Annotated in this window: 216 protein-coding genes, 2 tRNA genes and 1 pseudogene (1 of these 219 cut by a window edge); 101 read left to right on the forward strand and 118 right to left on the reverse strand. The window is 61.0% G+C overall.

Going from position 1 to position 225,691, the window contains the following annotated elements; translation table 11 throughout:
- Window positions 1-156 precede the first annotated feature (156 nt).
- The gene (locus QUG01_RS03395) at window positions 157-921 is read left to right on the forward strand and encodes a substrate-binding periplasmic protein (protein ID WP_500828890.1); all 765 of its coding nucleotides are present in this window, start codon (window positions 157-159) and stop codon (window positions 919-921) included.
- On the opposite strand, the gene ybaK is transcribed toward QUG01_RS03395, so the two are convergent.
- The 5 genes from ybaK to QUG01_RS03420 form a co-directional block, all read right to left on the reverse strand.
- On the reverse strand, window positions 905-1,387 hold the full coding sequence (ybaK, locus tag QUG01_RS03400) for a Cys-tRNA(Pro) deacylase (RefSeq protein ID WP_071109905.1): 483 nt from the start codon (window positions 1,385-1,387) through the stop codon (window positions 905-907). The two genes, QUG01_RS03395 and ybaK, sit on opposite strands and share 17 nt — an antisense overlap.
- A gap of 71 nt (window positions 1,388-1,458) precedes the next feature.
- A complete protein-coding gene (gene msrQ, locus QUG01_RS03405) occupies window positions 1,459-2,076 on the reverse strand; it encodes a protein-methionine-sulfoxide reductase heme-binding subunit MsrQ (RefSeq protein WP_500828891.1) in 618 nt (205 codons plus the stop codon).
- Window positions 2,076-2,993 (reverse strand): protein-methionine-sulfoxide reductase catalytic subunit MsrP, encoded by a 918-nt coding sequence (msrP, locus tag QUG01_RS03410; protein WP_500828892.1) that lies wholly within the window; start codon window positions 2,991-2,993, stop codon window positions 2,076-2,078. Before msrP ends, msrQ begins: the two co-directional genes overlap by 1 nt.
- A gap of 264 nt (window positions 2,994-3,257) precedes the next feature.
- On the reverse strand, window positions 3,258-4,175 hold the full coding sequence (mnmL, locus tag QUG01_RS03415; protein WP_500828893.1) for a tRNA modification radical SAM protein MnmL/YtqA: 918 nt from the start codon (window positions 4,173-4,175) through the stop codon (window positions 3,258-3,260).
- A 76-nt stretch (window positions 4,176-4,251) separates the two neighbouring features.
- A complete protein-coding gene (locus tag QUG01_RS03420; RefSeq protein WP_500828894.1) occupies window positions 4,252-4,434 on the reverse strand; it encodes a protein MIGRI in 183 nt (60 codons plus the stop codon).
- 164 nt (window positions 4,435-4,598) lie between these two features.
- Between QUG01_RS03420 and metX the strand changes: the two genes are divergently transcribed.
- From metX to QUG01_RS03440, 4 genes are read left to right on the forward strand one after another with little or no spacing between them, the layout of a single operon-like run.
- Window positions 4,599-5,741 (forward strand): homoserine O-succinyltransferase MetX, encoded by a 1,143-nt coding sequence (gene metX, locus QUG01_RS03425; protein ID WP_500828895.1) that lies wholly within the window; start codon window positions 4,599-4,601, stop codon window positions 5,739-5,741.
- The gene (gene metW / locus QUG01_RS03430) at window positions 5,738-6,334 is read left to right on the forward strand and encodes a methionine biosynthesis protein MetW (RefSeq protein WP_500828896.1); all 597 of its coding nucleotides are present in this window, start codon (window positions 5,738-5,740) and stop codon (window positions 6,332-6,334) included. The genes metX and metW overlap by 4 nt, the downstream gene beginning before the upstream one ends.
- A gap of 25 nt (window positions 6,335-6,359) precedes the next feature.
- Entirely contained in the window at window positions 6,360-6,548 is a 189-nt protein-coding gene (locus tag QUG01_RS03435; protein WP_500828897.1) for a YqaE/Pmp3 family membrane protein, read from the forward strand.
- Between the two features lie 53 nt (window positions 6,549-6,601).
- Window positions 6,602-7,879, forward strand: coding sequence for an AmpG family muropeptide MFS transporter (locus tag QUG01_RS03440; protein ID WP_103321206.1), 1,278 nt, complete (start codon window positions 6,602-6,604; stop codon window positions 7,877-7,879).
- Window positions 7,880-7,900: 21 nt separating this feature from the next.
- On the opposite strand, the gene QUG01_RS03445 is transcribed toward QUG01_RS03440, so the two are convergent.
- The 6 genes from QUG01_RS03445 to polA form a co-directional block, all read right to left on the reverse strand.
- Window positions 7,901-8,329 (reverse strand): type IV pilin protein, encoded by a 429-nt coding sequence (locus tag QUG01_RS03445; RefSeq protein WP_500828898.1) that lies wholly within the window; start codon window positions 8,327-8,329, stop codon window positions 7,901-7,903.
- On the reverse strand, window positions 8,326-8,970 hold the full coding sequence (locus tag QUG01_RS03450; protein ID WP_071109899.1) for a pilus assembly protein: 645 nt from the start codon (window positions 8,968-8,970) through the stop codon (window positions 8,326-8,328). The genes QUG01_RS03445 and QUG01_RS03450 overlap by 4 nt, the downstream gene beginning before the upstream one ends.
- Complete coding sequence (locus QUG01_RS03455) at window positions 8,967-9,839, reverse strand: hypothetical protein (protein ID WP_500828899.1); 873 nt, start codon at window positions 9,837-9,839, stop codon at window positions 8,967-8,969. The genes QUG01_RS03450 and QUG01_RS03455 overlap by 4 nt, the downstream gene beginning before the upstream one ends.
- Window positions 9,817-10,314: a hypothetical protein gene (locus QUG01_RS03460; protein ID WP_500828900.1), complete on the reverse strand. Its 498-nt coding sequence runs from the start codon at window positions 10,312-10,314 to the stop codon at window positions 9,817-9,819. Before QUG01_RS03460 ends, QUG01_RS03455 begins: the two co-directional genes overlap by 23 nt.
- Window positions 10,301-10,843, reverse strand: coding sequence for a GspH/FimT family pseudopilin (locus QUG01_RS03465; RefSeq protein ID WP_500828901.1), 543 nt, complete (start codon window positions 10,841-10,843; stop codon window positions 10,301-10,303). The genes QUG01_RS03460 and QUG01_RS03465 overlap by 14 nt, the downstream gene beginning before the upstream one ends.
- A 179-nt stretch (window positions 10,844-11,022) precedes the next feature.
- Window positions 11,023-13,794, reverse strand: coding sequence for a DNA polymerase I (gene polA / locus QUG01_RS03470; RefSeq protein WP_500828902.1), 2,772 nt, complete (start codon window positions 13,792-13,794; stop codon window positions 11,023-11,025).
- A 12-nt stretch (window positions 13,795-13,806) separates the two neighbouring features.
- On the opposite strand from polA, the gene QUG01_RS03475 reads away from it, so the two are divergent.
- The 7 genes from QUG01_RS03475 to QUG01_RS03505 all read left to right on the forward strand — a co-directional run bounded on the left by QUG01_RS03475 (window position 13,807) and on the right by QUG01_RS03505 (window position 22,596).
- Window positions 13,807-14,535 (forward strand): LOG family protein, encoded by a 729-nt coding sequence (locus QUG01_RS03475; protein ID WP_103321213.1) that lies wholly within the window; start codon window positions 13,807-13,809, stop codon window positions 14,533-14,535.
- Between the two features lie 28 nt (window positions 14,536-14,563).
- The gene (locus tag QUG01_RS03480; RefSeq protein ID WP_500828903.1) at window positions 14,564-14,893 is read left to right on the forward strand and encodes a DUF2782 domain-containing protein; all 330 of its coding nucleotides are present in this window, start codon (window positions 14,564-14,566) and stop codon (window positions 14,891-14,893) included.
- 10 nt (window positions 14,894-14,903) lie between these two features.
- Entirely contained in the window at window positions 14,904-15,845 is a 942-nt protein-coding gene (gene thrB / locus QUG01_RS03485; RefSeq protein WP_500828904.1) for a homoserine kinase, read from the forward strand.
- Window positions 15,846-15,992: 147 nt separating this feature from the next.
- Window positions 15,993-16,295 carry a hypothetical protein gene (locus QUG01_RS03490; protein WP_500828905.1) on the forward strand — a complete coding sequence of 101 codons (303 nt, stop codon included), beginning with the start codon at window positions 15,993-15,995 and terminating at the stop codon, window positions 16,293-16,295.
- Between the two features lie 327 nt (window positions 16,296-16,622).
- On the forward strand, window positions 16,623-19,475 hold the full coding sequence (locus QUG01_RS03495) for a YjbH domain-containing protein (protein WP_500828906.1): 2,853 nt from the start codon (window positions 16,623-16,625) through the stop codon (window positions 19,473-19,475).
- Between the two features lie 302 nt (window positions 19,476-19,777).
- Entirely contained in the window at window positions 19,778-21,391 is a 1,614-nt protein-coding gene (locus QUG01_RS03500; RefSeq protein WP_500828907.1) for an SLBB domain-containing protein, read from the forward strand.
- Between the two features lie 23 nt (window positions 21,392-21,414).
- The gene (locus QUG01_RS03505) at window positions 21,415-22,596 is read left to right on the forward strand and encodes a GumC family protein (protein WP_500828908.1); all 1,182 of its coding nucleotides are present in this window, start codon (window positions 21,415-21,417) and stop codon (window positions 22,594-22,596) included.
- Window positions 22,597-22,630: 34 nt separating this feature from the next.
- On the opposite strand, the gene QUG01_RS03510 is transcribed toward QUG01_RS03505, so the two are convergent.
- Entirely contained in the window at window positions 22,631-23,803 is a 1,173-nt protein-coding gene (locus QUG01_RS03510; RefSeq protein ID WP_500828909.1) for a multidrug effflux MFS transporter, read from the reverse strand.
- 333 nt (window positions 23,804-24,136) lie between these two features.
- On the opposite strand from QUG01_RS03510, the gene arsC reads away from it, so the two are divergent.
- From arsC to QUG01_RS03535, 5 genes are all read left to right on the forward strand, one after another.
- Complete coding sequence (gene arsC / locus QUG01_RS03515; RefSeq protein ID WP_500828910.1) at window positions 24,137-24,487, forward strand: arsenate reductase (glutaredoxin); 351 nt, start codon at window positions 24,137-24,139, stop codon at window positions 24,485-24,487.
- 207 nt (window positions 24,488-24,694) lie between these two features.
- The gene (locus QUG01_RS03520; RefSeq protein ID WP_043628033.1) at window positions 24,695-25,195 is read left to right on the forward strand and encodes a MarR family transcriptional regulator; all 501 of its coding nucleotides are present in this window, start codon (window positions 24,695-24,697) and stop codon (window positions 25,193-25,195) included.
- Between the two features lie 96 nt (window positions 25,196-25,291).
- Window positions 25,292-26,701, forward strand: coding sequence for an efflux transporter outer membrane subunit (locus tag QUG01_RS03525; protein WP_500828911.1), 1,410 nt, complete (start codon window positions 25,292-25,294; stop codon window positions 26,699-26,701).
- 13 nt (window positions 26,702-26,714) lie between these two features.
- The gene (locus QUG01_RS03530) at window positions 26,715-27,863 is read left to right on the forward strand and encodes an HlyD family secretion protein (RefSeq protein WP_500828912.1); all 1,149 of its coding nucleotides are present in this window, start codon (window positions 26,715-26,717) and stop codon (window positions 27,861-27,863) included.
- Between the two features lie 12 nt (window positions 27,864-27,875).
- Window positions 27,876-29,408, forward strand: coding sequence for a DHA2 family efflux MFS transporter permease subunit (locus QUG01_RS03535; RefSeq protein WP_500828913.1), 1,533 nt, complete (start codon window positions 27,876-27,878; stop codon window positions 29,406-29,408).
- A gap of 125 nt (window positions 29,409-29,533) precedes the next feature.
- Here QUG01_RS03535 and QUG01_RS03540 read toward each other — a convergent pair whose 3' ends face one another.
- A complete protein-coding gene (locus tag QUG01_RS03540; protein ID WP_500828914.1) occupies window positions 29,534-30,403 on the reverse strand; it encodes a LysR family transcriptional regulator in 870 nt (289 codons plus the stop codon).
- A 105-nt stretch (window positions 30,404-30,508) separates the two neighbouring features.
- Here QUG01_RS03540 and QUG01_RS03545 point away from each other — a divergent pair, with 105 nt between their 5' ends.
- Together QUG01_RS03545 and QUG01_RS03550 are read left to right on the forward strand one after the other, a co-directional pair.
- Window positions 30,509-31,534, forward strand: a complete 1,026-nt coding sequence (locus QUG01_RS03545) for a YeiH family protein (protein ID WP_500828915.1) — start codon at window positions 30,509-30,511, stop codon at window positions 31,532-31,534.
- Between the two features lie 96 nt (window positions 31,535-31,630).
- Window positions 31,631-32,080, forward strand: coding sequence for a cupin domain-containing protein (locus QUG01_RS03550; protein ID WP_500828916.1), 450 nt, complete (start codon window positions 31,631-31,633; stop codon window positions 32,078-32,080).
- A 67-nt stretch (window positions 32,081-32,147) separates the two neighbouring features.
- Here the strand turns inward: QUG01_RS03550 and QUG01_RS03555 are convergent, their stop codons facing one another.
- Window positions 32,148-32,336 carry a YbdD/YjiX family protein gene (locus QUG01_RS03555; protein ID WP_103321226.1) on the reverse strand — a complete coding sequence of 63 codons (189 nt, stop codon included), beginning with the start codon at window positions 32,334-32,336 and terminating at the stop codon, window positions 32,148-32,150.
- Complete coding sequence (locus tag QUG01_RS03560) at window positions 32,329-34,395, reverse strand: carbon starvation CstA family protein (protein WP_500828917.1); 2,067 nt, start codon at window positions 34,393-34,395, stop codon at window positions 32,329-32,331. Before QUG01_RS03560 ends, QUG01_RS03555 begins: the two co-directional genes overlap by 8 nt.
- 425 nt (window positions 34,396-34,820) lie before the next feature.
- On the opposite strand from QUG01_RS03560, the gene QUG01_RS03565 reads away from it, so the two are divergent.
- The 10 genes from QUG01_RS03565 to QUG01_RS03610 all read left to right on the forward strand — a co-directional run bounded on the left by QUG01_RS03565 (window position 34,821) and on the right by QUG01_RS03610 (window position 45,318).
- Complete coding sequence (locus tag QUG01_RS03565; protein WP_103321228.1) at window positions 34,821-35,531, forward strand: winged helix-turn-helix domain-containing protein; 711 nt, start codon at window positions 34,821-34,823, stop codon at window positions 35,529-35,531.
- 3 nt (window positions 35,532-35,534) lie between these two features.
- Window positions 35,535-36,887 (forward strand): ATP-binding protein, encoded by a 1,353-nt coding sequence (locus QUG01_RS03570; protein ID WP_500828918.1) that lies wholly within the window; start codon window positions 35,535-35,537, stop codon window positions 36,885-36,887.
- A 96-nt stretch (window positions 36,888-36,983) separates the two neighbouring features.
- Window positions 36,984-37,802 (forward strand): alpha/beta hydrolase, encoded by an 819-nt coding sequence (locus QUG01_RS03575; protein WP_500828919.1) that lies wholly within the window; start codon window positions 36,984-36,986, stop codon window positions 37,800-37,802.
- A 149-nt stretch (window positions 37,803-37,951) separates the two neighbouring features.
- Window positions 37,952-38,860: an oxygen-dependent coproporphyrinogen oxidase gene (gene hemF, locus QUG01_RS03580; RefSeq protein ID WP_500828920.1), complete on the forward strand. Its 909-nt coding sequence runs from the start codon at window positions 37,952-37,954 to the stop codon at window positions 38,858-38,860.
- A 106-nt stretch (window positions 38,861-38,966) separates the two neighbouring features.
- Entirely contained in the window at window positions 38,967-40,619 is a 1,653-nt protein-coding gene (locus QUG01_RS03585) for a phospholipid carrier-dependent glycosyltransferase (protein ID WP_500828921.1), read from the forward strand.
- An 87-nt stretch (window positions 40,620-40,706) separates the two neighbouring features.
- Window positions 40,707-41,078 (forward strand): SMR family transporter, encoded by a 372-nt coding sequence (locus tag QUG01_RS03590; protein WP_103321233.1) that lies wholly within the window; start codon window positions 40,707-40,709, stop codon window positions 41,076-41,078.
- Between the two features lie 159 nt (window positions 41,079-41,237).
- Window positions 41,238-42,362, forward strand: coding sequence for a DegT/DnrJ/EryC1/StrS family aminotransferase (locus QUG01_RS03595; RefSeq protein WP_500828922.1), 1,125 nt, complete (start codon window positions 41,238-41,240; stop codon window positions 42,360-42,362).
- Between the two features lie 5 nt (window positions 42,363-42,367).
- Complete coding sequence (locus QUG01_RS03600; protein ID WP_500828923.1) at window positions 42,368-43,318, forward strand: glycosyltransferase; 951 nt, start codon at window positions 42,368-42,370, stop codon at window positions 43,316-43,318.
- Entirely contained in the window at window positions 43,315-44,232 is a 918-nt protein-coding gene (locus QUG01_RS03605; protein ID WP_500828924.1) for a formyltransferase, read from the forward strand. The genes QUG01_RS03600 and QUG01_RS03605 overlap by 4 nt, the downstream gene beginning before the upstream one ends.
- 42 nt (window positions 44,233-44,274) lie before the next feature.
- The gene (locus tag QUG01_RS03610) at window positions 44,275-45,318 is read left to right on the forward strand and encodes a bifunctional UDP-4-keto-pentose/UDP-xylose synthase (protein ID WP_500828925.1); all 1,044 of its coding nucleotides are present in this window, start codon (window positions 44,275-44,277) and stop codon (window positions 45,316-45,318) included.
- Between the two features lie 151 nt (window positions 45,319-45,469).
- On the opposite strand, the gene QUG01_RS03615 is transcribed toward QUG01_RS03610, so the two are convergent.
- Window positions 45,470-46,012: an NYN domain-containing protein gene (locus QUG01_RS03615; RefSeq protein WP_500828926.1), complete on the reverse strand. Its 543-nt coding sequence runs from the start codon at window positions 46,010-46,012 to the stop codon at window positions 45,470-45,472.
- A 255-nt stretch (window positions 46,013-46,267) separates the two neighbouring features.
- Between QUG01_RS03615 and QUG01_RS03620 the strand changes: the two genes are divergently transcribed.
- The 5 genes from QUG01_RS03620 (at window position 46,268) to QUG01_RS03640 (ending at window position 49,331) form a co-directional block, all read left to right on the forward strand.
- Window positions 46,268-46,678: a GrpB family protein gene (locus QUG01_RS03620; protein ID WP_500828927.1), complete on the forward strand. Its 411-nt coding sequence runs from the start codon at window positions 46,268-46,270 to the stop codon at window positions 46,676-46,678.
- Window positions 46,679-46,744: 66 nt separating this feature from the next.
- Window positions 46,745-47,644 (forward strand): 4-deoxy-4-formamido-L-arabinose-phosphoundecaprenol deformylase, encoded by a 900-nt coding sequence (locus QUG01_RS03625; RefSeq protein WP_500828928.1) that lies wholly within the window; start codon window positions 46,745-46,747, stop codon window positions 47,642-47,644.
- Between the two features lie 85 nt (window positions 47,645-47,729).
- A complete protein-coding gene (locus QUG01_RS03630; RefSeq protein WP_500828929.1) occupies window positions 47,730-47,975 on the forward strand; it encodes a DUF6868 family protein in 246 nt (81 codons plus the stop codon).
- Between the two features lie 145 nt (window positions 47,976-48,120).
- The gene (locus QUG01_RS03635; RefSeq protein WP_500828930.1) at window positions 48,121-48,873 is read left to right on the forward strand and encodes a hypothetical protein; all 753 of its coding nucleotides are present in this window, start codon (window positions 48,121-48,123) and stop codon (window positions 48,871-48,873) included.
- On the forward strand, window positions 48,870-49,331 hold the full coding sequence (locus QUG01_RS03640; protein ID WP_106075768.1) for a hypothetical protein: 462 nt from the start codon (window positions 48,870-48,872) through the stop codon (window positions 49,329-49,331). The genes QUG01_RS03635 and QUG01_RS03640 overlap by 4 nt, the downstream gene beginning before the upstream one ends.
- Window positions 49,332-49,506: 175 nt before the next feature.
- Here the strand turns inward: QUG01_RS03640 and QUG01_RS03645 are convergent, their stop codons facing one another.
- Window positions 49,507-50,526: a nucleoid-associated protein gene (locus QUG01_RS03645; protein WP_500828931.1), complete on the reverse strand. Its 1,020-nt coding sequence runs from the start codon at window positions 50,524-50,526 to the stop codon at window positions 49,507-49,509.
- A gap of 93 nt (window positions 50,527-50,619) precedes the next feature.
- Window positions 50,620-50,704, reverse strand: a tRNA-Tyr gene (locus QUG01_RS03650).
- 331 nt (window positions 50,705-51,035) lie between these two features.
- Between QUG01_RS03650 and QUG01_RS03655 the strand changes: the two genes are divergently transcribed.
- Entirely contained in the window at window positions 51,036-51,983 is a 948-nt protein-coding gene (locus QUG01_RS03655) for a LysR family transcriptional regulator (RefSeq protein ID WP_500828932.1), read from the forward strand.
- Here QUG01_RS03655 and QUG01_RS03660 read toward each other — a convergent pair.
- Complete coding sequence (locus QUG01_RS03660) at window positions 51,944-52,861, reverse strand: LysR family transcriptional regulator (RefSeq protein WP_500828933.1); 918 nt, start codon at window positions 52,859-52,861, stop codon at window positions 51,944-51,946. The two genes, QUG01_RS03655 and QUG01_RS03660, sit on opposite strands and share 40 nt — an antisense overlap.
- A 134-nt stretch (window positions 52,862-52,995) precedes the next feature.
- Here QUG01_RS03660 and QUG01_RS03665 point away from each other — a divergent pair, with 134 nt between their 5' ends.
- The gene (locus QUG01_RS03665; RefSeq protein WP_500828934.1) at window positions 52,996-53,625 is read left to right on the forward strand and encodes an NAD(P)-dependent oxidoreductase; all 630 of its coding nucleotides are present in this window, start codon (window positions 52,996-52,998) and stop codon (window positions 53,623-53,625) included.
- Between the two features lie 348 nt (window positions 53,626-53,973).
- On the opposite strand, the gene QUG01_RS03670 is transcribed toward QUG01_RS03665, so the two are convergent.
- From QUG01_RS03670 to QUG01_RS03680, 3 genes are all read right to left on the reverse strand, one after another.
- A complete protein-coding gene (locus QUG01_RS03670) occupies window positions 53,974-55,908 on the reverse strand; it encodes a methyl-accepting chemotaxis protein (protein WP_500828935.1) in 1,935 nt (644 codons plus the stop codon).
- 211 nt (window positions 55,909-56,119) lie between these two features.
- Entirely contained in the window at window positions 56,120-56,626 is a 507-nt protein-coding gene (locus QUG01_RS03675) for a DinB family protein (protein ID WP_500828936.1), read from the reverse strand.
- A 53-nt stretch (window positions 56,627-56,679) separates the two neighbouring features.
- Window positions 56,680-57,300, reverse strand: a complete 621-nt coding sequence (locus QUG01_RS03680; RefSeq protein WP_500828937.1) for a TetR/AcrR family transcriptional regulator — start codon at window positions 57,298-57,300, stop codon at window positions 56,680-56,682.
- Window positions 57,301-57,420: 120 nt separating this feature from the next.
- Between QUG01_RS03680 and QUG01_RS03685 the strand changes: the two genes are divergently transcribed.
- From QUG01_RS03685 to QUG01_RS03730, 10 genes are all read left to right on the forward strand, one after another.
- Window positions 57,421-58,698 carry an NAD(P)/FAD-dependent oxidoreductase gene (locus tag QUG01_RS03685; RefSeq protein ID WP_500828938.1) on the forward strand — a complete coding sequence of 426 codons (1,278 nt, stop codon included), beginning with the start codon at window positions 57,421-57,423 and terminating at the stop codon, window positions 58,696-58,698.
- Window position 58,699: 1 nt separating this feature from the next.
- Window positions 58,700-59,476: a DUF1365 domain-containing protein gene (locus QUG01_RS03690; RefSeq protein WP_500828939.1), complete on the forward strand. Its 777-nt coding sequence runs from the start codon at window positions 58,700-58,702 to the stop codon at window positions 59,474-59,476.
- Window positions 59,473-60,675: a class I SAM-dependent methyltransferase gene (locus tag QUG01_RS03695; RefSeq protein WP_500828940.1), complete on the forward strand. Its 1,203-nt coding sequence runs from the start codon at window positions 59,473-59,475 to the stop codon at window positions 60,673-60,675. The genes QUG01_RS03690 and QUG01_RS03695 overlap by 4 nt, the downstream gene beginning before the upstream one ends.
- A 3-nt stretch (window positions 60,676-60,678) precedes the next feature.
- Window positions 60,679-61,212 carry a DUF3833 domain-containing protein gene (locus QUG01_RS03700; protein WP_500828941.1) on the forward strand — a complete coding sequence of 178 codons (534 nt, stop codon included), beginning with the start codon at window positions 60,679-60,681 and terminating at the stop codon, window positions 61,210-61,212.
- Window positions 61,209-61,985: an SDR family NAD(P)-dependent oxidoreductase gene (locus QUG01_RS03705; protein ID WP_500828942.1), complete on the forward strand. Its 777-nt coding sequence runs from the start codon at window positions 61,209-61,211 to the stop codon at window positions 61,983-61,985. The genes QUG01_RS03700 and QUG01_RS03705 overlap by 4 nt, the downstream gene beginning before the upstream one ends.
- Window positions 61,985-62,422: a nuclear transport factor 2 family protein gene (locus QUG01_RS03710; protein ID WP_500828943.1), complete on the forward strand. Its 438-nt coding sequence runs from the start codon at window positions 61,985-61,987 to the stop codon at window positions 62,420-62,422. The genes QUG01_RS03705 and QUG01_RS03710 overlap by 1 nt, the downstream gene beginning before the upstream one ends.
- On the forward strand, window positions 62,419-62,577 hold the full coding sequence (locus QUG01_RS03715) for a DUF2256 domain-containing protein (protein WP_500828944.1): 159 nt from the start codon (window positions 62,419-62,421) through the stop codon (window positions 62,575-62,577). Before QUG01_RS03710 ends, QUG01_RS03715 begins: the two co-directional genes overlap by 4 nt.
- The gene (locus QUG01_RS03720; RefSeq protein WP_500828945.1) at window positions 62,574-63,845 is read left to right on the forward strand and encodes a DASH family cryptochrome; all 1,272 of its coding nucleotides are present in this window, start codon (window positions 62,574-62,576) and stop codon (window positions 63,843-63,845) included. The genes QUG01_RS03715 and QUG01_RS03720 overlap by 4 nt, the downstream gene beginning before the upstream one ends.
- A 61-nt stretch (window positions 63,846-63,906) precedes the next feature.
- Window positions 63,907-64,443 (forward strand): lipocalin family protein, encoded by a 537-nt coding sequence (locus tag QUG01_RS03725; protein ID WP_500828946.1) that lies wholly within the window; start codon window positions 63,907-63,909, stop codon window positions 64,441-64,443.
- A complete protein-coding gene (locus tag QUG01_RS03730; protein WP_500828947.1) occupies window positions 64,430-64,660 on the forward strand; it encodes a TIGR02450 family Trp-rich protein in 231 nt (76 codons plus the stop codon). The genes QUG01_RS03725 and QUG01_RS03730 overlap by 14 nt, the downstream gene beginning before the upstream one ends.
- Window positions 64,661-64,691: 31 nt before the next feature.
- Here the strand turns inward: QUG01_RS03730 and QUG01_RS03735 are convergent, their stop codons facing one another.
- Window positions 64,692-65,300 (reverse strand): TetR/AcrR family transcriptional regulator, encoded by a 609-nt coding sequence (locus QUG01_RS03735; RefSeq protein ID WP_500828948.1) that lies wholly within the window; start codon window positions 65,298-65,300, stop codon window positions 64,692-64,694.
- Window positions 65,301-65,412: 112 nt separating this feature from the next.
- Here QUG01_RS03735 and QUG01_RS03740 point away from each other — a divergent pair, with 112 nt between their 5' ends.
- The 4 genes from QUG01_RS03740 (at window position 65,413) to QUG01_RS03755 (ending at window position 71,422) form a co-directional block, all read left to right on the forward strand.
- The gene (locus QUG01_RS03740; protein WP_500828949.1) at window positions 65,413-66,852 is read left to right on the forward strand and encodes an efflux transporter outer membrane subunit; all 1,440 of its coding nucleotides are present in this window, start codon (window positions 65,413-65,415) and stop codon (window positions 66,850-66,852) included.
- Window positions 66,853-66,885: 33 nt separating this feature from the next.
- Window positions 66,886-68,028 carry an HlyD family secretion protein gene (locus QUG01_RS03745; RefSeq protein ID WP_500828950.1) on the forward strand — a complete coding sequence of 381 codons (1,143 nt, stop codon included), beginning with the start codon at window positions 66,886-66,888 and terminating at the stop codon, window positions 68,026-68,028.
- A 7-nt stretch (window positions 68,029-68,035) separates the two neighbouring features.
- Complete coding sequence (locus QUG01_RS03750) at window positions 68,036-69,580, forward strand: DHA2 family efflux MFS transporter permease subunit (protein WP_500828951.1); 1,545 nt, start codon at window positions 68,036-68,038, stop codon at window positions 69,578-69,580.
- A gap of 207 nt (window positions 69,581-69,787) precedes the next feature.
- Window positions 69,788-71,422, forward strand: a complete 1,635-nt coding sequence (locus tag QUG01_RS03755; RefSeq protein ID WP_500828952.1) for a pectate lyase family protein — start codon at window positions 69,788-69,790, stop codon at window positions 71,420-71,422.
- A 418-nt stretch (window positions 71,423-71,840) separates the two neighbouring features.
- Here QUG01_RS03755 and QUG01_RS03760 read toward each other — a convergent pair whose 3' ends face one another.
- The 3 genes from QUG01_RS03760 to QUG01_RS03770 form a co-directional block, all read right to left on the reverse strand.
- On the reverse strand, window positions 71,841-72,182 hold the full coding sequence (locus tag QUG01_RS03760) for an FKBP-type peptidyl-prolyl cis-trans isomerase (RefSeq protein WP_500828953.1): 342 nt from the start codon (window positions 72,180-72,182) through the stop codon (window positions 71,841-71,843).
- Window positions 72,183-72,251: 69 nt separating this feature from the next.
- Window positions 72,252-73,055 carry a 2,5-didehydrogluconate reductase DkgB gene (gene dkgB, locus QUG01_RS03765; RefSeq protein ID WP_500828954.1) on the reverse strand — a complete coding sequence of 268 codons (804 nt, stop codon included), beginning with the start codon at window positions 73,053-73,055 and terminating at the stop codon, window positions 72,252-72,254.
- A gap of 51 nt (window positions 73,056-73,106) precedes the next feature.
- Entirely contained in the window at window positions 73,107-74,300 is a 1,194-nt protein-coding gene (locus QUG01_RS03770) for an MFS transporter (RefSeq protein WP_500828955.1), read from the reverse strand.
- Window positions 74,301-74,398: 98 nt separating this feature from the next.
- Between QUG01_RS03770 and QUG01_RS03775 the strand changes: the two genes are divergently transcribed.
- The 7 genes from QUG01_RS03775 to QUG01_RS03805 all read left to right on the forward strand — a co-directional run bounded on the left by QUG01_RS03775 (window position 74,399) and on the right by QUG01_RS03805 (window position 82,860).
- Entirely contained in the window at window positions 74,399-75,271 is an 873-nt protein-coding gene (locus QUG01_RS03775; protein WP_500828956.1) for a LysR substrate-binding domain-containing protein, read from the forward strand.
- Between the two features lie 188 nt (window positions 75,272-75,459).
- Entirely contained in the window at window positions 75,460-76,242 is a 783-nt protein-coding gene (locus QUG01_RS03780; RefSeq protein WP_500828957.1) for a 3-hydroxybutyrate dehydrogenase, read from the forward strand.
- Window positions 76,243-76,251: 9 nt separating this feature from the next.
- Window positions 76,252-77,445, forward strand: coding sequence for a DUF3734 domain-containing protein (locus QUG01_RS03785; RefSeq protein WP_500828958.1), 1,194 nt, complete (start codon window positions 76,252-76,254; stop codon window positions 77,443-77,445).
- Between the two features lie 185 nt (window positions 77,446-77,630).
- Window positions 77,631-78,506: a transporter substrate-binding domain-containing protein gene (locus tag QUG01_RS03790; RefSeq protein WP_500828959.1), complete on the forward strand. Its 876-nt coding sequence runs from the start codon at window positions 77,631-77,633 to the stop codon at window positions 78,504-78,506.
- A 138-nt stretch (window positions 78,507-78,644) separates the two neighbouring features.
- Window positions 78,645-80,492, forward strand: coding sequence for an OmpA family protein (locus tag QUG01_RS03795; protein WP_500828960.1), 1,848 nt, complete (start codon window positions 78,645-78,647; stop codon window positions 80,490-80,492).
- Between the two features lie 9 nt (window positions 80,493-80,501).
- On the forward strand, window positions 80,502-82,028 hold the full coding sequence (locus QUG01_RS03800; RefSeq protein WP_500828961.1) for a hypothetical protein: 1,527 nt from the start codon (window positions 80,502-80,504) through the stop codon (window positions 82,026-82,028).
- Window positions 81,973-82,860 (forward strand): hypothetical protein, encoded by an 888-nt coding sequence (locus QUG01_RS03805; RefSeq protein WP_500828962.1) that lies wholly within the window; start codon window positions 81,973-81,975, stop codon window positions 82,858-82,860. The genes QUG01_RS03800 and QUG01_RS03805 overlap by 56 nt, the downstream gene beginning before the upstream one ends.
- Before the next feature lie 135 nt (window positions 82,861-82,995).
- Here the strand turns inward: QUG01_RS03805 and QUG01_RS03810 are convergent, their stop codons facing one another.
- Window positions 82,996-84,663, reverse strand: coding sequence for an ABC-F family ATP-binding cassette domain-containing protein (locus tag QUG01_RS03810; protein ID WP_500828963.1), 1,668 nt, complete (start codon window positions 84,661-84,663; stop codon window positions 82,996-82,998).
- A gap of 405 nt (window positions 84,664-85,068) precedes the next feature.
- Between QUG01_RS03810 and QUG01_RS03815 the strand changes: the two genes are divergently transcribed.
- Window positions 85,069-85,983, forward strand: a complete 915-nt coding sequence (locus tag QUG01_RS03815; protein WP_500828964.1) for a LysR family transcriptional regulator — start codon at window positions 85,069-85,071, stop codon at window positions 85,981-85,983.
- Between the two features lie 6 nt (window positions 85,984-85,989).
- On the opposite strand, the gene QUG01_RS03820 is transcribed toward QUG01_RS03815, so the two are convergent.
- The 7 genes from QUG01_RS03820 to QUG01_RS03850 form a co-directional block, all read right to left on the reverse strand.
- Window positions 85,990-86,373: an OsmC family protein gene (locus QUG01_RS03820; RefSeq protein WP_500828965.1), complete on the reverse strand. Its 384-nt coding sequence runs from the start codon at window positions 86,371-86,373 to the stop codon at window positions 85,990-85,992.
- A gap of 287 nt (window positions 86,374-86,660) precedes the next feature.
- A complete protein-coding gene (locus QUG01_RS03825; protein ID WP_500828966.1) occupies window positions 86,661-87,368 on the reverse strand; it encodes a pirin family protein in 708 nt (235 codons plus the stop codon).
- Between the two features lie 211 nt (window positions 87,369-87,579).
- A complete protein-coding gene (locus QUG01_RS03830; protein ID WP_500828967.1) occupies window positions 87,580-89,307 on the reverse strand; it encodes an RNA-directed DNA polymerase in 1,728 nt (575 codons plus the stop codon).
- The gene (locus QUG01_RS03835; protein WP_500828968.1) at window positions 89,304-90,275 is read right to left on the reverse strand and encodes a hypothetical protein; all 972 of its coding nucleotides are present in this window, start codon (window positions 90,273-90,275) and stop codon (window positions 89,304-89,306) included. Before QUG01_RS03835 ends, QUG01_RS03830 begins: the two co-directional genes overlap by 4 nt.
- 940 nt (window positions 90,276-91,215) lie before the next feature.
- Window positions 91,216-91,884 (reverse strand): hypothetical protein, encoded by a 669-nt coding sequence (locus tag QUG01_RS03840; protein ID WP_500828969.1) that lies wholly within the window; start codon window positions 91,882-91,884, stop codon window positions 91,216-91,218.
- Window positions 91,877-94,072 carry a peptidoglycan DD-metalloendopeptidase family protein gene (locus QUG01_RS03845; RefSeq protein ID WP_500828970.1) on the reverse strand — a complete coding sequence of 732 codons (2,196 nt, stop codon included), beginning with the start codon at window positions 94,070-94,072 and terminating at the stop codon, window positions 91,877-91,879. Before QUG01_RS03845 ends, QUG01_RS03840 begins: the two co-directional genes overlap by 8 nt.
- Window positions 94,073-94,084: 12 nt before the next feature.
- Entirely contained in the window at window positions 94,085-96,694 is a 2,610-nt protein-coding gene (locus QUG01_RS03850; protein WP_500828971.1) for a type VI secretion system Vgr family protein, read from the reverse strand.
- Between the two features lie 293 nt (window positions 96,695-96,987).
- On the opposite strand from QUG01_RS03850, the gene QUG01_RS03855 reads away from it, so the two are divergent.
- Window positions 96,988-97,395, forward strand: coding sequence for a hypothetical protein (locus QUG01_RS03855; RefSeq protein ID WP_500828972.1), 408 nt, complete (start codon window positions 96,988-96,990; stop codon window positions 97,393-97,395).
- A 101-nt stretch (window positions 97,396-97,496) separates the two neighbouring features.
- A complete protein-coding gene (locus tag QUG01_RS03860; RefSeq protein WP_500828973.1) occupies window positions 97,497-98,177 on the forward strand; it encodes a DUF6933 domain-containing protein in 681 nt (226 codons plus the stop codon).
- A 403-nt stretch (window positions 98,178-98,580) separates the two neighbouring features.
- Here QUG01_RS03860 and QUG01_RS03865 read toward each other — a convergent pair whose 3' ends face one another.
- The 13 genes from QUG01_RS03865 to QUG01_RS03925 all read right to left on the reverse strand — a co-directional run bounded on the left by QUG01_RS03865 (window position 98,581) and on the right by QUG01_RS03925 (window position 117,183).
- The gene (locus QUG01_RS03865) at window positions 98,581-99,741 is read right to left on the reverse strand and encodes a hypothetical protein (RefSeq protein ID WP_500828974.1); all 1,161 of its coding nucleotides are present in this window, start codon (window positions 99,739-99,741) and stop codon (window positions 98,581-98,583) included.
- Window positions 99,742-99,843: 102 nt separating this feature from the next.
- A complete protein-coding gene (locus tag QUG01_RS03870) occupies window positions 99,844-103,071 on the reverse strand; it encodes a UvrD-helicase domain-containing protein (protein ID WP_500828975.1) in 3,228 nt (1,075 codons plus the stop codon).
- 69 nt (window positions 103,072-103,140) lie between these two features.
- Complete coding sequence (locus QUG01_RS03875; protein WP_500828976.1) at window positions 103,141-105,762, reverse strand: GAP1-N1 domain-containing protein; 2,622 nt, start codon at window positions 105,760-105,762, stop codon at window positions 103,141-103,143.
- Between the two features lie 10 nt (window positions 105,763-105,772).
- Window positions 105,773-106,807: a TRAFAC clade GTPase domain-containing protein gene (locus tag QUG01_RS03880; protein ID WP_500828977.1), complete on the reverse strand. Its 1,035-nt coding sequence runs from the start codon at window positions 106,805-106,807 to the stop codon at window positions 105,773-105,775.
- Window positions 106,804-107,556 carry a TRAFAC clade GTPase domain-containing protein gene (locus QUG01_RS03885; protein ID WP_500828978.1) on the reverse strand — a complete coding sequence of 251 codons (753 nt, stop codon included), beginning with the start codon at window positions 107,554-107,556 and terminating at the stop codon, window positions 106,804-106,806. Before QUG01_RS03885 ends, QUG01_RS03880 begins: the two co-directional genes overlap by 4 nt.
- Window positions 107,557-107,855: 299 nt before the next feature.
- Window positions 107,856-108,884 carry a GTPase-associated system all-helical protein GASH gene (locus QUG01_RS03890; protein WP_500828979.1) on the reverse strand — a complete coding sequence of 343 codons (1,029 nt, stop codon included), beginning with the start codon at window positions 108,882-108,884 and terminating at the stop codon, window positions 107,856-107,858.
- Window positions 108,881-110,260, reverse strand: coding sequence for a metallophosphoesterase (locus QUG01_RS03895; protein ID WP_500828980.1), 1,380 nt, complete (start codon window positions 110,258-110,260; stop codon window positions 108,881-108,883). The genes QUG01_RS03890 and QUG01_RS03895 overlap by 4 nt, the downstream gene beginning before the upstream one ends.
- Window positions 110,261-110,658: 398 nt before the next feature.
- Complete coding sequence (locus QUG01_RS03900) at window positions 110,659-111,159, reverse strand: hypothetical protein (RefSeq protein ID WP_500828981.1); 501 nt, start codon at window positions 111,157-111,159, stop codon at window positions 110,659-110,661.
- Between the two features lie 254 nt (window positions 111,160-111,413).
- The gene (locus QUG01_RS03905; protein ID WP_500828982.1) at window positions 111,414-112,145 is read right to left on the reverse strand and encodes a type IV toxin-antitoxin system AbiEi family antitoxin domain-containing protein; all 732 of its coding nucleotides are present in this window, start codon (window positions 112,143-112,145) and stop codon (window positions 111,414-111,416) included.
- 171 nt (window positions 112,146-112,316) lie between these two features.
- A complete protein-coding gene (locus QUG01_RS03910) occupies window positions 112,317-113,681 on the reverse strand; it encodes an AAA family ATPase (RefSeq protein ID WP_500828983.1) in 1,365 nt (454 codons plus the stop codon).
- A 36-nt stretch (window positions 113,682-113,717) separates the two neighbouring features.
- Window positions 113,718-115,724 carry a TnsB C-terminal domain-containing protein gene (locus QUG01_RS03915; protein WP_500828984.1) on the reverse strand — a complete coding sequence of 669 codons (2,007 nt, stop codon included), beginning with the start codon at window positions 115,722-115,724 and terminating at the stop codon, window positions 113,718-113,720.
- A complete protein-coding gene (locus QUG01_RS03920) occupies window positions 115,721-116,692 on the reverse strand; it encodes a PDDEXK family nuclease (protein WP_500828985.1) in 972 nt (323 codons plus the stop codon). The genes QUG01_RS03915 and QUG01_RS03920 overlap by 4 nt, the downstream gene beginning before the upstream one ends.
- A 230-nt stretch (window positions 116,693-116,922) precedes the next feature.
- Window positions 116,923-117,183, reverse strand: a complete 261-nt coding sequence (locus QUG01_RS03925) for a DNA-binding protein (protein WP_500828986.1) — start codon at window positions 117,181-117,183, stop codon at window positions 116,923-116,925.
- Between the two features lie 187 nt (window positions 117,184-117,370).
- Here QUG01_RS03925 and QUG01_RS03930 point away from each other — a divergent pair, with 187 nt between their 5' ends.
- The 3 genes from QUG01_RS03930 to QUG01_RS03940 are packed head-to-tail and all read left to right on the forward strand — an operon-like array spanning window position 117,371 to window position 120,792.
- A complete protein-coding gene (locus tag QUG01_RS03930) occupies window positions 117,371-119,125 on the forward strand; it encodes a TnsD family Tn7-like transposition protein (protein WP_500828987.1) in 1,755 nt (584 codons plus the stop codon).
- Between the two features lie 41 nt (window positions 119,126-119,166).
- Entirely contained in the window at window positions 119,167-119,526 is a 360-nt protein-coding gene (locus tag QUG01_RS03935) for a helix-turn-helix domain-containing protein (RefSeq protein ID WP_500828988.1), read from the forward strand.
- Between the two features lie 15 nt (window positions 119,527-119,541).
- Window positions 119,542-120,792, forward strand: coding sequence for a TniQ family protein (locus QUG01_RS03940; protein WP_500828989.1), 1,251 nt, complete (start codon window positions 119,542-119,544; stop codon window positions 120,790-120,792).
- A gap of 75 nt (window positions 120,793-120,867) precedes the next feature.
- Here the strand turns inward: QUG01_RS03940 and QUG01_RS03945 are convergent, their stop codons facing one another.
- Window positions 120,868-121,098 carry a helix-turn-helix domain-containing protein gene (locus tag QUG01_RS03945; protein ID WP_043620330.1) on the reverse strand — a complete coding sequence of 77 codons (231 nt, stop codon included), beginning with the start codon at window positions 121,096-121,098 and terminating at the stop codon, window positions 120,868-120,870.
- Between the two features lie 122 nt (window positions 121,099-121,220).
- On the opposite strand from QUG01_RS03945, the gene QUG01_RS03950 reads away from it, so the two are divergent.
- From QUG01_RS03950 to QUG01_RS03960, 3 genes are all read left to right on the forward strand, one after another.
- On the forward strand, window positions 121,221-122,048 hold the full coding sequence (locus tag QUG01_RS03950; RefSeq protein WP_500828990.1) for a hypothetical protein: 828 nt from the start codon (window positions 121,221-121,223) through the stop codon (window positions 122,046-122,048).
- Complete coding sequence (locus QUG01_RS03955; protein ID WP_500828991.1) at window positions 122,048-122,554, forward strand: hypothetical protein; 507 nt, start codon at window positions 122,048-122,050, stop codon at window positions 122,552-122,554. Before QUG01_RS03950 ends, QUG01_RS03955 begins: the two co-directional genes overlap by 1 nt.
- Window positions 122,555-122,776: 222 nt before the next feature.
- On the forward strand, window positions 122,777-126,817 hold the full coding sequence (locus QUG01_RS03960) for a helix-turn-helix domain-containing protein (RefSeq protein ID WP_500828992.1): 4,041 nt from the start codon (window positions 122,777-122,779) through the stop codon (window positions 126,815-126,817).
- Between the two features lie 354 nt (window positions 126,818-127,171).
- On the opposite strand, the gene QUG01_RS03965 is transcribed toward QUG01_RS03960, so the two are convergent.
- Window positions 127,172-127,630, reverse strand: a complete 459-nt coding sequence (locus tag QUG01_RS03965; protein WP_500828993.1) for a hypothetical protein — start codon at window positions 127,628-127,630, stop codon at window positions 127,172-127,174.
- A 98-nt stretch (window positions 127,631-127,728) separates the two neighbouring features.
- On the opposite strand from QUG01_RS03965, the gene QUG01_RS03970 reads away from it, so the two are divergent.
- Window positions 127,729-128,196 (forward strand): MarR family winged helix-turn-helix transcriptional regulator, encoded by a 468-nt coding sequence (locus QUG01_RS03970; RefSeq protein WP_500828994.1) that lies wholly within the window; start codon window positions 127,729-127,731, stop codon window positions 128,194-128,196.
- A gap of 287 nt (window positions 128,197-128,483) precedes the next feature.
- On the opposite strand, the gene glmS is transcribed toward QUG01_RS03970, so the two are convergent.
- Window positions 128,484-130,313 (reverse strand): glutamine--fructose-6-phosphate transaminase (isomerizing), encoded by a 1,830-nt coding sequence (glmS, locus tag QUG01_RS03975; RefSeq protein ID WP_500828995.1) that lies wholly within the window; start codon window positions 130,311-130,313, stop codon window positions 128,484-128,486.
- The gene (locus tag QUG01_RS03980; protein WP_500828996.1) at window positions 130,314-131,105 is read right to left on the reverse strand and encodes a DeoR/GlpR family DNA-binding transcription regulator; all 792 of its coding nucleotides are present in this window, start codon (window positions 131,103-131,105) and stop codon (window positions 130,314-130,316) included. It lies immediately after the preceding gene.
- Window positions 131,106-131,238: 133 nt separating this feature from the next.
- Here QUG01_RS03980 and QUG01_RS03985 point away from each other — a divergent pair, with 133 nt between their 5' ends.
- Window positions 131,239-131,622 (forward strand): nuclear transport factor 2 family protein, encoded by a 384-nt coding sequence (locus QUG01_RS03985; protein WP_500828997.1) that lies wholly within the window; start codon window positions 131,239-131,241, stop codon window positions 131,620-131,622.
- 119 nt (window positions 131,623-131,741) lie between these two features.
- Here the strand turns inward: QUG01_RS03985 and glmU are convergent, their stop codons facing one another.
- The 14 genes from glmU to mnmG form a co-directional block, all read right to left on the reverse strand.
- Window positions 131,742-133,106, reverse strand: coding sequence for a bifunctional UDP-N-acetylglucosamine diphosphorylase/glucosamine-1-phosphate N-acetyltransferase GlmU (gene glmU / locus QUG01_RS03990; protein ID WP_500828998.1), 1,365 nt, complete (start codon window positions 133,104-133,106; stop codon window positions 131,742-131,744).
- A gap of 265 nt (window positions 133,107-133,371) precedes the next feature.
- On the reverse strand, window positions 133,372-133,794 hold the full coding sequence (locus tag QUG01_RS03995; protein ID WP_043620348.1) for a F0F1 ATP synthase subunit epsilon: 423 nt from the start codon (window positions 133,792-133,794) through the stop codon (window positions 133,372-133,374).
- 11 nt (window positions 133,795-133,805) lie between these two features.
- On the reverse strand, window positions 133,806-135,203 hold the full coding sequence (gene atpD / locus QUG01_RS04000) for a F0F1 ATP synthase subunit beta (protein ID WP_103321286.1): 1,398 nt from the start codon (window positions 135,201-135,203) through the stop codon (window positions 133,806-133,808).
- 41 nt (window positions 135,204-135,244) lie between these two features.
- The gene (gene atpG / locus QUG01_RS04005) at window positions 135,245-136,111 is read right to left on the reverse strand and encodes a F0F1 ATP synthase subunit gamma (protein WP_500828999.1); all 867 of its coding nucleotides are present in this window, start codon (window positions 136,109-136,111) and stop codon (window positions 135,245-135,247) included.
- Between the two features lie 39 nt (window positions 136,112-136,150).
- Window positions 136,151-137,695, reverse strand: a complete 1,545-nt coding sequence (atpA, locus tag QUG01_RS04010) for a F0F1 ATP synthase subunit alpha (RefSeq protein WP_500829000.1) — start codon at window positions 137,693-137,695, stop codon at window positions 136,151-136,153.
- Window positions 137,696-137,703: 8 nt separating this feature from the next.
- Window positions 137,704-138,240 carry a F0F1 ATP synthase subunit delta gene (locus QUG01_RS04015; RefSeq protein WP_043620357.1) on the reverse strand — a complete coding sequence of 179 codons (537 nt, stop codon included), beginning with the start codon at window positions 138,238-138,240 and terminating at the stop codon, window positions 137,704-137,706.
- A 7-nt stretch (window positions 138,241-138,247) separates the two neighbouring features.
- Window positions 138,248-138,718 carry a F0F1 ATP synthase subunit B gene (locus QUG01_RS04020; RefSeq protein WP_043620360.1) on the reverse strand — a complete coding sequence of 157 codons (471 nt, stop codon included), beginning with the start codon at window positions 138,716-138,718 and terminating at the stop codon, window positions 138,248-138,250.
- 58 nt (window positions 138,719-138,776) lie between these two features.
- Entirely contained in the window at window positions 138,777-139,064 is a 288-nt protein-coding gene (gene atpE / locus QUG01_RS04025) for a F0F1 ATP synthase subunit C (RefSeq protein WP_021474885.1), read from the reverse strand.
- Between the two features lie 65 nt (window positions 139,065-139,129).
- Window positions 139,130-139,942, reverse strand: a complete 813-nt coding sequence (gene atpB, locus QUG01_RS04030; protein ID WP_043620363.1) for a F0F1 ATP synthase subunit A — start codon at window positions 139,940-139,942, stop codon at window positions 139,130-139,132.
- A gap of 10 nt (window positions 139,943-139,952) precedes the next feature.
- The gene (locus tag QUG01_RS04035) at window positions 139,953-140,315 is read right to left on the reverse strand and encodes an ATP synthase subunit I (protein ID WP_500829001.1); all 363 of its coding nucleotides are present in this window, start codon (window positions 140,313-140,315) and stop codon (window positions 139,953-139,955) included.
- Between the two features lie 91 nt (window positions 140,316-140,406).
- Window positions 140,407-141,264: a ParB/RepB/Spo0J family partition protein gene (locus tag QUG01_RS04040; protein WP_500829002.1), complete on the reverse strand. Its 858-nt coding sequence runs from the start codon at window positions 141,262-141,264 to the stop codon at window positions 140,407-140,409.
- Window positions 141,265-141,268: 4 nt separating this feature from the next.
- Window positions 141,269-142,060, reverse strand: coding sequence for a ParA family protein (locus QUG01_RS04045; RefSeq protein WP_500829003.1), 792 nt, complete (start codon window positions 142,058-142,060; stop codon window positions 141,269-141,271).
- Window positions 142,057-142,686, reverse strand: a complete 630-nt coding sequence (gene rsmG / locus QUG01_RS04050) for a 16S rRNA (guanine(527)-N(7))-methyltransferase RsmG (protein WP_043620377.1) — start codon at window positions 142,684-142,686, stop codon at window positions 142,057-142,059. Before rsmG ends, QUG01_RS04045 begins: the two co-directional genes overlap by 4 nt.
- On the reverse strand, window positions 142,683-144,581 hold the full coding sequence (gene mnmG, locus QUG01_RS04055; RefSeq protein WP_500829004.1) for a tRNA uridine-5-carboxymethylaminomethyl(34) synthesis enzyme MnmG: 1,899 nt from the start codon (window positions 144,579-144,581) through the stop codon (window positions 142,683-142,685). The genes rsmG and mnmG overlap by 4 nt, the downstream gene beginning before the upstream one ends.
- A 191-nt stretch (window positions 144,582-144,772) precedes the next feature.
- Here mnmG and QUG01_RS04060 point away from each other — a divergent pair, with 191 nt between their 5' ends.
- The 4 genes from QUG01_RS04060 to QUG01_RS04075 all read left to right on the forward strand — a co-directional run bounded on the left by QUG01_RS04060 (window position 144,773) and on the right by QUG01_RS04075 (window position 148,703).
- Window positions 144,773-145,531 carry a GNAT family N-acetyltransferase gene (locus QUG01_RS04060; RefSeq protein ID WP_500829005.1) on the forward strand — a complete coding sequence of 253 codons (759 nt, stop codon included), beginning with the start codon at window positions 144,773-144,775 and terminating at the stop codon, window positions 145,529-145,531.
- Between the two features lie 70 nt (window positions 145,532-145,601).
- On the forward strand, window positions 145,602-146,300 hold the full coding sequence (gene tsaA / locus QUG01_RS04065) for a tRNA (N6-threonylcarbamoyladenosine(37)-N6)-methyltransferase TrmO (protein ID WP_500829006.1): 699 nt from the start codon (window positions 145,602-145,604) through the stop codon (window positions 146,298-146,300).
- Window positions 146,301-146,352: 52 nt separating this feature from the next.
- Window positions 146,353-147,333, forward strand: a complete 981-nt coding sequence (locus tag QUG01_RS04070; protein WP_500829007.1) for a Tim44 domain-containing protein — start codon at window positions 146,353-146,355, stop codon at window positions 147,331-147,333.
- A 167-nt stretch (window positions 147,334-147,500) separates the two neighbouring features.
- Complete coding sequence (locus QUG01_RS04075; RefSeq protein WP_500829008.1) at window positions 147,501-148,703, forward strand: sensor domain-containing phosphodiesterase; 1,203 nt, start codon at window positions 147,501-147,503, stop codon at window positions 148,701-148,703.
- 53 nt (window positions 148,704-148,756) lie between these two features.
- On the opposite strand, the gene QUG01_RS04080 is transcribed toward QUG01_RS04075, so the two are convergent.
- The 4 genes from QUG01_RS04080 to QUG01_RS04095 are packed head-to-tail and all read right to left on the reverse strand — an operon-like array spanning window position 148,757 to window position 151,458.
- Window positions 148,757-149,344 carry a BON domain-containing protein gene (locus QUG01_RS04080; RefSeq protein ID WP_500829009.1) on the reverse strand — a complete coding sequence of 196 codons (588 nt, stop codon included), beginning with the start codon at window positions 149,342-149,344 and terminating at the stop codon, window positions 148,757-148,759.
- Entirely contained in the window at window positions 149,345-149,935 is a 591-nt protein-coding gene (locus tag QUG01_RS04085; RefSeq protein ID WP_043620403.1) for a phosphoheptose isomerase, read from the reverse strand.
- Window positions 149,936-149,956: 21 nt separating this feature from the next.
- Window positions 149,957-150,298 carry a YraN family protein gene (locus QUG01_RS04090; protein ID WP_500829010.1) on the reverse strand — a complete coding sequence of 114 codons (342 nt, stop codon included), beginning with the start codon at window positions 150,296-150,298 and terminating at the stop codon, window positions 149,957-149,959.
- The gene (locus QUG01_RS04095; protein ID WP_500829011.1) at window positions 150,295-151,458 is read right to left on the reverse strand and encodes a penicillin-binding protein activator; all 1,164 of its coding nucleotides are present in this window, start codon (window positions 151,456-151,458) and stop codon (window positions 150,295-150,297) included. The genes QUG01_RS04090 and QUG01_RS04095 overlap by 4 nt, the downstream gene beginning before the upstream one ends.
- On the opposite strand from QUG01_RS04095, the gene rsmI reads away from it, so the two are divergent.
- The 6 genes from rsmI to QUG01_RS04125 all read left to right on the forward strand — a co-directional run bounded on the left by rsmI (window position 151,453) and on the right by QUG01_RS04125 (window position 159,391).
- On the forward strand, window positions 151,453-152,349 hold the full coding sequence (gene rsmI / locus QUG01_RS04100; RefSeq protein ID WP_500829012.1) for a 16S rRNA (cytidine(1402)-2'-O)-methyltransferase: 897 nt from the start codon (window positions 151,453-151,455) through the stop codon (window positions 152,347-152,349). The genes QUG01_RS04095 and rsmI overlap by 6 nt on opposite strands.
- 58 nt (window positions 152,350-152,407) lie before the next feature.
- A tRNA-Leu gene (locus tag QUG01_RS04105) sits at window positions 152,408-152,492 on the forward strand.
- 607 nt (window positions 152,493-153,099) lie between these two features.
- A complete protein-coding gene (locus QUG01_RS04110) occupies window positions 153,100-155,268 on the forward strand; it encodes a YecA family protein (protein ID WP_500829013.1) in 2,169 nt (722 codons plus the stop codon).
- Between the two features lie 913 nt (window positions 155,269-156,181).
- Window positions 156,182-157,132, forward strand: coding sequence for an FRG domain-containing protein (locus QUG01_RS04115; protein ID WP_500829014.1), 951 nt, complete (start codon window positions 156,182-156,184; stop codon window positions 157,130-157,132).
- 1,051 nt (window positions 157,133-158,183) lie between these two features.
- Window positions 158,184-158,600, forward strand: coding sequence for a DUF1484 domain-containing protein (locus QUG01_RS04120; RefSeq protein WP_199153969.1), 417 nt, complete (start codon window positions 158,184-158,186; stop codon window positions 158,598-158,600).
- Between the two features lie 221 nt (window positions 158,601-158,821).
- The gene (locus QUG01_RS04125) at window positions 158,822-159,391 is read left to right on the forward strand and encodes a hypothetical protein (protein ID WP_500829015.1); all 570 of its coding nucleotides are present in this window, start codon (window positions 158,822-158,824) and stop codon (window positions 159,389-159,391) included.
- 501 nt (window positions 159,392-159,892) lie between these two features.
- Here the strand turns inward: QUG01_RS04125 and QUG01_RS04130 are convergent.
- Entirely contained in the window at window positions 159,893-160,984 is a 1,092-nt protein-coding gene (locus tag QUG01_RS04130; protein WP_500829016.1) for a radical SAM protein, read from the reverse strand.
- Between the two features lie 61 nt (window positions 160,985-161,045).
- Window positions 161,046-161,690: a hypothetical protein gene (locus QUG01_RS04135; RefSeq protein WP_500829017.1), complete on the reverse strand. Its 645-nt coding sequence runs from the start codon at window positions 161,688-161,690 to the stop codon at window positions 161,046-161,048.
- A 351-nt stretch (window positions 161,691-162,041) separates the two neighbouring features.
- Between QUG01_RS04135 and QUG01_RS04140 the strand changes: the two genes are divergently transcribed.
- Entirely contained in the window at window positions 162,042-162,401 is a 360-nt protein-coding gene (locus QUG01_RS04140) for an NADH-quinone oxidoreductase subunit A (protein WP_500829018.1), read from the forward strand.
- 90 nt (window positions 162,402-162,491) lie between these two features.
- Here the strand turns inward: QUG01_RS04140 and QUG01_RS04145 are convergent, their stop codons facing one another.
- Window positions 162,492-163,157: a magnesium transporter gene (locus QUG01_RS04145; protein WP_500829019.1), complete on the reverse strand. Its 666-nt coding sequence runs from the start codon at window positions 163,155-163,157 to the stop codon at window positions 162,492-162,494.
- A gap of 1,075 nt (window positions 163,158-164,232) precedes the next feature.
- Here QUG01_RS04145 and QUG01_RS04150 point away from each other — a divergent pair.
- The 5 genes from QUG01_RS04150 to QUG01_RS04170 all read left to right on the forward strand — a co-directional run bounded on the left by QUG01_RS04150 (window position 164,233) and on the right by QUG01_RS04170 (window position 170,271).
- Window positions 164,233-165,150 (forward strand): bestrophin family protein, encoded by a 918-nt coding sequence (locus QUG01_RS04150; protein WP_500829020.1) that lies wholly within the window; start codon window positions 164,233-164,235, stop codon window positions 165,148-165,150.
- Between the two features lie 67 nt (window positions 165,151-165,217).
- Window positions 165,218-166,960: an ABC transporter transmembrane domain-containing protein gene (locus QUG01_RS04155; protein ID WP_500829021.1), complete on the forward strand. Its 1,743-nt coding sequence runs from the start codon at window positions 165,218-165,220 to the stop codon at window positions 166,958-166,960.
- The gene (locus QUG01_RS04160) at window positions 166,950-168,710 is read left to right on the forward strand and encodes an ABC transporter ATP-binding protein (protein ID WP_500829022.1); all 1,761 of its coding nucleotides are present in this window, start codon (window positions 166,950-166,952) and stop codon (window positions 168,708-168,710) included. Before QUG01_RS04155 ends, QUG01_RS04160 begins: the two co-directional genes overlap by 11 nt.
- A 125-nt stretch (window positions 168,711-168,835) precedes the next feature.
- Window positions 168,836-169,483 (forward strand): hypothetical protein, encoded by a 648-nt coding sequence (locus tag QUG01_RS04165; protein ID WP_500829023.1) that lies wholly within the window; start codon window positions 168,836-168,838, stop codon window positions 169,481-169,483.
- Complete coding sequence (locus tag QUG01_RS04170; protein ID WP_500829024.1) at window positions 169,483-170,271, forward strand: TatD family hydrolase; 789 nt, start codon at window positions 169,483-169,485, stop codon at window positions 170,269-170,271. The genes QUG01_RS04165 and QUG01_RS04170 overlap by 1 nt, the downstream gene beginning before the upstream one ends.
- 110 nt (window positions 170,272-170,381) lie before the next feature.
- Here QUG01_RS04170 and QUG01_RS04175 read toward each other — a convergent pair whose 3' ends face one another.
- From QUG01_RS04175 to QUG01_RS04275, 21 genes are all read right to left on the reverse strand, one after another.
- Window positions 170,382-172,013 carry a methyl-accepting chemotaxis protein gene (locus QUG01_RS04175; protein ID WP_500829025.1) on the reverse strand — a complete coding sequence of 544 codons (1,632 nt, stop codon included), beginning with the start codon at window positions 172,011-172,013 and terminating at the stop codon, window positions 170,382-170,384.
- Between the two features lie 200 nt (window positions 172,014-172,213).
- Entirely contained in the window at window positions 172,214-172,558 is a 345-nt protein-coding gene (locus QUG01_RS04180; protein WP_500829026.1) for a DUF2069 domain-containing protein, read from the reverse strand.
- Window positions 172,555-173,295, reverse strand: a complete 741-nt coding sequence (gene tatC, locus QUG01_RS04185; RefSeq protein ID WP_500829027.1) for a twin-arginine translocase subunit TatC — start codon at window positions 173,293-173,295, stop codon at window positions 172,555-172,557. The genes QUG01_RS04180 and tatC overlap by 4 nt, the downstream gene beginning before the upstream one ends.
- A complete protein-coding gene (gene tatB, locus QUG01_RS04190; protein ID WP_500829028.1) occupies window positions 173,292-173,816 on the reverse strand; it encodes a Sec-independent protein translocase protein TatB in 525 nt (174 codons plus the stop codon). The genes tatC and tatB overlap by 4 nt, the downstream gene beginning before the upstream one ends.
- A 19-nt stretch (window positions 173,817-173,835) precedes the next feature.
- Window positions 173,836-174,042, reverse strand: coding sequence for a Sec-independent protein translocase subunit TatA (tatA, locus tag QUG01_RS04195; protein ID WP_043620451.1), 207 nt, complete (start codon window positions 174,040-174,042; stop codon window positions 173,836-173,838).
- Window positions 174,043-174,107: 65 nt separating this feature from the next.
- Window positions 174,108-174,431 (reverse strand): histidine triad nucleotide-binding protein, encoded by a 324-nt coding sequence (locus tag QUG01_RS04200; RefSeq protein WP_500829029.1) that lies wholly within the window; start codon window positions 174,429-174,431, stop codon window positions 174,108-174,110.
- A gap of 16 nt (window positions 174,432-174,447) precedes the next feature.
- Window positions 174,448-174,771, reverse strand: coding sequence for a phosphoribosyl-ATP diphosphatase (locus tag QUG01_RS04205; RefSeq protein WP_043620457.1), 324 nt, complete (start codon window positions 174,769-174,771; stop codon window positions 174,448-174,450).
- A 121-nt stretch (window positions 174,772-174,892) separates the two neighbouring features.
- Window positions 174,893-175,276, reverse strand: coding sequence for a phosphoribosyl-AMP cyclohydrolase (gene hisI, locus QUG01_RS04210; RefSeq protein ID WP_500829030.1), 384 nt, complete (start codon window positions 175,274-175,276; stop codon window positions 174,893-174,895).
- Window positions 175,273-176,037: an imidazole glycerol phosphate synthase subunit HisF gene (hisF, locus tag QUG01_RS04215; protein ID WP_500829031.1), complete on the reverse strand. Its 765-nt coding sequence runs from the start codon at window positions 176,035-176,037 to the stop codon at window positions 175,273-175,275. The genes hisI and hisF overlap by 4 nt, the downstream gene beginning before the upstream one ends.
- Window positions 176,038-176,122: 85 nt before the next feature.
- The gene (hisA, locus tag QUG01_RS04220; RefSeq protein WP_103321319.1) at window positions 176,123-176,863 is read right to left on the reverse strand and encodes a 1-(5-phosphoribosyl)-5-[(5-phosphoribosylamino)methylideneamino]imidazole-4-carboxamide isomerase; all 741 of its coding nucleotides are present in this window, start codon (window positions 176,861-176,863) and stop codon (window positions 176,123-176,125) included.
- Window positions 176,864-176,884: 21 nt separating this feature from the next.
- Complete coding sequence (gene hisH, locus QUG01_RS04225) at window positions 176,885-177,523, reverse strand: imidazole glycerol phosphate synthase subunit HisH (RefSeq protein WP_500829032.1); 639 nt, start codon at window positions 177,521-177,523, stop codon at window positions 176,885-176,887.
- A complete protein-coding gene (gene hisB / locus QUG01_RS04230; protein WP_043621386.1) occupies window positions 177,520-178,113 on the reverse strand; it encodes an imidazoleglycerol-phosphate dehydratase HisB in 594 nt (197 codons plus the stop codon). The genes hisH and hisB overlap by 4 nt, the downstream gene beginning before the upstream one ends.
- Before the next feature lie 4 nt (window positions 178,114-178,117).
- Window positions 178,118-179,194 carry a histidinol-phosphate transaminase gene (hisC, locus tag QUG01_RS04235; protein ID WP_500829033.1) on the reverse strand — a complete coding sequence of 359 codons (1,077 nt, stop codon included), beginning with the start codon at window positions 179,192-179,194 and terminating at the stop codon, window positions 178,118-178,120.
- Between the two features lie 193 nt (window positions 179,195-179,387).
- Entirely contained in the window at window positions 179,388-180,698 is a 1,311-nt protein-coding gene (gene hisD / locus QUG01_RS04240; protein WP_500829034.1) for a histidinol dehydrogenase, read from the reverse strand.
- Window positions 180,699-180,787: 89 nt separating this feature from the next.
- Window positions 180,788-181,429 carry an ATP phosphoribosyltransferase gene (gene hisG, locus QUG01_RS04245; RefSeq protein WP_043621395.1) on the reverse strand — a complete coding sequence of 214 codons (642 nt, stop codon included), beginning with the start codon at window positions 181,427-181,429 and terminating at the stop codon, window positions 180,788-180,790.
- A 39-nt stretch (window positions 181,430-181,468) separates the two neighbouring features.
- Window positions 181,469-182,233: a flagellar brake protein gene (locus tag QUG01_RS04250; RefSeq protein WP_500829035.1), complete on the reverse strand. Its 765-nt coding sequence runs from the start codon at window positions 182,231-182,233 to the stop codon at window positions 181,469-181,471.
- A gap of 49 nt (window positions 182,234-182,282) precedes the next feature.
- The gene (locus tag QUG01_RS04255) at window positions 182,283-182,864 is read right to left on the reverse strand and encodes an SCO family protein (RefSeq protein WP_500829036.1); all 582 of its coding nucleotides are present in this window, start codon (window positions 182,862-182,864) and stop codon (window positions 182,283-182,285) included.
- Window positions 182,864-183,763: a heme o synthase gene (gene cyoE / locus QUG01_RS04260; protein ID WP_500829037.1), complete on the reverse strand. Its 900-nt coding sequence runs from the start codon at window positions 183,761-183,763 to the stop codon at window positions 182,864-182,866. Before cyoE ends, QUG01_RS04255 begins: the two co-directional genes overlap by 1 nt.
- The gene (locus QUG01_RS04265; protein ID WP_500829038.1) at window positions 183,760-184,782 is read right to left on the reverse strand and encodes a COX15/CtaA family protein; all 1,023 of its coding nucleotides are present in this window, start codon (window positions 184,780-184,782) and stop codon (window positions 183,760-183,762) included. The genes cyoE and QUG01_RS04265 overlap by 4 nt, the downstream gene beginning before the upstream one ends.
- 70 nt (window positions 184,783-184,852) lie before the next feature.
- Window positions 184,853-185,359 carry a redox-active disulfide-containing membrane protein gene (locus tag QUG01_RS04270; protein ID WP_500829039.1) on the reverse strand — a complete coding sequence of 169 codons (507 nt, stop codon included), beginning with the start codon at window positions 185,357-185,359 and terminating at the stop codon, window positions 184,853-184,855.
- Entirely contained in the window at window positions 185,346-185,993 is a 648-nt protein-coding gene (locus tag QUG01_RS04275) for an SURF1 family protein (protein ID WP_500829040.1), read from the reverse strand. The genes QUG01_RS04270 and QUG01_RS04275 overlap by 14 nt, the downstream gene beginning before the upstream one ends.
- Window positions 185,994-186,063: 70 nt before the next feature.
- On the opposite strand from QUG01_RS04275, the gene QUG01_RS04280 reads away from it, so the two are divergent.
- Window positions 186,064-186,261 (forward strand): DUF2909 domain-containing protein, encoded by a 198-nt coding sequence (locus QUG01_RS04280; RefSeq protein ID WP_103321328.1) that lies wholly within the window; start codon window positions 186,064-186,066, stop codon window positions 186,259-186,261.
- Window positions 186,262-186,268: 7 nt separating this feature from the next.
- Here the strand turns inward: QUG01_RS04280 and QUG01_RS04285 are convergent, their stop codons facing one another.
- From QUG01_RS04285 to QUG01_RS04315, 7 genes are all read right to left on the reverse strand, one after another.
- Complete coding sequence (locus tag QUG01_RS04285; protein WP_500829041.1) at window positions 186,269-187,126, reverse strand: cytochrome c oxidase subunit 3; 858 nt, start codon at window positions 187,124-187,126, stop codon at window positions 186,269-186,271.
- Window positions 187,127-187,136: 10 nt separating this feature from the next.
- Entirely contained in the window at window positions 187,137-187,313 is a 177-nt protein-coding gene (locus QUG01_RS04290) for a DUF2970 domain-containing protein (protein WP_199153989.1), read from the reverse strand.
- Entirely contained in the window at window positions 187,310-187,858 is a 549-nt protein-coding gene (locus QUG01_RS04295; protein ID WP_500829042.1) for a cytochrome c oxidase assembly protein, read from the reverse strand. The genes QUG01_RS04290 and QUG01_RS04295 overlap by 4 nt, the downstream gene beginning before the upstream one ends.
- Before the next feature lie 10 nt (window positions 187,859-187,868).
- Window positions 187,869-189,506, reverse strand: a complete 1,638-nt coding sequence (gene ctaD / locus QUG01_RS04300; RefSeq protein ID WP_500829043.1) for a cytochrome c oxidase subunit I — start codon at window positions 189,504-189,506, stop codon at window positions 187,869-187,871.
- Window positions 189,507-189,524: 18 nt separating this feature from the next.
- Window positions 189,525-190,646, reverse strand: coding sequence for a cytochrome c oxidase subunit II (gene coxB / locus QUG01_RS04305; RefSeq protein ID WP_500829044.1), 1,122 nt, complete (start codon window positions 190,644-190,646; stop codon window positions 189,525-189,527).
- A gap of 289 nt (window positions 190,647-190,935) precedes the next feature.
- Window positions 190,936-191,577, reverse strand: coding sequence for a dethiobiotin synthase (gene bioD / locus QUG01_RS04310; protein WP_500829045.1), 642 nt, complete (start codon window positions 191,575-191,577; stop codon window positions 190,936-190,938).
- 501 nt (window positions 191,578-192,078) lie between these two features.
- Window positions 192,079-193,866, reverse strand: coding sequence for a 2-isopropylmalate synthase (locus QUG01_RS04315; RefSeq protein ID WP_500829046.1), 1,788 nt, complete (start codon window positions 193,864-193,866; stop codon window positions 192,079-192,081).
- Between the two features lie 239 nt (window positions 193,867-194,105).
- Between QUG01_RS04315 and asd the strand changes: the two genes are divergently transcribed.
- Entirely contained in the window at window positions 194,106-194,948 is an 843-nt protein-coding gene (gene asd / locus QUG01_RS04320; RefSeq protein ID WP_500829047.1) for an archaetidylserine decarboxylase, read from the forward strand.
- Between the two features lie 93 nt (window positions 194,949-195,041).
- Window positions 195,042-195,719: a transaldolase family protein gene (locus QUG01_RS04325; RefSeq protein WP_500829048.1), complete on the forward strand. Its 678-nt coding sequence runs from the start codon at window positions 195,042-195,044 to the stop codon at window positions 195,717-195,719.
- Between the two features lie 69 nt (window positions 195,720-195,788).
- On the opposite strand, the gene ilvC is transcribed toward QUG01_RS04325, so the two are convergent.
- From ilvC to ilvB, 3 genes are read right to left on the reverse strand one after another with little or no spacing between them, the layout of a single operon-like run.
- Entirely contained in the window at window positions 195,789-196,805 is a 1,017-nt protein-coding gene (gene ilvC / locus QUG01_RS04330) for a ketol-acid reductoisomerase (protein WP_500829049.1), read from the reverse strand.
- 47 nt (window positions 196,806-196,852) lie between these two features.
- On the reverse strand, window positions 196,853-197,344 hold the full coding sequence (gene ilvN / locus QUG01_RS04335; protein WP_043621423.1) for an acetolactate synthase small subunit: 492 nt from the start codon (window positions 197,342-197,344) through the stop codon (window positions 196,853-196,855).
- Window positions 197,345-197,354: 10 nt separating this feature from the next.
- On the reverse strand, window positions 197,355-199,121 hold the full coding sequence (gene ilvB, locus QUG01_RS04340; RefSeq protein ID WP_500829050.1) for a biosynthetic-type acetolactate synthase large subunit: 1,767 nt from the start codon (window positions 199,119-199,121) through the stop codon (window positions 197,355-197,357).
- A gap of 192 nt (window positions 199,122-199,313) precedes the next feature.
- Between ilvB and QUG01_RS04345 the strand changes: the two genes are divergently transcribed.
- From QUG01_RS04345 to QUG01_RS04360, 4 genes are read left to right on the forward strand one after another with little or no spacing between them, the layout of a single operon-like run.
- The gene (locus QUG01_RS04345) at window positions 199,314-199,880 is read left to right on the forward strand and encodes an RNA polymerase sigma factor (protein ID WP_345909023.1); all 567 of its coding nucleotides are present in this window, start codon (window positions 199,314-199,316) and stop codon (window positions 199,878-199,880) included.
- Entirely contained in the window at window positions 199,877-200,257 is a 381-nt protein-coding gene (locus QUG01_RS04350) for a DUF3619 family protein (protein WP_500829051.1), read from the forward strand. Before QUG01_RS04345 ends, QUG01_RS04350 begins: the two co-directional genes overlap by 4 nt.
- Window positions 200,250-200,648, forward strand: coding sequence for a DUF3106 domain-containing protein (locus tag QUG01_RS04355; RefSeq protein ID WP_500829052.1), 399 nt, complete (start codon window positions 200,250-200,252; stop codon window positions 200,646-200,648). Before QUG01_RS04350 ends, QUG01_RS04355 begins: the two co-directional genes overlap by 8 nt.
- Window positions 200,645-201,166 (forward strand): RDD family protein, encoded by a 522-nt coding sequence (locus tag QUG01_RS04360; RefSeq protein ID WP_500829053.1) that lies wholly within the window; start codon window positions 200,645-200,647, stop codon window positions 201,164-201,166. The genes QUG01_RS04355 and QUG01_RS04360 overlap by 4 nt, the downstream gene beginning before the upstream one ends.
- A gap of 120 nt (window positions 201,167-201,286) precedes the next feature.
- Here QUG01_RS04360 and QUG01_RS04365 read toward each other — a convergent pair whose 3' ends face one another.
- Window positions 201,287-202,180, reverse strand: a complete 894-nt coding sequence (locus tag QUG01_RS04365; protein ID WP_500829054.1) for a LysR family transcriptional regulator — start codon at window positions 202,178-202,180, stop codon at window positions 201,287-201,289.
- A gap of 99 nt (window positions 202,181-202,279) precedes the next feature.
- Between QUG01_RS04365 and QUG01_RS04370 the strand changes: the two genes are divergently transcribed.
- Both QUG01_RS04370 and QUG01_RS04375 read left to right on the forward strand, forming a co-directional pair.
- Window positions 202,280-202,549 (forward strand): DUF2798 domain-containing protein, encoded by a 270-nt coding sequence (locus QUG01_RS04370; RefSeq protein ID WP_500829055.1) that lies wholly within the window; start codon window positions 202,280-202,282, stop codon window positions 202,547-202,549.
- Window positions 202,550-202,975, forward strand: coding sequence for a carboxymuconolactone decarboxylase family protein (locus QUG01_RS04375; RefSeq protein WP_500829056.1), 426 nt, complete (start codon window positions 202,550-202,552; stop codon window positions 202,973-202,975).
- A gap of 107 nt (window positions 202,976-203,082) precedes the next feature.
- On the opposite strand, the gene guaD is transcribed toward QUG01_RS04375, so the two are convergent.
- Window positions 203,083-204,393 (reverse strand): guanine deaminase, encoded by a 1,311-nt coding sequence (guaD, locus tag QUG01_RS04380; RefSeq protein WP_500829057.1) that lies wholly within the window; start codon window positions 204,391-204,393, stop codon window positions 203,083-203,085.
- Window positions 204,394-204,607: 214 nt separating this feature from the next.
- Between guaD and QUG01_RS04385 the strand changes: the two genes are divergently transcribed.
- Entirely contained in the window at window positions 204,608-205,105 is a 498-nt protein-coding gene (locus QUG01_RS04385) for a MarR family winged helix-turn-helix transcriptional regulator (RefSeq protein ID WP_103321348.1), read from the forward strand.
- A gap of 75 nt (window positions 205,106-205,180) precedes the next feature.
- Here the strand turns inward: QUG01_RS04385 and QUG01_RS04390 are convergent, their stop codons facing one another.
- Together QUG01_RS04390 and QUG01_RS04395 are read right to left on the reverse strand one after the other, a co-directional pair.
- A complete protein-coding gene (locus tag QUG01_RS04390; RefSeq protein ID WP_500829058.1) occupies window positions 205,181-205,804 on the reverse strand; it encodes a lytic transglycosylase domain-containing protein in 624 nt (207 codons plus the stop codon).
- Window positions 205,804-207,510 carry a proline--tRNA ligase gene (locus QUG01_RS04395; RefSeq protein ID WP_500829059.1) on the reverse strand — a complete coding sequence of 569 codons (1,707 nt, stop codon included), beginning with the start codon at window positions 207,508-207,510 and terminating at the stop codon, window positions 205,804-205,806. The genes QUG01_RS04390 and QUG01_RS04395 overlap by 1 nt, the downstream gene beginning before the upstream one ends.
- A 328-nt stretch (window positions 207,511-207,838) precedes the next feature.
- Between QUG01_RS04395 and kup the strand changes: the two genes are divergently transcribed.
- A complete protein-coding gene (gene kup, locus QUG01_RS04400; protein ID WP_103321351.1) occupies window positions 207,839-209,704 on the forward strand; it encodes a low affinity potassium transporter Kup in 1,866 nt (621 codons plus the stop codon).
- Window positions 209,705-209,763: 59 nt separating this feature from the next.
- On the opposite strand, the gene QUG01_RS04405 is transcribed toward kup, so the two are convergent.
- On the reverse strand, window positions 209,764-210,330 hold the full coding sequence (locus tag QUG01_RS04405) for a phosphohydrolase (RefSeq protein ID WP_500829060.1): 567 nt from the start codon (window positions 210,328-210,330) through the stop codon (window positions 209,764-209,766).
- Window positions 210,331-210,735: 405 nt separating this feature from the next.
- On the opposite strand from QUG01_RS04405, the gene QUG01_RS04410 reads away from it, so the two are divergent.
- From QUG01_RS04410 to QUG01_RS04425, 4 genes are read left to right on the forward strand one after another with little or no spacing between them, the layout of a single operon-like run.
- Window positions 210,736-211,263: a helix-turn-helix domain-containing protein gene (locus QUG01_RS04410; RefSeq protein WP_500829061.1), complete on the forward strand. Its 528-nt coding sequence runs from the start codon at window positions 210,736-210,738 to the stop codon at window positions 211,261-211,263.
- Window positions 211,260-212,003 (forward strand): VUT family protein, encoded by a 744-nt coding sequence (locus QUG01_RS04415; protein ID WP_500829062.1) that lies wholly within the window; start codon window positions 211,260-211,262, stop codon window positions 212,001-212,003. Before QUG01_RS04410 ends, QUG01_RS04415 begins: the two co-directional genes overlap by 4 nt.
- A gap of 2 nt (window positions 212,004-212,005) precedes the next feature.
- Window positions 212,006-213,328, forward strand: a complete 1,323-nt coding sequence (locus QUG01_RS04420; protein WP_500829063.1) for a chorismate-binding protein — start codon at window positions 212,006-212,008, stop codon at window positions 213,326-213,328.
- The gene (locus tag QUG01_RS04425; protein ID WP_500829064.1) at window positions 213,325-213,780 is read left to right on the forward strand and encodes a hypothetical protein; all 456 of its coding nucleotides are present in this window, start codon (window positions 213,325-213,327) and stop codon (window positions 213,778-213,780) included. Before QUG01_RS04420 ends, QUG01_RS04425 begins: the two co-directional genes overlap by 4 nt.
- Window positions 213,781-213,795: 15 nt before the next feature.
- Here QUG01_RS04425 and ampD read toward each other — a convergent pair whose 3' ends face one another.
- Complete coding sequence (gene ampD / locus QUG01_RS04430; protein WP_500829091.1) at window positions 213,796-214,344, reverse strand: 1,6-anhydro-N-acetylmuramyl-L-alanine amidase AmpD; 549 nt, start codon at window positions 214,342-214,344, stop codon at window positions 213,796-213,798.
- A gap of 45 nt (window positions 214,345-214,389) precedes the next feature.
- Window positions 214,390-214,818 (reverse strand): annotated as a pseudogene (locus QUG01_RS04435) (GNAT family N-acetyltransferase); the annotation flags it as partial.
- A gap of 203 nt (window positions 214,819-215,021) precedes the next feature.
- Here QUG01_RS04435 and QUG01_RS04440 point away from each other — a divergent pair.
- Entirely contained in the window at window positions 215,022-215,552 is a 531-nt protein-coding gene (locus QUG01_RS04440; RefSeq protein WP_500829065.1) for a hemerythrin domain-containing protein, read from the forward strand.
- A gap of 75 nt (window positions 215,553-215,627) precedes the next feature.
- On the opposite strand, the gene tal is transcribed toward QUG01_RS04440, so the two are convergent.
- The 3 genes from tal to phoB all read right to left on the reverse strand — a co-directional run bounded on the left by tal (window position 215,628) and on the right by phoB (window position 218,801).
- On the reverse strand, window positions 215,628-216,689 hold the full coding sequence (gene tal / locus QUG01_RS04445; RefSeq protein WP_500829066.1) for a transaldolase: 1,062 nt from the start codon (window positions 216,687-216,689) through the stop codon (window positions 215,628-215,630).
- Between the two features lie 108 nt (window positions 216,690-216,797).
- Window positions 216,798-218,105: a phosphate regulon sensor histidine kinase PhoR gene (gene phoR / locus QUG01_RS04450; RefSeq protein WP_500829067.1), complete on the reverse strand. Its 1,308-nt coding sequence runs from the start codon at window positions 218,103-218,105 to the stop codon at window positions 216,798-216,800.
- A 6-nt stretch (window positions 218,106-218,111) separates the two neighbouring features.
- Entirely contained in the window at window positions 218,112-218,801 is a 690-nt protein-coding gene (gene phoB, locus QUG01_RS04455) for a phosphate regulon transcriptional regulator PhoB (protein WP_103321360.1), read from the reverse strand.
- A 420-nt stretch (window positions 218,802-219,221) separates the two neighbouring features.
- Here phoB and QUG01_RS04460 point away from each other — a divergent pair, with 420 nt between their 5' ends.
- The gene (locus QUG01_RS04460) at window positions 219,222-219,665 is read left to right on the forward strand and encodes an Lrp/AsnC family transcriptional regulator (RefSeq protein ID WP_500829068.1); all 444 of its coding nucleotides are present in this window, start codon (window positions 219,222-219,224) and stop codon (window positions 219,663-219,665) included.
- Window positions 219,666-219,732: 67 nt separating this feature from the next.
- Here the strand turns inward: QUG01_RS04460 and gap are convergent, their stop codons facing one another.
- The 5 genes from gap to QUG01_RS04485 form a co-directional block, all read right to left on the reverse strand.
- Entirely contained in the window at window positions 219,733-220,731 is a 999-nt protein-coding gene (gene gap, locus QUG01_RS04465) for a type I glyceraldehyde-3-phosphate dehydrogenase (protein WP_011134115.1), read from the reverse strand.
- A 209-nt stretch (window positions 220,732-220,940) separates the two neighbouring features.
- A complete protein-coding gene (nagE, locus tag QUG01_RS04470; RefSeq protein WP_500829069.1) occupies window positions 220,941-222,623 on the reverse strand; it encodes an N-acetylglucosamine-specific PTS transporter subunit IIBC in 1,683 nt (560 codons plus the stop codon).
- 276 nt (window positions 222,624-222,899) lie between these two features.
- Complete coding sequence (locus QUG01_RS04475; protein ID WP_500829092.1) at window positions 222,900-223,910, reverse strand: SIS domain-containing protein; 1,011 nt, start codon at window positions 223,908-223,910, stop codon at window positions 222,900-222,902.
- Window positions 223,903-225,024, reverse strand: a complete 1,122-nt coding sequence (gene nagA / locus QUG01_RS04480; RefSeq protein WP_500829070.1) for an N-acetylglucosamine-6-phosphate deacetylase — start codon at window positions 225,022-225,024, stop codon at window positions 223,903-223,905. Before nagA ends, QUG01_RS04475 begins: the two co-directional genes overlap by 8 nt.
- Window positions 225,021-225,691, reverse strand: the 3' portion of a protein-coding gene (locus QUG01_RS04485) for a GntR family transcriptional regulator (protein ID WP_043629116.1). It continues 64 nt past the right edge of the window; the window shows 671 of its 735 coding nt (coding positions 65-735); its start codon lies off the right edge, out of view; its stop codon occupies window positions 225,021-225,023. Before QUG01_RS04485 ends, nagA begins: the two co-directional genes overlap by 4 nt.

The following is a 225,691-nucleotide window of genomic DNA, read 5'->3' on the forward strand; positions in this document are numbered from 1 at the left end:
CGGCGGACTGTGCGCCTTGCTTCCGGCACAAATCGGCTCAAACGCGATCCACTCACCAAACGTCAACAGCCCCTAGGCTTGGCCCATCCGGCGAAAACTTGGTTGGCGGAAGGCGCTGTGCGATAACACAGTAAGCCCCACATCCAAGGAATGGCCATGCGGCGTTTGCTATTGCTCGTTTTCGCGTTGTCGCTCCGCTGCAGCCTGGCAGCAGCGGAGCCCACCGTCGAGCTGGCCACCGGCGAATGGCCGCCCTTCGTCTCGCAAAGCCTGCAGCAAGACGGGGTTTTCTCGCAAATGGTGCGCCAAGCCTTTCAGCGCGCCGGCTATCAGGTCCATCTCAATTACATGAGCTGGCCGCAGGCCGAGGCGATGATACGGATGGGCAAAGCCGCCGCCGCCTTCCCCTACCGCCCGACGCAGGAGCGCGAGACCGAGTTCGACTTCTCCGCCCCGCTGATGCGCTCCACCAGCTATCTGTTCTACCACAAGCCGCATATGCCGCATCCGCCGCTGCAATTCAAATCGCTGGACGAGTTGCGCGGCTACCGTATCGCCATTCAACTCGGCTATTGGTATATCCCGTTATTCCAGCAACACAAGCTGAACACGCTGCAGACCAACGACGAGATAAACGCGCTGCGGCAACTGCAATTGGGACATCTGGACTTGGCGCCGATGACGCTGGAACGCGGCTTGTTCCAGATACACAGCAGCATGCCGGAGCATGAAAAGGAGTTCGGCTACATCCCCACCCCGCTGGATAAGGAAACGCCGCTTGCTCTGATGTTCTCGCGCGCTTACCCTCAGGCGGCGCGCATCCGCGACGATGTTGCCCGCGCGCTGGAGCAGATGGAAAAGGATGGCTCGCTGAAAGCCATCTACCAGCGCAACTTCCCCGAGGCTATGCCGCCGCGTTGACCAGCGTCGGCTGCAGCACGCGGATGACGTCCTGCGGGCTGACGCCGACCAGGAAACCGCGCTTGCCGCCATTGATGTAGATGACCGGCAGCTCGGCGATGCTGGCTTCCATATAGACCGGCATGGCGTGGCGGGTGCCGAACGGGCTGGTGCCGCCCACCTGATAGCCGCTGTGCTTGTCGGCCGTTTTCGGATCGCAGGGGTGGATCTTCTTGACGCCGATCTGCTTGGCCAGCATCCCGGTGCCGACTTCGCAATCGCCGTGCATCAGCACGATCAACGGATGCTTGTTTTCATCCTCCATGATCAGCGTCTTGACCACCGCGTGCTCGTCCACGCCCAGTTCGCGCGCCGACACCGTGGTGCCGCCCTTTTCCTCGTACTTGTACAGGTGTTCGCTGTAATCGACCTTGTGCTCGCGCAGCACGCGGATGGCCTGGGTGACCGGGGCTTTTTCCTTCGACATGATGATTCGCTTGCGGCTAAGACAAAACACCCGACTTTAAAACGCCGGCCCGCCTGTGCCAAGCAGGCCGATCAAGCTTTGCGCGCGCGCCACCACAGCCTCAGCCCCAACAGCAGGGCCAACACCGCGGCGTAGATCAAGGGCTGGGTGATGTCTTTCTTCACCAGCCACCAGTAATGCGTCACCGCCAGGATGGCCACCGGATACACCAGCCGATGCAGCTTGCCCCAGTTACGCTTGAGCCGGCGCATCCAGCCCTGGGTGGAGGTCAACGCCAGCGGCGACATCAGCACGATGGCGGCAAAGCCGACGGTGATGAACGGACGTTTGACGATGTCCTTCAGGATGTGGTGGCAATCGAAAAACTGGTCCAGCCAGATATAGGTGGTGAAATGCAGGCTGGCGTAGAAAAACGCGAACAAGCCCAGCATGCGCCGGCATTTCAGCGGCCAAGCCTGGCCAGTGAAACGGCGCAGCGGCGTCATGGACAGCGTGGCCAGCAGCCACACCAGCGTCCAGGTGCCGGTGGAGCGGGTGATGAATTCGACCAGATTCACCGCCTCGCCGGACAAGACGATCCAGGCGGCGCGCGACAGCGGCAGCAGGCAGACGATGAACAACAATGCCTTGCCGATGGCGAGCCGGCGGTCGACCGCGGAAGCAGGGGATTTCATGCGCAGCGTCGTCATCAGTAGTTCCTTCTCAAATCCATGCCGCGGTACAGCCCGGCCACCTGGTCGGCATAGCCGTTGAACATCAACGTCTTGCGCTTGAAGAATTCGCCGATGCGCCGCTCCGACGCCTGGCTCCAGCGCGGATGGTCCACTTCCGGGTTCACGTTTGAATAGAAGCCGTACTCATGGGCATTGGCCAGATTCCAACTGGTGGCCGGCATCGTTTCCTGCAGCCGGATGCGCACGATGGACTTGATGCTCTTGAAGCCGTACTTCCACGGCACCACCAGGCGGATCGGCGCGCCGTTCTGATTCGGCAGCACATTGCCGTACAGGCCCACCGCCAGTATGGTCAGCGGATGCATCGCCTCGTCGATGCGCAGGCCTTCGCGATACGGCCACTCCAGCACCGATGTGCGCTGCCCCGGCATTTCGCTGGGCCGCTGCAAGGTCTCGAACGACACATACTTGGCGCGCGAAGTCGGATTCATCTGCTTGAGCAGGCTGGCCAGCGGAAACCCCACCCACGGAATCACCATGCTCCAACCCTCGACGCAGCGCAGCCGGTAGACCCGCTCCTCCAAGGGAAACTTCAGCAAATCCTCGATGGCGAAACGGCGCGGCTTGGCCACCTCGCCGTCCACCAGCACGCTCCAAGGCCGCATCTTCAGGCTGCCGGCGTTCTGCGCCGGATCGGACTTGTCCGTGCCGAACTCGTAGAAATTATTGTAGCTGGTGATGTCCTTCAAACTGTTGGGCTTGTCGTTGGCGGCAAGCTGCGACAACGGACTTTTCTTGGCGTTCAGGCCCGCCAGCGTTTCCGCCGACAGCAACAGGCCGGCGGCACCCAGCATGAAAGCGCGGCGGTTGAAATAGACCGATTCGCTGGTGATGTCCGACGGCAAATGGTCGGCGGGTTTTCTGATCAGCATGGCGGCTCTCCTGTCGTTTCCATTTGGTCGGACCATCCTCCGGATTCTGACAGTAGCGCATGAAAACAGTTTTGTCCGATCAAGGCATCCAGCCGCGCCCTAGGGGCTGTTGACGTTTGGTGGGCGGTCGCGCCGGGATGCGTTTCGCGACGAATCGAGGCGTTTCGCGCGCCGCATTTCATTCTCTGCCAGCGCGGAACAACGAAGAGTCGGCGCGAAAGGCGCCCGGCCCTGCGGGTTTGGCGTAGCGCAAACGCGATCCACTCACCAAACGTCAACAGCCCCTAGCGCGCTGCCCTGCCCGCCCTCCCGCGCCAACCGCTCGCCTATGGCCTGCAAGGCGGCCCAGCGCGGGCCGCACCAGTCCGGCGCGATCAGCGTCGGCGCCTGGGCGGTGGCGGAAATCCGGTGATACACCACCTCCGGCGGCGTGTGGCGGATCAGGCATTCTGCCAGGTCGGCGTAGTCATCCAGCGCCATGGGCGACACTTCGCCGCGCCGGTACTGCGCCGCCATCCGGCTGCCGCGGACGATCATCAGCGGGTGCAGCTTCAGGCCCTCGACGCCGATATCCAGCACGGTGTCCAGCGTCGAGCGCGCATCATCCTTCCCCTCGCCCGGCAGGCCGACGATCAGATGAGCGCACACCTTGAGTCCGCGCGCGTGGGCGCGGCGGACAGCATCGCGGTAATCGGCCAGCGTGTGGCCGCGCCGGATCAAGACCTGGGTGCGGTCGTGCGCGGTCTGCAGGCCCAGCTCCAGCCACACTTCATTGCCCGCGTCCCGGTAAGCCGCCAGCAAATCCAGCGCGGCGTCCGGCACACAATCGGGCCGGGTGCCGACGCACAGCCCCGCCACATCGGCGGCAGAAGTCGCTTCGTCGTACAACGCGCGCAGCGTTTCCACTTCGGCATAGGTGCTGGTGTAGGCCTGGAAATAGGCCAGGTATAGCCTGGCGCGGTCGGTCTTGGCCTTTTCGCGCGCCAACTGCTGGCTGATGGAAAGCGCGGCGGCGTCACGGCCAAAGCTGCGGACATTGCAAAACGCGCAGCCGCCGCGTCCCAGCGTGCCGTCGCGGTTGGGACAGGTGAAATCGCCGGCCAACGACAGCTTATGCACGGTCTGGCCGAAGCGCTGTTTCAGGTAATAGCCAAAGGTATGAAGGTGGCGGGTCAGATCCATCGCGTTGCCGGCAAAAGCGCGCAGTCTAGCGCGATGCGGCCTCAGACAAGCTGAGCGGGATCAAGGACTTGCCGATTCAGATAGTATGCCAACCCAGCCAATACAGCACGCAGAACAGCCCGGCGCTGATCAGCAAGGCGATGGCCAACGCGGAGAACAGCTCATGCAGCGTGCGGCGCTGGCGCGGCCCCAGCAGCCAGCGGGCGACGGTCCACAGGATCAGGCACAGCGCGAAGAATTTGAACAGGCGTCCGAACATGGCGGCACCGGTGACGGAGAACGGCCGATTATCCCGGCGCGACCACTTCCCGCGCAAGCCGATGTTGTGGATATAATCGGACGGTAGCCGCAGGAGACCGCGCCAAGACATGCTCCGGCAGAGAGCGGCGGGCGCGGATAAAAATAGAAGAGGCCCCCAAATCCATGACCGACTCCGATTGTTCGGTAGGCATCGTCGCGGCCGAAGACGCCGTATTCGATGTCCCCTTGCCGCTCGCCAGCGGCGCCGTGCTGCCCAGCTACCAGTTGCGCTTCGAAACCTACGGCCGGCTCAACGCCGACAAGAGCAACGCCATCCTGGTCTGCCACGCCCTGTCCGGCCATCATCATGTCGCCGGACGTTACCAGCCTGACGATAAGGCTGCCGGTTGGTGGGACAATATGGTCGGCCCCGGCAAACCCATCGACACCAGCCGCTTCTTCGTCGTCGGCGTCAACAATCTGGGCGGCTGCCACGGCAGCACCGGCCCGTCCAGCCTGAACTCGGCCACCGGCCAGCCCTGGGGCTCGGCCTTTCCGGTGGTGACGGTGCAGGACTGGGTGACCTCGCAAGCCCGCCTGGCCGACCGCCTGGGCATCACGCGCTGGGCGGCGGTGATAGGCGGCTCGCTCGGCGGCATGCAGGCCTTGCAGTGGAGCATCGCGTATCCCGATCGCGTGGCGCACGCGCTGGTCATCGCCTCCGCGCCCAAGCTGTCGGCGCAGAACATCGCCTTCAACGACGTGGCGCGCCAGGCCATCCTGTCCGACCCGGACTTCTGCGGCGGCGACTTCTACCAGCAGGGCACCATCCCCCGCCGCGGCCTGCGCCTGGCCCGCATGCTGGGCCACATCACGTATTTGTCCGATGACGGCATGGGCGAGAAATTCGGCCGCATGCTGCGTTCCGGCGAATACCGCTTCGGCTACGATGTGGAATTCGAGATCGAGAGCTATCTGCGCTATCAGGGCGACAAGTTCTCCGACTACTTCGACGGCAATACCTATCTATTGATGACCAAGGCGCTCGACTACTTCGACCCGGCCCGGGAACACGGCGGCGACCTGGCCGCCGCGCTGGAGCCGGCGCAGGCTCAATTCCTGCTGGCCAGCTTCACCAGCGACTGGCGCTTCTCGCCGGAACGCTCGCGCGAGACGGTGCAGGCGCTGATCGCCGCCGGCAAGCGCGTCAGCTATGCCGAGATCGAGTCGGCGCACGGCCATGACGCCTTCCTGATGCTGGATCAGCCGTATGTGGAGCTGATGCGCGCCTATCTTCAGCGCGTGGCGCAGGAGGTGAACGCATGAGCGCTATCCAGACCCTCCGTCCCGACCTGCAACTGATAGCCGACTGGATCGCCCCGCACAGCCGAGTGCTGGACCTGGGCTGCGGCGACGGCCAGCTTCTGGCCGCCCTGCAGCAGGACAAGCAGATACAGGGCTATGGCGTGGACTTCGACGTGGCCAATGTGGTGCGCTGCGTCGCCTCCGGCGTCAACGCCATCCAGGGCGACCTGGAAACCGGCCTGGCCGACTTCGGCGACGCGCGCTTCGACCACGTGGTGCTGTCGCAGACCATACAGGCGATGCGCCACACCGAGGCCATTCTCAACGAGATGCTGCGCGTCGGTCGCGAGGCCATCGTCACCTTCCCCAACTTCGGCTATTGGCAGAACCGGCTGCAGATCCTGCAGGGCCATATGCCGGTGTCCGACACCATCCCGTATCAGTGGTACGACACCCCTAACATCCACTGGTGCATGCTGGGCGACTTCGAGGAACTCTGCGCCAAAAACCGCATCCGAGTGATGCAGAGGGTGGTCATGGACAAGGGCAAGCGGGTATCCTTGCTGCCAAACCTGCGCGGCAGCCTGGCCTTCTACCGGGTGGCGCGCGGCTGATTCCGTCCCGCACAAGGAGAGAAACATGCGCCTGTTGCTGGCCATTTTCCTGCCATGGCTGCAGTTCTTCACCATAGGCCGGCCCTTCGCCGGCCTGTTCTGCCTGCTGCTGCAACTGACCATCATCGGCTGGCTGCCGGCCGCGTTGTGGTCGGTGTACGCGCTGAGCCAGTACAAGACCGACCAGAAGATAGCACGGGCGCTGCGGCGCTGATTTCCGTCCGCGCCCGGCGCGGGCGGCCCGCCAACCATAACGACAACCAGCCCATGACCCTAGCCACCATCAACTGGCGGCGCGACGTGTTCTCGCGCACCATGCTCGTCTGCGTATTCACCGGCTTCGCTTCCGGCCTGCCTTTGTACGCGCTGATCAATCTGCTGCCGGCCTGGCTGCGCAGCGAGGGTGTGGACCTGAAGTCCATCGGCCTGTTCGCCTTGATCGGCCTGCCCTACACCTGGAAATTCCTGTGGTCGCCGCTGATGGACCGCTACGCGCTGCCGCTCTTGGGCCGCCGTCGCGGCTGGATGCTGGCCAGCCAGCTGGCGCTGCTGGCCAGCTTGGCGGTGTTCGGCCTGTTCGATCCCAAACAGGACATCTGGAGCATCGCCGGCTTGGCGCTGACGGTGGCCTTCTTCTCCGCCAGCCAGGATATCGTGCTGGACGCCTTCCGCCGCGAAATCCTCAGCGACGCCGAACTCGGCCTCGGCAACACCGTGCATATCAATGCCTACCGCCTGGCCGGCCTGGTGCCGGGCTCGCTGTCGCTGATCCTGGCCGACCGTATGCCCTGGGGCAGCGTGTTCGTCATCACCGCTCTGTTCATGCTGCCCGGCGCGCTGATGACGCTGATGGTCAAGGAGCCCAAGCTGGCCTCCGGCAGCCCGAAAACCCTGCGCCAGGCGGTGGTGGAGCCGTTCCATGAATTCGTCACCCGCCAGGGCTGGCAGGGCGCGCTGTGGATACTGGGCTTCATCTTCCTGTACAAGCTCGGCGACAGCATGGCCACCTCGCTGGCCACGCCGTTTTATCTGGACATGGGTTACGCCAAATCGCAGATCGGCCTGGTGGCCAAGCACGCTGGACTCTGGCCGGCGGTGATCGGCGGCTTGCTGGGCGGCGTATGGATGATCAAGCTGGGCATCAACCGCGCCTTGTGGGCCTTCGGGGTGGTGCAGGTGGTGTCCATCCTGGGCTTTGCCTGGCTGGCCAGCTACGGCCGCTTCGACAGCGTGGGCGCGGAGCAATTGGCGATGCTGGCGGTGGTGATCGGCTTCGAGGCCTTGGGCGTAGGTCTCGGCACCGCGGCTTTTGTCGCCTTCATCGCCCGCAGCACCCATCCCGCCTACACCGCCACCCAGTTCGCCCTGTTCACCAGTCTGGCGGCGGTGCCGCGCACGCTGGCCAACGCCGCCACCGGCTACATTGTGGAGTCCATAGGCTGGACCTCGTTCTTCTTCCTGTGCACCGCGCTGGCGATTCCCGGCATGATGCTGCTGGTCAAGGTGGCGCCATGGGGGGACGATCCGGCGCCGCAACAGGCCTGATCGCGCTAAACCAGGCGCGGTTCAAAGCTGGCACTGCTCGCTGCCGCCGTCTAGCCGACACTGCTTGATCGATCCGTCCTGGTCGACCTTCAGCAGCCACTCATCCAGGCCGGAACCGGGCTTGGGCCGCGCCTCGATGATGAAGCTGGCCTGCTCGACATTGTCGGTCGAGGGCGTTGCGCTGCTGAAGCCTATGGCGAAGGCGGTCGTTCCGCTCGCCGGCAAGGTGGGCCAGGCCAGCGGACCATCCTGATAATAGACGCCGTATTCGTGATACCAGCGCTGCATGAAGTGGCTGTTTTCCAGCAGCGCCGCCTTCGCCTCCGCCAGCCGCGCCCGCTGCATGTATTGCTGATAAGCCGGCGCCGCCAAAGACAGCAGCAAGGCGGCAATCGCCAGACAGATCATCATTTCCAGCAGAGTGAAGCCACGCAGTCCTCTTCTATTCATCGCGCTTTCTCCTCCCAGCCCAGCCGGCGCCCTTCGCCGCCATTGTCCACTCGATACCAGCTTTGCAGCGTCACCGCGCTGAAGCGGCTATGTCCCCAGGCGCGCACCGTGATCCGGTACAAACGCGCCGGACCGGCCTGCCCCGAACCGAAACGCGGGTCGATCAATTCCACCACATAACGCGGATTCGCCCACGACAAGCTGCCGGCCCTCACGCCCTGCGGGCATTGCCATTGCTTGACCGACGGTTCCAGTTCGTACTCCCGGCTGTTGCCGCAGGGATGCAGCAATGGCACGCCGTTCAGATTTTGTTTCTCCGGCGGCGTCGTCGGCTCGCACAAGCCCTTGCCATGCGTCCCATGGCAGGTAGGCGAAAATACAGCCTCGTGGCCATACAACTTGGCGGGATCGTTTGCCCGGCTGGCCATATCGTTTTTCAGGTCCCATTGCCACACCCATTGCTCCGCGCCGCGCAAAGCCTGCCGCGCCAACCCTTCGGCGCGGCGGCGCTCCTGTGCATTGGCCGCCAGCAAGCGCGCGCTGAGGATAAGCTGCGACGACGACAACACCAGCATGGCCAACAGTGACAACAACCCCATTACCATCAACAAGGCGCCGCCGCGTTGCGCAGAATGATTCATGTCTTACCCCCGCATGACGAAGCCGACATCAACGGCAAGTCCTGGCTCAAACGCTCCACCCGCGCCCGGCGGCTATCCGGCCGCCACGCCAACTCCAGCCGCGCCGCCGCCAAGCGCTGCGCGGCGCTGGCGTCCAGCGCCTCCGCCCCGCGCCATTGCCATGCCGCCCCCTCGCCACAACTGGAGCGCAACTGCACGCGGATCGACAATTGCTCGACGTTATCGAGCAGCAAGCGTTCTGCGCCAAGCGGCAGGCCGCCCAGGCGGTCTCGCGCCAGCAAGCGGTGGTCGCGCAGCTCATAGTGCCGCTCCAGCGGCAACCACAGCTGCAGCGAAGGCGCATGCAGGCCATCCGTCTGCTCCGCAGTCTGCAATGGCAGAGCCGGCGTCAGCTGCAGAAGAGGCGCATTGGCGCCGCCCAGCCACTGCGCCGACGCGCCCGTCAACGCCAATGTTGCCGCGCAGCTGCTCAACAGACTCTGCGGCCACGACTGGCTATTGCTGCTCGCCAGCGGTTCCAGTTCGATTCCGGCCAATTGCTGTTTGTCGTCGCGCAGCAGTTTACGATGCGGCAGCCAGCGGCCGGGCAGCCATAGTCGCCAATGGCCGGCGGCAAAATCCTGCGCCGTCCACGCCTGCGCGCCGCAACCAAAATGGCGGTGCTTCGCCACGTCTCTCGCCAGTTGCCCCATCGCCCAGAGCGCCTGCTGCCGCGCCTCCAGATGCCGCGCGGCGTCTTTCACGGATTGGTTGGTCGCCGTGAGCGAGGTCAGCGCCAAAGCCGTCACCAGCGCGCCCAGCGCGGTGGCCAGCAATATGCCGAGCAGCACCCCGCCGCGCTGTACGTCAAGGCTGCAACGGCCAGACATCGGCATGCTCCTGCCAGCCCTGCCCCTGGCGGCTGCGCCAGGCCACGCGTATCGCCAAAGGCCCGCTGCCGCCGCAGCCGGGCGCATGCAGCGTGGGCTTGTTTTTGACATCGCCGCGGCACACCGCGGCGCGCGCCCGCTCGGCCAGGTTGCCGCTCGCGCGCAAGGCTTGCTTGAAGCGCGATAAATCGGCCGCCGCCTGTTGCGCCGGATCGCAGCCTAGCGCGCAGTCCGGCGCCGACAGGTGATCGTCGTAACCGCTTTCCAGATAATGAATCCAATGCGCCTCGGGCCGCGCCTGGATGGCGTTGGCCAAATTGCTGACCGCCATGTCGATGCGGGCGCGCAGCTCCGCCTCCCGCGCATGGTGCAATGATCGCGCCTGCATGCTGGCCAGCGCCAGCAGCGCCGCCAGCCAGATCGACAGCGCCACCATGGTTTCCAAGAGGCTGAATCCCGATTCACGCGCAATCATCGGCGATGCCCCCCAACGCAGCGCGGCCGTCCGCCGCCACCGACACGGCCAGGCAACGGCTGCCGGAACGCAGTTGAAAGACCAAGCCGCCCTCCGGCTCCACCCGTCCCTCCGGCAGCAGCGTCAATTGCCGCACCGGCGCCTGCACGCGCACCCGCTCACGGTCGAACATCGCCAGCCGCAAGCGCTCGCCGCCGTCGTAACTGGCGTTGTCCATGCCTTTGTCGGCATAAACCAATCCCCCCTCGCGCCAGACCTGCTGCGAACCTGGCTGCACCGGCTGGCAGCCCTGCAATTCGAGGTTGGTTTTTAGATTGGCGGCGCACAGGAAAACCGGCTGGTTGCGGCGCAAGGCCTCGGCCCTGGCCTGATGGACGCTGTTCAGCAACAGCAGGCCGTGGCCAAGCAGGCGCTGTCTGTCCCGCGCCGCGCCCAGCAGCGGAACGGCCAGCAGGGAAACAATCACCGCGATGCCGACTGCTGCCATCAGTTCCGCCAGCGTCATGCCTTGTTGGGCTGGTCGGCCCATATTGCCTCCGTCGCCATTCAAGAGTTTCCAGTCTGGAAAATCTCGCCGCGGCAACCAAGCTCCGCCTGTCCAAAAGCCGGAGCCTGCGATGCCTGGCCCAGACCTTAGTTCAGGTGCCAAGCGGCGGATGCGAAAACGGCGCCCCAAGGCGCCGTTGAATGGGACGGTTCACAAACGAATCAGTGCGCGGCTTCCCAGCTGTCGCCGGCGCCCACTTCGGCCAGCAGCGGCACTTTCAGCTCAGCCACGCCAGCCATGATGGCCGGCAGCTTCTGCTTGACCAAGTCGAGCTCGGCCTGCGGCACTTCCAGCACCAGTTCGTCGTGCACCTGCATGATCAGCTTGCTGGAGAGGCCGTCGCGCTCCAGCCAATTTTGTACCGCGATCATCGCCAGCTTGATCAGATCGGCGGCCGTGCCCTGCATCGGCGCGTTGATCGCCGCGCGTTCGGCGCCGGCGCGACGGGCGGGGTTGGACAGTTTGATGTCCGGCAGATACAGCCGGCGGCCGAACACGGTTTCGACGTAACCCTGCTCGCGCGCTTTCTCGCGCGTGGTCTGCATATACTCGGCCACGCCCGGGTAGCGCATGAAGTAGCGGTCGATGTACTGCTGGGCGGCGCTGCGCTCGATGTCGAGCTGGGCGGCCAGTCCAAACGCGCTCATGCCGTAGATCAGGCCGAAGTTGATCGCCTTGGCCGCGCGGCGCTGGTCGGATGTGACAGCGGACAAGTCGACGCCGAACACTTCCGCAGCCGTGGCGCGGTGGATGTCCTCGCCGCTGGCGAAAGCCTTCAGCATGCCCTCGTCGTCGGACAGATGCGCCATGATGCGCAACTCGATCTGCGAATAGTCGGCCGAGACGATCTGCCAACCAGGCGGAGCGATGAAGGCTTCGCGCACGCGGCGCCCCTCGGCGGTGCGCACCGGGATGTTCTGCAGATTGGGATCGTTGCTGGACAGCCGGCCGGTAATCGCCACTGCCTGTGCATAAGTCGTGTGCACGCGGCCGGTCTGTGGATAAATCAGCGTCGGCAATTTATCGGTGTAAGTGGACTTCAGCTTGGCCAGGCCTCGATACTCCAGAATGCGCTTGGGCAAGGGGTGGTCCAGCGCCAGTTGCTCCAGCACCGACTCATCGGTAGAGAAACCGCCGCTCGGCGTTTTCTTGACGCCCTTGGTGGAGATGGCCAGCTTGCCGAACAGAATTTCCTGCAGCTGCTTGGGCGAGTTCAAGTTGAAAGGCTGGCCGGCCAGCTCATACGCCTGCTGTTCCAGCTGCAGCATCTGGCTGCCCAGCTGGTGGCTCTGGGCATTCAACTTGTCGCGGTCGATCAGCACGCCGTGGCGTTCCATCTTGAACAGCACCTCGGCCACCGGCAGCTCGATATCGCGGTAGACTTTTTCCAGATCGCCGCGAAGCTCGCCGGCGAAGAACTGGTTCAAGCGCAGCGTGATATCGGCGTCCTCAGCCGCGTAATTGGCGGCGATGGCGACATCCACTTCGGCAAAGCCGATCTGCTTGGCACCCTTGCCGCAGATGTCCTCGTAGCTGACGGTGTTCTCGCCCAGATGCCGGTGCGCCAGGTCATCCATATTGTGGCGCTGGTGGCTCTCCAGCACGTAGGAGGCCAGCATCGAGTCGTCGACGATGCCGCGCAGCGCGATGCCATGATTGGCCAGCACATGGCAGTCGTACTTCAGGTTCTGACCGCATTTCTTTTTGCCGGCATCTTCCAGCCAGGGCTTGAGCTTGGCCAGGGCGGCATCCACCGGCAATTGCTCCGGCGCGCCAGCGTAATGGTGGGCCAGCGGCAGATAGGCGGCTTTGCCCGCCTCCACTGAGAAGCTGACGCCGACGATGCGCGCCTGCATCGGATCGAGGCTGGTGGTTTCGGTGTCGAACGAGGTCACCTTGGCCGCCGTCAGCTTGGCCAGCCAGGCATCCAGTTGCGCCTCGGTCAGGATGGTTTCGTAATGGCGCTCGACATTGCCCGGTTGCGGCTGCGCCGCGACAGGCTCGTCCGCGCCAAACAGATCGCTTTGCGCGGCGGGAGCCTCCTCACTGCGCTGGACCACGGCCGGCATCTCCGCGCCCTCGGTCACCTCGCGGTAGAAAGTGCGGAAGCCCAGGTCCTGGAACAGCTCGGCCAGCCGCGGCTTGTCCTTCTGGCCATGCTGCAGGCCCGGCAGTCCGTGCGGCAGATCCTTGCTTAAATCGACCGCGCAATCGATGGTGATCAGGCGCTTGCCCATGGGCAGCCAGTCCAGCGCGGCGCGCAGGTTTTCGCCCACCTTGCCGCCGACGCTGTCGGCCTGGGCGATGATGGCGTCCAGGCTGCCGTACTCCTCCAACCACTTCACCGCGGTCTTCGGGCCGCACTTGTCCACGCCGGGCACGTTGTCGACCTTATCGCCAATCAGGGTCAGGTAATCAATGATCAGACTCGGCGGCACGCCGAACTTCTCCTTCACGCCGGCCTCGTCCAGCAGCTCGTTGGTCATGGTGTTGACCAAGGTGATATCCGGCGTCACCAGCTGCGCCATGTCCTTGTCGCCGGTGGAGACGATCACCTTCATGCCCGCCGCCGCCGCGGCGCGCGCCAGGGTGCCGATCACGTCGTCCGCTTCCACGCCCGGCACCACCAGCATCGGCCAGCCGGAGGCTTGCACCACGTCGTGTACCGCCGTAATCTGGGAGGCAAGCTCCTCCGGCATGGACGGGCGATTGGCCTTGTATTCGGGGTACAGGTCGTCGCGGAAAGTCTTGCCCTTCGCGTCGAAGACGCAGGCGCTATAATCGAATTCAACCTCCTTCTCCAGCCGCCTGAGCATGTTCACCATGCCATAGACAGCCCCCACCGGGCGGCCATCCGGAGAGCGTAAATCGGGCATCGCGTGAAAGGCGCGGTACAAATAAGAAGAGCCGTCGATCAATAACAATGTTTTCATAAGAGGCAGAATATGAGCTTGTCCGATAAGTTACCGCAGACCAGCGACCGTCACGCCATGATGCAGCGCTTCCGTTCGCGCGAAGCCTGGCACGTGATGAAGATCCTGTCGGAGTTTGTCGAGTCGGCCGAGGAACTGCAAGGCATCACTCCGGCAGTGAGCATATTTGGCAGCGCGCGCACGCCGCGCGATCACAAATACTACAAATTGACCGAGGAAGTGGCGCGGCGTCTGTCCGACTCCGGCTTCTCGGTGATATCCGGCGGCGGCCCAGGCATCATGGAGGCCGCCAACAAAGGCGCATTCTACGGCAGAAGCCCGTCCGTTGCGCTCAACATCGTGCTGCCGCACGAGCAGAAACCCAACGAGTACCAGGATCTGTCGGTCAAGTTCAACCACTTCTTCAGCCGCAAGGTGATGTTCGTCAAGCACGCCATCGCCTACGTGGTGATGCCCGGCGGCTTTGGCACCCTGGACGAAATGTTCGAGGCGCTGACATTGATCCAGACCGGCAAGAGCCGCAAGATCCCCATCATCCTGTGCTGCCACGAGTTCTGGGCTGGCCTGCTGGACTGGGTGAAGGACCGCCTGGTCAGCGAGGGCATGATCAATCCGGACGACCTGAACCTGATCCAGCTGATAGATGACCCGCAACAAATCGTCGACACCATTTTCAAACATTACGAAACCCGCGGCTTCGAAGCGTTGCCGGAAGAACGCGAACAGTTGCTCAACCTATAATCGCCACACTCAAATACAAGGAAACTCCATGCGCCGCCTCATCGCCCTGCTCCTACTCCTGCCGCTGGCCCCGGCCTTCGCCGCCGACGCATCCGCGCCGGCCAAGGCCGTGGTGCCGCCGCCGCCGGTGATCAGCCCGCAAAACGCCGCCGAACCGGAGCCGGAAGTGCGCCTGATCCAAAAAGGCGATGAAAAAATCGAGGAATATCGGCTGAACGGCCAGCTGTACATGGTCAAGGTCACGCCGGCGCACGGCGTGCCCTATTATCTGGTCGACGACAATGGCTCCGGCACCATGAAACAGGTGGACCCGGCCAACCGCATCGTCATCCCGCGCTGGGTGCTGGTGCGTTTCTGACGGAGGTTGCATGTCGGTTTACACCACGGTCAGCCGCGATAACCTGCAGCAGTGGCTGCAGGGCTATGCGCTGGGCCAGCTGATTGACTTCCAGGGCATTGCGGCAGGCATCACCAACACCAATTACTTCGTGACCACCACGCATGGCCGCTATGTGTTGACGCTGTTCGAAACGCTGCGCCTGGACGAGTTGCCGTACTACCTGTCCTTGATGAGCCACCTGGCGCGCCACGGCGTCGCCTGCCCGGCCCCCATCGCCGACCATTCCGACCGCTTCGCCTCCTTGCTCGCCGGCAAGCCGGCCTGCCTGGTCAGCTGCTTGACAGGCGCCGACGTCAGCCATCCGACGGCGGCGCAATGCCGCGCCGTCGGCGAGATGCTGGCGCAGATGCACAAGGCCGGCGCCACTTTCCCGCGGAAAATGCACAACCCACGCGGCCCGCACTGGTGGAGCCTCACCGCGCAGCAGCTCTATGCGCAACTGCCGACAGACATTGCCGAAACCTTGGCAGAGGAAATCCACTTCCAGGACGGCCACCGTTTCGATCATCTGCCCAGCGGCGTCATCCATGCCGATCTGTTCCGCGACAATGTCTTGCTGGATGGAGACAACATCAGCGGCTTCATCGACTTCTATTACGCCTGCAATGACATTCTGCTATACGACATCGCCATCGCCGTCAACGATTGGGCGCGAAGGGATGATGGAGAACTCGATGATGAACTGGCGCGAGCGTTCCTTGCCGGCTACCAGTCGGAAAGGCCGCTGAGCCAAGCGGAGCGAGACTGCTGGCCCGTCATGCTGCGCGCGGCGGCGCTGCGTTTTTGGGTATCGCGGCTGCAGGACCTATACCAGCCAATTAGCGGCGAACTGACCTACACCAAGGACCCGGCAGCCTTCTACCAATTGCTGCTGGCGCATCGTCGTCGGTCCGAATTCTGGCTGGAGTAAGTGGATCATGGACGATATACTTAGCATAATTTTCACGCTATCGTCATCCTAACCCTCTTGATTATCCGGCTAGCTGGCTTATCATATGAGAGAAGTGCAAGCTGTATGCCGTTTTTTGAGTTTAAATTTCGCATAAAGGAACACAATATGCTGCTGAAGAAAATCGTTGTTCTCGCCCTTTCCGCCGCACTGGCTTCGCCGGCATTCGCCGCTGGAGAAGCAGCCGCGACTTCTGCTGCAGGCTCCTCCGCGGCCGGCACCACATCCGCCGCTGCAGCCGGTGCTGCCGGCACCACGGCAGGCATAGCCGGTGCTGCCGCCACCACGGCAGGCATAGCCGGTCTGAGCGTAGGCACCATCGCCGCCATCGGCGCGGCCGTTTCGGCTGCTGTTGCCGTATCCAGCAACAGCAACTCCTCCTCGAGCCACTCTGCTGCAACTCACCACTAAGAGCGGCAGTCACGTGATAACGTGACTCCACTCTATCAAGCCAAGCAGGCGGACAGGCTCCGTCTGTTTGGCTTTATTACGATCAAATCACGACGGAGCTGGACTATCAGCCCTCCAAACGATTAGCGCGTATCGCACGTCCTCACGCTCTTAAGTCAACGACAGGGGAATAGAACTGGAAATAGCCCCTGTTAATCTAGGCTGAGTCACTCAGATAATATTGGTGTGACCCAGTGAGATAAAATCTGCCAGTTCAGTATCATCACAAGGCCATGTCCCTGAAACATAGCTAGCGCATCAAAATTCAAAATAAGCCGGGTAGTGTGAATGCATAAGAAATCCAGAAACCATCTGGTAACAGGGGTGCTGCAAAAAGGGGTTCCGCTGCTGTTCGCCTGCGGAGCATTGGCTCAGCCATCGTTAAATGGCCAGATTGGCTATATCAATATGCCGTCAGCGCGCGTCGGCGAAGACGGCACGCTCAGCTTTGGCTATGGCTATGACAAGCCATATGGGATTCTCTGGACCTCGACGACCATATTGCCCTGGCTTGAGGTTTCGGGACACTACACATCCATTTCCGGAGTGCCAGGCTTCAGTGATCAACAGTATGGTGGTGGCTACGGTCGATTTAAAGATAAAGCCATCGACACTAAATTCCGTCTATGGGAAGAGTCACGCTGGTTCCCAGAGATTACGCTTGGGCTGTCTGACATTCAGGGCACTCGCCTCTGGAAAGGCACAAATCTGATCGCCACTAAGCAGCTGCTGCCTGGCCTGGAAACCACCTTAGGTTATGGCACTGGTCGTATTAAAGGCATGTTCGGTGGCTTGCGCTACACCCCCAGCTTTCTGCCTAACTGGTCTATCGTGGCTGAATATGATGCCAATGACTACCCTAAAGACCCATTCTCAGATCAGACTTTTGCAGTTCAACGCAAAAAAGGCCCTGCAGTTGGCCTGGAATACCAATGGGGCTGGTTAGGGCTACAAATCGCGCGCCAGAAAACCCACAACAGCATCAATGCGCATATCGATATTCCACTGAATGTCACGGAGTTTGTGCCTAAGATCCAGGAACCCGCCTTTTTCGCCGGCGGACCCGACCTGCCCACCCGGCCGACGCTTGCGCAGTGGCAAGGCGATCGCGACCATGCCCGTCAGCTAGCCTCCGCACTGGGCAATCAGGACTTCAAGAACATCCGCCTCGCCATGCAACGCGACACATTGGTGATGGAACTGAGCAACAGCCGCATTTCCAATGTCGGCCGCGCCGTCGGCCGCGCCGTGCGGACTGCGCTGTATTACGCCCCGCTGGAAACCCGCGAAATCAAGGTGGTGTATACCGAACTGGAGCAGCCGCTTGCCACCTACAGCTTTTACGATATGGCCACGCTCAACGATTACCTGTTGGGCAAGGTCAACCGCGAGCGTTTCCTGCAAACTGTCAATATCAAACCCGGCCGCGACGAAGAGCTGCAGCCTCTGGATAGCCAGACTTTGGCGCAATCGCTGCGCGAGGGCATCAATGTCAATCTGCTGACCAATCGCGATGGCGACTGGGTCCAAGTCACCAGCGACGATACTGAAGACAATCGCTTCCATCTGGCACCCAAGATGGGCGTCTATTTCAACGACCCCAGCGGCGCCTTCCACTATGACATCATGGCGGAAGCGACCTACAAGCGTCGATTGAGCAAAGGTCTATATCTGGACAGCGCGCTGAGTGCCGATTTGTACAACACCATTACGGCCGTCAAGCAACCTTCCAACAGCGAGTTGCCGCATGTTCGCTCCGACATCGCCGACTACAAGCGCGTCAAGACGCCCAAGCTGAATCGCCTGCTGCTGAATCAATACATGACATTGGCGCCGAATGTCTATGCCCGCGCCTCCGCCGGGATCTATGAAGAAATGTTCCGCGGCGCCGGCGGCCAAGTGTTGTATTACCCCGGTTTCAACAAAAATTGGGCAGTCGATCTGGCAGTGGATGCCTTGCAACAGCGAGATGTCAACGGCTGGTTCGGCAAGCGCGACTATCAAACCGTCACGGCGATTACATCGCTGCATTACCAGCTGCCGATGGGGGTGACCGCTACCGTTCGCGCCGGACGTTTCCTCGCCAAGGACGATGGCGTACGCTTCGAACTGTCGCGCCGCTTCCGCTCAGGCGTCGAGGCCGGCTTCTGGTATACCAAAACCAATGGCAATGACATCACCTCACCCGGCACCCCATCGAAACCATACAATGACAAAGGGATATTTCTCGCCATCCCGCTCAACAGCCTGCTGACTTTCGACAGCCGCACCGTCGGCAGCTTCTCGCTATCGCCGTGGACCCGCGACGTCGGTCAAATGGTGATAACGCCGGGCGACCTCTATGATATCCTCAGCAATCCGAAACGCGATATCCACGCCTATGACGGCTTGGGCAACTTCGCGGAGCGCGCCGACGAACAGAATCTGCCGCAAGTCACCCCGCCGCTACCCAGCTATACGCCATGGCCCATGATCCGACTGCGCCTGGAGGACTCCGGCAATCAGTGGCTGGACATGGACAGCAAGGCCGCTGGACTGGGGCTAGCGACCGTTGTCGTCGCCGCTGCGGCGGCGCTGGACAAGTCGGTGGATCGCTCCGTCAAGGAACATCAACAAAATAAACTGGTCAAGAACTGGGGCAAGCTGGGCAAGGATCTGCCCATCGCCACCGCCGCGCTGTCTGGCCTCGCCTTCGCGCTCGGAGATGACCGCCTCAGCAATACCGGACTGATCGCGCTGGAGTCGGGCGCCGTGGCGGTCGCAGGCAGCGAGATGCTAAAATTCGCCATCAACCGCGCTCGCCCTGGTGAGAACAAGGCGCCATGGCGCAGCCAGCCGGCTGGACAATCTCGTTGGCAGAGCAGCTTCACCTCGAACCACTCGGCCGTCTTGTTCGCTACCGTCACCCCATTCGCCAAGGAATATGATCAACCTTGGTTATATGGCGTCGCCGCCCTGGGCGCGGCTGGCCGCATAGCAAGCCGCGATCACTGGTTGTCCGATGTCACCGCAGGCGGCATTCTGGGTTATGCTGTTGGCAATTGGCTCTGGCAGTCGCAACGCGACAATAGCCGCTATCAAAGCAATCTGGTTGTCACCCCCAAGCAGGTCGGGGTGCAGCTCAACGTCACTATTCAATAAGCATTAAAAGTAGGTAATCAAGCATGAGCATTTTGAAAATGCCTGGGAAATCATTACTGGCCATGTGCCTGCTGCTAGGCAGCGCCTGCCTCCATGCCGCTGGCAACTCTCCGGATGTAGCCGCGCCTAGCTATGACATCGACAATAGCATGGGCTTACCATCCATCAACAATCTGCCAGTAACAACCGGCAAAAACCTCGCGCCTGCCTCTCTCAATGCTCCAGCTACACCGCTCATGGATGAGCATGGCTATTTGCTAGACAAGGAAGGCAATCCCAAACTACCTCCCTTCACAGAGTTCGTGAGAAAATCGACGGGCCAGATATTGCCGCTGTTTGGCAGCCGCCTGTTTCAGAATCCAGCGACAAAATTCGATGCCGTACAAAGCGTACAGGTCAATCCCGATTATGTGATCGGCAGCGGCGACCAGTTGCAGATCAAAGGCTGGGGCATGGTAGACATCGACCTGACCCTGACCGTAGATCGCAACGGCGCCATCTATCTGCCGCGCGTCGGCAATATTTCCGTCGCCGGCGTGCGTTACCGCGACTTGCAGGGTGTGCTGAAGAAAAGCGTCAGCCGTGTCTTCAACAATTTCGATCTGACGGTCAGCCTGCAACAAAGCCGCTCAGTACAGATTTACGTGGTGGGTCACGCCCGTCAGCCCGGCAGCTACACCCTGAATGCGATGAGCACCCTGCTCAATGCGATGCTGAAGTCTGGCGGACCCAGCGACAGTGGCAGTTTGCGCAAGGTCAAGCTGATGCGCGGCGGCAAGGAGGTAGCGACCGTCGATCTGTACGCGATCCTGGTCGATGGCGACAAGTCGGAAGACCAGACGCTGCGTGATGGCGACGTGATCCAGATCCCGGCGGCGGGTCCGCGCGTGGCGGTATTTGGTGATGTCAAGACGCCGGCAATCTATGAATTCAAATCCGGCGAAACCAGCGCTGATCTCTTGCACTGGGCCGGCGGCCTGGAATCGGCCGCAGAGGGCAAGGAGCTGTTGATCGAAAAGAACGTCAGCAACCGCTTCGTCAAACAAGCCAAGGTACAGGAGGATTTGCAGCCGCTAAGTAAAATTCGCCTCAAGGCAGGCGACATCTTCCGGCTTAACGTACCGAGCGCCCAGCCGGTCAGCGTATTGAAAGACGAGCAATTCGTCACCGTCAGCGGCGAAGCCAATACCACTGGCACCTTCCAGCTGCGCAAAGGAGAAACCCTGCGCCAGCTATTGATGCGCCTGGGCGGCGTGACCGAATACGGCTATGTCTTCGGCACCGCGCTGACGCGCGAAAGCATCCGCGAGATGCAGCAGCAGAAGCTGGATGAGGTCGCCACCCGCTTCGAAAAAGACCTGGAACAGAACGCCACTACACGCCTCGCCAAACTGACAGACAAAGACTCCATCGCCGCGGTTACCTCGGAAGTGGAGGGGCAGCGCAAACTAGCGGCCAAGATGCGCGCCATCAAGGCGCAAGGCCGCGTGGTGCTGGAGTTGAAAGACAGCTCGGCCGAAGTCAAGGACCTGCCGGACCTGGAACTCAAGGACGGCGACAAGATTGACGTTCCGCAACGTCCTGGCACAGTGGATGTGCTGGGCGCCGTCTACCAGGCCAATGCCTTTATCTACCGTCCGCAGCGCAACGTCAACGACTATCTGTCGCTGGCCGGCGGCGCCTCGCCGACCGCCGACAAGTCTTCGATATATGTGTTGCGCGCGGATGGCACCGTTGCCAGCAACAATAATAGCGGCTGGTTCTCCAACGTGGGCGGCATGCGCATCAATCCTGGCGACGCCATCGTCGTTCCGGAGGAATTGAACACCGGCAGCTGGACCCAGGCGCTGAAGGAGTGGACGACCATCCTGTATCAATTCGGTCTCGGCGCAGCAGGTCTGAAGGTGCTGAAATGAGTAATGGCGAGATGAAACAAACGATGGCGCCCACGACCAACGCCAGCCAAGCGGATGACGAAATTGATCTGATGACGATCCTGCTCAGGTTGAACAGATATCGCAGTTGGATCGCCGGCACCACCTTGCTGTTTGGCGGCGCGGCTCTAGCCTATGCGCTGTTGGCTAAGCCCGTATTTACCGCGACCACCAGCATCATGCCGCCGCAGCAACAAAGCAGCGGCATCAGCGCCATGCTAGGCCAGCTGGGCGGGCTGGCCGGGGCTGCCGGCGGCATCGCAGGGCTGAGGAATCCCAATGACCTGTATATCGGCATGCTGCAAAGCCGTACCGTGGCGGACAAATTGATTGCCCGCTTCAAACTGCAACAGCGCTACGAGCAAGACACGGCGGATGCCACTCGCAAATCATTGCAACAGGTTTCCAACATCACCAGCGGCAAAGATGGCCTGATTAGCATCGCTGTCGATGACGTTGATCCGAAATTTGCCGCCACCCTGGCCAATGCCTATGTCGATGAATGGAAGGCGCTGAACCAGTCGCTGGCAGTGACTGATGCCGCCAAACGCCGCCTGTTCTTCGAACAACAATTGAAAGACACCAAGGCACAGTTGTCCGCCGCAGAAATGGCTTTGCGCAAGACTCAGGAAAGCACCGGCATGATTCTGCCGGAAGGCCAGCTGCCGGCAATTGTATCCACCGTGACCCAGCTGCGCGCCACCATCGCAGCCAAGGAAGTGCAGCTGGAGGCGATGAAAAGCTTCGCCACGCCGCAAAACCCGGCCTACATCAAGACGCAACAGGAGTTGACGGGTTTGCATGAGCAGTTGGCCAAACTCGATAGCGGCCAGGGCAGCGACAGCAACCTATTCGTGCCGACCGGCAAAATCGCGCAAAGCGGCCTGGAGTACATGCGCAAGCTGCGCGAGCTCAAATATCAGGAAACGATTTTCGAGCTGCTATCCAAGCAATATGAGATGGCGAAAATCGACGAGGCCAAGGATTCATCGCTGATTCAGGTGCTGGACCCGGCTGTGCCGCCGGAACTCAAGAGTAAACCGAAACGCTCCCTGATCGTAATGCTTGGCTTGTTTGGCGGCCTGCTCATCGGCATACTCAGCGCCCTGCTGCGCGATATGTTGCTAAGCGACAGCTCCCGGGAACGGCGTCGCGAACTGATGCTGGCGCTGAAGAGCAGCCAGTGATCGAACAGCCGGCCACCTTGCGCGGCCGGTTTTTTTACGCCTTCCCCTTCTGCCGCAAGCGATACCCCATACGGCACGCGAACCCCAGCAGCAGCAACACGCACATCACGCTGGCCAAGCGTAAGGGGCTGGCCCAGGCCAGCGGCGCCAGCACGCCGGCCACCAGGCTGGACATCATGGTCTGGCAGAAGCCCTGCAGCGACGACACCGTGCCGCGCAGCGACGGAAACTGGTCCATCAGATTCAGCGTGATGGACGGCGCCGCCAGCGACATGCCGGTGGTGTACAAGGCCAGCGGCAGCACCGCCCATGGCAAGGCCATCTGGCTGGCGGCCAGGTTATAGCCCAGGTTCAGCGCAGCCGCGACGAACATCACCAAATAGCCGCGGCTGACGATTTCGCGCTGGCTGAAATGCCCGGCCATCCGGCCTGACAGAAACGCGCCAAACATGATGCCGAACACCGCCGGGCCGAACAGCCACAGGAACTCGGTCGGCCCCAGATGCAGATGCTGCATCAGAAACACCGGCGCGGACGGGATATACAGAAAGAAACCGGCGAAATTAAACGACACCGCGGCTGTCAGCAGCTGGAAATCGCGCTTGCGCCCGACTTGCCAGTAATTGGCCAGCAGATAGCGCGCTTTCAAGGGCTGGCGGGCATGCTCGTGGTGCGTTTCCTCCAGCCAGAACCAGGACAGCGCAAACAAGGCAAAGCCGATCAGTCCCATGAAAACAAAAATCGAATGCCAGCCGAAGGCGCCATACAACCAGCCCCCCACCACCGGCGCGATCGCCGGCGACAAGGAGAACAGCATGGTCACCTGCGACATCAGCCGCTGCGCCGCCGCGCCATCCAGCTTGTCGCGGATGATGGCGCGCCCCACTACCAAGCCGGCGCCGCCGCACAGGCCCTGCAGGGCGCGAAACAGCAGCAGCGTGCCCAGGCTTTCAGACAGCGCGCAGCCTATCGACGCCAAGCCGAATAGCAGCGTGGTGGCCAGTACCACCGGACGGCGGCCCACCGCGTCGGAAATCGAGCCATGCCACAGCATCATCAAGGCATAGCAGAACAAATAAACCGTCAAAGCCTGCTGCATTTCTAGCGGCGACGCCGCCAGGCTGTCGCCGATGGCGCGCATCGCCGGCAGGAAGGTGTCGATGGAAAACGGGCCAAGCGTGGACAGCGCGGCCAGTAACGCCGCCAAGCCTAAATGCTTGCGTGGGGAAGAAGAGGGCATGAGGACACGAATAGGGTTAACTGGAACATGTTAGCGGCTAAGCGCCACGAACAAAACCCCTGATCCGTCCTTGCGCCGCCTGGCTGCACCATCCGCGTCGCCGCCTCTTGGCCCCAGCGCGCTACGAGCCTTGTCAATTGCGCCTAGCCCCAGGAGAACCCTCATGGTTTAAACAATCCATACTGGCCATTCCTGACTATCCATGCCACGATGCCGCCCTTCCCAAGCCACCACCGGCGGGTTATGCTGGACCGCATGCCGCAGATACCCTCCCCGCCCAAACAACAAGGGAGAAGCCACATGATACGCCTCTACCATAATCCAAAATGCTCGAAATCCCGCGCCGCGCTTGCCCTGCTGGAAGAGGCCGGCGCCGAGATCGAGATTGTCGAATACCTGAAACACCCTCCCAGCCCGGAAGAGCTGGACCAGCTGTTAAACTTGCTGGGGATGGAGCCGCGCGAGCTGATGCGCAAGAAGGAAGAGGAATACGCCGACCTCTACCTGGACGACATCACGCTGGAGCGCAAACACCTGATTACCGCAATGGTGGACAACCCTAGCCTGATCGAACGCCCCATCGCCGTCCGCGGCAACAAAGCCGTCATCGGCCGGCCCCCGGAGCAAGTATTGAATCTGCTGCGCGACTAAAGCCGGGCGGATCATCGCCAGCCCCGCTGACCACAACATCAAACCGTTTGGCTAACACTCACGGCCCTTTCCGTCAGGAAAGGGCTTTTTGCATTGGCGCGGCAAACAGGACAGGTCCGTGTACATTCCGCCACAGCTGCTCGGCGATCTCGTCAGTCACGGTATTGTCACTTGCAAAATAGTAACTCATGTTACTAAAATCGCCACATGAGCCCAAACAAGTCATTTTCCCAGCTCGAACAGGCCATCAACCGGGTGGAAGCGCGCTTCCCCGGCACGCCGCGCCAGGAAGTCATCCTGACGCGGCTGCTGTTCCACATCATGCCGCGCTTGAGCACCCATCTGTGCGACAACCTGAAACAGCACGGCTTGAACGAAACCGTCTGGATGGCGTTGCTGGCCTTGTACGCCTGCCCCAACCAAACGTTGAACCCGTCCGACATCAGCGAAACGCTGGACTCCTCGCGCACCAACGCCACCCGCATCGCTGACGAACTGGTGAAGAACGGCTGGGCGGCCCGCTCAGCCAGCGCCGAAGACAGGCGCAAGATCGTGCTGGAGCTGACTCCGTCCGGTGTCGCGCTGGTTGAGAGCCTGCTGCCGTTCTCCCGCGAGGTGCACAAGCAATTGTGGGCCGACTTCGACGACGACGAAAAACAGATTCTGGAACGGCTGATGCGCAAGTTGTTGCGCCAATTGGGCGGCTGAACCAGACGCGCCTTCATTTACCCGAATAATAACTGTCGTGATTATCGCGCGATAAATCATGACGCGACCGACACACATCGATTGGAGACCGACAAGGTGAACAAGAAATCATGGCCACAGGCCGCCGGGGCGCTGCTGCTCAGCGCCGTAATCGGCGGCTGCGCCAGCTTCGGCCCCGACGTCACGCCAGACCAGGCCTTGAGCGCCGATCAACTGCAGCTGGCCGCCCCCGGCACGCAAAGCGTCAGCGCCGACTGGTGGCGCCAGCTGAACGACCCCACCCTGAACCGCCTGGTGGAAACCACGCTGAAGGATGCCCCGTCGCTGAAACTGGCCGCGGCGCGGCTGCGCCAGGCGCGCGCCGCCGTCGGCATCGTCGAGAGCAAGGACGGCCCGCAACTGGACGCCACCGCCAATGCCATTGATCTGCATTACGATCCGCTGCAACCGCTGCTGAAGAAAGACCATCTGACTGCCTACACCGCCGCGCTGGTGGGTAGCTGGGAATTCGATTTCTGGGGCAAAAACCATGCGGCCGTCAGCGCGGCGCTGGGCCAGCAGCAGGCCATCGCCTTTGAAGGGCAGCAAACCCGCTTGCTGCTGACGCAGGCAGTGCTGGCCCAATACACTCAGCTACAGCGCAATCAAGCTCAGGCCAAACTGATCGGCCAGCGTCTGGCCATCGCCGAAAGCCGCCAGTCGCTGACCCAGGCCCGCGTCAACGCCGGCCTGCTGCCGGGCGACAATCAACGCGGCAACGAAGTGTCGATGGATCGCCTGCAACAACAGCAAACCGCGCTGAACGCCGACATCGAACGCAATCGCCACGCCTTGGCGGCGCTGAGCGGCCAGGGGCCGCAAACTGCGGCCGGCCTCGACGCCGCGCCGCTGGCGCTGCCGCCCGCCCCGGCCTTGGACAGCCTGAATGCCGACCTGCTGGGCCGCCGTCCCGATATCGCCGCCCAGCGCGCCCGGGTGGAGGCGATGAGCGCAGCGGTGAAGGAGGCCCGCGCCGCCTTCTACCCCAACGTCAAGCTGACCGCCTTCGCCGGACAAAGCTCGCTGCAGCTGGATCAGCTATGGAAGAGCGAGTCCGCGCTGTGGGGCCTGATGCCGGCCATCAGCCTGCCGATCTTCCACTCCGGCCAGCTGCAATCGAACCTGGCCAAGGAACAGGCCGGCTACGACATCGCCGTGCAGCAATACAACCAGACCGTAGTCGATGCGCTGCGCGACGCCGCCGACAGCGTTTCCGGCTGGCAGAGCAGCCAGCGCCAGCTGCAGCAGGCCGAGCGCGCGCTTTCCAGCAGTCGCAAGGCCAGTGACGCGATGGCTGCGCGCCTGCGCGCCGGCCTGGTCAACAAGCTGTCGCTGCTGGATGCGCAAGACTCGCAGTTGAGCCAGCAATCGGCTTACATCGATGCCGCGGCCACCAATCGTCTGGCCTGGGCCTCCCTGAACACCGCTTTGGGCGGCGGCTTCCAAACCGAGCCCGCCTCCCGCTAAGGACATACCGCAAATGGATCAGAAACTGGAAACCGCGAAGAGCCGCAAACGCAATCTGCTGGTTGCCTCCACGATATTCGCCGCCGTCGCCATCGCCTACGGCGCCTACTGGACCCTGGTGTTGAGCCACCAGGAAAATACCGACGACGCCTATGTCGGCGGCCATTTGGTTCAAGTCACGCCGGAAGTCGGCGGCACCGTCGCCAAAGTCATGGTGGACGACACCGTGGCGGTCAAGGCCGGCCAGGTGCTGGTCAGCTACGACAGCAGCGACGCCGAACTGGCCTTCGAGCGCGCCCGCAATGAATTCGCCCAGACCGTGCGCCAGACGCGCCAGCTGATGGCCAACAGCCTGCAGCTGGACGCGCAGGTAACGCTGCGCCAGGCCGAGCTCGCCCGCGCCGAAGCCGACCTGAAGCGCCGCAAACAGCTGGCCGGCAGCGAGGCGATGTCGGCCGAGGAACTGGGCCACGCGGCGGACGCCGCCGCCGCGGCGCGGGCTTCGCTGACCGCCGCCCAGGAACAAGCCAAGGCCGGCCTGGCGCTGGTCGGCCAGGATGCGTTGGCGCAGCAGCCGGCGGTGAAAGCCGCCGCCAGCCGCCTGAAGGAAGCCTGGCTGGCGCTGCAACGCACCCAGATCAAATCGCCGCTCTCCGGCACCATCGCCCGCCGCAATGTGCAGGTGGGCCAGCGCATCGCCGCCGGCACCCCGCTGATGGCCGTGGTGCCGCTGGAAAACCTGTGGGTGGACGCCAACTTCAAGGAAGGCCAGCTGGCCAAGATCCGCGTCGGCCAGCCGGTGGAGCTGAAATCCGACCTGTACGGCGGCAAGGTGGCCTACCACGGCAAGGTGCAGGGTCTGGCCGCCGGCACCGGCAGCGCCTTCTCGCTGCTGCCGCCGCAGAACGCCACCGGCAACTGGATCAAAGTGGTGCAACGGGTGCCGGTGCGCATCGCGCTGGACCCGCAGGATCTGAAGAATCACCCGCTGCGCGTTGGCCTGTCCATGGACGTGGTGGTGGACACCAGCAACCAGGATGGCAAATCGCTGGCCGAAGCCGCGCCGGCGCAAGCCCCGAGCGAACATAACGGCACGCTGCCGGACCTGAAGCAGGCCGACAAGCTGGTGGCCGAGCTACTGGCCGCCAATGCCGGCAAGTAAGGACGCCCGCCCATGAATCAACCGCCACTGACCGGCTCGAAACTGGTCTGGATCACGCTGGCGCTGTCGATGTCGGTGTTCATGCAGGTGCTGGACACCACCATCGCCAACGTGGCGCTGCCCACCATTTCGGGCAACCTCGGCGCCGCCACCAGCCAGGGTACCTGGGTGATCACCTCGTTCGGTGTGGCCAACGCCATTTCGGTGCCCTTGACCGGCTGGCTGGCCAAGCGCTTCGGCGAGGTGAAGCTGTTCACCGCCTCCACCCTGCTGTTTGTGCTGACTTCCTGGCTGTGCGGCATGTCCAGCAGCCTGGAAATGCTGATTTTCTTCCGCGTGCTGCAAGGCGCCGTGGCCGGCCCGATGATTCCGCTGTCGCAGAGCCTGCTGCTGTCCTGCTATCCGCCTGCCAAGAAAGGCATGGCGCTGGCGCTATGGGCGATGACGGTCATCGTCGCGCCGGTGTTCGGCCCGATTCTGGGCGGGATCATCAGCGACAACTGGCACTGGGGCTGGATCTTCTTCATCAACGTGCCGGTGGGGCTGGCTGCCGCCTTCGTCTCCTGGCGTATCCTGAAGAGCCGTGAAACCGACAGCTTTGACCTGCCTATCGACAAGATAGGCCTGGCCTTGCTGGTGATCGGCGTCGGCTCGCTGCAGATGGTGCTGGACCGCGGCAAGGAACTGGATTGGTTCAACTCCACCGAGGTGATCACCTTGGCGGTGGTGGCCGTGCTGGCCTTGGTCTATCTGGTGATCTGGGAGCTGGGCGAGGAGCACCCCATCGTCGACCTGACGCTGTTCAAGCAGCGCAATTTCACGGTCGGCACCATCGCCATCAGCCTGGGCTTCATGCTGTACTTCGGCGCCGTGGTGCTGCTGCCGCTGATGCTGCAGACCCAGCTCGGCTACACCGCCACCTGGGCCGGCCTGGCCGCCGCGCCCATCGGCCTGATTCCGGTGGTGCTGTCGCCCATCATCGGCAAGAACGCGCACCGCTGGGACATGCGCTGGCTGGTGACGCTGAGCTTCAGCGTCTACGCCATCTGCTTTTTCTGGCGCAGCAACTTCAACACCCAGATGGACTTTTCCTATGTGGTGTGGCCGCAGGTGGTGCAAGGCATAGGCGTGGCCTGCTTCTTCATGCCATTGACCACGATCACGCTGTCCGGCCTGCATCCGTCTCGCATCGCCAGCGCGTCCAGCCTGTCGAATTTCTTGCGGATTCTGGCGGGCAGCATCGGCACCTCGATCACCACCACGATGTGGGACCGCCGCGAGGCCCTGCACCACTCCAAGCTGACCGAACACGTGACGCAATACGATCCGGCCTCGGTCTCCTGGTTCGACGCGATGGGCAAACTGGGGCTGGGCACCACGCAGCAGCAGGCGCTGACTCAGCTGCAGATCACCCAGCAGGGCTACATCATGGCGGCCAACGAGATCTTCTGGGTGTCCGGCATCCTGTTCGTGCTGCTGATCGCCCTGGTGTGGTTCGCCAAACCGCCGTTTACCGCCTCCGGCGGGGATAGCGGGGCGCATTAGCGTTAAAATCATGGGATCAGCCACGAAACGACACGAAATAACGACATCCGACTCCAAGCCGTCCTCACAAACACGAGACGTGGATCGATCCAGTTGTGTTCGTGTTTTTTCGTGGCTATTCCGTATTACTGCAGAAATCCGTCAAACGCCTCCATCCCGCGGCTGACCGACTTGTCGCGGTGCCGCACCCGGAACAGCGTCCGCGTCAGCAAGGGCAGGTTTGCGTCCACTTCCACCACGCTGCCGGCCGCCAGCAAGTCCGCCACCACGTGACGCGACAGGCAGCTGACGCCAAGGCCGGCCGCCACCGCATGCTTGATCGCCTCCGAGTGGCCCAGCTCCATGCCTATGGCCAGCCGTTTCAAGTGGGGCAGCAGCACCCGCTCCACTTCCTCGCGCGTGCCGGAACCGGGCTCGCGCAGAATCCACGACGCGTCGGCCAGCTCATCCGCCGTCACCTTGCGACCCGCCAGCGGATGATCGACGGCGGCAAACACCAGCAATTCATCCTGCCGCCATGCATTGGCCAGCAGCTCCGGGTGATGGCAGGGGCCTTCTATCAAGCCGAAATCGACGCGGAACGCCGCCACCGCGTCGACGATGTCTCGGGTATTGGCGACATCGAGTTCCAGCCGCGCCTGCGGCCAGTCCTTGCGGAACGCCGCCAGCAGCGATGGCAGCAGATAGTTGGCGATGGTGGTGCTGGCGCCGATGCGCAGCGCCAGCTCGCCGCCGCTGAACAGCCCCTGCACGTCGCAGGCCGCATCCAGCAGCGCCCGGGCGCGCGGCAGCAGCAAACGGCCATGTTCGTTGATCAGCAGCCGGCGGCCGGCGCGGTCAAACAGCTTGACGCCCAGCCCCTGCTCCAACTTGTCCAGCGCCTGGCTGGCCGCCGACTGCGTCAACGCCACCTGCTCGGCGGCGCGTGTGACGGTATCCCATTCCGCTACCGCGACGAACACTTCCAGTTCTCGCAGGCTGATGCGCAGGCCCATGCCGCCTCCAAAACAGTTTTTCTAATTGTATATATTAATTTTATCCGTTTTTCTACTTACACAGCTGCGCGTATCGTTAGCCATATATCGAAGAGGCATGAACATATGACTAACTATCGCAATATGATTCCCGGCCTGGCGCTGTCGCTGGGTCTGGCGGGCGCCGCCATCTGGGCGGCCGATCTGCCGGCGATGAAAAGCCTGGGCTTCTCCGCCCTGACCATCGCCATCGTCGGCGGCATGATCATCGGCAATACCGTCTATCGCTTTATCGCCGAGCCCAGCCATCAAGGCATTGCCTTCTCCAAGCAAAAACTGCTGCGCGCCGGCATCATCCTGTTCGGCTTCAAGCTGACGTTCCAGGACATCGCCGCCGTCGGTTTCTCCGGCGTGCTGATCGACGCACTGGTGCTGACCTCCACCTTCTTGTTGGCGTTCTGGATTGGCCGCAAGAAGCTGGGGCTGGACGAACAGAGCGTGATCCTGATCGGCGCCGGCAGCTCGATCTGCGGCGCCGCCGCCATCCTGGCCACCGAGCCGGTGCTGAAGGCCCACGCGGAAAAAGTCGCCGTCGCCGTCGCCACCGTGGTGGTGTTCGGCACCGCCGCCATGTTCCTGTGGCCGGTGATGTTCGAGGCGGTGCGCCACCTGGGCATTACGGAATTCAGCTACGGCCTGTTCGCCGGCTCCACCATCCATGAAGTGGCGCAGGCTGTGGCCGCCGGCAAGTCGGTCAGCGACGCGGCGATGAATACCGCGGTGATCACCAAGATGATACGGGTGATGATGCTGGCGCCGTTCCTGATCGCCTTGTCTTCCTGGGTTGCCAAGAAGCATCGCGGCAATACGCATGAGAAAACCGGCATCAGCATCCCCTGGTTCGCCGTCGCCTTCCTCGCCGTCGCCGGCTTCAACTCCTTCAGCCTGCTGCCGCACACGCTGGTGCAACAGATCATCGCGCTGGACAACCTGCTGCTGGCGGCCGCCATGGGCGCGCTGGGCATCACCACCCACGTCTCCGCCATCCGTCAGGCCGGCGCCAAGCCGATGCTGCTGGCTAGCGCGCTGTTCGGCTGGTTGATCATAGGCGGCGGATTGATCAATATGGGCGTGCTAAGCCTGCTGCGCTAATCCCAACTTCACTCGCCAAGCCCCTGCCAGTCAGGGGCTTCTGGCTAGCCGACTCTTGTGCGGCGCCGTCGCTGTCGTAGACAAAGGAGAAAGTCGATGAGTCACTCCCCCTTTCTTGCGCTGCTCCTGGCGAGCACGCTTTGGCTGTGCGCTCCGCTGGCTCAAGCCGCCAGCACGGAACCGGCGGCAGGAACAGAATCCGTGCGCGCGGAGGTCTTGCTCAAAACTAGCGCGTCATGGGATGGCAAGGCCTACGCAGCCTATCCCGAAGGCAAGCCGGAGCTGACCTTGCTCAAAATCACCATTCCGCCTCACACCAGCTTGCCTTGGCACACCCACCCCATGCCCAACGCCGCGTATGTGCTTTCCGGCTCCTTGACCGTGCAGAAGAAAGCAGATGGTCTGCAAAAGCCATTGCGCGCAGGCGATACCCTGCCGGAAATGGTAGGCGAAACGCATCGCGGCTTCACCGGCGATGAAGCGGTGGAGTTACTGGTTTTCTATGCCGGCAGCCCCGGCATGGCGCTCAGCCATTCAGCCGATTGAACCCGCCAATAAATAAAGCCGCCCGGCACTGCCGGGCGGCTTTCGCATTACCCTGCGATCATTCAAATCAGCATGGGCATTTCTTCATGGACTTGCCGCCGTAGCGCTCTTCCTGGCAACGGAGGAGGAAAGCCTCGCGGCTCATCACTTCCGCCTCGGGATTGAAACGTCGCCGACTGACCACGTAGGCATCGTAATCCTTGACCCCCACCATCAAGCGCGCGGTTTGGGCCAAGGTTTTCCAGATCTCAGCCATTCGCCTCTCCTTGCCGGTATACCGCCGGCACTTCCTTGGTGGTGACCCATTTCACCGCCAAAGACTTGCGTATCACATGCAGGCCGAACAGCAGCATCGCCACCACCACCGCGATGAACATGGCAGTCAGCGTGGCATCCACATAATCATTGAAGATGATCTGCTGCATTTGCGCCATATTCTTGGCCGGGGCCAGCACCTCGCCCTTGGCCGCCGCGGCGGAGAACTTTTCGGCATGGGCCAGGAAGCTGATCTTGGGGCTGGCGTCAAACAGCTTCTGCCAGCCGGCGGTCAGCGTGGCCAGCAGCAGCCAGAGCGTCGGCAGCGCGGTCACCCACACGTAGCGGGTCTTCTGCATTTTCACCAGCACCACCGTGGCCAGGATCAGCGCGATGCCGGCCAGCATCTGGTTGGCGATGCCGAACAACGGCCACAAGGTGTTGATGCCGCCCAGCGGATCCACCACGCCCTGGTACAGGAAGTAACCCCAGGCAGAGACGGCCAGGCCGGTGGCGACGAAGTTGGCCGCCCACGACTCGGTATTCGCCATCGGCTTGACGAAGAAGCCCAGCAGATCCTGAATCATGAAGCGCAGCACGCGGGTGCCGGCATCCACCGTGGTCAGAATGAACAGCGCTTCAAACAGAATGGCAAAGTGGTACCAGAAGGCCATCATGGTCTTGCCGCCGATGACGCCGGACAGGATGTGCGCCATGCCCACCGCCAAGGTCGGCGCGCCGCCGGCGCGCGACAGCACGGTATGCTCGCCGACGTCGGTCGCCAGCTGCGTCAGCGCATCCGGCGTGATGACGAAGCCCCAGCCGGAAATCACCTGCGCGGCATCGACTGCGGTCTTGCCGATCACGGCCGCAGGGCTGTTCATGGCGAAATACACGCCCGGGTCCAGCACGCAGGCGGCAATCAGCGCCATGATGGCGACGAAGCTTTCCACCAGCATGGCGCCGTAGCCTATCATCCTCGCCTGGGTTTCATTCTCTATCAGCTTCGGCGTCGTGCCGGAAGCCACCAGCGAATGGAAGCCGGACACCGCGCCGCAGGCGATGGTGATGAACAGGAAAGGAAACAGATTGCCGGCGAACACCGGGCCGCTGCCGTCGATGAACTTGGTGACGGACGGCATGTGCAGCGGCGGCGCCACGATCAGGATGCCGATGGCCAGGCCGACGATGGTGCCGATCTTCAGGAAGGTGGACAGGTAGTCGCGCGGCGCCAGCAGCAGCCAGACCGGCAACACCGAAGCGATGAAGCCGTAGCCGATCAACACCCAGGCCAGCGTGGTGCCCTTCAGCGTGAACAGCGGCGCCAGCGTGGCGCTCTTGGCCACATCGCCGCCGTAGACGATGGCCAGCATCAACAGGATGAAGCCCAGCACCGACACCTCGCCGATCTTGCCCGGCCGGATGAAGCGGCTGTAGACGCCCATCAAGAGCGCGATCGGAATGGTGCAGGCGATGGTGAAGGTGCCCCACGGGCTGTCGGCCAGCGCCTTGACCACCACCAGCGCCAGCACCGCCAGCAGGATCACCATGATCATCAGCACGCCGATGGAGGCGATCACGCCGGGGATGTCGCCCAGCTCCTGGCGGATCATCTCGCCCAGCGACTTGCCGTCGCGGCGCATGGACAAGAACAGAATCAGGAAGTCCTGCACCGCGCCGGCCAGCATGACACCGACCAGAATCCACAAGGTGCCGGGCAAATAGCCCATCTGCGCCGCCAGGACCGGGCCCACCAGCGGACCGGCGCCGGCAATGGCGGCGAAGTGGTGGCCGAATACCACCCATTTGTTGGTGGGCACGTAATCGAGCCCATCGTTGAATTTTTCCGCCGGCGTCAGCCGGCGCGCGTCCAGCTCCAGCACCTTGTCGGCGATGAAGCGGCTGTAGAAGCGATAGGCGATGGCATAGACCGACAAGGCGGCCACCACCAGCCATACCGCGTTGATCGTCTCGCCGCGGTTCAGCGCCATCACGGCGAAGGCCGTCGCCCCCGCCAGCGCCACCAGCAGCCAGACGACGCACTGCTTGATCTGTTGCATAAGGAGTCCCTGTTCTCTATCTCCCCCAGCTTTCCTTGACTGGCAGCCCATCTGCCGGCCGGTGTCCGGGTATGGTTCTATACTATTGATTTTGTCGACATGCGGAATGAAACTCAAGCGAAATTAGAGCCAATATCCTATTGAATGTATTGATTCTGCCAGCGCTTATTTTCCGCGCCATGCCCAACGCGAAAACATCCTGCCCATACCCGCCATGGCCAGAGGAATTGGACCACTCTATATCCCACAAAAACGGCTGGCCCAGCAGCCAGGCCAATAGGCCAGCGCCCGGCGGCTGGCTTCAAAACCGCAAGCGGATCCGCGTCATTTGAAAAACGACGTTGCAGCGGCGCGAAAACCCCGCCTGCCAAGTATTCAAACGCGTGTTACTATTTTTGCCCAAGGGATCGAAAAACTCGGACGCAATGGCACAACACATTCTCATCGTGGAAGACGACGCCAGGCTGGCGGAATTGATCGCGGCCTATCTGACCAAGCATGGTTATCAGGTTAGCCTGCATGGCCGCGGCGATACCGCGCCGGCAGTCATCCTGGACACCCGTCCCGACCTGGTGGTGCTGGACGTGATGCTGCCGGGCCGGGAAGGCTTCGACGTCTGCCGCGATGTGCGCCCGCACTACAGCGGCCGCATTCTGATGATGACGGCGCGCGACGAAGACGTGGATGAAATCCTCGGCCTGGAGCTGGGCGCTGACGATTACCTGGCCAAGCCGGTCGAGCCGCGCCGGCTGTTGGCGCGCATCCGCGCCCTGCTGCGGCGCAGCGGCGCGCAAGCGGAAGGTGGCGGAGTCGTGGTGGAGAACGACAGCATCACCTTCGGCCAGTTCCGCATCAGCCAGGCCACGCGCGAGGCGCTGCTCGGCGACGAGCAGATCGAGCTGACCACGGCCGAATTCGACCTGTTGTGGCTGTTGGCCACTCACGCCGGCCAGGTGCTGTCGCGCGACGACATCATGAGCGAGCTGCGCGGCATCGGCTTCGACGGCCTGGACCGTTCGATCGACGCCCGCATCTCGCGGCTGCGCCGCAAGCTGGGCGACAATCCCGACACCCCGGCCCGCATCAAGACCGTGCGCGGCAAGGGTTATTTGTTCTCGCGCAGCGACTGGGAATAAACCATGTCGCCGAAAAAGCTGCGCGTCTGGTTCAAGCCTACGCTGGGCACCCTGTTCGCACGCTACTTCCTGATCACCATGCTGGTGGAGCTGTTGATCATCATCGGCTTCGGCTTTCTGGTGACCAAGCTGTATGAAACCAGCGACCAGTCCAGCCGAGTGCATTTCATGAACGGCACCGTGGCGCTGATTCAAGACCGGCTGCTGCAGCAACCGCCGCAACGCTGGGATGCCGAGCTGAGCAGCCTGTCCAGCCGCTTCAGCTACCCCTTGCGGCTGGTCGAGCAGCCGCCGGCCGACATCGCCAAAGACGCCGTTCCGCTGTTGCGCCAGGGCAAACCGTATCTCGACAGCGACAACCAGCTGCTATACGTGACGATGCCGGGCGACAAGCGCCTGCTGACGCTGGGCCCGCTGGATGTGCAATCCAGCGAGAGCACCTGGATCAGCGAGGACATTCAGGTGCTGCTGATCTGGATGCTGCTGTCCGGCAGCACCCTGGGCACCCTGCTCTATTTCATTCTGCGGCCGCTGTGGACCGATCTGCTGGAAGTGAGGCGCACCGCCGAGGCCTTTGCCGAGGGCGACTTCAGCGCCCGCGCGCGCTCCGCCACCAGCCGGCTGTTCGCGCCGCTGCCGCTGGCCTTCAACAGCATGGCCTCGCGGCTGGAGCGGCAGATGGAAACGCGGCAAGCGCTGTCGCACGCCATCGCCCATGAGATCCGCACCCCCATCGCCCGGCTGCGCTTCGGCCTGACCATGCTGGAAGAGGAAGAAGATCCCAAGGAATGGCAGCGCTACCGCGACGGCATGGAGCGCGATATGCAGGAGCTGGAGGAGCTGATCAATTCCAGCATGGAGTTCTCGAAACTCAGACGCAGCGAGGTTCCGCTGCACCTGGAGACGGTCGATCTGTTCGACTGGTTCGACGACCTGATCGACCTGGTCACGCCCCTGAAACCCGCCAACCTGGCCTTGACGCTGGACTGTCCGCATGAGCATGGCGCCTTCGACCGCAAGCTGATGTACATCGCCACCCGCAACCTGCTGCTGAATGCCTTCAAGTACGCCCAGAGCCAGGTCAGGATGAAGGTCTACCACCAAGGCGAGCAGTTGATCATAGAAGTGGACGATGACGGCTGCGGCATTCCGGAGGAAGACTGCGATAAAGTCTTCGAGCCTTTCCTGCGGCTGGATCGCAGCCGCGATCGCGCCACCGGCGGCCACGGCCTGGGCCTGTCCTTCGTCCGCTTGATCGCCGAACACCACCACGGCCAGGCCAGCGCCGGCGCCAGCGATCTGGGCGGCGCCCGCTTCCGCATGATCATTGCGCAACCATCGCTGCCGCCGCAATAAGTCACTCACCGTCACAAAGCGCCGACAGGAAGCCAACAGACCGCTTGCCGGCCATTCCGGATAATCCCACCATCAACTCATCAGGGATTATGCAGAATGGTTTCCACTCGACCGGCGGCGTTGCTGGTACACGGCCTAGGCGGCACCGCTTATGATTTGGGCGCGCTGGGCCGCACGCTGGAAGACGCCGACATCGTTACCCACTCCCCGGTGCTGCCCGGTCACGGCGGCTCGCCGGAAGACCTGCTCAGCGTCGGCTGGGAGGACTGGGTGGAAAGCATTCGCAAGGAATACCGCGCGCTGAAGGCCAAGCACAAGGTGGTGCACTTGGCCGGCGTCTGCCTGGGCGGCCTGGTGGCGCTGGAAGTCGCGCGCCGCGAAAACCATCAGGACAAGCTGGCGCTGTACGCGCCGCCGATGTTCCTGGACGGCTGGAGCCTGCCCAAGCTGACCTGGCTGCGCCACGCGGTTTATCACATCCCGCGCTTGGCCAAAAAGATGCGCGTGCCGGAAGTGTCGCCGTTCGGCATCAAGAATGTGCGCATCCGCAAGGCCATCCAGCAGCGCTTCGAGCGCGGCGATCGTTTCCACTACGCCTACATCCCGCTGGCCTGCATTCGCGAAGTGGACCGCCTGCGCCGCCAGCTGAAGCGCCATCTGCACGAAATCACCTGTCCGACGCTGATCGTGCACGCCGATGAGGACGACATCACCAGCCCGCGCTCCGCCCACTACCTGATGCAATACCTGGGCGGCCCGGTCGATTTCATGCCGCTGTCCAACAGCTACCACATGGTGATGGTGGATAACGAGCGCGCCGAGGTGCTGCAGCGCAGCCTGAAATTCTTCAACGCCGCGCCGCAAGCGAAGGCGGCCGAACCCTCTTACGGCTGGACCGCCTACGTGGCGGCCTGAACGCCTGAACTCAGTTCCATCCCTTTGTACGATTCGGCCCGCCGCTAGGCGGGCAATTTTTTGATCTTCGCGCCATGGCGGCAGCCGGGCAGCATAAGCGCCGGCTCTGCTACAATCGCCCTCTGTTACCCCGATCCACGGACCCCGACATGAGCCACCCGCACAGCGACGCCGTAAAAGCTTTTCTGCTCGACCTGCAAGACCGCATCTGCGCGGCGCTGGAGGGCGCGGACGGCGATGGGCGCTTTGTCGAGGATGCCTGGCAGCGCGAGGCCGGCGGCGGCGGACGCAGCCGCGTGCTCAGCAACGGCGTGGTGTTCGAGCAAGCCGGCGTCAACTTCTCGCATGTCCATGGCGACGCCCTGCCCGCCTCCGCCACCGCGCACCGCCCGGAGCTGGCCGGCCGCCGCTTCGAGGCGATGGGCGTGTCGCTGGTGATCCACCCGCATAACCCGCACGTCCCCACCAGCCACGCCAATGTGCGCTTCTTCATCGCGGAGAAAGAAGGCGAGGCGCCGGTGTGGTGGTTCGGCGGCGGATTCGACCTGACGCCGTTCTACCCGGTGCGGGAGGACGTGGTGCATTGGCACACGGTGGCGCGCGATCTGTGCGCGCCGTTCGGCCACGAGGTCTACCCGCGCTACAAGAAATGGTGCGACGAATACTTCTACTTGAAACACCGCAACGAGGCGCGCGGCATCGGCGGGCTGTTCTTCGACGACCTCAACGCCTGGGGCTTCGACCAGAGCTTCGCCTTCATGCAAGCAGTGGGCAACGGCTATCTGGATGCCTATCTGCCCATCGTGGACAAGCGCAAGCACACCGCCTGGGGCGAGCGCGAGCGCCAGTTTCAGCTGTACCGCCGCGGGCGCTACGTCGAATTCAACCTGGTATGGGACCGCGGCACGCTGTTTGGCCTGCAGTCCGGCGGCCGCACCGAATCGATATTGATGTCGATGCCGCCGCTGGTGCGCTGGGAATACGGCTACCAGCCGGAGCCGGGCAGCGCGGAAGCCCTGCTCTACACCGATTTCCTGCCTCCGCGCGACTGGGTGTGATCCAGCATGGGCGGGCCTTCGAGCCCCCCACAGCGGCGGCGGGATCGGGTATCCTAACCGGTTTCCCGGCCCCAGCGCCTTCTGACCAATGACTTCGGAATCATCGATGCACCACTCCAAGGCCACTGCCCTGCCTCCCGCGCTGGAAACCGCCCTGTGGCTGCTGTTCGCGCTGATCTGGTTTGGCAGCCTGGGCTATCGCGGCTTGATCCACGCCGACGAGGGCCGCTACGCCACCATCTCGCTGTTCATGTTGCACAGCGGCGACTGGATCACGCCCAGGCTCAACGGCTTGCTGTATTTCGAAAAACCCATCCTGCAATACTGGATGGGCGCTTTGAGCTTCGCCGCCTTCGGCGTCAACGAGTTCGCCGCCCGCTTCTGGCCGGGCCTGACCGGCTTTCTCAGCGTGGCGGCGGTGGCGCTGACCGCGCGCAAGCTATGGGGCGTCGATGCCGGCCGCTACGCCGCGCTGGCGGCAGGCGGCATGGCCTGGATCATCGCCAATAGCCACTTCCTGTCCCTGGACATGGGCGTCAGCTTCTTCCTGACCGCGGCCTTATGCGGCTTCCTGCTGGCCCAGCGCGACGGCGCCAGCCGTGCGGAAAACCGCTGGGCGATGTGGATCACCTGGGCGGCCATGGCGGGAGCGGTGCTGAGCAAGGGCCTGATCGGCCTGCTGATTCCCGGCGCCACGCTGGTGCTGTACAGCCTCCTCAACTGGCAGTGGGCGTTCTGGAAACGCATGCGCTGGCTCAGCGGCCTGGCGCTGTTCTTCGCGCTCACCGCGCCGTGGTTCCTGCTGGTTTCGGAGCGCAACCTGGATTTCGCCCACTTCTTCTTCATCCGCGAGCACCTCGAGCGTTTCCTCACCACCGAACACAAGCGCACCGGCGCGCCATGGTATTTCGTGCCCTATTTGATCCTGGGCCTGCTGCCGTGGACCACGCTGCTGCCGCGCCTCGTCAAGGAGGGCTGGAGCGACCGCGCCGCCGGCCTGCGCGTCGGCCGCCTGCTGCTGATCTGGAGCGTGTTCATCTTCGCCTTCTTCAGCAAGTCCAGCTCCAAGCTGCCGTCTTACATCCTGCCGCTGTTCCCGGCGCTGGCGCTGCTGCTGGCGCACAGCCTCAGCCGGATGCAGCCGGCCGAGCTGAAGAAACACATTGTCCTCCCCGCGCTGCTGTGGCTGGCGCTGCTGGCCGCCTGGCCGTTCGCCGGCCGCTTCGCCAACGCCGACTCGCCGCTGGACGTGATCCTGCCGTTTGCCCGCTTCATCGCCGCCGGCGCGGCGTTGTTCCTGATCAGCGCGGCCTTCGCCTGGCGCGCGCTGGGCCGCCAGCAGATGCTGGCCGCCGTAGCCGCGCTGTCCTTTGGCAGCCTGCTGGCGGTGACGCTGGCCGCCAGCGGCCACGACAGCTATGGCCGACTCAAGGGCAGCAAGCAAATCGTCGCGCAAATCCAGCCGTATCTGACGCCGGACAGCGAAATCTACTCCGTCCGCTACTACGATCAGACCTTCCCCTACTATGTGGGCCGGCCGGTGACGCTGGTGGAATTCGTCGACGAGTTCGAGTTTGGCGAAGGGCAGGAGCCGCAACGCTGGATGCCGCATATCGGGCAATTCGTCGAACGCTGGCGCGCCGCGCCCAAGGCCGTGGCCATGCTGGGCGACGATACCTATCAGGAGCTGCTGAAACAGGGCCTGCCGATGAAGGTGATCTATCAGGACCCGCGGCGCATGGTGGTGGCGAAACCTTAACGGGCTCAATAAGACTTTTGCCACGAAATCCAGCAAAGACTTTGTTCGTGTTGTTTCGTGGATTTCGTGGCTCATTAAGATTAAGACATGAAACTGATTGAATTTGGATTGATCCTGTTCGGCGTGCTGCTGAACGCCGCCGCGCAGCTATGCTTGAAGGCAGGCGTGCGCCAGATCGGCCACTTTGATTTTTCGCTGGCCAATGCCTGGCCGACCGCCTGGTCGCTGGCCACCAATCTGCCCATCATCGGCGGTTTGTCCTGCTATGTGGTCAGCGTGGTGGTGTGGATCATGGCGCTGTCGCGCGTCGAGGTCAGCGTGGCCTACCCGATGCTGTCCATCGGCTATGTGGTCAACGCGCTCTTGGCCTACTGGATGTTTGGCGAGGCCCTCACCGCGCAGAAGCTGATCGGCATCGCCGTGATCATCGTCGGCGTGGTGCTGGTGGCGCGCAGCTGATTTTTTTTGCCACGAAAACCACGAAAGCACACGAACACAATCTCAACGCTTCGTCTTGCCTGGCCGCGCCAGCTGTGGCCGCATACTATTACGCGTTAAGTTTTTCCGTGTTCTTTCGTGGTTTTCGTGGCCATAAGAAAAGGTTTTGAAAAGACGATTATGGATTTTCTGCCGTTTACCCGTCCCGCCATAGACGAGGACACCATCGCCGCCGTCGGCGAAGTTTTGCGCTCCGGCTGGATCACCACCGGCCCGCGCTGCCAGCAGCTGGAAGCCGAGCTGTCCGCCTTTTGCGGCGGCCGCCCGGTGCGGCTGGTTTCGTCCGCCACCGCCGCGCTGGAGATGGCGCTGCAGATCGCCGGCGTCGGCCCCGGCGACGAAGTCATCACCTGCCCGCTAAGCTGGATCGCCACCGCCAACGTGATCCTGAAAGTCGGCGCCACGCCGGTGTTCGTCGATGCCGATCCAGCCACGCGCAATATCGACCTGTCCAAGCTGGAAGCAGCCATCACGCCGCGCACTAAGGCCATCATTCCAGTAGACCTGGCCGGCCTGCCGGTGGACCGCGACCATCTCTACGACATCGCGCGCCGCCATGGTCTGCGCGTGGTGGAAGACGCCGCGCAAGCTATGGGCGCCAACTGGCAGGGCCGGCGCATCGGCAGCGAGGGAGACTTGATCTCGTTCAGCTTCCACGCCAACAAGAACATGACCAGCGGCGAAGGCGGCTGCCTGGTGCTGAACAATGCCGACGAGGCGCGGCTGTTCGAGAAGCTGCGGCTGCAGGGCGTGACCCGCTTCGCCGACGGCACCATGGACGTGGACGTGCTGGGCGGCAAGGCCAATATGACCGACATCGCCGCCGCGATCGGACTCGGCCAGTTGAAACAGCTGGACGGTTTCAATGCCCGCCGCCGCGAACTGGCCAAGCTGTATTTCGCCCACTTTGACCGCTCGCTCGGCTGCGAGCTGCCGCCGGCGGACTTCGAGCAGTCCAACTGGCACATGTTCCAGCCGCTGCTGCCCTTGCAGCGGATGAGCGTCGGCCGCGGCGAGTTCATCGCCCGCATGAAGGCCGAGCACATCGGCGTCGGCGTGCACTACCCGGCCATGCACCTGTTCACGCTGTTCCGCGACAAAGGTTACGCCGAAGGACAATTCCCGGTGGCGGAGGACATCGGCGCGCGCACCGTCACGCTGCCGCTGTTCCCGGCCATGCGCGACGAAGACGTGATCCGCGTCTGCCAAACCTTCAGCGCCGTGCTGCGCGCCGTTTTACACTGAGACTCATGAATACCGCCATCAACCTTTCCGTCGTCATCCCGGTCTACAACGAACAGGACGTGCTGCCGGCGCTGTTCGACCGCCTGTACCCCGCGCTCGATGCGCTGAACCTGCGCTACGAGATCGTGTTCGTCAACGACGGCAGCCGCGACAAAAGCGCCGCCATGCTGGCCGACCAGTTCGCCCTGCGGCCGGACGTCACCCGCGTGGTGCTGTTCAACGGCAACTTCGGTCAGCACCGCGCCATTCTGGCCGGCTTCGAGCACAGCCGCGGCGAACGCGTGGTGACGCTGGACGCCGATCTGCAGAATCCGCCGGAAGACATCGGCCTGCTGCTGGCGGAAATGGACAAGGGCCACGACTACGTCGGCTCCATCCGCCGCCAGCGCAACGACAGCCTGTGGCGCCACGTGGCCAGCCGCGCCATGAACCGGCTGCGCGAGAAGCTGACCCGCATCAAGATGACCGACCAGGGCTGCATGATGCGCGCCTACAGCCGCCGCATCATCGACACCATCAATCAATGCAATGAGCTGCACACCTTCATTCCGGCGCTGGCCTACCAGTTTGCGCAGAACCCGACCGAAGTGACCGTCGGCCACGAGGAGCGCTTCGCCGGCGAATCCAAGTACTCGCTGTACAGCCTGATCCGGCTGAACTTCGATCTGATGACCGGCTTCTCCATCGTGCCGCTGCAATGGTTCTCGCTGCTGGGCATGGCGGTATCCGCCGGCTCGGGTCTGCTGGTGGTCTACCTGCTGCTGCGCCGGCTGATCCTGGGGCCGGAAGTGGGCGGCGTGTTCACGCTGTTCGCCATCGCCTTCTTCCTGATCGGCATCGCGCTGTTCGGCATCGGCCTCTTGGGCGAATACATCGGCCGCATCTATCAAGAGGTCCGCTCGCGCCCGCGCTATGTGATCCAGGCGGTGCTGGAACAAAAGGGAGAGCAGGCATGAGCCGCGCCGTCGTCTTCGCCTACCACAACGTCGGCGTGCGCTGCCTGAAAGCGCTGATCGGCCGCGGCGTCGAGGTCGCGCTGGTCGTCACCCACCAGGACAACCCGAACGAGAACATCTGGTTTGGCAGCGTGGCCCAGGCCGCCCGCGACTACGGCATCCCGGTGATCACGCCGGATGACCCGAATACGCCGGAGGTAGTAGAACAGGTCCAAGCCTGCCAGGCGGATTTCCTGTTCTCCTTCTATTACCGCCACATGCTGAAAGCGCCGCTGTTGGAAGCCGCCCGTCGCGGCGCGTACAATATGCACGGTTCGCTGCTGCCCAAGTACCGCGGCCGGGTGCCGATCAACTGGGCCATCATCCATGGCGAGACCGAAACCGGCGCCACCTTGCACCAGATGAACGTCAAGCCGGACAACGGCCCCATCGTCGATCAGATGGCGGTGCCCATCCTGCCGGACGACAGCGCCGACGAAGTGTTCGCCAAGGTGACGCTGGCGGCGGAAATGGTGCTGTGGCGCAGCCTGCCCGGCCTGATCGCCGGCAGCGCGCCGCATATCCAGCAGGATTTAAGCCTGGGCGGCTATTTTGGCGGGCGCAAGCCAGAGGATGGCAAAATTGATGGCAAAGCTGCGGCCAGCACGCTGCACAACTTCGTGCGCGCGCTGACCCGGCCGTTTCCAGGCGCTTTCGCCGACACCGCCGCCGGCCGCCTGCTATTGTGGAAGACCTTGCCAGCCGGTCAAACCACGCCGGCCGCCGCCGCCGAGTTGTATCTGGAAGCCGGCCGTTTGTGGCTGCGCGCGGCCGACGGCGGCCGCCTGACGGTGCTGGAAGCGGAGCTGGAAGGCCTGCCGCTGACTGCCGACAACTTCGCCGGCCGCGTTGGAACCGACGCGCTGACGCTGTAAAAGAATTCGATTATTCCGCCTATGGGCGAGTGAGGACATCCAATGAAAAAAGTACTGATCCTGGGCGTGAACGGTTTCATCGGCCACCACCTGACCAAACGCATCATCGAAACCACCGACTGGGAAATCTACGGCATGGACATGCATGCCGACCGCGTGGCCGAGTGGAAGGACCATCCGCGCTTCCACTTCTTCGAAGGCGACATCACCATCAATAAGGAGTGGATCGAATACCACGTCAAGAAGTGCGATGTGGTGCTGCCGCTGGTGGCCATCGCCACGCCGTCCACGTATGTGAATAACCCGCTGCGCGTGTTCGAGCTGGACTTCGAGGCCAACCTGCCCATCGTCCGCCAGTGCGTGAAGTACAAGAAGCACCTGGTATTCCCGTCCACTTCGGAAGTCTACGGCATGAGCCAGGACGCCGAGTTCGACCCGGAAAACTCGCAGCTGATCTACGGCCCGATCAACAAGCCGCGCTGGATCTACGCCTGCTCCAAGCAGCTGATGGACCGCGTGATCCACGCCTACGCCATGGAAGAAGGCCTGAACTACACCCTGTTCCGCCCGTTCAACTGGATCGGTGGCGGCCTGGACAACATCAACACGCCGAAGGAAGGCTCCAGCCGCGTGATCACCCAGTTCCTGGGCCACATCGTGCGCGGCGAAACCATCAAATTGGTGGATGGCGGCAATCAGAAACGCGCCTTCACCTATGTCGACGACGGCATCAGCGCGCTGATGAAAATCATCGAGAACAAGGATGGCAAAGCCAGCGGCCAGATCTACAATATCGGCAACCCGGCCAACAACTACTCCATCCGCGAACTGGCGCAGATGATGCTGGATCTGGCCCGCGTCTACCCGGAATACCAGCTGAACGCCGACAAGGTCAAAGTGGAAGAAACCACCTCCGGCCAGTATTACGGCAAGGGCTATCAGGATGTGCAAAACCGCGTGCCCAAGATCAGCAACACCATGGCCGATCTGGACTGGAAGCCGAGCGTGACCATGGCCGACGCCTTGCGCGGCATCTACGACTACTACCGCGACCAAGTGGCCGCCAGCCGCGACCTGTCGGTGTAATCCCCCAAGCCGTGGGGCGGAAGCCCGGCTCTGCCGGGCGTTCCGCCGCATGCCATACCCATAGTACGGGTTGGCTGCAGGCCACATCCAAGAACCACGAGCCAGCGCGGTCCGAGTAGGGGTGAATGAATCGCTACGATGCTGCGTTACATCAAAATCGCAAATGTTCAAGGTGTTGGTCGAGAGAAATAAACCGTGTAGCGGCGTCTTTCAACTCCTTGGCCGCATGACTCCAGAAAACGACCTCGACCTGATACCCATCTGCACGTAGCTCATTAAGCGTCGGGACATAGTCCTTATCGCCGGCGACAAGAACGAACAGATCCTCCTCAGGCTTGCCGTGCTTATAGGCGTCCTTCGTCAGAAGTGTGGCGATACCCGTGTCGATCTTCTTTTCTTTGTTGGCTACATTGCGGTCTTCTAGGTGGAGTTCGAAACCAGCCCGCTCAGCGGATTTCCAGATTGAGTCATTGGGCGGTGGACGAGAGCCATACAGAGCGGCACGCTTGATCTTTGTGAGATCCCCTCCCGTCAAGAACTCGTGCAACTTACCAAAGCTGATGGTGTATCCATGGTCAAGAATGCCGTCACGCATCGCCTCGTTGATATTGGTAGCTAGCCGCTGCTGCACCGCGCTGACGCGCCGCCCCTCAATGTAGAAGTTAGAATTGTCGATGTAGATGTAATCAGCCATTTTCTCTCTCGTCGTTTCCGCAATGGCAGTCGACCGACCAAACTTCGATCTAGACGCAATTGATCTTGATTACTTCGGCACTCATTAGAGAGGGCCAGGCACTCAACTACAAAACCATATAAGCATCTTAGCTAATATTTTTAATAAATGAACGCAGTACGCATATCATGTGCAAGTCTATGATTTGCACATATAATGAACCGCCCCACGATGACCATAGCGCTATTGCCCCCGCCCTAGCTGGCCGATCAAGTTGTGATAGAACACATCGGCAGCACCTCGGTGCCGGGCCTCGCCGCTAAACCCATCATCGACATCATGTTGGGCTTGCCGGATTTAAACGACCTTGAACCGTATTTCCCGGCGCTGGCCGCAGCGGGTTTTCATCACCAGCCGCAGATGGCAGCGCTCATGCCGGACCGACATTACTTCACCCAGCCCGCCCATCCGCCGCGCCAAATCCATCTGCATGCCGTGGCTCTGGACTCGGATTTTTGGCGGGACAAGCTGCTGTTCCGCGACGCGCTGCGCGCCGATTCCACGTTACGAGAGCGCTACGCCGCGCAGAAGCAACAATTGGCCGAGCAATACGGCGACGACCGCGCTGGCTACACCGAAGCCAAAAGCGGCTTCATTCAAGCAGCGCTGGCGGCGGCAAAGCGGTAAACTGGCCGCCAACTGGAGCTTGGCGGAACGCCCGGCATGGCCGGGCTTCCGCCCTACGATGACACCATGAAAAAACTCGCACTGAAAATAGACGTCGACACCTGGCGCGGCACCCGCGAGGGCGTGCCGCGGCTGATGGACATGCTCAAGCGCCACCAGGCCGGCGCCACCTTTTTGTTCAGCCTGGGCCCGGACCACACCGGCCGCGCCATCAAGAGGGTGTTCCGTCCCGGCTTCCTGTCCAAGGTGTCGCGCACCTCGGTGGTGGAGCACTATGGCATCCGCACCCTGCTGTACGGCACCGTGCTGCCGGGTCCGGACATCGGCAAGCGCGAGGCGGGCTTGCTGCGCTCGGTCCGCGACGCGGGCTTCGAAGTAGGCATCCACTGCTGGGACCACATCAAGTGGCAGGACTACGTGGCCGGCAAAGACGCGGCCTGGACCCGCGCCGAAATGAAAAAGGCCGCCGACCGCTTCTGCGAGATCTTCGGCGAGAATGCCCGCACCCACGGCGCAGCCGGCTGGCAGATCAACGACGCCGCGCTGGCGTACCAGAAAGAGCTGGGCATGCTCTACGCGTCCGACGGCCGCGGCACGCATGCCTTCCAGCCGGTGGACGCCGCCGGCCAGCCGCTGGGCGTGCCGCAACTGCCCACCACGCTGCCGACGCTGGACGAACTGATCGGCCTGGACGGCCTGAGCAACGACAACGTGCATGAACACCTGCTGCAACTGACCGAAACCGCCCCGGCCAGCGGCCATGTCTACACGCTGCACGCCGAGCTGGAAGGCATGCGGCTGATGGACACCTTCGACCGCCTGCTCGCCGGCTGGACGCGCCAGGGCTACGAACTGGTCAGCTGCGTCGATCTGTTCCACAGCCTGGATGCCGCCGCGCTGCCCAAAGGCCGCGTCATCATGGGCGAAATCCCCGGCCGCAGCGGCACGCTGGCGCTGCAGGCGTAATCCAAGCGTGACGCGGGCAAGGCCTTCCGGCTTGCCCGCCCTACCAGTCTATTCTGAGAGCATCCCACGCCTCAGGAGCGCCGCCATGGACATCAGCCAAATCGAACGCCTGCTGCTGCTCAACCTGGCCTTTCATTACGCCATCCTGATCCTCTGGTTTGGCGTTTTTCATTGCTTCCACGGCTGGCTGTACCGGCTTCACAGCCGCTGGTTCCGCTTGTCCGAACCGGCCTTCGATCTGCTGAACTACGGCGGCATCGGCCTCTATAAGATACTGGTTCTGGTGTTCAACCTGGCGCCGCTGCTGGCGCTGTGGCTGGCATCACGCTAAAGCCCACCTCCCCCGCAAGCACTGACGAGTCAAGACCACGCGCTTGGGTCAATACGCCTTTCACACCCCACAAATATTTACATTGATTATGTATTTTTAATTAATTATGCTTTTAGCTTGCCAATCAGCCAAATGGAGGCAGCCCATGCTCAATGCAATCAGCTCATCGTCCTCCCCTGTCGCAACAAGCCCGCGCTCAGACGCGGCCAAGCCGGTCACCACGGGAAGCGCCGCTATCCCCGGCAGCGTGGAAACGCAGATTTCGCCGCTTGCACGATTGCTAGCAGACAGCACCCAATTGATGGAAACCCGAGTAAGCAGCATGCCTCCCTCGGAGCAAAGAAGCCTAGCAGACCAGGCGATGAACCAGATCAGCGGACCCTCTTACCACGCTCGCCAAAACGAATACGACAGGCAAACACCGCAAAGCGATGACCCCGCGCGACTGCAATTGGCAGCATCTGCAACCGCCTTCCTTCATGCACGCCAAGGCGGCAAAGAAAACGTACCCAATCCCTTCTCGGGTTTAAGCCGAGAACAATTAACCGCCATCGTCAATGACGACAGCGGACGTTTTACTGTCAATGAACGGCGCGCCGCAGACTATGCCGCCAGCGATCTGGAACAAGCCTGGCGACGCCAAGCAGTACAAGCCGCCCGTGCAGAATATGAAAGCTCTGGCACCCGGCGTGGATTCTTCGAGGAAGTATTGCGCCATTATCAGAACCTGCCGGTATTAGAACAGGCGCGTTATCCATCAGATTACGTCGAACAGTTGAAAAATCGAATCAGACTAGAACCTGAGATCGTGGATCACGATCGAGAGGACGCAATCTGGTTGCCCATTCGCCAGTTAGACAAAGGCTCTATTTCTAACCCGCAAGCAAAACCAATATGAAACGCAAGCACCTTCTGACTGCACTCGCGCTGTCGATCGTCTCAACTAGCATACTGGCAGGCCCTGCCGTTACCATCACATTCAAAAATCAAAGCCAAAGGGATGTCAGCTACCAGCCAATCGGCAAAAATGAGAACGAAACCTATGCCAATGCCGCACCCAAGCCCGGTAAATTGGTCAAGGCCAACTCCAGCGACACCTATCTTGTCAGCAGCCCACTCAGCCCCGACGTCAACTATGCCTTCGTCCGCTACACCGACGGCATCCGTCAATGCGAATTCCGTACCACCTTCGTCAACGCGCCCAAGCCGGGCGGCCTCTTAAATAACGGCGTCATTCCGAAAGTGCCGCAATGGAACAAGACGGCCACCGGCAGCGGCGGCGCCTTCTGCAACGCCGAAATCACCTATTACAATCCGGCCACGCTGGAATGGTCGGTCGAGTTCACCATGCGCTAAGCAAAATCCCTGATCCTACACAGCGCCTCCTTGCCATCCTCTCAGTACTGCCTGCGTCAGCGCGTTGGCTCAGGTTCTCTAACGAGGTTTGGTTAGCGGCTCTAAGCGGGATTCAGAAAACACAAACGGCGACGGCCTTGCGACCGTCGCCGTTTTGTTTTGAACCTAGCCGGATTTACAGATCGCGCTTGTTCAAGAACAGCGTCAGCGTCAGCCCACCTTCGCCATCGTTCTGCGACTGGATGTTCTTCAAGGTGATGCCGGACGGCAACAGCACGCTGATGCCGTGACCCACGCCGTAGCGCGACAGCGTCTTCTCCAGCTGCTTGGCCACGCCCTTGGCCGGCAGCCGCGCCTCGTCGTCCAGCTCAAAGCCGTAGGATTCCGCCGCGCTGCCCAGCGCCTCCTCCACCTGTTCGCGCGGCACAAAGCGCTCGGCGGCGGCGGTCAGCGCCTTGGCCTGCACCTCCTCCGGCTGGCTTTCCACCAGGGTCAGCAGCTCGTCCTTGAAGCGCGCCTGCTGCATCGGGTCTTCGATTTCGCTCGACAGCTGCTCCACCACGCTGGCCAGCATCTTGCTGCTGGACGCCTTGTCCGGCACGCGTAGCGCCTTGAGGAAATCGTCCAGCCAAAACTTGGCCTCGCGGCTCAAGCGGTCCACCGCATAAACGGTAGGACCGTGCTCCAGGATCAGCGCGCCCTTGTCTATCAGCCGCGGGTTGATGCCGGAAGCGTGGCTGATGTCGAACACGCCGCCGCCTTCGATGATGGTGAGGAAGTCGTCGCGGATCTCGGACTTGAACACCCCCAGCGCCCGCACCTCGCGTTCGCCGTCGGTGAGGCCGGCAAACTGGATCACCAGCAAGTCGCCGGCGCTGATATTGGGGTGCTGCGAGCGGCCGTACAAATGCTTGGCGATGCGCTGCGAGACTTCCAGAAAATCGATCTCGCCGCGGAAAAACTGGCGGCTGTAGTGATAGATCTCGTTGAGGTTCAGATCGGTCTCGTGGACGAACTGGTGCTTCTTGCGATCGGACACGATGCCCTTCAGATAGCCGTCCAGCAGCATGCCGGACACCGCCTCATCCACCAGCGTGGTGCGTTCGGACAGCTGCAGCGGCTCGCCGCGCGTCGGGTTGCCCACCCGATGCACTACCATGGATTCCACCCGCGATTCCGCAATGATCATGCTCATTTCCCACTCCGCTAGACAATGCCGGCGATTATGCCCGCCGCGCCGCTGAAAACGCAAAAAAGCCAGGCGCGAGGCCTGGCTTTTTGCTGAATCTGGTGGAGGGAGAAGGATTCGAACCTTCGAAGGCAGAGCCGTCAGATTTACAGTCTGATCCCTTTGACCGCTCGGGAATCCCTCCAGAGCGGCGCATCTTATAGGCTTGTAATACAGCTGTCAACCATTCACGGCATGAGCAATGATTCTTCATCACTTGGAGTGTCTGGCGATTCATCACTAAGCGTCATGCGCCTCATAGGAAAATCCGCCGCGCCTCCATCTCCCAATGACGCCGCCGGCTGAAGCGGCAGCGCTGGGCGATTTCGCGTTGAAACAGCCACGGGTACAAGCGGTAGAGGTAGCGCATCTGGCGCCTCGCCTTTCATGTCAGGTTGAGGATGCATGCCAGAATAGTCGCTACAATGTGCCAGATAAACGCGCAATCCCGGACCAATTGTCCTGATATGAAAACAATGCCCTCGCCCGACAATCTGCTGGCCTTCGACGCGCTGGCGCGCGCCGGCAGTTTCACCGCCGCGGCCGATTTGCTGGACTGCCACAAGAGCCTGGTCAGCTCACGCGTCAAGGATTTGGAGCGTGAATTGGGCGCGGTGCTGGCGCTGCGCAGCACGCGCAAGGTGGCGCTGACCGAGGCCGGAGAGCGGCTGCGGCCGCACGCGGCGCGGCTGCGGGAAACCATGGCGCAGGCGCGGATGGCGGTGGACCAGACCCAGAGCGACCTGGCCGGGCCACTGACCATCAGCACCACTTCATCGCTGGCACAATACGTGCTGGGACCGGCATTGAGCGAGATGGCGGCCCTGTATCCGGAATTGCAGCTGTCGCTGCAGGTCAACAACCGCCTGCAGGACCCGGTGGCCGATGTGCTGGACTTCTGCCTGCGCTCGGCGCGCTCGCACACCGTGCATGATGAAAGCCTGGTGGCGCGGCTGGCCGGCTACGCCAGCGAAAACCTGTACGCGTCGCCGGCCTATCTGGCGCGCCATCCAGCCATCCGCCAGCCATCGGACCTGGCCGCGCATCGCTTGCTGGTGATGGAATCGGAACAACGCGATGGCCTGTTGCTGAAAAAGGGCGAGCAGCTGCTGCGCCAGCCGGTGGGCGCGCAACTGTATCTGAACGACTACCCGCTGCGCGCCGACCTGGCGCTGACCGGCCATGGCATCACGCTATTGGCCGACTACGCGGTAGCGCGCCACCTGCAAAGCGGCGAGCTGGTTCGGGTCTTGCCGGACTGGCATTGCGACTACTGGCCCATCTATCTGGTCCATCCTTTCCGCACGCCGCTATCGCGCAAGTACCAGACCTTCATCGACTTCGTACTGCCGCGGGTGGCCGCGGCGCTGCCGGACAACCGGGCTCAGCCGGACAGCGACGGCCGCGCCAGCAATACGCGGTAGAACTCGACGAAGGCGCGCGCCGCCGCCGGCGCGTGGCGGCCCGGCGGAAACACCGCGTAGACGCCGCCCTTGGGCAGCGTCCACTGCGGCAGCAGATGGACCAGCCGCCCCTGGCGGATGTCGTCCTGCACGCTGAATGAATCCAGCACCGACACGCCGGCCCCGGCCAGCAGCAGCGTGCGCAGCGAGGCCGCGGAGTCCACCTTGATGCGCGCCCGCGTCCTGACTGTCGCCTCCTCGCCCGCCGGCCCGCTGAACGGCCAGCTCAGCGGTGTTTTCAATAGCGTCAACGCCACCCAGTCGTGATCGGCCAGTTCCTCCGGCCGCACCGGCGTGCCGCGCGCCTTCAGGTAAGCCGGCGAGGCCACCGCCAATTGGGCGAACTCCCCCAGTTTCAGCGCCCGCAGCGAGGAATCGCGCAAAGTGCCCAGCCGGATCGCCAAGTCCATCCCGGCGGCCACCAGATCCACCATATGGTCGCTGGCGTGCAGCTCCAGCTGCAGCTTGGGATGCTGGCGGATGAACTGGGTGGCCGCCGGCGCGACCGATTCCGCCATATGGCTGACCGGGGCCGTCAGCCGCAACACGCCGGACAACTCCACCGCGCCGTGGCCGGCCTGCAGCAGCGCATCGCGCAAGGCCGCCAAGGCCGGCTGGGCGTCAAGATACAAGGTCTGGCCAGCCTCGGTCAGCTTCACCCGCCGCGTGGTGCGGGTGAACAGCGTCGCGCCCAGCTGCGCCTCCAGCCGGCCCACCTGCAGGCTAACACTGGCCTTGGTCATGCCCAGCCGCTCCGCGGCGGCGGTGAAGCCGCCGGCCTCTGCCACCGCCACGAAGATTCGCAGCCCTTCCAGATTGCCCCCTACGCCTCTCGCCATATCAACTGTCAATTTTTCAATAACAATCAATTATGGTTTCAGCCGTTTATCGAATCAATTCAAAAGCGCATGATGCACTCCATCAGCGCTGCGACGCGGCGCCTCAACCAGATTTCCCATCAAGGAGTATCACCATGAAAATCGCACTGATCGGCGCCAGCGGCTATGTCGGTTCCGCCCTGTTGAAGGAAGCCCTGTCCCGCGGCCACCACGTCACCGCGTTGGTATCGCGCCCGGAACGCATCGCAGCGCAAGCCAAGCTCGCCGCCGTGAAAACCGATGTGCAGGACAGCGCCGCGCTGGCCGAGCAGCTGAAAGGCTTCGACGCCGTGATCAGCGCCTTCAGCGGCCACGCCCAGGCAGAGCAGTTCGACTACTACGTCAAGGGCGTGCGCGCCATCATCGCCGCAGCCAAGGCCCCGCGCCTGTTGGTGGTCGGCGGCGCCGGCAGCCTGGAAGTGGCCCCCGGCGTGCAGCTGGTGGATACCCCGGAATTTCCGGAGCAATGGAAGGCCTCGGCGCTGGGCGCGCGCGAAGCGCTGAACCTGCTGCGCGCCGAAACCGAACTGAACTGGACGCTGCTGAGCCCGTCGGCGATGCTGGAGCCGGGCGCGCGCACCGGCCAGTTCCGCCTGGGCCAAGACCAGCTCTTGGTCGATGCCGAAGGCAACAGCCGCATCTCGGTGGAAGATTACGCCGTGGCCATGATAGACGAGCTGGAAAAAGGCGAGCATCCGCGCAGCCGCTTCACCGTGGGTTACTGATTTATCCCGGTCATGAAAAAGCCGCTACGGTTTGCCGTAGCGGCTTTATGTTCGAATCCGCTTCGTGGATGATGATTTTCAATGCCGGGGCTGCCCGGCATGCAGGGAGGGGATATTTGTGTGGCCAAATATCCCCTCCACCCCTAAAGGCCACCCTGCAAGCCTGGCCTGCGGCTTCCCGCCGGGTCCCGTCATGCCCGAGGCGCGGCTGAACTCGCCCCGCGCTAACGTCGCGGGGCTCAAACAGGCAGCCGCTTAAAACCTCGGGCCTGCCACCCAGCGGCAGGCTTGAAGGGACTGGGCGCATTGCAAACGCACTGTTCCCCGCAAAACATTGTGTGCAGGCGGTTAAAGCTTGAACCGCCCCACCACCTGCTCCAGCGATTGCGACAGTTTTTCCAGATCGGCCACCACTTGGCCGGCGCGGGTGATTTCGGCGTCGGACTGAGTAGCTTGGCTGGACATCTGCTCCGCCGTGCGCGCCATGTCCTCGGTAGCCTTGGACTGCTCGCTGGCCGCGTCGCGGATTTCCGCCGCTTGGCGCACCACCAGCTGCATGCTGGACTGGATCTCCGCGATCTGGCGCTGCGCTTCCTCGGCCAGCTGCACGCCGCCTTGCACCGCGCCGTAAGTCCGCGCCACGCGTTCGCGGGCCTGGCCGGAGCCTTGCTGCATGCCATCCACCATTTCGTCGATTTCCACCGTGGCCTGGCTGGTGCGCTCGGCCAGCTTGCGCACTTCATCGGCCACCACGGCGAAGCCGCGGCCCTGCTCGCCGGCGCGGGCGGCCTCGATCGCCGCGTTCAGCGCCAACAGATTGGTCTGGTCGGCGATGTCCTTGATCACGCCGGCGATGCTGCCCACTTCGGTGGAGCGGCGCTCCAGCTCTTCCATCACCGCTTTCACCTCGTCCATGGAGGCGGCGACGGAGCCGATTTCCACACTGACCTTGCCCACCGCCTCCGCGCTTTGCGAGGACAGCGCGCCGGCCTGTTCCACCGCCTCGGCCGTGCCGTGGCAGTTGCCGGCAATGTGGCTGACGCTGACCGACAGCTGTTCGATGGTGGCGGCGGTGGTTTCGCTGAGGTCGGCGTTGTAGCGCGAGCCCTCGGACAGGCTTTGCGTCATGCGCGTCAACTCGCCGGCGCTGCGGTGCAGCTGCGCACTTTGCTCGCGCACCTGCAGGAACATGGCGCGCAGTTGCTCCATGAAGCGGTTGAAAGCTTCGGCCACTTGGCCGGTTTCATCACCGCTCTGCACCGGCAGGCGCAGGGTCAGATCGCCGTGGCCGGAGCTCAGCGAGCGCATAGCATTGCGCAGCTCCACCAGCGGGCGGCTGATGAAGCCGGACACCCACCAGATCAACAGCAGCGACAACGCCAGCACCACGGCATCCACGCCCACCACCCAGGCAATGGTGCGCGTCACTGCGCCGTAGACTTCGTCCGCGTCCATTTCCACCACCACGAACCAGTCGGCGCTGGGCATATAGCTGGAGGCGACGATGGTGGGGCCGCCCGGGCCATTGAAATGCGCCAGATTGAAGCCGGATTTATTCAGCAATTGCGGCGCCACCCCAGCCATGCCCGGCAGGCCGGGCAGCAGGGTTTTATTCTGCATCAGCGCCGGATCGCGGTGCAGGCGCACTTGGCCGCCGGCGTCCACCACATAGACCTGGCCATGCTCGCCCACAGCCATCTTGCGCACGCGCTCAGCCATCTGCGTCACGTCGAAGCCCAGGGCGGCCACGGCGCGATGGCCCGGCTTGTCCTTGTTGGCCAGCACGTTGACGAACATCATCACCTGCTGCTTGCCGGTTTCCGACCCCAGCGTGAACTGGCTCTCGCGGCCGGAAGCCAGGAAGTCGGCCAGCCACTTGTCGTTGCCCTTGGGGTCCGCCTTGACCGTGCCGTGATCGATGTAGATGTTCAGGGTCGCCTCGGAGGTCCAGGAGATGATGGACGCGCCGGAGGTCTGCATCAGCGCCTTGGCGTAATGCTGCCAGGCGGCCACGCCGGATTCCGGCTCGCCGGCGGCGGTCCAGTCCAAGAGATAGGTGTTGGCCGCCATCTGGCGGGTCTGGCTCAAGGGCAGCGAGATGGACGCGTCCAGTTCGTTGCGGATGGCTTCCACCGTCGCCTTCAGTTCGTGCTGCTCCAGCCGCTCGGTCAACGCGGTCTTGAACATGCGGGTGGACACCACGCCGGCGATCGCCAGCGAAACAAGCAGGATCAGCGCCACGCTGACCAGAATTTTCTGTTTGACCGACCAGTTCTTGAACATCTTGCTGGCTTCCTGAAATAAAAAAGGGAAAGCCCGGCCAACCCACTTGCCGGGCGAAACGACGATACCGCAGCAGATTCACTCATCGAATCCGCCTTGAACCCATACCGACGGAATATCGGCGGCAATTGTAACAAGGCTGTACAAGCGCAAGATGAATATTTTGCGAGAGATATCTTGATGTGGAGTAATTACCACACCCGCAGCGGATTCAACTCGGCTGACGGCGCGCCGGCTCGCTGTCGTGCAGGTAACGGGTGTAGATGTCGCGCGGCGGCTGGATGCCGCAATCGGCCAGGAGACGCCCCACCGCGCCGCGGTGGTAGCCGCCGTGGGTGATCACCTGCAGCAGCATCTCGGCCCGGCTCATCCGGCCGTGGCCGCCATCGGTGAAGGTGAAGCCTATGGCCTCGGCCAGTTCGTCCGCGCTCAGCGAGCAGGAGTATTCCACATACCAGGCGTCGGTTTCACGCACCGCGGCCAGCAGCTCGGTCAGTTCCGGCGTGTCCGGGGTATTGGTGGCGGCGTAGCCATGCGGCTGGCCGCTCAGATTGCCGCGGAAGATGCGGTCCACCACGTGGATATGGTTGAGGATGCGGATGGCGGTATGGCGCTTCTCTGGGTGAGCCGCCGCGTCAAGCGTCGCCACCATCGCGTACAGCTCTTCATCGGCCCAGGATTTGCAGCGAAACAGCGAGCGAAACAGCGCGGTATCCATCGAGAGCGTCCGGTCGGAATGAAACCGCCATTGTCTCACATGTCATTTCAAGCTCATCCCCCTGCCCTATCGGCCATCCCTTCAAAACAAACCGCCAGCATGTGCCGAATAATCTCCTCGTCCGCGTATTTGCCGTAGACCCGCAGGTATTCCACCGCCGGATCGCAGGTGCGGGCGTAGTAGCTGTACAGAATCACGTCGGCGGGCAGTTCGGCGCGCAGCTCGCCGGCCTGTTTCGCCTGCTCCACGATGCCCTGCAAAGTTTTATGCAGCTTGATGGCGCGGCTGACATAACGCAGGCTGCGCGTCAGCATGCCGCGCACCTGCGGGCTGGTGGACGGCAAAAAGGGCAGGCCGCCGGACAGGCGCACCCGCAGCGCCCAGGCCAGCAAATCGCGCAGCCGGCCCAACGGGCTCAGCGCGGCGTCCTGCGCGGCGAGGTAGGCCTGGGCATCGTCCAGCAGGCGGATCATCACCTCGGTGGCCAGCTCGTCCTTGGACTTGAAATGCTTGTACAGGCTGGGCTTGGAGATGCCGGCCTCGCCCGCCACGTCGTCCATGGTCATCAAGTCGAAGCCCTTGCTGGCCAGCATGCGGGTGGTGGCGTCCAGCACCGCCTGTTCTCTCAGCTTGAATGCCTGATCCTTGAAGCTGAGCCTGCCGAGAATACCCATCAGTAACACCTTTTACTAAGTAGTAGCATTTTTTTCTTACCAGTTATATTCTGAATATAAAGCAGCCGACCCAGGCTGCCAAGCAAGGCTTGCACCCGCTTTTTCCATACAGGATCCACGGTGAACACACAGCAGCGACAACGCATCGCCGTCATCGGCAGCGGCATTTCGGGCTTGGCCTCCGCGCATTTTCTGGCGCGCCGCCATTTGGTGACCCTGTTTGAAGCCAACGACTATCTCGGCGGCCACACCCATACCGTCGATGCGGAGGTGGACGGCCTGCGCTTCGCCGTCGATACCGGCTTCCTGGTGTACAACGAGCGCACCTACCCCAATCTGATCGCGCTGTTCCGGGAGCTGGACATCCCCAGCCATCCCACCGAAATGTCGTTCAGCGTGTCGCTGGACCACGGCAGGCTGGAATGGGCCGGCAGCAATCTGGACACCGTGTTCGCGCAGCGCGGCAATCTGCTGTCCGCCGGCTTCTGGGGCATGTTGGGCGACATCCTGCGTTTCAACCGCGAGGCCGAGCGCAATCTGGCGCGCGCGGTGCAATCGCCGTTGACGCTGGGCGAGCTGCTGGACGCCGGCGGCTACGGACGCCGCTTCCGCGATCACTACCTGCTGCCGATGGCGGCCGCCATCTGGTCCAGCCCCTGCCGCGACATCCTGGCCTTCCCGGCGGAAACCTTTCTGCGCTTTTGCCTGAACCACGGCCTGCTGCAGATCCGCAACCGCCCGCCATGGCGCACGGTGCCGGGCGGCGCGCGGCAATATGTGGACAAGATCGCCGCCGGCCTCGACGACATCCGTCTGGGCACCCCGGTGCTGCGCGTCAGCCGGGTGGACGGCCAAGCCCGCGTCTTGACCCAAGCCAGCGAGGAAACCTTCGACGCGGTGGTGTTCGCCACCCATGCCCCGCAGACGCTGCGCTTGCTAGTGGACGCCGACGAGCGCGAGCGCGCGGTGCTGCAGGCCGTGCGCTACCAGCCCAACGAGGCCGTGCTGCATTGGGACGACACGCTGCTGCCGCGCCGCCATCGCGCCTGGGCCGCCTGGAATTTCATCGGCGACAGCCACGACGACGGCCAGGCCGTGGGCGTCAGCTATCTGCTGAACCGCCTGCAGCCGCTGCCGCTGGACACGCCGGTCATCGTCACTCTGAACCCGCCGCGGCAACCGGCGGCGGACAAGGTGCTGGGCCGTTTCGCCTACCAGCACCCCCTGCTGGACGACAACGCCATCGCCGCGCAGCGCGGCCTGCGCGGCATCCAGGGCCGCCACGCCTGCTGGTTCGCCGGCGCCTGGACCGGCTACGGCTTTCACGAAGACGGGCTGAAGTCGGCGCTGCGGGTGGCGGCGGACTTTGGCCTGGCGCCGGACTGGGCGAGGATCTGACATGGCCGACGCCTATCTGATCACCGGACAGGTCATGCACCATAGGCTGCGCCCGGCGCGCAACCGCTTTGTCTACCCGGTGTTCTGCCTGCGGCTGAAGCTGTCGGCGCTGGAGCGGCTGTCCAGCCTCTGTTTCGGCGTCGACCGCTGGCGGCCCTTGATGCTGCGCACCGCCGACTACGGCCCGCGCGACGGCAGCCCGCTGCTGCCGTGGATACGCGCCCGGCTGGCGGAGGCCGGCCTGCCGGCCGATGGCGAAGTGTGGCTGCAGACTTTCCCGCGCGTATTCGGCCACGTGTTCAACCCGGTCAGCTTCTGGTACTGCCACGACGCGGCAGGCGAGCTGCGCGCGGTGCTGGCCGAAGTAAACAATACCTTCGGCGAACATCATGCTTATCTGCTCAGCGCCGAGCGCGGCGGCGCCATCCAGCCCGCCAGCCAGCTGGTCTGCCGCAAGCTGCTGCACGTCTCGCCGTTTTGCCGCGTCGAAGGCCATTACCGCTTCCGTTTCGTCGAACGAGCCGGCCATGCCCTGGTGCGCATCGACTATCACGACGAGGCCGGCGCGCTGCTCCATACCGCGGTATCCGGCAGCATGGCCGCGCTGACCTCCGGCCGCGCCCTGCGCGCGCTGCTGCGGCAGCCGCTGCTGACGCTGGGAGTCGTCGCACGCATACATTGGCAGGCGCTGCGGCTGTGGCTCAAGCGCGTGCCGTTTTTCCGCAAACCCCATCCCCCCGCCGCGACGCTCAGCCGCGGCCAGGAGACCGCCCCATGAGCGCCAGCCAACCCCTCGCTCAATCCCGTCCCGACCTCCCCGCCGCCGGCCGCGTGCTGCTGTCGCTGTTGGCCAGGCTGCGTCACGGCAGCCTGCGACTGACCACGCCGGATGGAGAGGAATTATGGTTCGGCCAACCCAAGCAGCCGGCCGATGCCAGCCTGATCCTGGTTGACTGGCGCGCCTGCGCCCGCATCCTGCAGGGCGACGATATCGGCTTTGCCGAAGCCTACCGCGACGGCTGGCTGGACAGCCCGGACCTGACCGCCCTGCTGCGGCTGGCGCTGCGCAACGAGGACGCGCTGCAGCTGGGGGCGCTCGGCCGGCTGGCCAGCCGGCTGTGGCACCGGCTGCGCCATGCGCTGCGCGGCAACAGCCGGCGCGGCAGCCGCCGCAACATCCATGCCCACTACGATATCGGCAATGATTTCTACCGGCTGTGGCTGGACCCGAGCTGGACCTACTCCAGCGCCTGGTTCGACGGCGATTACCGCCGCTCGCTGGCCGACGCCCAGGCCGCCAAATACCAGCGCATCTGCGACGAACTGCAACTGAAGCCCGGCATGCGCGTGCTGGAAATCGGCTGCGGCTGGGGCGGTTTCGCCGAGCATGCGACGCGGCGCGGCGCGGCCGTGCATGGCATCACCCTCTCCAAGGCGCAGCTGGACTTCGCCCAAGCCCGGCTGGCCCAGGAGCCGCTGGCGCGGCTGGAATGGCTGGACTACCGCGACCTGCGCGGCCAGTACGACGCCATCGTGTCGATCGAGATGTTCGAGGCGGTGGGCGAGCGCTACTGGGACGGCTATTTCGACACCCTGCGCCGCTGCCTGAAGCCCGGCGGCCGCGCCCTGGTGCAAAGCATCACCATCGAAGAAGCGCGATTTGAGCGTTACCGCGCCGAAGCCGATTTCATCCAGGCCTATATCTTTCCCGGCGGCATGCTGCCCAGCCGCGAACGCTTCCAGCGCTCGGCGGAACAGCGCGGCCTGGCCTGCCGCAACCGTCTGGACTTCGGCCCCGACTACGCCGAGACGCTGCGCCGCTGGCGGTCCGCCTTCGAAGCGCGGCTGCCGGAGGTGCGCGCCCAGGGCTTCGACGAGGCCTTCATCCGCCTGTGGCGGCTGTATCTGTGCTACTGCGAGGCCGGTTTCGACGAAGGCCGCATCGGCGTGTCGCAATTCTTGCTGCAAAGGAGCTGAATCATGCGCCGCCCGCCTCTGCTCGCCATGGTCGCCTTGCTGGCCGGTTGCGCCGGCCCTGCTGTCAGCGATTACGCCGCCAACCGCCCGCTGCTGGACCCGGGCCGGTTTTTCCTCGGCAAGACCGAGGCCTGGGGCATGTTCCAGGACCGCCAGGGCCGCCTGATCAAACGCTTTACCGTGGCGATGGACGGCGAACGCCGCGGCGACGAGGTGGTGCTGAACGAGCGTTTCCAGTACAGCGACGGCACGCGGCAGCAGCGCGTCTGGCACTTGCAGCCGCTGGGCGGCGGCCGTTGGCGCGGCCAGGCCGCCGACGTGGTGGGCGAGGCGCAGGGCGAAGCGGCAGGCAATGCGCTGCGCTGGCGCTATACCTTGCGGCTGCCGGTGGACGGCAAGGAATACGACGTCCAGTTTGACGACTGGATGTTCCTGCAGGACGACAACAGCCTGCTCAACCGCGCCACCATGAGCAAGTTCGGCTTCCCGCTCGGCGAAGTCACCCTGTTTTTCCGCAAACCGGAGTCTGCGCCATGAAACTGCGCCTGAACCCGGCGATACCGGACTGGCGAGCGCGCCGGGTGTGGGTGATAGGCGCGTCCAGCGGCATCGGCGCCGCCCTGGCGGCGGAACTGCTGGACGCCGGCGCGGACGTGATCCTGTCGGCGCGCCGCGCCGCGCCCATGCATGCCGTGGCCGACGGCCGCCCCGGCGCGCGGGTGGAAACGCTGGAGGTGACCGACCCCGCTTCGTGGCGCTCGGCCTGGGCGCGGCTGGAAGCCGACGCCGCGCTGCCGGACCTGGTGGTGTTCTGCGCCGCCGACTACCGGCCGCAGACCAGCCTGGACCTGCATGCCGAGGAAACCCGCCGCCTGCTCGACACCAATCTGCTCGGCGTCTACCTCGGCCTGGAAGTGGTGCTGCCGACGATGGCACGGCAAGGCCGCGGCGGCGTGGCGCTGATCGCCAGCGTGGCCGGCTATGTGGGCCTGCCGGGCGCGGTGGTGTACGGGCCGGGCAAGGCGGCCCTGATCAACCTGGCGGAAATCCTGTACGCCGAACTCAAGCCCCTGGGCTTGGCGGTATATCTGGTCAATCCCGGCTTCGTCGCCACGCCGCTGACCGCCAAGAACGACTTCGCCATGCCCGGCTTGCTGACGCCGCGCGCCGCCGCCGGCAACATCATGCGCGGCCTGGCGCGCGGCCGTTTCGAAATCCATTTTCCCTGGCGCTTCACCCTGTGGCTGAAGCTATTGCAGCTGCTGCCGTACTGGCTGCGGCTACCCTTGTTGACGAGGTTGGCACGCTGATGAAACGCATCCCTTCTCCCGACGCCTGGCAGGCGTTGCTGGACTGGTTCCAGACCTTGACGCCGGACAGCCTGGGCGAGATTAGCCGCTATTACGCGGACGAGGCCCGCTTCAAAGACCCGTTCAACGATGTGCGCGGCGTCGTCGCCATCGAAGCGGTGTTCCGCCACATGTTCAAGACCGTGGACGAGCCGCGCTTCACCGTGCTGCACGCGCTGCGCGATGGCGATCAGGCCTTCATCACCTGGGATTTCGACTTTGCCTATGCCGGCCGCCGCGTCAATATCCATGGCGGCAGCCATCTGCGCTTCGACGCCGACGGCAAGGTGATGCTGCACCGCGACTACTGGGACGCGGCGGAAGAGCTGTTCGAGAAGATTCCGCTACTGGGACTGCCCGTCGCCTGGATGCGCAAGAAATTGCGGGTGCCGGCATGAAGCCGGCTTTCCGCGGCAATAAGGCCGCGCTGCCGGCCAAGCGCTGCGCCGCCTGCGGCAAAACCATGGTTTGGCGCAAGAAATGGCAGCGCGATTGGAACGCAGTCAAATACTGTTCCGAACGCTGCCGCCGCCAGCGGGCAGGCCAGCCATGAGCGCGACGCTGTACTGGCTGCGCCAGGACTTGCGGCTGGACGACAACCCGGCCTTGCTGGCCGCCTGCGGCTCCGCCGCCTTGCTGCCGGTGTATTGCCACCGGCCCGCCCGCGACAGCGGCTGGGACTTTCCGCGTCTGGGCCGCCACCGCGCCGCCTTCATCGGCCAGGCCCTGGATAGCCTGCGCGCGGCCTTGAGCCACCGCGGCAGCGCGCTGTGCGAATTGCAAGGCCTGCCGGAGATCGTCTTGCCGGCGCTGGCGCGCGAGGTCGGCGCCGATCGCGTGGTATGCGAGCGCATCGCCGCGCCGGAAGAAGAGGCCGAAGTGTTGGCGCTGCGCCAAGCCGGCCTGCAGGTGTGCGAAATCTGGCAGTCCAGCCTGTACCTGCCGGAGCAGCTGCCGTTTGCCATCGAACGGTTGCCGCCGGTGTTCACCGCCTTCCGCCGCGCGCTGGAGCAAGCCGGACCTCAGCCCCTGCCGCCGCAAGACGCTCCAGCCGCCTTGCCGCCCCTGCCGGCCGGCTGGACGCCGCGCGAACCGCCTGCCCGCACGCCGGCGGCCATCGAACCGCGCTCGTCCTTCCCCTACCATCTGCCGGCATGCCATGGCGGCGAAGCGGCGGCGCGCGCCCATTTCCAGCAATACCTGGCGCGCGGGCTGCCGCATCGCTACAAGGCGACGCGCGACCGGCTGTACGGCGTCGACTTTTCCAGCAAGTTGTCTCCATGGCTGGCCAGCGGCGCGCTGTCGCCGCGCCGGGTCTGGCAGATGCTGAAAGCGTTCGAAGCCCGGCATGGCGCCAGCGAAGGCAGCGGCTGGATAGGCTTAGAGCTGCTGTGGCGCGATGACTTCCGCTTCCTCCACCTGCGGCATGGCGCGCGGCTCTATCACGCCGCCGGCCTGTCGGCCCTGCCGCCGCCCGCGCATGATGCGGCGGCGTTCCAGCGCTGGCGAAAAGGCGAAACCGGCCAGAGCCTGGTGGACGCGGCCATGCGCGAGCTGAGCGCCAGCGGCTATCTGTCCAATCGCTTGCGCCAGGTGGCCGCCAGCTATCTGATTTACGAGTGCGGCGGCGACTGGCGCGCCGGCGCGGCCTGGTTTGAATCGCAGCTGATCGATTACGACGCATACAGCAACCAGGGCAACTGGCTGTACATCGCCGGCCGCGGCACCGATCCGCGCGGCGGCCGCCGCTTCAATCCCGAGCGTCAGGCGGCGGAACACGATGCCCAAGGCCGCTACCGCGCGCTGTGGGGCACCGCATGAGCGCGCGCAGACGGCACAAGCCGCCCCCGCGCCAAACTCAAGACCGATGATGAGAACCAATATGTGGAAACAACGCATCACGCTGCTCGCCCTGGCCACCGCCCTGCTCGCCGGTTGCGACACCGAGCCGCCGCCCGGCATCGCCCCGGTGCGGCCCTTCCAGCTGACTCGCTATGAGGGCCGCTGGTACGAGATCGCCCGGCTGGACCACCGCTTCGAGCGCGGCCTGACCGCCGTCAGCGCCGACTACAGCCTGAACCCGGACGGCAGCATCCGCGTGCTCAACCGCGGCTATGACCCCGCCATCGCCGGCTGGCGCGAAGCGGTGGGCAAGGCCTGGTTCAATGGCCTGTCCGATGTCGCCTCGCTGCGGGTATCGTTCTTCGGGCCGTTCTACGGCGGCTACCATGTGGCGGCGCTGGACCCGGACTACCGCTGGTCGGTGGTGGTGGGGCCGGACAAGGACTATCTATGGCTGCTCGCGCGCGACAAGCAGCCTCCGGCTGCCGCCAAAACGGCCTTGCTGGCGGTGGCGGCAAAACTGAAGGTGCCGGCCGAGCAGCTGATCTGGGTAGAGCAGAACCGTGCCGACAACTAAGACGCGCCTGAATCCGGACAAGCTGCTGAACAGCAAATGGACCGCCGCCGCGCCGCGAAACAAGGAAAAGCACTTCCTGGTGGTGGCGCTGAACCGTCACGCGCCAGACGGCCCGGTGCAGACGGTGACGCTGGAGGCCGTCTACACCCGCCGCCGAACCGAGCTGCCGTGGCGCGCGCTGACCGACGCCGCGCAATGGCTGCAAGGCTGGAAATAGCTTCGCGCCGAGTCTGGCGAAACCGATAGGCTCAGGCGGCAGGCTTGCCGTAGGCGATCAGGAACACTTCAACCGCCGACGCCACCCAGGCAGGCCGGCTCGCCTTAGGCGCCAGTTCATCCACCAGGCCGGTGATCATCGCCACCTGGCATTCGGCATGCAGCAGGCCGTGAAAATGCATGGCCGCCGTCCATGGCGACGCCTCGCGCAGGCGGCCGGCCCGCATCTCCGCCGCCATGAACTCCGCCAGCTTGCCCCAACCGACCTTGGGACCGTTTTCATAGAACAGCAGCCCCACTTCGGAGCGGCTGCAGCTGCCCATCACGATGGCGCGCAAGGCGCGCAGCTCCGGGCTGAACAGATTGTCCAGATACGCCTCGCCGAAATCCTGCAGCACCGCCGCCAGGTCGCCGCCCGGCACCAGCCTGACGTAAACCTGGGACATCTCTGAGGCCAGACAGGCCATCACTTCCAGAAACAGCGTCTCTTTGGACGAGAAATAGTTGTAAAGCGTGGCCTTGGAGCCGCCGGCGCGGGTGGAAATCTCCGACATCGACGCCGCCTCGTAGCCGCGCTCCAGAAACACCTCGGTCGCCGCGGCGACGATCGCCTGACGCTTGCTTTCGCTTTTTGTACGCATATCCACCTTTAAACTGAACCGTACAGTTCAATTTTTCTTGACAGGGCATTTCGCTCGAAATATAACTATACCGTACCGTACGGTTTAAACCAATAACACCCGGATAGAGACCATGAGCATCCCCCATCCTTCGCCGCATCCGCTGCCCGCCATCGGCCTGCTGGCCGCGCTGGCGCTGCTGAGCGGCTGCGCCGCGCTGCCCGACATGGGCCCGGCGCCGCAAACCAAACCGCTGCAACAATACCAGAATACCCAAAGCCTGCCCTCCAGCCAGGGTCAATGGGCCGACAGCCAATGGTGGCTGAAATACGACGACGCGCAGTTGAGCCAGTTGATGGACGAGGCCCTGCGCCAAGCGCCGGACCTCGCCGCCGCCCGCGCCCGCGTCGAACGCGCCGAGGGCTTGGCCCAGCAAGCCGGCGCCGCCTTGCGGCCCGGCATGGATCTGAACGCGGCGATCAACCGCGATAAACAAAGCTACAACAACGGCATGCCGGCGCCGACGGGTTTCAACACCAGCGGCCGCGCCACGCTGGACTTCAGCTACGAGCTGGACTTCTGGGGCAAGAACCGCGCGGCCGTCGCCGCCGCCACCTCGGAACTGAGCGCCGCCCAGGCCGACGCGGCCGAGGCCCGGCTGATGCTGACCACCTCCCTGGCCGCCGGCTATGCCGAACTGGCGCGGCTGTTTGCCGAGCGCGACGCCGCCGCCCAGGCGCTGGATGTGCGCAGCCACACCGCGGCGCTGATGCGGGAGCGGCAGCGGCAGGGCATGGAGACGCTGGGCAGCGTGCGCCAGGCCGAATCGCGCGAAGCCGCCGCCCGCGCCGACCTGGAAGCCGCCGACGAGAGCATCGCGCTGCAACGCCACAGCCTGGCGGCCTTGATCGGCGCCGGGCCGGACCGCGGCCTGGCCATCGCCCGCCCTGCATCCGGCCTGTTTCGCGGCCAGCCGCTCCCGGCCACGCTGGCGGCCGAGCTGCTGGGCCGCCGACCGGATCTGGCAGCCGCCCGCCTCCGCGCCGAAGCCGCGGGCAAACGCATCGACGTGGCTCAGGCCCAGTTCTACCCCAACGTCAATCTCACCGCCTTCGTCGGCGCCCAGTCGCTGGGGCTGGACCTGTTCGCCAAGAGCGGTTCCGGCATAGCCGGCATCGGCCCGGCGATCAATCTGCCTATTTTCCGCGGCGGTCAGTTGCAGGGCCAGTTTCGCGTGGCCCGCGCCGATTACGACGCCGCCGTCGCCAGCTATGACGCCACCTTGAGCCAGGCGCTGCGCGAAGTGGCCGATGCCGTCAGCAGCCAGGCTTCGCTGACGCCGCAGCTGGAACAACGCCGCCTGGCGCTGCAGACCGCCGAAGAGGCCTACCGCGTCAGCCAGAACCGCTACCAGGGCGGCCTGGCCAACTATCTGGACGTGCTGAACACAGAAGACACGGTCATCGCCAGCCGCCGCGGCCTGGCTTCGCTGGAAGCCCGCCGCTTCTCGCTGGACATCGCGCTGATCAAGGCGCTGGGCGGCGGCTATCAACCATCCGAACCCGCCCGCTGAGCCGCCGGCAAACCGAAACAAGGACTACCCACCATGAGCGAAAACGTACAAGCCCTGCCGGCCGCCGAAGCGCCCGCCGCCGCCGGCAACCCCATGCAACACAAGAAGCTGTTCACCCTGCTGTTCGGCGCGGTGGCCACCGCCGCCGTCGCCTACGGCGCTTACTGGACGCTGATCGCCTCCCGCCATGTCAGCACCGACAACGCCTATGCCGCCGCCGAAATCGCACAGGTGACGCCGGAAGTGGCCGGCACCGTCAAGGAAGTCAAAGTCGTCGATACCCAGCCGGTGAAAGCCGGCGACGTGCTGGTGGTATTGAACGACAGCGACGCCAAACTGGCGTTGGCCCAGGCCGAAGCCGATCTCGCCCGCGCCGAGCGCCGGGTCAAAGGCTATTTCGCCAACGACGAAGGCTTATCGGCCCAGGCCCAGGCGCGCAGCGCCGATCAGGCCCGCTCCGTGGCGCAATTGGCCGCCGCCCGCGCCGACCTGCAACGCGCCAAACTCGACTTGCAGCGCCGACAGGCGCTGGCCAAGAGCGGCTCGGTCTCCGGCGAGGAGCTGAGCAACGCGCAGAACGCCTACGCCACCGCCGAGGCCAATCTGAAAGCCGCCGAGGCCGCCAACCGCCAAAGCGAAGCCAATTACCGCGCCGCCGTCGGCAGCCTGAAAGCCAACCAGACGCTGACCGCAGACACCACGGTGGACAACAACCCGGAAGTCGCGCTGGCGCGCGCCAAGCGCGACCAAGCCAAGCTGGACCTCGCGCGCACGGTGATCCGCGCCCAGGTGGACGGCGTGGTGGCCAAGCGCCAGGCCCAGGTGGGGCAGCGCGTGCAGTCCGGCACGCCGTTGATGTCGGTGGTGCCGCTGCAGGCCGCGCATGTGGACGCCAACTTCAAGGAAGTGCAATTGAGCAAGGTGCGCGTCGGCCAGCCGGTGGAGCTGACCGCCGACCTCTACGGCGGCAAGGTGGTGTACCACGGCAAGGTGGCCGGCCTGTCCGGCGGCTCCGGTTCGGCCTTCGCGATGATTCCGGCGCAGAACGCCACCGGCAACTGGATCAAGGTGGTGCAGCGGCTGCCGGTGCGCATCGCGCTGGACCCGGCCGAGCTGAAAGCCCATCCGCTGCAGGTGGGGCTGTCGATGGAAGCCGCCGTCGACGTCAGCGAGTGAGGCCGCCATGTCTAGCGCGAATCCCGCGGCCGGCGGCATCCAGCAGCCGCTGACCGGCAATATGCTGTGGCTGGCGGCGCTGGTGCTGGCCGCCGCCAACTTCATGGTGGTGCTGGACACCACCATCGCCAACGTGTCGGTGCCCAATATCGCCGGCGGCCTGGCGGTGTCGTCCAGCCAGGGCACCTATGTCATCACCTCGTACGCGGTGGCCGAGGCCATCACCGTGCCGCTGACCGGCTGGCTGGCGGCGCGGCTGGGCACCGTGCGGCTGTTCGTCGGTTCCATGCTGCTGTTCGGCGTATTCTCCATCCTGTGCGGCCTGGCCGGCTCGCTGGAGATGCTGGTGCTGTTCCGCGTGCTGCAAGGCCTGGCCGGCGGCCCGCTGATGCCGATGTCGCAGACCTTGCTGCTGCAAATCTTCCCCAAGCAGAAGGCCGGCGCGGCGATAGGCTTGTGGAGCATGACCACGCTGATCGCCCCCATCATGGGGCCGATCCTGGGCGGCACCTTGTGCGATCAGGCCAGTTGGCCATGGATCTTCTACATCAACGTCCCCATTGCCCTGGGCTGCGGCATGCTGGGCTGGAATCTGCTCAAGCGCTACCAGAGCCAGGTGGTGAAGCTGCGCGTGGATGTGGTGGGGCTGGCGCTGCTGATGCTGTGGGTGGCCTCGCTGCAGCTGATGCTGGACAAGGGCAAAGAGCTGGACTGGTTCGGCTCGCCGCTGATCGTGGCGCTGGCCATTGCCGCGCTGGTCGGCTTCGCCGCCTTCCTGATCTGGGAGCTGACCGAGGCCCAGCCCATCGTCAACCTCAGGGTGTTCCGCCATCGGGGCTTTTGGGCCAGCGTGCTGACCATCTCCCTGGCCTTCGGCTCCTTCTTCGGCGCCACCGTGCTGACGCCGCAATGGCTGCAAACCTATATGGGCTACACCGCCACCCAGGCCGGCTACGCCACGGCGATGAGCGGCATCCTGGCCGTGATGGTGGCGCCGATCGCGGCCAAGCTGTCCACCCGGCTGGACCCGCGCAAGCTGGTGTTTTGCGGCGTGATGTGGCTGGGTTGCGTCACGCTGTACCGCAGCTTCTCCACCACCGACATGGGCTTCTGGCAAGTGGCGCTGCCGCTGCTGTTCCAGGGCCTGGGCATGCCCTTCTTCTTTGTGCCGCTGACCGGGCTGGCCATGGCCAGCGTGGAGCCGGCGGAAATGGCGTCGGCCGCCGGCCTGATGAGCTTCATGCGCACGCTGTCCGGCGCCTTCGCCACCTCGCTGGTCACCACCGCCTGGGACGACAAGGCCAGCTATAACCACGCCGAGCTGGCCGGCATGGTGGACTCGAGCGGCGACGCGCTGCGCGCGCTGACCGGCGGCGGCATCAGCGACGGCGCGGCCTGGGGCACCATCGAGCATGCGCTGCAGACGCAGAGCATCATGCTGTCCACCAACCAGATCTTCTGGCTGGCCGGCCTGTCCTTCGTGGTGGCCGCCTGCGCCATCTGGCTAGCGCCCAAGCCTAAGCGCGTGGCCGACACCAGCCAGGCGCACTGAGACGCCTCGCTGCCGATTTCACCAGCTTGCCCCGCGCCCTTGTGGCCGGGGCTTTTTTCATCCTGTCTACAAGACCAGCCCTTACATATCGACACCTTCCTGTAACAGACCTTTACATATAGTGCGTGGTATCAATATGACAAACGGTCGCTATGGCCGGCCGGCGCCTTCGTCCCCCAACACCTACAGACAGGACACCCCTTACACATGAAACACGCTATGACGCGGCTGGCGCTGACGCTCGCCGCCGCCCTCGCTGGCCAAGCCGTCCACGCGGCCACTGCCCTGCCGATCCGCCACCAAGCCTTCGCCCAAGCCTGCCAGGCGCTATGGGGCGGCGAAAGTGCGCGCAGCCAGTGGGTCAAGGACGATGGCCGCGGCGGCCTCGCCTATGCGACGCTGAACGGCAACGGCGACCGCATCATGGACTTCTCCAGCGCCGGCTATATGGGCGGCGGCGTGGCGCTGCCGACCGCGCCGGTGAAGGCGACCGTGCAGCCCAGCGGCGACGCGGCCAGCGATCTCGCCAACATCCAGGCCGCCCTGGCCAAGGTAGCCGCCTTGCCGGCAGTCAAAGGCGTGCGCGGCGCGGTGCTGCTGGCGCCCGGCACGTTTTTGCTGAATGCGCCGATCCAACTCAACCAGGACGGCGTGGTGCTGCGCGGCAGCGGTCCCGGCGCGGGCGGCACCGTGCTAAAGGCCGCAGGCGACGGCCACTTCATGCTGAGCCTGGGCGGCGCCAATGGCAGCCTGATGCCCAACGGCGCCGTGGCCGCCATCACCGACAGCTATCTGCCGTCCGGCAGCCAAGTCCTGCATGTCTCCGACGCCTCCGGCTTCCAGCCCGGCGACGCGGTGATGGTGCGCCGCCGCGCCAGCGCCGAATGGATACACTTCATGAACATGGACACCCTGGTACGCGACGGCAAGCCGCAAACCTGGATCAATGCCGGCAACAACAACGAGTACTGGCTGCGCACCGTCACGGCGGTCGACGGCAAACAACTGACGCTGGACATCCCGCTGTCCGACTCCTTCGATAGCGGCTATCTGGGACCGAATGGCGGCAGCGTGCAAAAATACCAGGCCAGCGGCTTGGCCGGCCAAATCGGCGTCGAGCACCTGGCGCTGGAAGGCCTGCCGCGCGGCAGCGGCGCGGACTACGGCGTGGCCACGCTGGACAATCTGGCCGATGGCTGGCTCAACGACATCCAGGCCCACAACTTCACCACCGGCGTGGTGGTGGGCAAGCAGGCGCGCCGCCTCACCCTGGAAAGCATCGCGCTGAATCACGACCACAACAACGTCGATTGCAAGGGCGCCAAGGAGTTTGAATTCAGCATCGCCGGCAGCCAGGTGCTGGTGGACCGCAACGCGTCCACCGGCAGCAAGAAATCGTTCTACTACGCCACCCAGTCCCAGGCCGGCGGCCCCAATGTGCTGCTGCATTTCACCGGCCGGGCGGAAGCCTGCGGCAATATCGAACCGCACCAGCGCTGGGCCACCGGCCTGTTGGTGGACAACGCCGACGTCAGCGGCGCGATAGGCCTGGGCAACCGCGGCACCGATGGCAGCGGCCACGGCTGGAGCATGGGCTGGGGGGTAGCGTGGAACTCCAAGGCCGATCAGCTGGCCATCGCCGCGCCGCCCGGCGGCACCAACTGGGCGATAGGCAGCAGCGGTCAGTTGACGCCGTATCTGCCGGACGCCAAACAACTGGACCCGGCGCCCAAACTCGGCGCGGTGGACTCGCCGGGCGTGCGCGTCGGGCCGGACAGCCTCTACCTGATGCAGCTGTGCCTGCGGCTGGGACCGCAGGCGGTGAAGAACATCGGCTACTGATAGCCGGCTGAAACGACAAGAGGCCCGGATGGATAATGCCGTTCACTTAAACCAGTGAGCGGCATTTTTTGATATCTCGCGTCCGCTGTGCGGACCATTTTTCCATGGCGTTTCCGAACGCCGCACGGGCCGGGGGGTTGCGCGGCCAGCCCCCCGACACCACCAGGTCGCCCCTGCAGACCGCGAATTCCCGCCCAGAAAACCGAGTTCAAGGCGCTGGCGAACCCGGCGTGCGCTAACGTCGCACGCCTCAGACAAACGCCAGCTTAAGACCTTGAACTCAGCTTTCTGGACGGCGCGTCCTGAAGGGGGAGTAGTCGCAGCACAAGCAACTCAGTTTCGACCTTTCTCTTAACTTTTCAGCTTCAATGAACAGCGTTAGCCCGAGGGATCACTTTGAATTTGATCGCGCCGCGGATCAATCCTCCCGCGTCAGCACTTCCAAGAGTTCAATCTCGAACACCAGATTGGAATTGGGAGGAATGCGGTCGCCGATCTGGCGTTCGCCGTAGGCCAAGTGCGCCGGCACCCACAGTTTGCGCTTGCCACCCACCTTCATGCCCATCATGCCTTGGTCCCAGCCCTTGATCACGCGGCCGGTGCCGATCACGCACTGGAACGGGCGGCCCTTGTCCACGGAGGAGTCGAACTTGGTCCCATCCTCCAGCCAGCCGGTGTAGTGAGTGGTGATCAGCGCGCCGCGCACGGCTTCCTTGCCCTCGCCCACCACCAGGTCTTCCATCTTCAGTTCTTCGCTCATGCTCTTCATCCACTGCTTGGCCCGCGCGGGCGACAAAAGCGTATTGTAACCCGCGCGGCGGACGATGGATCAGGCGTCCCAGGCCGGGGCGAAGTCGGGATCGGCGATGCGGCCGCCGTCTTCCAGTTTGGCGATGCTCGCCATGTCCGCGTCGTCCAGCCGCAGCATCAGCGCCGCCAGGTTGGCCTCCAGATTGGCGCGTTTGGTGGACGACGGGATCACCGCGATGTCCTGTTGCAGCTGCCAGGCCAGCGCCACCTGCGCCGCCGTGGCGCCATGCTTGCGGGCGATGTCCTGCAGCACCGGATCCTGGATCACGCGGCCGTAGGCCAAGGGCATATAGCCGGTCAGCGCGATGCCGTGCTGGCGGCAGAAGGCGCGCACCTTCAGGTTTTGCAGATACGGGTGCACTTCCAGCTGGTGGGTGGCGATGGCGTCCGCGCCGACGACGGCGATGGCCTGCTCCAGATGCTTAATGGTGAAATTGGATACGCCGATCTCGCGGGTCAGCCCCAGCTGCCTGGCCTCGGCCAGTTGCTCCATATACACCGCCATAGGCACTTCATCCTGCGGCGACGGCCAGTGGATCAGCGTCATGTCCACCTGCTCCAGCCCCAGCTTGTCCAGGCTTGCGCGCAGGCTGGGAATCAGCTTGCCCTGGGCGAACTGGTCGGTCCAGATCTTGGTGGTGACGTACAGTTCGCCGCGCGGCAGGCCGCTGTTGGCGATGGCGCGGCCCACGTCCGCCTCGTTGCGGTAGATCTGCGCGGTGTCGATATGGCGGTAGCCCAGCTCCAGCGCCATGGCGACGGAGTCTTCGGCCTGCTGTTCCTTCAGGCGGAAAGTGCCCGCGCCCAGTTTTGGCATTTGCATGATGCGTTTCCTTATTGTGTGAAGCCGGGCGGACAACGCCCGGCGCAAGAATCAGATACGGTCGGCCACGATCGGCATGCTTTTCTCATCGACAGCGTCCAGCCTACCGGACCAGGCCGTCAACAGCCAAGCCGCCAACACGATCAAGGCGCCCACCCATGGCGTGGCCATCAGTCCCAGCCGCTCGACAACCAGCCCGCCCAAGCCGGCCCCGCCGGCGATGCCGACATTGAAGGCCGCGATGTTCAGGCCGGACGCCACGTCCACCGCGTGCGGCACCCGCGCCTTGGCCTGCGATACCACGTAAAGCTGCAAGCCGGCCACATTGCCGAAGGCCACCGCGCCCCAGGCCAGCGCCGTCAGCGCCACCAGCCATTTGGAGCCGGCGGTGAAGGTCAGGGCCAGCAGCACCAGCGCCAAGCCGGCGAAGATGATCTTCAGCGCGGCCACCGGCCCCTTGCGGTCGGCCAGGCGGCCGCCCCAGATATTGCCCGCGGCCACCGACACGCCATACAGCAGCATGATCAGCGCCACCGCGCCCGGCGCGTAGCCAGCCTGATGCTCCAGCATCGGCGCCAGAAAAGTGAAGGCGGTGAATGAGCCGCCATAGCCCAGCGCGGTCATCGCATACACCAGCAGCAAGCGGGGCTGAGCCAGCACGGCCATCTGGCTGGCGAAAGAGGTGGGCGCCGGCTTGGGCAGATTGGCCGGCACCAGCGCCAGGCTGCCCAGCAAAGCCAGCACGCCGAGCCGCGCGACGGCCAGGAAAGTGGCCTGCCAGCCGAAATGCTGGCCGATGAAGGTGCCCAGCGGCACGCCGGTCACCAGCGCCACGGTCAGGCCGGAAAACATCAGCGCGATGGCGCTGGCGCCCTTGTCCGTGGGCACCAGGCTGGTGGCCAGCGTCGAGCCTATCGAAAAGAACACGCCGTGCGCCAGGCCGGTCAGCACCCGAGCCGCGATCAAAGCCTCATAGCCCGGCGCCTGCCAGGCCACCAGGTTGCCGACGGTGAACAGCGCCATCAGGCCGCTCAACAGCCACTTGCGCGGCAGGCGGCCAGTCAGCGCGGTCAGCAGCGGCGCGCCGATGGCCACGCCCAACGCGTACAGGCTGACCAAGAGGCCGGCCGACGGCAGCGACACCTGGAGGCTGGCGGAGATGGTGGGAATCAGGCCGACGATGACGAATTCCGTCGTGCCGATGGCGAAGGCGCTGAGCGTCAGCGCCCAAAGGGCGAGAGGCATGTTGTGCTCCGGTTGGAAATTAGGATGCCGATTGTCCGCGCTTGCCCGGTACGGAAAAATGGGGTGTAGTGAGAAGGTCTTTTGCGTGGAAATTGATAATGCTCAGCACGGAAAGCCTGATTACGTTTATCGCAATCATGGATTGCGGCTCGTTCACCGCCGCCGCCGACAAGCTTGGCGTCACCGCCTCCAATGTCAGCCGCAGCCTGGCGCAGCTGGAAAAGCAGCTGGGCGTGCGGCTGCTGACCCGCACCACGCGGCGGCTGGATCTGACCGCGGAAGGCGCCTGGCTGCTGGAACGCGCCCGCGCCATTGTGGAGAACCTGAGCGACACCGAGCAGCAGCTGCAAGCCGCCGCCGCCCGCCCTTCCGGCCTGGTGCGCGTCAACGCCGCCATCCCGGTGCTGGATCATCTGTTGGCGCCGCATCTGGCCGGTTTCCAGGCGCGCTATCCGGATATCCGGCTGGAACTGACCGGCGCGGAAGCGGTGGTCGATCTGATCGCCGAAGGCGCCGATCTGGCGATACGCGTCGGCCCGCTGGCCGACTCCAGCCTGAACGCGCGCCTGCTGTGCGAAAGCCCGCTGCGCCTGGTCGCCGCGCCTAACTATCTGCAGATGCGCGGCCGGCCGCAAACTGCGGCGGACCTGAGCAGCCACAGGCTGCTCGGCTTCACCAGCCCGGCCACGCTGAACCTGTGGCCCCTGGGGCCGAACGGCCTGCGCGTGACGCCGTCGCCGGCCGCCTCCAGCGGCGCCACCCTGCGCGCGCTGGCGCTGCAGGGCTGCGGCATCGCCTGCCTGGCGGACTTCCTGGTGGGGCCGGACATCGCGGCCGGAAGGCTGGAAGACATCCTGCTGCCCGAGCGCCAAGCTTGGAAGCAGCCTATCTGGGCGGTGTTCTACAAACAGGGCCGCTCGCTGCCGCGCATTGCCTGCCTGGTGGACTATCTGGCGGCGGCGCTGGCTTGAATCCAGCCTGCGGAGATTTTCAAACCGCCGACACGCAATCCCATTAGAATAGCCTGACACCGGGGAACTCCCCTGCCCCGCCGGTCTCATACCCAGCGTACCGTTTTGCCCGGCAGGCGCGACATTCGCCCGTCGGCTACCGCAGTTTGCAGTTGTTCCCCTTTCCAGAAATGAACAGGAGAAGCGCCATGCAATTGAACGGAAAAGTCGCTCTGATTACCGGCGCCGCCAGCGGCATCGGCAAGGAAATCGCCCTGGTCTACGCCCGCGCCGGCGCGGCGGTGGCCATTGCCGACATCAATCTGGACGCCGCCCGCAAGACGGCCGACGAGATCGTCACCGCCGGCGGCAAAGCCATCGGCGTCGCCATGGACGTCACCAACGAGAACGCGGTCAACCAAGGCACCCAGCAGGTGGTGGACGCCTTCGGCCAGCTGGACATCCTGGTATCGAATGCCGGCATCCAGATCGTCAATCCCATCATCAATTACAGCTTCGCCGACTGGAAGAAAATGCAGGCCATCCATGTGGACGGCGCCTTCCTCACCACCAAGGCCGCGCTGCCGCACATGTACAAGGACGACCGCGGCGGCGTGGTGATCTACATGGGTTCAGTGCACTCGCACGAGGCCTCGCCGCTGAAGTCCGCCTATGTCGCCGCCAAGCACGCCCTCTTGGGCCTGGCCCGCGTGCTGGCCAAGGAAGGCGCGCCGCATAATGTGCGCTCGCATGTGATCTGCCCCGGCTTCGTGCGCACCCCGCTGGTGGACAAGCAGATTCCGGAACAGGCCAAGGAGCTGGGCATCAGCGAGGATGAAGTGATCAAGCGCGTGATGCTGGGCAACACCGTCGATGGCGTGTTCACCACGGTGGACGACGTGGCGCAGACCGCGCTGTTCCTGGCCGCCTTCCCCAGCGCCGCCCTTACCGGCCAATCGTTCGTGGTCAGCCACGGCTGGTTCATGCAATAAGGAGCCTTCATGGCGCTGGATAAACTCAATCCGGCCTGCCACGCCGACGCCGGGATCTACCATAGCCCGGCGTTGCCGCCCGACCACCGCTATCAAGTGGTGGCGCTGGTGCTGCAGGGCGGCGGGGCGCTGGGCGCCTATCAGGCTGGCGTCTACCAGGGGCTGGCCGAGGCCAGGCTGCACCCGAACTGGGTGGCAGGCATTTCCATCGGCGCGCTGAACGCCGCCATCATCGCCGGCAATCCGCCGGAGAAACGCGCCGAGCGGCTGGAACAATTCTGGACCACCATCAGCCGCCAGCCGCTGCTGCCGCCTACCCTCCACAATCTGCTGGAGCCTAGCCATCCGCTGCCGCCCGTCGTCCAGGGCTGGCTGAATGGCTTGGAAGCCTGGCGCGCGTTGACCGAGGGCCAGAACGGCTTCTTCGTGCCGCGCTCGCCGCTGCAGCGCCACGCAGGCGGCACCGCCAGCTTCTACGACACCTCGCCGCTGAAAAGCACGCTGGAAAACCTGGTGGATTTCGACCGGCTGAACGACAGCGGCGAGATGCGGGTATCGGTGGGCGCGGTCAATGTGAAAAGCGGCAATTTCGTCTACTTCGACAACACCCGCGACAAGCTGCGCGCCGAACACTTCATGGCCTCCGGCGCTTTGCCGCCGGGCTTTCCGGCAGTGGAAATAGACGGCGAGCACTACTGGGACGGCGGCATGGTGTCCAACACCCCGCTGCAGCAAGTGCTGACGGCCAAGCCGCGCAAGCATTCGCTGGTGTTCCAGGTGGACCTGTGGAATGCGCGCGGCGCGCTGCCGGAGGACTTGTCCAAAGTGGCGATCAGGCAGAAAGACATCCAGTTCTCCAGCCGCACCCGGATGATCACCGGCTATATGAAGGAAACGCAGCAGTTCCGCCAGCTGCTGCGCGCCGTGATGGAGCTGGTGCCGGAGGAGCAGCGGCAGGCGCCGGCCTACCGACGCGCCGCCGAACAGGCTTGCAGCCGCTTGTTCAACGTGGTGCACCTGATTTATCAGGACAAACCCTTCGAAGGCCATTACAAGGACTATCAGTTCAGCGCCCGCACCATGCGCGACCACTGGAGCAGCGGCCTCGACGACATCCGCTCCAGCCTGTCGCATCCGGAATGGCTGCGCATGCCGCCGCCTGAGCAACCCTTCGTCACCCACGACGTCCATCGCCGCGCCTGATCTTGCAAGCGCTTGCAGGCTCCCTCCGGGGAGCTTTTTCATACCGCCACCCGCCGGTTTGCCATGCTTTGGCGGCGGCAGCGCCGTCCTACCGACGTGGAGAGAGCGCGGCAACGGGTTCGCCAGCAGCAACGGCCGCAGCTTTTGGACTAGATTGAATTACCACCTCAGGTCCTGGACCAATCATGGCTTGGAAAATCTTGTTTTTATGGTGCTGCAGCGCGGCGGCATGGGCGGCCGGCATGTCCGTCACCTATCCCGCCAATTACTCCTCTCAGGATTTCCGGCACGACGATATCCGTGAGATGTTGCGCGTCGCGCTGGATAAGACGATTGATCGTTATGGCCCCTACCATCTGCAAGCCAGCCGCTGGACCATGGAAGAGCCGCGCGCGCTGATCGAGCTGGATCATGGCGATAGCCTGGATGTCGCCTGGGGTTCCACTTCGACGGAGCGAGAGGCGCAGCTGCTGCCGATCCGGGTGGATTTGCGCAAGGGTCTGCTTGGCTACCGCATTGCCTTGATCCATGCGGCGCGCCAGCCCGAGTTTGAACAGATACAGGGCCTGGCCGATCTGCAACGCTATCGGGTGGGCCAGGGGCGGGGCTGGGGGGATTTGAAGGTCTACCGCGCAGCGGGGATTCCACAGAGCGAAGCGCTGTATGAAAGCCTGTACGGCATGCTAAGCGACGGGCGGATAGACTGGTTTCCGCTAAGCGTGCTGGAAGTGTTTGACGAACTCCAGCTGTTCCATCCGAATTACCCCGCGCTCAAGGTGGAGCAGCGGCTGCTATTCTATTACCCATGGCCGTATTACTTCTTCTGCAGCCACCGCAATCCGCTATTGGCAGACCGCTTGCGGCTGGGCTTGGCCAGAATGCGCGCGGACGGGAGCTTCGACGCCATTTTCTGGAAATATCACCGCAACGTCTTGCAGCGGGCGCGAATGAAGGAGCGCAGGCTGATTGTGCTGCGCAATCCGCTGCTGCCCAAGGATACGCCGCTGAATGACAAGTCCATGTGGTTCGATCCCCTGCGCGACTTGCCCGCTCAGCACTGATGCCTGCGCGATGTCATGGCCCATCATCGATCACCCGTGTGCCCGCATTTCTGTGCAACACCGGCCCGTTCACGCCCTTCGCCCATCGGCGGAAATGACATCGGATCTGCCATTGCGTTTTGATAAGCGCAAACGGCTTTGAAAAAGCCTCAGCCCACTTTGCCAAAGTACCCCATCTACCCAACTCAAGCCACGCCGATCAAAAGTGGTGGGAATCCGCCACCAGGTGAAATGATATTTGGAAGCAAATCCTTGACGGTTTTGCTCAAGGCATGTGAAATTGTAAATGTAATTAACAAACTCAAGTATTGCACCATGAAAAAGACTGTATTGCTTGTCGTGAGTGCGAGTCTGTTGCTGAATGGTTGTGCAACCATGCAGCCAGTTGCCCAGTCAGTCAAAGATACTTTTGAGAGTGATGATCCTTGCTCCAACAACGCCCGTAATATCGGCATCACCGCAGGAGCGCTCCTCGGTGCAGGACTAGGCGTTGCCATCAGCAAGGCGACTGGGGGGGATGGCAAGAAAGCATTGGCAACAGGTGCTGTGCTAGGTGCCGGATTGGCCGGTGGCGCCGGCTGGTGGATTGGCAAGAACATCGACAAACGCCGATGCGAGCTATACAAGATTTCCCAGCGTTACCAGATCCAACTGCGGTCCGAACCCATCGTGGTAAATGGGGGCCAAGATCCAATCGGCCTTGCCATCACGCTCCCTGATAAAGAACAGGGAGGACACTTTTCGAGCGGCTCTGATGTCCTGACCCCAGTTGCCCGCAAGTATTTTACTGACATTGCCCGTCAGTACAGTGTAAGCATCCAGCTATCCCAGTTACCCGCCAGCGCAACAGATAATGAGCGTCAGGCTATCCGCTCCCAGCTCACTAACAAAAAGATCCTTCTGGTTGGTCATACCGATGACATTGGCAGTTCACAATTGAATGCAGACCTTTCAGAGCGGCGTAGCCGTGCCGTGGCGGCACTGTTCCGTGAGGCTGGGGTACCTGAAAGCAACCTGCTATATCAGGGGGCCGGCGAAACACTCCCTATCGCACCCAACAACACGCCAGAAGGTCGTCAGCACAATCGTCGAGTCGAGATCATCGATGTCAATGACGAAACTGCTCTGCAAGCCTATATTGCCTCGCGTAGACCCAATCTAGCCTTTTATCGTTCCCAAGCCGATGAGAGCTCTGCGTCAGTTGCGGTTACACCAGCAAGCCCGGCAAGAACGTCCAAAACTAAATCATCAAAATCTGCTGCTCTTAAAGGCCAGGCTACGACAAATACGTCCGTTACGGCTGTATCTTCTGCCAGCGGGATGGCGACTAAGCCAGCCATGAAATCCGCCCCCGCTAAAGCAGCTTCAGCTGCCCGCACAGTTGCGAAGTGGGAAGCAGGCAAAGAGGATTCTGTAGATTTTGGCGGCAATCCCGTAAATACGCGCAATGCCTCTCTACCCATTGGCCATCAGATCGACAATGATGCTGGATTTAGCTTGGTCGGCGCGGCGCACGCAGAAGACATGGCCGTCCTGCAGCGTTGCAATCTGGACCATCCACGCATTAGCGGTGCCATACGTCAGCTCAAGGATGGCAAGGTATATGCGAAAAACGAGCATATTCCTGGCATGTATGGCACGACCTGGGCCGAGAAGGTCAACGGTCATCTCGTCGTAATTAATCGTCTGAGTTTATTGCGCGATGGCGCACAAGTTGATGTCCTGCCTTTGGTTCATGTCTACAAGAATTATGATCCGACGAAGAACAAGAACCCGGCTGCCGATATGACTTTTACGCCGATGGTAAACACCTACCGCGGGGAGAAAGGAATTTTGTATCGCATGTTCGTTGGTTCACCCCGCAACCTCCAGTGTATGGACGTCCTTTTGCCGGCAGGAGGGGGGCGCGAGGCGAGGAATGGCTTGATCTTGTACAACTACAGCAGCACGCTTAACGTGGCACCATTTCAACCTAAATCGTTGTAAGAGACAAACATGAAAGAATTTTTCTTAGCCTCACCGGCCATGGCATGGAGCGTGGTCAGTGTTTTGCTTGCTGCAGTAGTCATTGCCCTTTTATGGGAAAAAGTAAAATGGTGGTGGTTGAACACTTGGTATAAATTTCCGTTGATTGGTAAATTGGCTAGGTTATCGCGCGATCCGAGCGGCAAGGACGAAGATGGCTGGAGTCGTGCCGAGCGTACGCTATGTCATGACTACATGAAGTTTATGCTGATCCAGGATGAGCATGACTTCAATGAGAAAAAAGCCTATCTGCGCTATGCCACTGAAAGCAGCCGGAAGCCGATGCCGCCAATGCTGTGGGTTCTGGTTTGCCTGATGGTATTTGTGGAGGCAATGGGTTTTTCGTATGTCCTTGCCGGATACACGATTCCGGGTGCGAGTGAAAACCTCCAACAGACAGGTGCTTATGGCATCGCATTCCTGATTTCCGTAATGCTGGTTGGTTTCACTCATTGGGCAGGACATGAATGGTATGCATCCAGCAAAATCCAGACAGCGCGTCGTGAGTGGCGAGAACATGGCCAGGATCTGGATTTATATCGGGACAAAGTGACGCTTGACATGCCTCAGGATAGCGATGCGGGACAACCGGCCTATTCCCGCATGCTCAACCGATTTGAACACAAACACGCCAGCTTCAAAATCCTGACATTCACCGCGATCCTTGTTCTGGCCGTAGCTGCAGGTGCTACCTATGTTCGTGGCCAAGTGCTGGACAAGCAATTGCTTCAAGAAACCATGAACCCGGCCAGCGCCAGCCTTGTGCAAGACAGTGCCGCAAATGATCCTTTAGCGAATGTCGCCAATGGTGTGCAAGTGCCCGATGTAGACAAGGCGTCCCATCAGGCCGCGGTGAGCCAGGGCATCAAAGAAGGTGTAGAGACTGATAAGAAGGGAGGCTGGGGTACCTTTGTGGTATTGGCCTTCATCTTTGTTTTTTTGCAGATTTTCGGTGTTCTATTCGGTTACAAATTCGGCTTTGCCGGCGAGGAAAGCGAACTGGCTTTCCGAGCAATCGGTTCGGGACGTTATGCAACCTATGCGGATGTTCGGGCGCAATACGAGCTGATTCGGAATACAGCACAAGCCATGTTGTCTGAATTGCAGCAGCGCATCATGCATGTCCGGGGCAGCAAGGCCAAGGAAGGCAACAAGACCTTTGCAGAATTCCTGTCGGAACGTCGTGCAGAAGCAACCAAAGACCGCATGAATTCGGTTGAGCATGCCGCAGCACGCAAAGTGCTGGAAAGTCGGACACGCCACGCTCAGGCAGAGTCCGTCACGACTTCTCACCCCGAGCCCTCACAGCCTGCCGCCGGTCTTGTAACAATTCTCAATGAAGTTGATGCCTTAGCCAGCAAGGATGACAAGAAAAAGTACATCTCATCACTTCCCGATGGTGTCCGAAGTGAAGTCATGCAGGTGCTCAAGCAGCGCAAGGATGAGGCTGAAGCACGTGCCCGACAGCAAGATTCAGAGCTGGATGATTTACTTTGAGGGCACTGCGATGAAAAAGTGGTTGTTTTTGCTGATGCTGGCTGCAGCAGGACCGTCTTATGCGGCCCAGAATGCCCTTAAAAGCTGCTATGAGTTGGCACGATTACAGGCTCCGGCGGCTCGCACGGATACCGCTCTCTTTGTCGTAATTGATCAAACAGTAGAGCTAGACAAACTGTTGCGTGCTTCCCTAGTAGAAAATATTCGCCCTCTCCTCAAGCCTGGCAATGCTTTCACGGTTGTGCAATTCTCCGCATTCTCTCAGGGACGATACGCTAGCACACTGACCAGCGGTGTTTTTAGCCCTCAGCTCTCCAATAGCCAGCGTGACGATATTGGAAAGCCCCAGTTACAAGTATTTGATCAGTGTATTCGTCAGCAGCAACAGGCAGGCGCGCGTCTTGTCGGCGATGCGCTATCCTCCGCGCTGGCAGGCAGCCGCGGCAGCCTTAATCGTTCGGATATCCTTTCCACCTTGAAAGAATTGGGCCCCCAAATCAAGAGATCACCGGCAAGGAATAAGGTGTTACTCTTGAGTTCCGATATGCTGGAAAATTCTAGCATATCGAGCTTTTATGCCAAAAATAATGTTCGCAAAATTGATGCGGTTGCCGAGATGAAGAAAGTGCATGAGCATGAGCTGCTAACCGACTTTGGCGGCGCACGCGTTTATGTCCTCGGCGCAGGACTGGTCATCGAGTCTGCAAAGGGTACCTATCGGGACCCAATGGCGATGAGCGCTCTGGAAACATTCTGGAGAGATTACTTTAAGCAAAGTAATGCCATCGTGGGCGAATTTGGAAAGCCGGCCTTGTTAAATCTGATTCAATAGCGACGGCCACTGCCGCCGGCGCCCACACACCGGCGTGGCTGAAGCGGACTGGCCGCAAGAATCCCAATAAAAACAGGCAGTACCGCCACGCTGGCGCGGGCGGCGCTGCCTGTCAGGATTCAGGGCGCCCCCCGCTTACCGCTTGCCGGCCGCCTGTTCGCGCCGGCGCTTGGCCTCTTCCAGCAGATAGACCTGGTAGTCGTCCAGATCGCCGTCAAAGTCGCTGACTCCGCCGCGCGACACCATCCAGAACTCGTCGCATACGGCGCGCAGCAAGGCCCGGTCGTGGCTGACCAGCATCACGGAGCCTTCAAACTCGTTCAGCGCCACGCTCAGCGCCTCGCGCGTGGCCAGGTCCAGATGGTTGGTCGGCTCGTCCAGCAGCAACAGATTGGGACGCAGCCAGACAATCATGCACAGCACCAGCCGCGCCTTCTCGCCGCCGCTCATGCTGCCGACCGCCTGCTTGACCATGTCGCCGCTGAAATTGAAGGTGCCCAGGAAGTTGCGCAGGCCCTGCTCGCGGCAGTCGTTGGCCGGCGGGCGCAGCTGCGCCGGCGTTTCGCGCGCCAATCGAAGCATGTGCTGCAACGGGTCGTCTTCCGGCCGCAGCACGTCCAGCTCCTGCTGCGAGAAGTAGCCGATATTCAAGCCCTTGCCGCGGATGATCTCGCCGCCGGTGGCCACCAGCGCTTCGGCCACGGTTTTGACCAGCGTGGACTTGCCCTGGCCGTTGGCGCCGAGTATGCCGATACGCTGGCCGGCCAGCACCGAGCGGTTCACGCCTTTGACAATCACGGTAGGCGGCGTGCCGGGAGCCGCATTTTCCGGCGCCGGATAACCGAACGCGGCCTGCGACATGGTCAGCATCGGGTTGGGCAGGCTGCCCGGCTCCTTGAACTCGAACTGGAAGTCGGCATCGGCCAGCACCGGCGCGATCTTCTCCATCCGCTCCAGCGCCTTGACGCGGCTTTGCGCCTGTTTGGCCTTGCTGGCCTTGGCCTTGAAGCGGTCGATGAACTTTTGCAGGTGCGCCATCTTTTCCTGCTGCTTGGCCTGCGCGGCCTGCTGCAGAATCATCTGCTCGGCGCGCATGTCCTCGAACTTGCTGTAGTTGCCGCCGTAACGCACCAGTTTGCCGTGGTCGATGTGCAGGGTGACATTGGTCACCGCGTCCAGGAATTCGCGGTCATGGCTGATCACCACCATGGTGCCGGCGTACTGCTTGAGCCAGGCTTCCAGCCAGACCAGCGCGTCCAAGTCGAGGTGGTTGGTTGGTTCGTCCAGCAGCAATAGATCAGACGGACACATCAGCGCGCGCGCCAGCTGCAAGCGCATGCGCCAGCCGCCGGAGAAGCTGTTCACCGGCTGCTGCAGCTCGGCCACGCTGAAGCCCAGGCCCAGAATCAGCGCCTGCGCCCGCGCCGAGGCGTCGTGCTCGCCGGCGTCGTTCAGCGCGGTATAGGCATGCGCCATCCGCATGTAATCCTCACCGGCCTCCGCGTCGGCCACTTCGCGCCGCGCCGCCAGCAAGGTGGTATCGCCCTCCACCACAAACTCGGTGGCGGTCTGCGAGGTTTCCGGCATGTCCTGCGCCACCTGCGCCATACGCCACTGGCTGGGGATGGATAAATCGCCGCCGTCTTCGTGCAGGCTGCCGTTCAGTACCGCAAACAGCGAGGACTTGCCCGCGCCGTTACGCCCCACCAGGCCGACCTTTTCGCCGGGGTTGATAGTGACAGTTGCGCCGTCCAGCAAGATTTTAGTGCCGCGACGCAAAGCCACGCTTTTCAGAATGATCATTGGGAATAGCCGTGCTACAAAAGTTAGGGGCGAGAAAATAGCAGCCTGCCGAAGCCGAGCTTGGCCGCGCGTTCCGGCTAGCAAGCTAGCAAAGATGCGGCCAGCCTCTCTCGCTCCAGCCAAGCTGCGTAGTTTCTGCCGGTGACGGGGGATTCCGCGAAGAGTGACGCCGCTTGCGATTGTAAAACACTTCGATGCCATCAACGCGGTCTGCGTTGGCGTCCGCCCGCTTGGCATGGCATGGCATGGCAAGGATGGCTGCCTTAACTACTCGGATTGACGGTTTCAGCAGACGGCGCCTGCTTGCTGTAGCGGCCTGGGCCTTGCCGGCGTTAAAACACGCGGCTACCGCCCCCTGTCGATGAACTAGACATTTAACCGGCGACAAACGAAGATGCCGATACGATGAAACTCCCGAGAACCAGCATCGAGCAATGGCTAATCCTCCAGGCCGTCGTGGACTATGGCGGCTTCGCCCAGGCCGCGCAGCAGCTGCATCGCAGCCAATCGGCCATCAGCTACACCATTGCGCGCCTGCAAGAACAAATCGGCGTCGCCTTGCTGGAGCAAGAGGGGCGCCGCATGCGGCTTACCGAGGCCGGCGCCGCGCTGTTGCGCGATGCCATTCCGATTGCCGATAGCCTGGTCAAGCTGGAAGAGCGCGCGCAGACGCTCCGTCAAGGATGGGAGGCCGAGATACGCCTGGCCGTCGATTCGCTGTACCCAACCGAACCGCTGCTCAAGACACTCGAGCAATTTGCGCTTTTGTATGCCGGAACGCGGCTGCAGCTGCACGAAACCGTCATGTCCGGCACCGATGACGCCCTATTCAACGGCAAGGTCGACTTGGCCATTGGCGGCATGGCGCCGCCCGGCTTTTTGGGCGACTGGTTGCTGGATGCCGAATTCATCGCCGTGGCCGCGCCTCAGCATCCTTTGCACCAACTCGGGCGCGAACTGCATATGGACGAGCTGGCGGAACATACCCAAGTCGTGGTGCGGGACTCCGGTTCGCGCGAGCCGCGCGACGCCGGCTGGCTCGGCGCCAAGCAGCGCTGGACCGTGAGCCGGGTGGAAACCTCGATTGAAACCGTGCGCGCCGGGCTCGCCTATGCCTGGCTGCCCAAACATCGCATCGCTCAGGAGCTGGAGACGGGCGCGCTGCGGCCGCTGCCGCTGGCGGCAGGGCAGCGCCGCTTCGCCTCGCTGTATCTGATCTATGCCGACCCAGCCGCCGCCGGGCCGGCCACGCGGGCATTCGGCCAGCTATTGCAAGAAAAGACCGCGGCATGGCGCGAACGCTGCCATGCCGCGGCCTAGGCCGCGCTATTCGGCCGTGCTGACAATGCGGATCTGACCCGACAACACCTTGTGAATCGGGCATTGATTGGCGATCTCGGTCAGCCGCGCCTTCTGCTCGGCGTCGAGCTGGCCGATATAGCGCATCCGCCTCTCCAACACGAAAGCGCCATCGCGCTCGGCGTATGCTACCCGCACGTCGATGTCCGCCAGATCCCACCCCTTGCGCTTGGCGTACAAAGTCAGGGTCAGCGCCGTGCAGGCGCCCAGCGAGGCCGCCAACAACTGGTGCGGGGTAAAGCCGGTGTCTTCGCCGCCTATCGCCGGCGGCTCGTCCGCCAGCAGGGTATGGTTTCCTGCCGTCACCACATGTTGCAGTTTTCCGCTGCCGCGAGTCACTCTCACTTCCATATCACGCTCCTAGGGGCTGTTGACGTTTGCTGAGCGGTCGCGCCGGGATGCATTTTGCGCCGAATCGAGGCGTTTCGCGCGCCGCATAGTCATTCTCTGCCAGCGCGAAACAACGAAGAGTCGGCGCGAAAGGCGCCCGGCCCTGCGGGTTTGGCCGCTTTTGGCCGGATGCGGCGTTGCGCAGCCCTGGCATAGAATGCTATGCGGCGGACTGCGCGCCTTGCATCCGGCCAAAATCGGCGCAAACGCGATCCACGCAGCAAACGTCAACAGCCCCTAGATGGCAGTCACTTGCTCGGCGGCAGGTCGAACCACAACACCTCGGCCTGTGCGCCATCGCTCAGCTTCAAATCGGCGCCGCCGAACACTTTGACGCCGTCGCCGGCCTCCAGCGGATAACCATTCAGCAGCACGCTGCCGCGCGCCACGTGCAAATAGCCATTGCGTCCGTTCTGCTGCGACCATGCGATCTCTTCCTCGCCATCCACCAGCGCCGCATACAGGCTGGCATCTTGGTGGATGCGCAAGGAATCCTCCCGCCCATCCGGCGAAACCACCAGGCGCAACTTGCCGCGCTTCTCTTCGCTGCTGAAGTGGCGCTGCTGGTAACTCGGCGTCAAACCCTTGCGGTCCGGCAAAATCCAGATTTGCAGGAAGTGGACCGGTTCAGAGTGCGAGTGATTGAACTCGCTATGGGAAATGCCATGGCCGGCTTCCATCATCTGCACGTCGCCGGGGCGGATCACCGAGCCTGTGCCTAAAGTGTCCTTGTGCTCCAGCGCGCCGTCCAACACGTAAGAGATGATCTCCATATCGCTATGCGAATGAGTGGTGAAACCCGCGCCGCGCGCCACGGTATCGTCATTGATCACCCGCAGCGCGCTGAAGCCCATCTGCTCTGGGTTGTAGTAGTGGGCAAAGGAAAAGGTATGCCAGCTGTTGAGCCAGCCATGGTTGGCGTGGCCGCGTTGATTGGCTTTGAGGACTTGCAGCATGGTCGTTTTCCTTTCCTGTAATGGGTTGATGGTTATAGTGTGAACCCTAATTAATTGAATGAAAAACGTAAAAAACAGCAGATATTAATCGAATTTATTAATCAATTAACTCCACTCCATGCAGCGGCCGCTGATCTGACTCGTAAGCTGCCATTACGCGTCGAGTGAATGCAGAGCGATTCCTACTGATAATTCGTCTGAAATTGATGCCTCAGTAGGTATCTATTGGTGTTGTTGCGTCAAAAGCAAGCTCTTCTCCTCGGTCAAAGGCCGTTTCTAAAGTAGCTTGGTGGCGAGGGGCATCAGCGACACCATGCAGGCATGCCAGCTCCTGAATGAATGCGTCTTGTGACTCCATAAGATCGTGTCCATTCTTTCCACCTTGCCATAGCGCAAAACGGTTTAGCTCATCATCATCGGGGCCATGAACTGTGACGCCATTAGCACGCAGAACTGCCAATCCTTGTCGTTCAGCTACATTCCATGAATCAACGTTGCATTCGATTGCATCAGCGCTGAGTTTCAGTATTTGAGCTGCTGACTGCACTGCATTGCTACCTAAGGGCAGGAGGTTTGTGACATTACGAGTAGCAACAGCGTTCAGTATCTCGGCAAGCATCGATAGCTCTGGATAGGCTTTCAGCCTGCCGGCTATTGTGGTTAAATCTTCAGTTCGCCCGAGGTAGAGCAGTCGGCCTGCAAGGTAGCGAATTTTGGGGATGGCACGTTTCCGGTCGTATCCGTTGATGTCCGAACCAGTTTCAAAGATTCGGTTCAAATGTTCCGTGTAATCGGATCGAAGGAATTTGGCGGTAAGCAATAAGCTACTTGGCGTTGACTGCCTGAATATCTTTTTCAATAACCAAGGATACTTGCCAAGTAGCTCAAAGAAGTGTTTCTGATACCTTGCGTCACTGACTTCGACACAATAGTCCGGCAGCGGAATACGAAAACCTTCGGCAGCAAACATGGGTGCAAGCGATGATCTAGATGACACTCGTGAAATAAGCAACTGTTTCAGGTCGCGAGCAAAGATCATCCACCCTCGCGAATTGCTACCTTCAAAGTCTTTCTCACCAGCAAGCCAATCGTTCCCACCAACGTCGAAATCTTTTCCTGCCCCTTGATCGTGTAGTTCAAGGCCAAGATCGCTCAATAGAGAATGGAGCAGAGCCCGGCCATTTTCGTTTTGTTCAGGCACACCTACTAGCACTACGTCATCTACGTAGCGGAAGTAACGACCAGGGAATAAGTCTGACATTACCTTGTCGACATTACGCAATACAAGATTTGCGATCAAGTGGCTAAACATTGGCCCTGTCAGAAGACCATTCCCATGCTTCCTATTTGTTGCCGTGGCCGCATGATCGTCTAGAAGCTTCAAGCCAAGTTCACGGTAGTGTGTTGCTAATTGAGCTTGATCGGAGGCTTTCTGCCAAGCAGCTTCCGCCAGTTTCGCAGAGATGCTGGGGTAGAAGCGCTTGATATCGGTATAGCGAACAACACTGCCTGGATTGTTTCGGCAGGCATCAGCAATCTTCCTGTGCCGTTCTTGAAGCCCCAAAAAGTATGGAGTGTATACGCCTTGTGATTCGTCACCTTCCGCAAGCTTGTAGCTGAATACAAATTCTGGTGTGTGGAATGCGGGATGCTTTGCGCATTCTGCCAACAATACTGCCTCGGCGAATGACTCATTGGGTCCTGGTAAAAATATTTGGCGATGATCTATCTGGCCGTCTGCTCGAATATCCTTGAAGTGCTGCGACTGGAAGTACGGAGTGTTAGAGCGAGTCAAAACTAAGTGGCTTGCGACATCAGAGGCCCACCGGTCACGACATGCACATTGGTTAGCAAAGTAGTAACGCAATCCAAGGTAGGCCAGAATATCGCGGGTGCGGTATTGGTTGACTGTTCGCAGGGCAAGCAGCTGTGGCTTCATGCTTTTGCTCCTGTCACAGGAAGATCAAAGCGCTGGATTACGAGGTTGACTTTAAACTGGTGTTCATCCCGTAGTGGGTGCTGTACCTCTGCATGACTTTTCCCGAGATTATCGACATGAAGCAATGTCTGCTCTTCAGGTGTTTGATGTGATGCAAAGAGCTTCTTGAACCACTCTAGGACCCTTTCGAAAAATCCTCCTTCACTTAGAACTGAGTTTTCTTGCGGCTCAATCCAGATAACATAGCTTTCGTTGGCTCTTCCATGAATGAATAGACTCGAGAATTGCGGGGTGGCTTCTTTCCACTTTCCGTTTCCCTGAAGAAACCCCGAGAAATTTGCGAGTATCATAAGTCGTGCCGAACAGTCCTGTCCGCGCAGGGTTAGCAGGTTAGTCAGATCAGCCGTAGAAAATTTATCCAGCGCGTCCCATGAAATGAATTCAGCGGTAACCCAGATCGCTTGTTCACTAAAAGAAGCCATGAGGTGATCCATGGCTAGAGAGGCGTAGTTCCTTGCGAATTCAGAGAGTTCTCCCCCGATGACTTTTACGTGCAATGGCTCCCTTGGCACTCTACCCTGGCGGCGTAGCTCAGCAACGGTAGCTAACAGGGTCAATACGGCTGCCCCAGAGCCACAAGGTAAGTCAGCAACAAGTATCGTTCCACCTGAAAAAATTCGAGCAAAAGCATCTGTGGTGCCGTTCAGTTCATTGTGAGGATCAAGCAGACCTAGTTGAACCCTTGCAGAAGACCCGCTGAATCTCCATGCAAGATGCTCATCCGTTGCCTCCTTGCTGAATCCACCAACTATGCTCTTCGGTACTTTTTGTAGTGCTTTTTCATAAAGACCCGAATGGTGTAGTAGATGCTTCCAAGCCTCAACTAGATCAGGTGCAAGCTGGATGCATCCCGACTTGGCAAGCCATAGCGACTCAGGAATGTCATCGGGTTTAATAAGTCGGGTCATAGAATTCACACAGTTTTGCGGTCATCGCTGCTGAAAGAGGATTGATCCGAATATCATAATCAATATCGCACTGAAAGAGGCGATGTCCGCTATAGAAGGGCGTAGACAGACTGTCTTTTGTGACGTCGACGTCATGCGCGTTTGCAAAGCCCGACGTTTTGCCCGCAAGCCACCAACCAGTGCGGCGGGACTGCTCTAAGTACCTGCCGGTAAACGTGATCGATAACCTAGGTCAGGACTGGGTCGATAGCAGCCATTTCGCAGGAACAGATCGACCGTCCGCTTGGGCCGACGAACGGCCCCTTCGATCATTCCCTTGCGAATCATCAAGCCAAGAAATCTCTAATGAAAAGAGGCCCTTCCGGGCCTCTTTGTTTAGTACAACTGGCAAGAAACAGATCATGTCATCGTCGTGACAGACTTCATTACCTCGTGACAGACTTTATTCTTTCTGATCATTGATCGGAAAGAATAAAGTCTGTCATGACGGCAACCCTTAACCTATTGATTTTTCAGTAAATAAATCAAACGGAGATCAAGGCTCTTAGTCTGTAACACCCCTATGATTTCAAGGGCTTACCTGCATGTTTGTTGCTATAGTCTGTCAAAGCTAGCAATAGCAAGGGTTTCAGCGTGGCCAGCATAGTCGTTGCGTGAGGTGCGCCCATGCACACCCGTATATGGCTAGTATCACTCTCGAAGGTAGATGGAACCCGACTACACCCAAAGGTTTCCGCTCATCAAGGACCTCCCTGACTCCCCCTACTGAACTCGTGCAAATTTTGCATGAGTTCAGTTGAGATGCTCAAACAAGATCGCATGAAGCCAAGGCTGAGCCTTTGCACTTCACTGATCTTTTTGATCTCACTATATTTCTGTATTCCCGAACGAGTTTGTGCAAACAGCGCCCGATTTACTATAAGATTAGGGCTAAGCTAATCTATTCGAAAAGCTTCTTGCAGGCGGCATCTAAAGCGTCACCATCAAGTCCGCCCAGTGTAGTTCTATTTACTAATTTCCTTGTCTTTAAGTTATACACTCCAGGGTACGAGTCGCCGGTGCAGTCGGGATCGCCATTGACGGAAACATATTGTCCGTCTTTTGAGATGATTCCATTGCCAGTTAGGCTGAATACGTTCTCTAGTTGTTTTTTTGCAGGCGTTTTTTTATCAAAAAAACCTTTGGCCTGTACCACGTCTTTTTTTGTTTTTATATCATATAGTTCTGCCAAGTACCCATCGGGGGTGGTTGAGTAGATGTCTGCGCTGAGCACTAGTCCTTTGCTTTTGTTTATATCAAATAGAAAGCTCTTTATCGATTGGGCTTTGATTTTGTTGGTGCAGGAGGTAAGTTCATTTTTATCTATATAGTCATGCTCGGATAGTATTACATACTCGCCATCATTGCTTAATCTTGGTGGGAGTCTGGGGTCGGATCCCATTGAGGCTGTTAAGTTTGTGATGGTACATTTCTTGCCAGCTCCCGTCGCCATAACAGTATTACTCGAGGCCGCAGTGAAAGTATACCCGCTACTTATCGGTAACTGATAACTGTTGTCTGCGTAGGCTATTCCGGAAGCAATAAATGCTATGCAAGCAAGGCTATTCAAGGAGTATTTTTTCAATACGTGCTGTATGTGCTTTTCTGTCGGGAAGTCCAATTTCGCCTCCATTAATTGCTAAAGTGATCAGTCGCACTGCATCAGGGCCGCGTTGCCCCATAATTTTTAAAGATTTTGGCCGCTCAAATGCAAGGTAAAAACCTCCTGCATCGATGCAGTTGTAATCATCTATAGATATTCTCTGTGGGTCATCTATTGGCGCAGGACGCTTTTTCATGACTTTGGCATCTTTGCTTTTGTAAGCGTGATCATTCCACCAGCCATCATCAAATTGACTTTTTTTCAGGTATCCGCGATACACCCAGTAGGCTGCATAGTTAGAACGACCCGTTAGCTGTTTAAATCCTCTGCCTCTGAATTTTTGTGCATCCACATCGCCACAGTTTCCATTAAGCCAACTGTAGGATCCTGTAATCCTAATCCCCTTGCTATTATATTTCTCTTTGGAATAGTATAAATCTTCTTCACTAGGGGTAGCACCATACCAGTGACCAAGAACTTTCTCTGAAACTAGAGATTTAGGTTCTATTCCTAGGCCCTTTTTGTTAACGTAGTCCTGTTTTTGACTTTGCTCAACCATCTTGGTCAATAGTCCAGATTCTACTGCACCCTGCCCATAAAAATGGCTCAGTTTAACAGGTGTGTTGTATAGGTATTTTCTGGCAACCTTATTGAGGTGAAGTCTGTATTGCTCGCGCAATTGCTCAGGAGTTTGACCAGACATCTTTGGAATCAACTTGTCTGGATATACTTTGGCGAGCTCAGCCTTGCTTAGCCAGCCATTTTTCCTGAATTGCAAGATAAACATCCTTGGGCAAATATGCCAATGGCTGCTATCTATACCTATAGACGCCTCATCCCAGAAGCAAAGGGCTTCAACGTACGCTTTGAACTCAGCATACTTTTCTTCCGTCATGGGCTCATCAAGGATGTCACTTTTCTGCTTCAGCCAGCCATAACGCGTGTCCAGTTGCGCTTTTTCCCATTCTGTTGGGAACTTGCATATGGTACGAGAGAGTTTGGATTGAATTTTTTCATCGGCAATAGCCGAAGCAAGAGCGTCCTTATTTAGTTTCTTCCCTGTATTTCCTACAATCCACTTCTCTAGCGCTGGGGAGTTGCACTGGCTATCGGGTGTAGGGTCATCATTAATTAGTGCCCAACCTATCCAGTGAGGAAAATCAGCATCGCTAAATTTTTTTACACCAATCGCATTTAGATTGACCCATCCTTGTCCGCCTGGGTAATTTACCTTGTGCCAATGAGGCACTGTACCTGGAGCAATGGGGGTCTCATGCTCTGTATTGATCACCCGGCCAAAACGTAGCTGTTCATAGGTTGCGCTAGGAGCAATATGAAAAGCATCTGCCAGCTTGTTTGCCTTAGCATAGAGATTATATTCGTACTCGCTGTCTTTTTCCGGTAGTTCTTGGCCGATCTCTATGTATAAACCCTCTTGTTGTGGGTCTTCTTGCCGTGTTGCCAAGAGGCATTTTCCATTTTCAAAACGCATCGTCACAAACAGAGGGACAGTGGAGGTATGAACAGCAGCGCCACTTCCTGCGGGGGCTTGCGGTGACGCAATGGAGGCAAAAAACGGTGTGCCTGGCGGCAGATAGAAATGCATATCGCCGTAGACGATCTTGTCCCGCCCATCCTTGCTGATATCCAGCTTGCCTGAACTTCTGCCGACGATTTTTTTCAGATTGGCATCGTCGCAAATAATTTCGAGATGGATGGCATTGTTCCCGTTACAGGTTCCGACGCTGCCTAAACTATCCTTGCGATTGACCGGCTGCTTTTTTTTGACGAAAACCTGTTTGAGATGCATATAAATCGAGTAGTACTCGATTTGCCCCTCTGGTCCTTCGCCAATTTCTGTGCTGTGCTTGATCACCACACAGCCATTGTCAGTCTCTCCCTGATAGGCCAAAGGCTTCTTGTCCGCATCAGGAGATGGGTCTCGCTTGTAAACCACCACGCCATCCGCAATCGCGCGAACCGGCTCGCCATGCGCGCCGGTATCGGTATGCTCGATATGTTGGCCACCATGCCAGGCCATACGGCTGGCGATAGGAAAGCCTCCGCGAGAGGTAAAGGGCATCAAGCCGGCCAGCCACTGTTCATCTGTGGCCGTGCCTTGGGGCGTTTTGAGAATCGGGGGGCTGATGATCATGCTGATATCCGCTTATTCCGAGAACGGATGAGAATTGGGTGGAGTGTATTTGTCTTTGGGTAGCGTCGGCAGCGGGACGTTCATGCTATCCGGCCCGTTTAAGTCATGACTTGCCCCTTTGATGCTAACCGTGCCAGGCGCATGCACTTCGATATTGCCGTCCGCGATGCGAAAGTAAGCCCCGCCAGCAGTTACCAGAATTTCCTTTTTAGCATTGACGACGATCCTCTCCTTGCAGGATGTAATGGTCACATCCTTGTCTGCCGTGATTTCCATCGCGTCGCTTTGTGCCTGGATTTGCACCTTGCCCTTGGCGGCGATCAGCTTCATCGCCACCTTGTCTTTCACCCCGGCGACGAACAGGCTGATGTGTTTGCCGACGTTGTGAATCCAGCGCCGGCCGGTGGTGTGGTTGGCATCGCGTTGGGCGACCAGGTTCAGGTTGGTGCCGGCAGCCAAGGTTTGGCTTTGCTCAGTCACGCTGGCGATGCCGGCCGGGCCGGACAGCACCAGTTGCGGCTGTTGGCCAGCCTGATCCTTGGCTGTCTTGCCGTCCTTGTCCGTGTTCGACCCCGCCTCCCAAGCAGCCAGGGCATCCAGTTGGTGCTGGATATGTCCCTTGTCCTTCTTGCCGCTCTTGGCGTTATCGTCGCCAATGCCATCCGGTCCCGTTTCCATCGTATCTGCGAGTTGAGCGGTGGCAGTTTCTGCCAGCGCCTGGCTCAGCGCGACGGCGGACTGCAGCTGGCTTTGCGCGTGTTCGCGCGCCAGCTGTTTGCCGCCGGCGCCGTTTTGCGCTTCGGTGGACAGCAGCAGGCCGTGGGCGGCGCGGATGGCGCCGTGCTGGTCGGTTCTGAGCTCGAAGCCTTCGCCGCGCGGCTGGGCTTTGCCGTTGCTGCGCGGGTGGGTGAGGAAACCTTGGTTCAGCTGCGTCTTGCCGGATTCGGAGCTGAGTTTGGCGCGCACTTCGCCCGGCGTGTCATCGAACAGCAGTTCGTTGTAGCCGCCGCCCTGGTGTTCCTTGGATTTGATGCCGGATAGGGTTTTGTTGGCGGGCAGGCTGCCTGCGCCGCTGAAGTCCGGCGTCGGATGGCTGCCGTTGTACAGCACGCCGGTGATGACGGGCCGGTCGATGTCGCCTTCGATGAAGCTGACCAGCACTTCCTGGCCGATGCGCGGGATGAATTGGTGGCCGAAACTGGCCCCGGCGCTGGGCATGGCCACGCGCAGCCAGCAGCTGGATTTGTCGTCGAGATTGGCGCCGAAGGTTTGATGTTCCTCTGGCCGTTGCCAGTGGAATTGCACCTTGATGCGGCCTTGGGCGTCGGTGTAGATCTCGTCGGCCACTTGGTCGGTCGGTTCGGCCGGGCCGACCACGGTGGCGGTTTGCACGCCGCGCGATTTGGGTTTGGCCAGCGGCGTGTCGGCATAGGCCGGGGTCAGCGGAATGCCGCGGCGCTGGGTCTGCAGCGTGGTAGTGAACGGCGCGGCGTCGCTGGGGGCGCCGACGTATTGGGCCAGATCCTGGGGCAGGTTGTTGCGCACCTGGAAGCTTTGGCCGGTGACCACGAATTCGCGGTGTTGCGGGCTGTCGGTTTCGTGCGCCGGATGGTCGTCCAGACGGAACCATTCGCCCGGCTGCAAGCCGCGCACAGTGCCGCTGGCAGTGAAGGATTTGGCCTGCAGGTCATGCGCCTGCTGGCGCAGCTGGGCGTAGCGGCCCAGCTGTTCGTCGTCGCCGGCGTAGTACAGGCCCGGCGCGTCGTAGTGGGTCAGGCTGCTCTGCAGCGACTGGCCGGCCTGGCCCTGTTCGATGCGGCTGCCGTCTTCGCTGCGCTGGGTGGAAACGGGTTTGTAGTCGTAGCTGGCCAGCGCCACGCTGCTGGGCACGATCTGGCGCGCGGCTTGCCATTCGGTCAGGCCGTCTTCGTCTTCGGTGGCGTCGCTGCGGTGGAAGCGCACGCGGCTTAACGGCGCGGCCGGCAGGCTGTGCGGATCGTCAAACACCGCCAGCTGCACCTGCGGGCCGTCATCGTCTTGATGCAGGAAACGCCAGGCGTAGCCTTCTTCGTGCAGCAGCCGGACGATGAATTCGTAATCGCTCTCGCGGTATTGCAGGCAGTAGCTGCGCGGCTGGGCCGGCTGCACCTGGATGGACAGGGTCTGCACGCGGGCGAAGGCCGGGTTACTCTGCTGATGTTCGGACAGTATCTGCTGGATGATGTCCGGCACCGTCAGGTCCTGGAACACGCGCGAAGTGCGGCGGTGGCGCAGCAGCGCGAACGGCGGCTCGATGGTCAGTTCGTACTTGGCGAAGCCGCCATCGGCGCCGGGCAGCCTGGCCTGGCTCACCACGCCGCAGCGGATGGACTCGCCGCCCGAAGCATCCTCGATGCCGATGCGCGCCGGCTGGCCCAGCAGCGACTTCAGTTCGATATGGGTGTCCGGCGACAGGCAGGTCAGCGTGTAGCGGTACGGTTGGGACAGACCTTCTTCGGCCTGCAGGCTCAGCGGCAGCAGCTGCTCGGCGGCGATCTGCCCGGTGCCCAGCCGCAAAGTCAATACCCGTCTATCTTGGCCAAAAGCGGAGGCGAAACTGGCCAGCAGTGCATTCAAATCCATCCGAGTCCCAAATAAAAATACCCTCCAAAGAGGGTATGTCATTGAACTAAAAGAGGATAAGAATTTTATGCTGCTCTGTAAGCGTCAACAAGCCAGCCTCATTATATATCTGAGAAACCTAGACTAAAGTACAGGTTTAACGATGACTGTGGCTCGGCATTATGGGGCAGTAGAGCACCTTTCCAGCGATCCTCGGCTTGGCAAATACGCCCATTTTTATCATAACCAAGGCGCTTCGTCCGGTGGCCATGGCCTATAGCCGAGTGGTTTACAGCATGCGATTGGAGTGCATCATGATCGATGATCCGAATTCTGAAACTTGGCTAACGCTGCTCGTGAGTCGTCAACTAGGACAGCGGCTCGCCAAAATGGCCGCAGCCCAACAACAGTCGGTGGATGAGTTAGCAGCAAGACTGCTGGATGCTGCGATTTCAGATTGGGAAAACCCGACCCAAACCAGCTGGAGGGTTCCGCTATTGGATGTAGGAGATGGCAGTGGCGATGCGCTACTGACGATTCCCGACGAGCTACTGGCTTCTGCGGGCTGGGTAGAGGGCGATACCCTATCTTTTGAAGATCAGGGGAATGGAACGCTGTTGCTGAAGAACGCAGGCAACGAGGACGCGAAGCTGCTCAGGATTGCCAAAAAACGTCTGGATGATGGGGAGGCACCCATCAATGTGAAAATAGATGATTTGTAATAACGACCAAGCATGGTAGATCATCGATCATCTGTTGCTCATGACAAAATTCGTTCCAGTTGGCTGTCGGAACCCGTCAGGCAATCAAAAGGATAGTTCGGATGTTGCTGTTTCATTGCACTAAAGATGCCAGTACAGCGCTGAGCAGCACGCGTAACGGCGTGACCCATTCTTGGGTAAACGATCAGCCTCTGCCAGCGGGTGGCACCCCATGGATATGGCAACTACATGCCGTCAAAATCATGCGCCAGACCATCATAGTGGCAATGCATGCTGACTCGCGCTTTGCTATGGTGTTCTGGGGGGTAAAAAAGGGGAATGGCGAAACCTTGCTGCAGCTATTTTTTGAACGTCTAGCCAACCACCTGTTCTGGTTAGCAGAGGATACTGGAGCACTAGACGAGTCTGGTTGCGAAACGATGTTCAACCGTCTGATGACCACTCACCATGCTTTTCGCTTCCATACGAACAGCGACCGCAGCGTGCAGGCGCATATCAATGAAGTCGTGCAGTGTTGTCGTAATGCGGTAGCTGATAACGGATGCTTACCAGACAACTATGAGGAAGCTGCGGGCTTTGAGCAAGATCTCAACAGAATGATTCGTAGCGCCCATGGTGGCGATTACTTCTATCCCAATGAAGCTCTGCTGCGTGCCTGTCTACGTGACTTTGCCGGCTTCCACGAATCGCAGTTGCGGAATGTAAGTGAGCGGATACAAGACGCCAGAAAACAGAACTTGAAGCGCACTGTATTGCAGTACGTCGAGACGAAGGGCTATTAATCAACCCTGCCAAGCTGATCAAGCTCCCCACCGCACGCCAACTACCGAGCCTCTCTCGGTAGTTGGCTCGTACACAGCTACACAGGCTTGATTCTGGGGACGCAGTCAAAAGTCTGAAAAAACGAATCGGTGGTATACCAGCTAGGAAAGGCCCGCCCCCCAGCGAGTGTGACCACTCCCGATGAAGCAGCTATATCATATCCCCAACAACCACTGCGATTTTATGCGATACGCCTTGAAGATTGAGGCACTTTGCTGGGATACGGAAAGCATGGTTATAGCCAAAAATGTTCACGACATGGAAAATCTCAGCATATACCCCCCCCAGAATGCGTCGCAGGGGTTATCGCCAAGCATGGCGGTAAGAATTTCTAATTCACGGCCCCAGCCAAACATATCTCATTTAAGCAAAAAATCTCAACCCCTCAAAAACCATAACAACTTGCAACACAACAAACCATGCAAAACAAAACAAACTAGCCATATAAAAGAAAATTACAGATAGACGCCGCCATGGATGCATAGAATTTTGCCAACGAGCCACAATGCTAGAGAAACAAATTGCATCTTCATCGCATGCAAAAAAATGCATTAGTCCTTCCAACCCCTCAGACATTAAGAGATCTCTTCTTCTTGGCACAAGATGGGATATGTCGACAGAGGAGAAAAACCACTGAACCATTAAATCCGCTTCTGAAACACAAGGATTCTCTTTTAGTTCCAATAAATTAGGACGCCTAATGCACAAATGTTGCATCCTCGGACGATTTCCTTCACGTGCGCCACTCGATTGAAATTTCGATAAGCCCTGTCCATACCGATCCACTCTCCACAATTTTAAATTTCTTGCTTTTGAAAACTCCTCCAGTGCCAATTCAATATGAGCACTCGCATAAAACCCAAACCCAGAATATGCCGGAACACCATGTCCTGACATTATTCCAAGAACAGCGCGATCTTCCATCTTAGTAAGATCTAACAAATCAGGATGTGGCCACCACTCTCTTTTCGACCACCATCTGCGCAACTCATCCTCAACTAGAGTGCGGAACCATTGTCTACCATGATGACCAAGTTGATCATCTTTATAATTAATTATCAGCTTCAACAACAGAGGAGTAAACACCTCTATCAAAACCACAGCCACCAAATAAAAAAGACCTGCAAGCAGTAGCCAGCGAAAAGGCATACCGTTCCATCCTGCAATATTCATATTGGGAGAGGCCTGAAAAATAGCACTTACCAACCCTGCAACTGAAGCAAATCGGACACCTGCCGAAGTCTTCAATTGAGACAGGAATGACCAGCCAGTGCGCTGTCTTAGCCAGTGATAACGCACATTTTGCCGAGTACTCCTCCTATCTTCCGAAATACTTTTATAAATATCTTGGGGAGGATACTCATCAAAGAACCACGCCAAAGGGTGTAGCTCTAAAAAGCGAGCAACCCGCTTTCTCCAAAGATACTTACGCCTACCTTCCACCCATGCCTTTAACAAACCTTCATCTATATGGTCTTCCGAAAGGTGATCTTTAACTCTCTCAGAATCATTAACTCTGTTCATTACTATCCATACAAAAGAAGAAACACCCCATATACACGGTTACCTACGAACCAAATAGACCAGCCTCTCTAGGCACTCAGAAACCATTATAAATATTGTTTCTCAATTTCTACCGGCAATAGGCCATTTTTGGCCTGACCCCGCTCGAACAATCGTGGATACTTTTCGCTCACTCGGTAATGGCTCCATATGCCGACACGCCCAGGGATCACTCTTGCGATACCCGCTGCAACCAAGCTTTTCCGATCCGTCATCCATTTCTCGCGACAGGAGAAATCCATGACCACACTTTGGGCAACGGGGTGGCATATTAGTGCTGCCATGATAGAACACTTGGCCTAAGTACTGCTTACTCATTAGTTCCAAAACAAAGGATGAAGCCGAGTTACGCTGGAACATGAGATAAGCCTTCTGTCTCGCGCGAGTCATCGCAACATAGAACAGACGCCGCTCCTCCGCATACGGATACTCATCTTGGCTAGCAAGTAACATGCTAATCAACGGGTCGGTCGTAAAGGTCGATGGGAAATTGTAGAATTTGCTCCGGTTCAATCCGACACAGAAGACATAGTCAGCCTCTAGACCCTTCGAGGCGTGAGCTGTCTTGTAGGTAAGATCAAGTACATCTGCGTGTTTCGCAGCCAACGCGGCGAACCGCCCGCTCTTAGGAAGCAGACAAGCCATATTGTCGAACTGGTAACGCCCAAGCACATACACTGAAGTCTTGCGGGCGTTCTTATCGTTTGGATCCGGTGGCTCTATGTCAGAAGCGATTTTCGCGATGATTCGTTCGATTTCAGACAATGTCCCGCCCTGCTCGGACTCATCGTTAGAGAAATCAATAAGATCGATTACTCCCATCGTCTGCTGGCTACTACTAGCTTGGATTGCTTTTCTCTTTTGATAGCGGTTTTCCATCACGAAGCTGGAAGACACATCAGCTAATCCTTGGTTACATCGGAAAGTTGTTGAGAGGCGCCCTTCCCACGTTCGGCCAAAGGCAGCCTCGAAGCCCATGAAGAGACTCAGGTCTGAACCGGCAAAGCCATTGATGGCCTGCCAGTCGTCACCAACCGCAAACAAGACAGAGTCATTTGGCTGTTGATTGAGCAAGGCAGTCACCAACCGGGCTCTCCCAGGCGAGAGATCCTGAAACTCATCCACCATGATGAGAGAATAAGGAAGAGAGGCATCCTTCTTCTCCAAGGCTTCGGCAGCCTTGATGATCATATCGTCGAAGTCGACCTCCCCCTTCTGTCTAAGCACTTCTGCATACGCATCATGTATGGGCCAAAATATCGTTGCGAAACACTTGGAACGGTAAAGATCATCCGAGCTAGCATAGCGGCTATCGAAATCCGCTCGACTGTAGCCATTCCCACGTACTATGTGTAACGTCCTGGAGATGAGATTGAATACGTCCTTCTGGCGCAAGGTCTTAATCTGCTGGTCGACTTGTGCAAGGGGCCTGGGAACTAGATGGATCCCCCTTTGCGTTAGCTCGCTTCGCAATCGTTCGAAAAGTTTTCCATTCCGGTAATCAGCACTACGTGTACTGAACCAGCGCCCGGCTACGTGCTGTTCGAACCAGTCTTCTTTCGCTGTAGCCTGCTGCGCGTACCATTTCGGATCCTTGAAGTAACGTGGGGCGCGACCGTACTCGTCCAAGCCAAAATGCTCATGCCAGGTATCGATGTCGGGGAAGTAAAAGTCAGGATTGAACTTATCCCAATTGGGTGGTTTCGGCTGGAAGTCCTGCTCATATACGTACCGAACAGAATTCATCCAGAGCCAGTTGCAGATGGCTAGCTCCTCCACAGAACGGACTATCGTGCAGCCATCCATGGCTTGGAGAAAAGCCGGCTCTCCTTTTTTACGCTCCCGCCGCTGTTCTTCAACATACTTGGCGTAGTCTTTGTAGCTCTCAAAAGTATCCGCTGTCGGTGAGGGCTGCCGACAGAGAGTCAGAAAATGCAGCCAGTTGAACAGAAACTCTGGAGAGTTAGCTTTCAGGTCAGATACTATTTTGGTCAGGAGTGCACGTTCCTGCTTCGCACGACTGTCATCTCCGCGTTGTCCTTTGCGTGAAGAACCAAAGATACGAATACGCTGTTTTTTCTTGTTCGCTTTGCGAAGGATAGCCATACCAAGCGCATGAAACGTATGCGCTTTCACCACTCTCTTGCCAAGCAATGGGCGCAGCTCTTTGTTGATTTTCTTGTTAAGCTCATCAGCGGCTTCGGAATTAAAAGCTAACGCGATGATTTTGGATGGAGCAAACAGGTTGCGTGTGAGCGCGTAGCCAATTTTACCGATCAAGGTCCAACTTTTACCCGACCCAGCCGCGGCTACCAACAGGTTACGGTCCTCAAATACTATGGCCGCAGTCTGCTGTTCCGGGTTGAGCTTCGAGAGTGCGGAATTGCCACTTTCCTTTTCCATGCGGACGAATTTTTCATTCCGCCAACCATAGGTAGGATACTCAGGATTAGAGTAGGCGCGGATGCGTGCAGTCAACCTTACAACAACTTGGCGCTGCTTATCGAGCTCAATGGCGTAAGGGTGCCCTGTAAGCAAGCCGGCCTTGGCCAACAGTTGTTCCGATTCAGCGGCAAGACATTGAGCGAAGTGGGAGATACGTGAATAACGTAGATAATTATCCTCCCACATGAACTGCTTTATTTGTTGAACAAACGGCTCTAATTCGTTTTTAACGTCGGTCAAATGGCATGAGAGGTCTGAGAGTGCATCGCGCTTTAATTTCGTAAGCACTTCATTAAGGAAGACACTCAATTGCACGATTTGCTCGCCAGCCCTCTTCCGAAATCTTCGCACATAGACATGCTCAGAAATGCCCTTGGCGTCATAAATGACCTGCTTGCATTTCTCAGACTCTTCAGCGAGCAGTTCTGATATGTCGGCATAGACTGGCGCCTTCGGTTTAAAGGACTTTATCCGAGCCAGATGCTGACTTAGCAGCGCCTGATGTCTCAACAGCTCTTCGTCTATATGATGCAAAATCGTATTTGCAACTAAGCTGGAGAACGCTTTCGCGTCATCTTTTCTTAGACTGTCGAACAGTAGGATGCCTCCACTATTCTTCGTGAGCTCCAACCTGGACCAGAACCAACCATGCACGACTTCACACCTCACTACCTCTGATAGAAGAAGCTGCCGCGCCTTTGGACCTTTTCTCTCTTTCCCATGCTGGTAGAGCAATGCCGCAGGCTTACCGACAGCATGCTGAATCCAAGCCTCCCAGCGACGACTAGGAGTAAATAACGTTGCGAGGTAGCTACTTTTCCACAAAGGGGGCATCTGGATTTTCATGCTGAGAATTGTTGCTTTCTAGTTAAAACTAGCAAATAGACTGCCCAGGCTCTTACAGGCAATATGCTATCAGCTCCCAGCCGTTCTACAGATTTCAGCCAGAGCCGCCTGCACAGGCTGCCTCCATGGCAGAGGAATTACATTGATATTACTTTCGATTTTCGATATGGCCGAACGGCCATTGGAGGAGTGGGCAATAACTCTAAGAATGCGAGTTGCGTCACCAGCCCGTGCAGCAGCTAATGCAATGTCTGTGGCAAGCCATTCTGAACTGGAAAACTTGCTAGCTAGTTCTCTACGAGCAAGTTTTCGATGATCCCACTCCAGGAAAGGAAACATCAGTAAGATGAAGCCAGGTGTGTGCTCCTGCTTCAGCTCGCGATACACATAAGGAAAGGCAACTGCGATTAATGCCGACGCAGATTGTCTTGGCTCCCCCATTGCAAAGGGCAAAAGCATAGCTGCTATCCGGTCGAAGCCCGGGCAATTTTCTGTACTTGCATCCCATAGCAAGCATCCCGCAGCACTTGCCCCCTCATAAGACAAATCGAGGACTTTCCTTCCAACAAGGCCTTTTGCAATTGCTTCTGGAGCTTTAACAAAGTGAGCTCTGACGGTAGGCGGTGCATTTTCAAAAAGAATGAGATTCCGGCTAGCAATGGTTGAAGGCACTTGTGCAGATAAACTGGCATTAAGGGCTTTTGTTGCATCTAAACTGTCCCCAGCTGTTTCAAGCAGAAATTGCACAACTGTTTCCCACGACACTCCGGCCTTCCAACCTAGCACGGTGTAAAGACTAAGAGCCGCAAGTTGCGAGGCACTTCGCTCTTCCAGCAGAGGGAGAAGTTGTAGCAAAAAGGCTAGGTCCTCTTCCGTCTCCAATGGCATACTCTCGGCGATTTTTGCTAGAGTCCTTGTATCAACGTTACCGAAATCGCTGACAACTTCCCGAATCTTCGACAGAAGCCCTGAATCCGAGAATATGCGTGCCAAAATGTGGGTAGGTGCCGTATCGATTAGCTTCAACAGAAGCGAATGACGGAGTACATTGCTCAATAAAGGATGGTCAACCAGCCATCGGACATCCGCCTCCGTCGGCTCAATGAGACTTGTCAGCATCGCATTGCTCGCTGGGGATGGCGAAAGCGAAGCAACGAAGTCACGCACGAGAGGGACTGCACCAGCATGCCTTGCTTCATCGACGAGGATGTCGTTGAGACTCGGTGACCGCAACCCGGTCTCGTCATCCAGCCGCTTGATCTGGGCGATAATCTCTGCCCCGCTCATACCAGACACAAGAATTCGAAATGCTTCAGCGTGTCTCTCTTCGGTCATATGTCGCAGGAAGCGCCGCTGCGCACTTGCCATCACCGCCGGCCTCTCATCATCAAGACCAGTAGCTACTTGCGCATCGAGGCCAGCATCCTTACTGAGGATTTCCTTCGCGAGAGGAGGGCTGGCAATCATGAGCTTCACTAGTACAGCCGGCTCGAGTTCGACAAGCAGTTGAGCGACGTCTTGCGTAGCTGATCCAACCAGCCCATCTCCAAGCGCCCTCAGAAGGAGCTCTTGGCCCTTTTTGGCAAGAATTGTCGGTACCACGCCAACAGCCTCTTTGGGTTGTTGGCATGCAAGAGAGATCGCCGACGACCTAATCGATTTGGTAACGGACAAGCGAAGCTTTGAGTCTCCCACCTTACCAGTCAAAGTCTGCAAAAAGCCCCACGCGTCTCGCGGAGGCATCGTAGCTACCGCAGAAGCAGCGGCCAAGGCAAGTGCTGGACCTAAGCTACTGACAAGGTCGGCATTTTTTGTAGCTCTCGTATTGGCAATGTCGAGCAACCCTAGTGCGGCAAGTGGCTCTGAGGTTACTTTCTGATTTAACTCATCCCAGAGAAGGGAGACACGCAGCGCATCCTCACTTCCCCGTTCATCTCCTGCCATCTCCCCTAAGGCGTCGAGACCGCGCAGAGATGGATCCTGAGTGCGAAAAACCCGATCAGCGATAGATGTCGACCACCGATGTCGCGCAGCAGAGGTCCGTCCACCATCAATGCGGCGCCCCTTCCAGTCTGCGAAGCGTGACCTCGCCTCAACTGGTGCAAACACGAGGTCGAAACTCTTCTTTGCTATAGAACGAGGCGAATTGCAGAAAGTTGACAGCGTAAAATTGCGCCGATACGACGGCCAGATGGCCGTGAGCAATCGCAAGGCGATGACCTCAGGCATCTCTGCTCCGAACACCGCCACAGGCATCCGCTCTTCGAGAAACAAAGCCTCAAGCAATTCAGTACCGGCTCCTTCGACAGGAGGAAGCAGCTTGGCCGACGGAAGGATAGAGATAGACTCAGTAGGGCCCATTGGCCCACTTGATGAAACTACCTCAGCAAGCGCAGCGGGTTCGTCCAAATTCATCCAGTCCTGCATCGGAATCAACAGAGACCTCGTTCGCACGCAGCCAGCGCGGGGGGCATTATGATCTTGCCACGTCCGGGCGAATACGTAGTACGCCCCGCTCGGTAGCGGATAGCAGGTAAGGTAAGGCAAAAAACGCTCGCCAGGCCCCAAGGGACCTGCGACATCAGATAGCCTATCCAACAGGTCCTGATCCCTTGCAGATAGTCGCACAGACGTAGAAAGGAGCTCATGCCCATGCCGGTATCCATGTAGTTGCTGTTCAATGACAATCACAAGCGATGCCTCAATCTCCAAGAGCCCAAGCGAGAGGAAGCGTTACGTCTGGATCCTCGACCATGACACCGTTCCTCATTACCGCGGTATACCCAACTTCCGACAGATCCCGCCCCTTTAAGGATTCCCGAAATTCTGACTTCGCTTTAAGGTCGCCACCGACAATCGACATCCCGAAAAGCTCGATGTCCAAACGGCTTGGCGTCTGAACTCGGCCGGCAAAAAGCGGAAACTCTTTCTTGAGATATTGCATCGGCCCAGCCTTTTTCGCATCGCTGTCCAGCATATCCCACGCTGTCACAACAACAGCTACCCTCGGCCTGGAACCGTCTGGCCGGTTCGACAACATCAGCTCCAAATACCGCAGCAATTCGCAGAAGCCGATTTGTGCCGGTAGCTTAGGGGCCATTGGATGTGCATGAACCGCAGGCTCGTCCTGCGCTGAGGCTGCCGCATCTACAACTGGCCCAGCGGCTGCAGCAGCCTGTAGTGCTGTCGTTACTGTAGGCTCTGCAATTTGCCCACTACCAGCGTTTTCCTCCTCCTCCTCCTCTTCGTCGTCATAGTCATCGCCAAACTCATCGTCCATCGCGGTCGCATGCATCTTTAGGATGTCACGCGCAGTAACCCAATCCATGGGCTGCGCGTTGAGCTTGGTATGGGCACGCAGAAAAAGAATCGCAGAGGATGAACCTTTGAACTCGTCAATCCACTCCTGTGGCAACTCGTAGGTTTCCACTGCTCTCTTCCAGAGCTCGCCAGTAATATCGGGAACGGAAATTTTCTTTGGCGCACCAGCACCGCTGTTCCCACGAACATCGATTACGAAGTCACGACGCCCATCTTCTATGTTCCGCTCCGACCTAGGCGCGAACCGGCGTGCCATCAGATGACGCACAGCATCGTCAACGTATTGGATGTTCGTCGGCAGACACTCAGCTCGTAGTGCTCCTTTCCTTTCCTTGAAGGCAAGCCAGAGCCGAGCGATATAGTTTGTCTTACCGGACCCTGGGCCACCAACCAGCATCACCGATCCAGAATTCATTGCCGTCCCCTGAACGTCAGTAGCGCGCGATCTTCCTGGTTAACTTCAGTTACCGGCCAAAACGCGTGTGCCAATTTGGGAGGACAGATGGATAACTCCACCAGTTTGGCCAAGCCATCACCTGGCGGCACATCATCATTCCAAGAGAAGGACGCAATGGGAGCCATCTCAATTTCAAAGCCCCATCTGGTCGCCGTCTCGGAAAGTCTGGTTAATTCGGTCGTTGGGAAAGCGCCTGCATCCCTCCATGTCGGCACAAGTAGTATCCGGGGCCTATGCTCACAGAGAAGTGCCGCCAGCCGCTCGATGAGTAGGCTAGCTCGATACCGAGCATATGCAACGGTCTCAGCATTTGCGAACTGACGGCCATCAACCATGAGCCAAATCACACTGGATGACTTCAAAAATGCTAAACGTGCGACGTTGTTGAAATCGATGAGTTCTTTCGACCACTCTCCGGGTAAATCGGGCAAAAGAAGGTCAAAGATCCTACCATCACTGTCGCGCTTTAACCTCAGATGAAGAAACCCCGCTTCACGATCATCTGTGAGAGTCGTATGGGCAGTAATCTGCTCGGGCGGGTTACCCTTCACCCACATCCGACTTCCTCGCGCAATTTCTTCGAATGCCCTAAGTGTCACACTATCGGCGTAACTAAACCCCTCGAACTCACCTTTCGCTACCAACAGGTAAGCACTCACGAGACTCGCTGTTTTGCCTGCTCCAGGCAGGCCGACGATGCCTATCATGCATGTCTGCCTTGCCTCCATCATTGCGTTCACTTTGTCGAGGTCGAGCGTCCTACTAGCAGGTAATGTAGGAAGTTCGGCTGGCGCATCTAGAACCGCTCCTCCCACCTCGATGAGCCGTGTAACCTCCGACAATGAGTCGTCGCCACCGAGACTCGGCAATTCACTCTCATCGTTATCGTCAGCAAGCTTATCCCCTGCCCCCCCCTGACGGTGTGAACACTCATCTGGCGAATTACCCCGTACGCATACCTTCGTCAAATTGAAGGTGCAGTTCGGATCTGTACAGGGACCTTGCATCATGTTGTACTCACCAGTCTATCCTCGAGATGGATGATGGCGGCCTCCAATAACGCACGCGCCCCCCAATCTCTGGCCTGAAGTGATACCGACGACTGGCGCGGCGTTGCACCGGGCGACAGCGCGCTGATTAGCGGGAAGACCGACGGATACTCCATCACCCACTTACCGACAAACCCGTTAGACAACCGCACCTTGTCCTCAGCGAGCCCCTCAACAAGCTTTCCCAGAGTCAGTGATTCGGACTCGCCAATCTGTCGAAGAACAACATGACGATGTCCATCACTTGGTAAGCGTCGCAGCTTCGATGCCCCCTCAATTCCAACGGCGATTGCTCGACAAAAAGGCGACTTCTCTGCGAGTGGGCAATCGAACAGCTCGCTATAATCGCCTAGCGTCCACCACAAGAAGTCAATTTCTTCGCGATCTAGGTCGGCATTTTCCTTAAGCGCCTTGATAACCGGCTCTGTCGCTCGCTTATATGCTGTCTGTGATCTTGCCCCAGTAGGATCCGTTTCGGAAATAGTGAGTTTGCCAACATCAGGTACCTGATGCCTAGATCTTGCATGCTTGGCGACATTACGAACCCTGTCCCGGCAAGCATCATGTAACTCGCGACGCAGGGCATCAAGATGGTTGTTGTCGAAGGGATCCTGCAACGCCAAGCCCGACCATAGTGCCGCAGCCATTGCATCGGCAACTGACCATCCACTCCCAGTCAAAGGAGCATCGCGAACCAAATCCAGCACAGCTACGGTGGCACAAACTACGCCCTGAAGTTCGTGGCCAGACATCTGGAATGCAGGACTTTCGTCACTGATTGCTCTCTCGATGGTCGTCGATAAGTCACAGGGAATCTCGGCTCCCGCGAGGGCGTCAATCAGTACCGCAGCTACTCGTATCGCAGCTCGCGTTTCGAGTGCGCAGAATACCTCCCTCAATTTTGCGACGGACCGGTTTCGTGCACCAACGTCCCCATCACTAGGTTGTGCCCAAAACATTGGGGCATATTTGGCCATTATGCTCATTTTGTGTCTCCGCACTTTTTTGCCTCGGCAGAATCGAGTCGCTCCACGATTGCTTGGGTCTTCCCTTGCTTAATTAGCATCCTGAACAACCGACGCTCCATCGAATGATTAAGTCGCCCTCTAAAATCAGATTTTATTGCCCCCAGTTCTAGAAGCGCATTCAATCTCTCCCCCTCCGACAGCTCCTGGAAAAATCTGAGTTGGAGAAGACGTTGGTCTACTGTCGGGGACGTCTCTATGTCGGGTACCGACGCTGCCGGATTGGCCTTGTTAAGAGTAGAATCAGCCGGCGATGCGATCACAGACTCAATCACAACCGGCTCAACCTCCGGCACTCCATCGGACGGAAGACGATCCACTGGCGGTGTGGCAGTAGGCCGTGGAGCCCTGGTGAAGTTGGGAGAAGCTAAGACCTGGCGGTCAGCCCTTCCTTCCATAAACCCATCGTCGCGTCTGAAGCGGGTCAGAGTATCATCCCAAGTTCGTGGGTTGATCGTAACTGCAAGGGCATCAGCATCAGCATCCCATTCAAAAATGAGTATGTTGTACTTGTACGTGTAGTTCTCAGTTACTTCATCTGGAGTTGTCGCACCCGCAGCCAGCAGCAGCAAATCACGCCCGCCATCGACTGAATCAATTTGTAGTTTCGGGAAATGCTCGTGGCCAGATATCAGGACACGTGCCCGACTACGTATGTAGTTTCGTGCCCTTGCAGAGTCTTGGAACCAATTGAGTGGGTGGTGAACGAGGACAATGATCTCCTCACCAGCCTCCTCAGGTAGAACCTGTTGCCGCTTGCCAAGAATTAACTTTCCTTCATCGTCATTGCGGGAACAAATGAGTGCCGAATTCAAACGTACAAACTTGATGCTTCGCCCCTTTGCGAGCTCTAAGCGGCCACCGCTAGACATCTGCCCATTAAGATCGAGTTCACTTTCATAGTCCAATGCGAAATCACGGTATGCTTCAAATCGGCTGTAAAGAAACTCGCAGCCGATATCGGTATCAAGAAGCGGGTCGAGAACCTCATCACCTTTTTCATGAATCTGAGCAAATACGCATTCATGAGGAATAGAGATTTTATCCCTGTCGATATCGTGATTTCCTGGCACCATCTGCACTTTGACCCGCTCACAACCAATAGCATCGGTCAGTTCACCCAGCCATTCGGCCGCAGCTCGGTACTCATGATCCTTTCCCGAATACGCAATGTCACCAGTTACAATCACGCCCGATGCTTTCCCCCCGAGCTTCGCCATTTCAGCACGTGCGTCATCGATTAACCGCTGCTTAGCATCGTTGTTAACCGTGAAGTCACCACCATTTTTCTCTTGGCCGAAGTGAATGTCAGAAAGGTGAACAAAGATTGCTTTCAAGTTGCCTCCAGCTCCCGCACTCTGCGGGAACAAATCTAAAGGTGATGCGGGGAATGGCTATTACTACTGCTGGAACAGCTGTGGTAAATCTTGGAACTACGAAGAAATCAGCATCTCCCATCAAAGGAGATCATTTCACCACGTAATTCCTCAATGCTTTGATCCGGTACCGACGGGCCAAATGCGTTGAAGTGTCGACCTAGGCGGGACCTCCAGAAAATGCCATAGATCATACCACCTCATCATTATTATCCGCCAGGCATGAGAATTGCTGCAGGCAAGCAGCAAAACAGACCCGCTGCTGATCAGGTAGATTGGGCAGGACAGTAGTCTGCTCCAGTCCCATAGACATCACGAGTGTTTGATGGATGGTCTCGACCCATGCAAACAGGGGAACCTTAAGAATGCGGCAAAGTTGCCTGCCTCCACGACAAAAACGCTGATCGTAAAGCATGAGCATCAGCCAAAGCATGATGCGGGGGGCACTCTGCACCATAAGCTGCAGCCAATGCGTGCTGGAAAACCTCCGTCCCCATCACCTCGGGGGTCAACAGCCACTTCTCCCCCAGGTTGTCCGGAAATGGCAGGCCTGCCTCACCTTGCAGGACATCTGCGAGCAGGTCCCAGTCAGCCGCGTAATCGAACACCAATGTAACCTGCTGATCGAAGGCGGCAAACCAGCTGTGCAGCCTGGCTGTCAGCTCCAGGGCGGAGCAGCTCGCATTCTCCATGCGACCTAACAGGGGAAGGACGTAGGCGCGAACGAAGTCACTGCAATCTTCACGACGATAGTCATTCCGCTCGGCATAGAACTCGCGGCCATTCTCAGCCACCAGACCGATCGAAATCAGTTCGATTTGGATGAAGTCCGTGAACTCGCAATCAACAAAGACAAGCATGTCGCCCCCCGATCAGATAGCGGCACCTGGGAGACACCTATATATAAGTAGCTGAGCGTCCCGATCAGCCTACTCCCTGAATATCTGCACGGTAATGCCTCTCGGGGCACTACGGTTACCGTCCCGTGCAACCCAGTACTTCATCCCTGACGCCGCGAATGGCGCCAATCAACGGGGCAAAATACAAACGCGGGCCGTCCTTTACCGCCAGCCAAAATTCCTGCACAAACCTGCGCATGATTGTGCTCCTTTCATCACGGTTTCAGCGTCAACCGCTCACCTTGCTTGGTCAGCACCGACCACCGTTTGCCTTTGCTAATGCGGTCAACGTGCTTCTGTAAGTCACGCCCCCATTCGTAGCCAGCAGCCAATCCCAGGTCACGCACCAGCCGTACAACCTTCACCCGGAGGCAATGTAAAAGCAGCTCATCTAGCACGGGAACCCGTAGGGTTCGCAGGGACACCGCCAAATTGTTGGCCTCTTCTAATGATTGGCCTTTTCCGATATCCGATGCCAGTTCAAGCAGCCCCCTTTCGACGCTTGAAACAAGTACGCCCGGATGGCCAAGTGGCAGGGGAGTCAGCCATGACTCGTATGCCAGTCCCTCATCAAATAGCTGCGTTGTCTGGTAGGAGTAGAGCATGACGTCGCTGACCCACTCAGGAAACTTATAGGGTGTTCGCCCCCAGAGTTGCACCCGTTCCCTGAATGCGATGTTGTGCCTTACCCCCCGCCATGCCAGGGCCGTCTTACCCCCAACATGCAAACCTTGGATCTTTCGACTGAGGAAAGCAATCGTACCGTCGCGGGTAGGCTTGTCACCGACCAGCATGTACGCCCCTGGCGACAGGCGGTACATCCACCCCTGCTTCACCAAGTAGGACGCCATCGCCATGCTGACTCCCAGCTCTACTAGCTGCTTGGTATCCATCGGCTGCCCCTTAGGCACCATTTGCATCAAGCGTTGCACGATATGCCTAGTCATTGTCGGTTCAGCTGCATAGATTATTCGTACATTCCTATCGTATGCTTTGAATTTCCCAACTCAAAACACGCGATATCAGTGGAATGGCTTAGCCAGCCAATTACTTCCTGCCACACAAAGCATAGACAGGGCGGATTGCCATCCCCCCGAAGGACAGGACATGTAACTCCTTCAGCCTTCCTGACCATAGCGTTTCCGTCCACCTTCCAACAGCGACTCGAGAGTCCTTGGCGGCGCCTTTTTACGCTTCTCCCCAGACGGTTTGCGCCCACTTTCTTTGGCACCCTTCACAGTGCCACCGGCAGCAACGTACGAGCGCTTCTCTGCAGGAGAAAGCGAGGCAGCAGTAGCTTGATCTGTGACCTTCTCGAAGTGCAGTGCCTCCTGCTCCTCCGTCCTGACCTGGGTTTCTTCTGCATCCATTTCAAATGGGAAAATAAGGTCTTTGCGTGAACTGGGACGTCCCAACTGGATACTGATCAGTTCTTCGACATCCACACGGTGCTCGCAGTATTCACCAGAACAATAGGCCCATTCGATATCGTGCATAGTGGCCGTGTACCGGTTCTGCTGGCGAGCATGCCGATAGGCAATCCGGAAAAGATCGAGCAGCTTTCTTCGCAAACCGAAGGTATAGCAATGAAGAGGTTCGGCGTCATTTTCTGGGTCAAAAGCCAGCGCGCTACCCGAAATTGCTATGCATTCTACTAAGTACGCTTTCCACGCCTTAAAATCTTCAGGAACAGCAAGCATCTCAGGCAACAAAGGTACATGCCGCGAAAGCAGGCGATCTCGATCTTGCTGCCCCCTCTGTTTCAAACGATGCACCATGTCATAGTTGGACGCAAATACTAGAGGCGGCCCAAGGTACGTCATCCCCAGCAATGTCGCTGTCACTGCAGTATTAGCCACCGTACTTTGGGTAAGAAACTGAAGCTCATCAAGAATCACGGCGGCGATGCCATCGCGAGCTGCCAATCTCTGTGCCAAAGCGAGTGCCCTCGTGACCGATTTCACTGTTTCCGGCTGCGGTGGCTCTTTGGGATCATCCTCTACCACATCCCCCTCTTTGAGGGGCAATACCAAACAACTCTCAATAAATGCCTGCAAAATTTGAGTGTCACGACAACCTCGATAGACTTTGTAATAAAAAAAAGTCCGCATTGGAAGCCTGTGTCCACCGCCGGCATCAATCTGGTCAGTCTCATCAAACAAGCGACTCATGGCTTTCAGCAGAGTGCTTTTCCCTACACCCGCCGGACCAGTAAGGCATATTGCAGGCAACGGATCGACTACCGGGTTGTAAAGTCGGCTCTTAAATACCTTTTGATCTGAATATGCCTGCCCAGAATAAGCACTCGCCTCGGCAAGAATTCGCCTGATTACTTTTAGAGTCCTCGGCGTAAGAATAAAAATTTCGCGTAGCGTATTCCATAGCAGGTTTGCGGCCTCGTATGCGGGATACGCATCCAGGTTTAGCAGCGGCGACGGAGTGAATCGAGTACGAGCCTCAACCACCCCGTCACTGAGCTCCATAAACCTTGTTGCCCATGGAGTCATTACCATACGGACCTACCTATGCATCGTAGCTTTTTTGGTTACACCAGCAGCCGCCTTGCGACTACGAGACCGATTTTTCTTGCCCGTACGCCAGCGGCCAGCAGTCGGCTCCTTACCGGTGGCAATCACACACGCTTTTCTGTAGTTCATAGTGACGGCTACATTAAAATCCTCCTGCTTGGCCTTTCCCTGATTAAGCGAGGCCTGCTCGGCTTTAAACTCATCCAAGCTGACATATAATTGCCGCTCATCATCACGGATTGGCAACAATGCCTGAACCTCGACTAACCGGTTATCAACCTCTAACCAGGCATATTTCACACAGAGATTCATAGCATAGCCACTTACCTTCAGTGTCTGGCCTTTGGGTATTCGCCCCCGAAAACCTAACTCACACAATTCAGCAGAATCAAACCGACGATGCCCCAGCTTGATATAGTTTCGGGTAACCGTGAATTGGACAGGGGTAAGAAATGCCCGGATTGCCTCTTCTACACTAATTTCATAGCCACTAGTCCTAGCTCGCCGATCTAAATAGGTCCATATTGCAGTCGGATTAGGGGCAACCCCAGACCTTATCATATCGGGCGTCACACGCTCGCTCGCATCACCACTCCAATTAGCCTTGATGACGCGGAGCACCTCGCGTTTAGCAGCCTCTACCGGAGTGAACGCACTCTGATAGGTCATAGGAGCACCTTCCGTTTGCGTCGTTCGGGGATGCGAGGACTCAACAGTAGCTTTACTTTTCGGCTGAAATGATCCAACCATCTCAACAAATGGAATCAGATCTTTAGTCGCTACCAGATTCACACTTGCCCCAGGGCCTCGATCGACAATCACGTGTGCAGGCAAGCCGCGGCAGGGCCACTCCTCATCGCTAATCTCCACGCCAAGTAGTCTACCAAAGTATGGCTTTGGTACCGCAGCACTAAAAAGTGCCATTTGATACGCAGAAAGGTTTTCCGCTCCCGTGGCGAACCCAATTCCTAATCGGCAGTTAGTCGCCTGATCTACAAATGTAACGCTGCAGAAACTGTCGCCAAATGGTTGCCCATCGAAATCGACGAGCTGCTCATCCAGATAATCGCCATCCGCCTCTGCCTTTTCCAAGATATTGGCAACGCCCTCACTAAAATGCCCAACATCCGGCGTCATATTGTTACGCACGCGCGCGGCACCATACCGCGTTTCTCGCAACATATCTGGCTTAAATAATTTTTTTGCTTGATAGCGAAACTGATTAATGGTCAGGAAAGGCCTGCTATCTGGTGAAATAATGCGTAAGCTTTCACCTTTTCCTTGTACCGTACACCCAAACTCTGTCTCCAAAGTCTTTGTGTAAATATCCATCTCCGTCACACCAAGGCCAGAGTGTTTGATATAGCCATGCTCAATTTTCTTCTCTACGTCTTTGTCAATCTTACACTTTCCGCGACAAACCGCACGAGCAGGGCGGCCTGCCGAATAGTTCTTGCCAGAGCACGGTGTCCGATCATACTGCCCTATCCGGCAATAGCTTGGATAAAGGGCCGCAGGATTTCTACCAAACACCAAATAACATGAAAACCAAAAACGAATCCGCGTAGCATTTTGATCTGGGGCATTATCCTTCACCCAGTCAGCAATGAACTTAGCCGGATCAAGGGATGCAAAAATTTCCTTTTCCCTGGCAACCAGGGGTTGAATAATGCACGCTCTGGCCTCAGCACGCTCAAAGTTAGAGCGCTTCGCCCCCGTTCTTTCCAACTCAAACGTATGAATATTCAAACCCTTAATGCGTTCAAGCCAGACCGGCATCTCATCTCTCGACGTCGAGATCTGGCTATCAAGCAATCCTTGCTCAAAGTCTTCACGTTGAAAGAAATGGAAGTCAGCCCGGCGCGTATTTTTTGCAGTAACAAACTCAACACAGACAATGCGTCCAGCCCGCGAAGAACTATTGAGCAGATACAGCGTTTGGTTACTGGAAATAGAACCAAAACCATTTGGAAATTTAAGCTGAGTACCAATGTTCATTTTCCGCTCCTCGAGAAAAATTTCGCGTACTTGGCATACCACTCTTCCTTAGCCGATTGCATAGGCGCATCGAACAAGACAGCGCGGAACAAATTAATCTGCAGCTGACGGTACCAGACAGCCTGATAAAAAACGGTCAGACAGTCTTGCCGTGAGCAGTCGAATCGGTGCATGAGCTCTTCAAGTAGATCGAGGGGGGTGTATTTGGTATCAATGATTCCGCGGTAGCACCTAATCATCTCGTTCTGCGAGACCAGGGTCAGCCTAGTTGGTCGAGACAGCCATGCCATACTCATTCTGAGATTGGCAACGAATACCTTATCGAAGGTGATGCCCGTGATCCGTCGCGTCGGAATCCCTGCCTGTGCATAGCACTCAATTTCAATACGTAGCCGAGCCTCCGCCTTTTGTTGGCTTACCAAGCTTTGCCTTCGAAGTGGTCTGCGATTCTGCCTTTCAAGGAAGCCGGACTCGTCCAACTTGATCGTCCAGTTCACCCCATACAAGCCGTCTTCGTCGCGAAGAATGAGCAGAATGTCCCCGATCAACGGCAGCGGCACGTGGGATAACTCATCGCCATCGTCATCTAGTAGCGATGGGTGGAATGCAAGCAAGCCACACTGTTCAGCAACGGCCAAAGTTCCTGGCAGCCCTGGCAGGCGATGACCGCGCATTTCGGGATATAACGCGATCGGATTGATATCTGGCAATGGCGGTAGGCAGCGTTGCTCCAGAATATCCCTGATCCGCGGATGTGCTGCCGCCACAGTAACAGCCGCAGTTTCCGACGCGCTCAAGGTATGGATCGCTCGGTCGTATCGTGGAATAAAGATACGAGCACACCGCCCGAGTGACGGTGCCTCGCCCTTGACCGCCTGAATGGCCGGTTGATACTCAGCCCCAATGCGTGGCACCCCTTGGCGTACTTTGTAGCGCTCGACCAAGGACTTCATACGTTTATTCGCCATGATTTTCCCTTCCACAGGCAAAACTAATCCCGACCACCGCTCGTGCTGAGCCGGTGGATTCCGGTATTTGCTGTAAAAATGGGGAAAGCGGGCCGACAACGGGGCTTGACAACAGCCACGTCGTGGTTAAGGATGAATGTAGATTCCTCGCCAAAGTAATCTACTGGCACATCCCAAAGGACCGCCTGCTCCGGCAAGAGCTGCGGTCCTTGTGCTTTTCCCCTACTTGACTACTCCTCAGCCATCGGGGCCTCCTTTTCTTCTGTCGATTCCTGCGTTATCCGTTTGATCAGACCATCGTTCACACTTGGGTCCTTCAGGCCTAGGGCCACAGCAATCTTGTGAGCCTCCCCCCTTGCACCTCGTACGCGGCCCCGCAAAACGCTATAGACCAGGTCCGTCTTGAAGCCATTCTGCTTCGCCCAGTCTACGATGGTCAGGCCGCGAGCGAGGAAGGCCAAGCGAACCTCCTCAGCGGTGTAGATCTGCATAACTGCGTTTTTCCTCCGTTCATCACCAGTTCTCTCCACTTCACACCAAAAGAGCTGATCTCGCTCCTGTTCTATCCAGATTCACTATGGTCTACACTACAGCAATTAGCAATTTAGTATTTAAAATACTCGAATATTAAAAACCAAATGATTACATATAGCTATACACCGAGTGTATCGAAAAATCATGCAAGGAAACGAAGCTCGCCCTGTAGCCACACAAAACCTGCTTCCCGGCTGGCTGCCTGATGAAAGCCTGTTTAGCTGGGCTAGCCGGTTTCACTGGCTATCGGGGAATGTGCAAAGCATCAGAACAAGCCGAGTGCTATTTGGCCTTGCACGGTCAGGGACGGCTCATGATCTGCCCGGTGGGCTTGGCCATCTTGTCGAACGCACAGGCGGTGAGTTGGGCGATATCGAAACGATCCTGCAATTGCATACCATCGCCCCAGTACTACTGGCGTTTCAACCTCCAGAAAAAATTGAGCATGTCATCGGTCAGTTACGTACTGCACACCCGGGCATGCTGAAATTTCAACTAGGGCTCATCACTGCACGATTTCGGGCAAACTTTCCACTCAAGGCATGTCCCGAATGCATGACATTCGACTACATTAAACATCAGGTCGCTTATTGGCACCGCGCTCATCAACTCCCAGGTGTCTGGATCTGCCCAATACACGGTGCTGCATTGCTCGAGGCGCAATGCAAAACTAATGGTGTCGGACGATTTGAGTGGGTTCTGCCTTCCACTGCCGAATTAAGCGCTCCACAGACCGCCGACGGACAATCGGTGATAGCCACAGAGAAAACTGTCTTGTCTAAACTAGCCAGCTGTGCCGTGTGCCTTGCGGAAAAACCACTGCACCAGCCACTAGCAGCAGAAGCCGTTGTGCATAGTCATACAAAGGCATTGACCGAGGCGGGCTACGTCACCCTGACCGGCAAACCCCGTATCAGCTTGGCGGTACCGAGCTATCTGGAACATTGCACCAAACTACGCGAAATTCCGGAGCTGGCATCCCTACCAATCACTCCACTTGAAGCCGAGAACCGCCTCCGTCGGCTGCTTTCGATCCCTCGATTCGTGCGCCACCCGCTGCACCAGATGGTCATGATCAGTTGGCTTTATCCCTCCCCCGATGCTTTTCTGGCGGCGTGCAATGCTGAAGAGGTGTCGACACCGGTCCGCCAGGGATTAAAGCAGCATGAAACGCTGAAAAGTGCAGCTATCACATCAACTGTGCTGGATTGCTATGCCAGGGGAGAACTCTCGGCACGCAAGGCGTCATCCTTGGCAGGCGTAGATATCAAAACCTTCATGGCTCATGCAGCAGGCCGTGGCTTGACCAATGCTCGTCGCCCAAAGAAACTAAAGCCTGATCTCTATCTGCGGCTGGTCCAGGATCTCGAAACAGGAACGGATAAGACCGTTGCTGCCGAAAGGTATGGGATATCCCCCCACACAGTCACCACCGTTTTGCGAACGGTTCCAGGCTTACAGTCTCTCTGGCACGCAACGCGGCAGCAGGCTGCAAAAACACACGCAAGACAACGCTGGCTGAAAGCTCGCCAAGAGGCACCGGAGCTCAATAACAAAGCACTTCGCCTATTACTACCAGCCGTCTATGCCTGGTTATACCGCAATGATCGGGAGTGGCTCCAGGCACACGCCGGTCCACGGCTTCCTTGCGCCCCAAAGGTTAGGGTCTGCTGGGACCAACGAGACATCGAACTTGCGCATCTCGTGGAACAAGCAGCATTGGAAATTGCTCAGGCTGAACCACACAAACGCATCACGCTGCAGGCGCTTTATAAAAAGCTTCCACTTTTACACATGCGGCTTGGCGCCCTTGCGCGCCTGCCGCTCACCTTGCAAGTGATCGAGCGAATCACGAAAAAGCAGCCCCAACTCTCGCCACCACTCTTTCCAGAGAAGTAGCCCACACCTGGCACTTTCCGTAATGCATTTATGTGATTTATATGCATAATGAAGGCATGACCGTTAGTATCCCAAAGCAACTCGCTCTTGCCCTTGCACCCCAGTTCAAGTCGGCTGGATTGACCCAATCTGAAATAGCCAATGCGATTGGAGCAAGTCAGTCACAGGTTAGCCGGGTGTTGTCTGGCCATATCAAACGCCACACCAAGTTGCTTGAAAAATTATGCATTTATGCAAAAAAACAAATGCCACACACCGACAGACCGGATGTACGGACAAACATTGAGCTGATGTCGGCTTTAGCGGAGGTGTGGGACGGCACCGAAGACCATGCGCAGGCATTGGCACAGGTAATACGTAGCCTGGCGCAACTTCACCCTGTACCGACAAAGTTGCCGTAACAAGGAGGGTTACCCATGGTCATGGTTGTCGAACCACTGCCTGATGAGCTTGGGAAGGCTCATGCAGGTCGGATTGCCTACCTCAACGCGCTGCCCGGGTTGGGAAAACTTCTACACCGCACCTTGGGTCCTGCGAAGGAGCATCTGAAACGAGATGAATTCCGGCAACAGTTTCACTATCTCGCCACACGTTTAGCCATCGAACCAGAACGGTATCTAGCACAGCATTCCATGCTGCCCTTTCTTTATGCCTACTCGGGACGGAAGAACACAGGACAAACCTATATTCCCCTTATCCGCCAATGGCTCAAGCAAGCAGATAGCCCCATTCTGCAATACGCCCGCTCTTGCCCTCATTGCATTGAAGAACAGGAAGTGGACATAGGCCTAAGCTGGTGGGTACGGAAGCACCAGATTCCCGGCGTCGACGTTTGCCTACAACACAAGGTGCCACTCATCCAAGTACAGCGCCAAGATGTGTTCTTATATACTCCCGGCATTTACCTAGATAACTCACTTTGCTCTACGGAGTCGGCCCCTTCCTGGGATCATCCGACAGTATCCCGCTACCACGAATTTGCATCGTGGCTGCTTTCCCAACCGTCGCGGCTGCATCCAAAGGATCTCGAACGCTGTATCAAGGTTCGATGTGACGAGCTAGAAATTGCGATCGCCACCAAGAGTCACGTTCAACACTCCTCACTTAGCCTATACGTCAGATCGGCATTCCCCGTTGATTGGCTGACAAAGCACTATCCCGTACTTCTGGGTGACAATTATCAAGGTCGTGAAGTGGGAATCGATGCCGCCTTCCTGGGACAGGGAGCATCTGGACAAGTCATTGCAATGATTTTGGCTTCGTTATACGAAAGCCCCGTCCATTTCCTTGCAAAATTGGGAGAAGGGCTCGAACAGCTTCCAGGTAGACGGTGCAGGAATGTCCATTCGATGCCAAATACACCGATCCGATCACACGAAGCATTCGTCCAAGCCTATATACAAGCCCATGGCCAAGCAGACCAAATCGCCCCCCTGCTCAGCTGCCATATCGAGGTCGTTTATCGAAGGCTTCAACGATACGGCTTGCCGGCAATGGGTCGCGCTCAACCGCACCATAGGGCACAAATCCTACAACGGCTAAGAGACGCGACGCTGGCTGAGTTTCAGGTGTGGGGACGGGCCATGCAGGAGTACTGGAAGCGGAACGGCAAAGGACATGCCTCCAAGGACATCTCCGTTTTTTCCGCATTGCTTGGGATAAGCTAGATGCGCCCGCCCTTGAGCACAACAACCAATACGCCTGTGAAGTGGGGCGGTAGAAAGGCAACAAAGGCAGGCCTGCTAGGGCTTTTCTAACAGAGTTGCGGGCTCAACGCCCAACGCCATCGCAAACCGTTCAATGTTATAGATGGTGACGTTCTTCTCGCTTCTTTCGATCATCCCTACATATGTACGATGTACGCCTGCCGCCTCGGCCAGTTCTTCCTGAGACAGGCCAAGCTCAAGGCGCCGGCGCTTAACATTGGCTGCAAAAACAGCAACTAACGCACACTGATGAGGTTTGACGGACATTCTTAGAATGTCCGTTTTTGCATACCACGATTCTACATACTATGATTAGCATTTTGCTTGAAGCTCTGAGGGTGCTCCAACTTTTACAACCCGCTCTCAGATTGATGCCAAGGGAAATCGTGATGTGCAAATCAACCATCAAACACCAAGCGGCAAAATTTCTTCCTTTGCGGTTCAGGGCTACGCCCGTACTAGTCGGTGCCACCTTGGCGCTTTGTTCCATGGCAGCCAGCGCCGCCAATGTGATCTTAACGAACTCACCATTCAGCGGAATGCTGGCTACTGCGTCGATACAACCAGCAACGCATCGGGGCATCAATGTGGAAGGGGCTACTGTTGGTATCAATCGCACAGCCACTGCTGGCGATAACTTGTTGGAAATACATTACATCCCCACGACACAACAACCGAGCGTCATAATCACCCAGGATCTCAGCCTGTCGACCGGTGATGCCACATTGAACTTGAAGACGGGCGATAAAGTCACCCCAGGGGCACGTATCCGCGACGCATCGAGCAAGACTTATTTCCTGGTGAAGACCGATCCACAGACTAGTTCCTTCTTGAAGAAAGATCGCTATTTTGCGTTGTCCGAAGATGGCTCTGTGCTCAACCGGACCTTCAGCACCTTGTCTGATACCTATCTCACGCGAGAAGAGGTTACGGTCGCCAAGGGTAGCTTTACCTTGAGTCTGACCAAAAAAACCGATGCTACTCTTTGCGGCTTGTCGGTCGTATACCTTGGTCAATCCGAGGGGACTCTTAAATTCAAGCTAATTCGTTCCGATGCCAACGGTGCGGTCAATGCAGAGCTTGTTCGCTCCTTTGCCGCGGGAGTTAAAGCCGTGACCTTACCGGGAGCTCAACTAGGGATTAGCAAAGCCGACGCCAAGGCCATCAGAGCCAAAGTTGATGGACTACCACTGATCAACTGCAACGGTGAGCTGTGATGTTGATCATGGTGCTTCGTCGTATCGGACTGCTTCGCAGGGTACTACCGCTGACCGTCCTGGGCATCAGTTTGGCGAATTACGCGTGGGCCACCACACCTGATGATGCAGTAATGGCCGTGGCCCTCAGTCATCAGACCCAGGAAAGCATTCTCAATGGCCGATTATCCCAAGTAGTCTATGTTGGACAAACTGGAGACTGCAGCGCAGTATCAATTCGATCACCAGAGGGCCATGATCAACACTTTCGTGTTTGCAAAAGACAAATCATTCCGCGTGCTACCGTCGCCCCCTCATGGCCGGACAACCCAACAAATAAAGCGATATTGACTGCCGTAGTTAAAAATGCGGTTTTATATGGTCAAGCAAATCAAACTGATGAGGATGGCTACTTGATCCAAGCAAAAACCCTAGGAGCCATGGCTACAGCCTGCAAGCACATCGAAGTCATCATCAGCTTCGAAGCAGATCTGGTCGACTATGCACTCAAAAAGGTGTGCGACTAGAAAAAAGGCTGCTAAAGCCGAACTACCGTCGCCAAGCTCGCCAAGCTGACACATCGGCTGTTGGTCGGCCGGAGCTGCCGTCGGCGTGCCACTCTAGCAATGTCGACCATGTGGCTGATTGCAGACTGAGGCGGCATAAACACTTGGAATCCATAAGCGCCCGCATTTGACTCAGCATTATTGTACTCATATGATGTGTTTATCATATTTTGTACACATGTTATGAGTTCAACTAACGATGCTAGGGCGACCGACTTTGGCCATCGCCTCCAACAATTCCGAATCCAAGCGGGAATTGAGACGCAAAGAGAATTGGCCATTGCAATGGGTGTCCGGCAGCAGACAGTTAGCCGATGGGAGGCCGGCACATCTCGCCCCAGGGCGAAGGACATGCTTAGGCTCGCGCATGTGCTATCCGTAAGCCCCGAGGATCTAGAGAACGTGAGCGAGCGTGGGCTGGATCCGCAAACGACGACGGTCAGTTTCGACCAACCGTTTCCAATCGACTCCCTGAGCGCGGAAGGTTTCGAACGGTTTTGCGACTTCTTCATCTCCGCACTCAATCCGACCGCCGACGTACACCGGTTCGGCGGGACCGGCCACAAGCAGGATGGCCTGGATATCGAGGCCGTTATGCAAGATAGGACGATACGCACCTATCAATGCAAGAGGCATAATGAGTTCGGCGCAGCGAAGGTCGAAGCGGCTGTCAAAGCACACGTCCGTCACGCCGACAAGAAAGTTCTGCTACTCACGAGAATCGCCAGCCCGCAGGCGAGGGACGCGATTGCCGTCCATCCTGATTGGGAGCTGTGGGACAAAGAGGACGTCGCAAAACGGATTCGCCAGCTCCCGAAGTCGGAGCAAATTCGCTTGGTGGACATCTTTTTTCCCGGGCAGCGACTCGCGTTGCTCGGCGAAGTCGAGGCCGGCCCTTGGATGTCCGTCGAGGACTTTTTCTCCGCGTTCCTGCGCAAGGAGCGCGCCTTCAACCACCTGTGGCAACTGGTGGGACGGAGCGAGGAGCTCGCAAACCTATTCGACAGCATCCGCGACAAGGATCGACTCGTCACCCTGCTGACCGGCTCCGGTGGGTCCGGGAAATCCCGTTTACTGTACCAAGCCCTCGCCGATTACCAAGACGCGAAGCCTGGAACACTAGTCAAAGTCCTTTCCCCTACGGAGGAGCTTTCTACGAAGCATCTAGAGAGTCTCGGGAAAGCCGAAAAACTCTTGGTCATCGACGACGCTCACGACCGAGACGATCTCCCCATGCTTTTCGCCTACGTCGCTAATCCTAAGAATTCGGCGCGAGCGGTCCTTTCCCTCCGGACGTACGGCCTCGAGCGGATCAGGTTGCAGGCGGCCGCCGTCCTTCTCCAGCCTCCCTACACTTTCCAAATCGGCCTCGAACCGTTGTCCCAGAAGCAGTCGGTCGAACTCGCGGCCCAAGTTCTGAAGGAGTACGGCGGCCCAGAATCGGCGGCCGAAGCGGTGAGCCGCTACACCCTCGACTGCCCGTTGGCCACGGTCGTCGCGGCCCAGATCGTGGCGAAGGAGAAGTTGCATCCAGAACTCCTGAGCACAGAAGGCGCGTTCCGAACGACCCTTCTGGCCAGCTTCCAGCAGGTGATCGCGGGAGACCTAGCCCAAGGCAAGGACAGGGAGGCCATCCTCTCCATCCTGAGAGTCCTGGCATTGGTCCAACCGTTCAGCCCGGACGACGCCGGGCTCCTGAAACTGCTGGAGGATGCCGAAGGAATCTCCGTGGCGGACAGCAACCGCCTCGTCAAGACCCTGGTAACGGGCGGCGTAGCGTTCAAGCGGGGCCTGACGTACAGGCTCGCTCCGGACCTCCTCGCCGACTACATCATTGAGCAGAACTGTGTAACCGAGAACGGCGCGTCGTCCGGCTATGCAGAAAAGATATTCGCCACGTCACCGCAATCTCTCGTCGAGCATGTTCTGCTAAACCTCGGGAAGCTAGATTGGCGGCTGTCGAGTGGAAACACCGCCAGCAGCCGATTGCTCGATGAGCTGTGGCAGCAATTGCGGCCCACGGGGGAATACGGGGACAAGCATTTCAAGGCAATGACGTCCGTCGCGTACTATCAGCCCGCGAGGGCACTTCAGTTCGCCGAACAAAGCATCGCCGAAGGCAGGATTCCCAAGGGCCTGCCGGAACTCGTCAAGTACGCCGCCTACAATTTCGAGCACTTGCAACGAGCCTGCGGTTGCCTGTGGGAATTGGGAAAATCGGACGAAAGGCAGTTGCACCAACACCCCAGCCACGCCATCCGCATACTGAAGGAACTCTGCGCGGTGGAGCCCAATAAGCCGGTCGAGTACAACGCCGAGGTCGTCGGGTTCGGACTGTCGCTCTTGGATTACCCCGACTCGTGGAACGGTGCGTACACGCCATATGACTTCCTGAGCGGAATCCTCCAAACCGAAGGTCACACCACGTCTTCGAATGGCCGTGCGTTTTCGTTCAGCCCGTACTTCGTGAGGCAGGAAGCCGTTGCTTCGCTGCGAAAAGATGTGATTTCCACTGCAATCGCCCGACTCGATTCCGAGCGGTTGGACGTCGCGATCCTGTCCGCGAGGGCGCTTTCCGATGCGCTCAGGTATCCGATGGGTCAATTCGGGGCTGCCGTTCCGGAGACAGACCGCGAGCGTTGGACCGACGAATTCGTTGGCACTTTGGAATCAATTAAGGGCAAGGTGCTGTCGTCAATGCTGGATCCGTTTGTCTGGCTCGAACTGCTTTCCTCGATCTCTTGGCACGCGCAATTCGCCAGCGGCAGGACAAGCTACGTAGCAAACGAGATATTCGCCCTTACTCCGGACAGCCTCGAATTCCGGACGATACGCGCGTTCGTCGATGGCTATGGGCGCCTGGTCGAAGATTCGAATTTCGGAACCAGGCAAAAGGAATGGCAGGCAACCATCCGGCACACCGCAGCAGAGATAGCCGACACTTTCCAGAACCCAGAAGCGATTGTGCACTTCGTAGCGTTGACGCTGGCGAGGGTCGAGGAAACAAAACTGAATAGGAATGCTTCACCCCATGTCCTGCTCTACGAACTGCTCGCCGGCACAAACTCATTGGCGCAATACGTCGTGGAGTACGCGCTTGGAAAGCCGAAATCCGCCATTGCCCGATACGTCCCCATGGCCTTGCCGAGGATCTATTCGGAAGACGTCGCAAGTGGAAGGGCGTTTACGTCCAGAATCTTGGCTTCCGGGTCTCCGGAACTGAGAGCATCGCTGGCCCGCTGTCTCGGCCAAGTCCTGGGGAACTCATCCTTGGGCGAATACGAATTCGACACCCTGAAGGGATTTCTCTCTTCAGACGACGAACACGAAGTTGCGACTGCGGCGGGCGAATTACGCCATGTCGGGGCGCTGGACGCCGCGAAAGCGTTGGAGCTCATAGGAGCAACGAATTTCTGTGGTTCCGAGCATGTTGCCGACGAGGTCCTCTCCCTCTTTGAATCCCCTGGGCCGATTCCGCCCGACCTGCTTGATTCCCGCTTGGTAAGCGTCCTGCTGGACAAACTGTTTCCCATACCGGTTCTGGAAAAGTATTGGATCCAGAAATTTCTCGCGTCCATCTCGGTGAGGTACCCGGTGGAAACGCTGGATTTCTTCAAGAAGCGCGTCGCGCACGCGGCTTCGACGGAGGATTACGCGTTCCGCCCCTGCAACTTCGGCCCGTACGTGCACGAGCCTTTGCGGTTCGCCGAGTCGGCGGCATTCGAAGACTTATGCAAGGACGTCTGGTCTTGGATGAGAGGTGGCGAAGGTAGAGACCACAAGTTCCAATACTTCGCCTCGCATCTTTTCGGCGCTGTATTTTCCGCAACGGACGACAGGACGCTGTCTTTCATGCGGAATAAGTGCTCCGGCGACAGCCTCGATATCTCACTCATTGGGGAAATCCTCCGCGAGGCCGACCACGCATTCTCTTTGGACAATCCGACCTTCGTCGTCGGCTATCTCACGGCGGCCAAGTCGCACGGCAGTAAGTGTCTTGAATCCGCCACCAGCGCACTGTATTCCGCGGCTGTGAGAGGAGGAAAACAGGGGACGCCGGGCGAACCGTTTCCCCGTGACGTGGAGGCATTGGAAAAGGCGAAGTCCATTCTCGATTCGCTCCCTCGTTTCTCCCCCGCTTATAGGCTCTACGACCTCATCAAGCAGGACGCGGAGAAGAACATCTCCGAATCGCTAAAGGAGCGGGAGTTGTTCGAGGAGTAATAACCGGTATCTGATGAGGCCATGCTTGTGTGCGCTGTGGCGGGTTTCGGTCACATAGCAGACCCATCACACCGAGCATCTTACGAGCAGTAATGGCCGACCACCTGTCAGTACATCCGCCTGGTCGGCGGTAGTTCGGCCTAAGCGGGCAGTCGCGCAATCGGATCAAAGGGTCCGCTCAGAAGCAAAAACCGGACAGCCCCCCTTGTTGTTGGGCGAATGTCCGGTTTTATCTTTCGGCAAAGGCCGGAATCGACCCAAACCGGAATTAGGTAGCAGACTGAAATCTAGCGTGCTCTACGCGCCACATATGTTCTGCTTTGTAGCCGCTGATGTCATGCTGCGGACTCCTAATTACTGTTTGGCCATTTTCGAGCGCAGCGTGCCCGCCAGGCGCAAGCCGGTCGTGAAGTTCTTGCCCATCAAGGTCAGTTGGACCAGGCCAACGGTTAGCTCAATGCATTGAACGACGTAAAATGACCAGTCAAATTGCGCGTTTGCCGCTTTCCAGTACAGGAAGAATGCCGAGGGAATCATGATCAGCAAGCCATTGCCTGCGATGTAGGGCATGCGTTTCTTTTTTTCGTCCAACAGCCGCCCTTTGCGTCCTTTGCCCAGCAGGGTGCCCGAAGCTCCGGTCATGGCCATTGCCACAACAAGCAGGGGAATACCGATGTAGGCAATGGCATGTTTAACGGCCAGAACGGCAGCGGGCATTAGGAAAATTTCGGCAATGAGGGTGCTGCTCCAGAAAGTGGCGATGCACAACATGGCCAGGCTGCCTGCGATGCCGTGGAGGATGGCTTTGTTCATGATGACTCCCATTTGATTACCAATTACAATATGATTGTATATTTCCATATTGACATAATGATGTCAAATTGTCAGAAATGAATCATCCAGAGGTCGGAATGAAAACGTCGCAAATTGAACACACCCCCGCAGGAGCCGCCTTGTCGAATGTGATTCTTGACCTGTTCCGCGTGAGCAGCAGCCTGCTCACCCAAGGTGACCGACTGGTGGCACCACTGGGGCTGACAAGTGCACGCTGGCAGGTGCTGGGGACCATCATCAAGGCTGAACGTCCACAACCAGTGGCATGGCTGGCACGTGACATGGGGGCAAACAGGCAGAATGTGCAAAGAATCGTCAATGATCTGGCGAAGGAAGAATGGGTTGAGTTTGCAGAAAACCCGCACCATCGACGTGCTGTGCTGGTTGTTCTGACGGCAAAGGGGCGTGCCGTATTTGACGGGGCAATGGCACTGGAGTCTCCGTGGATGAACACCCTGGCGGAAGGGCTGGAGATTGAGGACATCGCCAGGGTACAGCACGTTCTCAAGCTGCTTACGGCCCGTCTGGAAAGTAGCGAAACCTAAGGTCCGTTAGGCATGGTTAACATGCTGGGGATGGCTTGTCCGGAATTCGGTGTAAACCAGTCGTTCCCCACTCATCTGCCGAAAGGCAGCTTTGGCCGACGAACGGCCCCTTCGGTCATTCCCTTGCGAATCATCAAACCCAACAATCTCAAACGAAAAGAGGCCCTTCCGGGCCTCTTTGTTTGGTACTACTGGCAACAAGCTAATCATGTCATCGTCGTGACAGACTTCATTACCTCGTTACAGACTTTATTCTTTCCGATCATCATCAATTTTATTTATATAGATTATTCAACTGTCACAGATTTTGCCAGATTTCTTGGCTTATCCACATCCGTGCCGCGCGACAGCGCCACGTGGTAGGCCAGCATCTGCACCGGGATGGTGTGGACAATGGGGCTGAGCACGCCCACATGGCGCGGGGTGCGGATGACGTGCACGCCGTCGGATTCGCTGAAGTGGCTGTCGGCGTCGGCGAATACGAACAGCTCGCCGCCGCGGGCGCGGACTTCCTGCATGTTCGACTTCACTTTTTCCAGCAGCGCGTCATTGGGGGCGATCACCACCACCGGCATGTTCTCGTCCACCAGCGCCAGCGGGCCGTGCTTCAGTTCGCCAGCCGGATAGGCTTCGGCGTGGATGTAGGAGATTTCCTTCAGCTTCAGCGCGCCTTCCAGGGCGATGGGGTAATGCAGGCCGCGGCCGAGGAATAGCGCGTCGTCCTTGGCGGCGAAGCGTTCGGACCAGGCCTTGATCTGCGGTTCCAGGTTCAACGCATGCTGCACGCTGCCCGGCAGGTGGCGCAGCTCGTCCAGGTATTGCGCTTCCATCTCGGCCGACACGCGGCCGCGGGTTTTGCCCAGCGTCACGGCCAGGGCGAACAGGCCCACCAGCTGGGTGGTGAAGGCCTTGGTGGAGGCGACGCCGATTTCGGCGCCGGCGCGGGTGTAGAACACCAGGTCGCTGGCGCGCGGGATGGCCGATTCGCGCACATTGCAGATGGACAGCGCGTACTGGTGGCCCAGCTCCTTGGCGTACTTCAGCGCCTCCATGGTGTCCAGCGTTTCGCCGGACTGGGAGATGGTGACGATCAGGTGCTTGGGATGGGCGAAGGCGTCGCGGTAGCGGTATTCGCTGGCGATTTCCACATCGCAGGTGATGCCGGCGATGCTTTCGATCCAGTACTTGGCGGTCATGCCGGCGTAGTAGCTGGTGCCGCAAGCCAGGATCTTCACGCCTTCCAGCTGCGGCAGGATGCCGGCAGCGGCGTCGCCGAACAGCTCGGGGTTGAAGCCGTAGTCCTGCACCGCTTCGATGGTGTCGGACAGCGCCTTCGGCTGCTCGTGGATTTCCTTCTGCATGAAGTGGCTGTACGGGCCCAGCTCCAGGGATGCCAGTGAGACGTCGGACAGATGCACCGGGCGCTCGATGGGCTGATCATTCTTGTCGATCAGCTTGACGCCGTCGCGGGTGAGGTGGCCGATGTCGCCCTCTTCCAGGAAGATCACGCGGCGGGTGGCGGACAGGATGGCGGAAACGTCGGAGGCGATGAAGTTTTCGCCCTCGCCCAGGCCTACCAGCAGCGGGCAACCCATGCGCGCGCACACCAGTTCGTCCGGGCGGTCCAGCGCGATCACGCCGATGGCGTAGGCGCCGGTCAGTTCGCGGGTGGCTTGCTTCACGGCGTCGAACAGGCTGCTGCCGGACTGATAATAATGATGCACCAAGTGGGCGATCACTTCGGTGTCGGTTTGCGATTCGAAGGCGTAGCCCAGGCCTTTCAGGCGCTGGCGCTGCTGTTCGTGGTTCTCGATGATGCCATTGTGCACCACGGCGATCTTGCCGAAGGAGATATGCGGGTGGGCATTGTATTCGGTGACGCCGCCATGGGTGGCCCAGCGGGTGTGGCCGATGCCCAATTGGCCCTGCAGGCCGTCCTCGGCGGCGGCGCTTTCCATTTCCGCGACGCGGCCGACGCGGCGCACGCGGCGGATTTCATCGCCGGCCAGCACGGCCACGCCGGCCGAGTCATAGCCGCGGTATTCCAGGCGCTTCAGGCCTTCTACCAGAATGGGAACGATATTACGCTGGGCGATGGCGCCAACAATGCCACACATTTACTTTCTCCTTGGACTGTCTTGAACGGTGGGCGCGCAAATCAGCGTCACGCCCTTCGCTTGAATGAGGTCTCTGGCCGCCTGCGGCAAACCGTCGTCGGTCACCAGCGTATGCACGCTGGCCCAGGGCAGTTCCAGATTGGGGATGCGCCGGCCTATCTTTTCCGACTCCACCATCACGATCACTTCGCGCGCCACTTCCGCCATCACGCGCGACAGGCCCACCAGCTCGTTGAAGGTAGTGGTGCCGCGCTCCAGGTCGATGCCGTCGGCGCCGATGAACAATTGGTCGAAGTCGTAGGAGCGCAGCACCTGCTCCGCCACCTGGCCCTGGAACGATTCCGAATGCGGGTCCCAGGTACCGCCGGTCATCAGCAGAATCGGCTCGTTTTCCAGCTCGCGCAGAGCGCCGGCGACGTTCAGCGAGTTGGTCATCACCACCAGACCGCGCTTGTTGCCCAACAGCGGAATCATCGCGCTGGTGGTGGTGCCGCTGTCTATGATCACGCGGTTGTGGTCGCGCAGCCGCTCGGCGGCGGCGCGGGCGATCGCTTGCTTTCGCTTCGAAACCTGTTCGACATCCGGCTCCGCCACCATCTCGCTGGGTAGCGACACCGCTCCGCCGTAACGGCGCAGCAGCAAACCGCCGGTCTCCAGCAATGCCAGGTCTTTGCGAATGGTGACTTCAGAAGTGGAGAAACGTTGGGTCAGCTCTTCCACGCTGACTTCGCCCCGCTCCTGCACCAGGGCGGCAATGGCATGGCGGCGCTGCTGAGTGTTTCGTTTAGTCATCACAAGTTTCGATTCGAAAGTTTTGCAATGATAGCAGCGCCAAATCAGCGACGCAAGGCTGTGGCTTACCGCAAATATACCGATAGGCTAACGTATTGCATCCATTCAACTTATTCAACATTGGAAGCCATCCATGGAAGCCACGGCTCGTCTTTATCAACAACTGATCGAGCATGAAGCGGCTCTGCTGACGGCGGATACGCGGCGCGATGTGGCGGCTTTGGATCGCCTGATCGCCGACGATTTTCTGGAGTTCGGCGCATCGGGCGCCGCTTTCGGCAAAGACGAGGTGCTGAAAAGGCTTCCTACCGAAGACAGCCCAGTGATTCAGGCCCAGGATTTCCAGGCCCGGCAGCTGGGAGAGGACGTGGCGCAGATTACCTTCCAATCCGTCCGCGACCCCGCCCCCAGCGCGCCACGCTATACGCTGCGCAGCTCCATCTGGCGTTGCCGCGACGGCCGCTGGCAGATGGTGTTTCATCAGGGCACCGTCACCGAGCCATTTGCGATGGCGTGAAGCGGTAGAGCGGTTTGAGCATGCCCTGCGCCAAAAGCTTCGCGGCTGAAGCCGCTCCTACAGATTGAGGTGTAGGAACGGCTTCAGCCGCGAATTCAAAGCAGCGCTATTCAGTGCTATCAGCTTTTCTTCTCTGGCCGCTTCCAACCCGGAATGGTCACCTGGCGCGCGCGCGCCACGGTCAGTTCGCCGGCCGGGGTGTTCTTGCTGATCACGGAACCGGCACCTATGGTCGAGTCCTTCTCCAGCACCACCGGCGCCACCATCAGCGTGCCGGAGCCGACGAAGACGTTGTCGCCGATGATGGTCTTGAACTTGTTGACGCCGTCGTAGTTGCAGGTGACCGAGCCGGCGCCGACATTGACCTTGCGGCCGATCTCGGCGTCGCCGATATAAGTCAGGTGATTGACCTTGGAGCCTTCGCCGATCTTGCTCTTCTTCACTTCGACAAAGTTGCCGATGTGAACATGGGCGGCCAGGTCGGCCCCCGGACGCAGGCGGGCGTACGGGCCGATCTTGCACGCCTCGCCGACCACCGCGTCTTCCAGGTGCGAGAACGGGGCGATCTTGCTGCCTGCGGCGATGCGCACATTCTTCAGCACGCAGTGGGCGCCGATTTCAACGTTGTCGCCCAGCTCCACCGCGCCTTCGAATACACAGCCGACGTCGATGCTGACGTCCATGCCATGTTTGAGTTCGCCGCGGATATCGATGCGCGCCGGATCGGCCAGCGTCACGCCGGCCTCCAGCAGCGTGCGCGCCTGGTTGGTTTGCAGAATGCGTTCCAGTTCGGCCAGTTGCAGCTTGTTGTTGACGCCGGACGCCTCCCAGCTGGCGTCCACGCTGGCGCTTTCCACCGCCACGCCGGCCTTCACCGCCAGCTCCAGCACATCGGTCAGATAGTATTCGCCCTGGGCGTTGCCGTTTTTCAGCGCGTTCAGCCAGCCGGCCAGTTGCGCGTTCGGCAGCACCATCATGCCGGTATTGATCTCGCGAATGGCCAGTTGTTCCGGCGTGCAATCCTTGTGTTCGACGATGGCCTTCAGCTTGCCGTCGGCGCCGCGCAGCATGCGGCCATAGCCGGTGGCGTCGGCCAGCACGTCGGTCAGCACCGCCATGCCTTGGCCTGCGGCATCCACCAGCTTTTGCAGCGTCGATGCCTTGGTCAAGGGCACATCGCCGTACAGCACCAGGGTCTTGCCGTCTGCCGGCAAGTGCGGCAGCGCCATTTTCAGCGCATGGCCGGTGCCCAGTTGCTCGGCCTGCTCAGCCCAGACCAGGTCGGCATCGCCAATGCGGGCGCGCACTTGGTCGCCGCCGTGGCCGTACACCACCACCAGGCGGGAAGGATTCAAGCCGCGCGCGGTGCGGATCACGCGCGCCAGCATCGGTTCTCCGCCTATCGGGTGCAGCACCTTGGGCATGGAGGAGTACATGCGCTTGCCCTTGCCCGCGGCAAGGATGACGATACTCAAACTATCCATATCAAAAATCCTAAAACCATATCAGGCCACGAAATCCACGAAAAAACACGAAAACCAACGCTTGCCGCAGCCGATTCGCCCGAGCCGCGCCCCGCGCCCCGCGCCCCGCGCTGGCCAGCGTAAGCGGCAATGCGCCGAAGCACTGCCATTTCGTGTTTTTTTGTGGGTTTCGTGGCTAAAAAGCCGTTTTGCAGATCGGCGAAAAATGAAAAAGGCTGCCACTTGCGTGGCAGCCTAGCACTATACACGATTACATATCACGCAATCAGTGAGCGCGCTTCTTGAGGTAATCCAGCGTCTTGAGCTCGGCAATGGCCACCGCCAGGGCGGCGTGGGCCTTGGCCGTGCTCATGTCGTCGGTCGCGTGCTTGAGGGCATCCTCGGCAGCGCGTTTCGCCTCATTGGCGCGGGCCTCATCGAGATCCTCGCCGCGAATCGCCGTATCGGCAAGCACGGTGATCAGGGTCGGCTGCACTTCCATCATGCCGCCGGACACCGCCACCAGTACTTCTTCCTTGCTGCCCGGCACCTTCAAACGAAGCACGCCGGGCTTGATACGGGTCAGGAGCGGCACGTGTTGCGGGTAGACGCCGATCTCGCCTTCCGTTGCCGGCGCGACGACAAATTCCGCCTCGCCGGAGAAGATGAGTTGCTCGGTGCTAACCACTTCCACACGCATCTTGGACATCCGCCCTCTCCTTAGTTAAGGGTCTTGGCTTTCTCGGCAGCTTCTTCGATCGAACCCACCATGTAGAACGCTTGTTCCGGCAGGTGGTCGTATTCGCCAGCGAGAATGGCCTTGAAGCCCTTGATGGTTTCGCGCAGCGGAACGTATTTGCCCGGGGAACCGGTAAACACTTCTGCCACGTGGAACGGCTGGGACAGGAAGCGCTGGATCTTACGGGCGCGAGCCACGACCAGTTTGTCTTCCTCGGACAGTTCGTCCATACCCAGAATCGCGATGATGTCGCGCAGTTCCTTGTAGCGCTGCAGAGTGGACTGCACGCCGCGGGCAACGGAGTAGTGCTCGTCGCCAACCACCAGCGGATCCAGCTGGCGCGAAGTGGAGTCGAGCGGGTCCACCGCCGGGTAGATACCCAGCGAGGCGATATCGCGCGACAGTACCACGGTAGCGTCCAAGTGGGCGAAGGTGGTCGCCGGGGACGGGTCGGTCAAGTCATCCGCAGGGACGTATACGGCCTGGATGGAGGTAATGGAACCATCCTTGGTCGAGGTAATACGTTCTTGCAGACGGCCCATTTCCTCGGCCAGCGTCGGCTGGTAACCTACCGCGGACGGCATACGGCCCAGCAGAGCGGACACTTCGGTACCGGCCAGGGTGTAGCGGTAGATATTGTCCACGAACAAGAGAACGTCGCGGCCCTTGCCGTTTTCGTCCTTCTCGTCGCGGAAGTGCTCGGCCATGGTCAGGCCGGTCAGGGCCACGCGCAGACGGTTGCCCGGCGGCTCGTTCATCTGACCGTAAACCATCGCCACCTTGTCCAGCACGTTGGAGTCCTTCATCTCGTGATAGAAGTCGTTGCCTTCACGAGTGCGCTCACCCACGCCGGCGAACACGGACAAACCGGAGTGCGCCTTGGCGATGTTGTTGATCAGTTCCATCATGTTCACGGTCTTGCCCACACCGGCGCCGCCGAACAGACCCACTTTGCCGCCCTTGGCGAACGGGCACAGCAGGTCGATCACCTTGATGCCGGTTTCCAGCAGGTCGGTGGCGGCAGACAGCTCGTCAAACTTCGGAGCCGACTGGTGAATGGCACGACGCTTGTCGGTGGCAACCGGACCGGCTTCATCCACCGGGTTGCCCAACACGTCCATGATGCGGCCGAGGGTGGCGGTGCCCACCGGCACCGAGATCGGTGCGCCGGTGCTGGCAACCAGCATGCCACGCTTCAGACCGTCGGAGCTACCCATAGCAATGGTACGGACCACGCCGTCGCCCAGCTGTTGCTGAACTTCGAGCGTCAGGTCGGCGTCTACCAGCTTCAGGGCATCATAAACCTTCGGCATGGCGTCGCGCGGAAATTCCACGTCGATCACCGCGCCAATGATTTGTACGATTTTGCCTTGGCTCATTATCGCTTCCTAAAAATAAACTTTTACAGTTCCGTTGACGGTTACACCGCCGCGGCACCTGCCACGATTTCCGACAGCTCGGTCGTAATCGCCGCCTGACGCGCCTTGTTGTATACCAGGCGCAGCTGCTTGATGGTGTTGCCCGCGTTGTCGGTGGCGGCTTTCATCGCCACCATCCGCGCGGCCTGCTCGGAAGCCATGTTCTCGGCCAGAGCCTGATACACCACCGACTCCAGGTAACGACGCACCAGGAATTCCATCAGCGTCGGCGCATCCGGCTCGTACAGGTAATCCCACGAGTGCGAATGCTCCACCACCATATGGTGCGGCGTCAGCGGCAGCAGCTGTTCAAGTGCCGGCTCCTGCTTCATGGTGTTCACGAAGCTGGAGTAAACGATGTAGACCGCGTCCAGTTCGCCTTCGGCGTACTGCCTGAACAGAACTGTAAGCGGGCCAATCAGTTTTTCCATCTTCGGCACGTCGCCGAGATGGATCGCGCTGGCCACCACCTTGAGACGAGCGCGCTGGGCAGCCGCCAGGCCTTTTTGGCCCAGGCAGCAGACGTCGACTTCGACGCCCTGATCCTGCAGTTCCTTGACCTTGGCGAAGAAGCGCTTGAACGTGTTCACGTTCAAGCCGCCGCACAGGCCCTTGTCGGAGGAAACCAGGATGATGCCGGCGCGCTTGATCGTCTCGCGACGGGCAAGCAGCGGGTGACCAAGTTCCGCGTTCGCCTGAGCGAGGTGCGCCATAACCGTGCGCACCTTCTCGGCGTAAGGACGGGCAGCGCGCATACGCTCTTGCGTCTTGCGCATCTTCGAGGTCGACACCATCTGCATAGCGCGGGTGATCTTCTGCGTGTTTTGCACGCTGCGGATCTTGGTGAGAATCTCTTTACCGACTGCCATATCCTGAACCTTTCTCTAGCTACGACGTGAGGCTAAGGCTCAGTTGAAGCTGTAGCCAGCCTTGAACGATTCCATCGCCTTGGCCAGTACCTTCTCGTTGTCGGCAGACAGATCACCGGAAGCGTTCACAGCCTGCAGCACTTCGGCGTGGTTGGCACGCACGTAGGCCAGGAATTCGGCTTCGAAAGCCAGAGCCTTCTTCACCGGAACGTCTTCGTAGCTGCCCTTGTTCACGGCCCACAGGGTCAGCGCCATTTCCGCGGTGGACAGGGTGGCGAACTGCTTCTGCTTCATCAGTTCGGTCACGACTTCACCGTGGGACAGCTGCTTGCGGGTGGCTTCGTCCAGGTCGGAAGCGAACTGCGCGAACGCAGCCAGCTCGCGGTACTGAGCCAGCGCCAGACGGATACCGCCGCCGAGCTTCTTGATGACCTTGGTCTGAGCGGCGCCGCCCACGCGCGATACCGAGATACCGGCGTTGATGGCCGGACGGATACCTGCGTTGAACAAGTCGGTTTCCAGGAAGATCTGGCCGTCGGTAATCGAAATCACGTTGGTCGGCACGAACGCGGAAACGTCGCCGGCCTGGGTTTCGATGATAGGCAGAGCGGTCAGCGAACCGGTCTTGCCCTTTACGGTGCCGCCAGTCAGCTTTTCCACTTCCTCTTCGTTGATGCGCGCAGCGCGCTCCAACAGACGGGAGTGCAGATAGAATACGTCGCCCGGGTAAGCTTCGCGGCCCGGCGGACGGCGCAGCAGCAGCGAGATCTGACGGTAAGCGACGGCTTGCTTGGACAGGTCGTCGTATACGATCAGCGCGTCTTCGCCGATGTCGCGGAAGTATTCGCCCATGGTGCAACCAGCGTACGGGGCGATGAATTGCAGCGCGGCGGCTTCGGAAGCGGTGGCGGCCACGATGATGGTGTGACCCATCGCGCCGTGCTCTTCCAGCTTGCGTACCACGTTGGCGATCGAGGAAGCCTTCTGACCTACGGCTACGTAGATGCAGATGACGCCATTGCCCTTCTGGTTGATGATGGCGTCCAGCGCCACGGCGGTCTTGCCGGTCTGACGGTCGCCAATGATCAGCTCACGCTGGCCGCGGCCAACCGGAACCATGGAGTCGATGGACTTCAGGCCGGTTTGCATCGGTTGCGATACCGACTTACGGGCGATTACGCCCGGGGCGATCTTTTCGATCGGGGAGGACAGCTTGGCGTTGATCGGACCCTTGCCGTCGATCGGCTGACCCAGCGCGTTCACCACGCGGCCAACCAGCTCCGGGCCAACCGGCACTTCCAGAATGCGACCGGTGCACTTGACTTCGTCGCCTTCGGAGATGTGCTCGTACTCGCCCAGCACCACGGCGCCGACAGAGTCGCGCTCCAGGTTCATGGCGAGGCCAAAGGTGTTGCCCGGGAATTCGAGCATTTCGCCCTGCATCACATCGGCCAGGCCGTGGATGCGGACGATACCGTCGGTCACGGAGATAACCGTGCCCTTGGTGCGAACTTCAGCGCCTTCAGCCAGATTCTGGATCTTGGCCTTGATCAGATCGCTGATTTCAGAGGGGTTCAACTGCATGATCTCTCCTAATTCTTGAGGCTTGCTGCCATGGCTTGCAGTTTGCCGCGCACGGAAGCGTCGATGACATCGTCGCCCACCGACACGCGAACGCCGCCAATCAGATCGGCGTTCTCACGCACATCAAGACGCACGGTTTTGCCGTACTTCTTGGAAAGCGTGGTGGTCAGTTCGGCTTTCTGGTCATCGGACATGACAAAAGCGGACTCCACCAGGGCGTCCACGATGTCTTCCGATTGCGCCTTCAGCAGTTCAAACTGCGCGGCGATTTCCGGCAGCAGCGTCAAACGGGCGTTCTCGATCAGCGCGGCGATGAAGCGTTTTACTTCTTCGTTGCCACGGCCGCCGAGCACATCCAGCATCAGCGCCTCAACCTCTTGTGCGGTATGTTTCGGATTGGTAATGACTTGCACCAGATCCGGGTTATTCACCATGGCAGCCAGCCACGACAGCGCTTCCGACCATTGGCCGAGGGTGCCCTGTTCCGTGGCGAGGCTGTATACCGCTTCGGCGTAGGGCCTTGCGACGGTAATGAGTTCTGCCATGAGTTAATTAAAACTCCGCTTTGATGGAGGCAAGCAGGTCGGCGTGCTTAGCGGCGTCGATCTCCTTGCGCAGGATCTTCTCGGCGCCGGCAACGGCCAGGTCGGCTACTTGAGTGCGCAAAGTTTCCTTCACGCGCAGCACTTCCTGGTCGATTTCAGCCTTGGCGTCAGCCACGATGCGCGCACTTTCAGTGCGTGCCGCGTCTTTGGCTTCGTCCACGATCTGGCTGGCACGCTTTTCGGCGGCAACCACGATCTCGGTCGCCTGCTGCTTCGCCTTGCGGATTTCGTCCGCTACGCGCTTTTCAGCCGCTTCCAGATCCTGCTTGCCACGTTCCGCAGCGGCCAAGCCATCAGCAATGCGCTTGGCCCGCTCATCCATCATGTTGGTAAGCGGAGGCCAAACAAACTTCATGGTGAACCATACCAGGATGGCGAACGTGATCGCCTGGCCCAGTAGTGTTACGTTGAATTCCACGCTTGTTTTCCTCCAGAGTATGACTACAACAACCGTTTACCGATCCGTAGAAAACGGATTAGTGAGCAGCCTTAACGATAGCCAGGGCAGCGGACAGGAACGGGTTGTTGAAGGTGAACAGCATGGCAACACCAACACCAATCATGGAGATCGCGTCAAGCAGACCGGCGATGATGAACAGCTTGGTTTGCAGAACCGGGATCATTTCCGGCTGACGAGCGGAGGACTCGAGGAACTTGCCACCCAGAATGGCGAAACCGATAGCGGTGCCCAGAGCGCCCAGACCAATGATCAGGGCTGCAGCGATAGCGGTCATCGACTGGATCTGAGAAACGAGTGCTTCCATTGTGTATCTCCTAAGACTTAAAGCAAGGATGGTTGGTAAAAAAGTATGGTGAATCTACAGGTAAATCAGTGCGCTTCCACTGCCAGGCTCAGGTACACGATGGTCAGCATCATGAACACGAAAGCCTGCAGGGTGATGATCAGGATGTGGAAAATCGCCCACGGCGCGCCCAGCACCCACTGCAAGCCCCAGGGCAGCAGCGCGATCAGGATGAAGATCAGTTCGCCGGCGTACAGGTTGCCGAACAAACGAAGAGACAGCGAAATCGGCTTGGCCGCCAGTTCCACCAGCTGGAACACGAAGTTCAGCGGGGCCAGGATGATGGCGCCGATCGGATTGGAACTATGGAACGGCGCGGTCAAGAGCTCCTTGCCCCAGCCGCCCAGACCCTTGGCCTTGATGGAGAAGCCGATGATCAGGATCATCACGGACAGCGACATGGCGAAAGTGGCGTTCACGTCAGCGGACGGCACCACGCGGAAATACACATGGTGCGGCTCCAGGCCGAAGAAGGTGTAACCGATCCACTGCGCGGCCATCGGGAACAGATCCACCGGGAACAAGTCCATGAAGTTCATCAGGAACACCCAGCAGAAAATGGTCAGCGCCAGCGGGGCGATAACCTTGCTCTGGCCATGAAACACTTCCTTGACCTGGGTTTGCACCAGCTCGATGATCATTTCGACGAACAGCTGCAGACGGCCCGGCGCCTCGATGCTGGCGCGGCGCGCCACCATGGCGAACACGCCTACGAAGATGAAGCCCAGCAGCAGCGAGATGGAGAAGGTGTCAACGTGCAGGCTCCAGAAGCCGGCTGACGGATCCGAGTTCCAGAAGGTAAGGTGGTGCTTGATGTAATCGGTTGCGTTGCTTGCCATCGCTCTTTTCTCAATTTTTGATTAGAAGCCCGAAACCGTAGCCGGAGGTGGCGGCAATGAACCCACCGAGAAAACCGGCCACGGACAAATCCTTGAAACTGGCCAAAACCGCAGCACTTATCAGTACGGTCAGGCAAAACTTCACCGCCTCGGCCAGGAAATGCGCTTTGATCAAGGCCGCGGGCGGCACATGACGTTTGGCATAAGCAATCCTGGCATAAACCAGCGCCGGCCCGAGCACCGCCAGTCCGCCCAACACCGCGGACACGGCGACGGCCACATTGCCGCCACTGAGGAGTAGCGAAACGACTACAGCCAGACCGGCCAGGCTGGCTTGTAATCGCAGCACCCGCTTCACTTCCTGATAGACCATGATCGCCAGTGCAAAAAAACCGCTGGATTATAGGCTTCGCATTTGCGTTGCGTCAACTTTGCGCAATAGTGTTTTTTGCGCTGCAACAAGCTCATTTTTGAGGATTTTTTTGCAGCTTGGCCAATAGCGAATCGAGTTCGTCCAGGCTGGCATATTCTATGATCAGCTTGCCGTTGCCGCCGTTGGCATGACGAATGCTGACCCGGGCGCCGATGGCGTCCGAAACCTGCTCCTCCAGCCTGGAAACATCTGGATCGACGTGCTTTTGCTGCGGAGAAACTGTCTCTTTTTGCGCAACACGCTGCTGCACCCGGCGCTCCACCTCGCGCACCGACATGCCCTTGCGCACCACCTCGTTCGCCAGCTCCAGCTGGGAAACCGTGGGCAGGGACAACAGCGCGCGGGCGTGGCCCATCTCCAGCTTGCCCTCGTGCATCATCTGCTGCAGCGGCTGCGGCAGCACCAACAGGCGCAGCAGATTAGACACCGCGCTGCGCGAGCGGCCGACGGCGTCGGCGGCGGCTTCGTGGGTCAGGCCGAATTCGTCGATCAGGCGCTTGATGCCCTGCGCCTCTTCGATCGGGTCCAGTTCCTGGCGCTGGATGTTCTCGATCAACGCCATCGCCAGCGCGGCCTCGTCCGGCACGCTCTTGATCACCACCGGCACCTCGGTCAGGCCGGCCTTGCGCGACGCGCGCCAGCGGCGCTCGCCGGCGATCAGTTCGTAGTCGCCCAGGCCCAGCTCGCGCACGATCAGCGGCTGGATAATGCCCTGCACGCGAATGGAGGCCGCCAGCTCGTCCAGCGCCGCTTCATCCATGAAACTGCGGGGCTGGTACTTGCCGGGGCGAATACTGTCTATCGGAAGCGTGGAAAGTCTGTCGTCCACCGTATCAACGGTGGACAGGAGCGCGTCGAGTCCGCGCCCCAATCCTTTGAGTTTGGCCATAGTGTCAGACGGTGGGAGTTGCGGTGGCGGGTTCGAGTCGTTCAACCAGTTCCTGCGACAACGCCAGATAGGCTTGCGCGCCGCGGGAATTGCGGTCATACGACAAACCCGGCAGGCCGTGGCTGGGGGCCTCGGCCAGGCGCACATTGCGCGGGATGACGGTCTGGAACACCTTGTCGCCGAAGTGGCGCGCCAGCTGTTCCGATACCTGCTGCGACAAGTTGTTGCGGGCGTCGAACATGGTGCGCAGCAAACCCATGATCTCGATCTTGGGATTGACCGCGGTGCGAACCTTGCGCAGGGTGGCCACCAGATCGGACAAGCCTTCCAGCGCGTAGTACTCGCAAACCATGGGGATCAGCACGCTGTCGGCGGCCACCAGGCCGTTCAGCGTCAGCAGGTTCAGCGACGGCGGGCAGTCGATCAGCACGTAATCGTACTGGCCGGCCACCTCGGCCAACGCGTTCTTCAGCCGCGCTTCGCGGGCCAGTTCGTTGACCAGCTCCAGTTCGGCGCCGCCGAGATTGCGGTTGGCCGGCAACACATGGAAACCGCCGGCCTTGGCGTCCTGCCGCGCCTCCTCGATGGTGGCCTCGCCCAGCAGCACGTCGTAGCCGGATTTCTCCAGCGACTGCTTGGCGATGCCGCTGCCCATCGTGGCATTGCCCTGCGGGTCCAGATCGACGATCAGCACCCGCCGGCCCAGCTCGGCCAAACCGGCCGCCAGATTGACGACGGTGGTGGTCTTGCCCACCCCGCCCTTCTGGTTGGCCACCGCGATCACGCGTGGATTCATTGCAGCACCATCCTCACCAGATGGCGTTCGGCGTCCAGCCCCGGCACCGTTACCGGCAGCACCTCCGAAACCGCCACGCCTTGCGGCAGCAAGGCGATTTCCTCATACGGATACACGCCCTTCATCGCCACATACTGGCCGCCTTCGGCCATCAAGTGGCGGGTCAGCTTGACGAACTCGGACAGCTCCGAGAACGCGCGGCTGGTGATGCGATCGAACTTCTGCTCCGGCTGGTACGCCTCCACCCGGTCGGTCATCACCTGCACATTCGGCAGGCCCAGCTCCAGCACCACCTGGCGCAGGAAGGTGGTTTTCTTGTGATTCGAATCCAGCAGCACCACCTGCAGGTCCGGCCGCGCGATGGCGGTGGGGATGCCCGGCATGCCGCCGCCGGAGCCCACGTCCAGCATGCGGCTGCCGCCTTGCAGATGCGGCACCAGGCTCAGGCTGTCCAACAGATGATAGCTGACCATGCGCTCTTCCTGGCGGATGGCGGTGAGATTGTAAGTCTGGTTCCACTTGACCAAGAGCGCCAGGTAGCGCTCCAGCAGGTCCAGTTGCGGTTCGGTCAGCTCCAGCGCCAGTTGCGCCAAGCCCTGTTTCAATTCGGCAATATGTTGTGTCATGCGGTCTTCGCGTCGGTGAAGCCACGCTTCAGGTGCACCATCAGCAGGGCGATGGCGGCCGGGGTGATGCCCTGGATGCGGGAAGCCTGGCCCAGCGTCTCCGGACGCTGCTGGTTCAGCTTCTGCTGCACTTCCTTGGACAAGCCCTTGACCAGGCCATAATCGATGTCGCCCGGCAGACGGATGTCTTCCAGATTATCGCGGCGCGCCAGCTCTTCGTTCTGGCGATTGATGTATCCCTGGTATTTGACCTGAATTTCCACCTGCTCGGCAACCTCGTCGGCCAGTTCCGGCGCGCCGGCGGCGGCTTCCGGCACCGTCATCAGCTCGCGGTACGGCACATTCGGGCGCTTCAGCAGGTCCTGCAGCGTGTATTCGCGTTCGATCTGCTTGCCCAGCACCTTTTCCAAGGCGGCCGGGTCCTGCAGCTTGGCCGGATGCACCCAGGTGGCGGCGAGGCGCGCCTTCTCGGCTTCCACCGCGTCGCGCTTGCGGCAGAAAGCGTCCCACTGCTCATCGCCCACCACGCCCAGCTTGCGGCCCATCTCGGTCAGGCGCAGGTCGGCGTTGTCTTCCCGCAATTGGAGGCGGAATTCGGCGCGGCTGGTGAACATGCGGTACGGCTCGGACACGCCCTTGGTGATCAGGTCGTCCACCAGCACGCCCAGATAGGCCTCGTCGCGGCGCGGGCACCAGGCGTCCTGCTCGCGGGCGGACAGGCCGGCGTTGAGGCCGGCCAGCAGGCCTTGCGCGGCGGCTTCTTCATAGCCGGTGGTGCCGTTGATCTGGCCGGCGAAGAACAGGCCCTGGATGGCCTTGGTTTCCAACGAGGCCTTCAGGCCGCGCGGGTCGAAGTAATCGTATTCGATGGCGTAGCCGGGACGCAGGATGTGAGCGTTTTCCATGCCGCGGATCGAGCGCACGGCGGCCAGCTGGATGTCGAACGGCAGGCTGGTGGAAATCCCGTTGGGGTAGAACTCGTGCGTGGTCAGGCCTTCCGGCTCCAGGAACACCTGATGGCTGTCCTTGTCGGCGAAGCGGTTGATCTTGTCCTCGATCGACGGGCAGTAGCGCGGGCCGACGCCTTCGATCACGCCGGTGAACATCGGGCTGCGGTCGAAGCCGCTGCGGATGATGTCGTGGGTGCGCTCGTTGGTGTGGGTGATCCAGCATGGCAGCTGCTTCGGGTGCATCTCGCGCTTGCCGCGGTAGGAGAACACCGGCTCCGGCGTGTCGCCCGGCTGCTCTTCCATCACGCTGAAATCCACGCTGCGGCCGTCGATGCGCGGCGGCGTGCCGGTTTTGAGCCGGCCCACCGGCAGGTCCAGCTCGCGCAGGCGCGCGCCCAGCGTGGACGCCGCCTGGTCGCCGGCGCGGCCGCCGGTGTAGTTTTCCATGCCGACGTGAATTTTGCCGGACAGGAAGGTGCCGGCGGTCAGCACCACGGTCTTGGCGCGGAAAGTGATGCCGATGGCGGTGATGGCGCCGGCGACGCGGTCGCCTTCGATCAGCAGATCATCCACTGGCTGCTGGAACAGCGTCAGATTGGGCTGGTTCTCCAGCATCTCGCGGATGGCGGCCTTGTACAGGATGCGGTCGGCCTGGGCGCGCGTGGCGCGCACCGCCGGGCCTTTGGACGCGTTCAGCGTGCGGAACTGGATGCCGCCGATGTCGGTGGCCAGCGCCATGGCGCCGCCCAGCGCGTCCACCTCTTTCACCAGATGGCCTTTGCCGATGCCGCCGATCGACGGATTGCACGACATCTGCCCCAGGGTCTCGATGTTGTGCGTCAGAAGGAGCGTATTGCAGCCCATGCGCGCTGCGGCCAGCGCGGCCTCGGTGCCGGCGTGGCCGCCGCCCACCACTATCACGTCGTAGCTTGTCGGATAAATCATGGCGAAAGAGCAAATCAAGCGGAAAAACGGCCTATTTTACGCCAATTCCGTTTGACTGATAAGTCTTTGATTTCAATAAACCCGCGCCCGTCACCGTATCGTCAAGCCACGGTCACCACAAGGTCATGTTTTGGACATCGCATTGTCAAACTCGACACCTAGCATAAGCTCATCACGACGAGGGGCAAAACATGCTGCTAAATGAACAACTTGCAAGCAGAAGCAAACCGCGACTGGCGGTCCGCCTGGCGCAGAGCGCCGAAGACATTCGCCGCGCGCAGAAGCTGCGCTTCGAAGTGTTTGCCGGCGAAATGGGCGCCGAACTGGCCTCCCGCGATCTGGGCATAGACTGCGACGAATACGACGAGCTGTGCGACCACCTGATCGTAGAAGACCACAATACCGGCATGGTGGTGGGCACCTACCGCATGCTCTCCCCTACCGCTGCCCGCCGCGCGCCCAGCCTGTATTCCGAACATGAATTCGACCTCTCCCGCCTGTCCCACCTGCGCGACAACCTGATCGAAGTGGGCCGCTCCTGCGTGCACCGTGACTTCCGCTCCGGCGCGGTGATCGCCCTTTTGTGGTCCGGCCTGGCCGATTACGTCGCCAGCCAGAACGGCGCCTATCTGGCCGGCTGCGCCAGCGTGTCGCTGACCGATGGCGGCCATCAGGCGGTCAGCCTCTATCGCCAGCTGGAAGGCCAGTATCTGTCACCGCCGGAATGGCGCGTGTTCCCGTATCTGCCGCTGCAGCTGGACCGCGTCGTCGACGACAGCGCCCCGGTGCCGCTGCCGCCGCTGATCAAGGGCTATCTGCGCGCCGGCGCCCATGTCTGCGGCGAACCGGCCTGGGACCCGGACTTCAACTGCGCCGACTTCTTCATGCTGCTACCGATGAGCCGGCTGAATGCGCGCTACAACAAGCATTTTGTCGGCGCCGCCGCCTGAGCCGGCAAGCGGGCGACATCCGACGGACGACGACGGGGTTCATGCCTAGACGGAATGCTACAATCGCGGCATGAACTACACCTTTGAACCGATAGGCGTGATCCACTCACCGTATCGGGAAAAATTCGGCATCCCGCGCCAGCCCTCGCTAGCGACGGCTGCCGGCGTCACACTGCAGCTGCTGCCGCCTTACAACCATCCAGACTGCGTGCGCGGGCTGGAGGCTTTCTCGCATGTCTGGATCAGCTTTGTATTTCACCAGACGCTGGAACGCGGCTGGCAGCCGCTGGTGCGGCCGCCGCGGCTGGGCGGCAACGCCAAGGTAGGCGTGTTCGCCAGCCGCTCCACCCACCGCCCCAACCCGCTGGGGCTATCACTGGTGGAGCTGGTTTCGGTCACGACCGAAGGCGGCGTGTCGCTGCAACTGGCCGGAGCCGACCTGCTGGACGGCACGCCGGTGCTGGACATCAAGCCGTACATTCCCTTCGTCGAGTCGCGCCCCGATGCGGCAGGCGGCTTTGTAGACGGCCCGCCGCCGCTGCTGCAGGTAGAATGGAGCGACGCCGCCCTGCGCCAATTGACTGAGCTTGAACCGCCGGCCGGCTTCGCGACGCTGGTGGAGCAAGTGCTGGCCCAAGATCCGCGCCCGGCCTATCAGGACGATCCGCAACGCATCTACGGCGTGATGCTGTATTGCTACAATGTCCGCTTCGGCATCGTTGCGAACAAGGCGACGGTGCTTGAAATTCTGCAAGAAAACCAAAACTAAATTGCATCTTCCCGGTCTTACCCGGGCAACTAAACCACTCAGGACAAAGAAAATGACCACTCGCGCGAAGACGATCGTACTCGCCTTCACCATGGTTTCCGTGTTGGCAACACCGTTTGCCGAGGCCGCGCGCCTGGGCAAGGGCAAGAGCGCAGGCATGCAGCGCTCCACGCCCACCCGCACCTATCAACCGAGCACGCCGGCCCAGGCGCCGCAGTCCGCCGGCGTGCCGGCTCCGGCCGCCGCCCCGGCACAGGCTCAACCGCAGAAGAGCGGTCCGGGCATCGGCACCGCGCTGGCCGCAGGCGCGGCAGGCGCGGCCGCCGGCTACATGCTGGGCTCCGCCGGCAGCGACAAGCAGCACGCCAATCAGCAAGCGGCGCCTCAGGACGCCGCAGGCAACGCCGCGCCGGCGCAACAGCAAAAGGATAGCGGCATGCCATGGGGCATGCTGGCGCTGCTGGGCTTGCTGCTGGTAGGCGGCTTCATGTTCTTCCGCCGCAAGGCCGGTGCGCCGGGCGCAAATGCGCCGCAACCGGCCGGCATGCCGCAAGGCATGGCCGAACAGCCGCGCGGCTTCGATCCGATTCCGAAAATCGGCTCCGGCATGAACGGCGGCAACAGCTTCGGCGGCGGCGCCCCTGCGCCGAGCAGCGCGCCGCAGACGCGCCTGCCCGACGGCACCGAAACGCCGAACTTCCTGCGCCAGGCCAAGGCCACCTTCCTGCACCTGCAAAGCCTGAACACCCCGGACAGCATGGAAGAAGTGCGCAAGTACATGACGCCGGACCTGTTCAACGCCCTGATTGGCGACATCTCCAGCAACAGCGGCGTGGCGGACTTCTCGCAGCTTGACTGCCAGCTGGCGGATGCCGCCGTCGAAGGCGGCCGCTACATCGCCAGCGTGCGCTTCTCCGGCCAGGTGAGCGAGGAAGTGGGCGCGCCGGTCGTACCGTTCAGCGAAATCTGGCATTACATCAAGGATGGCAGCACTGGCGGACGCTGGCTGGTGGCCGGCATTCAGCAGGACTAAACGAGGCGCGCGGACGCTGTTGCGTTCCAGTCGCGCTTAACACTCGTTGACGACGGGCCGTGAGGCCCGTTTTTTATTTTCATGTCCATGCACTAAACTGGAATGCCGCTTGCTTGTAAGGCGGGACGGGTCAAATAAGAACCCGCTGACAGGGAGACCGCATCGCGATGACAGCTTTCGAGCACGCCGGCCTGAAAATCGGCAGCCATTTCCAGCCCGTCTACAGCCTGGCGCATCGACGCAGCATAGGCGTGGAGGCGTTGCTGCGAGCCGAGCAAGGCAAGGACGCGCTCACGCCCGCCGAAGCCTTTTACACCGCCATATCCCCCGAGCAGCGGCATCAGCTGGACGTCGCCGTCAGCCTGGCCCACATCCAGCGCTTCCTCAAGCTGGAGTCCGAACACCCGCGCTGGCTATTCCTGAACATCGACGCCGCCTCGCTGTCGCGTCCCGACCGGGCGATGGCGCTGGTCAACAACATCCGCCAGGCAGGACTGGAGCCGCACCAAGTGGTGTTGGAAGTGCTGGAGCATGTGCTGGAGGTGGACGAGGCGCTGCTGGAAGGCGTGCACCTGCTGAAGAACAACGGCTTCATGATCGCCATCGACGATTTCGGCGTCGGCCACTCCAATCTGGAGCGGGTGTGCCAGCTGGAGCCGGCGATGGTGAAGTTCGACCGCCAGCTGATGCGCAACGCCATCCACCAGCCGCGCAGCCGCAGCCTGTTGGCGCGCCTGGTGCGCTTGATGCACGAAATCGGTGCATTGGTGGTGCTGGAAGGCATCGAAACCGAGCGCGACGTGCTGGTGGCCATGGACTCCGGCTGCGACCTGATCCAGGGTTATTTTGTGGCCCATCCGGCGGAGCGGCCCGATGGCGACGACATCATCACCCCCAAGCTGGACGAACGCTGGGACGAGCTGATGGCGCATGCGCTGCTCAAGCGCAAACTCACCCGCCGCCAGATCGAGCTGGCGCGGCAATGCTTCGTGCAGAGCGCCATCTCGCTGATGCAAGGCACGCCGTTCGACCTGGCGGCCAAGCCCATGCTGAGCCTGCCGGACGTGATCCGCTGCTTCCTGCTGAACAGCGAGGGGCGGCAAATCGGCCGCAACCTGAACAACCGCCAGGCCGGCAGCGCCGCCGATCCGCGCTACGCGCCGCTGTCCGACACCACCGGCGCGGTGTGGTCGCGCCGCAGCTATTTCCAGCACGCGGTGGACCAGCCCGGCGTGCTGTATATGAGCGAGCCGTATCTGTCGATGACCGATCCGCGCTCCTGCGTGACAATGTCGATGGCGATAGAAATCGACGAGTGCATGCATGTGCTGTGCGCCGACCTGCTGTTGCCGCAGACCGACATCGCCTGATCCCGCCCAAAAAACAAGCGGCCTGCTGGCCGCTTGTTTTTCGATTGCCCGCCTTACTTGGCCGGCGTCACGTCCTGAATGTATTCAAACAAGGTCACCACCTTCTGCACGCCGGCGGTTTCGCTGACCACCTTGGCCGCGATCTGGCCTTCGGCCTGCGTCACCAGGCCCAGCATGTAGACCACGCCGCGCTCGGTCACCACTTTCACGTCATTGGGGTTGTAGCCCTTGCCATCCAGCAGGCGGGTGCGCACCTTGCTGGTGATCCAGGTGTCGTTGCTGCGCTCGGAGAAGCCGGAAACCGGCCCCACCGTCAGGTAGTTGTAGACGCGGCGCACATTGGGAATGCCGCGCACGATCAGCTCCGCCTGCTGGCGCGCTTCTTCGGTGGGCACCTCGCCGGTCAGCAGCACCGCGCGGTTGAAGCTGTTGCGGTTGACGTGGGCGGACGGCAGACGGCTGGCGATCTGCTCGCCGGACTTCAGCTCGATGCCCTGGTCGTCCACATAAGCGCCGCTGGTGCGGCGGTCTGCCGCCACCAGCACGCCGCCGGCAGCCGCGCCCGCCACCAGGCCGACGCAGCCGCTCAAGCTGCTGGCCAGGCCAGCCGCCAGCAGCAATGCGAATACGGTTTGTTTCATTTACTCTCCCCCAAGCAGCATGCAGTCAATGGCGTCGCATAGCGCGTGGATCAGCAGGATATGCACTTCCTGGATCCGGCAGGTGCGCAGCGACGGCACGTTCAGGTGTATATCTTCCGGCGACAGGATTTCCGTCACCTTGCCGCCATCCTTGCCGGTCAGCGCGATCACGCTCATGCCGCGCTCGTGCGCGGCGTAGATGGCCTCGATCACATTGGCGGAATTGCCGGATGTCGAAATGGCCAGCAGCAGGTCGTTGGTGTGGCCCAGGGCGCGCACCTGCTTGGAAAACACCATGTCGAAATCGTAATCGTTGCCGATGGCGGTCAAGGCCGAAGTATCGGTGGCCAGCGAAATCGCCGCCAGGCCCGGCCGCTCCTTCTCGAAGCGGCCCACCATCTCCGCGGCGAAGTGCTGGGCGTCGGCGGCGGAACCGCCATTGCCGCAGGCCAGAATCTTGCCCTCGTTCATCAGGCAGGCCACCATCAGCTCGGCCGCCGCGGCCACGCCCGGCGACAGCAGCTCCATCGCCTCCTGCTTGGCGGCGATGCTTTCCAGAAAATGGCCGTTGACCCGGTCAATCAGATCCATTGGGGAATCCCCTTTTCTCAACTAATACTGCGTAAATACGTTCTTCAGCCACTGCGGCGGTTCCCCGCCCACGCTGACCACCGCGTCGAAGCGGCAGGGCGCATGAATATTGTGGCTGGCTAGATAGACTTCCGCGGCCAGCATCAGTTTCCGCTGCTTGGCCTGGGTGATGCTGTCGGCGGCGCTGCCGAAGCGCCCGCCGCCGCGATGGCGCACCTCTACAAACACCAGCGCGTCGCCATCGCGCATGATCAGATCGATCTCCCCGCCGCGGCAATGCCAGTTGCGCGCCACCAGTCTCAAGCCGCGCTGTTGCAACAGCGCCAGCGCGCGGTCTTCGGCATCGCGCCCGGCTTGGTTCATTGCAGCGCGTTGCCGCCCATCACGCCGACCGGCAGCTGGCGCTCAAACACCCGGTCGCGTCCCAGCTTCAAATCGCCGGTGACGCCGTCCAGCTTCACCGACGCGCCGGGACGGCTGCCCGCCATCAGCACCGCCAGACGGTAGGCGTCGATGCCCAGCGCGTACAGCCGCTCCGTCTGCGTGGTCAGCGGCGTCGTCGGCCGCGGATAACGCTTCACCGCCGGATGATCCGGCATCAAAAACCACGGCATGTCGATGAAGCGCACGCCGGCCAGCTCCGGCTGACTGCCGCCGGCATTCAGCTGCGAGGTGCCGTACACCGGCAGGTCCGGCGTCAGCGCCGCCTTCAGCTTGCCGGCCTGGGCGGCGTCCAGCGCCAAGGCCAGGGAATCGGCCTGGCCGCTGGCCTGCAGCAGCGCCGGCAGGTTGTTGGGATCATACGGCTGCCGCAGCACGTCCTTGCCGTTCAGCCGGCGCCATTCATCGGCAAAAGCCTTGGCCAGGCGCTGCGACAAGGCGTCGCCGCCCACCACCAGCAAGGGGTTGGCGCGGCCGTCATCGCGCATCAGCTGCGCCAGCTGGCGCGCCTCGCCCTCCACGATCAGCGACAAGGAAAACAGCTTGGCATTGGCCGCGGCGTCGCGGTCGATGGAATTCAGCGCGAGGGTCGGCACCGTCACCGACGGCGCCAGCTGGGCGATGGCGCCGCGCGACAGCGGGCCGATCACCACATTGACCCCGTCCGCCACCGCCGCGCGATAACGCTGCACCACATTGTCCGTAGTGGCGTCCACGCTGACCAGCTCGGCGTTTTGGTCCACCTGGGCCGCCGCCTCCACGCCGCTGCGCACCACGGCCGCCGCCTCGCCCAGCGCTGCCGATTCGTTAGGCAGGATCAGCCCTATCTTGATCTTGGGCCGCCCGCTCGCCGGCCGGAAGGCCGGCGCGCTGGCTGCCGGCGCAGGGCTGGGCAAGGCTGCCGCGGCAGGCGCCGTCTGCGCCGGCGCGGGGGCCAGCCGCGGCGTTTGGCCGGGCGCTTGCTGCAGCGCGCGCATCGGCGCGCCGTTGCTTTGGATGATATAGTCTGGGGTTTGCGCCAGCGCGGGCGTCAACCACGTCAGCGCCAAGCTCACCAATAACAGCGGAGTCAGTCTTTGCATAACTCGTTCGCCCACCTGATCGATGCCGCCAGGGATAGTTTCTGTAGCGGGACATTATATGTGGTGGCCACGCCCATTGGAAATCTGGCCGACATCAGCGCGCGCGCGCTGGCGGCGTTTGAAGCCGCCGACGTGGTCTGCGCCGAAGACACCCGCGTCACCGGCCAGCTGCTGTCTGCCTATGGCATCCGCGCCAAACGGCTGGTCAGCCTGCGCGAACACAACGAGCGCGGCATGGCGGAACAAGTGGTGCGCTGGCTGGGCGAAGGGCAGATTGTGGTCCAGGCATCCGACGCCGGCACCCCGGCCGTGTCCGACCCCGGCGCGCGGCTGGTGGAAGCCGTGCGCGCCGCCGGCCACCCGGTGCGGCCGCTGCCCGGCGCCAGCGCCGTCATCGCCGCGCTGTCCGCCAGCGGCTTCACCGCCGCCACCTTCCTGTTCCACGGCTTTTTGCCGCCCAAGAGCGGCGAACGCCGCAAAACGCTGCAGCAATGGCTGTCCGCCCCCCACCTCACCGTCTGCTACGAAGCGCCGCACCGCATTGTGGACGCGCTGGAAGACATCGTGGCGGAACTGGGCGGCGAACGCCGCGTGATGATGGCGCGCGAACTGACCAAAACCTTTGAAACCTTCCACGCGCTGCCGGCGGCGGAACTGCTGGAGTGGGTGAAGGCCGACAGCAACCAGCAGCGCGGCGAAATCGCCCTGATCATCGACGCCGCTCCGGCCGTAGCCGCCGATAACGACGCCCCGCCGGCAGAAGCCATGCGCGTGCTGCAAATCCTGGCCGCCGACCTGCCCACCAAGCAAGCCGCCACGCTGGCGGCCCAGATCAGCGGCGCCAACCGCAAGCAACTGTACGACTACGCGCTGAAACTGAAAAAAGACTAAGCCGCAACTATTTACAAGCGCAGCGGCGAAGGTTAAGATTCGGTCTCTCGCAGATGTCGCCCGGATGGCGAAATTGGTAGACGCAGGGGATTCAAAATCCCCCGCCGCAAGGCGTGTCGGTTCGAGTCCGACTCTGGGCACCACAAGACATCAAACGCAGCAAACAACCGCACGGCACAAGCCCTGCGGTTTTTTGTTGTCCATTTCCGAAGCCCCTCTCCTCCCCGACAGGATTGGAATGTTGGCATCGCCATCGGCACTCAAGATGCCTTCCCCCGGCCCCTATCTGCTCACGCGCGCCCCTATTCACAAGTGTCTGCGAAGACTCACGCTTGCTACAGAGGTAACGATCACCGTTGCATCCGCACGACGGCGAAGCGGAAGAGTAAGCGGAAAATTTCTCACGTGAGGCCAAACTCACTGCCAAAACTGCCAACACCTATCCAATAGACTGATTTATATAGATTTATCTGTTGGCAGTGAGTTGGCAGTCAATTGGCAGTGAATCCACCCCAGCCCGCCCAGTTGGCAGTTTGCCCCCTCCTGTTGGCAGTGCTTTAGCCGCCACTGCCAACAACTAAATTCATATCAATCAGCAACTTACAGACGAGTTGGCAGTGTTGGCAGCGTTGGCAGTGGTTTTTGCTACATACGTAGGAAATAGATGCACAGATAAAAGTCTCTCATCATATGATTTGAATCAATCGACATATCACTGGACCAGCAATTGCATAAAGGGAGGTGCAGCTCATGAAATTGAATAATCGACCCGAGGCTGAAGTAATCGCCGACTTGGTGACGCTAACAGCAGAGCCAGGGTTCGTACATGCAATCGCACAAATCTGTCTATTCGATAACACCGTGTTCTATAGCAAGCAACTGGAACCGATCGACATGTCGAAGTTATTCAACCACGACCGACTCATTAGAACGGAAGTGACTACGCTGATAGGTCTAATGGTGCGGCAACCACTTGATCTTACCCAACCATCAGACGATAAATTAAATGCTTATGTGACACGCACCTATGAGTTGATGGAGGAACTCCATCACTCCCTGTTCAGCCCGATGCATGCCACCTTGCACGACAGCGTCTTAGCCGGTACAGGCACCCATGAAATTTGGCAGGGGAAAGTGATGCGTGAGCCCATATTCTATGGCCCCGAGTCCGCATACAGCTTTCAATACCGAGACCTATTGCCCGAAAAATATAGAGGCGATGATGAGTGGTTGATAAAGAATAAGGCGTTTTCTATCGACCAAGCACAAGCTATCGCTCACGCGATATGTCTGCTTATGGATGAGAAATCAACTCAAATGTTCGCGCAAGCCAAAGCCGCGGGGTCCTTTCCCAAATCCTGGCTTCCCGCATTCGAATTTTCTCCTGATGAGATCGCTTACAAATGTGGTATAGAAATATCTATCATTCAAGCATTCCTCGAGACCTTTACATTTTCAGGTGACAATAGCCAGTTCAAGGATATCGGTGACTTCAACTACGTGGCAGCAACACCATTGCTTCCAACTGGTCAAGGGACAGTATTACTTTTCCAGCATTACGCTATCTATGAAGCATTATATGAGTCCCCATTTTATTGGATGTGGAATGATGATGATTATAGGGCTACGGCAATGGAGCATCGTGGGGCATTCACGGAACAATATTCCGCCAAAAGGCTGGCTATGGTTTTCGGAAACACAAACGTCAAAAAGAATGTCAATTTGTATCAGGGTAAGGACAGAGTCGGAGAGGTTGATGTACTCGTTGTATTTGGTGACCGCATCATCATCGTACAAGCCAAGTCAAAGAAATTGACGTTAGAGGCGCGAAAGGGGAACGACGGCCAACTCAAGAAAGACTTTGCAGCCGCAATTCAAAAATCTTACGACCAAGGGTGGGAGTGTGCCAATGCCATCATTCACGGCAATTGTCACTTAGAGGATGAAGAAGGAGCAGAAATCAATCTGCCATATACCATCACAGAAGTTTATATATTCAATGTGGTCGCAGAGCACTATCCTGCTCTAGCATTTCAGGTACATGAGTATCTAAAGTATCAAGCTACGAACACCATTCTACCTCCACTTGTGATGGATGTTTTCCTACTTGACACAATGACTGAAATGTTATGCACCCCACTTCGACTACTAAGTTATATTCGCATGCGGCTAGCAGTCATTGAACAAGTTTCGCTAAGCCACGAACTAACAGCACTAGCCTTTCATTTGCGCCGTAATCTATGGCTTGATCCAAAGTATGGGATGGTCATACTCGAAGACTCCATTGCAACCGATCTTGACACGGCCATGATGGTACGCCGAGATGGCCGTGTTGGTGCACGGACCCCTGCAGGAATTTTGACACGGATGGCAGGCACGCTTTATGAGCGGCTGATTTCTCAGATTGAAAAGAGTGCATCCCCTGCCGCATTAGAGCTTGGTTTCTCTCTACTTTCTATGAACGAAGATTCCAGTCGCCACGTGCACCGTGGTCTGCACGCCATTATGAGGAAGGCTCAATATGACGGGAAACGACATGACTTCACTATCTCAAACACTAATTATGGCATTTGTTTCCACTGTAATCCTAAGTTGACGCATGAAGCCTTAGAAACACTCGAGCACCACTGTGAAAAACGCAAATATGTACAGCATGCTAAAATTTGGTTTGGCATATCAGTAGATCCAGAATGCAATGTACAATTTGCGGTTTCGTTGAAGTATCCTTGGTCCCCATCGAAAGATATGGATTTTTTGACGAAAAATATGAGTATTGGTGAGCAAGCAACTACTGCATTAGCAAAGCTCGAAAAAGTAGTACGCCCTAAGAAGACAGGGCGTAATGATCCATGTCCATGCGGCAGCGGTAGAAAATTCAAAAAATGTTGTTTATCGGCGACAAGCGATAGCTCCTCGTAATTTCAACGAAAGACTACGTGTATATTTTTGTGTATATGCCAATTTATCACAACAGAGAAATTAAAATAAAAACAGTAGCTTAGACGTATATTTCGATAGAGACCCCGGCACCACAAGACATCAAGCACAGCAAACAACCGCACGGCACAAGCCCTGCGGTTTTTTGTTATCTATTGCACCCGCCTCATTTTCAAGAAGCAGCTTTCCGCGCCATTGGGTGTGGGAGGATGTGAAAAAATTCCGTGGATTGACCCCTTTAACACCCCTAAGTCATTGATTGTTTAGAACAACCCATCCACGGTTTGCCCTCTGAAATCCACGGTTTCGCCTCCCACTTCCACGGTTTGCCCCGATTCTTCCACATCCTCGTTTTATGACTCCGCCCCTCTTCTTCTCTTCTTCTTTTATAAAAAACAAAGAGATAGAGAAGGAAAGCAGTGAAAAAGGAAGACAGGGGCGATCCACGGTTTCGGAGCGCTGCTTAAAAATTCATCCACGGGTTTGCCGTCCGATGTGGTGGAAATGGTGGATTCGCCCTTCCCTTCATGGCATTGATTTTATTGAGATTTCTGGCGCATCCACGGAATCGGGGGGCGGGGTGGTGGACAAACCGTGGATTAAAAGCCATTGCAGGACAAGGACTTAGGGTCCAATCCACGGTTTCGGGAGGATTTTAGGTGTGTGCCTGGCTGGGCGAGGAGGAAACTGCGATTTACAATCGACAGCTAACGGCCAGAAGCGGCCCTAAAGAAAACACTTGATAGCAGCCATTGACCCTGTTCGTATGATTGATAAGGAGACCCAAATGGGATAATCTCAATGTCATTCAAAATCTTGGGCTAGGCTCAATCGTGTCCGTGTTCTTGGAAATAACCCGGACCTTTATGTGCCTGAAAAACAGTTGGGCATACACATGAGTGCAGCAAATTTTTGGCAGCCATTCGAAACCGTAATCGGGTCCTTCTCTGAGCTAGTTGACACCATTGAAGGGGTGATGGAAAAGGCGGTCGCAAACAACATTGAATTCGCATGGCGGGGCCAAATTGATTCAGATTGGTCGCTCCATAGCTCTCTGTACCGACGTCTTTGCCTAACTTCCGGCCGGACAGAGAAAGAAGATAGCTTGGCGAGAGAAGAATTAAACATTCTCACCGAGTTACATCGTTGGGGGCTCCACAACCCATCGCAACACGGCAGACTATCCGTTCTTCGCCAGCTCGCGATGCTTCAACACTATGGAGCGCCAACCCGCCTTATCGACATAACCTTCAATGCATGGGTTGGGGCATGGTTTGCTGTTGAGGAAAAGTGGAGCAACGGCCAAGTCGTATTCGAAGACAAGGACGCACGCCTCTTTGCCATTGATGTAACAAATAGGCTTATTAACGAGCGCAGCGAATATCGTGGTTGGGAAGACGACCTCAGCCGACCGTGGAAACCCGACCATCAAAACCCAATCGACCCGAAGGAATGGACGACATCCGTGTTCGCATGGAAGCCGTCAGTGCTAGATTCGCGCATATTTGCACAGAACGGCGGCTTTATCTTTGGTGGAGTTCCCGCGTCAATACGTCCAAACGGCAAAGGAAGATTCCAATTTCCAAAATCACCAGATTTTCATGATGGCTGCTGGACGATAGAGGAAGGGCGAAAAGCAAGCTGCCTTGCGCTCAGGCCGCACGTTTTTGAACCCGCTGCGGGCGGAGTTCAGTCTGGAGCTCTTTATACGTTCAAGATATCAAGTAACGCAAAAGCGGAAATTCGCTCGCGATTGGAAAAGATGTTCGGTTACAAGCACTCATCGATATATCCTGATTACACAGGGTTTGCGGCATTCGGAACCCCTAAACTTAAGAGTTACTGATGCCAAACAAGCCGTCGAGAGGAACCGCCCACAAGCTGCACTTGCGGACTCCCTTCGCGGCGTCGCCGCTCCGGTGGCCCCTCACGTCCGTTCCAGAGTGTCTGGTTTCGCCTAGTGAATACTTCCGCTTTGGGCCGAAAGCTGCCATTTCAGAATGTGTATATTTTTGCGTATAGACACATTTTACACATCACAAAAAAAAACAATAACAATGGCTTAACAAATCTTTTCGATAGAGACTCTGGCAAAACGCAAACACGTTTGCGACATCCCCAATCCCCTCAAAGGCCATAGGTTGGCTGAGCCACACGAAGCACCATACTTACCACGAAATGTTGATCGGCTTTGTGTCCGCTCCGCGGACAGATGTTTAAGTGCCGGTACCGCCCGGCTGGACGGGTCCATTTCTTTTGCTTCGCCAAAAGAAATGGACGAAAGAAAAGGCGACCCAACAGCGCTGCGAAACCCCGCCTCCAAAGCCCTTTCCAAGGCGCCGCCAAACTCGCGGGGCGCTAACGTCGCCCCGCTCAAACAGGAGGCGGCTTAAAACCTTGGAAAGGGCTTCGGAGTCGGCTTGCGCTGATGGGATAGGGGCAAGTCGGTTCGGTTTAACAATCGGATACGCCAACTCAGTGCAACGCCCGTAAACAGCTGGCACGTTTGCGACGCACCCGCTTCCCTTCAAGCCTGCCGCCGAACAGCCCCGGTATTGAAAACCATCATCCGCGCATCGGATTCTACTTACTGCTTCAAAATACAGCCGGTTTTCCACCCTATTCCCTTGCCTAGCAAGCCTTCCAGCCGGATAATCCCATCCGTGCCGTTCAATAGCGGCATCAGGTTTGGCGACCTGTTACCTAAGGCGGACTGACGCAGCGTTGACTGCGGCTTGTCCACACACACCATTGCTACGCGCAATCCATGGCGGGCCTTGGTGGGGATACCTCCGGGTATGCCGGTTCCTTAGGTCCGGTTCGCCAACCCTGCCATGCGCCTGCCACCCTCGTTTGGCGACGAGCGGCAGGCGAAACAACCTAAGGAGGGTTTTGCCATGCCTAGCATCACCCGCAGTTCGTCTCACCTTGCTGTTTCCCTGAAAAACCGTCACCCCGCCCGCAGCCGTTGGCTGCTGCACAATCAAGTCCCCACCCATCCGCCCAGCCTGTTGGCCATGACCCGGCTGCACGAAGCCTTTGCCGCCTTGCAAGAGCAACTGGCCGGCAAGGATCAAGCCAAAGCCAGAGAGCCAGCCGCGCGCGTGGCGCATTTGTGCCATGACATCGAGCAGGCTGTGGTGGAGTCCATCTGCCACCTCGCCCACGGCCAGTTGGGTTTGCAATCGGTGATCGACTTGCTCGCTTGCCTGGGCGACGATGTCCGCCTGCCATCCAGCCGCATCAAGGAACTGCTGGAGCCGCTGGACAAACGCATGGGCGAATCGCTGACCCTGCTTACCCGCGTGCTGTAAGCAACACAAAACATTACGCGCAGCAAACAACCGCACGGCACAGGCCCTGCGGTTTTTTACTGCCCGCATTCATACATCCTCTTATCTGCAACACCACCCTCTCAACCTACGTTGCTGAACTTTGTCGCCTTAGCCGCTTCCCGCCGCGCAGGCATGCTGCCTTCTAATCTTAAGCAGCCTTACACCCACCATGACCGGGTGGACGGAACAGGAAAGGCGAGATGACCTCAACCACTTTGCGGCGCCAGAATCCGCAACGAACCCGTTCACTCCTGCCCGACTGTTTGCTGCAACGGGTGGACCGCATCTGCCGGCTGGAGCGCTGGCGCGACGATGACCGCGCCGCCTGGCTGCAAACGCTGGGCCGCCAGCTTGAAGAGGGCGTTCCGGCGGCGGAGTTGATTGCGGCGCTGGATGCCCATCTTTATGTCCATCACCGCAAGCACGCCTACGCCGACGACGTGGAGGCATTTGAAGAACGGGCGGCGATTCTGGAATTTGACGCGCACCTGCCGCGCTCGCAGGCCGAGCGGCTGGCGGCCAAGCATAACGACTGCGCAAACTGCCGCCACTGGCGCGGCGAAGCCACCATCCCGGATGCCCGGCAACGGGCCGCCATGCTGGTGGGGCTGCCCGCGCCGCGCCTGGGCAACGCCACGGTGGGGGTTTGCGCCGCCGGCTACCGCCCGTGGCGGGTGTCCAATCTGGCAGACAGCGCGGATTATCTGCGTTGGCACTTCATCGGCGAATGCGCGGCCAAACCGCTGCAACAAACGCGCATCCGCCGCTAACGCGTAAAAACGCCGCCTCCTATTGGAACAACGGCGTGTCTTATCACGCGGGCCAGCAGGTCGGCGGCGTTGCCGAAACCGGCGGCGCGGCGGCCGCCACGGCCAGACCGGCAGTGTGGCAGGCCCTTGGCCGGTTTGATCCAGTCGACTCCGGCGGCCCGACGCCATACAAGAACCGTACCAGCCGTAACAAAAAATAACGAAAACAGCTATTTAGGCCAGCTATAAAAGACCGATATAAAGCACAGCAGGCCCGATCATCTCACCACGGAGAGACAGTTAGCGGCAAATCCAGGCGAACCTTCCGATCCCTTATCTTGATTGGTTGCGCCGCGCCCCACCGCCATCCGCAGCACCCCACCAGACCGCTCTTCCGGCCAGGACTCCGGCAACGGTCACTCTGCGAGACGGCAAGCGGCTGCGACGCCAGATTGCCAGCGCCACTGCGCGACAACATCAACTCAGGCCATCCCCATGCGGATGGCCTTTGTTATGGCGGTTTCAGGCCGGCTGAGCGGGCGCCATGCGCTTCTCCCGCATCAGCCGCGAGGCTTGCGGCACGTAGCGCTCGTCCAGCCAGGCCGCCTGCAGCACCTGGGTCAGCATTTCGTCGTAATGCTCCCGCACCACCCGGCGGATGGTTTCGTCGCGGTACAGCCTGGCGCAGGCCTGGCAGCGGTGGGCGTACATGCCTTCCCACTGGATGGACGGATTGATGGCGGCTGCCCAGGCCAGGATCTGTTCCGGCCCCTGGTAATGTATCCACAGCTTCAGGAAGTCTCCCTCCGCGTCTTCCACCGCCCGCGCCAAAAAGTCCGGCTGCGCCACCGTGGTGACATTCAACTCGGGAATCTGCCGCATGCCGATGCCGCAGCAGGCGCCCACCCGGCCGTCGGCCTGCACGGTATAGGTTTGCAGCACGTTGTTGCACGCCATATAGGCCTTGAGGGTATGGCTATCCGCCGCCACGCCGCGGGGATAATCCTCCAGCTGCGACGGGTCCAGCGGCATCCACGGACTTTCCAGAATTTCTATGCGCTCGCGTTCTTCCGCCGCCAGCGCGGCAATGCGCGGATGCTCGGTGATGGCGCTGCCGCCCACCCGGCGCGCAGCGCGCAGCTCCACCATCACCCAGGCCTTGAAGCCACGCCGCGCTGCCGCCAGACAGGCTTCTATCACCCGCTCCAGCGGCACAAAGCGCACATGTTCGTCGCCGGTGCTGTAGTTGATCTCAGTCAGCCCGGCTGCCAGCAAGGCGTCCAGCCGGCGTTCCGCCGCGCGGCGGTTGACCGCCCAGTGGGCATTGGTCACCAGCCGCACCGGGAAATCCAGCGCAGCGGCATGGCGTATCGCCGTCAGCAGGTCTTTCCAGCGTAGCGTGGCTTCGCCGCCGGTGAACACCACGTTGTAGAAGCCCAGCGCCTTGGCCTGGTCTATCGCCGACAACATGACTTCCAGCGACAGGTTTTCCCTGGCCTGCGGGCTGCTCATCGACGCGCAGTGCTCGCAGGCGGCGGGACAGGTGTAGGTGGGCATGATGGACAGCGTCTTCGCCCCGCGAAAAATGCCGGGGCTGGCTTGAACTGCGCTCATCTGACTTCTCCTGGGCATGACGCCGCGCCAGGCGCGCCATGCCCGACAAGGAACGGACCGGCTACACGCTGAGCTGGCCGGAAGCCTGCAACTGCTTGGCCTCGGTCACCAGTTGGCTGATCACCGCGCGCAGCACGGCAGCATCCACCACGCCGCCAAAGCCAAACTGCATGCCGGTGGCAAAACCGTTGAAGTTCTGGCTGGACTTGAGCGTCTGGTCCGAGGTGGACGGCGTGGCGGCGGGAGTGACCACCGACTTTTCCGGGCCGATTAGCAGCTGTTCCGCCGAATTGCCAAAACCCGGCAGGCCGAAGCCATCCCCCGCTAACTGAAACAGCGCGCGGATCAGGTCGGAGTCGCCAAACTTGAGCACCGCCTTGGCAAAGTCCTGGCTGAACTGCGCCTGGGTCACCGGCTTGCCGCCGGGAGCCGATTCGTAATCATCCATCCATTGGCGGAAGCCATCGTTGGCCAGCATGGCAAACAGTACGCGGTTGACGTCGGTGATCTGCTGTTGCGGCAGCGGCTTTTGGGTGACTTTCTGCGTCAGCACGCCGGCCGGGTTATGGATGAAATCCTGAGATGCGTGAGGATCCTTGTCCAGCTGCTCAAACAAGGCCTGCGCATTGCTGCGCAACTGCGCCGGCTTCAATACCAGCGGCGCGCTCTGGCCGGGCTTGGCCAAATCGATACGGGTGGTTTTCATATTGCCTCCAAGCAAGGAAAGGTCAAGAACCCGCCAGCGGCGGCTCGCGCCCATCTGCGCACAGCCTGATATTCCATTTGGATGCAACCGGAAGCCTGGTAGCAGTGGCGAGAGTACGCCTGGCGGTTCTGAATGGCGCGACGGCGGGATGAAACATCATGCTGCGCGCTGGTGGACAACACCCCGATGCGGAATAGTTCATGATAGGACCGTTCACCCCGACCCAAACTGGCCTTTATAACAGCCGGCTCATGCCAAGCGGCTTTTACCAAACTTTTACCCTTGGCGCAGGCACTTGGCGGCCTGCCGCGGTCTATCCCTGTTTAGTCATCGCAACAGGAATCGATAGCCATGCTGGAAAACTACTTCCCCATCCTGCTGTTCATCGTGGTGGGTCTGCTGATGGGGGTGCTGCCTATGCTGGCGGGCCGCTTGCTGGGTCCCAACCGGCCAGACCCGGAAAAGCTGTCGCCCTACGAGTGCGGCTTTGAGGCCTTTGGCGACGCGCGTAGACGCTTCGACGTGCGCTACTACCTGGTGGCCATTTTGTTCATCCTGTTCGATCTGGAAGTAGCCTTCATGATTCCGTGGGCGGTGACGCTGAAAGACGAGCTGGGCCTGTTTGGCTTGGGCGCGATGGCGGTATTCCTGGCTTTCCTGACCATAGGCTTCGTCTACGAATGGAAAAAAGGCGCGCTGGAATGGGATTGAGCGCATAGCCGCGCGACGCAAAAAGGCCGTCCACGATGGGACGGCCTTTCTCTTTGCGCGGCAGATGCCAAACCTGCCCACGATAAACGCTTACACCAGATTGCCGCCCAGAATCACCATGGCGAAGCCCAGGTAGATCAGCACGCCGACAAAGTCGCAAATGCTGGTGAGCATGGGCGAGGACAGGGTGACCGGATCGGCGCCGAACCGTTTAGCGACAAACGGCAGGACGGCGCCAATAATCGAACCGGTCAGGGTGCAGGCGAACATGGATACGCCCACCACCAGCAGGATGTCGCCGCCCGGGGACTTGGTGAAATGGGCCATCACCACCTCGGCAACCGCGACAACGGCGGCCAGCATGCAGGCAATCACGATTTCCTTTTTCAACACCAGGAACACATCTTTGGCGCGGACCTTCAAGTCTTGCAGCGCGATGGAGCGGATGACCAGCGTGGCGACCTGGCTGGCGGAGTTGCCGCCCATGTCCACGATGGCCGGCAGGAAGGCCGCCAGAATGATGGCTTGGTCCAGCAGTTCGGTCTGACCGGCAATGATGCTGCTGGTCAAAATGCCAAAGGCCGTCAGGATGAGCAGCCACATGGCGCGCACGCGGAAGATGCGCCAGATGCTGTCGCGCTTCATGTCCAGATCATTGCCATCGATCGCGTGGTTGCCGCCGAAGTCGGCGATATCGTCCGCTACTTCCTTCACGTAATCGGCGTTTACCCAGCGCATGCCTTGCGCGTCAGTCATGTAGATTTTGCTTGCTTGGTTCATTTGGCGTTGCCTTTCCAAATTGCAGATGCGCCCCGATCAGAATAGTCGCCGGAAATTCGCGCAAAAGCCAATTTTCAGTTTTAACAATTTTCATGTTAAATGATTATTTTGGCGTTTCATCAAAAACTGCGCCACCGCCCTCAGACAAGTTTTGTTAAATCAGATACCTATCCAACACAGCGACAGCAGAAACGCTTACAGAATGAACGTACCCGGCTTTTGGAATGCGGCTGAAATCTTGCGACTTTCCCTCCCATGCGCGCCGATGCATTTCATCCGGACGCACATCTCCCTGCCTCCAGAAAAAACACGCGCCGGCCAACGATGGACGCAAGCTTTCCTCCGTATAGCAACGGAAAATTCAAAAGGGGGAGAGACAGACGTGACTAGGCCGCGCCCATTTCCGGGTCATGCCGACGGGACTGCCACCGCCCGCCAAGACCTAGGTCAGCGGGACAAGGGCTCCGGCCGGCACGGTCGAGGTTCTGGTTCTTCAGACATCGAAATCTCCGTGTAGCGGATCAAGGGAAGAAGCTGACAGGCAGCCGCAATAGCGGCGCTTGCCGGCAGCTCAGGCTCAATAGGAACTGGCGGATGCGATGCGGCGGGCCCAAGGCCGGCCGGCGCTGCCCGAAGGCAAAAGAGGAGAGAGCGGAGGCCCGAGGGCCAATGACGCCACACCCTGGCTTGCAGGATGCGGCAGTAGAAGAATCAGACTGCGCGAATCCCGCAAAGCGACGTGTCGATGAAGGATCGACTACACCCGTCGTTGTTCACGATGAACCTTTGCTTTGTGGATAACGCGGCAGACTATATCTGTCCGAACCAATCAAACTTTGTAACCGCTATTTTACACTTCACTCGCCAAAACAGGAAAATCAATTCTAAAAAATGCTGGAAAACACACGCTAAATTTATTTGGCATATAATGAAATCACCAAGCTGCGGCCTTGCTGCCGACGCCTGGTGATAAACCGGCAAGCCAAATGGATACAATAAGGCGGCATACATTTGTGTAACATTCAGTCTTTATGACAAGCATTTCGCCTCCATGATCGTTCGCCATATCCCCTCCTGGTTCCGCCTGCTGTTCGTCTGGCATGGCTCGGTGCTGCCGCGCATCTGGCCGCGGCTACTGATGGTGTTGGCAGTGGGGCTGGTCGCCGCCGGCCTGCGTCACTGGTGGCTGCAAAGCCTGCGCGACTCTTCGCTGAGCATCCCCACTTTTACGCTGTTGGGCGTGTCGCTGGCCATTTTTCTGGGCTTTCGCAACTCCGTCAGCTACGACCGCTTCTGGGAAGCCCGCAAACTATGGGGCGCGCTGCTGATCGCCAGCCGCTCGCTGACGCGGCAGATGCTGGCAGCGCTGGGAGACAACGACGACAGCAGCCGCTTCATCGACGGCGTGTGCGCCTTTGCCTACGCGCTGAAGGCGCAATTGCGCGGTCTGGACGCGGAGGCGCAGCTGCGCCGGTTGTTGCCGGCGGACGCCCTGGAAAAAGTGCTGGCCGGGCGTTTCCGCCCAGCCCTGATCCTGGTCTGGCTGGGCCGCGAAGCGCAGCGTCTGCAGCGCGCCGGCCAGCTCAGCGAGCTGCAATGGCACGCCTTGGACCGCAATCTGAACACGCTGTCGGAAATCCTGGGCGGCTGCGAGCGCATCGCTTCCACCCCGATGCCCTTCACCTACCGCGTGCTGCTGAACCGCACCATCACCATTTATTGCCTGTTGCTGCCGGCCGGGCTGGTGACCAGCATAGGCTGGCTGACGCCGCCGATCGCGGTCTTCATCGCTTACACCTATTTCGCGCTGGAACAGATTGCCGAAGAACTGGAAGAGCCGTTCGGCACCGAAGGCAACGACCTGCCGCTGGCGACCTTGTGCCACACCATAGAAGCATCGCTGCGCGAGATGCAGGGTTTGCCGCTGCAGGCGCCGCCGCCGCCGCGCCAGGGCATCTACCTTCATTGATAGAAGGTAGCAATGACAATGGCCTTACCATAGAATGGACCACTCCTCCACTTAGCCCGGCCCGTCCATGACCCTGTCCCGCCTGTTATTCAGCTTTGTCACGCGCCACTGGCGCTCCTACATCCTGGCGGCGCTGATGCTGGCGACGGTGGCGGTGCTGACTGTCATGATCCCGCGCCAAGTCGGCCATATCGTGGACGGGCTGGTGGCGCGCCAACTGGCGGGCGACGCTCTGCTCGGGCAACTGGCCTGGCTGCTCGGCATGGGCCTGGTCATTTACTTTTTGCGCGTGGGCTGGCGGCTGCAGTTGTTCTCCGCCTCCTACCAGTTGGGCGTGGAGTTGCGCACCCGGCTCTACAAGCAGCTGTCGCGCCAGGGGCCGGCCTTCTTCCAGCACCAGCGCACCGGCGATTTGATGGCGCGCGCCACCAACGACATAGACTCGGTGGAAATGGCCGCGGGCGAAGCCATGCTGGCCGGTTTCGACGGCGCGCTGTCCCTGGTGCTGGTGCTGGGCATGATGACGCTGGGGGTGGACTGGCGGCTGGCGCTGGCCGCGCTGTTGCCGTTTCCGTTCATGGCCTGGGCCTTCGCCCGCATCTCCGACCATATCCACCGCGAGTGGGGCGAGGCGCTGCACCGCTTCGGCAAGCTCAACGACCATGTGCAGGAAACGCTGACCGGCGTGCGCACGCTGCGCGCGCTAGGGCTGGAAGCGCGCAACGATGCCGAGCTATCGCGTTTGGCGGCGGCGGCATCCGACAGCAGCTTCGAGGCGCAGCGCTGGGAAGCGGCGTTTGAACCTGCAGTCGGCGTTTCGCTGGTTTCCGCCACCGCCATCGCGCTGGCGGTGGGCGGCTATCTGGTATGGCATGGCCAGTTGACCATAGGCGCGCTCACCAGCTTCAATATGTATCTGGTGCAGCTGATCTGGCCGATGTTCGCCGCCGGCTGGGTGCTGTCGCTGCTGCAGCGCGGCTCCGCCGCCTGGCAGCGGCTGCAACCGACGCTGGACGCCCAGATCGATGTGGCGGACAACGGCACCCGCGCCGCTCTGACGCCCGGCGCGCTCAGTTTCGAGCAGATTACCTTCCACTACGCTGCCGACGCCGCCGCCGCGCTGAGCCAGGTCAGCGTGGCGCTGCCGCAAGGCCGCACGCTGGGGGTGGTCGGCCCGACCGGCAGCGGCAAATCCACGCTGCTGAAGCTGCTGCTGCGGCAATACCCGCTGCAGCACGGGGCCATCCGCTGGAATGGCAGCGACATCGCCGATTACACCTTGCACACACTGCGCGGCGGCATCAGTTGGGTGCCGCAGGAGGCCTTCCTGTTCTCCGCCAGCGTGGCGGAAAACATCGCGCTGGCGCGGCCGGAAGCCAGCCAGGAGGAGATCGAACGCGTGGCGCGGCTGGCTGCGGTGCACGAAGACATCCTGCGCCTGCCGCAGGGCTATCAAACTCCGGTAGGCGAGAAAGGCGTGGCCTTGTCCGGCGGCCAGCGCCAGCGGCTGGCCATCGCCCGCGCCTTGCTGGCCGACGCGCCGCTATTGCTGCTGGACGACGCCCTCTCCGCCGTGGACACCCAAACCGAAACCCAGATTCTGCAACACCTGCGCGAGGCCCGGCGCGGCCGCAGCGTCATCATCGTCAGCCACCGCCTGTCCGCCGTGGCCGACGCCGACCACATCATCGCGCTGCACCACGGCCATATCGCCGAGCAGGGCAGCCACGAACAACTATTGCAACGCGACGGCTGGTACGCCAGTCAATGGCGCTATCAACAACTGGAGGCCAGCCTCGATGAAATCTGACGTCTCCCGCCCGCAAACCCGCGAGGCCATCGCGCTGCTGGCCGATGCGGCCCGCCCGGACCGCCGCCACCTGTGGCGCGGCGCGCTGTGGCTGCTGCTCGCCGCCCTGCTGGAAGCCGCCGCGCCGCTGTTGGGCAAGGTGTTCATCGACAGCTACCTGCTGCCGCACCGGCTGGAGTGGAGCGCCCTGGCCGGCCTACTGGCCGGCAGCCTGCTGCTGGGCGTCACCGCCGCCGTGCTGCGCTACCGGCAACTGGTGCGGCTGGCCGGCGTGGCCATGCGCTCGGTGCTGCGGCTGCGCGAACAGGTGTACGGCCATGTGATGCGGCTGCCGATGGCCTTCTTCGACAAGGCCATCACCGGCCAGCTGGTCAGCCGCGTCACCAACGACACCGAATCGGTCAAGGCGCTGTATGTGCAGGCGCTGTTCGTCATCCTCAACAGCAGCATCGTGGTGCTGGGCGCGCTGGCGGCCATGGCCTGGCTGGATTGGCGGCTGATGCTGGTGACGCTGCTGCTGTTCCCGGCCACTTTCGCCATCGTCTGGCTGTACCAGCGGCTCAGCGCGCCGTCGGTGGCACGCGCGCGCGCGCTGCGCAGCGACATCAACGCCCAGATGGCGGAGTCGATTGCCGGCATCGCCGTGCTGCAGGCCAGCAATGCCGAAGGCCGCTTCATAGGCCGCTTCGACGACACCAACCAGCGCTATTACCAGGCGCGGCTGCGCGAGCTGTCCGCCAACGCCTGGCTGCTGCGTCCGGCGCTGGACCTGCTCAATGTGCTGCTCTTGATCGCCGTGATTTACAGCTACGGCGCGCGCGACCTGGGCGGCGTGGAAATCGGCGTGCTGTATGCCTTCGTCGGCTATATCGGCCGCGTGGTGGAACCGCTGATCCAGATCACGCTGCAGTTTGGCCAGCTGCAGCAGGCGGTGGTGGCGGCCAGCCGGGTCAGCCACCTGCTGAACGAGCCGATTGCGACGCCGCCCACCGCCAACGGCGGCATAGGGCAAGGCGCGGTCAGCTTCCGCCAGCTGACTTTCGGCTATCAGCCGGGACACCCGGTGCTGCACGAGCTGAGCCTGGAGATACCAGCCGGCGGCTTCGTCGGCATCGTCGGCCACACCGGCAGCGGCAAGTCCACCCTGCTATCGCTGCTGCTGCGCTTCTACCGGCCGCAGCACGGCGACATCCTGATCGATGGCCAGCCGCTGGAATCCATCAGCGACGCCGCCTTCCGCGCCGGCATCGGCCTGGTGCCGCAGGACCCGTTCCTGCTGGCCGCCAGCGCGCGAGAAAACATCGACATGGGGCGCGGTCTGTCGCAACAAGCCATCGAGGACGCCGCCCGCGCCGCCGGCGTGCACGAGTTGATCCTGTCGCTGGAAAACGGCTACGACAGCGATATGGGCGAAAGCGGCGCGCGGCTGTCCAGCGGCCAGAAGCAGTTGATCGCCATCGCCCGCGCCCTGGCCGGCCAGCCGCGCATCCTGCTCTTGGACGAAGCCACCTCGCACATCGACAGCGAAACCGAACAGCTGGTGCAGCAGGCGCTGACGCGGCTGGCCGGCAAGATCACGCTGATCTCCATCGCCCACCGCCTGTCCACGATACGCGACGCCGACACCATCATCGTGCTGAACCACGGCCGCATCGCCGAAACCGGCGACCACGAACAGCTGATGCGGCTGGGCGGCATCTACCAGCGGCTATATCTATTGCAGCAGCTGCAGACGGAGGAAACCGCATGAACATCGACGCCTCCGCGCCGCGATAGCCACCATAATGCGGTTGAATGCGTATGCTCAAAATGAAACATAAAGACCCAGAGACGTCCGCCGCGATGAAACCTATTATTTGCCTTCTCACAGCGGGCATGTTGTTGCCTGCCCTGCCCTGTCGCGCCGACGACGGCAAGGACCTCGACCTGTCCATCAGCACGGAACTGATGACGCGGCAGACTTCCTACGGCAACTCCTCGCGGCTGCAACCCAGCGTGGACCTGCAATACCGCACCCGCTTCGGCGCCTTGTACGTGCTGGATGGCGAAGGCGGCTGGGCGCTGCCGGCACCGGGCGGCTGGGTATCGCTGGGCGTGGCCAGCGAGCCGGCCTGGAGCCTGGGCGGCGGCGTGTCGCAGAGCCTGGCGCTGGCGCGCTACGGCTTCGACCTGCCGCGCGACGGCAGCCTGTCCTTCGGCTACGCCAGCCGCATCGGCAGCAGCCATCCCGGCCAGTTGCTGGCGGCCACGCTGGACGCGCCGCTGGGCGACTGGATGGGGCAGAAATTCTCGGTGCTGGGCTGGGCCAGCCTGGCCAACCAGAAACGCCGCCTGGGCCTGAACCACAGCGATGACGGCCCCGGCTGGCAGCTGGAGCAGAGCAATCTCTTGCTGGTGATGTCCCACCCCATGGGCCAGCACTGGACGCTGGACCTGGGCGCCGGCAGCCGCTGGGCGGCGGAAAACACCGGCAGCCACACCGCCGGCTGGCAGACGCTGCTGGGTTTCACCTGGAAGCTGTGATGCGCTTCGACCCGCTGCCGTCCGCCTCCTGCCTGATAGACAGCCATTGCCACCTGGACGCGCCGGAGCTGCGGCCGGACATCGACGGCGCAGTGGCGCGGGCGCAGGCGGCCGGCGTCGGCCAGCTCTTGGTGCCGGCAGTGAGTGCCGGCAACTTCGACGCCGTGCTGGCGATGCGCCAACGCTACGGCTGCTGGATCGCCTTCGGTCTGCACCCGATTTATCTGAGCCAGCATCTGGACGATCACCTGGCTCTGCTGGACGCCGCGCTGGCAGCGCATGCGCCGGTAGCCGTCGGCGAGATCGGCCTCGATTTCTATCTGCCGGAGCTGGACCCGATGCGGCAGGAGGCGCTGCTGGTGGAGCAGTTGAAGCTGGCGCGCAAGCACGGCCTGCCGGTGGTGCTGCATGTGCGCCGCTCGGTGGATCGCGTGCTGAAGCATTTGCGCGAGCAAAAGGTGGAAGGCGGCATCGCCCACGCCTTCAACGGCAGCGAGCAGCAAGCCCAGGCCTTCATCCGCCAGGGCTTCAAGCTCGGCTTCGGCGGCGCCATGACCTATAGCGGCTCGCGCCGCATCCGCGCCTTGGCCGCCACGCTGCCGCTGGACAGCCTGGTATTGGAAACCGACGCGCCGGACATCCGCCCCGAGTACGCTCAGGACGTCCCCAACGAGCCGGCGCAGCTGGCGCGCTTTATCACAGTGCTGGCCGAATTGCGCGGCATGGAGGTCTCCACGCTGCGAGACGCGCTCCACGCCAACACGCTGGCGGCGCTGGGATTGACTTGAACCTGGCGCCCATCAGCGGTGCCGCACTGTCGCGGATTCAAAATCTCTGGCCATCATGCAAAACCCCGGCGCATGGCCGGGGCTTGAGATGCGCGGGACCCGCAGCCGGCTCAAGTACGGAAGCGCTGCAAACAGGTGTCCAGCTCATGCGACAAAGCCTGCAGCTCGCTGGCCAACGCGCTGGCCTCGCCGGCCGCCTCGGTAGTCTGGCCATTCATCTGCGCGATCTGCTCGACATTGCGCGCCACCTCCTGGCTGGCCAGGCTCTGCTCCTTGATCGCGTTGGCGATGTCGGCGATGCGGTGCACCGAATGCTCGGCCAGCTCGCGGATCTGTTGCAGCGCATCCGCCACGCTGGAAGCGCTGACCACGCCGGTTTCAATCTTGTCGTTGGCCTGCTGCATGCTCTGATAGGCGCGCTGGGTATCGGCCAACACGCCGTCGATATGGCCGGAAATCTCGGTGGTGGCCTGGCTGGTGCGTTCGGCGAGCTTGCGCACTTCGTCCGCCACCACGGCGAAGCCGCGGCCCATTTCGCCGGCTCGCGCCGCCTCGATCGCCGCGTTCAGCGCCAATAGATTGGTCTGGTCGGCGATGTCGTGGATCACCCGCACGATGTCGCCAATGTCGGCGGAGCGCTGGTTCAAGCCATCCATCACGGTAGCGGTTTCGGTGATGGTGCTGGCGATCTGGCGGATCTCGCCGGCCGCCTTCTGCGCCAGCTCGCTGCTTGTTGTAGCCTGCTCCATCGTCTGCCGCGCCTGCCGCTCCACATCCTGGGTGCTGTCCGCAACCAGATTGATGCTGACCGACATCTGCTCGATAGCCGCCGCGCCGCTGGATGCGGCCTCGGACTGATGCGCCGACGCAGACGACACATGCTCGCTGACGACATTCAACTGATTGGCCGCCTTGGCCAACTGCGCCGAGTGGCCCTGCGACTCCACCACCACCGCGCGCACGCTGTCCACCAGCTTGGCCAATGAGGCGGCGGCGCTGCCCAGCTCGTTGTTGCCGAAATCCGGCAATTGCAGGCGTAGATTGCGTTTGTCCGCCAGCTCCTGATTGGCATCGCGCATCTGCAGCAAGGGCTGGCGGATGGAGGAGATGATGTACCAGGCGATCAGCACGCCTATCACCAGCGCGGCGATGATCTCGGCCAGCATCTGGCTGCGCACGCTGGCGGCCGTGGCATTGATCTGGTCGTCCAGCAAGCCCACCGCATCGGCGGCGTTCTTGCCCAGCACATCCACCACGCCTTCCATCTGGTGGATATTGTCCTTGTACTTTTCCAGCTCGTGGTTGGCATCGGCAGTGGCGGCGAGCTGCTTGCCCTCCACCTGCGACGACACCTTGCCGAAACCGTCGACATAACCGCCAAGCAGGCCGGACAGTTTGGACAGCTGCTGAGAGGCCTCATCATTCAGCGGATGGGTGCCGGCCTGGCTGATCGCCAGTTGCGCGTCGGCCTGCGCTTTTTTCCATTTTTCCAGATACTCGGCGCGCTTGCCGTCGTTGGCGATATTGATGAAGTAGTCTTTTTCGAAACGCCGCAGATTGCCCATGTCGCGCTGCAATCTGACAATGTCGGTATAAAAGGCCAGCTCGTGCGAAGTGACGTCCTCCGCCCGCGCCGAAATCTTGCCCAGACCCAGTTGCGCCAACAATCCGGTGAGAATGAGCGCCGCCAATAGCAGCGCGAAGCCAAGCGTAATCCTGGCCGCGATAGACAAATTCCGCATGGTAATTCCCCATACCCAATAGAGTGAATGCCGGCCGGGCTGTACCCGGTCTCGTTATATGCTGGGATTCTAGACGAGGGCCGCCACAGGCGGCCACACGCCGTATCGCCAACGGGAACATTCACGCGATAACAGTATCCAAAAGCCCAAAAAAAAACCGGCAGCATGGGCTGCCGGACTCTTCGCCTTGTCCATTTACCTCAAGCGCGCTGCTTGAAGCTCCTGGCAAATCCCAATACGCAGATAAAGAATAGTGTACTAATCAGAACTTCACACCATGCCAATCGCTGCGCCAGGCCGTGGTCGGCCCAGCCCCTCATCACGCCTTCGGTGAAGAAACCCAGGATGAACATGCTGGACCATTGGTAGGTATACAGGCGCCCGGCCAGAATGCCGCGCAAGGGCAGCAGCAACAGCAGCGCCTTGAACGCCAGGAAGGAACCGCCGGCGCGCAGCGGCGCCAGCCACAGCTCCCAAGCCAGGGTCATCAGGATCAGGACGATCAGCGCGGCCGACGCGCCTTGGCGGAAATGTTCGCGGCTCATGGCGCGGGCTCGGCCTGGGCGCGCCGCGCCTTGCGCTCCATCAGCGCGGCCACCAGCACGCCGACCTCGTACAACAGCCACAGCGGCACCGCCAGCATGGTCTGCGACAGCACGTCCGGCGGCGTGACGATGGCGGCGATCACAAAGGCGCCGACAATGACATAAGGCCGCGCCTCGCGCAGCTTGGCCACCGACACCACGCCCATCCGCGTCAGCACCACCACGATCACCGGCACCTCGAAGGTGGTGCCGAAAGCCATGAACATGCCGAGCACGAAGGACAGATATTTATCGATGTCCGTCATCATGCTGACGCCGGCCGGCGTCACCGCCGACATGAAATGGAACACCACCGGGAACACCAGGAAATAGGCGAAGGACATGCCCACCAGAAACAGCACCAGGCTGGCCAGCACCAGCGGCAGGACCAGCTTCTTCTCGTGGGCGTACAGCCCCGGCGCGACGAAGGCCCAGACTTGGTACAGGGTATGCGGCAGCGAGATCAAAAACGCCGCCAGCATGGTCAACTTCATCGGCACGAAGAAGGTGGAAGTCACCTCGGTGGCGATCATGCTGCCGCCATGCGGCAAGGCGTCCAGGAGCGGCTTCGCCAATAGGTGGTAAATATCCGATGACCAGTGGAACAGGCCCAGAAAAACCAGGGCGATGCCCAGCAGGGCGCGCACCAGCCGGGTGCGCAGCTCGATCAGATGCGCGAGCAGCGGTTGTTCGTTCATTGGCGGGCTTGCGGAGGAATTTCGGTTTGGGGCGCCGCGCTACTGCGCGGCGGCATGTCGTCGAACAGGTCCAGCTGGTTCTCGTCGCGCGGCGGCGCGTCAGCCGGCTCCAGCGCGGCGCTGTCGGCCATCGATGCCGCTTCCGTTGCCGGCGCGGCGTCTTCCGGAACGATGCCGCCGTGTATGGTGCGCTCGGCCTCGTGGAACGGTTCCGCCGCCTGCTCGGCCAGATTGCGGGCCTCGGCGGAATGGTGGTCCAGCGCGTCGCGCACCTGCTGCACCTCGGATTCCAGTTGGCCGCGGAAGCTGTGCGCCGCGTCCTGCAGGTCCTGGCGTATGCTGTCCAGTCCCTGCAGATTGGCCTGGTGCTGGATGTCCGCCTTCATCGTGGCCACGAAGCGCTGCGCGCGCGCCACCAGGGCGCCCACGGTGCGCGCCACGGCCGGCAGCCTCTCCGGCCCCAGCACCACCAGGGCCACCACGCCGATCAGGACGAATTCGCCAAAGCTGATATCAAGCACGCCGCGTCACCGTCCGGATTTATTTCTTGTCGGCTTCGCCGTCGATGATGCGGCCGGCGTCCTTGGCTGGCGGCTGGGCATCCTTGGCGCCCTCGTTCATGCCTTCCTTGAAGCCCTTGACCGCGTTGCCGAGGTCCTTGCCGATGTTGGGCAGCTTCTTGGTGCCGAACACCAGTACCACGATCAGCAGCACGATCAGCCAGTGCCAGATGCTCAGAGAACCCATTGTGACTCTTCCTTATCCATGAAACAGGCGCCGGATCGCATCCCGGCGCGAAGCCGAAAAACGCGTCAGCCCTTGTGGCCGAACACGTGAACGTGAAGATGGAACACTTCCTGGCCGCCGCCGCGGCCGGTGTTGATGCCGGTCTTGAAGCCGGATTCCAGGCCCTGCTCCCTGGCCAGCCTGGGGGCCAGCGTCAGGATCTTGCCCAGCACCGCCTCATGCTCCGGGCCGCAGTGGGCCAAGGAGTCGACGTGCAGCTTGGGAATGATCATGAAATGCACCGGCGCGATCGGACGGATGTCGTGGAAAGCCAGCACATCGTCGTCTTCGTAAACCTTGTTGGCGGGAATCTGGCCCGCCACGATCTTGCAGAAAAGACAATCGCTCATCGAATTCAATCCATCATCAAGTGGTTTTGCGCGAGGCTTTCTCGTCCAGCCCGGAAATGCCTTCGCGGCGATGCAGCTCCATCACCACGTCTTCGGGACGCAAGCCATGATATGTCAACAGCACCATGGTATGGAACCACAGGTCGGCCACTTCGCGCACCAGGTGCAGCTTATCCTTGTCCTTGGAGGCCAGCAGCGTCTCCGCCGCCTCCTCCGCCACCTTCTTCAGGATGGCATCTTCACCCTTGTGAAACAGCGAAGCCACATAGGAAGACTGCGGGGCAGCCTCGCGTCGGGCTTCCAGCGTGTCGGCGATATTTTTCAACACATCCGGGGTCATATCGATATCCTTTGCGCCGAAATCCGGCGATTATGCGGCACGGGCATGGCGCGCAGATGACAGCGCGGCCCGGCCGGTCATTGTAACCCGTCCATCGCGGGCAGCGTTGACCGGCGGCAACTCAGCCGTGGTAAATGCTGTGCGGGTCTTTCAGCACGGCATCGACCGTCAGCCAGGCGCCGTTCTCGAAACGGCGGTAAAAACAGCTCTGCCTTCCGGTGTGACAGGCAATGCCGCCCATTTGTTCGATCTGCATCACAATCACGTCGCCGTCGCAGTCCAGGCGCAGCTCCTTCACCGTCTGCAAATGGCCGGACTCCTCGCCCTTTTTCCACAGTTTTTGCCGCGAACGGCTCCAATAGTGGGCAATGCCGGTGTCGGCGGTCAGCTGCAGGCTTTCGTGGTTCATCCACGCCACCATCAGCACCCTGCCGCTGGCGGCGTCCTGGGCGATGGCGGTCACCAGGCCCTTGTCGTCCCATTTGACTTCGTCCAGCCAGCTCATAGCCTCACCTCGATGCCGGCGGCGCGCATGGCCTGCTTGGCCTCGCTCACCGTGTATTCGCCGAAATGGAAGATGCTGGCGGCCAGCACCGCGTCGGTATGGCCTTCTTTGACGCCATCGACCAAATGCTGCAAATTGCCGACGCCGCCGGAGGCGATCACCGGAATGCCCACCGCGTCGGACACGGCGCGGGTCAGCGGCAGGTTGAAGCCGGCCTTGGTGCCGTCGCGGTCCATGCTGGTCAGCAGGATTTCGCCGGCGCCCAGCGCCTGCATCTTGCGCGCCCATTCGACGGCGTCCAGCCCAGTGCGGTTGCGGCCGCCATGGGTGAAGATTTCCCAGCGGTCGTTTTCCGGCGTCACCGCCTTGGCGTCCAGCGCCACCACGATGCACTGGTTGCCGAAGTGCTCGGACGCTTCGCGCACGAACTCGGGGTTGGTCACCGCGGCGGTATTGATGCTGACCTTGTCGGCGCCGGCGTTCAGCAGGCGGCGGATGTCGGCGATGCTGCGCACGCCGCCGCCGACGGTCAAGGGAATGAATACCTGCTCCGCCACCGCTTCAATGACATGCAGAATGATGTCGCGCTGGTCGGAGCTGGCCGTGATGTCGAGGAAGGTCAGTTCGTCGGCGCCCTGCTCGTTGTAGCGGCGGGCGATTTCCACCGGGTCGCCGGCGTCGCGCAGGCCCAGGAAATTGACGCCCTTGACCACGCGGCCGGCGGTCACGTCCAGGCAGGGGATGATGCGTTTGGCAAGCATGTAACTATCCAGAAAACTTCAGCCAGAAAACTTCAGGCACGCCAAGCGGCGGGGCCAGCCCGCCGTTTGACGCGATCAGCCGGGTTTAACCGGCCAGTTCGTCCGCCAGCGTCTGCGCGGCGGCGAAGTCTATGCTGCCTTCGTAGATGGCGCGGCCAGTGATGGCGCCTTCGATGCCCTCGGCCTCCACCTCGCACAGCGCGCGGATGTCGTCGAGGTTGGTCAGGCCGCCGGAGGCGATCACCGGGATGGTCAGCGCCTGCGCCAGCTTGACGGTGGCCTCGATGTTGACGCCGGTCATCATGCCGTCGCGGCCGATGTCGGTGTAGATCACCGAGTTGACGCCGTAGTCCTCGAAGCGCTTGGCCAGATCAACCACATTGTGGTTGGTGATCTTGGCCCAGCCGTCGATCGCCACCATGCCGTCCTTGGCGTCCAGGCCAACGATGACCTGGCCGGGGAAGGCGTCGCAGGCATCGTGCAGGAAGCCCGGCGTCTTGACCGCGGCGGTGCCGATGATCACGTAGGACAAGCCCATGTCGAGGTAGGCCTCGATGGTGTCCAGGTCGCGGATGCCGCCACCCAGCTGCACCGGCATGTCCTCGCCAACCTCGCCGAGGATGTCGCGGATCACCGACAGGTTTTTCGGCTTGCCGGCGAAAGCGCCGTTCAAGTCCACCAGATGCAGTCGGCGCGCGCCCTGGTCGCGCCAATGGGCGGCAACCTTGACCGGATCGTCGGAGAAAATGGTGGCGTCGTCCATTGCGCCCTGTCTCAGGCGCACGCACTGACCGTCTTTCAGGTCTATCGCGGGTATCAGCAGCATGGTGCTAGGTGTGTGGGTAAGTTAAACATTGCCGTCCCAGGCCAGGAAATTCTTCATCATCTGAAGTCCGGCGCGGTGGCTCTTTTCGGTGTGAAACTGCGTGGCGAATATGTTGCCACGCCCGACGATACAGGCAAACCGCTGCGGATATTCGCTCTCCGCCAGCGTCAGCGCCGCGTCGGCCGGCGCAAAGTGATAACTGTGCACAAAGTAAAAACGCTCGCCATCGGCGATGCCGGCGAACATCGGGTGGGACTGGGTCTGGTAGACCTGGTTCCAACCCATGTGCGGCACTTTCAGCCGCTCGCCGCCTGCGGTGAGATCGTCGGCAAAGCGCAGCACCTTGCCCGGAAACAGGCCCAGGCCGGCGGTGTCGCCCTCCGCGCTATGTTCGAACAATAGCTGCGCGCCTACGCAGATTCCAAAAAACGGCTTGCTCTGCGTAGTTTCACGGACGGCATCGGCCAAGCCGTGGCGGTTCAGCTCGCGCATGCAGTCGGGCATCGCGCCCTGGCCGGGAAAGACCACCTTGTCGGCCTGGACCACGGCGTCCGGATCGCGGGTCAGGACAATATCGGCGCCGATGTCGTTGACGGCCTGCAGGGACTTCAGCACCGAGTGCAGATTGCCCATGCCGTAATCAATCACTGCGACTTTCATGCGGAGAGCGTCCCCTTGGTGGACGGCGTGATGCCGGCCATGCGCTCATCGCGCTCGCAGGCCATTCGCAGCGCGCGGCCGAAGGCCTTGAAGATGGTCTCGGCCTGATGGTGGCTGTTGTGGCCGCGCAGATTGTCGATATGCAGCGTGCTCATGCTGTGATTGACGAAGCCGTGGAAAAACTCCGAAAACAGGTCCACATCGAACTGGCCGATGCTGGCGCGGGTGTATTCGACGTTGTAGACCAAGCCGGGGCGGCCGGACAAGTCGATCACCACGCGGGACAGCGCCTCGTCCAGCGGCACATAGGCATGGCCGTAGCGGCGGATGCCCTTCTTGTCGCCGATGGCCTTGGCAAAGGCCTGGCCCAGGGTGATGCCGATGTCTTCCACGGTGTGGTGGGCGTCGATGTGCAGGTCGCCCACGGCCTGGACGTCGAGGTCGATCAAGCCATGGCGGGCGATCTGATCCATCATGTGGTCGAGAAAGGGCACGCCGGTTTCAAAGCGGCCGACGCCGGTGCCGTCCAGATTCAGCGTGACGGTGATCTGGGTTTCCAGCGTGTTGCGGGTGACAGTTGCGGTTCTCATGGCTTCAGGCAAAAAATCGTTGAATGGCGGACAGCAAGGCCGCGTTCTGGTCTGGGCTGCCCACGGTCAGGCGCAGACAGTTGTCCAGCAGCGGATGGCTGCCGTGCAGCTGCTTGATCAGGATGCCGCTCACTTTCAGATGCTGGTACAGCGCAACAGCGTCCGGCGCGCGAACAGTGAGGAAATTGGCCTCGGACGGGAATACCGTCAGCGCCGGCAGCGCGGCCAGCGCATCGGAGATTCGGCCGCGCTCGGCGCGCAATTCGGCCGCCTGGCGGTTGAATACCTCCAGATGCCGCAAGGCGTAACGCGCGGCGGCGAGGGTCAGCACATTGACGTTGTAAGGCGGCCGCACTTTGTTCAGTTCGGCAATCCACGCCGGACAGGCCGCGGCATAACCGAGGCGGATGCCGGCCAGGCCCAGCTTGGACAGCGTGCGCATCACCAGCAGGTTGTCCAGCTCGCCGGCCAGGTCCATGAAGCTGTCCGAAGCGAAGCTCTGGTAAGCCTCGTCCACCACCACCAGGCCCGGCGCGGCGCGGCAGATCGCCAGCACCTCGTCGCGGGCGTAGCGCGGACCGGTGGGATTATTGGGATAGGACACGAACACCACCGCCGGCTGCTCGCGCTCGATGGCGGACAGCGTAGCCGGCAGGTCCAGCGTAAAGTCGTCGCGCAACGGCACGCCGACGTACTGCAGGCCGGAGAACAGCGCGTTCATCTTGTACATGACGAAGGACGGCTCCAGCGCCAAGAGCTTGGCGCCGGGACGCGCCAACGCCTGGGTGATCAGCGTGATCAGCTCATCCGAGCCGTTGCCCAGCACGATGTCGGCGCCGGCGGGAATGGCAAACGCCGCGCGCAGCTCGTCCTTCAGGCCGCCGCCATTGGCGTCCGGATAACGATTCAGCGCAACCTGGGCCAGTTCAGCGGCCAGTTCGTGCTGCAGTTCCACCGGCAGCGGCCACGGGTTTTCCATCGCGTCCAGCTTGATGTAGCCGGCGGCGTCGGCCACGTGATAGGCGCCGATGGCGGTGATCTCGTCGCGGACGAGTTGCTTGGCGGTCAGTTTGGTCGTCATGGTCTGCCTGGCGGCGCAAAAGCGCCGTAATGTGCCCGCAAACGGGCAAAGGGCCATCGTAACCCGTTGGCGCGCCACGGGCTACTGCCTTGCGCCCGCTTGGCCGCGCCTGTTGCGGCGCGGGCACGGGTTCTCAATTCAAGAGCGGAGGACAAAATTCAGCCATGCGGCGGAGGCAAGGCGCCATACCGCCTCAGGACTGCGGTTCTGCGCCTCCATCCAGCCGCAGCTCGGCGGCGCGGGCATGCGCGGTCAGCCCCTCGCCATGCGCCAGCAGGCTGGCGATGCGCCCCAGCTTCTGCGCGCCGGCCTGCGATACGCGGATCAGGCTGCTGCGCTTCTGGAAGTCGTACACGCCGAGCGGACTGGCAAAACGGGCAGTGCGGCTGGTCGGCAGCACATGATTCGGGCCGGCGCAGTAATCGCCCAGGCTTTCCGAAGTGAAGCGGCCCATGAAGATGGCGCCGGCGTGGCGCAGCTGCGGCAACAAGGCATCCGGTTCGGCCACCGACAGTTCCAGATGCTCCGGCGCGATGTAATTGGCGATCTCGCAGGCTTCGGCCAGGTCGCGCACCTGAATCAGCGCGCCGCGGCCCGCCAGGCTGGCCTCGATGATGGCGCGGCGCGGCATGGCCGGCAGCAGTTTGGCGATGCTGGCTTCCACGCGGGCGATGTAGTCGGCCGACGGGCACAGCAGGATGGCCTGGGCGATCTCGTCGTGCTCGGCCTGGCTGAACAGGTCCATCGCCACCCAGTCCGGGTCGGTGTCGCCGTCGCAGATCACCAGGATCTCCGACGGGCCGGCCACCATGTCGATGCCGACCACGCCGAACACGCGGCGCTTGGCGGCCGCGACATAGGCATTGCCGGGGCCGGTGATCTTGTCTACCTGCGGCACCGTCTCGGTACCGTAGGCCAGCGCGGCGACGGCTTGAGCGCCGCCGACGGTGAACACCTTGTCCACCCCGGCGATGTAGGCCGCGGCCAGCACCAGATCATTGCGCTCGCCGCCCGGCGTCGGCACCACCATGATGATCTCGGCTACGCCGGCCACCTTGGCCGGCAGCGCGTTCATCAGCACCGAACTCGGATAAGCCGCTTTGCCGCCCGGCACATAGATGCCGACGCGGTCCAGCGGCGTCACCTGCTGGCCCAGCAGGGTGCCGTCTTCGTCTTCATAGCTCCAGGAATGCGCCAGCTGCTTTTCGTGGTAGCGGCGCACCCGCTCGGCGGCGGCGGACAGCGCGTCGCGCACCGCGGCCGGCAGTCGCTGCCAAGCGGCTTCCAGCTGAGCGCGGGACAGCGTCAGATCGGCCATGCTCTGCGCCTGCATGCGGTCGAAACGGTTGGTGTACTCCACCAGCGCCGCGTCGCCGCGATGATGGACATCGGCGCAGATGGACGCCACGGCGGCGTCCACTGCCGGGTCCTGCGCGGTTTCGAAAGCCAGCAGCGCTTTCAGGCGCTCGGCGAAGTCGGGCTGGGAAGATGACAGTTTCAACATAATGATTCTCTGATGCGTGGAGCCTGAACAAGGGGCAACGCCGGTCGCAGGCGATCGGTTGACCGCCATTTGGCCGGCATGCGGATGGATCAGGCCGGCACGGCGCCGGCGAAGGCGTCCAGCACCGGCTGAATCGCGTCGTATTTGAGCTTCAGCGCGGCCTGGTTCACCACCAGGCGCGAGCTGATGTCGATGATGTGTTCGACCGCCACCAGCTTGTTGGCGCGCAGCGTGCCACCGGTGGAGACCAGATCGACGATGGCGTCGGCCAGGCCGACCAGCGGCGCCAGCTCCATCGAGCCGTACAGCTTGATGATGTCGACGTGGACGCCCTTCTTGGCGAAGTGCTCGCGGGCGATCTGCGGATACTTGGTGGCGATCTTCAGGCGCGCGCCCTGGCGGACGGCGGCGTCGTAATCGTAGCCTTCCTTCACCGCCACCATCATCCGGCATTTGGCGATGTTCAAGTCCAACGGCTGATACAGGCCCGCGCCGCCGTGCTCGATCAACACGTCGCGGCCGGCGATGCCCAGATCGGCCGCGCCATATTGCACATAGGTGGGCACGTCGGAAGCGCGCACGATCACCAGTTGCACCTCCGGGTGGTTGGTGCCGATGATCAGTTTGCGCGAGGATTCGGGTTTTTCCGCCGGCTCGATGCCTGCGGCGGCCAGCAAGGGCACGGTCTCTTCAAAAATACGGCCCTTGGACAGGGCGATGGTCAGCTTCATGATGTTCTACTGCAAAGGATTTAAATAAGTGCCGGCCGCTCAGCCGAACATGGCGCGGCGTTCGCGCTCAAGAAAGCCGACATAGCGCTGGATCATGGTTTCCATTTTCGGCGTCAAATTCAGATAGGAACACCCTATCCGCATCGCCTCGGTGTCATTGCGCAGCCGAGAGGCCAGGCGATGGCGCACCTCGATGCCGATCTGCAAGACGCCTATCGGCTTCAGATCCAAGGTGCATTTATGGTACTGCTGGCCGATGTCGAACCCGACCGTGCTGACATCCGGCAGCCACAGGCTCATGCCGCCCACGCTGATATCGAACAGCGCCAAGTCTATCGCGCGCTGGCCGTAATCCTCGACATGGCAGAACACGGGCGTGCCCAGCGGCGTCTGGATGCGGAAGAACTCGCGGCGCTGCAGCTTGATCACCTGCTCAGGCAGGTCCGCGGCAAAGGCTGGCTGGCCGTCGACTATCACCTTGCTCAAGGCGCCGGTGACAAACTGCGTCTTCACGCCTTCCGGCGAGCACACGAAAACATTGCGCTCGCTGCCAAGCACCTGGTTGTTGGCCTCTTCCTCGGCGCCCCAGTCGACAGTGAACACCCCATTTTTGAAATCGACGTCCAGAATCTTCGTCAAAATGAAGTTTTTCCCCTTGTTGGAGAAAATCGTCACCATATGGCCATGTTTGGCAATATTCGTCAGATGCTGGGCGATCTCGGCCGGCGATGTCATCGTAAATTTGGCCAAGTCCAATGACTGATGCGCACTGGCTGGACTCACCGAGGTTTTATCGTCGCTCACGATTTCGTGACCCCATTTTTAGATAATGCACTTCTCCGATACGCCAAGTTTAGCGCATCAACTGCTTGATATCATAAGCGAGACTCGCGGAAGGCGTGCCGTAGGCCTCGAACACCCGCAATCTCCCCTCCCGGTCCAGCAAATACGAGCCTGAGCTATGGTCCACGCTGTAGCCGCCGCCCGGGGTCGGCACCTGCTGCGCCACCACCTTGTACTGTTTTTTCACTTTCTCGATCTGCTCGGCCGTGCCGGTCAAACCGATGAAGCGCTTATCGAAGTATGGCACGTAACCGGCCAACACTTTGGGCGTATCGCGCAGCGGATCGACGCTGACAAACAACACCTGCACCTTGTCGGCATCTTCGCCCAACTGCTTCATCACCGAAGCATATTCCAACATCGTGGTCGGACACACGTCCGGGCAATGGGTATAGCCGAAGAACAGCGCCACCACCTTGCCCTTGAACGCATCCAGACTGCGGGGCTGCCCATGGAAGTCGGTCAGCGTGAAGCCGCCGCCCATGGATTCGTCGTTGATCGCCGTGCCTTTGAAGTCGATGGCGGGCGGCGCGCAGGCGGACAGCGCGGCGAGAGTGAGAAGCGCTAGCAGGAGTCGCAGTATCTTCAGCATCAGGAAAAGGGAATCAGCCAGTAGTGATCAAATAACAAGGCCGCGAACAACCCAGCCAGATACCAGATCGACCAGGTGAACACGCGGCGCGCCAGGGTGTGAGCATACTGGCGATGCAGACGGACGGCAAGAAACAACAACCTGCCGTTCAACGCTCCCGCCGCAGCGAGATAAATCCAGCCCGCCTGTCCCAGCGCGGCCGGCAACAGCGTGATGGCGGCAAGCAAAACGCTGTACAGCACAATCGACAAGGTGGTGTAACGCTGGCCATGCGTGACCGGCAACATCGGCAGGCCGGCCCGCGCGTAGTCGTCACGGCGGTAGAGCGCCAGCGCCCAAAAATGCGGCGGCGTCCAGGCATAGATGATCAGGAACAGCACCAGCGCGAAGGCGCTGACTTCCCCGCTCACGGCCGCCCACCCCAGCACCGGCGGCATGGCGCCGCTGGCGCCGCCGATCACGATGTTCTGCGGCGTCAGCGGCTTGAGCAGCAAGGTGTAAACCACCGCGTAACCAACAAAAGTGCCCAGGGTCAGCCAGGCAGTCAAGGCATTGCAGCAGACGATCAGCAAGGCTAAGCCGGCTGCGCCCGCCAGCAGCGCGACCAGCAAGGTTTGCGCCACGCCGACCTCACCGGTGACGGTAGGGCGCCAGGCGGTGCGGCGCATTCTGGCATCCAGCCCGCGCTCCACCAGGCAATTGACCATGGCCGCCGCGCCGGCCACCAACGCTATACCCAGCGTGGCCGGAATGACGACTCGGGCATCCGGTAAGCCGGCGCTGGCCAGCAACATGCCGATCACGGCGCAGAATACAATCAGCGCCACCACCTTGGGCTTGGCCAACTGCCACAGCGCCTGGCCCTGGCGCCGCCACAACGGCAGGCCGAGCGCGTTCATCGCCCCTCTCCCGGCCGGCTCAGCCGCCCCGGCAGCGGCAACGGCAGATGAATCCGGCGCCGCTGCGGCGCCGGCGCATGCAGACGCGACAGCAACAGCAGCGCCGCCATCAGCAATAGCGCTGCGCCGGCGTTATGCGCCACCGCAATCGGCAAGGGCAGCTGCCACATCACATTGGCGATGCCCAGCCCAACCTGCAGCCCCCAGGCCGCGCCCAGGCAAACCAGATGCCGTCTCAGGCCTGGCTCGCGCCAGCCCCGGGCCAGCAAGGCCAATACCAGCAGCGAAACCAGCAGCGCCCCCAAGCGATGCAGCCAATGTATGGTTACCAGGCTGGAGAATTCCAACAGACTGCCATCCGGCGCCTGGCCCAGCTCGCGCACGACATGGAAAGCCTGATCAAAGCGCAGCGCCGGCCACGCCTGGCCGTTGCATGCCGGAAAACCCTGACAGGCCAAGGCAGCGTAATTGCTGGACACCCAACCGCCCAGCAGCAGCTGCAGCAGCAAGGCGGACACCAGCCAGCCGGCCAGCCGGCGCAGCGCAAGCGGAACGCGTAGCGGCGCGAATGCGGGCGAAAGCGCCATCCAGGCCAGAATCTGCAGCACCGCCATGCCGCCCAGCAGATGGGAGGTGACGATGGCGGGCCGCAGCAGCAAGGTTACGGTCCACATGCCCAGCATGGCCTGCAAGGCCACCACCGCCAATAAGAGACTCGCCGGCAAGCGCTGGCGCCGTTCGCGCCAGGCCCGCCAAGCGATCAGCGCGATCAGGGTGGCGAGGCTGCCGGCGAGGTAACGATGGAGCATCTCCTTCCAGGCCTTGCCCAGGCTGACCGGCCCCTGCGGCGACATGGCCTGAGCCTGGCTTATGCTGTCTGAGGCATGCGCGGGAGAAATATGGCCATAGCAGCCTGGCCAGTCCGGGCAGCCCAAGCCGGCATGGGACAATCTGACATAGGCGCCGAACGGCACCACGATTGCGGCCAGCAGCAAGGCTGCCCAAAACAGTCTTCGCATGGCAAGGGTCCCCCTCATTGCACAGCGCATGGGCCGGTCGGCCACTGACGGAAAATTTTTGAACGGGCGCTTACAACCCGTTATTCACCTTCAACACATTGGCCACTTCATCGATGATCCGCCGCGGATCGGCGCCGTCGCGGTAAAACATCACCTGATTGCCCAGCGGATCGACCAGATAGAAACCCTGGCTGCCGGCAGGCAGCGCATGCGCCGGCGAGTGCGGCAAGCGGTACGGCACATCCAATGCCGCCGGGCGGGCCGACACCACCAGCGCCACGCGCGTCAGCCGCTCCGCCGCTTCTCCCTGCGCCTTCTGAATCTGGCTCATCGCATGCCAGCGCTGACGGCAACGATCGCGGCAATCGGCGCTCAGCGCCGAAGCCAGCACCCATTTGCCGCGCGGCCATTCCGGGTTGCCCGCGGCGACAAACGGCCGCGTCGGCAGCAATTGCCCATAACTGGCGCCGCCGCCGGGCGGCAGCAGCAGGTAAGCCAGCCATGCCGCCAAGACCGGCGCCAGGCACAACAGCGCCATGCCCAGCAAGGCCGCCCGGCCGCGGTCAATGGATTTCATGGCGACGTCTCCACAGTAGCCACCACAAGCCGCTCAGGCATACGCCCAGCAGCAGCCATTGCACCGCGTAGGCATAGTGCTTATCCGGCAGGAACTCCGGCACCACGGGCCAATGCAGCAAGGGATCGGGCGAGGTTTCCAACACCACCACGCCCTGGAACCAGTGCCCGGGATAATGGCTGCGCAGCGCCGCCTCATCGACTTGATCGACCGGGCCGGCAAAACCCTTTACCGCGCCGGACAACACAAAATGGTGAGGCGTCGGCATCCGATAGCCCTGCGGCTGAATCTGCTGCGGCGAGAACGTCGGCAGCTTGACGCCATCGACCAGCCAGCCCAGATCCAGCAGCACCAGCGAGCGGTCCAGGCCTTGCCGCCAAGGCTGAAGAATGCGGCGGCCGCTCTGGCCGGCCAGATAGCTGTTGCGCAATTCGATCACCGGCCCGGCCGGCTCGGCCTGGATCAAGCGCACGCGGGTGAACTCCGGCGGAGGCTCGGCATCGCGATACACCAGCGTCACCGGCGCGGTGCTCATCGCGTTGGTCAGCGATCGCAGCAAGGCCTCCTTGTCTTGCCCCCGCTGCCACTGCCATACTGCCAAGGCGTAGGGCAGCAAGACGATGAGCAGCAGCATGCTCCATAGCAGCCGCTGCCATCTTGGCTCTTGCCTTTGCTCCTGATCGGAATGAGATGAGGATACGGTCATGAAACTCGTCATCCTGTTGTTGCTTGCCTGTATTGTCCTGGCCCTGTTTTGGGGATTGACCGGACTGATGAAAGCCGAACACGGCTCGCAACGTCTGGTCCGCTCTTTGACCCTGAGGGTCGGCTTGTCCATCGGCCTGTTTCTGCTGCTGCTCTTGGGCGCCGTATTCGGCTGGTGGCGTCCGCATCAGGTTTGATGCTCGCTCACAGCCAGTAAACGAAGATGAACAGCAGCAGCCATACCACATCGACGAAGTGCCAATACCAACTGGCGGCTTCGAAGGCGAAGTGGTGGCTGGCGTCAAAATCGCCCTTCAGCGAGCGCAACCACACCACGAACAGGATGATCGACCCCAACAGCACATGCAGCCCGTGAAAACCGGTCAGCATGAAAAACGTCATGCCATAGGCGCCGGACGCCAGCGTCAGATGCAGATGGCTGAAAGCGTGGCCATATTCGTGCAGCTGCAAGCCAAGGAACGTGAATCCCAGCAACACCGTGAGAAACAGCCCCAGCTTCAATTGCCTGCGCTGCCCTTGCAGCAACCCCCAGTGCGCCCAGGTGACGGTAGCGCCGGAGCTCAGCAGGATCAGCGTATTCAGCGCCGGCAAACCCCAGGGCTCCATCGCCTGATAGGCCTGGGTGATGCCCGGCCCGGTGGACAGCGGCCATGCGGCCTCGAAATCCGGATACAGCATCTTGTAATCGAGCGAGCCGAGCAGCGGCACCGACACCGTGCGCACCCAGAACAGCGCGCCGAAGAAGGCCCCGAAGAACATCACCTCGGAAAAAATGAACCAGCCCATGCCCCAGCGGAACGACATGTCCTCTCGCCCCAGATAGACGCCTAGCCGGTTTTCGCGGATCACATCGCCAAACCATCCCACCAGCATGAACACCAGTATCAGGAAGCCCAAAGCCAGCGACAGCTTGCCCATCAGCATGCCGTTGACGGCAAACGCCGCGCCCAGGCCGATGCAGAACAGCGCCACCGCCCCCACCATGGGCCAACGCGACGGCTCCGGCACAAAATAACGATCCTGCTCCTCAACGCTCGCCATACCATTCCTCCTAGCGCGTTACCCAGGACACCAGCAACAACAGCGCGACAATCAACGCCAACATCAACAACAACGCGGTGACGATCAGCTGCCACGGTTTCAGCGACTGATCCTGCCGCGCGGCGTCGCCCTGGCGCACGCCGATGAATGCCCCCAACACCGCCTTTACGCCCTGTGCCCAGTTCATGACGCCCGGCCGTCCTGCCCCGGCACATCGAAGATGGTGTAGGCCAAGGTGATGCTGCTGATCGTGGCCGGCAACTTGCGGTCGATCACGAACACCACCGGAAAGGTTCGTGTCTGTCCAGGCGCGAAGCGTTGCTGAGTGAAACAGAAGCACTCCAGCTTCTTCACATACGCCCCGGCTTCGGCCGGCAAATAGCGCGGCAAGGCCTGCCCCACCACAGCGTGAGGGCTGGCATTGGTGATCTGGTACTGCACCTGAACAAAAGTGCCAGGCTTGACCTTAAGATGCGTGGTCAGCGGCCTGACCTGCCAGGGCAGCCCGGCCTGCACAGTGGCATCGAAAGTCATGGCCACCGTTGCCGCCCCCGCCACCAGATCGTCCCGCTCCAACGCATCGGCCTTCACCACGTCGTTGAGGCCGGTCTGCTCGCAAACGATGCGGTACAGCGGAATCATCGCCCAGGCAAAGCCGAACATCATGGCGGCGATCAACGCCAGCTTGCCTAGCAGCTGGCGGTTGCGATGCGGGATCCGGGCGGCGTCCATGGCAAGCACCCTAATGGCGCGGGTGCGCCCCGCCCTCCCGGTACGACAGGATCACGCCGTTTTCGCTGCTCTCGATCTGCGGCGCCTGCTCGAAAGTATGATACGGCGCCGGCGTCGGCAGCTCCCACTCCAAGGTATTCGCGCCTTCCCACGGCCGCTGCGGCGCCGGCTTACCATAGCGCAGCGAGTGCAGGATGTTGAACAGGAAGATCAACTGGCCCAGGCCGAACATGAAGGCGCCGACGCTGGCGATCTGGTTGAATTGGGTGAACTGCAAGGCATAGTCTGGAATCCGCCGCGGCATGCCGGCCAGGCCCAGGAAATGCATGGGGAAGAAGGTGACGTTGAACCAGATCATCGACCACCAGAAATGGAACTTGCCCAGCCCCTCGTGGTACATCTTGCCGCTCATTTTGGGGAACCAGTAGTAGATGGCGGAGAACAGGCTGAACAGCGCGCCGGCCACCAGCACGTAATGGAAATGCGCCACCACGTAGTAGCTGGCATGCAGCTGGATATCCACCGCCGCCACGCTGAGCGTGATGCCGGACAAGCCGCCGATGGTGAACAGCAGGATGAAGCCGATGGAAAACAACATAGGCGTTTCGAACGTCATGGCGCCCTGCCACATGGTGGCGATCCAGTTGAACACCTTCACTCCGGTGGGCACCGCGATCAGCATCGTCGCGTACATGAAAAACAGCTGGGCGGTGGCCGGCATGCCGGTGGCGAACATATGGTGCGCCCACACCATGAAAGACAACACGCCGATGGAGCTGGTGGCGTACACCATCGAGGTGTAGCCGAACAGCGGTTTGCGCGCGAACGTCGGAATCACTTGGCTGACGATGCCGAAGGCCGGCAGCGCCATGATGTAGACCTCGGGGTGGCCGAAGAACCAGAATACGTGCTGGTACAGAATGGGATCGCCGCCGCCGGCGGCATTGAAGAAGTGGCTGCCGAAATGACGGTCGGCCAGCACCATGGTCACCACGCCGGCCAGCACCGGCATCACCGCGATGATCAGATAGGCGGTGATCAGGCTGGCCCAGGCGAACATCGGCATCTTCATCATGGTCATGCCCGGCGCCCGCAGATTCAGGATGGTGACGATGATGTTGATCGACCCCATGATGGAGCTGATGCCCAGGATGTGGATGGCGAAGATGGTCATGTCCATGCCTATGCCCATCTGCGTGGACAGCGGGGCGTACAAGGTCCAGCCCGCCGCCGCCGCGCCGCCCGGCACCGCGAATGAAAGCAGCAACAGCAACGCCGCCGGCGGCAGCAGCCAGAAGCTCCAGTTGTTCATCCGGGCGAAGGCCATGTCCGGCGCGCCTATCATCAAGGGCAGCATCCAGTTGGCCATGCCGGTGAAGGCCGGCATGATAGCGCCGAACACCATGATCAGGCCGTGCAGCGTGGTCAGCTGATTGAACAGCTCCGGCTGGAAGAAGCGCAGCCCTGGGCTGAACAGCTCGGCGCGGATGCATAGCGCCAGCACGCCGCCGGACAGGAACATGGTGAACGAGAACCACAGGTACATCGTGCCGATGTCTTTGTGATTGGTGGCCATCAGCCAACGCATGATGCCGTGCGGCTTGCCGTGATGCGCGCCGCCGGCGTGGGTGGTTTCCGCGATTGCCATGACGCTGCCTCCTCCTTGCTACGCCGCCTTGCCGCGCGCCGCCTTGATTTCCTTGGGCTGCACGACTTGGCCGGTATGGTTGCCCCAGCTATTGCGCTCGTAAGTGATGACCGCGGCGATGTCGGTATCGGACAATTGCTTGCCCCAGGCCGCCATCGCCGGATTCTTCTTGCCGCCGTACAGCACGATCTCGATATGGGCGGCCTTGTCGCCGGTGGCGATGGGCGAACCGTCCAGCGCCGGGAAGGCGCCCGGAATGCCCTTGCCGTTGGCCTGATGGCACGGGATGCAGTTCTGGGTGTAGACCTTCTCGCCGCGGGCCTTCAGCTCGGCCAGCTGCCATACCTTGTTGGGATCGTCCGCGTTGGCGGCCAACTGTTTCAGCTTGGCCTCGCGCCACTTGGCGTAGTCCTCCGGCGACTTGGCCTCCACCACGATGGGCATGAAGCCGTGGTCCTTGCCGCACAGCTCCGAGCACTGGCCGCGATAGGTGCCGGGCTGCTCGATCAGCATCCAGCTGTCGCGTAGGAAGCCGGGGATGGCGTCCTGCTTGACCCCCAGCTGCGGCACCCACCAGGAGTGGATCACGTCGTTGGCGGTCAGCAGCAGGCGGATCTTGCGGTTGGTGGGCACTACCAGCGGCTCATCCACCTCCAGCAGATAATTCCCGCTGAGCGGCGCGCGGCCTTCGATCTGGTCGCGCGGCGTGGACAGGTGGCTGACAAAGCCGAAATTGTCGTCCAGATAGTCGTAGCGCCACTTCCACTGGTAGCCGGTGATCTTGATCGTCATGTCCTCGCTGCGCGTACTCTTTTGCGCCAGCACCGCGCGCGTGGCCGGCAGCGCCATCAGCACCAGGATCAGCAGCGGGACGATGGTCCAGATGATCTCCACCGTGGTGTTTTCATGGAACGGCTTGGCTTCATGGCCGGCGGCCTTGCGGTGGCGGATGATGGAATACAGCATCACCAGGAAGACCAACAGGAAGATGACGCCGGTGATGATCAGCAGCAAGGTGTGCAAATGGTACTCGGTGCGCGCCAGCGGGGTGACCGGCGGCTGCAGATTGTACTCAGCCGCCAGCGCGGCCGGCGCCATCAGCGCCAGACAGCAAGAAACAGGAATGCGCGGACAAGACATGTCGCTCCCCCAAGGTCAAATGACCAAACAATGCATGCACTGCGCGCCGGCTATGCCGGCATGCTTTCATCGTAGGAAGTCGCACGGGAAAAACAAGAAAGCGTCATGTTGCAGCGTAACATGGCGGGACATGGGAATAAGAGTGGCTAACAAATATCAGTTTCACGGCTGAGGCAAGGCGCGCCGACGCAGGCAGTACTTGAGTACGACAAGCCGGCGCAACGCAGCATCAGGATTTTTGTTAGCGGCTCTAAGCATGAGGATGGGACGGGCTGGCCGTCCGTGTTCACTATCCTGAATAGTCTGTCGGCTGGTAGGGAATTTCCAGCAGCAAGGGCGCTGCGAGGTGGCGCTTGAGCGTGTCGAGATTTTCCTGGTAGGCAGCCTGCTTGGGCCGGGGACAATTGGCCACCCAACCGGCCAAGGGCAAACCGCTGCGCTGGACGGCGCGCGCCGTCAGCAACGCATGGTTGATGCAGCCGAGCCGCATGCCCACCACCAGAATGACCGGCAGCGCCAGGCTCTGCGCCAGGTCGGCCATGAACAGGCTGTCCGACAACGGCGCCAACCAGCCGCCGGCCCCCTCCACCAGCACGATATCGGCCTGATCCCGCAAACGGCGGTAATGCTCGCCGATGCGCGCAAGATCGATTTCCACGCCGGCCTGGCGCGCGGCGATGTGCGGCGACACCGGCGGCAAAAAACGATACGGATTCATCAATTCCAGGTCAGCCTGCCCGGTGGCTGCCGTCAGCCGCGCCACATCGTCGTTATGCCAGCTGCCGTCCGGCAGGATGTCGCAACCGGAGGCCACCGGCTTCATCGCCAGCACGCGCTTGCCCTGGCTTTGGTAAAGACGGATCAACTCGACCGCGGAATGGGTCTTGCCGATCTCGGTATCGGTGCCGGTGATGAAATAGCCCTGGCTCATGCTCGCTCCCTCAATCATCGATAGAATCGCCGGCCGCGTGCCGGCCGGGACCGATGTTCTACACCAGCTCGCGCCAATCTTCCAGCAATTCCACGCGCAGGGCTTGGGTGTCCACCCGGACCCGCACGCCAAGCGGCAGGGTCAGCATCGGATGGGTATGGGACTGCCAAACATAAGCCGCCTGATTAAACGAATTGTGTTTTGGGCTATCTTTGAACCGCGCAAAAAAGTCTTATTCAAAAACCCTGCCCCATTCAGGCAAGGCCAACCGCGCCCTCGACGTGCCAACGCCGACCTTGTGGGTCGGCGTCGTGCCGTCGGCCTTGTGGGCAGGGGCGCGATGGGTTTGGCCGGGTAGGCCTGCGCAGGATTTCACGCGCGGATGAAGTGAAAACCTGTTGGCTGGGCGAAACGGTCCGCGGGGCGCAACGACAAGGCCGGGATGGAAAACCTTGCCGCCTCCCTTTGGCGCCGTCTGGCCGCGCCGGGAAAACAAACTGTTTAAACGATGGCCTGGGCGCTCACCTTCTCCGCGGTGGACAACTTGTTCAGCGCCGACAGGTAAGCCTTGGCGCTGGCCACGATGATGTCGGTGTCGGCCCCCTGGCCGTTGACGATGCGGCCGTCGCGCGCCAGGCGCACGGTCACTTCGCCCTGCGATTCGGTGCCCTTGGTGATGGCGTTGACCGAGTACAACTCGAGTTCGGCGCCGCTGCCCGCCACACTCTCGATGGCCTTGAAGGCGGCGTCCACCGGGCCGGAGCCGCTGGATTCGGCGTGGCGCTCCTGGCCATGCTCGACAAATACGATATTGGCCTGCGGCGCTTCGCCAGTCTCTGTGGCGATGCGCAGCGACACGAACTTGTAATGCTCCTGCTCGATCGCCACCATCTGGTCCGACACCAGCGCGTGCAGGTCTTCATCGAAAATCTCGCGCTTCTTGTCGGCCAGTTCCTTGAAGCGGGCGAAGGCGGCGTTCAAGGCTTCTTCGCTGTCCAGCACGATGCCGAGTTCGGACAACTTGGTCTTGAAGGCATTGCGGCCGGACAGCTTGCCCAGGGTCAGCCGGTTGGCGCTCCAGCCCACCGACTCGGCCGACATGATCTCGTAGGTTTCGCGATGCTTGAGCACGCCGTCCTGGTGGATGCCGGACTCGTGGGCGAAGGCGTTGGCGCCGACGATGGCCTTGTTCGGCTGCACCGGGTAGCCGGTGACGGTGGACACCAGCTTGGACGCCGGCACGATCTGGGTGGCGTCGACGCGGCTGTCCACGCCGAACACGTCGCGGCGCGTGCGCACCGCCATCACGATCTCTTCCAGGCTGGCGTTGCCGGCGCGCTCGCCCAGGCCGTTGATGGTGCACTCCACCTGGCGCGCGCCGCCCAGCACCGCCGCCAGGCTGTTAGCCACCGCCATGCCCAGATCGTTGTGGCAGTGGGCGGACCAGACCACCTTGTCGCCACCCGGCGTGCGGGCGATCAGCTCGCGGAAGAAGGCCTCGGTCAGGCGCGGCACGGCGTAGCCGACGGTGTCCGGCACGTTCAGCGTGGTGGCGCCGGCCTCGATCACCGCGCCGAAGATGCGCGCCAGGAAGTCGATGTCCGAGCGCAATGCGTCCTCGGCGGAGAATTCGACGTCGTCGGTATACTCGCGGGCGATCTTCACCGCCTTCACCGCCGCGTCCACCACCTCGTCCGGGCTCATGCGCAGCTTCTTCTCCATATGGATGGGGCTAGTGGCGATGAAGGTGTGGATGCGGCCGCGCGCGGCTGGCTTGATGGCTTCGCCGGCGGCGCGCACGTCGCGTTCGTTGGCGCGCGCCAGGCTACAGACGGTGGAGTCCTTGATTGTTTCGGCGATGGCGTGGATGGCGTCGAAATCGCCGGGACTGGCGGCGGCGAAGCCGGCTTCGATGATGTCCACGCCCAGCCGCTCCAGCTGGCGCGCGATGCGGATCTTCTCTTCCTTGGTCATCGAGGCGCCCGGCGATTGCTCGCCGTCGCGCAAGGTGGTGTCGAAAATATAGAGGCGGTCGCCCATATCGATAGTTCTCCCTGCTCCCTGTGCCGGCTCGCCGACCAGATAGTCGTTGAAATCAAAGCGCCTGCCTTGCCCGGCGGCCAGCTGCGCCAGCCGGCTCAGCTGCGCCAGCGGCAGGCTGCCGCGTTCCCTCCATTTGTATATCGCTGCCCGGCTCACCGGCTCGTCGGGGAACAATCGGTTCAGTTCGTCGGCCAGATGGCTCGGCCCGCCGAAGTCCGCAACCAGTCGTTCAATATCCACTTGCATCAATGTGCTCCTGCAGCATGTTTTGAACCAGCCTACCGAGCGAAAGACATCTCGTCAAATAACCAGTCCAAAAACTGTGTTAATTACGTCACACCCTCTGTCAAATCTGAATTATTTAGACAATTTGTAGAATTGTACGCAGAAAAACTAGCTATTCGGACAAGGACCCTACGGCCCGCCCATGCTGTCCGACAAAAAATCGGTTACAATGGCCGGTTTAAGACTGATTGGGGGCGCCCGTGTCCGAACGCCTGTTTGTGCTGTTGCAACATATGATGCCCAAGCTGGCGCTGACCCGGCTGGCCGGCCGCTTCGCCTCCTGGCAAGGCGGCAGCGTCACCACGGCGGCCATCCGTCGCTTCATCGCCCGCTACAACGTCAATATGGACGAGGCCGCCAACAGCGACCCGGCAGCCTACGCCACGTTCAACGACTTCTTCACACGCGCGCTGAAACCCGACGCGCGACCGTTGGCCGATGCGCGGCTGGTCTGCCCGGTGGACGGCGCCGTCAGCCAGTTCGGCGCGATAGATCACGGCCGCATCTTCCAGGCCAAGGGCCGCGACTACAGCACCGCCGCGCTGCTGGCCGGCGACGCGGCGCTGGCAGCGCGTTTCAATGACGGCCACTTCGCCACTATCTACCTGAGTCCGCGCGACTACCACCGCATCCACATGCCCTGCGCCGGCAAGTTGCTGGAAATGACGTATGTGCCGGGCGATCTGTATTCGGTCAACCCCGCCACCGCGCGCGGCGTGGACCGCCTGTTCGCCCGCAACGAGCGCGTGGTGTGCGTGTTCGAAGACGAACAAGGCCAACCGTTCGTGATGGTGCTGGTGGGCGCCACCATCGTCGGCAGCATGGCGACGGTATGGCACGGTGTGGTCAACCCGCCGCGCCGGCCTGCCGTGGAAAAATGGGATTACCGCAGCCAGGATATCCGGCTGGCCAAGGGCGAGGAAATGGGCCGCTTCCTGCTCGGCTCCACCGTGGTGCTGCTGTTCCCGGCCGGCCCGCTGCAATTTAACGCCTCATGGCGGCCGGCCAAGCCGGTGCGGCTGGGCGAGGCGATGGCGGATTAATTCGAATACGGCGCGAAAGCGCCGTTTTTTTCGCCCATCCGTCCGGCCCCGCCGCGCATTTTTATCGATACGGATGAACATCAAGGAACAGACATGCAGATCTGGCTGGACACTATCGACTTTTCGCTGATTCGCCATGCCCGGCAACTCGGCTTGCTTGCCGGCGTCACGACCAATCCCTCCATCCTTGCGGCCGCCAAGCAGCCGGTCGAAAGCGTGCTGGACACGCTGCTGGATCTGCAACCGGGCAAACTGGCGGTACAGGTCACCGGCGACGACTACGCCTCGCAACTGCGCCAGGCGCGAAGGCTTGCCGCCAAGAGCGACCGCATCGTCATCAAGATTCCCGCTGTCGGCGATGGCTTCCAGACCATGGCTGCGCTGGAACGCGAAGGCATCCCCACGCTGGCCACCGCCATTTTCGAATCGCGCCAGATCGTGATGGCCGGTCTGCTCGGGGCCCACTATGCCGCGCCCTACCTCAATCGCATCGAGCAGGCGGGGGGAGACGCCGCCCTTCTGCTGCAGGAGTCGCAGCAGATTCTGCAGCGCCAAGGCCAAGGCACCGTCATCATGGGCGCCGCGGTCAAATCGCTTGAGCAATTCATGCAATGCGCCCGCGCGGGCATAGGCGCGGTTACGCTGCCGGCGGACACCTACCGCCAGCTGTTCGCCTCCACGCCGGACGTCGATGCCGCGCTGGCGCGCTTTGACAGCGCATGGCAAGCCAATCCGTTCACGGCCCGTTCCACCCTGTTCTCGACCGAATAAGCCCAGCCAGACGCAAAAAAGCCGGGCATCGCGCCCGGCTTTGTCTCTCCCAACGATTCAAGCGACAGATTAGTTCTTGGACTGGTCCACCAGCTTGTTCTTGGCGATCCACGGCATCATCGCGCGCAGTTCGGCGCCGACCTTCTCGATCGGATGATCGGCGGTCAGACGGCGGCGGGCGGTCATGGACGGGTAGTTGGTCTTGCCTTCCAGGATGAACATCTTGGCGTACTCGCCGCTCTGGATGCGGTACAGCGCCTTCTTCATCGCTTCCTTGGTGGCGGAGGTCACCACTTCCGGGCCGGTGACGTACTCGCCGTACTCCGCATTGTTGGAGATCGAGTAGTTCATATTGGCGATGCCGCCTTCGTACATCAGGTCGACGATCAGCTTCAGCTCGTGCAGGCACTCGAAGTAAGCCATTTCCGGCGCATAGCCGGCTTCCACCAGGGTCTCGAAGCCGGCCTTGACCAGCTCGACGGCGCCGCCGCACAGCACGGCCTGCTCGCCGAACAGGTCGGTCTCGGTTTCTTCGCGGAAGTTGGTCTCGATCACGCCGCCCTTGGTGCCGCCATTGGCCGCGGCGTAGGACAGGGCGATGTCGCGCGCCTTGCCCGACTTGTCCTGGTAGACGGCGATCAGGGTCGGCACGCCGCCGCCCTTGACGTATTCCGAGCGCACGGTGTGGCCCGGGCCTTTCGGCGCCACCATGATCACGTCCACATCGGCCGGCGGCACGATCTGGTTGTAATGGATGTTGAAGCCGTGGGCGAAGGCCAGCGCCGCGCCCTTCTTCAGGTTCGGGGCGATGTCGCGGCTGTACACGTCCGGCTGCGACTCATCCGGCAGCAGAATCATCACCACGTCGGCCTTCTTCACCGCATCGGCCACTTCCTTGACCTTGTGGCCGGCCGCTTCGGCCTTTTTCCACGACGCGCCGTCCTTGCGCAGGCCCACCACCACGTCGACGCCCGATTCCTTCAGGTTTTGCGCGTGGGCATGGCCTTGCGAGCCGTAGCCGATGATGGCCACTTTCTTGCCCTTGATGATGGAAAGGTCGGCGTCTTTGTCGTAATAAACTTTCATTCTCAAATGTCCTTGATATTTGTTTGCTAAGGGACTTGCAGCCCTGCTCAGATTTTCAGAACCCGCTCACCGCGACCGATGCCGGATGCGCCAGTACGGACCGTTTCCAGGATCACTGTGCGGTCCACCGCCTCGATAAAGGCGCCAAGCTTCTCGCTCGTACCAGTCAGCTCGATGGTGTAAGTCTTTTCCGTCACGTCGATGATGCGTCCGCGGAAGATGTCGGCCATGCGCTTCATCTCCTCGCGGTCCTTGCCCTGGGCGCGGACCTTGATCAGCATCATCTCGCGTTCGATGTGTTCGGATTCGTTGAGGTCTATCACCTTGACCACCTCGATCAGCTTGTTGAGCTGCTTGGTGATCTGCTCGATGACTTCGTCGGAACCGTGGGTGACGATGGTCATCCGCGACAGTGTCGGGTCCTCGGTGGTGGACACCGTCAGCGAATCGATGTTGTAGGCGCGGGCCGAAAACAGCCCCACCACGCGGGACAAGGCGCCCGCTTCGTTTTCCAGAAGTATGGATAGGATATGTCGCATGCCGGCCGCCTTAGCACATATTGCCGTAGTCACGGTTGTTCTCGAAAGGCACCTGCTGGATGTCGCGCATGTGCGGCGGCAGGTCCATCTGATCCAGTCCCTTGCCGTTCTGGATCATCGGGAACACGTTTTCCGACTGGTCGGTGCGGAAGTCCAGGAACACCAGGCGCTCCTTCAGCTTGTCGCTGAACGCCTCGCGCAGCACCGGCTCCACGTCGGCCGGGTTCTCCACCTTGAAGCCGACATGGCCGTAAGCCTCGGCGATCTTGACGAAGTCCGGCAGCGCGTCCATGTACGACTCGGAATAGCGGGTGCCGTAGAAGAACTCCTGCCACTGCCGCACCATGCCCAGGTAGCGGTTGTTCAGCGCCACCACCTTGACCGGCGTGTGGTACTGCTTGGCGGTGGACAGCTCCTGGATGTTCATCTGGATCGAGCCCTCGCCGGTAATGCAGGCCACCTGCGCATGCGGGTTGGCCAGCTGCGCGCCGATGGCAGCCGGCAAGCCGAAGCCCATGGTGCCGAGGCCGCCGGAGTTCAGCCACTGCTTGGGGCGGTCGAACTTGTAGTACTGCGCCGCCCACATCTGGTGCTGGCCGACATCGGAGGTGATGATGGCCTGGCCGCCGGTGATCTGGTACAGCTGCTCCACCACGTACTGCGGCTTGATCAGCTCGTCGGACGGCGTGTACAGCAGACAGTTATGGCCGCGCCATTCCTCGATCTGCCGCCACCACTGGTTCAGCGCCGAGCCATCCGGCTTTTGGCCGGACTGTTTCAGCACATCCAGCATCTCGCGCAGCACCAGCTTGACGTCGCCAACGATGGGGATGTCGGCGCGCACGCGCTTGGAGATGGACGACGGGTCGACGTCGATGTGGATGATCTTCTTCGGCTGGCCGAGGAAGTGCGACGGCACGCTGATGACGCGGTCGTCGAAACGCGCGCCCACGGCCACCAGCACATCGCAATTCTGCATCGCCATATTGGCTTCGTAGGTGCCGTGCATGCCCAGCATGCCGAGGAACTGCCGGTCCGAACCCGGATAGGCGCCCAGGCCCATCAGCGTGTTGGTGCACGGCAGGTTCAGCAGGCGCGCCAGCTCGGTCACCTCGGCCTCGGCGCGGCCCTGCACGGCGCCGCCGCCGACATAAATATAAGGACGCTTGGCCTCAAGCAGCAGGTTCACCGCTTTCTTGATCTGTCCGCTATGGCCGCGGGTAGCCGGCACATAGGAACGGATGTGCACGCTGTCCGGGTAGCGGAACTCCGCGCGCTGCTGCGTGATGTCCTTCGGAATATCCACCACCACCGGGCCGGGCCGGCCGCTCTTGGCGATGTAGAACGCCTTCTTGATGGTGGCGGCGATCTCGTTCACATCCTTGACCAGGAAGTTGTGCTTCACGCACGGCCGGGTGATGCCCACCATGTCCACTTCCTGGAACGCGTCCAGGCCGATGGCCGGCGACGGCACCTGGCCGGAGATCACCACCATGGGGATGGAGTCCATATAGGCCGTGGCAATGCCGGTGACGGCATTGGTCGCGCCGGGACCGGAGGTCACCAGCGCCACGCCTATCTTGTCGCTGGAACGCGAGTACGCGTCCGCGGCATGCACCGCGGCCTGCTCGTGTCGCACCAGCACGTGCTTGAACTTGTCTTGCCGGAAGATGGCATCGTAGATTTCCAGTACCGCGCCACCCGGGTAGCCGAAAACAAATTCGACCCCCTCTTCCTGCAGGCAGCGGACTACTATTTCGGCGCCCGATATCTGCATATCGCCTCTATTTCGTATTAATTTCATCCCGTTTGCTCAAAGACCTTAGCGTATTGCTCAAAGCACGGTCAAGTGCTTTTGTGCAGGTGCAAAATGGCGCTAACTGCCGGTAATTTCAGGCAAAAAAACGGACTAGCCGAGTGATTCCTGCTCTGTTACCATCGCAGGTTGGCATCAACCCGAAACGCACAGATGGCAAGCCGCAAGGAAATGGCCGACTTCCTCCAGTCGGTGGAAAAACGCGCCTTCAAGCAGGCGCTGTACGCGGTGCGGCAGGAAGAGAACGCGCTGGATATCGTGCAAGACTCCATGATGAAGCTTGCCGACCGCTACGCCCACGCGCCGGCCGCGGAACTGCCGCTGATCTTCCAGCGCATACTGCAGAACACCATCCGCGACCACTACCGTCGCAGCAAGGTGCGCAGCTTCGTCAGCACCCTGCTGTCGTCGCTGATCCCTACCCACGCGGAGGACGACAGTCCGGACCCGCTGGAAACCCTGGATGTGGCGGCCGACGAGGCGCATACCAACCCGGAGAAATGGTATCTGCGCAAGGAAGTGGCGCAGATGATAGACGCGTCGCTCAAGCTCTTGCCCGCGCGTCAACGCGAGGCCTTTCTGCTGCGTTACTGGGAGGGACTGGATGTCGCCGAAACCGCTCTCGTGATGGGATGTTCGGAAGGCAGCGTGAAGACGCATTGCTCGCGCGCCAATCACACCCTGGCCGCCATCCTTGCGCAAAAGGGAGTACTGCTATGAAACACGCCAAAGATAGCCCGGGCGACCATTTGCCGAATCACATCACCCGCATACTGGACAATCCGTCCTCCGACCCGACGCCGCAGCAGTTGGCGCGCCTGAGAGCCGCGCGCCAGCGCGCCATGCAACAGTATGATATGCGCGCCGCCGAGCCGGTCAGCCTGCACGAGCGGCTGGCGCTATGGGCGCAGCGCCATCTGGTGATGCTGCGCCGCGGCGGGGCCGCCATCGGTTTTGCCGCGATCGCCGCCGCCGGCCTGATGCTGGCCGAGGGGCTGCTGGCCGAAGCGGAATCGGTGGACGCGACGGTGCTGTCGCAGGATCTGCCGCTGAACTCGCTGCTGGAGCCGCATTTCAGCCGGGGGCTGCATGAATAAGGCCGCACGCCTGGCCAGCGCCTTGTGCCTGGCCGGTCTGCTCTGCCCCGTGTTCGCCCTGGCCTCTCCGCCCGCCAATCCGAGCTGGAACCAGCTGGACAATCAACAACAGCAGGTGCTGGCGCCGCTGGCCGGCGAGTGGAACCGCTATTCGCCGGACAAAAAACAGAGCCTGCTGGCCATCGTGCCGGGCTTCGCCAACCTGGCGCCTCAACAGCAGCAGCGGGCGCAGCGGAAGCTGAAAGCCTGGTCCGAGCTGACGCCGCAGCAACGCCACGAAATCCGCGCCAACTGGAAAAAACTGCAGCAGCTGCCGCCTGAGCAGCGCGAGCAAGTGATGCAGCGCCTGCGCCAGCAACGCGCCCAACCCGACGCCTCCATCGCCCAATGACCGAAACCGCCGCCCCCAGCCTGTCTCGCTGCCTGGCCAGCCTGTTCTACGAATCGCTGCTGATCGTCGCCATGCTGCTGATCACCAGCGCCGTGCTGACCCCGTTGCAACTGATGCTGGGCCAAGACTCCTGGCTGCTGCACAGCCTGATCCAGCTGGCCTCGGCCGGCGTGCTGTTCGCCTACTTCGGCTATTGCTGGACGCGCAGCGGCCAAACCGCCGCGATGAAGACTTGGCACATCAGGCTGGTGACGGCCGACGGCAGACTGCTGAACTGGCAACAGGCGCTGATGCGCTTCGCCGTCGCGGCGATGCTGTTCGTCGGCCTGCCGGTGATCTCCTACCTCGGCTGGCAGCGCAGCTACGGCGACCATCCGGCCGCCAAGTGGCTGGCGCTGATCTGGTGGCTGCTGCCCTTCCTGGCCCGTTTCTACGACAAGGAAGGCCGCCATCTGCACGACAGGCTGGCCGGCACCCGGCAGGTGCTGTTGCCCAAGCCGCCGCGCGGCGGCAAATAAGACCCGCTAACAAAACCCCTGATCCTGCGTTGCGCCTCCTTGCCGTACTATTTGTACTGTCTGCGTCGGCGCGCCTTGGCTCAGGTTCTCTAACGAGGTTTTGTTAGCGGCTCCAAGCCCTCAGCCCTGCAGCTGCTGCTCCGCCGCGGCAAACGCCAGCAAGGCATCGAGCACCACCCGCACCCGCGCCGGCAAGGCACGCCGCTGCGGCCATACCGCATACACCGGCCGCGTGGCGATCTCCCATGGTTCCAGCACGCGGCGCAGGCTGCCATCCGCCACCTGATGGTGGCAAATGCTGAGCGGACTGACGGCGATGCCGGCACCGGCCTCGGCCAGCCGCCGCGTCAGCAGCATATCGTTGGCTTGCAGGCACGGCGCGACCGGCCATTCCATCTCCTCGCCGCTTTCCCGGTGGCGCAGTTTCCAGCGCTGAAACGGCTCCGACATCAGCAGTCGATGCGCCGCCAAGTCAGCCGGCTGCTCCGGCTCGCCATGCGCTTCCAGATAGGCCGGGGCGGCGACCAGAATGGTACGCACCACGCCGACGCGGCGCTGCTGCAGCGAGGGATCGGTCTGCTCCCCTACCCGCAGCGCCAGATCCGCCATGCCGCTATACAAATCGTCCATATTATTGTTCAGCTTCAACTCCAGCCGCAGCTGCGGATGCTCGCGCAATAGCCGCTCCCACAGCGGCAGCAGCATATCGTTGGCCATGTTCAGCGGCGCCATCAGCCTCACCACACCCTCCACCCGGTTCAGCGTCGCGTCCAGCGACGCCGTGGCTTGCCGCAGCGCCGCCAGCAAGGGCTTGCACTGCTCGTAGTACTGCCAGCCCTCGTTGCTCGGCACCATGCGCCGTGCGCTGCGATTGAGCAGCTTGCAACCCAGCCGCGCCTCCAAAGCCTGCAGCCGCCGCGTCAAAGTCGGCGCCGGCATCTCCAGGCGCAGCGCCGCCGCGCGCAGGCTGCCGGCATCCACAATCGCCACAAACAGATCCAGATCATCCAGCATGATTGCAAAAATGGAATTTGAAATTGATTTTTTCATTCTATTTTCGCAATTCGCTTTTTACTAGACTCTGCTCATCGAAAACCCACGGAGAATCACGCCATGCATCCCGCTCTGCGCCAACGCCTGCTGTTCTCGCTGCTGATGTCTGGGGCCATGTCCCTGGTCATGACCGCCTGGTTCACCAGCCTGAATCTGGGTCTGCATGCCGATTTTCTCGCGCGCTGGCTGCACGCCTTCACCCAGGCCTGGCCGGTCGCGATGGGCGCGGTGCTGCTGCTGGCGCCGCCCCTGCAGAAACTGACCGCGCGCCTGCTGAATTGGCGCGCACCCGCCACCAGCGCCCAGTCGGCGCTGAACCCGAAAGGATGAATGATGAGACTCGACTACACCAAGCTGTCGCCCCAGGCCTATCAAGGCTTGCTGGCCTGCAAGAACGCGCTGGCGGAGAGCAGCCTGGGCCTGCCTCTGATCGAACTGGTTTATCTGCGCGTGGCCCAGCTGAACGGCTGCGCCTTCTGCCTGAAGCTGCACAGCCACGCGCTGCGCCGCCGCGGCGAAAGCCAGGAAAAACTCGACGCGCTGGCCGGCTGGGACGTGGCGGATATCCTATCGCCGCGCGAAGCCGCCGCCATCGCCTGGACGGAAGCGGTGACCCGTATCGGCGAAAGCCGCGCGCCGGATGACTTGTATCAGGCTTTGGGCGAGCATTTCAGCGCAGCGGAAATCTCCGACCTGACGCTGGCGATCGCGCTGATGAATGCCTTTACCCGCATCGCGGTGGCGGTGCGTCAGTAGACGGCAGACTTATCCACAACACTCGGGAAAACATCAAGTTATCCACAATAGCAAGCAGGCGGAGGCTTATTGGCCATCCGCCTGCTTGCTGTCGCCTTGTCTGCGCTTTACGCTGCCGCGCGCCGGTAGACCGGGCTGCCGGCCACATATGTCGCCGCCACCGCGCGATCATCGCCCAGCATCATCTGCACAAACAACGCCTCGGACAGGTCGCGGGCGTAGCGCATGCGGAAATCCAATAGCGGCGTGGAGCGCAGGTTCAACACAGCCAGATCGGCCTCCATGCCGACGGCGATCGTGCCCACCTTGTCGGCGATGCCCAGCGCCTCCGCGCCGCCGCGCGTGGCCAGATAGAATGCCTGCGCCGCAGACAGCGGTTTGCCGTGGCTCTGCGCCGCCATATAAGCCGCGTTCATGGTCTGCAGCATGGAGAAGCTGGTGCCGGCGCCCAGATCGGTGCCGAGGCCGAGCGGAATGGCCCGCTCGGCCTCGACGCAGCGGCGCAGATTCAGGCTGCCGGAGCCGAGGAAGAAATTGGAAGTCGGGCAATGCGCCAGCGAGGCGCCGCTGTCGCGGAAAGCATCCAGTTCCTCATCGGACAGGTGGATGCCGTGTCCATAGATGGCGCGCGGCCGCAGCAGGCCGTAGCGCTGATAAACGCTGGCGTAGTCGCGGCAGCCGGGGAACAGCTGCTTGACCCAGGCGATCTCGTCCAGGTTTTCCGAGATGTGCGACTGGATGGCGACATCGGGAAACTCCGCCGCCAGCGCGCCCAGCATTTCCAATTGGCCATGGCTGGACGTCGGCGCGAAGCGCGGCGTGATCACATATTCGGCGCGGCCCTGGCCATGCCAGCGCTGGATCAGCGCGCGCGATTGCTCATAGGCGGTCAGCGGCGTGTCCAGCAAGGCGTCCGGCGCGTGGCGGTCCATGCACACCTTGCCCGCCATCAGGCGCAGATTGTGGCCGGCCGCCTCGGCAAACAGCGCGTCGACGGAAGCCGGATGCACGGTGCCGAACACGCAAGCCGTGGTGACGCCGTTGCGCAGCTGCTCGCCCAGAAACACGCGCGCCACTTCACGGGCGTACGCCTCGTCGGCAAAACCCTGCTCGGTGACGAAGGTGTAGTGATGCAGCCAATCCAGCAATTGCTCGCCGTAGGCGGCCATCATCTCGGTCTGCGGATAGTGGACATGGCAGTCGATGAAGCCAGGCAGGATCAGGTGATCCGGATAATGCGCCACCGCCAGATCAGCCGGCAGCGTCGGCAATAGCTCTGCCGCCGGGCCGCATGCCGCGATGCGTCCGTTCTCCATCACCACCAGCGCGTCGCGCTGGAACGCCAGGCAATCCCGCTCAGCCTCCCGGAACGGATTGCCCCGGAAACTCAGCACATCGCCGCGGACCGCTGTTTTCAAGCTTCACTCCCGCCGCTATGCGGCAATTATCTTCATATAAAGAATCTTTACATGTAAATATATCGTTGATTCGGCATCCTGGCAAGGATCCCGCGCTGCAATATAGTTGATCTGCGGCATTTGTCTTTAGATGAAGATAGTATATTTTGAAGTCGTGATACTCTTGCGCCCGACCGGATTCGCCGTGCTTACCTTACGATCAGGAATCAGCCGCATGCAGCAAGTACCAGACCAGATTGACCGCATTGTCGCCCTGTGGAACGAAGTCCGCCCCGATCTCGATACCTCCGCCACCGAGGTCATCGGCCGCATCGTGCGGATGGAATACTTCATCACCCGCCGGGTGCTGCAGGATTTGGCTCGCCATAATCTCAATGTAGGCGAATTTGACGTGCTGGCGGCGCTGCGCCGCCGCGGAGAACCGTATCAGCTGTCGCCCAACCAGCTGCAAGGCATGGTGCTGATCTCGTCCGGCGCGTTGACCAACCGCATCAACCGGCTGGAAGAAGCCGGCCTGGTTCAGCGCTCGCCGGATCCGGACGACCGCCGCGGCGTGATCGTCACGTTGACGCCCAAGGGCTTCCAGGTGATAGAAGATGCCGCCGGCCACCATCTGGCCGCGGAGTCGGAGTTGCTGGAAATGCTGGACGGCGAAGAGCGCGCCACGCTGGCCCGCTTGCTGAAGAAGATGCTGCAGGCGCAGGAAGACTGAGCCGCCAGCCTTCCCGAGCCAGCGCTTGCAAAGCCATGCTCTGGCGACAAAAAACCGGCCTATTGGCCGGTTTTTTCATGGCAAAGCCGCAGTCCGCACGGCGGGGGGCGGATTCCACGCCCACTTTTTCTTCCAGGCGGCGATGACCATGTTCGGATACTCCGGCTGCCCCAGGCTGCCGTTATAGCGGCCCAAGGCGCGGTACAGATTGCCGCGCTCTATGTCCAGGTAGTGCCGCAGAATGGTGCAGCCGTAGCGCAGATTGGTGCTGAGGTCGAACAGATTGTGCTGCGTCGTGCCGATATGGCGCGGCCAGAACGGCATCACCTGCATCAGCCCGCGCGCGCCGGCACCGGAAATCGCGTACTTGTTGAAGCCGCTCTCCACCTGGATCAGGCCCAGCACCAGCTGCGGGTCCAGCCCGGCGCGGGTGGCCTCGTATTGGATGGCGGTCAGCAGCCGTTCGCGCACCCATGGGTCCGGAATGCGCTTTTGCAAGCGCGCCGACATCTCCGCCAACCAGGCTTGGCCCTCGCGCGGGTTGTCGAACACCAGCCGCGGCGCGTTGACGTCGGAAATCGAACGGCTCATCGCCGACGCCACATTGGCCGACAGCGCCTCCTCCTTCTGCGCACCGGCCCACGCCGACGCAGGCGCCAGCAGCAGGCAAAGCGGCAGAAACATGAGGCGCGGTTTCATCAGGCCAGCTTATCCAGCACGTGGGCCAGGATGGCATCGGCGGCGACGGCAGTCGCTTCGCTGTCGCGGCGGTGCTGATACTCGACTTTGCCTTCTTTCAGGCCGCGGTCGCCGATGGTGACGCGGTGCGGCGCGCCGATCAGCTCCCAGTCGGCGAACATCGCGCCCGGGCGCTCGCCGCGATCGTCCAGCATCACATCCACGCCACGGGCCTGCAGATCGGCGTGCAGCTTGTCGGCGGCTTCCTTCACCGCTTCGGAACGGTCGTAGCCGACCGGGCAGATCACCACCGCGAACGGCGCGATGGAATCCGGCCAGATCATGCCCTTGTCGTCGTAGTTCTGTTCGATGGCCGCGCCCAGGATGCGGGTCACGCCGATGCCGTAGCAACCCATCTCGAACGGCTTGGGCTTGCCGTCTTCGTCCAGGAAGGTGGCATTCATCGCGGCGGAGTACTTGGTGCCGAGGTAGAACACATGGCCGACCTCGATGCCGCGCTGGATGGCCAGCACGCCCTGGCCGTCCGGCGACGGGTCGCCCTCCACCACGTTGCGGATGTCGAACACTTCCGGCTCAGCGCAGTCGCGGCCGAAGTTGGCGCCGGTGTAGTGCTGGTCGTCCTCATTGGCACCGATGACGAAATCGGCCATCTTGGCCACGGTGCGGTCGGCGATGACGCGGCCCTTGAAGCCCACCGGGCCCAGCGAGCCGGGATGGGCGCCGAAAGCGTCGCGGATGGCGGCCGGGCTGGCGAAGGTCAGCGGGTTCTTGATGCCGGCAACCTTCTGCGCCTTCACCTCGTTCAGCTCGTGGTCGCCGCGCACCATCATCAGCACGGCCTCGCCCTCCTCGCCTTCCACCACCACCGCTTTGACGGTCTGTTTGATGTCGATCTTGAGGAAGTCCACCAGCTCGGCGATGGTCTTGACCTTGGGCGTGTGCACCTTGGTCAGCGCGGCGGACGCGGCGGCGCGCTCGCTGGCCGGGGCCAACGCCTCGGCCAGCTCAATGTTGGCCGCGTATTCGGAGTCCGGACAGTAGACGATGGCGTCCTCGCCGGTATCGGCGATCACCTGGAACTCATGCGAGCGGTCGCCGCCGATGGCGCCGGTATCGGCCGCCACCGCGCGGTAGGTCAGGCCCAGGCGGTCGAAGATGCGGCGGTAGGCTGCGTACATATTGTCGTAGCTCTTGCCGGCATCTTCGGCGCTGCGGTCGAACGAGTAGGCGTCCTTCATGGTGAACTCGCGGCCGCGCATCACGCCGAAGCGCGGGCGGCGCTCGTCGCGGAACTTGGTCTGGATCTGGTAGAAGTTCTTCGGCAGCGCGCGGTAGCTGCGCAGCTCGCGGCGGGCGATGTCGGTGATCACCTCCTCAGCAGTCGGCTGCAGGGCGAAATCGCGCTCGTGGCGGTCTTTGAAACGCAGCAGCTCGGCGCCCATCGCGTCCCAGCGGCCGGTTTCCTGCCACAGCTCGGCCGGCTGCACCACCGGCAGGCTCACTTCGATCGCGCCGGCGCGATTCATCTCTTCGCGGATGATGTTTTCCACCTTGCGCACAACGCGCAGGCCCATCGGCATCCAGGAATAGATGCCGGCGGCCTGCTTGCGGATGAAGCCGGCGCGCAGCATCAGCTTCTGGCTGGTGATGTCGGCGTCGGCGGGGGCTTCTTTCTGGGTGGAGATGAAAAACTGCGATGCGCGCATGATGCGTCCTTGGAATTCGGCTAAATGTCTTCGATTGTAGCGTCGTCCCGCCTTGGCGGCCAAGCGTCACGCCCCTGTCACGTCGGCGCAGGCCGCGTCAACCGTTAGGCGCTTGGCAGTTGTTGCGGTACAACAACCCTGTTTCCGGCAGGCCTACCCGCGCTTGGCTGGCCGGGGACACTGGGGTAACCTGCGCGCTTCCGAGCATTTTTATGGTTTTTTAATCGGCCGCCGTCATCGGCTATGATGTTACGACGCAGCCGCAAAATGCATCCGGCTCAACCATCGCCGCCGCAACGACGACGATGAACAACCGCAATGGAAACTTATGCAGGAACAAAACAAACAGGCGATGGCAGGCCTGACGCTGGCGGCGCTCGGCGTGGTATACGGCGATATCGGCACCAGCCCGCTGTATACGCTGCGCGAGTGCTTCACCGGACAAAACATTCCCACCACGCCTGACAACATCTTCGGCATCCTCTCGCTGATCTTCTGGTCGCTGATTTTTGTGGTGTCGATCAAATACGTCGCCTTCATCCTGCGCGCCGACAACCGCGGCGAAGGCGGCATCATGGCGCTGATGGCGCTGGCGCGGCACTACACCACCCACGCCGCGCGCTGGAAGATCGTATTGCTGGGCCTGTTCGGCGCCGCGCTGTTCTACGGCGACGCCATCATCACGCCGGCCATTTCGGTGCTGTCCGCGGCCGAAGGCATGGAGGTGCTGTCCCCGCAGATGCAGACCTGGGTGCTGCCGGTGGCGGTAACCGTGCTGCTGGGGCTGTTCCTGCTGCAGCGCTTCGGCACCGCCAAGGTAGGCATGATGTTCGGCCCGGTGATGATGGTCTGGTTCGCCACCATCGGCCTGATGGGCCTGAAGGAAATTCTGGTCACGCCGGCCGTGCTGCACGGCCTCAACCCGGTTTACGCCGTGCTATTCATCCAGCAGCACGGCTTCCACGCCTTCCTGACGCTGGGCTCGGTGGTGCTGGCGCTGACCGGCGCCGAGGCGCTGTACGCCGACATGGGCCACTTCGGCAAGACGCCGATCCGCCGCGCCTGGTTCGCGCTGGTGCTGCCCGGCCTGGCCCTGAACTACTTCGGCCAGGGCGCGCTCTTGATGCGAGATCCGTCCGCCATCAAGAACCCGTTCTTCATCTTGGCGCCGGACTGGGGCCTGGTGCCGCTGATTGTCCTGGCCACGCTGGCGACCGTGATCGCCTCGCAGGCGGTGATATCCGGCGCCTACTCCCTGTCGCGCCAGGCCATCCAGCTCGGCTACAGCCCGCGCATGGAGGTGCAGCATACTTCGGCGCAGGAAATCGGCCAGATCTACATGCCCTTCATCAACTGGCTGTTGATGATCGCGGTGCTGATCGTGGTGCTGACTTTCCGCTCGTCCGACAGCCTGGCGGCGGCCTACGGCATCGCCGTCACCGGCACCATGCTGATCACCACGCTGCTGTTCTTCGTAGTCGCCCGCGTCAATTGGCGCTGGCCGCTGCCGCTGGCGCTGGGCATCACCCTGGTCTTCGGCATCATCGATCTGGCCTTCTTCAGCGCCAACTTCCACAAGATCGCCGACGGAGGCTGGCTGCCGCTGGCGATGGGCGCGGTGATCTTCCTGTTGATGAGCACTTGGAAACGCGGCCGCGAACTGTTGTTCAACCGCCTGCGCGAACAGGCGCTGCCGCTGGATGGCTTCATCGAAAACCTGGAAGCCTTCCCGCCGGCCCGGGTGCAAGGCACCGCGGTATTCCTGACCAGCACGCTGCATGGCGTGCCGCACGCGCTGCTGCACAATCTGAAGCACAACAAGGTGCTGCATGAACGGGTGGTGCTGATGACGGTGCGCACCGAGGACGTGCCCTACATCTCCGACGAAGACCGGCTGGACATCGTGCAGATGTCGGCATCGTTCTGGCGCGTGGTGGCGCGCTACGGCTTCAAGGAAGACCCGAACGTGCTGCAGGTGATCGAAATGTGCGCCAAGGAAGGCTTCGAAATGGAGCTGATGGACACCTCGTTCTTCCTGTCGCGAGAAACCATCGTCCCCACCGACCATCCCGGCATGGCGCTCTGGCGCGAGAAGCTGTTCGTCTGGATGAGCAAGAACGCGCTGCGGGCGACCGACTTCTTCCAGGTGCCGACCAACCGCGTGGTGGAGCTTGGGGCGCAAGTGGAGCTGTAAATCCGCCGCCGAAACCGCTCACAGGCGCGCCCATCCGGACGCGCCTTTTTCATGCACGCTCAACACGGCGCATCCTGGCGGAACTGGATGCGCGACGGCTGCGGCCAACGCAGGGCTTGCTCATACTGTTCGCAGAAGCGCGCCAGCGCCAGGGAAATGGTCATCGGCCAGATCCGCTCCGGCAGCGGCTGCACGCCCATCAGGATGGGCCACGGCTGCCGGTCCGGCGGCATCAGGTCGCGCCGCTCGGTCGCCAGCAGCCGGGCGTCGGCCAAGGCGAGCTCCGCCCGGTCCTCGCCGCTGAGCTGGAGTTCGAAACGCGCCTCCACCGCCGCCGCCAGCCGCCGCGACTCGGGCGCGCCGCCATCACTGTCGGCCCGCACCACTTCGCCGGCATAGGCCTTGGCCGCCCCATGCAGCAAGCCGGCCAGCTGCAGCCGCCCTGGCAGGATTTCCGTCATCCGCACCGCATGCTCGGCCTCGCTGTAGAACTGGCGGCAGGCGCCGCCAAAGCGGCAGATATGCGCCAGATGGTGGGCGATATCGACGATGTCTATGTCTTCCGGCCGCGGATCCATCACATTCAGGTACCGCCCGGAAACGGTCTGTATATACGCGCCCCTCATTTGTCCTCCCGCCCGCGCCGCTGTCGCTGATTGCATTTGTCTGATCCCTATCCAGCATTCGTGCTTTTCACTTTTCCATTGCCCAAATCAATTGCAACGGCATAAAATTTCATCCGAAAAATATTGCGCCGGAAAATAAACAAAGAAATCTATATTTTCCAGTCCACTCACCTGAATCAAGAAAGCGCTGCCACTCGATGAAAACCTGAAAACCAGACAATCGCCAAGCGGACAGTTTAAATTACCCTTTGAAAACAACGATAAACAGTCAATTTATGACATAAATCATAAGAGATCAAATCTAGCACAGCCGAGCCTATTTCTTCCAGAAAAAATAGAATCTGCCCAGCCATCCATCTCAATACGATTTATCAGACAAGAGAATATTCACACTCAAACAATATAATGCAGGCAAATAAAATCACCCGCCCCCATTCGGTATTGCATGAATTCAAGCAAAGTGCGATACGCAGAATCCGCGATAAAAGAATTTCCCTCAGCGAGTTAGCCCGCATCACCGGCATCAAGCAGTCGACGCTGCATCGCGGCTTATATGAAGAACGGGAGCTGACCTTCAGCAATGCGCTGGCGATAAGCCGCGCGCTGGATATCGGCCTGGGCGGCGCCGCCGTCGGCGGCATGGCGCCCGTGATCCGCAGCTTTGACCAATTGGCCGCGCTAAGCGACGGCCGCCAGCCGATATGGGACGAGTTCATCCCCTTGGAGCCGTCGCTGGACGATTCGGTACTCGCCATAGACCAGGCGTTGTTCCGTCAGCGCGTATTTCCGCGCCGCTCGGTGGTGGTCGTGCAAACCACTCCGCCCTGGCATGGCCGGACCGTCTTCGCGGATCGCGGCGCGCTCAGCCTGGAAGACAACGGCCACGCGGCCTTCGGCTGCGTGGTGGCCATCATTTTTCGGAAAAACACATGAAACGACTCCAAGACCTGGCCAGCCGCGCGCTGGCCTGCATCGATCCCATCGTGATCCTGTCCTTCCTGATCCTGATCTCGGCGATCGCCTCCAACCTGACCTCGTACAAAGTGGTGCAGGTATTCGGCACTGAGGCCAGCCTGGGCACCTTCACCATGCCCATCATCCTGATGCTGCTCAATCCGATCGCCGAGGTCTATGGCAAACAGCGCTCCAACCAGATCCTGTTCGCCACCTGCCTGGCGGAAATCCTGTTCGCCGTCTCCTTCACCGCGCTCAGCCAGTCGCAGCGCGACTGCGGCTTGCTGCCGCTGGCCGACCGCGGCCATTGCGCAGCGCTGAACCAAAGCTACGTGCTGATCAGCGAACACATCGTGCGCGGCTCGATCTCGTTCGCGATCGGCTGCCTGATCGGCAGCCAGTTCAACACCCGTTTCCTGCTCTATTTGAAGAGTCTGTGGTCGAGCCGGCTGTACTTCGTCCGCGACATCTTCTCGTCGGTGATCGGTGAAGTGGTGTATACCGCCATTTGCTTCATGATCGCCTTCTACGGCGTCTTCTCCTTCGCCACCATCGTGAAGATCTTCGCCTTCAGCCTGGTCTTCAAATTTTCGTCCACCGTGGTGCTGTCCTGGATTTCCCAACTCATCGTCCAGTTGCTGTACCGCTATCAAGCCTGGATCGAAACCGTCCCCGGCGGCCGCAAGGTCAAATTCTCCTCCCGCTACCTGCAAGTATGAATATGATCCAGCTGCATTCCGTATCTGTCCCGCAAACCGCGCCGCGTCCGCCGCTGTTCGCGCTGCAGTGCAACTACGACTACACCGGCAAATACGCGCATCACGCCCGCGCGGTCGAACGTGCCGCGCTCAGCGTGCTGTTCTTCGGCGACCGCATCGCGCTGCTGCCGCGCAGCCGCAATGGCGTCCGCATCGCCGAGGCGCTGACGCCGTTGCTGGGCTTGATGCCCGACGCCAGCGCGCCCGGCGCGCGGCGTCTGCCGCTTGATCCGTCCGCGCCGTTGCCAACGCGTCTGCAGCTCTTGCTGGACTTGCCCGCGCGCTTCGAAGCCGGCCCGCATTTCGGCCTCTACGGCTTCTTCTGCTATGAGCTGATCCACGCCAAGCTGGGGCTGGGCAGCGGCGCGCTGGGCGTGTTCCACCTGCCGGAGAGGCTGATCGTGGACGGCGTGGCGGTGGACTATCTGCTGGACCCGGCCGACGCCGGCGGCGAAGCCTGGCCGCTGGCGCTGGGGCCGCTGCTGGGCGCCGACGACTTCGCCGCCGGCCGCGGCCAGCCCTACCCGCGCATGTACGATATCGCCAGCCAGCGCATCGCCGACGGCGCGCTGCGCTCGCTCAATCCCAGCTTCGCCATCCAGCGCCCCTGCGCGCGCGACGGCTACCAGATTCACCGCGATCTGCTGCAACGCAATCCCGCCCCATACAACCTGTATTTCGACGGCGGGGACTTCCAGCTGGCCGGCTCTTCGCCGGCGATGTTCCTGCGGCTGCGCGACGGGCGGCTCAGCACCAGCCCGATCTGCGGCACCATCGCGCGCGGCCGCGATGAAGCCGAGGACCGGCTGCAAGTGGAGAAACTGCTGGCGTCGGACAAGGACAAGTTCGAACTGGAAGAATGCGTGCGCGCCGACATCCTGGCCAAGGAGGCCAGCTGCGAAGACATCCGCGTCGACGTGGCGCGGGAAGTGGAACGCTTCGCCAACGTGTTCCACACCTCGGCCAGCATCAGCGCGCGGCTGAAGCCAGGCAAAACGCTGGCCGACGCCATCTGCGACCACCTGTGGCCCGCCACCGTCGTCGGCACGCCGGTGGATGCCGCCGCCCGGCTGCTGGCCGAACACGAAACCCGCTACTGGTACGCCGGCGCCTGCGGTTATGTTTGCGCCGACGAGGCGGAGCTGGGCACCGTGATCCGCAGCGCGCTGCTGGCGCATGGCATGGCCACTACCCGCGTGGGCAGCACCTTGAGCGCGCGCTCCAGTCCCGAGCTGGAACGCGGCGAGCTGGAAGCCAAGGCCTCCTTGATCCTGGGGGTGTTGTGAACGCGCTCACCATAGAAGACATCGACGCCGACGCGATCACGGTGCGGCTGGTCAACACCGCCCAAACCTATCGCCTCAGCCTGGAGCGGAAGGTGAGGCTGGCCGATCTGCGCGGCCTGCCGCGCGACGAGATCCTGCTGGCCGGCGTAGTGGCCGGCAAGGTCGCGCGCAAGCGCCCCGCCTTGCTGGCCCAATACGACTTTTCCGATGTCGCCGTCGCCGGCGATTTCCGGCCGCTGCACGTGGTCTTCGAACATAGCGTCGGCTTCGTCGAAAACGGCGACACGCGAGTGCAACTGCCGTTCCGCGAATTGCTGGGCAATCTGGACGCCATCTCGCGGCTGAGCGACGAGGCGGCGTTTTATCTGGGCTTCAGTTATGCGCTGTTCGCGCTGCCGGGTGAGGCGCTGGCCTTCGGCGACCACCCCCGGCCGTATCTGAAACTGGCATAGCGGCGAATCGCGCCGCTAGCCCAAGGCCAGGCCGCAAGCGGCCTGCGCCCGCTGCCAGTCGAACCAGGGACCGGGATCGGTCTTGCGGCCCGGCGCGATGTGCTCGTGCCCGAGCATGGCGGACAAGGGCAGATGCCGCCGCAACTGCACGCTCAGCGCCGCCAGCGTGCAGTATTGCGCCTCGCTGAACGGCTCGAAATCGCAGCCTTCCAACTCCACGCCGATGGAAAAATCATTGCACTTGTCGCGGCCGCGCCAGCTGGACACGCCGGCATGCCAGGCGCGTTTGCCCACCGGCACGAACTGCAGCAGCCGGCCGTCGCGGCGGATGAAAAAGTGGGACGACACCCGAAGTTGATGGATGCCTTGATAGTATGGATGCTCGGCAGGGTCCAACCGGTTGGTGAACAGCTGCTCCACGCCGGGTCCCCCGTAGCGATACGGCGGCAGGCTGATATTGTGCACCACCAGCAATTCCGGCGCGCAGTCTGGGCTGCGTTCATCGCAATTGGGCGACGGCTGCTGCAAGGCGCCGGTCACCCAGCCATCGGCGCCCAGCTTCAACGCCGGCGGCTCGGCCGGGCGATATTCCAAGCGCCACAAGGCCAAGCCATCGGTCGTGGTCCAGCGCTGGGTCTGCACGAAACCGGCCTTGTGGTACAGCGCCAGCGCCGCCTGGTTGACTTCCGCGGTATCGACGCTGCAGCTTGATTCATCCTGCAGCGCGCGGTTGAGCAAGCGGTAACCCCAGCCTTGCTCCAGATGCGCCGGGTCCACCACCGTGCGCTCGATGTGGATGCCGCCGTCGGGGCGGCGCGACACCACCACCAGGCCGCGCAGCGCCTCGCCCTCGAACGCGGCCAGGATGCGCTCGCGGCTGGCGCGCACCGCCGCCAGGCTCGGCCACAGCAGCGGCAGGGCCGGATAATTCAGCCACGCCACTTCCAGTTGGTGGGCCGCCAGCTGCACGCGCAGCGCTTCCCGCGCCAACCTGTCGTCGGCGCGATCCAGTTCCTTCAGTTCGAACGGCAACTGCATGCTATTCCCTTGTTTTCCCAGCCGGACTCGCTCCGCGAAAATCCGGCTTGTGTTCCATCGCGCAAAGCGGTATCAAGAACATGCGCAGCCGACGCGCACGCCATCTGCCATTATGACGGACAGTTTGCACTTGAGGCACGTCATGTCCTGAGCCTGAACTGTGCGGCACAATCTTGATTGACTCAATATGCTGGAGACCCCACATGCTCACGCTCAACACCATGGGCGCCAATCCCTCGCCCAGCTTCGATCAGCCGCTGGAAATGCTGCTGGCCTGCCATGACAAGATTCGCCGTTTCTGCGACCTGCTGGACAAACTGCCGCCGTATATCGAGGAAAATGGCGTGGACGAAGCCGCCCGCAACACCATAGACGACGTGGTGCGCTATTTCGACATCGCCGGCCCCGCCCATCATACCGATGAAGAAGAAGAACTGTTTCCGCTGATCGAGGAGCGGATTCCCACCGCCGCCTCGCGGTTGGAGCAATTATCGGCCGAGCATGGCTACCTGCATTCGTGCTGGAACGCGATCCGCGACGACCTGGTCGCGCTGCGCGACGGCCGCATCAAGCAGATCAGCAAGAATGAATTGCAGGAGTTCGCCCGCCAGTACCGCGATCACGCCGCGACCGAAGAGGCCTGGCTGTTTCCCGCCGCCGCCAGCACGCTGAGCCCGGAAGAGCTGAAGCTGGCCGGCGCCCGCATGGCCACGCGCCGCGCCGAAGCCGTCTGAGCCCTCGCGTCGTTCCAAACAAAACGGGTTGCCCGCTCACGCCGGCAACCCGTTGTTACCACTGCCCGCGCGGGCTTAGGCGGTGAGTTTCAGCAACTGGGCGAACGCATCCTCGAACAGCTTCAGACCGTCCTGCTGCAGCTTCTCGCCGGCGGCTGCCAAATCGATGCCTGCGGCCTCCACTTCGGCCAACAGCGCCTTGGCCTGCTCCATGCCTTGCGGCAGCGTCAGCGCGGCGTTGCCATGATCGCGGAAGCAGCTCAGCGTGGCGTCCGGCACGGTATTGACGGTTTCGTCGCCGATCAGGCTCTCCACGTACAGCACGTCGCTGTAAGCGGCGTTCTTGGTGCCGGTGGAAGCCCACAGCAGGAACTGCGGACGGGCGCCGGCGGCGCGCAGCTTGGCGAACTCTTCGCCGTGGAAACGCTCCTGATAGCGCGCGTAAGCGGCTTTGGACAGCGCGATGGCCACCTTGCCCTTGTGCGGCTCGGCCACTTGCGGATCCAGCAGGCTGTCCACGCGCGACAGGAAGAAGCTGGCCACCGCCTTGACGCCGGCCACCGCCTTGCCGTCGGCCAGGCGCGCGGACAGGCCGGCGATGTAGGCATCCCACACCGCTTCCACCTGCGGCAGCGAGAACAGCAGCGTGATGTTGACGTTGACGCCTTCGCGGGTCAGCTGCTGGAAGGCGCGGATGCCTTCGGCGGTGGCGGGAATCTTGATCATCGCGTTGGCGCGGCCGATTTCGGCCCACAGCCGGCGCGCGGCGGCCAGGGTGCCGGCTTCGTCGCGCGACAGCTCCGGCGACACTTCCAGGCTGACGTAGCCGTCATTGCCCTGGCTGGCCTCGTATTGCGGCTGCAGCAGATCGCAGGCGGCCTGGATATCGGCCACCACCAGTTTCTCGTAGCGCGCTTCGGCGGACAATCCTGCGTCTTGCTTCAGCACGGCCAGCTCGCCCTGATAGCTGGCGTCGGTGCTGATCGCCTTGTAGAAGATGGCCGGATTGGAGGTCACGCCGGCGATGCCGTCGTCGGCCAGCAGGCGCGACAGTTCGCCGGAGGCGATCAGTTCACGGGACAGATTGTCCAGCCAGATGCGCTGGCCGAACGGACGAATGGCTTGCAAACGATTCATGGTGAGGCGTCCAGGGGGAATTGCTTGAGGTAAAGACAGACATCGTAGCGCGCCGCAACCGCCACGCCAACAAAATTGTCGCGGCGGTTTGCGCTGGATCGAACGGGATCAGGCGGCCTGGCTGTCGTTGCGGCGTTCGCGCGGAAACACCACGCTGAAGGTGCTGCCCTTGTCCGGCTCGCTCTTGATCTCCAGCCGGGCATGATGCCGCGCCAGCACGTGCTTGACGATGGCGAGACCCAGGCCGGTGCCGCCGCTGCCGCGCGAGCGGCCGCGGTCCACGCGGTAAAAACGCTCGGTCAGCCGCGGGATGTGCTCGCGCGGAATGCCGATGCCGGTATCGCTGACCGAGAAGCGCAGCTGATCGCCCTCGTCCTGCCAGGCCAGCGTGATGCTGCCGCCTTCCGGCGTATAGCGCACGGCATTGGACACCAGATTGCCGAAGGCGGAATGCAGCTCCTGGCTGCTGCCCCACAGGCCGCAGTCGCAGTTGCGCAGCAGCTTGACCTGATGGCGGCCCTGCGACAGCCCTTCGGCCTCCACCATCAGCGTGTCCAGCATATCGCGCATGTCCACCCGCTCGGAATTGACCGCCTTCGGGCTGTTTTCCAGCTTGGACAGCGTCAGCAGGTCTTCCACCAGGCTCTGCATCCGCCGCGACTGCTCCATCATCATCGGCAAGAACTGGCGGAACATTTGGTCGTTCACCTCGGGCATGTCGCTGAGCGTCTCCAGAAAGCCGCCCACCACGGTCAACGGGGTGCGCAACTCGTGCGAAACGTTGGCGACGAAGTCGCGGTGCACCGTCTGCACCCGCTCCAGTTGGGTGATGTCGCGCGTCAAAAGCAGTTTGCGGGTGGAGTCGAACGGCACCAATTGCAGCGAGATCACCAGCTCGCGCGGCTGGCTGAAGGTCAGCATCAGCGGTTGGCTGAAACTGGCGTTCTTCATATACGCATGGAAGGCCGGCTGGCGGATCAGGTTGAGAATCTGGTTGCCGACGTCGCGCTTGCGGTCCAGCCCCAGATGCTCAACCGCCATCGGATTGATCCACTCGATGCGGTCCAGCTCGTCCAGCACCACCACGCCGTCCGGCATCGCCTCGCCGGCGTTGATGAAGCGCTCCAGCACATGGGTGAGCTTTTTCTTGCTCTGGCTTTGCGTGCGCATGGTGCGGTACAGGGTCATGAACACGGTATGCCAGACGCCGAAGCCGTCCGGCACCCGCTCCGGCACCGGATGGCGCAGCCAGCGCATCAGCAACGCGATGTGATACAGATTGAAAGCGAGCCAGGCGCCCAGGCAAATCGCCAGCGCCAGCAGCGCGGCGTCGGCCGATGATGAGACCCAGAAGCCGCAGCTGATGACCGTGATGGCCGCCAGCCACAGGGCGGTGCGTTGCAGGAATTCGTGCATCGCGGCCTACTGCTGCACGGAGAAACGGTAGCCGGTGCCGCGAACCGTCTGGATCAGGCCGTCGTGCTTGGTGCCTTCCAGCGCGCTGCGCAGACGGCGGATGTGCACGTCCACGGTGCGCTCCTCGACGAAAACATGGTCGCCCCACACCTGATCCAGCAACTGGGCGCGTGAATGGACGCGCTCGGGATGGGTCATGAAGAAATGCAGCAGGCGAAACTCGGTCGGACCGAGATCGATCACATTGCCGTGGCCGGTGACGCGGTGGGTCACCGGGTCCAGGCGCAGGCCTTGCACATCGACGGCGTCGTCGGTCATCTGCGGCGCGCGGCGGCGCAGCACGGCCTTGATGCGGGCCAGCAGTTCGCGCGGCGAGAACGGCTTGGTGATATAGTCGTCGGCGCCGGTTTCCAGGCCGATGATCTTGTCCTGCTCGTCGGAGCGGGCGGTCAGCATGATGATGGGGATATGGCGGGTGCGCTCGTCGGCGCGCAGACGCTTGGCCACATCCACGCCGCTGGCGCCGGGCAGCATCCAGTCCAGCAGCACCAAGTCCGGCAGCGCGTTCCTCACCAGCGTCAGCGCCGCCTCGGCGGTGCCGGCGCGCAGCACATGATGGCCGGCCTGGGCCAGGTTGAAGGCGATCAGCTCCTGAATCGCCGGTTCGTCTTCCACGAGCAAGATATTGGCGGCCATATTCGGCTATCCTCGGTTTGATTTTGTGGCAAGGATACAAACGCCAGATGACAGTAATATGACATGTCTTGAAACGTTCGCGAGCATTGTGCCGCATCCTTGCAGGAAGTTCCAAGACCGCCAAAAAAAAACGGGCCTGCCGCTGCGGCAGACCCGGAATGGTCGTCGTCAAAACATTGATCTGACAAGAGACCAGGGACAAAGAGATCACCAGGACAGTCTCAAATGAGGGGGTCGAGCGACACGCTCATCCGCAACCAATCTTGGAGAGGAACAGGAGGCGGGACATGCCTCCTGCTCCTGATTACGGGGTGCATTCTACGTAGCAATTTCGCTACGCGAGCATAAAAATCGAAGGATTTTTTCTACTTTCACCTTCGTTTGCCTGTTTGTTTCAACATTCCAGCTTACAATCAAAACATGGACAGATTTGATCGAAAAATCCTCGCCTCACTGCATGAAAATGCCAGGATCAGCTTCGCCGAATTGGCGCGGCGCGTGAACCTGTCGGCGCCGGCGGTGGCGGATCGCGTGGCCAAGCTGGAGCAGGCCGGCGTGATCACCGGCTACCGCGCGCAGATCGACCCCGCGCGGGTCGGCCTGCCGATTTCCTGCCTGATCGAATTGACAGTCAAGCACCTGGAGTACTACGTGGTGGTAGACGAAATCCGCAACACGCCGGAGGTGATCGAATGCGCGTCCATCACCGGCACCAGCGGCCTGATGATCAAGGTGGCGGTGGACACCATGCCCGCGCTGCAGGCGCTGATCGCGCGGCTGATGCAGTTTGGGGACACCAAAACCTCCATCATCATCGACACGCCGGTAGCGCCGCGCATGCCGGCGCTGCACGAAGACGAATGAAAAAACGGCTGGGGCCCTTGCGGGCGCCAGCCGGAACAGAGAACAACTCTCCCTTACTCGATCAGGCTCAGCCTGCCACGTGCTTCACAAAGCGCAGCATATTGCAGGTGTAGCCGTATTCGTTGTCGTACCAGGCCACCACCTTGATGAAGGTCTTGTCCAGCGCGATACCGGCGTCGGCGTCGAAAGTGGACGGCGCGGTGTTGCCGACAAAGTCGGTGGACACCACTTTTTCATCGGTGTAGCCCAGCACGCCCTTCAGTTCGCCCTCGGAAGCGGCCTTCATCGCCTTGCAGATGTCGGCGTAGTCGGCTTCCTTCTCCAGCTCCACGGTCAGGTCGACCACGGACACGTCGGAAGTCGGCACGCGGAAGGCCATGCCGGTCAGCTTCTTGTTCAGTTCCGGAATCACTTTGCCCACGGCCTTGGCGGCGCCGGTGGACGACGGAATGATGTTTTCCAGGATGCCGCGGCCGCCGCGCCAGTCTTTGGACGACGGGCCGTCCACAGTCTTCTGGGTGGCAGTGGCGGCGTGCACGGTGCTCATCAGGCCGCGCTTGATGCCCCAGTTGTCATGCAGCACCTTGGCCACCGGGGCCAGGCAGTTGGTGGTGCAGGACGCGGCGGAAACGATGGTTTCGCCGGCGTACTTGTCGTGGTTGACGCCGTAGACGAACATCGGGGTGTCGTCCTTGGACGGCGCGGACTGCACCACTTTCTTGGCGCCGGCGTCGATGTGCTTCTGGCAGCCTTCCTTGGTCAGGAAGAAGCCGGTGCAATCGATGACGATTTCGGCGTTCACTTCGTTCCACTTCAGGTTGGCCGGGTCTTTTTCCGCGGTCAGGCGGATGGTCTTGCCGTTGACCACCAGGCTGCCGCCCTCCACCTTGACGTCGCCCTGGAAGCGGCCGTGCACGGAGTCGTACTTCAACATGTAGGCCAGGTATTCCGGATCGAGCAGGTCGTTGATGCCAACCACCTCAAGCTCCGGGAAGTCCTTGGCGATGGCGCGAAACACCATGCGACCGATGCGACCGAAACCGTTGATACCGACTTTGATAGCCATGATGAAGTCTCCTTGTCAGCTTGTGACAGCTCAATGAATGATTCGATGGTGGTAACGACGCCATCGAAATAGCGAATTCGGATCGCGGCCAAGGCCGCGCATGCCCTAAGAAAACAGCGCAAGGCCGATTTCCCGCCTTGCGCTGTCACTTTCCACTCATTTCACAATGTAATCAACACGCTACATCAAATGTTGATCATTTTACCGCTTCAAGCCTGTAAAACCGCGGCGTAAGGGGTGGCGTCCCCTTGCAGAACCACGTGCAATACGGTAGACGACACCGAGGTGACGCCGCTGGCGCCCAGCTGCTGCAGCGCCGCCTGATCCACGCGGGCGGCATCGGCCACTTCCACGCGCAGCCGGCTGCCGGCCACCACTTCCACCTTGCGCACATTGCCCTCGCCGCCCAAAGCGGCCAGCCAGCGCGCCTTGTCGATGCTGGCGCCGCTGGCGGCGGCAGCCGACACCAGCTTTTCGGCGGCAGCCTGCTGCGCCGGAGCGCTTGCGCCGGAAGCCAGCGCGTTGCGGATTTCGTCGGCGATCAGGTCGGCTTCCGGTCCCAATACCACTTGCACGCTGCCGGCGGCCGGCTTGATCAGGCCGCGGGAACCCAGCGCCTTCAGCGCGGCTTCGTTCACTTGCTCGTTGCTGGCCACCTGCAGACGCAGGCGGGTGGTGCAGGCGTCAACCGATTTCAGGTTGGCGGCGCCACCCAGCGCATCGATGAAGGCGCGCGCGCGGCCGGTGCCGGCGGCAACTTCAGCCACCGCTACGGCCACATCTTCGCGGCCCGGCGTCTTCAGATCGAACTTCTTGATGAAGAACACGAACAGCGCGTAGTAGACGGCAAAGTAGACTGCGCCCACCAGCAACAGCAGCAGCGGCTTGGTGGCGATGCCATAGTTGATGACGTAGTCGAACAGGCCGGCGGAGAAGCCGAAGCCCAGTTTCACGCCCAGCGTCTGCATGATGGCCATGGACAGGCCGGTCAGCACCGCATGGATGCCGTACAGCACCGGGGCCAGGAACATGAAGGCGAATTCCACGGGCTCGGTCACGCCGGTCAGCATGGCGGTCAGCGCCATGGAGAACAGCAGGCCGCCCACGGCCGCCTTGTTTTCCGGCTTCGCGGTGCGGTACATCGCCAGACAGGCGGCCGGCAGGCCGAACATCATCACCGGGAACATGCCGGACATAAACATGCCTGCGGTCTTGTCGCCGGCGAAGAAGCGGGTCAGGTCGCCATGCACCACCTTGCCGGCGACGGTGGTGAAGTCGCCCACTTGGAACCAGACAATATTGTTGAGGATGTGGTGCAGGCCGGTGACGATCAGAACGCGGTTGAGCACGCCGTAGAAGAATACGCCCACTTCGCCGGTGGCGATCAGCCACTTGCCCACGGCGTCAATGCCATGCTGCACCGGGGGCCAAACGTAGCCTAGCACCGCCCCGAGCACAAGCATGCCAAAGCCTGTCACGATGGGCACAAAGCGCTTGCCGCCGAAAAAGGCAAGGTAGCTGGGCAGCTTGATGTCCTTGTAGCGGTTATACAGATACCCGGCGATCAGGCCGGACAGAATGCCGGACAGCACGCCCATATTGATCTTTTCGTCGATCACTTTCAGCACGGCGGTCAGCACCAGGAAACCGATGGCGCCGGCCAGGCCGGACGTGCCGTTGCCATCCTTGGCGAAGCCCACCGCCACGCCGATGGCGAAGATCAGCGCCAGGTTGCTGAAAATGGCGTCCCCCGCCTGCGCCATGAATTTGATGTCCAGCAGATCGGGCTGGCCCAAGCGCAGCAGCAGGCCGGCGACCGGCAGCACGGCGATAGGCAGCATCAGGGCGCGCCCCAGCTGCTGTATGCCTGCAAATTTGTTGGTAGTACTCACAAGATCTCTCCCAGGTTGATTCTGGTGCCGTCTTGTCAAACGGCGGCTCCCCAGCACTTTACAGCTCTAGATTCCCCGCGCCCTGCACAGGCAGAGGGTGACAACATCGTTACCCGCACATCCGTCTCCTGCGCCTTCCCCCGCCGCTTTGGCCTCCGACCCGGCGACAACCCGCGGGGGGAGACGCCCCGCGGGCCGCCACGGTCTGGAAGCGTCTACAGGCCAAACAGCCCTAGACGCGGCGGGGAAATCTTCACATTCTTGCGCGCGCCCGCCTCAGCGGGTGCAGGTCACCTTGGACAGGTGGCGCGGCACATCCGGGTTCAGCCCGCGCGCCTCGGACAGGCGGGCGGCCATCAGGTAGAAGCTCTGGATCGCCAGCAGCGGGTCAAGCGCCTCGTCATCGGCCACGCTCAGCGTCAGGTCGCGGCTTTCCACGTCGGCCGGCGCGGCCAGCAAGACCTTGGCGCCGCGGCCGCGCATCTCGGCGGCCAGGGCGATCAGGCCCTGCTGCTCCGGTCCGCGCGGCGCGAACACCAACAGCGGGTAGCCTTCGTCGATCAGCGCCATCGGGCCGTGCTTGATCTCGGCGCCGGAGAAGGCCTCAGCCTGGATCGCGCAGGTTTCCTTGAACTTCAGCGCCGCTTCCAGCGCCACGGCGAAGCCCAGGCCGCGGCCCACCACCATGATGCGCTCCGCGGGCTGCAGCACTTCGATGGCGGCGGACCAGTCCTGGACCGCTGCCTCGGTCAGGCGCTGCGGCAAGTTCTCCAGCGCGGCCAGCAGGCCGGCGTCGTTCTGCCAGTGGGCCACCAGGCGGGCCACGGCAGACAGCGCGGTGATGTAGCTCTTGGTGGCGGCGACGCTCTTTTCCTCGCCGGCGCACAGCGGCGCCGCCCAATGGCATGCTTCCGCCAACGGCGAGTGCGGCTTGTTGACCAGCGCCACGGTGTGGGCGCCGGCATCGGACAGGGCCTTCATGGTGTCGACCAGGTCCGGGCTTTGGCCCGATTGCGATACCGCGACCGCCAGCTGCCCCTTCACCGCCAGCGGCGACTGGTGCAGGGTGACGATGGACATCGGCAGCGACACCACCGGCACGCCGAGGCGCTGCATCGCCAGATAGGCGAAATAGCTGGCGGCGTGGTCGGAACTGCCGCGGGCCACGGTCAGCGCCAGCTGCGGACGGATGCGGGCCAGTTCGCGGCCCAGCGCAGCCAGGCCTTCATCGGCGTACATATGTTGCGCGGCCACCGCTTCGGCGGCGTACAGCGCTTCTTCAAGCATCAACGAGGCCAATTTCCTCTCCCTCAACGTAGACTTGCTGCAAATTCAGTTCCGGGTCCATCACCACGATGTCGGCCCAGGCGCCCGCTTCCAGGCGGCCGCGTTCGGCCAGGCCCAGATAGTCGGCCGGATACAGCGACAGGCGGTGCGAGGCATCCGCCAGCGGCAGGCCGATCTTCACCAGATTGCGCAGCGCCTGATCCATGGTCAGCGTGCTGCCAGCCAGGGTGCCGTCGGCCAGACGCACTCCGCCCATGCATTTGGTCACCGAGTGCGATCCCAGCTTGTACTGGCCGTCCGGCATGCCGGCGGCGGCGGTGGAATCGGTCACGCAGTAAAGGCGCGGAATGGCGCGCAAGGCGGTGCGGATGGCGCCCGGATGGACGTGGAGCAGATCGGGGATCAGCTCGGCGTACTCGGCATGCGCCAGCGCCGCGCCGACGACGCCAGGCTCGCGGTGATGCAGGCCGGTCATCGCATTGAAGAGGTGGGTAAAGCCGGACGCGCCCTGCTGCAGGGCTTCCACCGCCTGTTCGTAACTGCCCAGGGTGTGGCCCATCTGCACGCGCACGCCTTGCGCGCTGAGCAGGCGGATGATGTCCATGTGGCCCGGGATCTCCGGCGCCAGGGTGATCAGCGAGATCGGCGCCAGCGCGCGGTAGGCGTCGATCTGCGCCATCGCCGCCTGGCAGGCGTCGTCAGGCTGGGCGCCCAGCTTGCCGGGGTTGATGTACGGACCTTCCAGGTGCACGCCCAGCACGCGGCTGCCGGCCGGCGCCCGCTCCTTGCTGCAGCGTCCGATGTCCGCCAGCACGCGGGAGATTTCGTCCGGCGGCGCGGTCATGGTGGTGGCCAGCAAGGACGTGGTGCCGAAACGGGCGTGCAGCCGCGCGACATGGGAGACGGCGTTGCCGCCCTCCATGATGTCCACGCCGCCGCCGCCGTGCACGTGCAGGTCGATGAAGCCGGGCAGAATGTAACGTTCCGGCTGCCGGCCCGATGCCAGGCTGGCGTCTATCGCTGCGATGCGGCCATCGGCCGCCAGGCGCACGGCGCCGTCCATCCAGCCGGAGGCGGTGAGGATGCGGCCCTGCAAGGTCTGGTTCAAAGTCATCGTTTCAGTTCGGCTACAAAGTCGTAATAATCGTTGCGGCAATAGGTGTCGGTCAGCTCGATCGCCACATTGTCGGCATTGAAGCCGATACGGGTGATCAACAGCATCGCCTCGCCCGGCCGGATGCCGGCGAGCTGGGCGATCTCGCCCGAAGCATTCACCGCCCGGATATGCTGCAGGGCGCGCACCACCGAATGTCCCGCCGCGTCCAGGTGGGCATACAGCGAAGTGCCCACCGACTGCGGGTCCGGCAGATACGCCACCGGCATCGTACTCATCTCAATCGCCATCACCACGCCGTCGGCGAGGCGCTGGCGCTTCAGCCGCGCCACCATCGAGGTCGGCGACAGCCCCAACTTGATCACTTCCTCGTTGCTGGGCGGGAACACGCCGCGCTCCAGCCATACCGAGGACGGCACGAAGCCGCGCAACCTCAACTGCTCGGTGAAGCCGGTCAAACGCGACAGCGGCTGCTCCAGCCTGGGCGTGATGAAGGTGCCTGATCCCTGGCGCCGGCGGATCATGCCCTGCTCCAGCAGCACGTCCATCGCCTTACGCGCGGTCACCCGCGAAATGCCCAGCTCTTCCGAAAACGTCCGTTCCGACGGCAGCGCCTCGTCTGCCTGCCACCAGCCGGCGTTGATCGCGTCGGCCAGCTTGCGCGACA

The sequence above is a fragment of the Chromobacterium sp. CCUG 76385 genome (genome assembly GCF_059916625.1).

What these genes read in the sequence shown, in the direction of transcription:
- QUG01_RS03445 (WP_500828898.1), bottom strand. Translation starts at nt 8,329, where the DNA reads ATGAATAGAAGAGGACTGCGTGGCTTCACTCTGCTGGAAATGATGATC.
- arsC (WP_500828910.1), top strand. Translation starts at nt 24,137, where the DNA reads ATGATACGCCTCTACCATAATCCAAAATGCTCGAAATCCCGCGCCGCG.
- QUG01_RS04350 (WP_500829051.1), top strand. Translation starts at nt 199,877, where the DNA reads ATGAAACACGCCAAAGATAGCCCGGGCGACCATTTGCCGAATCACATC.
- QUG01_RS03775 (WP_500828956.1), top strand. Translation starts at nt 74,399, where the DNA reads ATGCTCAGCACGGAAAGCCTGATTACGTTTATCGCAATCATGGATTGC.
- QUG01_RS04375 (WP_500829056.1), top strand. Translation starts at nt 202,550, where the DNA reads ATGATGAGACTCGACTACACCAAGCTGTCGCCCCAGGCCTATCAAGGC.
- QUG01_RS03540 (WP_500828914.1), bottom strand. Translation starts at nt 30,403, where the DNA reads ATGGGCCTGCGCATCAGCCTGCGAGAACTGGAAGTGTTCGTCGCGGTA.
- QUG01_RS03955 (WP_500828991.1), top strand. Translation starts at nt 122,048, where the DNA reads ATGTTGATCATGGTGCTTCGTCGTATCGGACTGCTTCGCAGGGTACTA.
- QUG01_RS04410 (WP_500829061.1), top strand. Translation starts at nt 210,736, where the DNA reads ATGCAGGCAAATAAAATCACCCGCCCCCATTCGGTATTGCATGAATTC.
- QUG01_RS04325 (WP_500829048.1), top strand. Translation starts at nt 195,042, where the DNA reads ATGCAGATCTGGCTGGACACTATCGACTTTTCGCTGATTCGCCATGCC.
- hisD (WP_500829034.1), bottom strand. Translation starts at nt 180,698, where the DNA reads ATGTTGAAACTGTCATCTTCCCAGCCCGACTTCGCCGAGCGCCTGAAA.
- QUG01_RS04385 (WP_103321348.1), top strand. Translation starts at nt 204,608, where the DNA reads ATGCAGCAAGTACCAGACCAGATTGACCGCATTGTCGCCCTGTGGAAC.
- QUG01_RS03750 (WP_500828951.1), top strand. Translation starts at nt 68,036, where the DNA reads ATGTCTAGCGCGAATCCCGCGGCCGGCGGCATCCAGCAGCCGCTGACC.
- QUG01_RS03475 (WP_103321213.1), top strand. Translation starts at nt 13,807, where the DNA reads ATGAGCTTGTCCGATAAGTTACCGCAGACCAGCGACCGTCACGCCATG.
- QUG01_RS04150 (WP_500829020.1), top strand. Translation starts at nt 164,233, where the DNA reads ATGATCGTTCGCCATATCCCCTCCTGGTTCCGCCTGCTGTTCGTCTGG.
- QUG01_RS03805 (WP_500828962.1), top strand. Translation starts at nt 81,973, where the DNA reads ATGAGGCTGAAGCACGTGCCCGACAGCAAGATTCAGAGCTGGATGATT.
- QUG01_RS03630 (WP_500828929.1), top strand. Translation starts at nt 47,730, where the DNA reads ATGGACATCAGCCAAATCGAACGCCTGCTGCTGCTCAACCTGGCCTTT.
- QUG01_RS03695 (WP_500828940.1), top strand. Translation starts at nt 59,473, where the DNA reads ATGAGCGCCAGCCAACCCCTCGCTCAATCCCGTCCCGACCTCCCCGCC.
- atpD (WP_103321286.1), bottom strand. Translation starts at nt 135,203, where the DNA reads ATGAGCCAAGGCAAAATCGTACAAATCATTGGCGCGGTGATCGACGTG.
- QUG01_RS04280 (WP_103321328.1), top strand. Translation starts at nt 186,064, where the DNA reads ATGAAACTCGTCATCCTGTTGTTGCTTGCCTGTATTGTCCTGGCCCTG.
- QUG01_RS03985 (WP_500828997.1), top strand. Translation starts at nt 131,239, where the DNA reads ATGGAAGCCACGGCTCGTCTTTATCAACAACTGATCGAGCATGAAGCG.
- QUG01_RS03395 (WP_500828890.1), top strand. Translation starts at nt 157, where the DNA reads ATGCGGCGTTTGCTATTGCTCGTTTTCGCGTTGTCGCTCCGCTGCAGC.
- glmS (WP_500828995.1), bottom strand. Translation starts at nt 130,313, where the DNA reads ATGTGTGGCATTGTTGGCGCCATCGCCCAGCGTAATATCGTTCCCATT.
- QUG01_RS03870 (WP_500828975.1), bottom strand. Translation starts at nt 103,071, where the DNA reads ATGAAAATCCAGATGCCCCCTTTGTGGAAAAGTAGCTACCTCGCAACG.
- QUG01_RS03460 (WP_500828900.1), bottom strand. Translation starts at nt 10,314, where the DNA reads ATGATTGCGCGTGAATCGGGATTCAGCCTCTTGGAAACCATGGTGGCG.
- QUG01_RS04115 (WP_500829014.1), top strand. Translation starts at nt 156,182, where the DNA reads ATGAGTGCAGCAAATTTTTGGCAGCCATTCGAAACCGTAATCGGGTCC.
- QUG01_RS03465 (WP_500828901.1), bottom strand. Translation starts at nt 10,843, where the DNA reads ATGGGCCGACCAGCCCAACAAGGCATGACGCTGGCGGAACTGATGGCA.
- QUG01_RS04090 (WP_500829010.1), bottom strand. Translation starts at nt 150,298, where the DNA reads ATGAACCAAGCCGGGCGCGATGCCGAAGACCGCGCGCTGGCGCTGTTG.
- kup (WP_103321351.1), top strand. Translation starts at nt 207,839, where the DNA reads ATGCAGGAACAAAACAAACAGGCGATGGCAGGCCTGACGCTGGCGGCG.
- QUG01_RS03825 (WP_500828966.1), bottom strand. Translation starts at nt 87,368, where the DNA reads ATGCTGCAAGTCCTCAAAGCCAATCAACGCGGCCACGCCAACCATGGC.
- QUG01_RS04355 (WP_500829052.1), top strand. Translation starts at nt 200,250, where the DNA reads ATGAATAAGGCCGCACGCCTGGCCAGCGCCTTGTGCCTGGCCGGTCTG.
- QUG01_RS03905 (WP_500828982.1), bottom strand. Translation starts at nt 112,145, where the DNA reads ATGACTAGGCATATCGTGCAACGCTTGATGCAAATGGTGCCTAAGGGG.
- QUG01_RS03615 (WP_500828926.1), bottom strand. Translation starts at nt 46,012, where the DNA reads ATGGCTGATTACATCTACATCGACAATTCTAACTTCTACATTGAGGGG.
- QUG01_RS03645 (WP_500828931.1), bottom strand. Translation starts at nt 50,526, where the DNA reads ATGAGCATGATCATTGCGGAATCGCGGGTGGAATCCATGGTAGTGCAT.
- QUG01_RS03810 (WP_500828963.1), bottom strand. Translation starts at nt 84,663, where the DNA reads ATGATCATTCTGAAAAGCGTGGCTTTGCGTCGCGGCACTAAAATCTTG.
- QUG01_RS04365 (WP_500829054.1), bottom strand. Translation starts at nt 202,180, where the DNA reads ATGCTGGATGATCTGGATCTGTTTGTGGCGATTGTGGATGCCGGCAGC.
- QUG01_RS03420 (WP_500828894.1), bottom strand. Translation starts at nt 4,434, where the DNA reads ATGTTCGGACGCCTGTTCAAATTCTTCGCGCTGTGCCTGATCCTGTGG.
- QUG01_RS03970 (WP_500828994.1), top strand. Translation starts at nt 127,729, where the DNA reads ATGAAAACGTCGCAAATTGAACACACCCCCGCAGGAGCCGCCTTGTCG.
- mnmL (WP_500828893.1), bottom strand. Translation starts at nt 4,175, where the DNA reads ATGGATCTGACCCGCCACCTTCATACCTTTGGCTATTACCTGAAACAG.
- QUG01_RS04015 (WP_043620357.1), bottom strand. Translation starts at nt 138,240, where the DNA reads ATGGCAGAACTCATTACCGTCGCAAGGCCCTACGCCGAAGCGGTATAC.
- phoB (WP_103321360.1), bottom strand. Translation starts at nt 218,801, where the DNA reads ATGGCCGCCAATATCTTGCTCGTGGAAGACGAACCGGCGATTCAGGAG.
- QUG01_RS03655 (WP_500828932.1), top strand. Translation starts at nt 51,036, where the DNA reads ATGCCCTCGCCCGACAATCTGCTGGCCTTCGACGCGCTGGCGCGCGCC.
- QUG01_RS03930 (WP_500828987.1), top strand. Translation starts at nt 117,371, where the DNA reads ATGCAAGGAAACGAAGCTCGCCCTGTAGCCACACAAAACCTGCTTCCC.
- atpG (WP_500828999.1), bottom strand. Translation starts at nt 136,111, where the DNA reads ATGGCAGTCGGTAAAGAGATTCTCACCAAGATCCGCAGCGTGCAAAAC.
- QUG01_RS03925 (WP_500828986.1), bottom strand. Translation starts at nt 117,183, where the DNA reads ATGCAGATCTACACCGCTGAGGAGGTTCGCTTGGCCTTCCTCGCTCGC.
- metX (WP_500828895.1), top strand. Translation starts at nt 4,599, where the DNA reads ATGACCGACTCCGATTGTTCGGTAGGCATCGTCGCGGCCGAAGACGCC.
- QUG01_RS03635 (WP_500828930.1), top strand. Translation starts at nt 48,121, where the DNA reads ATGCTCAATGCAATCAGCTCATCGTCCTCCCCTGTCGCAACAAGCCCG.
- QUG01_RS03760 (WP_500828953.1), bottom strand. Translation starts at nt 72,182, where the DNA reads ATGAGCGAAGAACTGAAGATGGAAGACCTGGTGGTGGGCGAGGGCAAG.
- ilvC (WP_500829049.1), bottom strand. Translation starts at nt 196,805, where the DNA reads ATGAAAGTTTATTACGACAAAGACGCCGACCTTTCCATCATCAAGGGC.
- tatA (WP_043620451.1), bottom strand. Translation starts at nt 174,042, where the DNA reads ATGGGTTCTCTGAGCATCTGGCACTGGCTGATCGTGCTGCTGATCGTG.
- QUG01_RS04130 (WP_500829016.1), bottom strand. Translation starts at nt 160,984, where the DNA reads ATGAGCGCAGTTCAAGCCAGCCCCGGCATTTTTCGCGGGGCGAAGACG.
- QUG01_RS04285 (WP_500829041.1), bottom strand. Translation starts at nt 187,126, where the DNA reads ATGGCGAGCGTTGAGGAGCAGGATCGTTATTTTGTGCCGGAGCCGTCG.
- QUG01_RS04120 (WP_199153969.1), top strand. Translation starts at nt 158,184, where the DNA reads ATGCCTAGCATCACCCGCAGTTCGTCTCACCTTGCTGTTTCCCTGAAA.
- QUG01_RS03710 (WP_500828943.1), top strand. Translation starts at nt 61,985, where the DNA reads ATGAAACGCATCCCTTCTCCCGACGCCTGGCAGGCGTTGCTGGACTGG.
- QUG01_RS03495 (WP_500828906.1), top strand. Translation starts at nt 16,623, where the DNA reads ATGCATAAGAAATCCAGAAACCATCTGGTAACAGGGGTGCTGCAAAAA.
- QUG01_RS03610 (WP_500828925.1), top strand. Translation starts at nt 44,275, where the DNA reads ATGAAAAAAGTACTGATCCTGGGCGTGAACGGTTTCATCGGCCACCAC.
- QUG01_RS03680 (WP_500828937.1), bottom strand. Translation starts at nt 57,300, where the DNA reads ATGGGTATTCTCGGCAGGCTCAGCTTCAAGGATCAGGCATTCAAGCTG.
- QUG01_RS03865 (WP_500828974.1), bottom strand. Translation starts at nt 99,741, where the DNA reads ATGAACAGAGTTAATGATTCTGAGAGAGTTAAAGATCACCTTTCGGAA.
- tsaA (WP_500829006.1), top strand. Translation starts at nt 145,602, where the DNA reads ATGAACTACACCTTTGAACCGATAGGCGTGATCCACTCACCGTATCGG.
- hisI (WP_500829030.1), bottom strand. Translation starts at nt 175,276, where the DNA reads ATGAGCTGGCTGGACGAAGTCAAATGGGACGACAAGGGCCTGGTGACC.
- atpE (WP_021474885.1), bottom strand. Translation starts at nt 139,064, where the DNA reads ATGGAAGCACTCGTTTCTCAGATCCAGTCGATGACCGCTATCGCTGCA.
- QUG01_RS04395 (WP_500829059.1), bottom strand. Translation starts at nt 207,510, where the DNA reads ATGCGCGCATCGCAGTTTTTCATCTCCACCCAGAAAGAAGCCCCCGCC.
- QUG01_RS03995 (WP_043620348.1), bottom strand. Translation starts at nt 133,794, where the DNA reads ATGTCCAAGATGCGTGTGGAAGTGGTTAGCACCGAGCAACTCATCTTC.
- QUG01_RS03595 (WP_500828922.1), top strand. Translation starts at nt 41,238, where the DNA reads ATGGATTTTCTGCCGTTTACCCGTCCCGCCATAGACGAGGACACCATC.
- atpA (WP_500829000.1), bottom strand. Translation starts at nt 137,695, where the DNA reads ATGCAGTTGAACCCCTCTGAAATCAGCGATCTGATCAAGGCCAAGATC.
- QUG01_RS03720 (WP_500828945.1), top strand. Translation starts at nt 62,574, where the DNA reads ATGAGCGCGACGCTGTACTGGCTGCGCCAGGACTTGCGGCTGGACGAC.
- QUG01_RS04125 (WP_500829015.1), top strand. Translation starts at nt 158,822, where the DNA reads ATGACCTCAACCACTTTGCGGCGCCAGAATCCGCAACGAACCCGTTCA.
- QUG01_RS03605 (WP_500828924.1), top strand. Translation starts at nt 43,315, where the DNA reads ATGAGCCGCGCCGTCGTCTTCGCCTACCACAACGTCGGCGTGCGCTGC.
- QUG01_RS03575 (WP_500828919.1), top strand. Translation starts at nt 36,984, where the DNA reads ATGGTTTCCACTCGACCGGCGGCGTTGCTGGTACACGGCCTAGGCGGC.
- QUG01_RS03960 (WP_500828992.1), top strand. Translation starts at nt 122,777, where the DNA reads ATGAGTTCAACTAACGATGCTAGGGCGACCGACTTTGGCCATCGCCTC.
- QUG01_RS03640 (WP_106075768.1), top strand. Translation starts at nt 48,870, where the DNA reads ATGAAACGCAAGCACCTTCTGACTGCACTCGCGCTGTCGATCGTCTCA.
- QUG01_RS03505 (WP_500828908.1), top strand. Translation starts at nt 21,415, where the DNA reads ATGGCGCCCACGACCAACGCCAGCCAAGCGGATGACGAAATTGATCTG.
- QUG01_RS04315 (WP_500829046.1), bottom strand. Translation starts at nt 193,866, where the DNA reads ATGCAAGTGGATATTGAACGACTGGTTGCGGACTTCGGCGGGCCGAGC.
- QUG01_RS04165 (WP_500829023.1), top strand. Translation starts at nt 168,836, where the DNA reads ATGTTGTTGCCTGCCCTGCCCTGTCGCGCCGACGACGGCAAGGACCTC.
- coxB (WP_500829044.1), bottom strand. Translation starts at nt 190,646, where the DNA reads ATGTCTTGTCCGCGCATTCCTGTTTCTTGCTGTCTGGCGCTGATGGCG.
- QUG01_RS04095 (WP_500829011.1), bottom strand. Translation starts at nt 151,458, where the DNA reads ATGCAAAGACTGACTCCGCTGTTATTGGTGAGCTTGGCGCTGACGTGG.
- QUG01_RS03890 (WP_500828979.1), bottom strand. Translation starts at nt 108,884, where the DNA reads ATGAGCATAATGGCCAAATATGCCCCAATGTTTTGGGCACAACCTAGT.
- QUG01_RS03565 (WP_103321228.1), top strand. Translation starts at nt 34,821, where the DNA reads ATGGCACAACACATTCTCATCGTGGAAGACGACGCCAGGCTGGCGGAA.
- QUG01_RS04085 (WP_043620403.1), bottom strand. Translation starts at nt 149,935, where the DNA reads ATGGATCTGATTGACCGGGTCAACGGCCATTTTCTGGAAAGCATCGCC.
- msrP (WP_500828892.1), bottom strand. Translation starts at nt 2,993, where the DNA reads ATGCTGATCAGAAAACCCGCCGACCATTTGCCGTCGGACATCACCAGC.
- QUG01_RS03920 (WP_500828985.1), bottom strand. Translation starts at nt 116,692, where the DNA reads ATGGCGAATAAACGTATGAAGTCCTTGGTCGAGCGCTACAAAGTACGC.
- QUG01_RS03590 (WP_103321233.1), top strand. Translation starts at nt 40,707, where the DNA reads ATGAAACTGATTGAATTTGGATTGATCCTGTTCGGCGTGCTGCTGAAC.
- QUG01_RS03480 (WP_500828903.1), top strand. Translation starts at nt 14,564, where the DNA reads ATGCGCCGCCTCATCGCCCTGCTCCTACTCCTGCCGCTGGCCCCGGCC.
- QUG01_RS04460 (WP_500829068.1), top strand. Translation starts at nt 219,222, where the DNA reads ATGGACAGATTTGATCGAAAAATCCTCGCCTCACTGCATGAAAATGCC.
- QUG01_RS03940 (WP_500828989.1), top strand. Translation starts at nt 119,542, where the DNA reads ATGGTCATGGTTGTCGAACCACTGCCTGATGAGCTTGGGAAGGCTCAT.
- QUG01_RS03935 (WP_500828988.1), top strand. Translation starts at nt 119,167, where the DNA reads ATGCATAATGAAGGCATGACCGTTAGTATCCCAAAGCAACTCGCTCTT.
- QUG01_RS03490 (WP_500828905.1), top strand. Translation starts at nt 15,993, where the DNA reads ATGCTGCTGAAGAAAATCGTTGTTCTCGCCCTTTCCGCCGCACTGGCT.
- thrB (WP_500828904.1), top strand. Translation starts at nt 14,904, where the DNA reads ATGTCGGTTTACACCACGGTCAGCCGCGATAACCTGCAGCAGTGGCTG.
- QUG01_RS04265 (WP_500829038.1), bottom strand. Translation starts at nt 184,782, where the DNA reads ATGCGAAGACTGTTTTGGGCAGCCTTGCTGCTGGCCGCAATCGTGGTG.
- QUG01_RS03735 (WP_500828948.1), bottom strand. Translation starts at nt 65,300, where the DNA reads ATGCGTACAAAAAGCGAAAGCAAGCGTCAGGCGATCGTCGCCGCGGCG.
- QUG01_RS04080 (WP_500829009.1), bottom strand. Translation starts at nt 149,344, where the DNA reads ATGAAACAAACCGTATTCGCATTGCTGCTGGCGGCTGGCCTGGCCAGC.
- QUG01_RS03815 (WP_500828964.1), top strand. Translation starts at nt 85,069, where the DNA reads ATGAAACTCCCGAGAACCAGCATCGAGCAATGGCTAATCCTCCAGGCC.
- QUG01_RS04175 (WP_500829025.1), bottom strand. Translation starts at nt 172,013, where the DNA reads ATGCGGAATTTGTCTATCGCGGCCAGGATTACGCTTGGCTTCGCGCTG.
- QUG01_RS03715 (WP_500828944.1), top strand. Translation starts at nt 62,419, where the DNA reads ATGAAGCCGGCTTTCCGCGGCAATAAGGCCGCGCTGCCGGCCAAGCGC.
- QUG01_RS03675 (WP_500828936.1), bottom strand. Translation starts at nt 56,626, where the DNA reads ATGGATACCGCGCTGTTTCGCTCGCTGTTTCGCTGCAAATCCTGGGCC.
- QUG01_RS03600 (WP_500828923.1), top strand. Translation starts at nt 42,368, where the DNA reads ATGAATACCGCCATCAACCTTTCCGTCGTCATCCCGGTCTACAACGAA.
- QUG01_RS03520 (WP_043628033.1), top strand. Translation starts at nt 24,695, where the DNA reads ATGAGCCCAAACAAGTCATTTTCCCAGCTCGAACAGGCCATCAACCGG.
- QUG01_RS03725 (WP_500828946.1), top strand. Translation starts at nt 63,907, where the DNA reads ATGTGGAAACAACGCATCACGCTGCTCGCCCTGGCCACCGCCCTGCTC.
- QUG01_RS04135 (WP_500829017.1), bottom strand. Translation starts at nt 161,690, where the DNA reads ATGAAAACCACCCGTATCGATTTGGCCAAGCCCGGCCAGAGCGCGCCG.
- nagA (WP_500829070.1), bottom strand. Translation starts at nt 225,024, where the DNA reads ATGACTTTGAACCAGACCTTGCAGGGCCGCATCCTCACCGCCTCCGGC.
- QUG01_RS04475 (WP_500829092.1), bottom strand. Translation starts at nt 223,910, where the DNA reads ATGCTTGAAGAAGCGCTGTACGCCGCCGAAGCGGTGGCCGCGCAACAT.
- hisA (WP_103321319.1), bottom strand. Translation starts at nt 176,863, where the DNA reads ATGCTGCTGATACCCGCGATAGACCTGAAAGACGGTCAGTGCGTGCGC.
- QUG01_RS04170 (WP_500829024.1), top strand. Translation starts at nt 169,483, where the DNA reads ATGCGCTTCGACCCGCTGCCGTCCGCCTCCTGCCTGATAGACAGCCAT.
- QUG01_RS04075 (WP_500829008.1), top strand. Translation starts at nt 147,501, where the DNA reads ATGACAGCTTTCGAGCACGCCGGCCTGAAAATCGGCAGCCATTTCCAG.
- QUG01_RS03965 (WP_500828993.1), bottom strand. Translation starts at nt 127,630, where the DNA reads ATGAACAAAGCCATCCTCCACGGCATCGCAGGCAGCCTGGCCATGTTG.
- QUG01_RS03950 (WP_500828990.1), top strand. Translation starts at nt 121,221, where the DNA reads ATGTGCAAATCAACCATCAAACACCAAGCGGCAAAATTTCTTCCTTTG.
- QUG01_RS03755 (WP_500828952.1), top strand. Translation starts at nt 69,788, where the DNA reads ATGAAACACGCTATGACGCGGCTGGCGCTGACGCTCGCCGCCGCCCTC.
- QUG01_RS03915 (WP_500828984.1), bottom strand. Translation starts at nt 115,724, where the DNA reads ATGAACATTGGTACTCAGCTTAAATTTCCAAATGGTTTTGGTTCTATT.
- tatC (WP_500829027.1), bottom strand. Translation starts at nt 173,295, where the DNA reads ATGAACGAACAACCGCTGCTCGCGCATCTGATCGAGCTGCGCACCCGG.
- QUG01_RS03980 (WP_500828996.1), bottom strand. Translation starts at nt 131,105, where the DNA reads ATGACTAAACGAAACACTCAGCAGCGCCGCCATGCCATTGCCGCCCTG.
- QUG01_RS03550 (WP_500828916.1), top strand. Translation starts at nt 31,631, where the DNA reads ATGAGTCACTCCCCCTTTCTTGCGCTGCTCCTGGCGAGCACGCTTTGG.
- QUG01_RS04360 (WP_500829053.1), top strand. Translation starts at nt 200,645, where the DNA reads ATGACCGAAACCGCCGCCCCCAGCCTGTCTCGCTGCCTGGCCAGCCTG.
- QUG01_RS03535 (WP_500828913.1), top strand. Translation starts at nt 27,876, where the DNA reads ATGAATCAACCGCCACTGACCGGCTCGAAACTGGTCTGGATCACGCTG.
- hisF (WP_500829031.1), bottom strand. Translation starts at nt 176,037, where the DNA reads ATGCTTGCCAAACGCATCATCCCCTGCCTGGACGTGACCGCCGGCCGC.
- ilvB (WP_500829050.1), bottom strand. Translation starts at nt 199,121, where the DNA reads ATGCAGATATCGGGCGCCGAAATAGTAGTCCGCTGCCTGCAGGAAGAG.
- QUG01_RS03530 (WP_500828912.1), top strand. Translation starts at nt 26,715, where the DNA reads ATGGATCAGAAACTGGAAACCGCGAAGAGCCGCAAACGCAATCTGCTG.
- QUG01_RS04070 (WP_500829007.1), top strand. Translation starts at nt 146,353, where the DNA reads ATGACCACTCGCGCGAAGACGATCGTACTCGCCTTCACCATGGTTTCC.
- gap (WP_011134115.1), bottom strand. Translation starts at nt 220,731, where the DNA reads ATGGCTATCAAAGTCGGTATCAACGGTTTCGGTCGCATCGGTCGCATG.
- QUG01_RS03585 (WP_500828921.1), top strand. Translation starts at nt 38,967, where the DNA reads ATGCACCACTCCAAGGCCACTGCCCTGCCTCCCGCGCTGGAAACCGCC.
- hemF (WP_500828920.1), top strand. Translation starts at nt 37,952, where the DNA reads ATGAGCCACCCGCACAGCGACGCCGTAAAAGCTTTTCTGCTCGACCTG.
- QUG01_RS03850 (WP_500828971.1), bottom strand. Translation starts at nt 96,694, where the DNA reads ATGGATTTGAATGCACTGCTGGCCAGTTTCGCCTCCGCTTTTGGCCAA.
- QUG01_RS03450 (WP_071109899.1), bottom strand. Translation starts at nt 8,970, where the DNA reads ATGAATCATTCTGCGCAACGCGGCGGCGCCTTGTTGATGGTAATGGGG.
- QUG01_RS04390 (WP_500829058.1), bottom strand. Translation starts at nt 205,804, where the DNA reads ATGAAACCGCGCCTCATGTTTCTGCCGCTTTGCCTGCTGCTGGCGCCT.
- dkgB (WP_500828954.1), bottom strand. Translation starts at nt 73,055, where the DNA reads ATGCAAATGCCAAAACTGGGCGCGGGCACTTTCCGCCTGAAGGAACAG.
- hisC (WP_500829033.1), bottom strand. Translation starts at nt 179,194, where the DNA reads ATGACGACCAAACTGACCGCCAAGCAACTCGTCCGCGACGAGATCACC.
- rsmG (WP_043620377.1), bottom strand. Translation starts at nt 142,686, where the DNA reads ATGACACAACATATTGCCGAATTGAAACAGGGCTTGGCGCAACTGGCG.
- QUG01_RS03745 (WP_500828950.1), top strand. Translation starts at nt 66,886, where the DNA reads ATGAGCGAAAACGTACAAGCCCTGCCGGCCGCCGAAGCGCCCGCCGCC.
- QUG01_RS04370 (WP_500829055.1), top strand. Translation starts at nt 202,280, where the DNA reads ATGCATCCCGCTCTGCGCCAACGCCTGCTGTTCTCGCTGCTGATGTCT.
- QUG01_RS03785 (WP_500828958.1), top strand. Translation starts at nt 76,252, where the DNA reads ATGGCGCTGGATAAACTCAATCCGGCCTGCCACGCCGACGCCGGGATC.
- QUG01_RS03435 (WP_500828897.1), top strand. Translation starts at nt 6,360, where the DNA reads ATGCGCCTGTTGCTGGCCATTTTCCTGCCATGGCTGCAGTTCTTCACC.
- QUG01_RS03660 (WP_500828933.1), bottom strand. Translation starts at nt 52,861, where the DNA reads ATGGCGAGAGGCGTAGGGGGCAATCTGGAAGGGCTGCGAATCTTCGTG.
- QUG01_RS03860 (WP_500828973.1), top strand. Translation starts at nt 97,497, where the DNA reads ATGTTGCTGTTTCATTGCACTAAAGATGCCAGTACAGCGCTGAGCAGC.
- hisG (WP_043621395.1), bottom strand. Translation starts at nt 181,429, where the DNA reads ATGAAGCTGACCATCGCCCTGTCCAAGGGCCGTATTTTTGAAGAGACC.
- metW (WP_500828896.1), top strand. Translation starts at nt 5,738, where the DNA reads ATGAGCGCTATCCAGACCCTCCGTCCCGACCTGCAACTGATAGCCGAC.
- polA (WP_500828902.1), bottom strand. Translation starts at nt 13,794, where the DNA reads ATGAAAACATTGTTATTGATCGACGGCTCTTCTTATTTGTACCGCGCC.
- QUG01_RS03700 (WP_500828941.1), top strand. Translation starts at nt 60,679, where the DNA reads ATGCGCCGCCCGCCTCTGCTCGCCATGGTCGCCTTGCTGGCCGGTTGC.
- ctaD (WP_500829043.1), bottom strand. Translation starts at nt 189,506, where the DNA reads ATGGCAATCGCGGAAACCACCCACGCCGGCGGCGCGCATCACGGCAAG.
- QUG01_RS03800 (WP_500828961.1), top strand. Translation starts at nt 80,502, where the DNA reads ATGAAAGAATTTTTCTTAGCCTCACCGGCCATGGCATGGAGCGTGGTC.
- QUG01_RS03855 (WP_500828972.1), top strand. Translation starts at nt 96,988, where the DNA reads ATGATCGATGATCCGAATTCTGAAACTTGGCTAACGCTGCTCGTGAGT.
- QUG01_RS03560 (WP_500828917.1), bottom strand. Translation starts at nt 34,395, where the DNA reads ATGCAACAGATCAAGCAGTGCGTCGTCTGGCTGCTGGTGGCGCTGGCG.
- tal (WP_500829066.1), bottom strand. Translation starts at nt 216,689, where the DNA reads ATGAATCGTTTGCAAGCCATTCGTCCGTTCGGCCAGCGCATCTGGCTG.
- QUG01_RS04140 (WP_500829018.1), top strand. Translation starts at nt 162,042, where the DNA reads ATGCTGGAAAACTACTTCCCCATCCTGCTGTTCATCGTGGTGGGTCTG.
- QUG01_RS03900 (WP_500828981.1), bottom strand. Translation starts at nt 111,159, where the DNA reads ATGCTTGTCTTTGTTGATTGCGAGTTCACGGACTTCATCCAAATCGAA.
- QUG01_RS04270 (WP_500829039.1), bottom strand. Translation starts at nt 185,359, where the DNA reads ATGAAATCCATTGACCGCGGCCGGGCGGCCTTGCTGGGCATGGCGCTG.
- QUG01_RS03740 (WP_500828949.1), top strand. Translation starts at nt 65,413, where the DNA reads ATGAGCATCCCCCATCCTTCGCCGCATCCGCTGCCCGCCATCGGCCTG.
- QUG01_RS03570 (WP_500828918.1), top strand. Translation starts at nt 35,535, where the DNA reads ATGTCGCCGAAAAAGCTGCGCGTCTGGTTCAAGCCTACGCTGGGCACC.
- QUG01_RS03455 (WP_500828899.1), bottom strand. Translation starts at nt 9,839, where the DNA reads ATGTCTGGCCGTTGCAGCCTTGACGTACAGCGCGGCGGGGTGCTGCTC.
- QUG01_RS04180 (WP_500829026.1), bottom strand. Translation starts at nt 172,558, where the DNA reads ATGAGCCGCGAACATTTCCGCCAAGGCGCGTCGGCCGCGCTGATCGTC.
- QUG01_RS03885 (WP_500828978.1), bottom strand. Translation starts at nt 107,556, where the DNA reads ATGATAGGCATCGTCGGCCTGCCTGGAGCAGGCAAAACAGCGAGTCTC.
- QUG01_RS04200 (WP_500829029.1), bottom strand. Translation starts at nt 174,431, where the DNA reads ATGAGCGATTGTCTTTTCTGCAAGATCGTGGCGGGCCAGATTCCCGCC.
- QUG01_RS03910 (WP_500828983.1), bottom strand. Translation starts at nt 113,681, where the DNA reads ATGGAGCTCAGTGACGGGGTGGTTGAGGCTCGTACTCGATTCACTCCG.
- cyoE (WP_500829037.1), bottom strand. Translation starts at nt 183,763, where the DNA reads ATGAACGCGCTCGGCCTGCCGTTGTGGCGGCGCCAGGGCCAGGCGCTG.
- ybaK (WP_071109905.1), bottom strand. Translation starts at nt 1,387, where the DNA reads ATGTCGAAGGAAAAAGCCCCGGTCACCCAGGCCATCCGCGTGCTGCGC.
- QUG01_RS04420 (WP_500829063.1), top strand. Translation starts at nt 212,006, where the DNA reads ATGATCCAGCTGCATTCCGTATCTGTCCCGCAAACCGCGCCGCGTCCG.
- QUG01_RS04275 (WP_500829040.1), bottom strand. Translation starts at nt 185,993, where the DNA reads ATGCTGCTGCTCATCGTCTTGCTGCCCTACGCCTTGGCAGTATGGCAG.
- QUG01_RS04440 (WP_500829065.1), top strand. Translation starts at nt 215,022, where the DNA reads ATGCTCACGCTCAACACCATGGGCGCCAATCCCTCGCCCAGCTTCGAT.
- QUG01_RS03440 (WP_103321206.1), top strand. Translation starts at nt 6,602, where the DNA reads ATGACCCTAGCCACCATCAACTGGCGGCGCGACGTGTTCTCGCGCACC.
- hisH (WP_500829032.1), bottom strand. Translation starts at nt 177,523, where the DNA reads ATGAAAGTCGCAGTGATTGATTACGGCATGGGCAATCTGCACTCGGTG.
- QUG01_RS03665 (WP_500828934.1), top strand. Translation starts at nt 52,996, where the DNA reads ATGAAAATCGCACTGATCGGCGCCAGCGGCTATGTCGGTTCCGCCCTG.
- QUG01_RS03945 (WP_043620330.1), bottom strand. Translation starts at nt 121,098, where the DNA reads ATGTCCGTCAAACCTCATCAGTGTGCGTTAGTTGCTGTTTTTGCAGCC.
- QUG01_RS04145 (WP_500829019.1), bottom strand. Translation starts at nt 163,157, where the DNA reads ATGACTGACGCGCAAGGCATGCGCTGGGTAAACGCCGATTACGTGAAG.
- QUG01_RS04295 (WP_500829042.1), bottom strand. Translation starts at nt 187,858, where the DNA reads ATGGACGCCGCCCGGATCCCGCATCGCAACCGCCAGCTGCTAGGCAAG.
- QUG01_RS04110 (WP_500829013.1), top strand. Translation starts at nt 153,100, where the DNA reads ATGAAATTGAATAATCGACCCGAGGCTGAAGTAATCGCCGACTTGGTG.
- QUG01_RS03770 (WP_500828955.1), bottom strand. Translation starts at nt 74,300, where the DNA reads ATGCCTCTCGCCCTTTGGGCGCTGACGCTCAGCGCCTTCGCCATCGGC.
- phoR (WP_500829067.1), bottom strand. Translation starts at nt 218,105, where the DNA reads ATGCACGAATTCCTGCAACGCACCGCCCTGTGGCTGGCGGCCATCACG.
- QUG01_RS04255 (WP_500829036.1), bottom strand. Translation starts at nt 182,864, where the DNA reads ATGCTGAAGATACTGCGACTCCTGCTAGCGCTTCTCACTCTCGCCGCG.
- QUG01_RS03820 (WP_500828965.1), bottom strand. Translation starts at nt 86,373, where the DNA reads ATGGAAGTGAGAGTGACTCGCGGCAGCGGAAAACTGCAACATGTGGTG.
- QUG01_RS03545 (WP_500828915.1), top strand. Translation starts at nt 30,509, where the DNA reads ATGACTAACTATCGCAATATGATTCCCGGCCTGGCGCTGTCGCTGGGT.
- QUG01_RS03705 (WP_500828942.1), top strand. Translation starts at nt 61,209, where the DNA reads ATGAAACTGCGCCTGAACCCGGCGATACCGGACTGGCGAGCGCGCCGG.
- QUG01_RS04040 (WP_500829002.1), bottom strand. Translation starts at nt 141,264, where the DNA reads ATGGCCAAACTCAAAGGATTGGGGCGCGGACTCGACGCGCTCCTGTCC.
- QUG01_RS04160 (WP_500829022.1), top strand. Translation starts at nt 166,950, where the DNA reads ATGAAATCTGACGTCTCCCGCCCGCAAACCCGCGAGGCCATCGCGCTG.
- ilvN (WP_043621423.1), bottom strand. Translation starts at nt 197,344, where the DNA reads ATGCGACATATCCTATCCATACTTCTGGAAAACGAAGCGGGCGCCTTG.
- QUG01_RS03880 (WP_500828977.1), bottom strand. Translation starts at nt 106,807, where the DNA reads ATGAATTCTGGATCGGTGATGCTGGTTGGTGGCCCAGGGTCCGGTAAG.
- QUG01_RS03790 (WP_500828959.1), top strand. Translation starts at nt 77,631, where the DNA reads ATGGCTTGGAAAATCTTGTTTTTATGGTGCTGCAGCGCGGCGGCATGG.
- QUG01_RS04290 (WP_199153989.1), bottom strand. Translation starts at nt 187,313, where the DNA reads ATGAACTGGGCACAGGGCGTAAAGGCGGTGTTGGGGGCATTCATCGGC.
- QUG01_RS04045 (WP_500829003.1), bottom strand. Translation starts at nt 142,060, where the DNA reads ATGAATCCACGCGTGATCGCGGTGGCCAACCAGAAGGGCGGGGTGGGC.
- msrQ (WP_500828891.1), bottom strand. Translation starts at nt 2,076, where the DNA reads ATGACGACGCTGCGCATGAAATCCCCTGCTTCCGCGGTCGACCGCCGG.
- QUG01_RS04345 (WP_345909023.1), top strand. Translation starts at nt 199,314, where the DNA reads ATGGCAAGCCGCAAGGAAATGGCCGACTTCCTCCAGTCGGTGGAAAAA.
- QUG01_RS03780 (WP_500828957.1), top strand. Translation starts at nt 75,460, where the DNA reads ATGCAATTGAACGGAAAAGTCGCTCTGATTACCGGCGCCGCCAGCGGC.
- QUG01_RS03670 (WP_500828935.1), bottom strand. Translation starts at nt 55,908, where the DNA reads ATGTTCAAGAACTGGTCGGTCAAACAGAAAATTCTGGTCAGCGTGGCG.
- QUG01_RS03845 (WP_500828970.1), bottom strand. Translation starts at nt 94,072, where the DNA reads ATGATCATCAGCCCCCCGATTCTCAAAACGCCCCAAGGCACGGCCACA.
- QUG01_RS03690 (WP_500828939.1), top strand. Translation starts at nt 58,700, where the DNA reads ATGGCCGACGCCTATCTGATCACCGGACAGGTCATGCACCATAGGCTG.
- QUG01_RS03830 (WP_500828967.1), bottom strand. Translation starts at nt 89,307, where the DNA reads ATGAAGCCACAGCTGCTTGCCCTGCGAACAGTCAACCAATACCGCACC.
- QUG01_RS04415 (WP_500829062.1), top strand. Translation starts at nt 211,260, where the DNA reads ATGAAACGACTCCAAGACCTGGCCAGCCGCGCGCTGGCCTGCATCGAT.
- QUG01_RS04405 (WP_500829060.1), bottom strand. Translation starts at nt 210,330, where the DNA reads ATGAGGGGCGCGTATATACAGACCGTTTCCGGGCGGTACCTGAATGTG.
- QUG01_RS04155 (WP_500829021.1), top strand. Translation starts at nt 165,218, where the DNA reads ATGACCCTGTCCCGCCTGTTATTCAGCTTTGTCACGCGCCACTGGCGC.
- bioD (WP_500829045.1), bottom strand. Translation starts at nt 191,577, where the DNA reads ATGAGCCAGGGCTATTTCATCACCGGCACCGATACCGAGATCGGCAAG.
- QUG01_RS03835 (WP_500828968.1), bottom strand. Translation starts at nt 90,275, where the DNA reads ATGACCCGACTTATTAAACCCGATGACATTCCTGAGTCGCTATGGCTT.
- mnmG (WP_500829004.1), bottom strand. Translation starts at nt 144,581, where the DNA reads ATGATTTATCCGACAAGCTACGACGTGATAGTGGTGGGCGGCGGCCAC.
- QUG01_RS04035 (WP_500829001.1), bottom strand. Translation starts at nt 140,315, where the DNA reads ATGGTCTATCAGGAAGTGAAGCGGGTGCTGCGATTACAAGCCAGCCTG.
- QUG01_RS03625 (WP_500828928.1), top strand. Translation starts at nt 46,745, where the DNA reads ATGAAAAAACTCGCACTGAAAATAGACGTCGACACCTGGCGCGGCACC.
- glmU (WP_500828998.1), bottom strand. Translation starts at nt 133,106, where the DNA reads ATGGATAGTTTGAGTATCGTCATCCTTGCCGCGGGCAAGGGCAAGCGC.
- QUG01_RS04060 (WP_500829005.1), top strand. Translation starts at nt 144,773, where the DNA reads ATGCTGCTAAATGAACAACTTGCAAGCAGAAGCAAACCGCGACTGGCG.
- QUG01_RS03555 (WP_103321226.1), bottom strand. Translation starts at nt 32,336, where the DNA reads ATGGCTGAGATCTGGAAAACCTTGGCCCAAACCGCGCGCTTGATGGTG.
- QUG01_RS04205 (WP_043620457.1), bottom strand. Translation starts at nt 174,771, where the DNA reads ATGACCCCGGATGTGTTGAAAAATATCGCCGACACGCTGGAAGCCCGA.
- hisB (WP_043621386.1), bottom strand. Translation starts at nt 178,113, where the DNA reads ATGAGAACCGCAACTGTCACCCGCAACACGCTGGAAACCCAGATCACC.
- atpB (WP_043620363.1), bottom strand. Translation starts at nt 139,942, where the DNA reads ATGGCAAGCAACGCAACCGATTACATCAAGCACCACCTTACCTTCTGG.